The organism is Pseudomonas sp. FP1742, assembly GCF_030687145.1.
Taxonomy (GTDB): domain Bacteria; phylum Pseudomonadota; class Gammaproteobacteria; order Pseudomonadales; family Pseudomonadaceae; genus Aquipseudomonas; species Aquipseudomonas frederiksbergensis_D.
Genome location: NZ_CP117460.1, coordinates 4,357,821 through 4,584,872, shown reverse-complemented (window position 1 = coordinate 4,584,872; position 227,052 = coordinate 4,357,821). Strand labels below are relative to the sequence as shown.

The following is a 227,052-nucleotide window of genomic DNA, read 5'->3' as shown; positions in this document are numbered from 1 at the left end:
GGCCAAGTGCGCGCTGATTGCCCACACCCTGAACGACGCCAAGCGCCTGTTCCGGGAGAAGGTGAAGTACGCCTACGACAACCTGCCGGTCGAGATCCGCAAGGCCAACCCTGCACGCAACGATGCGTCGGGCGAGCTGGTGTTCAGCAAGGGCGGCTCGATCTACGTTTCCACGTCCTTCCGAGGCGGCACGCTGCGTTACCTGCATGTGTCCGAGTTCGGGAAGATCTGCGCCAAGTTCCCGCATAAGGCCCGCGAGATCGTCACTGGCGCCTTCGAGGCTGTGGCCACCGACTGCTTCGTCACCATCGAGTCGACGGCAGAGGGGCGGGCGGGCTACTTCTTCGAATACAGCCAGAGCGCCGAAAAGCAACAGATGTCCGGTGTGCCCCTAGGCCTACTGGACTGGAAATTCTTCTTCTTCAGCTGGTGGAAGAACAAAGACTACCGGCTTGACCCGACTGGCGTGGTCATCCCGCAGCGCCTGACCGACTACTTCAATGAGTTGGCAGCCAAGCACGGCATCGTCACCAACGACGGCCAGCGAGCCTGGTACGCCGCCAAGGAGAAATCTCTCGGCGACGACATGAAGAGGGAATACCCGTCGGTCCCGGCGGAAGCGTTCCAGCAGTCGGTCGAAGGCGCCTACTACGCCAAGCAGTTCGCCAAGCTCTATGCCAACAAGCGCATAGGGGTTGTGCCGGACAACAGCCATTTGCCTGTGATGACCTTCTGGGACATTGGCGTCGGCGACTCCACGGCCATCTGGTTCGTGCGTCAGGTCGGCACCGAATACCATGTCATCGACTATTACGAGAACTCCGGCGAAGGCCTGCGGCATTACATGAAGGTGCTCAAGGACAAGGGTTACACCTACTCCGAGCACTGGGGGCCGCACGACATCGAGAACCGGGAGTTCGGCAGCGATGCCAAGAGTCGCAAGGACATCGCCAAAGAGGGCTATGTGATCGATGGCGAGAAGTACTCCATTCGGTTCCAGGTCGTACCCAAGACAGCAGTTGATACTGGTATCGAGGCCGCGCGGGAGATCCTGCCGCTCTGCGTGTTCGATGAGTCCAAGTGCGAAGAAGGCATCGGCCACCTGGAGAACTACCGCAAGGAGTGGGACGAGAACCGCGGCTGCTGGAAGGACAAGCCTCTCCATGACCGCACCTCTCACGGCTCCGACGCCTTCAGATACTTCGCCGTCGCGAAGACCAAGCGTGTACGCACCGCATCCACCGCACCTCTGAGAATCTGACTATGTCTGACGACCCAAGCAAAACGCTGCCGGCAGTGGACGCCATGCGCGAAGACTGGGCCATCGTCGATCCTTTGATGGGCGGTACCCGGGCGATGCGCGAGGCTGGTGAAGCGCTGCTGCCGAAGTGGCCGAAGGAGGAGGGCAGCGACTACACGAAGCGCCTGAACCTCTCGACTCTGTTCCCGGCCTACCGCGAGACGGTGAAGAACAACACCGGGCGCGTCTTCGCTGAACCTATCGTACTGGGCGATGACGTTCCGCCAGTGCTTCAGGACCTGGCCGAGGACTTCGACCGCCAAGGCAACAACCTGCAGGTCTGGGCGAAGTCGTTCTTCACCCAGGCGCTGTCGCACGGCCTGTGCCATGCGCTGGCCGACTACCCGAACATCAAGCCGAGCGGCGACACTGAGCAGCTGGTCACCCTGGCCGACGCTCAGGCCGCCAAGGCTCGCCCCTACGCCATCATGATCCGCCCTCAGCAGGTGCTGGGGTGGCGGGTCAGCAACAATGGCGGCGAACACGTCCTGACCCAGTTCCGCTACATGGAGTCGGTCGAAGAGGAAGATGGCCTGTTCGGCATCAAGTGCATTCCGCAGATCCGCGTGCTGATCCCTGGCGCATGGATGACCTTCCGCGAGCAGGAAGTCGAGAGCAAGAAGACGTGGGTGCTGTACGACGAGGGCGCAACCTCTCTCGACCATATCCCGCTGACGACCCTCTACACCGACCGCACAGGCTTCATGACCGCCAAGCCTCCGCTGTTGGAGCTGGCCTACCTCAATGCCAAGCACTGGCAGTCTCAAAGCGACCAGGACAACATCCTGCACGTTGCCCGAGTGCCGATGCTGGCGATCTCGGGTATCGACGATGACACCTGGGAGTTGAAGGTCGGCACCGCATCCGCCACCAAGCTGCCAACCAACGGCAAAATGGAGTGGGTCGAGCACACCGGCGCCTCGATCGAAGCCGGGCGCACCTCGCTGGCCGATCTTGAAGACCAGATGCGTGTCGCCGGTGCCAAGCTGCTCCAGAAGGACAAGCAGGCCGTCAAGACTGCCACGCAGGCCGAGGATGAGGCCGCTCAGGAGTTGAGTCCGCTTCAGACCATGGCGAGCGGGCTTGAGGATGCTCTGGATCAGATCCTCCAGCACTTCGCCGAACTGAGCGGCCTGCCGGAAGGCGGTCACGTCCAGGTGCAGGGTAACTTTGATATCGACTTCGCCCCGGAAACGACTCTGCCTCTGCTGCTCAACATGGCATCGCAAGGCCGGCTATCCGATGAGACCCTGTTCTCCGAGATGCAGCGCCGCAACGTGGTGTCGAGCGACATCAAGTGGGACGAAGAGAAAGCCAAGATCGCAACGCAGGGGCCGGGCCTCGGAGTGCTCTAAATGCCAACCGTCAACCAGGTCCTCGAAGACGAGCAGATCGCGCACGCGGTCAGCCTCGAAAAGTACAAGATTGGCGTGGTCCGGCGGATCATTGCGCTGCTGAATCGGTCGGATGCTGACCTTTCGGCGGCGCTGGCTGCTGCACTGGAGCGGTTGCCGGCTGAGTCCTTCACCGTCGAGCGCCTGGAGTTGCTGCTGGATCAGGTCCGGCTGATCAACACTCAGGCCTATGCATCTGTCGCCCAAGCGCTACAGGATGACCTGAAGGAACTGGCAGGCTACGAGGTGAGTTGGCAGCAGGCGCTGTTCGAGAAGGCCATTCCCGAGCCGGTGCTGGTCCGCTTTCCGATTGCCAGTGTCAGCGCCGAGCAGGCCTATGCTGCGGCGCTCTCCAGGCCGTTCCAGGGTCGCCTTTTGCGCAACTGGGGCGAGGAGATCGCCGCCGACCGGATGATCAAGGTCCGCAACGCCATCCGCACCGGCTACCTCGAAGGCAAGACGACCGACCAGATTGTTCGCAGCATTCGTGGCTCTCGGGCTACTGGATACGCTGACGGGTTCCTTGAGCGGCCACGCAAAGACCTTGCGGCGGTCGTCAGGACGGCTGTCAGCCATACCGCGGCGACTGCACGGGATGAATTCAACAAGGCCAACGAAGAGATCCTGAAGGCCGAGCGCTGGGTGTCCACGCTCGACAACAAGACCTCGCCGATGTGCCGTATACGCGACCAGCTTCAGTACACCGTCAATACGCATAAGCCGATCGGTCACAAGGTGCCTTGGCTGCAAGGGCCGGGCAAGATCCACTGGTGCTGCCGGTCGACCTCGGCGGCAGTGACCAAGTCGTGGCGTGAACTCGGCATGAAGCTGGACGAGATGACCCCGGCCCAGCGCGCCAGCATGGACGGCCAAGTCCCGGCGAACACCACCTACAGCGAATGGCTCAACCGCCAGTCGGACGCCCGCAAGATCGAGGTGCTCGGCCCGGTGCGCGCTCAGTTGCTTAAGGATGGCAAGTTGGATCTGGAGGACTTCTACACGCCGACCGGTGAATGGATGACGCTCGACCAGATGCGTGCGCGCGACGCAGCAGCATTTGCTAAGATCGCAGCATGACCGATAAACCGCGCTTCCACGTGATCGACGGCACCACTCCACCGGATACCCCGGTCGAGCAAGTGCGTCGTCGTGTGCGGGCGATGCCAAAGCCTGAAGCGATGATTCAGTGCCATCGCTGCGGCGGCAGGGAAGTGATCGAGACCAAGATCGGCGTACTGATGAAGAACGGCAAGCCAACTGGCGGGACAAAGGTTCTGTTGTGCGTTGGCTGCCTACTCAAAGGCGAGCGTGTCACGCTGTAGCGTCACGAAACGAATTCAAACAGCCCTGGCATCCGCCGGGGCTTTTTTATGCCCACGATTTACACAGGTCTCGTCAATGACGGGGCTTTTTATTGCCGCCAGGCGGCCAACAGACCCCAGGGGTTAGCAGATGTTTATTTTCGGCAAGTGGTATCCGCTGATGGCGGAAGAAGGTGGTGGCGAAGGTGGTGATGGTGGCAATGGCGGTGGTGGAGGCGGGTCAAGCCCGGAAATCACCCCGGAAATCGAAGCGATCATCGCGTCTCGGGTTGGCGAGGCTGTAACCGGTCTGAAGACCAAGAACAGCGAACTGCTCGGGAAGATCAAGACCTACGGCGACCAACTCAAGTCCTTCGAAGGTATCGATCCGGAAGCAGTGCGCGGCATTCTCTCGAAGTTTGCGAACGACGAAGAAGCTCAGCTGATTGCCAAGGGGGATATCGACACTGTCCTGGCCAAGCGTGCTGACCGCATGAAGGCCGGCTTCGAGAAAGACCTGAAGGCGGCACAAGACGCCGCGACCAACGCATCCAGCCGCACCGAAAAGTTCGCTTCCCGCGTCCTCAAGGGCGAGGTGGTAGGCGCCGCAACTGAAGCTGGCGTACACAAGTACGCCATGGAAGACGCGATGCTGGCCGCCGCCCGCGATTTCGAGCTGGACGACGACGGTAACCCAATCGCCCGCGAGGGCAAGTACGGCAAAGACGGCAAGCCGCTGACGCTCAAGGAGTGGTTTGCGGAAATGAAGGACTCCCGTCCTCACTGGTTCCCTGCTACCGGCAACGGTGGCGGAGCGGGCCATGGCGGCGGGAATGGCTCCAAGACCATGACGCAAGAAGCATTCAACGCACTCTCCCCGAAAGAACGGGCTGCGGCGATGAACAGCGGCATGACCATCAAGGGCTGATTTACCAAACCCCAAACCAAGGCCCGCCATGTGCGGGTTTTTTATTGCCTTAAGGAAACCGCCACATGGCAAACGTTCTCACCGCATTGCAGCCGGTTCTGTACTCGGCTGCCCAAGAAGTCTCGAACGAAGCGTTCGGGGTAATCAGCTCGATCAATGCCAACTTTGACGACAAGAAAGTCGCCAAGGGTGACACCGTCAAGGTTCCGGTCGCTCCGACCCGCACTCCGACTGACTTCACCCCGGGCGTGGCCGCTCCTCAGGGTGATGATGCAACCGCGACCAGCGTCGACGTGGCAATCACTGCTTCGAAGAAAGTCAGCTGGTACATGACTGGAGATCAGCTGCAAAGCCTGCAAAACGGCGGCACCGACAAGGAATGGGTTCGCCAACTCATTGCCCAGGGCATGCGCTCGCTGCGCAATCTGGCAGAAGCTGACTGCGCCGTCGCCATCAAGCAGGGCGCCTCCCGCGCTGTCGGCACCGCCGGCACCAACCCGTTCGCCTCGGACATCAACATCATCGCCGACGCGCGTAAGGTGTTGCTGGATAACGGTGCGCCGCTCGCTGACCTGCAAATGTGCATCGACTCGAGCGCTGGCGTGGCTGCCCGCAAGCTCGGCATCATCCAGCAAGCCTATCAGGCGGGCAGCGATGAAGAACGTCGCAGCGGTCGTCTGCTGCGTCAGTTCGGCTTCGCTATCACCGAATCGGCAGGCATCACCACGCACACCAAGGGTACTGGCGCGTCCTACGTTACCAGTGGCTCGACTGCTACCGGCGTGCGCGACATTGCTCTGGTAACCGGCACCGGTACCGTGCTGGCTGGCGACGTTGTGACCTTCGCTGCTGACTCGGTCAACAAGTACGTGGTCACCAACGGTGTTGCTGCTCCTGGCACTATCAGCCTTGGCCGTCCGGGTGCTCGCACCACCATCGCGACTGCCAATGCCATGACCATCGGCAACAACTACGCACCGAACCTCGCGTTCGAACGTAGCGCCGTGGTAGGCATCATGCGTCCGCCAGCCATGCCGGAAAACGCCACCATCGACCAGATGCTGATCAGTGATCAGAACGGCATGACCTACCTGCTGCTGCAAATCCAGCAGTACGGCCAGACCACCTGGGAGCTTCACCTGGCATGGGGCTTCAAAGTGGTTCAATCCGAGCACGTCTGCCTCGTTCTGGGCTGATACGTCGAATAGCGCTCAGGGGCTTCGGCCCCTGCGTGTTCAAGAGGAATAGAGCATGGCTGGTTTGACCAAAGAGCAAAAAACCGAGCGCGCACTGCAAGCGAAAGCATTGGAGCTGAGCGGGCTGAAGGCAGAAGAATTCGCGCTGTTGTCTGCTGAAGAGCAGGCGGTGCACATGGCAAAGGCGCAAGAGGCACTTGATGCGGAGGAATTGGCCAAGGCAGCGGCTGCCAAAAAGCCCGAGCCTGAGGAAGATGAGGTGGACAACTCCCACCTGATCGAAGTGGAAAAGGACGGCGAAACCCTTCACGTGCACCCAACCGCACTGGCTGACCACAAGCGCAACGGCTGGAAAGAGGTTTAACCCATGGCTCTCGTCATCGAAACCGGTTTGATCGTTCCAGGTGCCGAGAGTTTTGCCACGGCTGCTGAACTGGTCGCCTATGCGGCGAACTTCGGCCGGGTGATTCCGGCTGATACGCCGTCGCAGGAGGCATTGCTGCGCCGGGCAGCGCTGCAGATGAGTGCGCTGCCCTGGAAGGGGCACACGGTGAGCTCGCTGCAAACTCTGGCCTGGCCTCGGTATGAAGTCAGCCTGAACAAGTGGCTGCTGCCGTCCAACACCATCCCCGCGCAGGTCAAGGCCGGGCAGATGGCTCTGGCGACCGAGATTCATGCGGATGACCTTTCCCCACCTGAACAGCGCCTTGGCGCGATCAGCCGGGAGAAGGTTGGCCCGCTTGAAACCGAGTACTCGACTGCAAGCCCCATCATCAGCAAGCCTGCAGCTGTTCGGCAGTCCTATGCGCAGTTCTCTGGGCTTTTGCAGTCATCCAGTCAGGTCTCACTGAGTAGAAGCTGATGGCAGACATCTATGATCGAGCGAAGGCGAGCGCTGCGCGGATGTTGGCGCCGCGCTCCCAAGGCGGCAAAGGCCTTGAGCTGTCGCTGATCCGCGTTACGACCGGCGATTACGACCCGGAGACGGGCACCACGCCGACCACTCCGGCTCAATACGATGGTTCAGGCTTTCGTGACACCTACAAGCAGAGCGACATCGACGGCTCGCGCATCAAGCAGGGCGACGTGAAGATCCTAGTCTCGCCGCTGCTGCTGGATGGTACTGACACGCCGAAGCCGATCAGCCAGGACAAGATCCTGTTCGACGGCGACACCTACACCGTGCAGAACGTCGACCCTTGGGATTACGCCGGCCTCGCTGTCGGCTTCGCTGTGCAGGCGCGCAAATGAGCTTCTCCCTGGACCTGAAGGCGTTCGCCGCGAAGGCCGAAGCCAATGCCGAGACGGTCATCAAGAAGGTCGCTATCGACCTGCTGGGCGCCGTGGTGGATCGATCCCCGGTTGGCAACCCTGAGCTATGGGCAGCCAACGCCACCGCGACCCAGTACAACAATGAAGTATCACGGCTGAATGCCGAGCTGCGCAACGTTCCGGCGAACCTCACCAAGGCCGGCCGGATGAAGCCTGGGCGACTGATCAAGGACAGCATGGATCTAACCGCCGGCGCCGGGTATGTCGGCGGGCGCTTCCGGGGCAACTGGCAGGTCAGCTTCGACGTAGCCAAGACCGGCACGCTCGAGCGCATCGACCCGTCTGGCAACGACTCGAAAGGCGAGGGGATAGGCGTCATCCAAGGCTTCACGACCCAGGTCGGCACCATCTGGATGATGAATAACCTGCCTTACGGCCAGCCGCTCGAATATGGGCACTCGACCCAGGCCCCCGCCGGCATGGTCCGCATCTCCGTCCTCGAAGTGCAGATGTTCATCGATAAAGCCGTCTCGGAGCTTCCCTGATGTCAGACAAGATCATCCGCTCCCTGTTTGAGGCTCGCCTGAAGACGTGGGCGACTGCCCGGGTTCCGGCGCTGCCGATTGCCTACGAAGACGTCGCCTTCACGCCGCCAGCGGACGGCTCGCCCTACCTGCGCGCCTTCCTGCTGCCGGCCAACACGACCAGCGAAGACCTTGAAGGCAAGCACACGGCTTACCGTGGCGTCTTTCAGGTCAGCGTGGTGACCAAGGCCGGCATCGGTCGTGGTGCCGCTGAAGGGATCGCCGACGAGATCGCCGCTCTGTTCCCGAACAACCTCGGCCTGACAAAGACGACCTTCACCGTATACGTCCGCGCACCGATGTCCACTGGCTCAGCCCAGCAGGGCGACACGACCACCACGCTGCCGCTGTCGATCCAGTACCGGGCCGACACCAACTAATCCGCCCATTGGGCAAACCCAGAACCCGCCATTGAGCGGGTTTTGTCATTTCTGCATAGAGGAATACCCATGGCCGTAAAATTGCCAAACGGTGCGACGTTCGAACACGCCGCCACCTACGCCGCACCACTCGCTTTCTCGGCGATCTCCAACGCCTCCGAAGCCATCTGCACCGTGACCGGCGCCACGCTGGCGGTCGGCGATATTCTGCTGGTCGCGTCTGGCTGGACCGCACTGAACAACAAGGTCGTCCGCGTCAAGGCAGCAACTGCCACCGCGATCACCCTGGAAGCGATCGACACCACCGACACTACCGTGTACCCGGCCGGTTCTGGTGTTGGCAGCCTGAAAAAGGTGCTGACCTGGGTGCAGATCCCGCAAATCACCGACTTCGCGTCGGCCGGCGGCGAGCAGAACTACGCGGATGTCGCCTTCCTCGAGGCGCAGCAAGGCTTCCAGATTCCGACCGACAAGTCTGCCGCCAGCATGACCATCACCGTTGCGGATGACCCGGCCCTGCCATACGTGCCAGTCGTTACTGCGGCAGACACTGCCCGTACCATCCAGGCTGCGCGCATGAACCTGCCAGGCACCGACAAGCTGTACTACGGCGTCTTCACCTCGTTCTCGCAACAGCCGGCCATCTCGCGCAACAACGTGATGACAAAGACTGTTTCCATGGCGCTGCAAGCCACCGCCACTCGCTACACGTCGTAAGGAAGCCCCATGGCCAGTTTCAAGATTGCCCAGAACCCGACGTTCAAGAAGGAAGTCGAGATCCCTCGCGTCGGCGCCGATCCGATCTCGGTTGAGTTCGAGTTCAAGTATCGCGACCGCAACGAGCTTTCCGCGATGTTCGACAAGTGGAATGCCGCGCGCGAAGCCACGGTTGCAGCAGCTACCAAGGAAGGATCGACGTGGGAGGAAACCACCGCCGCCGAGATCAAGCTTCAAGCCAGCCAGATGAAAGACATTGTGGTCGGCTGGGCGTTTGATGATGCGTTCACGGAAGAGGCGATCGTGGATCTGGTCACTGCCTGCGTCGGCGCTCCTACCGCAGTTATCGATGCCTACCAGAAGGCCTACGAGGTTGCCCGCCGGGGAAACTGATCGCCGCAGCGCGCGCGATGTATGAGCCGTGCGCCACAGCCGAAGACATGGCCAAGCTGGGCCTGACGCTAGCTGATATTGCAAATGACGACGTGGAGATCTGGCCAGATAACTGGCCAGTCTTCCGCCTGTTCAATGCGCTGGGCACTCAATGGCGTACTGGTGCTGGCGGGGCTACCGGACTGGATTACTCCGTAGTCCGTGAAGTAGCAGTCCTAATCGGCATAAAGAAGCGGCAAATCCCCGAGATATTTCCTGACCTCCAGATCATGGAGGCCGAGGCGCTGGCCGTCATGGCCGAGGCGTGAGAACGCAGCCCGTTAAGCCGGGCGCTTATTTGAAGGTGGTCTATGGATATTGCATCGCTCGGCATAAAGATTGATACGTCGGACGCTGCAAAAGCCTCTACTGACATGGACAAGATGGTCGACTCAGGCGTTCGAGCCGAAGAGACTGTCAAGCGCACGGGTAAGGCTTGGGAGCAAGCCCTAGGCGGTATGGCTGCGGATACTCAGCAGATCGTCCGCGAGCTGCAAGCTCTGAATGCCAAGCAGGACGCTACAGCGCGGGCGATGGTTTCAGTCGGGAAGTCCATTACGGATGCGTCCAGCTCGTTTCAGGCGGCGGCCAATTCCATAGGCACGTACCGCGAACGATCTGAAGCGCTCAATGGAACTCAAGAAAAGGTTGTCAGAAGCGCTGAAAGAGCGGCCGTTGCCATTAAGCAGCAAACAGTCTCTGCAGATAGTGCAGTTGGCTCATTTCGCGCACTGCACGGTGGCACGACAGCTCTTGAAGCTGGCATGTTCTCACTTGGCAACTCAATCAAGAATGGCACCTTTGTCGACTCGCTGAAATCGACTCAAGAGGCAAAAGCATGGCTTGCGTCGCTGAATGCAACCACCAAAGAGTCTGGCGTCGCATTCCTTGAAGCAGGACAGAAACTCACCTATCTATCGACCGGCCTGAAGGGGCTTGGCGCATGGTCTGGATCTGGCACTCCGGTTTTTGGACAGATCAGCAAGCAAGGCGCCGAAGCAACTGCTGGCTTGGTCAACTTCAACAAGGCCGCCATTCAAACCGGAGTCTCAGCCAAGCAAACAGCCGCGGCATTGCGCGGGGTGCCAGCGCAGTTCACTGACATTGTGACCAGTCTTCAGGCCGGCCAAGCACCACTGCAGGTGTTTCTACAACAAGGCGGTCAACTGAAAGACATGTTTGGCGGTGTCGGCCCGGCAGCGAAGGCTCTGGGTGGTTATGTTCTGGCACTGGTAAACCCCTTCACCGTTGCAGCTGCGGCAGCTGCTGCGCTGGGGTTCGCCTATTACAAGGGTAGTCAGGAGTCCACTGCCTACAATACCGCCCTGGTCCTCACCGGCAATGCGGCAGGAACCAGCGCTGACCAGTTGGCAACTCTGGCCGGCCAAGTCAGTGCGACAGTTGGCACCACCGGTGCTGCTGCTGAGGTACTGGCCAAGCTGGCTGGCAATAGCAAGATTGCCGGCGAAAGCTTTGGCGAGATCGCTACGGCTGCGCTGGAGATGGAGAAAACTACCGGCAAGGCGATTGATGAAACCATCGCCGAGTTCGCCAAGATCGCCAAGGATCCGGTCGCTGCGGCGAAGGAGCTGAACGATCAGTACGGCTTCCTGACGGCAGCTGTCTACTCGCAGATCGTTGCGCTGAAGGAGCAGGGCGACACTATCGGCGCCGCCAAGCTGCTGACCGACACCTATGCCTCGACCATCAACTCCAGAACAGGTGAGATCACCCAGAATCTGGGCCTGATCGAAAGCGCCTGGAAAGGAATCAAGTCTGCAGCGCTTGGCGCGCTGGATGCCACGCTCAACATCGGCCGGACTCAGACCCTGGAGCAGCAAGCGGAAGAAATTCGCCAGCGCCTGAAATCGAATCAAGGCCGTGGCGGGCGCGCCATGGCATTGGGGCTGGATACCCGCAACACCGAGCAGGATAAAAAGGATCTCGACTACCTTGAGCTTCAAATAGAAGCCGAGAAGTCGAGAACCAAGTTCATCGGTGACCGGGTTCAGGTCCAGCAGGAAGGGATCGAGGCGGCTGGCAAACTCAAGGCGCTCAGTGACGCCAACCTCAGCAATGAGGAAAAGCGTAACAAGCTGATCAAGGAGTATCAGCGCGATGTCGAGAAGCTTCGCGCGGCCAACCCTGACGACCCATTGGTTCAGGCTGCCGTTGTCGCGAAGAACATCCAGAACATCAAGGACAAGAACAAGGATCCCGCCGGCAAGGCCAATCAGCTCAACCTGACCGGCTACAACGACGCCCAGAACGCTATCAAGGAGCTGCAGGCCACCTACTCGAACTCCGAGAAAGAGCTTGAGGCGCAGCAGAAGGCCGGGCTGATCACGCAGCAAAATTACCTCGACCAGCGTACAGCGCTGATCCGGGCGGAGCGTGAAGAGGTCACTGGCGCCTACCAGGCTGAGATTGCGGCACTGGAGGCGGTCAAGGACAAGTCGGGCACGACTGGCCAGCAACGCATCGAGCTGGACCAGAAGATCGCCGACGCACGCACCAGCATGGTCAAGGCGCAGAAGGATGCCGACAGCCAGCTTGAGATCCTCGCGACCAACGAAGAGGGCAGGGTCAAGAAGCAGGCTTTGGCGATCAAGACCTACACCGATGCCTTGCAGCAGCAGGCCGTCACGTTGCGCAACCAAGGCCAGCGAGACGCAGCAGGGCTCGGCCAGGGTGATCGGCAGAAAGCGCTATCCGGGCAATTCAACAGCATCGACGACAAGGCCAACGCCCAGCGTATCGATCTGGCCAACCAGTACGGTGACGGCTCAAGGGGCATGAGCCTCGACGAGTACAACGCCAAGCTCAAGGCCGTCGCACAGAGCCAGCAGGACCTGCGCAACGTGGTTGTCGCCAACTACGACGACATGACCTCGGCACAGGGCAGCTGGAGCGCCGGCGCATCGTCGGCCTGGGAAAACTACCTGGAATCGACGCGGGACGTGGCCGGGCAGACGAAGAGCCTGTTCACCAATGCGTTCAGTTCGGCTGAGGACGCCTTTACACGATTCGTCACGACCGGCAAGGCTTCGTTCTCTGATCTGGCCAAGTCGATTCTGGCTGATATGGCGCGGATTGCTGCTCGGCAGGCCAGCTCCTCTGCACTGAGTGGTCTGTTCGGCCTGGCTGCCAATGTGGCTGGCACCTATTTCGGTGGTAGCGGAAATGGTCTTGCCTCGGGCTCTGCCGGTGCGACCTCGTCGAACGTTGGCGCATCACAAGCTGGCTACTCGTCGACCTACTTCCCGCAGGCGAAAGGCGGAGCCTGGGCCGGCGGCGTGCAGATGTTCGCCAATGGCGGGGCCTTCTCCGACAGCGTCATCAGCACACCAACAGCCTTTGGTATGGCCAACGGCAAAACCGGGGTAATGGGTGAGGCTGGTCCGGAGGCGATTGTGCCTCTGGCTCGCGACTCGCAAGGCCGTCTCGGCGTTCGCGGCGGGGCCAACTCCAGCACGGTCAACGTCAGCGTGACGGTAGACGCCTCCGAAGGTGGTGGCGCTTCACCAGATCCGGCGCGCCTGGCTGAAGCCATCAAGGTGGTTTGCCGTCAGGAAATATCACTCGCACGCCGTAACGGTGGGCAACTCACTTAAGGAGGCAGCATGCTGGCATTCACATGGGTTCCAACATACGACGCCTCCCGGGTGATCACGCCGACCGTCAAGGTGATCAAGTTCGGCGATGGGTATGAGCAGCGGCAGGGGACCGGGATCAATCGGCAGCCACGCAAGTACTCGCTGACGTTCAAGCGGGCCAAGGCGGAGATTGATCTGATCGATGCCTTTCTCGCAGCCCGAGGCGCCGTCGAGGCCTTCAACTACACGCACCACGGTCAGTCTATCGGGGTTTTTGTTTGCCGCGAATGGACCAGGACCGACATCGCCCGCGGCGTGGACGGCCTGTCTGCGACCTTTGAGGAGGTTTACGAATGACCGCACTCCAGGGTCAGCTTTCGCTGGCAACCGGTCTGACCATGTGGGAGGGGTTCGAGCTGGTGCTACCGAGCCTGACCCTTCGCTTCACTGCCGGGACAAACGAAAACCTTGGTTCGGTCATCTGGCAGGGCAACACCTATACGCCGTGGCCAATCAACGCTGAGGAGTTTGCAACGCCGAGCCAAGGCTCGCCGGCGCGGCCCAAGCTGCAGGTCGGCAACTTCGGCGGCACTATCTCTGCGCTGTGCCGGCAATATGAGGACTTGCTCGGCGCCAAACTCAAGCGTCGGCGCACCCTGGTCAAGTACCTGGATGCAGTGAACTTCTCGGCCGGCAACCCAACGGCAAACCCCTCCGAAGAGTACCCGGTCGAAACGTGGATCATCACGCGCAAGGCCAACGAAACGCCGGCAGCCATCGAATTCGAACTGGGCTCTCCGCTCGACCTGCAAGGCGTCAAGCTTCCGCGGCGCCAGGTCATTGCCGGCACTTGCCTATGGGCCTACCGGTCTGGAGAGTGTGGCTATGCCGGCGGCCCAGTGGCGGACTACCTCAACAACCCCACCAGCGACCCCAGCCGGGATCAGTGCAGTCGGACTGTCACTGGCTGCAAGTTACGCTTTGGCGCCAATGGCGAACTCCCCTTTGGCGGCTTCCCGGGCATTGCCAACGTTCCGAGGCTCTGACCATGAGTGAATTGTTCAGCAAGTGTCGGTCAGAGGCTGAGGAGCATGCCCGAGCCGAGTACCCGCGGGAGTCCGTGGGGCTGGTCGTCAGCGTGCGCGGTAAGCCGCAGTACAGGCCATGCCGCAACCAATCCGAGGAGCCCGACCACTTCATCCTGCACCCCGAGGACTATGCGGCCGCCGAAGACCTGGGCGACATCGTGGCTATCGTTCATTCGCACCCGGACGTTGGTCCAGAGCCAAGCCTGCATGACTTGGCCAGCCATGCCGCGAGTCGCACCGCCTGGTGGATCGTTGGCTTGGTCGGCGATGTAGCGACATGGCATGAGATGCCGGCCTCTGGCGAAATGGCGCTGGAAGGCCGCGTGTTCGTCCATGGCGTGATCGACTGCTATACCTTGGTCCGCGACTACTACCGGCAAGTGCTCGGCATCACCCTGCCAGACTTTCACCGCAAGGATGACTGGTGGCACAACGGCGAGAACCTGTACGTCGACAACTTCGCCAAGACCGGCTTCGTCCCAGTCGACACGCCCGAGCAGGGAGACTTGATCGTCATGGCGATCGGTAGTTCGACGCCGTGCCATGGAGCCATCTGGCTGGATGGCGACATCCTGCTGCACCACCTCTATGGGCGCCTGAGCTGCAAAGAAGTCTACGGACGCGCCTACCGTGAATGCACGACGCATATCATGCGATACACGCGATAGGCCCTGTATTTGTGCGCATCTTCCCTGTTAGAGTCGCCAAAACACTCGGAGGCTCACCATGCGCAAAACTCTCGCGGCCTTGGCCCTGATCGCGCTGGCAGGATGTGCAACTTCGCCAGTTCCGTCGGCGCAAGCTATAAAAGCACCGGCCGATCGCGTACTGGCTTATCAAGTTGCACTGGAGGGCTCGGGGACGCTTACAGTTATCCGAGATAGCGGCTTTATGGGCAGCGGCTGCTACGCTACTATTTTCCTTAACGGTGAGCGAGCGGCGAAGCTCGCCCCAGAAGAAAAGGCGACTTTTATACTTGCTCCGGGGGAGTGGGTTGTAGGTGCCGCGATAGAAGGAGCAGGACTTTGCGGGCAATTGAATGAAAAACGCACAGAGACAGAAACAATATTGAAGAAGGGGCAGGAGAAATACTTCCGCGTTTTCTCGGCGCCAGAAGCAGGGCTAGACGTCCGGCCAACCAGCCTATAGCAACTAACAGATTACTAGAGCCGCCTACGGGCGGTTTTTTATTGTCCGGAGAAAAGTATGAGCGCCGTTACCGACAATGGCATGACCAGAATTCTACTCTCTGGAAGTCTCGCCAAGGCATGCGGCCGGGAGCATTTCAGGAAACTCGAAACAGGTACATCGGTCGAGGCATTCAGCGCGCTCAAGCATACCGTACCCGGATTCGAAGACTTTATCCGCGACTCAGCCCGTAAAGGCCAGCGATATGCCATTTTCCGCAACCGCGAAAATGTCGGTGAAGACAGGTTCACCCTTAGCGGGACGACTGAGATCCGCATAGTTCCGGTCATCTCCGGCAGCAAGAACGGCGGCCTGTTTCAAACCGTGCTTGGCGTGGTGATGATCGTTGTTGGCGTGGTGGCCTCTGCCTTCGGCCAGGCCTGGATAGGCGCCCCATTGATTCAAATGGGTATCGCCATGACCATCGGCGGGGTTATTCAAATGCTCTCGCCCACTCCTAAGTCGCCAAGCCAGCAAGAACAGGCCGGCACCGAGAACAAACCCAGCTACCTCTTCAACGGCGCGTTCAACTCGACGCAACAAGGCCTTCCTGTACCTGTGGTTTATGGGCAGATGCTGGTGGGCTCCAGCGTAGTTGCAGTCGGCACGTGGGCGGAGGCTATCCCTGCATGAGCGAAGTCATTGTCGGTAGAAAGGGGGGCGGGAAGGGGGGCGGTGGCGGTGGTGGGTCGACCCGCGCCGCGGTTGAGGCCCCCGACAGCCTGCGCTCACGCCAGCATGTTCGCATCTTGCACGCGATCTGCGAGGGCGAGATTGACGAGCTGGTGGGCGGCAATCAGGGAATCTATTTCGACGATGTGCCGCTGCAAAACACCGACAACAGCTACAACTTTTCGGATGTCAGCGTGCAGTGGCGCTACGGCACCCAGTCGCAGGCCTACCTGCCCATCACCGGGCTGGAGGCCGAGCAGTCGGTTGGCGTTGAGCTGAAATCGGGCGTCTCCGTTGAGCGCGCCATTACCGATGCCGATGCCGATGCTGTTCGCGTGACGGTCAGCACACCGCAATTGAGCGAGCAGAATACGCAGAACGGCGATACCAACGGTTCGTCGGCGGTGTTCAGAATCGAAGGCAAGTTAGGTAGTGGTGCATGGTTTCTGCTGTGCTCAGATCTGACGATCAACGGCAAGACCATGAGCCGGACGCAGTTTTCGTACTATCTGCGCCTGCCGACCTCAGGTGGCTTGCCGCGCTATGTCCGGATCACCCGCATTTCTGCAGACTCGACGAGCGCGGCAATCCAGAACCGGACCTTCTTCGACAGCCTGACCTTGCTGTGGGACGAAAAGCTGCGCTATCCCAACACGGCGTTAGTCGGCATCTCGATCGATGCCCAGCAGTTCGCCAGCATCCCGCGCACGGCCTTCATGATACGTGGGCTGAAGGTGCTTGTGCCGATCAACTACAACCCTGGAACCCGTTCCTATAGTGGCTCCTGGAACGGAACCTTTACCCGTGCCTGGACCGACAATCCGGCCTGGATCTGGTACGACATGCTGACCAACACCCGCTATGGGCTGGGCGGCTTGCTTGACGTTTCGCTGATCGACAAGTACGCCCTCTACAGCATCGCGCAATATTGTGATGGCTCTGTACCGAATGGCTATGGCGGCATGGAGCCGCGCTTTACTTGCAACCTGGCATTGACCACGCAGCAGGACGCCTGGAAGCTGGTCAACGACATGGTGTCGGTGTTCCGTGCCATCAGTTTTTGGGCGGGTGGCACGCTGACGGCGGTACAGGATGCGCCGCGCGCCAGTCGTTACCTGTTCAATAACTCCAACATCGTTGGAGGCGATTTCAGCTACCAGTCGGTCGCCTCCGATCAGCGCTATAACACCGCCGCAGTGACGTGGAACGATCCGCTCCAGCAATACAAGCAGTCGGTCGAGATCGTCGAGCGCCCCGACCTTATCGCGAAGTGGGGTCGCATCCAGCAGAGTGACGTGGTGGCAATTGGTTGTACCTCGCGCGGCCAAGCTCGCCGCCTTGGTCGCTGGCTGCTGTACGCAGAAAGCGAGGCGGTGACGTTTGGCGTCGGGGCGGACGGGGCCATCCCACTGCCTGGCGACATCATCGATATCGCCGATGCTAACCGGGCCGGCGCTCGCAACGGGGGCCGGCTTCTGGCCGGCAGCACGGTCTCCACGCTCTTGTTGGATGCGCCCATTGGCCAGGCCGGCACGGGCGTGGTCGGCGTGGTGATGGCGGACGGATCATACGCGACGGCGGCTGTCACCGTGGGAGCGGGCGCGACCTCCATCACGGTCTCACCGCCGTTGACGACACCGCCTCTGGCCAGCGCACCATGGGTGTTCTCGACGGCGGAACTGGAGACGCAGAAGTTTCGTGTCATCGGCATCAGTGAAGGCGACGACGGGACGTACTCGATCAGCGCCGTGGCGTATGACGCCGGAAAATTCGACGAGGTTGATTTCGGTACGCCGGATGTCGACAACCCGACCAGCAATGTGAACCTTTCTGCTCCGGACACGGTGGGGCAACTGACGTTCCTTGAATCGCTGTATGACACCGGCACCGGTCTGGCCGCTGCTCGGCTGACGGTCAGCTGGGCTCAGCCCGAGCGTGCGATGCGCTACCAGGTTGAGGTAAAGAAGCCTGGCGGCAATTGGGAGTATGTCGCCGAAGTCTCGACGCCGAGTATTGATTTCGACTCGGCGTCATCTGGTGTGTGGTCGCTGCGCATTACGCCGAAATCGGTATTGGGCCTCTCCGGGCCTGCATCGATCCAGACGTACACGGCGCAGGCGTTGCTGGCTCCGCCAGCGGCACTGACCGGACTGCGCCTCGATGTCGTCAGCAGCGTAGCCACGCTGGCGTGGGATCCGGCGGCGGAACTCGACGTCAAGCTGGGCGGCAGTATCGCCATAAGGCATTCGCGCAACACCTCATCCAACTGGGACGCGGCCTTGCCGCTGACCGACGCGGCGGGGCGCTCCACGTCGGCGGTGGTGGCATTGCTGCCAGGCAAGTACCTCGCTCGCGCGGTCGACTCCTCTGGGGTTGGCGGGCCAGTGACTGAGGTCTGGTCGGATGCGCAGGTGCCTCTGCCGGCCAACGTCTTGCTGACTGTTGCCGAGTCGCCGGCGTTCACCGGCGTCGCGGTCAATGCGGCACCGGCTGACGGCGTGCTGAGAATGTCCGGTGCCGGGTCTTTTGACGGCATAGCAGACGTCGACGCATTGCTCGGTGAGATCGACAAGTTCGGCGGTTCCGCCCTGACGATGATCTACAGCTTTGCCGCGCCGACTGACCTTGGTTATGTCTATGACTGCACGCTCACCGCCAATGTGGTGGCAGCGCTGTACGACGACGGCACCTATATCGACACGATCGCCGACTTTGACGCGCTGACAAGCATAGATGGCGACCCGCCCAGCAGTTCTTCGCTGTCGTTGTGGGTGCGCACGTCGGATGTGTCGCCGGCGGTGTGGTCGGCTTGGAAGCCGTTTGTCGTCGGGGATTACCGTGCCCGCCAGTTCGATTTCCAGCTGCGCGGCTCGGTGGAGCAGAGCACCAACTGGATCGACGTGTCAACGCTGGAAGTCGTGATCGACATGCCCGATCGCATCGAGAGCGGCAACGATTTGGTGGTGCCGATAGGGGGCCTTACTGTCACCTACTCGCCGCCGTTCAACGCCTCTCCTGCCGTCAGCCTCACCGCACAAAACCTCTCGCCGGGTGATTGGCCTGATATCTCCGTCAAAACGGCCGCCGGTTTTACGGTGGTCATCCGCAACTCAAGTGGGGTCGCTCAATCCGGCCGCTCTATCGACTACATCTCCAAGGGATACTGACTTATGTCGCAGCATGACATGACCGTTGCAAACGGCCCCGGACTGACGGTGAGGGGGGATATCAACAATGCCCTGCAGGCGCTCGCATCGCTGAGCAGCGGATCTGTGGCTCCAAGCCCTACCTTCCCGTGCCAGTTATGGGCGGATACCGGGACCAACCGGCTGTTTCGCAGGAACAGCGCCAACAGCGCATGGGTGGACATGGGACCGATTGACTCTGGCCTGCGAGAAGCATTCAACGCGTCTGTGTCTGTTACCGGAACCGGATCGGCCAACGCCTACACGGCAACCTTTGTGCCAGCAGTTACGGCATTGGTGGATGGGTTGATCCTCAACTCCACGGCTATTGCCTTGAATACTGGGGCGAGCACGTTTTCCCCAGACGGAATGACAGCCAAGCCGATCGTTAGCCTGGGTCATGCCGCACTCATTGGCGGCGAACTGCCGGTGAACAGTCGTTTTACCGTGAAATATTCATCGACGTTGGACGCATGGATTCTTACGTCTGCAAGCGGCGGCACGGCGCTGGCCGGACGCCTGCTGAATATTCAGGTCATTACCACGACCAGTACCTATACCAAGACCGTTGGCACGAACACAATCGAAGTTGAGGGCGTGGCGGCTGGTGGCGGCGGTGGCGGCACGCAGGCAACATCAGCGAGCCAGTCGGCAGCTGGCGGCGGTGGCAGCGCAGGCAGCATCGGCAAGGGGAAGTATGATGCTACTGGCTTTACCACTCAGTCGGTGACTATTGGCGCCCCAGGTGTTGGCGCGGCCGGTGTCGCGGGGACCAACGCTGCATCCTCAAGCTTCGGGTCTTTGATGACTCTACCTGGCGGGCTTGGCGGTGGTCTAGGAGCGGCTCAATCATCATTCGCCAATGCCGGGGGCAATGGTGCATCGCCAGGCAGTGCGCCGACAGGGGCAAATATTTACGGGTCTTCTGGTGATGGAGGTACTACTGGTGCCTGCTACCAAACAAGCAGCGCTACGGCAGGTATCGGCGGCAAATCACCATATGGTGCAACCGCCTTGCTTGCAGCAGTTGGTGGTTTTGGGTGTGGAGGAAGTGGTGCTCGCGCGACAGCTTCCAGCTCTGCCAATAACGGGTTCAATGGCGGGCCTGCCATGTTTATTGTGAGGGAATACGCATGAGGACTTTCGCGCGCATAGATGCAGGGGTGGTGATGGAGTTCTTTCCGACCCCTGGATATCCCCAAGAGCAGATCCCGGAAGGCGGTGATATTCGCTCGCTGTTTCATCCAGATGTTCATTGGGTCGAGATCACTGGGGCTGATCCTGCTCCAGCAGTGGGCTGGAGCTATTCGGACGGATCTTTTTCCGAGCCGGCTCCTTACGTACCAAGCGCTGCCGAGATTCACGCAACTAATTCTGCAATTCGCGACAACATGCTTGATGCCGCGACACGGGCAATCGCACCGCTTCAGGATGCCGTGGACCTTGGCGAAGTCACCGACTCCGAGCAAGCCTCCTTGATTTCGTGGAAGCAGTTTCGGGTTGCGGCGAATCGGGTAGACTTGACACATCAAACCCCCGAGTGGCCATTGCCGCCGGAGATCCAGGGATGAAGCATATGATTCGGAAAATTTTAATTGTTTGCGCAGCCATGATGCTCATTGGTCAAGCCCTGGCGGACGACGTACTATCTGCCACGCGGCGCGCCAGCGACATGGCGGCGAGCGCAGTTTTCCCTTCAGGGATGATCAGCTCGGACTACCTGGAAACGAGTGCGGCAGGGGAGCCATACCTGATCAAGTGCACCGCTCAAGCGAATCGAATCATCCTCTACCTGCATATGTGGTCGGGTGACTACAAATCCGTCAAGACCGATTTCCCCGAGCTGGCGACCTTGGATCGGGCATGTATTGTCTCGCCAAATTTCAACGGTCCTAACACCACGCCTCAGGCAATGGGTTCTGACGATGCCCTGGCTCGCATCGACATCGTTCTGAGGGAGGTGCAATACAAGACCGGTCTGTCCCGCGTCTACATCGCTGCTGCTTCTGGCGGCACGATGGCAGCCCTGAATTACATGGGTAAGTATCCGGGCAGAATTCACTTGGCATCGCTATGGCTGATCATCCACGACCTGTCGTCGCTCTACACGACAACCCAAGATCAGCAGCTAAAAGACAACATGCTGTCGGTAATCGGCACCGCGCCGTCCGGTCCTGATGATCCTGCTTATCTGGTGAGATCACCGCGCGCCAGGCTGGCCACGACCAAAGGGCCGGTCAAGGTATTCTTGAACTACGGCACCCTAGATGTCAGCACGCCACCCGCTCAAGCGGATGCAGCCAAAGCGCAGATCAATTCTGTAGCGCCTGATGTTGACGTGACTCTTAAATCTTGGCCGATAGCGCATGCATTCGCGGCATCGACACGTCAGGAAGCCATAAAGCAGTTGGTGCTTGAATAGGAAGACCTAAGCCGTGCTGCTTGGTCGTGTCACAAGCCAAGCCGGTTGGCCACCTGAAGTGATTTGGCCAGCTCAGCCGGTCGCCGGTATGGATCTGACCGTTTCGGCAGTAGCGCCAGAAACGGCGTAGTTGCAGTCGAGCACGCGCATCCCGATCATGCATTCTTGCGAATGAAAAGCCCGCCGATAGCGGGCTTGGTGTTATCTCAAGTGCACATTAAGCAAGAGCTGTTCGTGTGCCTGTCTTTCTCTCCATGGCAATCCTGAGTTTCCCCATGGATGGCTTTTCGATTAGTGCATAGGAGATATAAGAGAAGAGTATGCAGATAGCACACAAAATTGTTCCGCTTACTAAACCATATTGAGACCATCCTGGTATGTTGCGGTTGAAGACCGGGTAGTAGTACTCTACGACATAAATAATTTGGTAATGCCAGATATACATGCTGTAAGAGATGACACCCAAAAATACAAAGGGCGATATCAACCAAGACACAGCCTGATTGCATTCCTTGCCTTTTGTCAGTGAGATGCAGGACAGGGCAAACGCAATGGCGATGATCCGGCCGGCGTAGGCGTGCAAAGCATCCCCTAGGCAGGCGTAAATCGCCAGTGCTATAGCCGCAAGGCAGATGATCAGCCTCTCTTTGTTGCTAGCCTCAGCAAAAAAAATACCAAGGGCAAAGGCGTAAAAAACCTGCGCGAACTTGAAATATCCAAGCCAGCCGCAAGCTAAGAAAATGCCGAATATGGCAAGCGATGAAAATAGAATTACGTATTTGTCTCGGATGCCTGCCATCAATATGATGGGGGCTATCACATAAAACATTGCTTCGTGGGTTAGCGTCCACAGAACAGGGTTTATGTCTCTAGCAACTGAAGGGTATAGATCTTGAGAAAATATAAGGTGTCTGAAGATAATCCATACATCATAAGTCGGAGTCCAGCGGCTACCGATAAAGCTAATTGCAGCTGTAACAACGAGCAAGCTAATAAGATAAAGCGGAACTAGTCGTGTGAGGCGATGGATTGCGTATAGTTTGATCCCGCCAGGTGTTCCGATAAGACGCGTGCCAGACTGCCATATCAAATAACCGCTCAGACAGAAGAAGACGTAAACCCCGAAATCGCCCATGAGACCCTTGTGGGCAGAAAACCAGGCATTGGTTGCAAGTCCGGACGTATCTGAGTGATCGAAGAAAACGGCGGCGGCGGCGATTCCTCGCAGCGCGTCAATCGTTTTTGTATGCAAGTTGTATCTCATGCGACAAGAAACCATGGCTTTGTAGAAAGGCCGACATGATGGCACCAACAAACCTATTAGTCGAAGCCCGCCTAGTGCGGGCTTTTTGTTGCCCGGAGAAAAGTCATGACCGAAACCGAGAAAGACCGCGACATCCTCGCACGCACGCTGTGGGGTGAGGCGCGCGGCGAATCACTGGCCGGCCAGATCGCCGTGGCCTGGACCATCCGCAACCGCGTGAACGATGGCAAGGCCAAGTCGTGGTGGGGTGAGGGCTATGCCGGCGTGTGCCTGAAGCCTTACCAGTTCAGCTGCTGGAACAAGAACGATCCGAACTTTGCCTACCTCAGCGGCGCGAAGCCGATCCCGGAAGGGCAGTTCGCCCAAGCGCAGAAGGCTGCCGATGTGGTGATTTCCGGCGCAGAGCCCGATCCCACTAGCGGCGCCACGCACTACTACGCAACCACCATGCCCGCGGCTCCGGTCTGGGCGGCAAAGGCCAAGCAGACGCTGAAGCTCGGCCACCACGTCTTCTTCAAGGATGTGCCATGAAACCGCTCTGGCTGCGCATCCTGCCTTATATAGCGGCGGTGCTGCTGGCGGCCGGCGTTCTGTTTGGCGCATATCACCACGGACTGTCGGTGAAGGAGGCCGAATGGCAATCGGCCTGGAATGACCGCAACACACGGGACGCTGAGGCCAAGGCACTGAATGAGTCCGCCGAGCGCGCCAAAGAACAAGCCCGTCAACTTTCCATCAATAAGGCGATTCAGGATGGCCAACAGATTATTGACCAAGCAATTGCTGATGCTGCTGCCGCTCGCGCTTCTGCTGACAGCCTGCGCGGGGCAGCCGACACCCTTGCCAGTCGCCTCTCAGCCAGCCAAGCCAGCGGCAATTCCTGCACTGCCGCCGCAAGCAAGGCAGCTACCCGCGCCGCAATGGTGCTTGCCGACGTGCTCAAGCGCGCTGACCAGCGAGCGGGCGATCTGGCTGAAGTTGCTGACCAGGCCAGAGCCAGGGGCGTGACTTGCGAGCAGGCGTATAACGGTATTTCAAAATAGAGATTGTGTTCGGTCGGCAGGACGCCGGAGGAGGGTGCGTGACTTTTGCGTGACTCTCTCACGCACTTGCAAGCTCTTGTGGGCATTCGGTTGCAGCGAGCGCCAATGATTACGGCCGTTTCACAAGGTCTTGCCGGGGTACTGCGTGCATGGGGTGCTAGGGGTCGAGTGTTCGAATCACTCCGTCCCGACCATATTTCCTGAGTAAAATCAGACAGTTAAGCCGATCAGATAGATCGGCTTTTTTGTGCCTGCGCAAAACTGGCGCAAAACTATCCGGTGATTTCGCTGATATTCAGGTCAGGAATTGCCTCGGACCAGATGACTTCCTCGTGGTCGCGCTGGTAGTTTTTCGTCATGCCCTCACTCGCGTGCCCTGCGATCTTCTGCCCATCCTTTCCGGCTTTCTTGTACAAGTGCAGCGATAGCGCCCGCACTTCGTGGAAGCCCGGCATTTCCTCTTCCTTCCATCCCTTGTAACAACCCGCCAGTTCCCGTGCCTCCTTGAAGGCACGCGTCAAATACCGCTCCTCGATCTGCGTCCAGTGATCCTTCGTCTGTGCCTGTTTTTGTTTCAGGCGATCCGGGCGGCGGTGCACCAGGTAGGGGGAGGCAATATCATCCCTGCAACGGCTGATCACAGCCTGGAGTTCTTCGGTCACCTTGAACCGGATCCACGCTGCGTCACTGGCCTTGGTCGTCTTCTGCTGCACCACATACAAATACACCTTGGCCAGCTCGCGTGGCGGCAGGACATCGCGTTCGTAGGTGTCAAGGAAACCGGCGAAAGACTCGGAGGCGTTACCCATTACGGCGCCGATCAGGTCTGCACCGCGCATGAACTCCAGATTCAACTGCTTTGCCGCGTCGATGGCTTTGATGCGATCGGTGCCGAACTGAAACCACTTACCGTCGGTGGGCCGCCGGTAGCGATAGCTCGAACGCCGCGAATCGAAGTACAGGTTCTGCGGAAGGTTCTTGTTCGCCTTGTTGCGCGGCCGTGGGACCATCATGTCGCTCCTTTCAGTACCATTGCGACCAGGTCGTTTCCTGCCGACTTGCTAAACGCCGTCCAGTCAACGTACCAGAGTTTGCCGATCTGCTCGCCGGGCACCTGGCCATTCCGGATGTAGTTGCGGATTGCTTGGGGGCACGGTGGCGTGCCGTTCTCGCCCCAACGGCGGCGCTGGAACTCACTGATCTTGATCAGCTCTTTCTTCATGGGATGCTCCATGCCGCGCGTGGCGGCAGAAGGTAGTGATGGGGGTTATTCGTCTTCATCTGGATCAAGGTCGTCATGACAATCATGGCTGACGCTGATCGGCAGTTTCCCGAGGCGCGCCACCGCCAGCGAAAGCCCAAGACGCAGACCCTTTGCCATGTCGTCGGTCAGCAGGAGTTCAACCGGATCGGTTGTGCCAAGCTGGATTGACACGCCTTCTTTGGCGTTGTCGGTGATGATTTGCAGCTGGTCTACTTGCCTTTTGTGCCAGGCCAGAAGGGCCTCAATCATCTCGGCAACTTCCTCCAGCACGCCAACTTCCCCAGACAGAGCTGCGACGACCATTTTTTTCAGAGTGGCTTTCTCTGCGCGTGCCAGGTCGATTTGGTTGCCTGCAGCGAAAGGGCCGTCGACTATTGACCAGCTGCTGGCGAAAACCTGGGCTTGGTCCATGATCGCGGTAACGGTTTTTTCGGACATACGAATTCCTCGCCCGCCGTTCACCGGCAGGCTGGTAGGTGGAAGAGGGGAGTTAGAATTTCTTTCGATTTGGCGGGGAGGGCGGGAAGCCGAAGTGTATGCGGCGCTTGCCGGTGTACCCACACTCGCTGCATCCGGTGGATGGGCCGCAGCTGCAGCCACCCTCGCATCCGCAGCTGCATCCGGAGCAATCCAGGGTGCACCAGCTTTCCTGCTCGACTTCGCCTTCCTGGGTGATCGAGTAGTTGATGCGGCGGTCCAGCCGGAACCCGATGATCTTCTCGGCGTCTTCGTAGGTCGCAGGAACCGAGCTGAATCCGTACTGGGCGGCAGGATCATCTACGAACCGCAGAACTCTTCTCATAACCGCAGCCCCTTGTAGCAGTACACGTAAGCGAACCAGGCGAGGGCGATCATGCTGCCACCTCGCGGCGCGCCTATTGCACGTACGGGCCGTCATCAGTATCGAAAATCCCGAGCAGGAACCAGTCGTACTCCGGCGGCGTTTCCGGCTCCCAGCCGAGGCAGTGACAGGCTTCATCATCCCAGTAAGGATGGGCTTCTAAATCGGAATCCATGTGCCACCCGATCACCTTCAGGTCCTGGGCTCCGAGCCACGCCTTCCACGCTTCGGCGTCTTCATCGAAATCCGGGATGTCGGGGTGATACCAGTACCCGCTTTCGTCACGCACGATTTCGACGGGGCCAATCAACTTTTCTTCAGGCATGACTTCGTCCTTACCGCTATAGCGGCTGACTTTGAAGGGGGGGGAGGGAGTTACTGTACGGCCGTTACTGATGATGGCTTGGTGCTACGCTAAATTAAGTTGCTGAACTCGGATCGGAATGATTTATGAGTGGTACTTCAGTAAATGTTCGGCATAGCGTTGCTTTGGAAGTCTAAGGGCTATGGAAACCTTAAGATGCGGCGTTGGGCGTGGTGCGTAATAATAAAGTCCTTATATGAGGTTGGCAGTTATGATTAGTCGTCCGAGAATATGCGCTTCTATTGTAATGCTTATAGCCTTGAGTGATATGGCTCTAGCCGACTCCACTCGAGTAGAGTTGGGGTGGGGGAACATCACTCCTTGCTCGCGGGTGACCAGCAGCGGGAGCAATATGCTGGGGAACTGGGTTCCAGACACCGTTGAAACTGCCGAACAACGTGTTTATGTATATGCCGTAGTCGAGGCGCCAACTGTTGCAGGTATTCAGAATGACATACAACAATGTGCTGTGCAGGGAGCTGCTGCTGCGACACTGAGTGCGATAATTACCTCTCCCGCTGGAGCGATGCCTGCATTTCAAGGTCAGTTCGATAGTTGTTTGAAGTCTCGCGCTCAGAACTATCTTTCGTTGCAGTTGAACGTCTCAGAAGGGCAATGCATGTGGTGATAGGTAACTACTGTTGAAAAATATAAGTCGGCAAGCGTCTGATCTTGCGGTTGTCGACTTTCTTTTAACTTAATTATTATTTGTGAAGCTTTAATACGCCTTATTGGACTGCTCCTAGCTTATAAACTTATGGTGACGTAGTCACACTGCCTATCGAGACTACGAAGCATCAACTGATTGTGGAGAGTGGGCGAAAAAATTGAGGATTGGTCAGGCTGCCACCTGCTGCTTTTCCTGGTGAATCGCTTCCAGCACTGCTTCGACGCCGCAGAGATGTGTACTTGTGCTTTTCCTCCTTGGTCACCGACTGAGTAATGCCATTCCTTACCGAACAGGTCGCGTCGAGGTTGCTCTCGCCGAGATGGACTACAGTTGAGAGGTCATTCACAAGGAGGTTGGAAAATGGCATGCCTGATCTGCAAATCAGCAGCGGAAGACATTGCAACTATCGGAGATTGGCAGGAGAAGCGTTGCCTTGACGGATGCGGGAGCTACCGTGTGGCTGGCACGTTAGTCGCTACGATGCGGAACAGAGGGCAATCCTTCGACATTGAACAGACTCGACTTTGGCTGGAGGTAAACAGGGTTACGCATCCCGCACCTTTGATTACCTCTTCTACAGTGATGTACGCCTGAAGCTGTAAAGCAAGGCGCCAATCCAGCGCACTATAGGGACCGCCTTGCTGTTCCCGATCGCTTTGTATTATGGCCCCTCATCAACACAGTCGTGGCGCAGACACTGAACGCAGTTGATCCAGATTACTGCGTCGAGAGCGTGACCAGTTGCCAAGCTCGGGATCGGCTCGACCAGTTTGTTTTCTGTGGGCATGGGGTGTCCTATGGCGGGTCATGCCCGGGCGTTATGGGTTCAAGTTGTGGACTGAAGTCAGCTCAAGCTGACATGATCAATGTCTTTGAGTGGGGCAGGCTGTCGTGGAGAGAAGGACTATTGGGATTGTTTTGGCAGTTGGTCTCGTTGGTCTTGTCGGCAAGGGAATGATCGATAGTCACAACAATCCAACCGCCAAAGTCACTCCTAGCCACCGCGTTGCTCAAGTACAGGTCGCACCAGTTCAAGCATCCCCCCCGAGAGAAGCAACCAAGGCTGAAGATTCTGAGTTCAATCATGATCTCTCACATGCTCATAGCAGTCGGAACCTAACCAAAGCGGACCTGGCATGGCATGCGCTAAATACCTACGGCTGGGACTGCTCGGAGGTTGTTGCTGAGAAGCAGCAACCCACGGAAAAGTATTCAGTGATAACTTGCTCCAGCGGCCTGAAGCTCAGAGTGTATCTTCGGAGTGACGCGCACCCGATCATCCGCAATATGAAGGGCGGCTATGACTGAGTCTGCGGCACAGTCATAGTGGATCCTCGCCGGCTGGCGTGATTCGTTGAAGTGGATTCGGTCTATGCTCATGGAAGCCCTACAGGAGGCATCACATGGCTATTTGCAAATGCGGGGAAGAGATCGCGGTAGATCCTGATGACACGAAGGATGTGATGGAAGTGGTATGCCCAAAGTGCGGAGCTCGGTACGAACTCAGATGGGTCGCATCATCACCCGCGCTACCTGGTGCTCAATTCACACTAGTGCCCATCGAGTGAGCAAAGTGGCCCGGCATGGAGCCGGAAAGGAAAAGCAATGCTTGCGCGAATTGTTGTGGGAGTTTTGATTGGGTTTGTAGCGGGCCTAGTTGAGGCAGGGAAGCTACCTGTATCGCCAAAATCGCTGCAGGTTTTGGAAGTGCTGTTGTTTCTCGTAGGAGGCGCGTTTGTCGTTTCGTCCTTCATGTTCGGCGCTATCTTTGGCGTGATGGCGATAGCCGAAATCGCTGCTGGTTACTACGCATACACCAAAGTTTTCCGTTCAGAAAAGGCCGAGTCGTAATTTTCTCCAGTCAGGCGCCGCCCTCCGTGACTGGATGAGCAGCGTGTTGTGATGAAGTTGCAAATTGGCGTTATACGAGTTGTTGGGCTATTCCGTAGCTACAAGGAGATAGCTTTAGGGAGCGTAAAATGATCTCTAAGAAAAAAGTAGGAGGTTGGGTGTTGGTAGCTGCGTCATAGCTGGGCTTCTTGCAGGTATAACCACTTCAGAGGAGTGCAGCATGAGCGAGTACGAATGCCATACAGTTGCAGTCCACTGGTATGGGATAACCATGTGGAAGAAAACCATGGGGAGTGTGCAAGCATCGCCCGTTCAGTCTTCGTAGTCGATCTAATGCGCTGCCCTCCGTGATCGGATGCGACCGTGGGGGTAGCTGTTGGTAGTGGGCGGCAAAGCGTCACAATACTGGCTTGATTCGTTGATGTGGGGTATTTGTGTTCTGCCCGGCATGGGCTGGAAGTAGTGGTCGCACAATTCGTTGAAGTAGGAACTGTTAATCATGTTTTTGTGCTTGGCTAATATTTTCGAGATTCACAACTGAGTGGAGCAAGTCTTGAAAGCAGGAATATGTGGGCTTTGCAAAAAGAGTGGCATTATTAAAAAAAGTCATCTGCTGCCAAAATCAGCTTACAAACAGGTTAGAGATCATCCATCTGAAGGTGGTGGGTCTCCAATGATAGTTGATATGGCTAGAAATAAATTCGGTAAAACCGATAAGCAGGTTGATGCGCATTTTTTATGTGGGAACTGCGAAAGTGTTTTTTCTAAGTTCGGAGAGGCCCCTGTATCCAAAATTTGGGCCACGCATTTCGATTTTCCCATGCTCGATATTTTGAATAAAATAACTCCTATTTCAATCAGCACAAAAAGAAAGTTATATAAGTCGGATCAATTGGATGGAGATCTTGCCCGGGCACTATATTACTTCGCTGTTAGCGTGGTCTGGCGTGCTATCGAGTGGCCTCGCACCAATGTAGGGGTTGTAAGTTGTAAGGGAGTTTTGAATGTGGATCAGATGCGTGAGGTCACTCAATTCCTGCTCGGAAATATTAGTGTTGTTGATGATCTTTTTATAGTGCTCGATGTTAATACATGTTCTGAGATGACCGGTATGTTGTCGATGCCAGCACGTTTCGCGGCTGACTTGGAGTCATTGCTATTTGATGTACTAGGTTTGCGGTTTATGGTGTTTGTAGGGCCAGGGTTTCCATTGGAGATTGAAACACTTCGAACTACGTATGATCGTAATCTGTTAGTTACTAGTTCTGATCATTCGGAGAGTCGGTTTGCAATGCAGATTGCCAAATATCTGAATGAAAATAATATTCAATAAGAGGGCACTCCGATTGGATGTTCATCGTGTGATGGCAATTTGGTTTGGGTTGGGGTATTACGGGTGATCAATCTTCAGGAATGGCAGGAATCTTATGTACGCGGGAGAGGTTTCAGTGAACGCGATGACCGTATTCGGCATCGGGATTTCTACTCGACACGGAAAAGCATACGAACTCGCTGAAATGATAAATTTCTGTGTTGCGCTGGAAAGTCGAGGCATGCAAAAGAAGGTCATCAGCGTGTTCTATGATTCGAACAGCTGTTGCTGCAGCTTTGAACTGTGCCCGTCTGTCGATCGGTACGACGATTCGGAACAGGAGATTCTTGATGCTGCCAAGGAAACGATTGGACAGTTTGATTGGTTCGGTACTGTGAAACATGGCGCTCCGTTAGAGCGGGGCTAGCACTTCATCTCCCGGGTCTCGAGATAGTTCAGCCAGGCTTTTGCCAAGGGGCAAACGGTCTCGAAAGCCTTGGGAGCGGAGATCCTTGAAAAGATAGATAACCCATTGATTTTCAAGGGGGACCACGCGGGAGCGGCCGCACAGTTTCAAGGCCAAATAAACGGGTATGAGGTCGGGCTTCTGATTGATATTTGCCAAGCTCGAATCATTCTCGGCGCTTCGGCAAAAGCTGGTATTCAAGGGTTGGTTTACGCCCTCGCTGGCTATGATCGGACGAAAGAAGATATTATCGAAGCCTACAAACTTTATGTGCGTGAGGAGGCCCGTGAGTATGAGAAAGAACTTTCGCCGGAGCTTTATGAGCAATGGTACCGGCTATATGGTCTCGTCAAACCCGAGCGCGGGCGCCCTTGGGAGTTTAAGTATCTGACGATCGACCACATATACAAGCCTCTTGCACGCAGCCAAGGAAAGGTTTTCGATCTCGCGAAGGCCAGCAAGCAGGTGAACGGTGATAAAAGTTCGAAGGTTCACATGTTCTTGTCCGAAATCGGGGTGAAAGCGTTGCGGACACAAATTGGCAAAATCATCGGTATTGCTACTGTTTCCGATTCAAGAGCAGAGTATGAAAAGTACATTGCCGAGAAAATTTACGGTCAGCAAAGCCTAGACCTCAGAGAATGATCTTGACCCTTAGATCATAAAGCCCGGCCCAGTGCCGGGCTTCTTGTTTGTGTCCGGTCGATGCTACATTGCCTCCATTCCCACAGGAGTGACCTGTGACACTCCACCCTTCGGTTTAGGGCAAGTCTTTGCTCTCGGCTCGAGCATCTGGGGAGTCAAACAACTCAAGAAGCATCTGGTCATGCTCCTTCTGAGTGACCGAGTAGAACATGCATCGGTCCAGAAGGATAATTTTCATGCTGCGAGCCGAGGCTAGGCGCCTGGGGTCGACTGAGATTGTCACCGTCTTTTCGTTTCTAGCGTCGGTCACTTCCAAGTTGTAGCGACCAATTAAACCGTCATCCCGAGTTGTGTGGCCTAGGCATTTGAAGGCGAGAGCGGATTCAGACATACCGGACTCCGAAGCTTGTTTATCAGGCCATAGTTGACGATGGTTCATGAGAACGTTAGTTAACGGAAAAATCTTTGGTGTCACAGCTGTTGTCGACTTGACACTTGTTAACCGGTACCCAAGGGCCTTTCGGTTCTACTGAATCTAGACGGTACATGGTAAGAATACCGGCGTAATAGCTTCCCGGAACCCCAGGGAATGCTGCCTTTTCACCGTCCTTGAAACGTCCATCGTAAACCTGCACTGTGCTACCACTTTGCGGAGCGAGGCTCACAGATACGCGACCTGACGGCCGACAGTGAATCATCATCACTGCATTAGTGCGGTGCCCGTTGGGGGATTGGTCGAAGGCGCGCACAATTTCGTGCCCGTCAGGTTCTAGACAGCTTTTGGCGGGGATCGTTGCCGACACGGCCTCAGCCCATGGCTCACTAGGTGAGGCAGAGGGCATGTATGTCTCGAGAGTGATGCCGATCAGTGCATCATCGGGAAGAGGAGAGGTCCAATCCTCTATCGCATTCCTAGCGCTGATAAGCGCGGGCTCAAAGTTCTTCTTCATTACATCGGTAGTGGCTTCGAGGAAGGCGCCACCAATGGCCGCTAGAGCCATGGCAAGAGCTTTTAAAACTTTCTTTTTTAGTGTCAACATTTTCAACATCCTTGCGTTTTCCGCGCCGAAATTGGCCCAGTCCCAGTCCCAGTCCCAGTCCCAGTCCCAGTCCCAGTCCCAGTCCTTGAGCTTGCAGGCGAAGGACTGGGAAATCCTTAAAATAGCGGACCCTCAGCTGGATTTAGAATCCCAGCCTGTTACTTCGTCGTTCTCGACAGTAATGCGTAGCCCATATCTATTTGCGCCTTGGTGGCGGTACTTCCAGACATCACGTGTTTTTGTTTTCAGCAGTTTGTGATCGGTGGCTGCCGGATAACCGAGGGAGTCGGTGAGCTGCTCTGATGTCTGACCGATCCATATTCTCTTTGCGAGAATGTTTTGGACAATGTGTTCGTCCTGATATTTATCTCTGAGATAACGCAAACGTGCCCGCTTTTTGGACCATCTATTGAGAAAAAGGAGCAGCAAAAAGCCAACAACAATCAGGGTGGGGATTTGCCAGCCGATTGTTTTGTTCATCTTGTCAAACAGATAGATTGGCACCCCCACGATGAGTGCGATCATGAACAACCAGCCAGTCATCTCCTTTTCAGCTTTTGAAACTCGCTTCGCCATGTCCTTTTCCCTGAGAACGATCGGTTGATAGCCGAAAGCTACTACTTTGGGTTGGCGAGGCGTTACTGGGGATTCATACAGGTGCAAGCCAATGAAATGAATATAGGCTTCAATGCGAGCAAAACATAAGAGTCTAGCGATGGAATAGTTTAATGGTTTAAGTTTCGGAGGATTTTATAAAGATATCGTAAATTTTATTTAAGTGATGGAATGCCTTTGCCAAACTGTGATTGATGGCTAAACTGAGTGTTTCGTGATCTGCTAATCAGGGATTTGATATGGCTATGTATGCGTATAAAGGTCAGGGCTATTGCTTGTTTTTGATATATGATAGTTCGTTGAAATTGTTTACTCCTATATTTAGTGATGCGACTGGTTTGGCAAAGTTTAAGATGGATGTAGCAGATCCTTGGAAGATAAGTGACGTTAATGTGCCGCTCGAAGTGTCGGCTCACGTTGCTTACCATGATGCGGTGGATCTTTTAATAAAAGCGATTGATCCCTCCTATTTTGGTCGCTCTCTTGATTTGGGGCATGGACATATATCAGTTGCTGGTCAGTCGTCTGAAACAATTATGAATATTGTTGCAACTTTCTCGATATTTCCGAAAAAACCGAAGCTCATATCAAAAGACACGTATAAAGCTCTTATGACTGATATACAAAGAGACAGTGCGCCATCAGACGATGGGAGCGGTTCTTCTACAGGGTCGTAGATATTTTTAGAAAGCGCGAGGTGGTAACGTTTGGCCGGTACATTGTTAGGGTTTTTCGTTCCTGGCACCCAGTGCTACATTTCTCGCCTTTCCACAGGAGTGACCTGCATGAAATTTTTCGTAGGAGCGTTGGCGGTAGTGCTGCTGGCTGGGTGTGCATCATCCGCTATACCGGTGAGCCAAGCTGAATCAGTCCCACAGGATGAGCTCTATGCATTTCAGTCCAAACCTTCTGGCGAAAGCGGGAAAGTAATTGTCGTCCGGGATGCGGGGATGGTTGGTTCTGGCTGCGACATTGTTGTGTACGTCGATGGTCGGAAAGCGGCGAAAATAGGAACCGGTCAGCGTGCAAGCTTTTATCTTCCGGTGGGCACTCCAAGCATTGGTGCGGGACTTGCGGGATCTGGTTTGTGCGCGGGAGCTGCAATTCGAACAATTTCAGCCAACGTACAGACTGGGAAGGAAAGCATCTACAGGATCAGTGGTGATATTAGCGGCTTCTACATCGGGCCATACGTCGATTACCAGTGACAGAAATTTATACAGCCGCCTTCGGGCGGTTTTTTTGCGCCAGGAGAAAGCCATGCAGGCAGCGACCGCACATTATCAGCCCATGACCACCATCAAACTGTCCGGATCCGTTGCTCATAAATTTGGTCGAGTTCATCGGCGTCTATTGGCCTCTGGTCAGGCTTGGGAAGCGTTCAAGGCCCTGAAAGTAACGCTTCAGGGGTTCAAGGAGGAGATTCGGCGCCTAGATCGTTTGGGAATGCGATTTGCGATTTTTCGTATCCCATGGCATAGCGTCAGCCCTCAATCTTTCTCCGGGCATTTGAAGTTCCAGGAATAAATCTTCATTTCTTTAATCGTTTCGCCGACAGTTCCCACACCAAGGCAGGTTTCATTCTTGATGTAATTTAAGCTGCAGTACCGGACACCCTCTGTGCAAGATTCGATCTCTTCGAAACCTTTTCTCATGATGATGTTCTCGACCCCAAACTCACCTGAATAGGTTGGGTTCGGCTTCCAGCCATTTTGAATCAATGCTTTTCTGGCATTTAAAAAGGGCATTCCCTCTTTTATAGGGACGTCTGTTGCGTTGGCAAAAAAACTGGCGCAGCAAAAAAGGCTGATGAGGAATGTTTGCAGCTTCATTTAACGGTACCCCCGAAGTTTTTATATATTTTTTCTACTTCACCGTACTCAGTATATGGTTGACCCGATGGTTTTCCTTTGATTGGCCGATTCGCCAAACCAGGGCCCATGGGTAAGGCTTCCCATTTTTTTGAGGCTTTTTCCACTGCAACTTTTAAGTCGCCATTGATTAATGGTTCGATTGCATTCACGTTGCGCAGCAGTTCAACTGCAATCAAATCCTGTGTTCCTGGTGTGAAGTCGGATAATCCCATTGCTTTAACGGAGAGCTACGCCCACGTAGCTTTCGTAACTTGATACCTTCCGGACGCTGTTGTTGAACCGCCATAACCTGCTCCGGGGTGGGTAGACTCATCACTGAATGCCCACTTTCCGGTTTTCCAGCCCTGCGCCCAGCCATATCCAAATTTTGCGTGATAATCGCCGCCTTCGACTTGTGCGAGGGTATCCAAAAAGGCTTTCACATTTTTGTTTTTTAGAAACTCAGCATTCTCGGCCCGTCTTACCTGTCTGCATTCATTGAAGAAGAGTTGAAAACTCACTCAGACCTGAAAGATCAGCCTTAAAGTCGTCAGCGTCATAATCACAGAAACCCAGCGAGGCTGGAATTTCAGCCCCGCAACACCAAGACATTGATCCTATTTTTGGCTAAGCGTCGCTATCGATACTCCCGAAGCGACGAAGGTGAGTCCTGCCCCTACGTTCAGGCCATTTACCAGCCGTGGGCTCTGACGCAAAAATCGGGACAGTACAGTGGCAAATACGCCCATAAGTGCGAATCCCACTGCCGTAAGGGCGGCGAACCATATGCCGTACACCAGCATCTGCACGCTCACTGAGCCGCGTTGTGGGTCGACGAACTGCGGGATGAACGCAAGGACGAAAAAACCAGGCTTCGGATTGAGTGCTGCCGAGAGTAATCCCGTGAGGAAAATGCTCGGCAGTGATTGCCGAGTCGCTGGCTGGAAGCTGATCAGGCTACGGGAGCGTAGGACTTTTATGCCCAGCCAAAGCAAATAACCGGCGCCGATAAGTTTGACGACCCAGAAGGCAACGGCGGACGTCTGCATAAGCAAAGTCAGTCCTAGCGAAGCGGTTGCCACATGAAAGAGAATTCCCGCCCCGGATGCCATCCCCGACACGATAGCGGCTATCCTGCCCTGACTGAGTCCTCGGCCTACGGCCAGCAGATTGTCCGGGCCTGGTGCGAGCACCAATAGCAAGCACGCGGCAGTATAGGCAAGCCAGATATTGATCGGAAACACGGCATTCTCCTTAAGCCTCACCGAGGCATCCATCCTCATGTAGCACCAGAATGTGCCTGTGCCAGGCTGCAAAGTCAAAGCCACTGCGTTTGAGAATAACTTCAACCGCCGATTGACTCGTGCGCCTTAATGGAGAGTCGAAATCCTTCGACTCTCTCCAATCCTGATCCGATCCAGAGCCCGGTTTAGCGCATCCAAGGCATCGAGGAGGGCTTTTGCTTCAGCTTCCCGGCCCTCACCCCAAAGGCGTTCTGCCATTTTGTTCAGGGCTTGGATGGAGCGCTCAATTTCCGCAGCAGTCGCTGCTTTGCTTTCCAGTTGTTTCTTCAGCATTGAGTAACCTTTCTGCAGGGCAGTACTTGCTTTCAGTAGGCCGCGTATTCTCGTTTGGCTAGATTACGCCTGCTGTGCACAGGCGACGCCAAATGTGTGCCGAGATCATGAGTCTTCACGCCAGACCATTCATGTCTGCCGCCAAAATCAGCCTCCCAGGGCCGGTGTTCATCTTGAACAGCGCCATTACTCAGCACAATTTGAGGACTTGTTCGGATGTTCCTTTTCGACCGACTAGACTAACGTTTCGTCTGCAGGGAGCGCGCCCAAGATAAAGGCACGCCCCCAACGTGAGCCCAATTGCCTCCCAGGGGGCCGCTCGATGAAAAAACTATGGATCTGCGGGCTTCTGCTGATGGCCCAAACCGCCCATGCACTGGCTCAGGACGACGCGTCTCAAAAGAACCAGGGTTTCTGGTACCTGCAAGCCAGCGTCTACACCCACCACTACTCATCGGACCCCGAGCACAATAACCATCAGGATTTGATTGGACTGGAGCGGGAAGAACCATCCGGCTGGTTGTTTGGCGGGGCGACTTTTCGCAACTCGTTCAGCCAGCGTTCCTATTACGCCTATGCCGGTAAGCGCTACGAAAGTGCGGACTACCCGGTATATATAAAACTGTCCGGTGGCGTAGTTGAGGGTTATCACGGTCAATATCAGGACAAAATCCCACTCAATCGCTTCGGAGTCGCACCGGTGATCATTCCGTCACTGGGGGTTCATTACGGGCCGGTAGCCGCCGAGCTGGTGTTGCTCGGCTTCAATGCGGCCATGGTCACCACGGGCGTGCGATTCTAGGGCAATGCCAACCTTGTTTTGGATAACTCAGCCCCGGTAACTACCGGGGTTTTTTATAGGTGCGCCCGGCAGGACGCCCGAGAACAGGACGGGTAGATCAACCGCAATCGACGACTTTTCCAGGACGAGGCATTACGCAGCCCTCTTGCCTGGGCAATGTTGAGTTGAGGCGCGGCGTTACTGGCCTTTCATGGCGCAGAGCATTTACTCAAGTCGATTTCATTCTGTTGTCGCTCGCGGTATCGCGGAACAACCGGGGCGACATGCCGAATGCCGATTTGAACTGCCTGCTGAAGTGAGCGCTGCTGCCATAGCCCCAGGCAAAGGCGATGTCGGTGAGTGAGCGATGGGCATGTTCCCGGCTGCGCAGATCTTCGGCGCAGCGCAACAAGCGTCGTTGCCAGATGTATTCGCTGATGCTGCAGCCAAGCTCCTCCTGAAATGCGCGGTGCAAACTGCGCACCGAGCATTGCTCGACGTTGGCGATGCGCTCGATGGTCAGGTCGCGGTCGGCCAGGTGGCGCTCGATATACGCCTTGAGGCGGTTTTGCTTGAAGAAGCGGAAATCGTGTTCGAGTTGCTTTTCTTCCTGTTTGTTCTTCAGGACGTTATCCAGAAGCCCCGCGATACTGTTGCCGATCAGTTCGGCTGAATGGTTGTTGAGCAGTGGGTACTGGCTGTAGGCATCACTGATCAGATGCATCAACATGCGGCCCAATCCATTGCGCCCGTTCAGGTGAACATCGCCCGCTTGCGGTGGCTGTCCGGCCAGCCCCTTGAAGAGCAGGATGAAATGTTCGCAACCTTGGGTGCTGGTGACGCTGAAGGGTTGACCACAGTCGACCAACAGCATCTCATCAGGCGCTAACGCGCTGCTGTGCCGGCCTTGTTCGAAATGGCTGACGCCGGCGATCTGCAGAATCAGCATGCGTGGTGTGTCGGGTGAATCGACTGCTTTGCTCAGATGGCGTGAATAACGATGGGCACTGGCGGTCATGCGGCAGAAGCCGAGCTGACCCAGATCGCCATATTCCAGCCGCCCCTGAAAGTTGCTGTTATGCAACGGATCGATGAACGTCGATTCCAGGCGTTTGATGTAGTCCGGCGTGCGACCCAGGTGATCGCTCATGAATTCTTTCCACTTCATCAGTCGGTCGGAGCGAACAACCTGATCGGTGGACACACAGGCTAAATTATTCATTTTTCGCCTCTTTTATTATTGTTTTTGCTGATTGGGCAAATGGGTCAACACTTGCCCAACTTTATTCCGGTCAGTATCGATCAAGGATCAGAAAGGGTAGTGGTGGCTCCCGGGTTGCCAGGTAACCCAATGGGCACGGGTGAATTCATCCAGGGCGTAGTGACCATTGAACCGCCCGAGACCGGAGTTCTTTTCACCGCCGAAGGGTGCATTGGGTTGATCGTCGACGGTGATGTCGTTGATATGGGTCATCCCGGCCACGATGCCACGGGCAAAGTTCAAGCCGCGGGCCATGTCTCGGGTGAACACTGCGCTGGACAGGCCATATTCGCTGGCGTTGGCCAACTCCAGGGCATGCGCTTCGTTTTCTGCGATCAGCAGCGGCAGCAACGGCCCGAAGGTTTCATCGCGTGCCAGTTCCTGATCGGCCCCGACTTCACCGAAGACATGCGCAGGCAACACCAGCCCGGAGGCTGGACCGCCACAAAGCCGCTTGAGGCCCGCGTTCTCGGCTGCATCGATTTTACGTAGCAGGCCATTGAGCTGGTTCTGATTGACCACTGGCCCAATCACGGTGTCTGCGTTGGCCGGGTCGCCGGTCTTGAGCTTGCGCACTCGCTCCACCACCAGCGCGGTGAAGTCCGCATACAGCGAGCGGTCGACGATCACCCGGTTGACGCTCATGCAGATCTGGCCCTGATGCAGGAAGCGCCCGACCACCGCCGCGTGCGCCGCTATATCAATATCCGCATCATCCAGGACCACCAGCGGAGCATTGCCGCCCAACTCCAGCGCAACGCGTTTGATGTGTTTGCCGCCGGTCGCGATCCGGCCGACATTGCGACCGACATCGGTTGAACCAGTGAAGGAGATCAGGCTCGGCACCGGGTGTTCGACGAAGGCGTCGCCAATCTCCGAACCCGCGCCGACCACGACATTGAGCGAACCATTCGGGAAGCCTGCTTCGTCGAACAAATGAGCAATCAGCAGGCCGCCGGTTACCGCCGTGTCGCTGGCGGGCTTGAGCACCACGGTATTACCCAGCGCGAGTGCCGGGACTACCGAACGCATGCTCAGGTACAACGGAAAATTCCACGGACTGATCACCCCGACCACACCCAGTGGTTCACGAAAGACAAAGCTCTGTTCGCCGGGCTTGTAGCTGGTCAGGATCCGTCCTTCAACCTGCATCGGTAATGTTGCGCACTCACGAACCAGGTTCAGGGTGAACTGCCACTCCATGCTCGCCTTGATGCGCGTGCTGCCCGACTCACGAATCAGCCAGTCGATGATTTCCTCACGGCGGCTCTGAATGACGTGAGCCAGTTTTTCCAGTTGCGCGCTGCGCTGGGTTGGATGCAGTTGTGCCCACGCCGTTTGCGCGCGATGAGCTGCCTGGTAGGCATCGTCGAGGTCGGCAATCGAGGCTAGCGGCATTTCCAGCAGTTGTTCGCCATCGAACGGGTTGCGGTCATCCAGGCGGCGCAAGGAACGACCTGCACGCCAGGTGCCGTTGATGTACTGGTCGCCATTGATGGTGTAGGGGGCGAGCTGTTGAGTCGTCATAGTCTTACCTTCGAAGGCCGGTGGCCATGTCGATTAAGGAAGTGGATGATGCAAAACCTGAAGAAAATTGCTCAGCTCCTGATCCAGGCGCGTCCCCAGGAGTTGAGCGTGTATTCCTCTTGTGGCCAGACACCGGGTTGGCGGGAGGCATCGGTTATTTCGAGCTCGGCCGAAAACTCCAGACGGTTGCGATCGGCATCGACCACCATAAAGAACAAATTGTTGCCGGGGCCATGTCGGCCGGGACCGAAGAAGAGGGTTATGCGCTCCTTGGCGAAGCGATCACCCCAGTCACGGATGTCGTTCCATTCGTTGGTTTCGTAACAGTGGTGATCCCATTCGTTTTTCGAACCACGGAAAAACGCCAGGGAATGATGCTCATCGTCCGAGCGCAGGAAACACGTCATGAGCTGGCCGGTCTGCTCGTCGACGACGTTGTCCGACACCGTGTACCCGACCGTATTGACGTAGAAATCGATCATGGCTTCCAGTTCAGTGGTCTGGAATACCACGTGTTGCAGGCGGCCCGGCATGCCTGGCCGGTCGGCGCTGGAATCCGTGCGGGATACGCCAAATATCGTTTGCCGACCCTGTGGGTCACGAATCAGAAAGGCGCATGGTTCGAGCAGCGGTGAGTCGATGTCTTCGACAGCACAACCGTTTTCGATCAGGCGAGCGCGCAGTTCTCCCAGTCGAGCCTGATCGCCCAGGTCATAGGCCGCCGCGAGCAGGCCGTTGTGGTCGGCGGGCGATACGAGCATGGCGCGTTGCGGGCCCCTGAGTATCCAGCTGCCATCGGGCTGTGCCAGGCTGTCCATGTCCAGCATGCGCCGGTAGAAATCGATTTGTCGTTGTGGCTCTTTGCTCGCCAGATGCAGGTAGCACAGGCGCGCAGGGGTGCAGGTCTGTAGGGTTTGCATAAACACCTCCGTAGCTTTAAGGGTTCAGGGAAAGACCGGCGCGATACTCGACTCGGCAGTCCGGTTTCGCGCCTGCGCGATGCCGAACAGCGACTGCAGCGACTCGGCAGCCTTTGTTTCGCCGGCCTTGTCGAAGATGGCGGCGATATAGCGATCCGGGCGCAGCAGCAAGAACGTGTTTGAATCGCCCAGTATTTCTTTGAGCAAACCCTGGCGGTCATGGAGCACCGTGCAGCCAGGCATCGAAGGCATGGTTTTGACAGGTTCGGGCAGGATCAGAATGCGTTTGGCTTCGAGGTGGGACCAGAAGCCATGCTGGAGTTCATCGATACGTTGGCGGCTGTGGTCGCCGTACTGAATCAGGGCGAAGCCGGGGCCGATCGAGTCGTCGAGCAGAGATTCCTGGCCCTGGGCATCGGTGAGCATCGGTTGAGGGAACATATGCCCGCAGGACAGTTTTCCGGCTTTTCCTTCGGTCAGTACCAGTCCTTTGGTGAATCGGGGTTTTGGCTTGAAGCGCATTTGCAGGAAATAGTCTCGCAGCGGTGGCAGCAGGCCGATCACGGCGAATGCACAGCTGATCAAGCGAGCGCGCAAGACGGTAGCCGGCGCCATGACCACGCCCAGGTTCAAGGCCAACCTGATCAGTGCCCAGGCATGATCGCGGCGCTCGCTTTCGTAAGACAGCAGAGCCGTTTCAGCCATTTTGCCCTTGAGCACGCCAATCAGTTTCCAGGCCAGGTTATGGGCATCGCGGACACCGCTGTTCATGCCTTGTCCGGCATAGGGCGGGGTCAGATGCGCGGCATCGCCGGCGAGAAACACGCGACCCACTTGCCACCGTTCGGCAACCCGGGCGTGGAAGGTGTAAACGGTCTTGCGCACGATGGACGCCGGAGTGTTGCCCTTGAAAGGGTGAAGCAACGCTTGCAGGCGAGTGTCGCTGAGCACTTGGTCATCCGTTTCGTCCGGCTTGAGCAGAAACTCGAAGCGGCGTGTGCGGTGGGGGCCGGGTACTTCAACCACGGGACGGCGCGCATCGCAGTACACGCGCGTTTGCCAGAACGGATCGTCATCTTGATCGGTGTCGACCACCAGCCAGCGCGAGGAGAAGCTTGAGCCAACCATCTCAACCCCGAGTTGCTTGCGCACCGGGCTACGGCCGCCGTCGCAGGCGACCAGGTAAGTGGCGTTGACTTCCATCAACTCGCCATCGGCATCGCGAATCAGCGCGCGCACACCGTGGTTGTCCTGATTGAACTCCAGCAACTCATGGCTGAAGCGCGCCTTCAGGTTGGCGAAACGCTCGAGGCCCGTTTTCAGCGTGCCTTCAAACAGTGGCTGGCGAAACGCATTGCGCTTGGGGAACCCATACAACTTGCCGGTAGGTTCGACTTTGCCGAAGCAGCGGCCACCAGGCCGGGTGAAATAGTGCACGCCGTAGCCTGGCACCACGTCACGCAATACGGCTTCATCCAGCCCGACGGCCTGCATGGTGCGCAAGGATTCGTCATCGATTGAAACGGCCCGTGGCTCTGTCACCGTGCCGGGCTTGCGATCGATGATCAAGGTGTCCACATCGGCCTGGCCAAGCAGGTTGGCCAGGGTCAGTCCGGTGGGGCCGGCACCGATGATCAAAACGTGTGTACTGATTGTTTTGAGGGGTTTCATTGTTGTTGTTCCCTTCCGGATGGCTCAGTCCAATGGCTTGGGGCGGTTGGCGAGTGCAGCCATGAGCTGCGACAGGTTTTGCGCCAGGGCAACGATCTGCCGTCCTTGTTGCTCTTCCCGAGTGCTGTCACGTTCCTGAATCGGGCGAACGCAACTGATGCTGCCAACGACTTTGCCATCGCTATCGAAGATCGGCGCGGCGAGGCCATAGACCCCCGCGTCGACTTCGCCGGCGCTGGCCACATAGCCCTGACGACGCAGGTGCTGCAGCGAGCGACGGAACTGTTCCCAGGTGTGGCCAAGGTTGCTGGCGCGCACCTCATCGGGGTTCTCCAGGTAGAGCTGGCTGTGTTGACGCGAGCTCATGTTGGCGAGGATGGCCTTGGAAGTTGCCCCCAGGAACAACGGCCTCGGGGAGCCGCGTGAGTAGCTGACCTCGCTGAACAACTCGCCGTATTGATGAATGCAGACCACCTGGTCCTTGAACAGGCGGCAGATCAGCCAGATCTGCTGCTCGCTCCAGCGTGGGAGGCTTGGCTCCAATGATTGCGCGGCGCGCACCAGGGGGTCGCTCAGTCGCAACTGACGATCCCAGGTAATGATCCTCGCGCCCAGCGCGTAATGTCCGGCCCCGACCTGGAACAACAGATTGGCCTCGGCCAGTTCGCGCACATAGCGATAAATGGTCGAACGGGTGAAGCCCAGTGCACTGCCCATGTCATCGACAGCCCAGATCGGACTCTCTTCGGTAAACAGATCGAGTACCCGCAGCATGCGCTCCAGGCTCGAACCTTTACTGTCGGTATCTTGCCCCGGCAGTTGTTCCGATTCGCGTAGTGTGTCCATGGCTTACTGCTCGTCGACGATGCTGTTGCGCAGGATGCCGATTCGCGAAATCTCGATTTCGACTTCATCGCCCGGTTTCATCCATACCGGTGGTTCACGGAACGCGCCGACGCCACCGGTGGTGCCGCTGACAATCACGTCACCGGGAGCCAGTTCGGTGAAGGTGGAGCAGTATTCGATCAACTTGCGCACATCGAAAATCATGTCGCTGGTGCTGGTGTGCTGCATCACTTCGCCATTGAGGCGGGTGGTCAGTTCCAGGTCCTGTGGATCACCAATCTCGTCCCGGGTGACCAGCCAAGGGCCAAAACCGCCGGTACCGGGGAAATTCTTGCCCGGTACGAACTGAATGGTGTGCTTCTGCCAGTCGCGAACACTGCCGTCGTTGTAGCAGGCGTAACCGGCGACATAGTCCAGCGCGTCGGCTTGCTTGACGTGACGCGCCGGCTTGCCGATCACCACCGCCAACTCGCCTTCAAAATCGAGCTTGTGCGAGGCCTTTGGACGAACGATGGGTTGCAGGTGGGCGGTCTGGCTGTCGGCGAATCGGGTGAAAATCATTGGGTAGGTCGGCATCTCGCGACCGGTTTCACGCACATGTGTGGCGTAGTTGATGCCAATGCACAGCACTTTTCCCGGGTTCGGGATAACGGGCAGAAAGGTCACTTCAGCCAGAGGCAAGCGCTGCAGACTCGCCAGGATGTCGTGGGTCAGCTCGGCCAGGCGATTGTTGGCGATGGCTTGTTTGAGGTCGGTGCCGAAGGTCTGCTTGACCGACTCCAGATCGATGATGTGCTCGCCATCGACGACGCCATAGGTGCTACGGCCTTGAACCATAAAGCTCGCGAGTTTCATTGAGTGCTCCTTGGAAGAAGTTCAGTGCATGCGCAGGGGGCAAAGAGTGCTCGTTACTGCTCATGCGACTATGGCCGCGGGTAAGCCGCGGGCGGTTGAGGTTGAATCTATTCCTACGATTTAATCCTGTAAAGAGAGATTTTTAATAAATCTCAAAATGCAGGAATTTTGCTTTTTATGTATTTTTGGCAGCACTTTGCCGACCCTCCAGAACAGGCAATACGAGACTGTGACGTTTATGGGAGATCAGAACAGGAGCCCCATCCCAGCCTGGATAATCACTGTCTTCCAGGCATTTCAGCGGGCCTTCATGGCTTCATTTTTTACTCGGCACCCAGCAACCATGCAGCGACATGCGCAGCCGGAACGGCACTTTGATTCGCGCAATGGGGCCACTCGCCATGTCACCAGAGTCCAGTACGACGAGCTCACTACGGCCTTCTGCGATGAGATTGAGCAGAGCGACGACATAACCATCCGCTTCCTGTGCATCAGGGGCGCGTGGAATGAAAATGGGTTCCTGGAAGCATCCGCTGTCACCGGGAAACCAGGCGTCGGTGGCTCCTGTCTTGAGGTTTACACGAGCCAGCAGATTGAAGAATTGAAACGGTATCGGCCCATTCGCCGGGTTATACGGGCGCTCTGGATCGAACGCGAGTACAAAGCCGTGCTCGTATTTTCGGCCGATGTAGCGGTCATCGCACCTCGGGAATTCGCAGGGGTAATCCGTCAATGGCTGCGGTTGAATATCGTCCTGGGTGCTGGTGAGATCGAAGGTCCAGCGCATCAGGCTGGCAGCCAGGGTTTCAGGTGGCGGGACATAACCGTCGGCCTGAGGAAAGAAGTAAAAGATGTTCCCGCCGGTGACCGGCATGTCCACGTAAACCTTGTCGTCCTCATCGAACGCGTTGAGCGTATGGCCCTGGAAACCGTCCTTGGGGCCCTTGAACCAACGAACGTCCTCCGCGTGCCCATTGCGGGGTACGACGGCGAAGAGCTGAGGCAGATCAGGTTGCCATTGGAAATGCTGGCCGCCGTTTTTCATACGCTCGACGTCGACCGTCAACGGAATCAGCGGGAACACCACGTAGTGTTCAGTTACCGCAAAGTCATGAACCATGGCCGCGTAAGGCGCCTGGAACCAGATTTGGTGCAGCAGTTTGCCGTCGGGCGACAGTTCGAAATAGGCCAGGTCGGGCGTGCCGTCACCTTTGGCTTCGTAGCTGAAGGCCAAGAGGTTTCCAGTTACCGGGTCGAGCTTGGGGTGGGCGGTGAACGTCGCTGATTCGATCTGCCCGTCAAAACTCCATTCGCCGAGGGTTTCCAGGGTTTCGAGATCCATTGCCCAGGGCAGGGCATCCTCTTTGAGTGCAAGCAATACACCGTTATGAGCGACAACGCTGGTATTGGCAGTCGTATTGTTTTTCGCTGCCAGAGGATCATTGGTGAAAACGTTGCGATAGACGCCATTGAGCGAGCGACCTTCACGGCGCTGAGCCATCAAACGGTCGGTTTTTACGTAGCGACGTCGCATCGATACCTTGCCATCGGCAAAGTTAAACGCGCTGACCATCCCGTCGCCGTTGAAGAAAATATCGTTGCCCAGCATCGGCGGGTATTGCGGGTCTGGCGCGACTTGATAGAAAACTCCACGGATCGAGGCCGGAAGGGTGCCTTCAATCTCCAGGTCGAACACCTCTGCTTCTACGCGGCTGGGTGCATAGAGCGCGCCGGAAAACTCAGGGGTTTGGGGAAACGGATGGGGCATCGGGATCACCTCTAAAAATGGGCAGCGGTTGTTCATGGTTGAGCCTGCTGGGTTTATCAAGCCGACTGAGGCGACAGTGCTGCTGCGCAAGTCTTCGTGTCACGACGAAAGCGCACCACCAGCAGACACGAGATCACCAAGGCGGTCAGATAGGCAGAAGCCGCCAACCACCCGACAGCGCGGAAGTGTCCCTCACCCACCACGAGTGCTGCGCCAAACGGGCCGAGGCCCTGGCCGACGAAAATCGCGGCGTTACCCAGCCCGGCCAGTCGGCCGGATGAGTCCAGTTCGGCCGCCATGGACAGCAGATAAGGCAGGCTGAAAAACCACACGGCATGGATCAGGCAGGCAGTGACTGCAAAAGCGACAGGGGTATCGCCGTAGACCATGATCAGTGTCGCAATCAGCGCCGTGCCGAAGCTCAGCAGTTGCGGAACCAGCAACCCGAGACGCCTGCCGATAAGTCCGGCCAGTGCCGCGCCAAGGGCACCGGCAAGGATGCTGCCCCCCAGTATCCCGCCGATCTGTTGAGGTTCCAGGCCAATGCTTTTGCCGATGCGCTCTTGATAAACCCACAACGCGGAGTGGCCAAAAAACAGCAGTGCAAAAAGCATCAGCAGCAAGATGGACGTGAGCCCGAAAGGCCGGACCGAGCCGCTCGCCGCACGATGTGCCCCAGGGTAGTTCCTCGGCACTCTCCAGTAACCGGCGATCGCCAGGGCGCTGGCGATGGCCAAGAGATAAAACGCCCCAGCCACACCGTAGGATTTCAGAATCAGCGGCATGGAACTCACAAGCAGCATGCCCCACAGCAGGTTGCCGATATTGATCACCGCGAATGTCGAATCCTTGGATGTGCGCAGGGCTGCCGTGGCGTAGACAACGGCCATGACGGCGCCTCCGCTTGCGCCGCATATCATTCGGCAGATCAGTAGCAACCCCTGGCTGTGCAACTGAGCACTGGCCAGATTGCCGAGTACCAGCATCAGCAAGGCAATCAGGGCAAAGCGACGCCGGTCGACGCTGGCCATCAACATGGCGCAAGCGCCGCAGGCGACTGCCATCGCAATCAGTTCTGCGGCAAAAATGGCACCGATGGCATGCAGCGGCAAGCCGAGTTGGTCGATAAAGGCACCGCCCAGAATAGGCTGGATTTGCAGCGTCCCCAAGGAAATGACCATCATCAGGCAGATAGCGGCCAATGATTTTTTGCTGTTAATGGCGTCGAGCGCGTTCATGAAACATCACCTCGGGTAAAAGGGCCCGCTCATGCACGAGTGGGCGCACATCGGTCAGAATGTGTGGGCGTATCGGATCTGGACGGCGTAATCCGTTTGCGCGCGGTTCTCGACGCCAGTCTCTTTATAGGTGTTCAGCCAGAAGCCCTGGCCATCGCTGATTTTCCAGAACAGGCCCGGGCCGATGCCCAACACCTTTTCCCGAGAGTTGCTCAGCCGGTCCCCGTTGACCTTATCGTCTGATATTTGCTTGAAGTAGTACCCGTTGATCCCGAGCGATACGTTGGGGATCACTTCATACGAGGCCGTGAAGTTGGCCCACGCCGATTGTCCTGCCTGGGTGTCGCGCACAGGCTGGCCCTCGAAAAGTTGCGTCGAGCTGCTCGCGGGATCCTTGTTCTTGAAGTTGTACAGGTAATGCAGCCTCCAGCTCACCTCCCAACGAGGCGCCGGCATCCAGGTCGCCGCCCAGTAGGGGTTCAGAGAGAAGTAATTGGAGCCTGGGTTCAGGTCCTTGTGTTTATCGTATTTGCCGGTTGGAAGGATGGTGTCGAAGGCCAGGCGCTGCACAAAAACGGGCCTGCCGTGGGCGTCGACGATCGGGTCGAACTGGACCTGCGGCCCTACCGTGACATCCCCGAGGCCCGTGCCGTTATCCTGGAGCTTGGCACCGTGGTCGCCAAAGTCACCGTCCAGGGAGATGATTGGCACCAATAGGCTCCAGCCCAGGTGTGCACCGCCGCCGATGGTGTCGGGTGAGTAATAGCTCAGCTGATTGATCAGCGAGATGACGTTGATCTTCGGGTTGTCGAAGGCGCCATTATCCTTGCCTGCATTGTCCCTGATGCTGCGTGCGGTGCTGAATTTCAGATAGGTCAGATGGGATAGACCGGGCGGCCCCGCGAAACCGTCGTAGAAACTGGTGCCGCCCAGGTTGATACCGCTGGGCTCACTCACTGACGGTGGTGGAGGGCCATCTGCTGCGAGTGCGGCAAACGATGCGAAGCTGAGTGCCAGGCAGGCTGGCAGGGATTTTTTCAGGCTCATCGAAGTGGCTCTATTCTTGGAATTGTGAGCCGGGGTAGCTTCCCCTGGCACTTCGACTTTAATTCCCGGCCGTTGGTGATGCTTGAGCACAACGGCCAGAGTTGACTGAGAGCGCCATGACGCAGGAAGCGCGAGATGCCTCATCGCTTGTCGCTGGTGTTACGTCGGTTTTTGGCCCAGCGCGGCAGGGCCCCGGCTCATTTGTCTGGAAACGGAAGCGATAGAAGCCAGGTGCTGAAGGCATTCAGGGAGGGTAGGTGCTGGTAGCGGGTCGCGTAGACCAGGTAGTAACTGCGGCCGCTGTCCATCGGCTCGAACAATGCAACGAGGTCGCCGCTCTTGAGTTCGTCCTGCACCAGAATTTCCGGAACCAAGCCAATCCCGATGCCCGCCGACACCGCTTGAATGAGGTGGGCGGTGAACTCGAAGCTCGGGCCGGATCTCATGTTGGTGTGATCGATGTTATGGCGATCAAACCAGTCAGACCAGGCACTTGGCCTGGATACGACGTTCAACAGGGCATGCTCGGCAACGTTCGCCGGTGACATCGAACGGTACTCGGGCAGTGCGGTGGGGCTGGCAACCACCACCAGTTTTTCCGTGAGCAACTTATGCGAAATGTAGCCCGGCCACTCCCCGGAGCCCGCGCAGATGATTGCGTTCATGTCTTGGGTTGAAGATTGAATGTCCTCGCGGATGATCCTCGAGTGTATGTGAACCAATATTGCGGGATGTTTTGCATAGAACTCATGCATCCGTGGCAGCAGCCATTTCGAACCCAGTGTCGGCAGTACCGCCAAGTTCAAGGGGCCACCGTCGTTCTTGTACGAAATGGTCTGCAATGTTGCGCTTCGAATGCGTCCCAACGCTGCCGTCAACTCGTGTTGATAAAGTGCTCCGGCAGCCGTCAGTTCAATCTTTCGGCCTTCGCGCCTGAAGAGCTGGATTTCAAGTTGGGCCTCCAGGGTTTGTACCTGCCGGCTGACCGCGCTCTGGGTCAATGCCAGTTCTTCTGCGGCTTTGGTGAAGCTGCAATGGCGCGCGGCCGCCTCAAAGGCAACCAACAGCGACATCGAAGGGGTCAGTCTTCTAGGGTTCATTCATAAAGCTCATGCAAAACCAGCAGGAATTACGTTTGTTCCAAGCGTGCATAGACGCAAGAATCACAAAAACCATATGCACCTGCTCGGGGCGCCTTGTACTGAGCATACGTAATGTGAATGCATAGATTAGCTTTTTAGCCCGTAGGAACTCCATCATGATTGCCCGGTTATCGCCTCCTGATTCCCAGAAAACGACCTATGACGCGTTTCTGAACGCGCTCCAGGGGGCGGGGTTTCAAGGAGAGATTGCCCGCGACTATGGCGACCGAACGGTATTGGCCACCGACAACTCCATTTACCAGCGTCTGCCGCAAGCGGCGGTGTTTCCTCTGGATGCGCGGGACGTGGAGATTTTGTCGCGGCTGGTCAGTCATCCAGAACACAGTGCGGTGGTGCTCACGCCCCGGGGTGGAGGCACCGGCACCAACGGGCAATCGCTCACCGAGGGCGTGGTGGTCGACCTGTCCCGCCATTTGAACAAGATCCTCGACATCAATGTTGAGGAGCGCTGGGTCAGAGTACAGAGCGGTGTGGTCAAGGATCAGCTGAATGCCGCACTCAAACCTTACGGCTTGTTCTTTGCCCCTGAACTCTCGACGTCGAATCGCGCGACCATCGGCGGCATGATCAACACCGATGCGAGTGGTCAGGGCAGCTGCACCTATGGCAAGACTCGCGATCATGTTCTCGAGCTTTCGACGGTGTTGCTTGGCGGTCATCGTCTCACCAGCTCAGCGGTCGACCCCGAGCATTTGCCCGCCCTGACCGGACGCAAGGATCGGGTGGGTGCGGTCTACAAGTGCGCAGTGGAGATCGCCGATACCCACGCTGATCTGATCGAAACCACCTTCCCCAAACTCAATCGCTGCCTGACCGGTTACGACCTGGCGCATCTGCGCGAATCAGATGGACGCTTTAACCTGAACAGCGTGCTTTGCGGCTCTGAAGGCTCGCTTGGGTTCATCGTTGAGGCAAAACTGAACGTCCTGCCCATCCCCAAATATTCGATCCTGGTTAACGTGCGTTACGCCGGATTCATGGATGCCTTGCGCGATGCCAAGGCGTTGATGGCCATGAAGCCTCTGTCGATCGAGACCGTGGATTCCAAAGTGCTGATGCTGGCGATGAACGATATCGTCTGGCACGGCGTCGCAGAGTATTTCCCTGAAAACCCTGACACACCGACCCTCGGGATCAACCTGATTGAATTCAGCGGTGATGAAGAAGAGGTCGTGCAGCAAAGCGTTCACGAATTTGTCCTGCACCTGCAGCGCGATACTTCGGTCGTGCGGTTGGGCCACACGCTGGCGATCGGCGCCGATGCGCTCAAGCGTGTTTATGCGATGCGCAAGCGAGCGGTCGGGTTGCTGGGCAACGTCAAAGGCGAGGCCAGGCCGCAGCCGTTTGTCGAAGACACCGCCGTTCCGCCGGAAAACCTCGCTGACTTCATCCAGGAGTTTCGCGCACTGCTGGATAGCCATGACCTGCAGTACGGCATGTTCGGCCACGTCGACGCCGGTGTGCTGCATGTGCGCCCGATCCTCGACATGAAAGACCCTGCCCAGGCGGCCCTGATCCGCCCGATCTCCGATGCAGTCGCGGCCCTGACGCAAAAGCATGGCGGTTTGTTGTGGGGCGAGCACGGCAAGGGCTTGCGGTCGCAGTATGTGCCGGATTACTTCGGTGATTTGTACCCTGCGCTGCAAGCACTCAAGGCCGCCTTCGATCCACACAATCAACTCAATCCAGGCAAGATCGCAACGCCGAAAACCGTGCCTGGCGCTCGACTGACACGCGTCGACGAAGTGACATTACGCGGTGACCTGGACCGGACAATCGATGAGCGTGTCTGGCAAAGCTATGACACCGCTGTGCACTGCAATGGCAATGGCGCGTGCTACAACTTCGATCCTGATGACGCCATGTGCCCCTCCTGGAAGGCGACGCGTAATCGTATCCACTCTCCCAAAGGCCGAGCATCACTGATACGTGAATGGCTGAGGTTGCAGGGCGAGCAAGGTGTTGATGTGCTGGAGGCAAGCGATCGCGTTCGTTTGTCCGCCGGGTCGCAGAGCGTTGCCCGCCGGGCCGTTAACAGCCTTGCACAAAAGCTGGGGCAGCCAGACTTTTCCCATGAAGTCTACGAAGCGATGAGCGGTTGCCTGGCCTGTAAATCATGCGCCGGCCAATGTCCGGTCAAAGTGAATGTGCCGGAGTTCCGATCGCGCTTCCTTGAGCTGTATCACAGTCGCTATCTGCGCCCGCTCAAGGACTACCTGATCGGCTCGTTGGAATACACGGTGCCTTACATCGCCAGGATGCCGCGCCTCTACAACGTCGTGATGAGTGCTCGACCGGTTCGCTGGCTGCTCGAACGAGCCGCCGGGATGGTCGATAGCCCGCTACTCAGCCTGGTGGATTTTGCAGCGGCTTGCCGACGTTGGAACGTGGAGGTGGCGACACCTCAGCGTCTGGCTGCCCTTTCAGATGAGCAGCGTGGCAAAAGCGTCATTCTCGTTCAGGATGCCTTTACTCGCTTTTTCGAAACTCCGTTGCTCGTTGACTGGGTGGAGCTGATCTCAAGGCTCGGTTACAAGGTCTACCTGGCGCCGTACGCGCCGAACGGCAAACCACTTCAGGTGCAGGGCTTCCTCAAGGCCTTTGAGAAGGCTGCCAGCTTCAATGGGCAGTCTTTGCTGAGTCTTCAGCAGTACCAGATTCCACTGGTGGGGCTCGATCCCGCGATGACTCTGGTTTATCGACAGGAGTACGCCAAGACATTGAAAGACGGCCAGGCTCCCCTCGTGTTGCTTGCGCAGGAGTGGCTGATCAATGCGCTGCTCGAGGGTGAAGTGGCGAAGGAGGGCGAGCCTTATCACTTCCTGCCGCACTGCACGGAAAAAACCAATGAACCAGGCAGCATTGGCCAATGGCAGAAGATCTTCGAACGTATGGGTCTGACGCTTCAGGTACCCGCAAGCGGCTGCTGCGGGATGTCGGGTACCTACGGACATGAGGCGCGAAACGCCAAAACGTCGGACACGATCTATGGGCAATCCTGGAAGCCGCTCATTCAAAAGTTCAACCAATCGGGGCGAGTCGTTGCCGATGGCTATTCTTGCCGCAGCCAGGTCAAGCGTCAGGAAGGCGCAACGGTGCTCCATCCCCTGCAAGTTTTATTGGCTCGGGTGATTTCCTCAGAAGCGGGTACTCAATGATTTTTACACAACCAGCAGGGAGACCCCGCCAAGGGGCCGGCCTCTGAAGGCTGTGCCCATTTCGTCACCCTCCGTGACCAAACCCATCAAGCCACAGCTCCGCGGATAGACCACCCTGACCGGTCTGTCCAAGGAGATGAGCATGATCCGACTGACCCTGATCGAAGCCCGTGAGCTGGCCGAATCGATTCTGTTGCACAACGGTTTTAATCTGCCTCATGCGCAAGCGGTGGCGGCGACCGTGATCGCCGGCGAGCGCGACGGCTGTGCCTCCCACGGTTTGTACCGGATTCTGGGCTGCGTGAATTCCCTGCGAGCCGGCAAGGTGTCGGCCGATGCCGAGCCGCGAGTGATCGACCAGGCGCCGTCGATTGTGCGGGTGGATGCCGGTGGAGGTTTTTCGCAGTTGGCGTTCCAGGCGGGTCTGCCGTTACTGGAGGAGAAAACCCGGGCCAACGGGATTGCGGCGTTGGCGATCAATCATTGTGTGCATTTCTCGGCGCTATGGGTGGAGATCGAGCAGTTGACCGCCGCCGGGCTGGTGGCGCTGGCGTGTAATCCTAGCCATGCCTGGGTGGCGCCGGCCGGGGGACGTGAGCCGGTGTTCGGCACCAATCCTATAGCCTTTGGCTGGCCGCGGGCGGGGCAGGATCCGTTTGTGTTCGACTTCGCCACCAGTGCGATTGCCCGTGGCGATATCGAGTTGCATCGGCGTGCCGGCAAGGCGATTCCCGAGGGCTGGGGCGTGGACGCCGAGGGGCGGCCGAGCACCGATGCCAGCGTGGTGCTCGACGGCGGCGCGATGCTGACGTTCGGAGGGCACAAGGGCTCGGCGCTGGCGGCGATGGTGGAGTTAATCGCCGGGCCTTTGATCGGTGACCTGACCAGCGCCGAGTCCCTGGCTTACGACGCGGGCAGCAAGTCGTCGCCGTACCATGGCGAGTTGATCATCGCGCTGGATCCGCGACGTTTTCTGGGGGTGGCCACTGAGGAGCACTTGGCCCGGGCCGAGGTGTTGTTTCAGGGGATTGAAGGGCAGGGGGCGCGCTTGCCGTCGCAACGGCGTTATGCGGCGCGGGCGCACAGTTTGGTGGAGGGCGTGCAGATTCCCGAGGCGCTGTACAACGACCTGAAAGCGCTGCTGACCTGATAACCCGCATGCCCACAGGCAATGCTGTTCACTTAAGCAATTTCAGCCGCGACGCATTCCTTGTAGCAGCTGCCGAAGGCTGCGTTCGGCTGCGAAGCAGTCGTAAAATCAGCCATTGCGGTGTATCAGGTACACCATGGCTACCGGACTCACGACTGCTGCGCAGCCGAACGCAGCCTCGCAGGCTCGACAGCTGCTACAGATCGCATTACGGCTTGAGTGAACAGCATTGCGCTCCTACAGGAGGTCGTGTTGTCAGACCGGTTCGCGGTGGCTGGCGCCATCAACCAGGCGGGCAATACCCAGCGGGTTAGCGTTTTTCAGGGCATCGGGCAGTAAGGCATCCGGGCAGTTCTGGTAGCACACCGGGCGCAGGAAACGCTCGATGGCCAGGCTGCCGACCGACGTGCCACGGGCGTCGGAGGTCGCCGGGTAAGGGCCGCCATGCACCATCGCATCGCACACTTCAACGCCGGTCGGGTAGCCATTGAACAGTACCCGGCCGACCTTTTGTTCCAGCAGCACCAGCAGATCGGCGTGCTCCTTCAGGTCCTGTGCTTCGCCAATCAACGTGGCGGTGAGTTGACCGTGCAAACTGTTTAGCGCTTGTCGCAACTCGGCCTTGTCGGCTACTTCGACGACGAGGGTGGTCGGGCCGAACACTTCTTCCTGCAACAGCGGATCACCCTTGAGCAGCAGGCTGACGTCGGCCTTGAACAGTTGCGGCCGCGCTTGATTACCGTGCTGGTCCTGGCCTGCCAGATGGCTTATCCCTGGATGGTCGACTAACGCCTGCACGCCTTTTTCGTAGCTGGCGAGGGTGCCGGCGTTGAGCATGGTTTGCGCCGGTTGTTCGGCCATCAAGGCGCTGAGCCGCGCGGTGAACGCGCTGAACTGTGGTGAGCCAATACCGATCACCAACCCCGGATTGGTACAGAACTGACCGCACCCCTGAACCACCGACGCCACCAGTTCACCGGCGATTTTTTCGCCCCGTGCGCGCAGGGCTTCAGGCAATACCAGCACCGGGTTGATGCTGCTCATTTCGGCGAACACCGGAATCGGTTGTGGCCGTGCGGCGGCCATGTCACAGAGGGCGCGACCGCCTTTGAGCGAGCCGGTGAAACCGACGGCCTGGATCGCCGGATGCTTGACCAGCGTTTCACCGACGCCCGCGCCGTAGATCATGTTGAACACGCCTTTGGGCATGTCGGTTTGCTCGGCGGCGCGGATGATTGCATCGGCCACGCATTCGGCGGTCGCCATGTGTCCGCTGTGGGCCTTGAATACTACCGGGCAACCGACGGCCAGAGCAGCCGCGGTATCACCGCCAGCGGTGGAAAAGGCTAGCGGGAAATTGCTGGCGCCGAACACGGCCACCGGCCCGACGCCGATCCGGTATTGGCGCAGGTCGACCCGTGGCAATGGCTGACGTTCGGGCAACGCGCGGTCGATGCGCGCCCCATAGAAATCGCCCCGGCGCAGCACCTGAGCGAACAGACGCATCTGGCCGCTGGTACGGCTGCGTTCGCCCTGGATGCGTGCGGTCGGCAGGGCGGTTTCGCGGGTGACCAGGGCGACGAATTCGTCATCCAGGGCATCCAGTTGCGCGGCGATGGCCTCGAGAAATTCTGCACGGCGTGTCGCCGGCAAGTTACGAAAGGCAGGGTAAGCGGCAGCGGCGGCTTGGGCTGCGGCATGCACTTCCTCGGCGGTGGCTTGCATGAACGAATAGGGCAGCGCTGCGCCGGTGTTGGCGTCATGGCTGTGCATCGCGATGTTGCCAGCGGTGCTGCGGGCACCGCCGATGTAGTTGTGGCCGATGATCTGGGGCATGGAAAAACTCCTGTTGGAATGCGAGGCCAAATGCCGTTGGTTGAGAAATGCCAGGCGTAGCGCGGCGACCCGTAGCAGCTGCCGAAGGCTGCGTTCGGCGGCGAAGCCGTCGTAAATCATGCACCGCGGTATTTCGGCCACACCGCGGTGCATGGTTTACGACCGCTACGCGCTCGAACGCAGCCTTCGGCAGCTGCTACAGGTTGCGTACTGGCGATTAAGCCAACCGGCGTGTGGCGGCCGGTTCGAGGTTATCCAGAGCAGCAATGCGCGCAGCGGATTCGGCATCCACCTGATGCAACGACTTGCCACGGGTTTCCCGGGTCAGGCCGACAGCCACGATGGAAATCAGTGCGGCGCCGACCAGGTACCAGGCGATCGGTGTCGAGCTGTGGTACTTGTTGAGCAGGGTGATGGCGATCAGCGGCGCGAGGGATCCGGCGAAGATCGGCGCCACCTGGTAGCACAGCGAAAGGGCGGTGTAGCGCACATGGGTCGGGAACATTTCGGCCATCAGCGCCGAGTAGGGCGCATAGGTCATCGACTCGATGGCCAGGCCCAGGGTGATGGCGCCGATGATCAGCCAATTGTTACCGGTGTCCATCATCGGGAAGCCGATGAAGCCCCAGAACGCAGTGAGCACCGCGCCGATCAGGTACACCGGTTTGCGGCCCACGATATCCGACAGATAGCCCATCAACGGGATCAGGAAAAAGTGCAGCAAGTGCGCGCCGAACATCAGCAACAGAATCTCTGAGGTGTCCTTGTGCACCACCAGTTTCAGGTAAGTGATCGAAAAGGTGACCACCGTGTAATAGAGGATGTTCTCGGCAAACCGCGCGCCGATCCCCACCAGCACCGCGCGCCAGTGATGACGCAGCACTTCTACCACGCCCAGTTGTTGCTGCTTGGTCTGCGCTTGCCGGGCCTGGGCCTCCTTGAAAATCGGTGCGTCATCGACGCTGGTGCGAATCCAGTAGCCGATCAGCACCACCACCGCCGAGAACCAGAACGCCACGCGCCAGCCCCAGGCGAGGAATTGTTGCTCTGACAGGTTCGATGACAACAGCAGCAGGGCGACGGTCGCCACCAGGTTGCCGGCTGGCACCCCGGCTTGCGGCCAACTGGCCCAGAAGCCTCGTCGATTGTCCGGGCAGTGCTCGGACACCAGCAGAATCGCGCCACCCCATTCACCGCCGAAGGCAAAGCCCTGGATCAGCCGCAGCAGCACCAATAACACCGGCGCGGCATAGCCGATGCTGTCGAAGCCGGGCAGGCAACCCATCAGGAACGTGGTGATGCCAACCACCACCAGGCTCAGTTGCAGCAGGCGCTTGCGGCCGAACTTGTCACCGTAGTGACCGAACACCAGACCGCCCAACGGACGGGCGAGGAAGCCGACGGCGTACAGGGCGAAGGCGGCGATGATGCCGTCGATCGGGCTGTCGGTCTGGCGGAAGAACAGCTGGCCGAAGACCAATGCCGAAGCAGTGCCATAGAGAAAGAATTCATACCACTCGGCGACAGTGCCGGCCATGGCGGCGGCCACCACGCGTTTGAGTCCCGAGGGTGTGGTTGCGCGGGAGGTGCTGTGAGGATTGGACATGCTGACGTTTCCTGTAGAGGCGCGAAAACAGGTAGCCGGGCCGGACCCGCAAGGATCCGCCCGGCAATCACTCAGAGACCGACGTCCGGCAGCTCCGGACGGTTGGCCATGGCCTTGGCCATGATCTGTTCGACGAACTCCCGATCAGCTTGCGGCAGTGCCAGGCGTGGCGGACGGGTCAGGGCGCTGCCGCGACCGGCGATGGCTTCGCAGAGTTTGATGCACTGCACCAGGTCGGCACGGGCATCGAGGTGCAGGATCGGCATCAGCCATTCGTAGATCGGCATGGCTTCGGCGAAGCGACCGGCCTTGGCCAGGCGGAAGATGGTTTCGCCTTCTTTCGGGAACACGTTCGACATGCCCGAGACCCAGCCCTCGGCACCCACCGCGATGCTTTCCAGCACCACGTCGTCGAGACCTGCGAACAGCACGAAACGGTCGCCGACTTCATTGCGCACGTCGATGAAACGGCGGGTATCGCCGGAGGAATCCTTGAAGCACACCACGTTGTCGCAGTCGGCCAGGGAAATCAGGATGTCCGGGGTGACGTCGTTTTTGTAGATCGGCGGGTTGTTGTAGACCATCAGCGGAACATCGGCGTTCTTCGCCACGTAGCGGTAGTGCTCGGCGGTCTCGAACGGCTTGGAGCCGTAAACCAGCGCTGGCATCAGCATCACGCCGTCGACACCGACCCTGCGCACCGCATTCGCCACTTTGGCCGCTTGCACGCTGGTGAATTCGGCCACGCCGCAAATCACCGGCACGCGGCCGCGAGAGGCGTCGACCGCGACTTCGGTCACGGCGATTTTTTCTTCGGCGGTCAATGAGGTGTTTTCCCCCACCGAACCACACACCACCAGGCCCGATACGCCGTCACGGATCACGTTGGAAATCACCTGGTGGGTTTTTTCCAGGTTGATGGAGAAGTCATCGTTGAATTGAGTGGTCACCGCGGGGAAGACGCCACTCCAGTTAATGCGCTTGCTCATTGTTGCCTCCGGTTCGTTTATTGTATTTCGTATACGATATTTTAAATGCCGATGCTCGGCCAGTGGTTTTTTCAATCAATCCGGGTTTTTTATAGCCGTTGGTCTGGGGGAGTTTCAGGCGCCGGGCCAGGTGTCTGACAGGCGATAGCCCTGTGGCCACGGGTCGCTGGGGTCGAGCAGCAATTGGTGGGTGCCGGTGATCCAGGCCCGGCCGGAAATGCACGGGTAGATCGCCGGGCGGCCGGCCACTTCGGTCATCGAATCGATGCGGCAATGGAATTCGGAACCGAGGATCGAACGGCCGATAAAGCGCTCGCCGACCTGCATCAATCCCTTGGCCTGCAACACCGCCATACGCGCCGAACAACCAGTGCCGGTGGGCGAGCGGTCGATCTTGCCGGGTTGAATCACCACCGCGTTGGCCCCGGTGGCAATGCCGTTTTCAACCACGATGGGCGCGGCAATCTGGCAGAAGGAAATATGCGACCACTCGGGGTTCAGCGGATGGACGAAGCCCAGTTGTTCATTGGCCGCGCGGGTGATTTTCAACCCGACCTCGACCAGCTCGGCCGCCTCGTCAGGGCGGCTGGCAAAGCCCAGGCGTTTGGCGTCGGCGATGACAAAACTGTCGCCACCGTACGCGGTGTCGACCTGCAAGGAGCCCAGGCCTTCGACTTCGATCCAGGCGTCGAGGCGGTCCGCGAAGGAGGGCACGTTCTTGATTTCTACCCGTTCGACCTTGCCATCACGGCAGTCGGCCACGGCTTCGATCAAACCGCCGGGGGCTTCGAGCACCAGTCGGGTTTGCGGTTCGGTCATTGGCAAGATGCCGCTGTCGAGCAGCACCGTGGCCACGCACAGCGAGTTGGAGCCGGACATCGGGGGCGTGTCCGCCGGTTCCATGATGATCCAGGCCATCTGCGCCCGAGGGTCCTTGGCCGGCACCAGCAGGTTGACGTGGCGGAACACGCCGCCGCGAGGTTCGTTGAGGACGAAATTGCGCAAGGTTTCATCCTTGGCGATCCAGCGTGACTGTTCCCACACGGTGGCGCCCGGTGGTGGTGCGACACCGCCGACGATCACGTCGCCGACTTCGCCTTCGGCATGACAGCTGACTACATGAATGACTTTCGATGAGCGCATTGCCTGCTCCTTGTTTTGTCTGTTCGGGCCCTTTCGCGGGCAAGCCCGCTCCCACATTTAACCGAGCTCTGTCAGAAAAAATGCGATCCCATGTGGGAGCGGGCTTGCCCGCGAAGGGGCCATCCGTTATTTCACCGATTTCAGAAACGCCGCCGTTTCCGCATGTATCGGATTGCCAATCACCTGATCCGGCGAGCCGATCTCGTGCACCAGGCCATTGCGAAAGAACGCCACACGGTCGGACACATCCCGGGCAAAGCGGATTTCGTGGGTCACCAGCACCATGGTCATGCCGTCTTCGGCGAGCATGCGCATGGTGTCCAGCACCTCGCCGACCAGTTGCGGGTCGAGGGCCGAGGTGGCTTCGTCGAACAGCATGTAGTCCGGCGACATGGCCAGGGCGCGGGCGATCGCCATGCGTTGCTGCTGGCCTCCGGACAACTTGCCGGGAAAGGTCTTGAGTTTGTCGCCAAGGCCCACGTGGGTCAGTTGCTGCACCGCCAGCGCCTCGGCGTCGCACTTGCTTTTGCCCAAGACCTTGCGCGGCGCCAGCATCACGTTTTCCAGCACGGTCAGGTGCGGGAAGGCATTCCATTGCTGGAACACGATGCCGATTTTCTGCCGCAGGCGGTTGAGGTCGGTGGCGCTGTGATGGACCTCGACGCCATCGACCCGGATGTTGCCTTTCTGGATCGGCTCCAGGCCGTTGATGCACATCAGCAGGGTCGATTTGCCGGAGCCCGAGCCGCCGATGATCGACACCACTTCGCCCTTGTCCACCGTCAGGCTGACACCCTTGACCACGGCCAGATCGCCGAAGGATTTATGTACGTTGTCGATCTCAATCATTTTCTTGCCACCTTCTTTCCAGACGAGCGCCCAGGCGTGCAACCACCAGGCTCATGACGTAATAGATAAGGCCCGCGACGCACAGCACCAGCAGCGGTTCCTGAATGCGGGTGACGATGGTTTGCGAGGCGCGCAGCAGTTCGACAATGCCGATCCACATCACCAGCGCGGTGTCTTTCATCACCCCGAGCACCAGGTTCAGCCAGCCGGGGAAGGCCACGCGGGTGGCCATTGGCAGGACGATCCAGCGCAGGTCCTGCATAAAACTCAGGCCCAGCGAACGACTGGCCCGCCGCAAGGTGAACGGCACCGACAGCACGCCGCTGCGCACGATCTCGGTGAAGTACGCGGCGGTGTAGACCCCCAGCACAATGCAGCCGACGCTGAAGGCGCTGAGGTTCAAGCCGACGATGCTTTTGAGTGAGTTGAACAGCACGAACTGGATCAACAGCGGCACGCTGCGAAACACGTCCAGCACCCAGGCCAGGGGCAGGCTGGCGCGTGGCAACAGCGCCCGCAGCAGGCCAAACAACAGCCCGGCGACGGAGCCGAGGATGATCGACCAGAACGTCAGTTGCAGGGTGACCCAAGCGCCATCGAGCAGGAACAGCAGGTCATTCCAGGAAAAACTGGTGGAAAACATGGTCAAGCCCTCAGTAACGGAACAACCGCCAGGCCATCAGCCGGGCTGACGCGACGATCGCCTTGGCAATCAGGTAATACAGCGCCGCGGCGATGGCGAAGTATTCGAAGGTGCGGAACGTTTTGACGTTGTAGTCCTGGGTCACCCCGGTCAGGTCATTGTTCAGCCCGACGATCACCCCCAGCGATGTCATCAGCACCGCCCAGACCATCTGATTGGTCAGCGGGTAGAAGACGATCCGCAGCAGCTGCGGGACGATGATCATGCGGTAGGCCTGGAAGGCACTCATGCCCAGCGAACGCGCGGCGCGCACTTGCGTGTCCGGTACGGCCTTGAGGCCGCCGCGAAAGTTCTCCGCCAGATACCCGGCATTGTTGAAGGTGATGCCGGCGAGCAGGGCGAACCATGAGCTGACGTGCAAGCCCAGCGAGCCGAGGCCGAAGTAGAGGACGTAGATCTGGAACAGCGACGGGGTGTTGCGCGCGATCGATACCCAGCCGTTGCCGATACCGCGCAGCAGCGGGGTTTTGCTTTCGCGCATCACCGTCAGGGCCAGGGCGATCAGCACGCCGAAGATCATCGACAACGCGGCGGTCTCGAAAGTGACCCAGGCGCCGGCGAGCATGTCCGGCAGGGCGCGCAGGGTGGCGCGCCATTGGAAGGTGTAATCAAACATGCGCGAGCGTCTCCTGAGGGGTGGCAATGTTCAGCCAGGCCGGCAGACGACCGCTGGCCGTGGCACTGCAAGCGGTATCGACGCATTCAGCCAGGCTGGCGAAATGCACCTTGCGACCCACCAGGCCGGGTGCGTAATGGGCGTATTTGCCAGAGTTGGTCATCAAGGTTGTTGCACCCGGCGGGATCACCGGTTCGCCGAGCATGCACCAGCAGGTATCGGTGACCAGGGTCGCGCCGAAGGCTTCGATCACGGCGATATGCCCGGCTTCGCGAGCCTGCTCCAGCACGGCGCGGCCGCAGGTAATGGCGAGGACCACGTCGGGGTGTTTGCGTCGACCGAGGCACAATCGCGCCAGGTGAGCGAACTCGCTGAGAGAGAAATGCGGGTTACCCAGCGAGACCACATCCACCCGGCTGTCGCGGGCACTGTTGAGTTCGCGCCAGCTGATCAATAGATCCTTCAGGCGGATTGTTTCCACGGGCAGGGCTACATCTCCCTCCAGCACCTGCGCCGGGTCGATAGCTTCCGGGGTGATCCCGGCGATATGGAACAAAGGGGCGGCGGAGGTGGTGGCAAACGCCGCGCCGAACGCCTTGAGGTCGTCCAGGCTCGGCTTGCGGTTTTCCAACCCTCGCACCAGTGGAATCCTGCTGCCCGCCAGCGCGCCGATGTGGTAACCGAGCAACGGGTAGAAGGCATCGTCCAGTTCCCCCAGGGCGGGCACCTCGACCTGCAGTCGGGCCTTGCGTTGCGCGTCCAGGTGGCAGCCGATCAACGGGGCGCGGCCGGTCAGGGCGATGCAGATGTCCAGGTAGTCCGGGTACTTCAGGGTGCGTGCCCCCAGCACGCTGTTGGCGTAGACCACCGCGTTGGATTCGGCCCAGACGATCTGCTCGCCCGCCTTCGGCGCGCTGTCGAGCAGGTAGGGTGCGCAGGTGAAACTGAGTTGCGCACCCATCGCCATATAGGCATCGCCCAAGGCACTGGCCGGTTCGCCGAGCGCCGGGTCGATGCCCAATTCGCGCCAGCGGCGCTGGTCCACGGAAATCGAATTGAGGGTGGTGGGCACCCGCACGTTGGCGCCCCATTGCACCAGTTGCTCGGCAAAGCGCAGGCTCGCAGGTCCGGTGTAGATGCAGCCGTCGATGTGCGCCTGGGTGACATCCACCAGGCAGCGGGCACCTTGCAGTTCGGCCATGCGCAGAACAATCTGCATGGCCACTTGTGCAGCCTTGCCATGCTGGCCGTCGAGCAGCGCCCGGTCGTGTTCGGTGAGTTCGATCGGGGCACTTGGGTCTTGCGTTTGCAACGGGCTGTCGAATGCCTGCCAGGCATCGTCCGGCAGGTGCTCGAACAGGCTCAGCGTTGTGTCCTCGACCCGAGCGAAGGCCTTGCCGCGCAACGCGGCAAAGGCCTCCCGGCCGATACACAGCACCGGCAGGGAACGCTCGAAAATGGTCTGTGCCACGAGCACGCCCAGGGTCAGGATCTCATCGGGCTCGGCCAGCACCAGTGCGGCCGGTGCGTGACCGTTGCTGATCAGTTCCATCAACACGCTACTGCCGGTGCACGAACCGCGACCGCTGGGAATGGCCAGCACGCGGCCGGCCAGGTATTCGCCGCTGAGCGGATGGTGACGGTCAATGATCTCACCACTAAACGGATCGACCCCGCCCCAGAAACTCAACCCGATATCGGCGAACAGCAGGGCGCCCTCGGCGGCGCCCGCGACCAGGCTGCGACCGGTCAGAGAAGTGGGCCTAGGCATGCCGGACACCTCAGTAGTAAACCTGTGGCACGGTCAGGTTGGTCGGCGAAATTTCAGTGCCGACCCATTTGACGAACAGCTCCTTGTAACGACCGGTGCGCACCTGCTGGTTGACGAACAGGTTGAGGTAATTGAGCAGGCCATACTCGTTGCGCTTGGCGCCGAGGGAGACGTAGTCGATCACGTACGGCGCGTTACCGGCGACCTTCAGGTTTTTGTATTTGCCCGACTTGAGCGTGGCGGCGGCCACGGTATTGGTGACCACGGTGGCATCGATGTGGCCCTGGGCGACGGCCAGCAGGGTGTCGTTCTGCGACTGATAGGCGCGGAAGGTGCCGGTGCCCCAGTTCTTCACGTCTTTCTCCAGGGCGATGGCTTCATAGGTGCCACTGGTGTTGCCCACGGGTTTGCCCTTGAGGTCATCGAAGCTGTTGATGCCGGTGTCGTCGCGGGTCAGCACCACCATCTGGAAGGCAAAGTAGGGCACCGTCAGGCCAACGGTCTTGGCCCGTTCGAGGGTGTCGGAGGTGGAGGCGACGATCACATCGGCCCGCCCGGAGACCAGTGCCGGAATGCGGTCCGGGAACGGCGTCTCGACCACTTCGGCCTCGACCCCGAGAATTTTCGCCAGGTCATGGCAATAGTCCACATCAAAACCGGCCGGGTTGTTACCGGCATCGCGGAAACCCATGGGCGGGAAGTCCAGGGTCACGGCGCAGCGCAGCTTGCCCGAACCGATGATGTCGTCGAGCTTGTCGGCCTGGGCGGTGGCAATGAAGGAGGTACTGAGAACAGCGCTGAGGGCTACGGCAAATGCGGGGTTTTTCATAGAGGCCTCGTTGATGTGAAGTACTGTTGGATATCGTATTGGGGATTTCGTATACGATATTAAATATAGCAATCAACGTGCCCGTTTCCAGGCCGAGGCGTGAATTTGTTGGCAGGCCTTGGTGTAGAGGTGTTGCGGTGCGTCAGGGGATGTTGTGAGGGGCGGGGGCCGCAATGGCGGGTGTTACAGATGGGAGCAATGGTTGTGTGGGGCGCCCCTTAAAGGAACATCGGCGCCCTGCGATCAACCCGTGCTCTGACACACCTCATGTGGCGAGGGGGCTTGCCCCCGTTCGGCTGCGAAGCAGTCGTAAAACCGGTGTATGCGGAGTACCTGAAAACCTGCGGTTGCAGATTTTGGGGTCGCTTCGCAACCCAACGGGGGCAAGCCCCCTCGCCACAACAAGCCCCTTTGCCACAGATTCTGGCTAGCCCTGCGGATCGAGGTTATCCAGCACTCGATTCACCGCCAATTCACCGAGCATGACCACCGATTGAATCCCCAACATCACATTGCGATGTGGCATGTCCATCAACCCGGCGAACTCACTGAGCATCATGCTCGCTGACGCCAGGGATTCGCAGGCGTTGACCAGCAGGGTTTCGTTATCGACCTTGGGGCCGACGTGGTAAATGGTGCTGGGTTTGCGCTGGGTGTCTTTGGGGATGGGTGGTTTGAGGTAGTGGTCGAGGGCGCGGTCGGCGGCTTCGTGGAGTTTTTTGGAATCGAGGGATTCGTAGGGGGAAACGTCGTCGGGTGCTGGTGGATTGGGTGTTGGTTTGAACATAGATGGAACTCCATATGTGATTAGAGGAGCCATCACTCTCGCTACCAAACGAAGAGGTGGTGGCCATACGAAGGTTGGTAGACCGGCCCACATGGAAAAACCGGCGTGCCCGAGGGCACCCTGCGCATGGCCACCATAAAAACAAATGCTGAAAGCACCTGCATAAGGTGAAGCTATGCGATGTGGACGGCGGGCTACCAAACCCGATCGCTGTTTTTTTCAGCGACAGGGAAACGATATAGCCCGGGCCACAGGCGCACTAGCCGGCGGATTCTGGCGTAGTCGTAGGCAGAGGAGCAAGGATGTGTAGCCTGGATGAGTGTCTGGAAGTGTCGTTTAAACAGTGCTTGTTTAGTGGTCTGACATTGAGCCTTGTGGTGGTTGTACTGGCCTCTTCGCGAGCAAGCCCGCTCCCACACTGGATCTCAGGCGTACACAAATAATGTGTTCACTGAAGATCCCTGTGGGAGCGGGCTTGCTCGCGAAGAGGCCCGAAAGAACGCCCTCAACCCCCCAAATCAAACCACCGGAAAATGAGTCTAGCGCTGAGTATCGCGATACTGACTCGGTGACAGACCGGTCAACGCGCGAAACTGTCGGCTGAACGCACTGTGGTCGGTATAACCGCAGCGCAGGGCGATCTCGGTGATCGGCAACTCGCTGTGCAACAACAACCGCGAACCTTCTTCCAGGCGCGCCTTGTTGATCATCTGCCGTGGGGTGAGCTGGAACACCCGTTTGCAGTGACGCTCCAGTTGCGCCACGGAATAACCGGCGATGGCAGTCAGTTCGGCGAGGCTGACGGGGCGGGCGAAGTGGCTGCGGATGTGCGCGTCCACGGCGGCGAGTTTCTGGAACGCGGGGTGATTGGACTGTGGCGATTGCAGGTCGCGGGAGATCCCGGCCAGGCCCACGATGTGACCCTGTTCATCCTTCAAGGCGAGTTTGTGGGTCAGGCACCAGATCGGCTGGTTGCCGTAATACAGGTGCAGCTCCAGTTGGTCGGCCATCTCGCGACCGCTGGACAGCACCCGCCGATCCTGTTCGGTGTACAGCGGGCCGAAGCGTTCCGGGAAGACCATCTCGGCGGTGAGCCCCAGCAGATCCTCGCGATGTTTGAAACCACAACGCCGGGCCAGGGTCTGGTTGACGAAGGCGTAGCGGGCTTCGCGGTCCTTGATGAAAAACACCACGTCCGCCAGGGTGTCGAGCAGCGGCGCAATCGGCTGCAGGCTGTTCAACAGCGTGGGCAGGTCGCAGGGTTTGAAGGTGCTGAGCGAGGGATACATGGCGCTGGGGTCTGAGGGCGACCCCGGGATCATAGAGGCTCGGCAGCGTGGCTGAAACCCCCGAGGGGGTTTCAGGCCGGCGGGGTGTCGTCCAGGCACATCAAGGTCTCGATTCGTGCCGGGCTGAAGGGTGGGCGGGGCGCTGAAGGTTGCCAGCCAAACAGGTGCTGCACCGCGCCGCCACACACCCGGCCCTGACAGGCACCCATGCCGCAGCGACTGGCCAGCTTGGCTTCGCGCCAGTCGGTGTGCCCGGTCAATGCGCCGTAGGGCACGTCTTCGCAGCGGCAGACCAGGGTGTCGGGACCGGCCAGGGATTTGAGTTGCGGGTCGAGGGCGAAGGCCTGATTCAGTGCCTTGGCGAAACCCTGCCAGCGCGCACGGCGTGGCCATAACTGACGCGCCGCTTCAAGGTCACCGACCGCCGCGTGGCCCGCAATGGCCCCTTCGACCAACGCCAGTTCACTGCCACCAAACCCGGTGCATTCTCCCGCCGCATAATGGTCGGCGCGGCTGGCCTGCCAGGCATCCACGGCCAACGCCTGACCTTCGATGGCGTAACCCAGTGCCTGGCCCAATTGAATGTTCGGGATCAAGCCAAAACCACAGGCCAGCCGATCACATTCCAGTTCGATGATTTTGCCCTGCTGTTGCAGGCGCACACCTTCCAGCCGATCAGTGCCAAGGGCGGCCAGCACATGCGTCGCGGTGCGGTAATGGCGGTCGAACAGGCTGAACGATTGCAGCCATTTGCCAGGCCAGCGGGGCAGTTGCGCGGCGAAACCGACGACGGCGGTGCGCGACGCTTGCTCGGCGATGCGCTGGATCTGCGCGCCGTGTTTTTTCGCCGTGGCGGCACTCGCCAGTAACAACGGGCCGCTGCCAGCAATTACCACGCGCTCACCCTGCACCGGCAGGCCCGCCTTGATCAGCGCCTGCAAACCACCGGCGCCGGTCACGCCGGGCAACGTCCAGCCGGGGAAGGGCAGCAGCAACTCGCGGGCGCCGGTGCACAGAATCAGCTTGTCGTAACTGATCAGCCAACCGGCATCGTCATTTTCGACCAACAGTTGTTTCGGACCGGGACTGGCGATCACCCGAGTGCCGGCGTGACGGCGGATGTTGCTGCACGCCTGCAAACGCTCACGCAGGCGACGGGCCTGATCAGGCACATTGGCTTGCGGACCGTCACGCCAGATTTGCCCGCCCGGCAGCGGATTGTCGTCGAGCATGACGATGCGTGCGCCACTGGGTGCAGCGGCAAGAGCAGCGGCCATGCCAGCGGGGCCAGCACCGATGATCAGCAGATCGGCGTATTCGTTCATGGGCATGTCTGCACCTGCATGCCGTCACGGCACAGAGTCTGGCAGGCCAGGCGTCGCCGGCCGTCGATGGTCACCCGGCATTCCTGGCAAATGCCCATGCCGCACAGCGGTGCGCGGCGTTGGCCACTGACCGAAGTGCGTGTGCATCCGTCGCTGCCCAGCGCCAAGGCTGCGGCGACGCTGGTGCCCTCGGCCACCTTCAAGGCGCGGCCGTCCAGCAGTAATTCAGGCATAGGCGGGTTCTCCGAGGAAACGCTGGGGCAGATAGGGTTGGGCGGTCAGTGGCGGGGTTTCGTTGAACAGCTGCGCCACCAGCAAGTCAGCGGTGCCGGGGGCCGTAGTGACGCCCAACCCTTCGTGCCCGACCGCCAGCCACAAGCCCTGCTGCTGTGGGTGCTGGCCAACCAGCGGCAGGCCGTCGGGGCTGGCGGCGCGAAAACCGGTCCAGGCGCGGATGCCGTTGAGCCGGGCCAGCCCTGGCATGTACTCGGCGGCACGCTTGAGCATTTTCGCCAGCATCCAGCCTTCGACCTGTGGGTCGGTGGTGCCGAATTGCCGCGAGGCACCGATGAACAATTGCCCGGTGGGGCGCGGCTGAATATTGCAGGCGGTGGATGGCCCGGTGGCGTTGTGGGCGCTGGTGACGTAACCCAGCTCCACCAAGGTGTGGGTAACGGTGTGGGGGTAGCGGTCGGTAATCAGCAGGTGGCCCTTTTTCGGCTCGATGGGTAACTCCGGGCACAGGTCGCTGGCCTGAATGCCGTTGGCCAACACCACCGCTTCGGCCCGCAACCACTGACCGTCGTCAAGGCAGACGCGATTGCCATCGACCGCGCTGACCCGCGCCCGATGCTGACGGATGTTAGGTGTGTCGAGCATCCAGCGGGCCGTCGCCGGCGCATACAGAATGCCGTCGCCATTGATCAGCAAGCCGCCTTCCAGACCCTCGCGCAGTTCCGGTTCACGCTGACGCAAGGCGCTGGCGCTGACCAGTTCACACGCCACGCCCTGGGCTTTCAGGTTCAGGTATTTGCTGTGGGCGACCGCCATTTCCTCGGCGTTGGCTGCCAGCCACAGTGTGCCGTTGTTGCGGTAAGCGCAGCCGTCGGGCAGGTCCGGCCCCAGTTCACGCCAGCGTTGCAGGGAATATTGGCTCAGGGCCAGTTCGGCCGGGTTGTCATCGAGCACCAGCAGGTGGCCCATGCCCGCCGCCGTCGCACCGTGCAGGCCGGCGTCCAGCACCAGCACCTGCAAGCCACGACGGGCCAGCGCCTGGGCGCAGGCGGCGCCGATGATGCCGGCGCCGATCACGATCACATCGGCCACCAGGCCCTCACTCATGGGCGAATGCCCCAGGCGAACGGGTCATCCTGTTCGATGATCAAACTGGCCTCGGCGCTGATAAAGGCACGGCCACGAATGGTCGGCACGATGCGCTCGCCTTGCCATTCATAAGAGCCTTCGAACTCGCTGCCGATAACACTGGCCTGACGCCAGATCTGCCCCGGTTGCAACTTGTCGTCGGCGGCCAGGCAGGCCAGTTTGGCACTGGTGCCGGTGCCGCACGGTGAGCGGTCATAGGCCTTGCCGGGGCAGAGCACGAAGTTGCGGCTGTCGGCGTGATCGTCATCGCTGAACAGTTCGATATGGTCGATCAGCCCGCCGTCTTCGCCACGAATGCCCTGGGCTTCCAGCGCTTGTTGCACGGCGTAGGTATAAGCAGTTAGCGCGTCGAGGTTGTCGCCGGCGACCCGCAGGCCATGTTCGGCGATCAGGAAAAACCAGTTGCCGCCCCAGGCGATATCGCCGACAACTTGGCCGATGCCCGGCACCTGCAACGCCAGCGCCTTGCGGTAACGGTAGGCCGGCACATTGCGCACGCTCACTGAATGGTCTTCGTGCAGGGTCGCCTGCACCGTCCCCACTGGCGTCTCGATGCGGTGTACGCCGGGGCCGATCTTGCCCAGATGCGCCAACGACGCCACCAGGCCGATGGTGCCGTGGCCGCACATGCCCAGGTAACCGCTGTTGTTGAAGAAAATCACCCCGGCACAGGCGCTCGGGTCTACCGGTGTGCAGAGCAGGGCACCCACCAGCACGTCGCTGCCTCGTGGTTCCAGCACGCAGGCCGCGCGCCATTGATCGTAATGGTCGGCCAGCAGCTTGCGCCGTTCGGCCATGCTACCGGTGCCCAGGTCAGGAAAACCGGCGGTCACCAGGCGGGTCGGTTCGCCGCCGGTGTGGGAGTCGATCACGGTGATGCGTTTCATGGGAGGGCCACGTCCGTTCAGATGAGTGAACGAAAGAGTGGCCTGTGCAGCGGGATGTCGGCTTGATGGATTTATCCTGTGCTGATGACGAAATCAGCACAGCGTCCTAGTGTGCGTGAGGCAGGTGTTCGAATAGTGTTTTGCAGACCCCTGCAATGTGTTCGTCCAGCAGCTTCACCGCCAGCTCCACATCGCCGGCACGACAGGCCGCGAGGATCTCACGGTGTTCGTGATCGGCCCGTTCCTTGCCGGCCGACAGGCTCATCTGCATGCGCAGGTAGCGCTCCAGCTTGTCGTTGACCGATCGAATCAGGCTGACCAGAAACGGTCGTTGTGCCGGTTCGTAAAGGCAGGCGTGCAGCTCCCAATTGAGCTCGGCCCAGCGGCCCACGTCGTCCTCGCCGATGAATTCCTGACAGATACGCTCGGCCCGGGCGAAGGTTTCTTCGGTCATGTTGGGGATGGCCAGGCGCAGTATTTTGTCTTCCAGCAACATGCGCACTTCGAACATCTGCGCCAGCTCGGCATCGGAAACCCGCGTGACCATCGCCCCGCGATTGCGCTGGAACATCACCAGCCCTTCGGCCTCCAGCCGCTTGAGGGCCTCGCGCACCGGAATCTTGCTGACGTTGAACTGGCGGGCAATGTCGTCCTGGCGAATCGGTTCGTCTTCGGCGAAATGCCCGGCAACGATGGCGTCGCGCAGATGACGGGTGATGATTTCCGAGGTCGACGGCGTATTGCCAAGGTCGGGAGCGTTGAGTTTGGGTAGGTTCACGGCGGCGATCGTTTGGAGTGAGATAGCGATAGGGTATACGAAATCCTTTCGCTGATCTTCCCTGTGGGAGCGGGCTTGCTCGCGAAGGGGGCGTGTCAGTCGATATAAATGTTGCCGGGCACACCGCCTTCGCGAGCAAGCCCGCTCCCACTGGGATTGCGCTGACCTGACTGACGTTAGTCGCTTTCCAGGGCCACATTGACCGCTTTACCGTACATGCGTAAAAACATATATTCGGTAAATCGTATATAAGCTGATGCTCCGTTGTGACGCAAAGCCCAAACCAGCGAGAACCTAAATGGCTGACTTTCTGACGCCGACCACTGTTTTCAAATGCCTGGCTGACGACAATCGCGTGCGCATGATGCTGCTCATCGCCCGCGAGGGAGAGCTGTGCGTCTGCGAGCTGACCTGCGCGTTGAACGAGAGCCAGCCGAAAATATCCAGGCACCTGGCGCAGTTGCGCTCCTGCGGATTGCTGGCGGACCGTCGGCAAGGCCAATGGGTTTACTACCGGTTGCACCCGAGTCTTCCTGACTGGGTGCATCAGATGCTGATCGTGGCGCTTCAAGCCAACACGCATTGGTTGAGCCCGGATGCCAAACGCCTAGAACAAATGGGTGACCGTCCTGAACGGGCAACTGCCTGCTGTCCGGCTTGATGATTGCCAAAGTACCCTCCCTGACAACCGCTACAGAGCACCTCAACATGACTATCAAAGTGGGCATCAATGGTTTTGGCCGTATCGGTCGCTTGGCCATGCGCGCCGCCTGGCGCTGGCCGGAGTTTGAGTTCGTGCAGATCAACGACCCGGCTGGCGACGCGGCGACGCACGCGCATTTGCTGAACTTCGATTCGGTACATGGTCGTTGGATTGATCAAGCGAGCGCCGAGGGTAACTGCATTGTCATCGACGGCAAACGCATCAAGGTCACCGCCAACAAGGCGATTGCCGATACCGATTGGTCGGGCTGCGACCTGGTGATTGAAGCCAGCGGCAAGATGAAAACCGTCGCGGTGCTTCAGGCGTACCTCGACCAGGGCGTCAAGCGCGTGGTGGTCAGTGCTCCGGTGAAAGAAGAGGGCGCGTTGAACATCGTCATGGGCGTCAACCATCAACTGTTCAATCCGGCGGAACACCGCATCGTTACCGCTGCATCGTGCACCACCAATTGCCTGGCACCCGTGGTCAAGGTGATCCATGAAGCGCTAGGCATCCGTCACGGCTCGATCACCACCATTCACGACCTGACCAACACACAGAGCATCCTCGACCAACCCCACAAGGATCTGCGCCGGGCACGGGCTTCGGGCATGAGCCTGATCCCGACCAGCACCGGTTCGGCCACCGCCATCGCGGAAATTTTCCCGGAGTTGCGCGGGCGTCTGAATGGCCACGCGGTGCGCGTACCGTTGGCCAATGCTTCGCTGACCGATTGTGTGTTCGAGGTCGAGCGCGTCACCACGGTCGAAGAAGTGAACCGGTTCCTCAAGGACGCGTCCGAGAACGAACTCAAAGACATCCTCGGTTTCGAGGAGCGTCCGCTGGTGTCCATCGACTACCGCACCGACCCGCGCTCATCGATCATCGATGCGCTGTCGACCCTGGTCATCAACGGCACCCAGGTCAAAATCTATGCCTGGTACGACAACGAATGGGCTTACGCGAACCGCACCGTCGAATTGGCCAGGATGGTCGGCCTGGCCGTTTAAGGAATGTTGATGAAAGCCTTGTCAGCCCTCGCTCCGTCGGTGCGGCAGTACCTGCTCGTAACGGGCAATTACTGGGCCTTCACCCTCACCGACGGTGCCTTGCGCATGTTGGTGGTGTTGCACTTTCACGGGTTGGGCTACAGCCCGCTGCAAATCGCGGCGTTGTTTCTGTTCTACGAACTCTTTGGTGTGATCACCAACCTGGTGGGGGGCTATCTTGGCGCCCGCCTGGGCCTGAACCGGACCATGAACATCGGGCTGGGGATGCAGGTTGTGGCGCTGTTGATGCTGACGGTGCCGGTAACCTGGCTGACGATTCCTTGGGTGATGGGGGCGCAGGCACTGTCGGGGATCGCCAAAGACCTGAACAAGATGAGCGCCAAAAGCTCGATCAAACTGCTGGTGCCGGACGGGCAACAGGGCAAGCTCTATCAATGGATAGCCATCCTCACCGGCTCGAAGAATGCCCTCAAGGGTGTCGGTTTCTTTCTCGGCGGGGCATTGCTCGCCCTGATCGGCTTCAAAGGGGCGTTGCTCGCCATGGCGGGCGTTCTTGCGTTGATCTGGCTCAGCAGCCTGGTCCTGTTGAAAAAGGACCTGGGCAAGGCGAAGGCCAAGCCCAGGTTTCGCGACATCCTGTCCAAGAGCCGGGCCATCAATATTCTGTCAGCGGCCCGGATGTTTTTGTTCGGTGCCCGTGATGTGTGGTTTGTCGTGGCTTTGCCGGTGTACCTGAGCAGCGTGTTTGGCTGGGACTTCTGGGCGGTCGGTGGATTCCTGGCGGCCTGGGTGATCGGCTACGGCGTCGTGCAATCGTTCGCGCCACGGATTACCGGCAAGCAACGAGGGCATGTCCCTGATGGCCGCGCCGCGTGTCTGTGGGCGCTTGCCCTGGCGGGCCTGCCGGCGGCAATCGCTCTGGGGCTGCACACCGGGCTGTCGCCACAATGGGTGCTGTTGGGCGGATTGATGGTCTTTGGTGCGCTGTTCGCGGTGAACTCCTCGCTGCACAGCTACCTGATCGTGTCCTACGCCAAGGAAGACGGCGTGTCGCTGGACGTGGGCTTTTACTACATGTCCAACGCCATGGGGCGGCTGATTGGTACCGTACTCTCCGGCTGGGTTTATCAGGTTTTCGGGCTTGGAGCCTGTTTATGGATATCCAGTGCATTTGTTATTTTCGCGGCGTTGATTTCTGTTAGCTTGCCGAGGCATGCCAAAGTGATCTAAATCGCTCTGAAGGCGCTGTTTCACGCGTTTTACTCATCAAGAGGCAACTTTTATTTTTATTTATTTTGGCGTTCCTGACATTTTTCAGGCGCCAATTATTTGCAGTTTTTTATATGGATCAAAAAGCGATTGCTCTTATCACAATTAATTCGTACGCACTATTACAACCTCAGCCATACATTACCCACCAGACCGGGCCGCGAGGATAACTACAACAACCAGATCACTAAAGAACTGACACAACAAAAACAACACTCTCCTTATAAGTCGGTGAACAACATGATTAAGGTCATGACCTGCTTTTTAATAGGAGCTGTTCTTGCAGGATGCAACGGTATGGTAAAGCCCGACTTGTCGGGGCCTGCCAACGATTCATATTTTTCCGTCTTCTCAGGCTTTCCCTTGCCCTATCTGTACACGGCCTCGGCTGTGCAATGGAATGAGGACTACGCCGTCACCACCCGCCACACCCCACTCATATCCAACGTGAAATACAGCTGCAGCACCGGTTGCGACCTGGTCTTCATCAAGCACAAGGCCAACGGTCACTATCCGTCATGGCGCGCCCCTCGCGTGGGTGAGCACATCACTGCCGTGGGCACGAGCCCGTATATGACGACTGTCAGCGGACAAGGCAAGGTCTATCCGGCGCCTTTCATCAACAGTGATGAAGGCAGCGGCGAACGCTACGCCATCCATGATGCCCCGATGATCAAGGGCATGTCCGGTGGTCCCGTCATCGCCAATGACGGCAGCATTGTCGGTATCAATGTCGGCTTTTTCTCCACCACACTTCACAATGTGAGTATTCACCCGGGGATAAAGGGCGCGGAGAGGATCAGTATCTTTATCCCTTACTCGATCATTCAGCGTGAGTGGCGGTTGATGCAGGCGCAGCTAGATGATCCGCACGGCGCGAAATATGCGCAGAAGTAGTGCAGGGGCGTCACCCCGTTGGAAGGGGTGACAGCGCTTTAGCTCGTTATTGAATCCAGGCGTATATTGATAGTGTCGATTCAGTTAGTTGAAGCGATAGCCAGTAGTCGGTGAGGGGGGACAGGCGAGAGCGCTGGGGGAGCCGTATACGCCGGAACGTTTGGAGGTGTGATATGAGCCAATATCAACGACTCTTTCTGATAGCCGGTCCAGCCATGCGCCATACCCCGGCGTTGCAGCGAGCCGTCGCCATTGCCGAAGCCACTGGCGCAGCGCTGCATATCACGGTGTTTATCGAAGACTCCCAGTTTTTGGGTTTGGTGAGCGCAGGCGCGCGGTTTCGTGAGGCCTGTCAGCAAGAGAACGAGAAGTGGCTGAAGGATGAGGCTGATCTAATCCGCGGGCGCGGGATTACGGTGAGCACTGAAGTGCTTATCACGCGTAACGCGGTGCAAGAGATCCTTCGGCATGTCGCAGAAATGCAGCCGGATCTGGTGATCAAAGACGTGCAGCACGAGTCAGCGCTCAAGCGCGTATTCGTCACGCCGCTGGACTGGCACCTGTTGCGCGAATGTCCAGTGGCTGTGCATCTGGTCAGCGAAGTCAGGTGTCCGCTGCCGCGGGTGATCGTGGCGGCAGTCGATCCATCGCGACCCGAGACTCAGATCACCGGCATCAACGACCGCATCATCCAGGCCGCGAACGGGTTGGCCATGCAGTGCAACGCGGAGCTGCATCTGCTGCATGCCTACGATCCATCACAGACACATATATCCGACGCAGGCGCTGGGGCAGTGACGATGCCAGGCTTCAGCAGCGACGTGCGTAAGTCGCTGCATAAGTCATTCATCGCATTGGCCGACCACTTTGGCGTGCCCACCGAGCGCCAACACTTCGTCGAAGGGCCGCCTGGCAAAGCGCTGGCTGACTTTGCAGCGCATCACCGGGCCGATGTCATTGTCATGGGTAATGCGCATCGCAAAGGTCTGGGCAAATGGGTGGGCAGTACCACGGAGCATGTTCTGTATCGAGTGCCCTGCAACATCTTCGTGGTCACGGGGCCAGCGGATCAGTGAACGGATCCGTTGTTGAATGACTCGGCCGGGACGCGTCGACGACTGGGGCGGGATTTTTTGAGGGCGCGTGCCGAGATGTCCTGGAAGGTATCGCAATCGGTTGCAGCCAGGAGCTTGCCACCGTCCTTCAGGGTGGCCATGAAGGTCACCTCGGTGTTCTTGCCGGCAAGCAGATAGCCGGCGATGGCTCCGACCGGACCCAGCAACATGGCCCCGGCAAGGCCCAGGCCTATGGCGCTCTTGATATTTTTATTGCAGTCGGTGTTCTGGACCGTCAGGTCTTTAAATTCCGAGACCGAGAAACTTTTCCCCAGTCGTGGCTTCAGGGCGGTTTTGAGCGTGATGGTTCCCGAGTGATATTCCCCGTTGCCCTGCGGGAAATCACCGGCGAGCACTATGATCTTTGCCATGTGGAGTGGTCTCTGGGCGATCATTTTTTGGGTAGACATTGCGCGCGCCGAAACCCGAAACGTCAATGAGCCGACGATGAGTGGCAACCCTGTGCGCGGTGATACGCAAGTATCAGTCTTCCGGGTCAATTTCTTCTTCGGGCGTCCATCGGGCAATGAGGTCTGCCATCAGCTTGGCAATGGCGTCAGTGTTGCCTTCCAGCACTTTAAGCTGGTCGGCTATCCGTTCTGACACATCAGTCGCACCGCTCTTGGCCATCCAGATACCAATTTCGTTGATTGCACCGCCCAGAGCAGCGATGTTCTGATTGACGCGGTCGAACAGGGCGGGGGTAGGATCGTCCGGCATGGTTGTTCCTCCAGTCATGAAAGAGAAGCGTAGCAGGCAAGCGGGAACCGTATCCTTCCGGGCCGGTAATCTGGCAGCTCGTTTGTCACCCACGGATCAAGGCACCGCCCCAGAGCGCGCACAGCAGCAGGATCTGGCCCGGTATGACATGCCTGGAAAATGTTGCCCCGCCACTGGTCCAGGCGACGAAACACTTCGAGCAGGCATTGGTGCTCATGGCGGCGACAATCGGTAAAACGGCGCCGGCCGCCGGCAGCTGACCGGAGGCTACCAGTGACGCGGCGGAGGCCGAAGAGGCGTGAGCATCGGCAAAACCACCCAGAACGGTGGCAATAAACACGCCGCGTGGGCCGAGCCAGGCCAGCAGCGCCGCCGATAATAACGAGATGCCCGCAATGCTCAATGCCACCAGTAGCGTCAGTTTGATGTTGAAAGCGCCACCAATATCATGGGCCGGGTTGCTCTTGGTGTTTCTGCCCAGATAAACGAATACCAGCGCATAAATCAGGGTAGTCGCGAAGCCCAGCGCGAGGGGCAGCCCCATCAATTCAAGGGTCGGCAGGCTGACCGCGCCCAGGACCATGCCCATCTGAATCATGGTGGCGAGCGAGGACAAAATGGCGGCGGTACTGGCCGGCAGCATCAGCGCGGGCTCTTCACGAGCACGGCTGCCCATCACCGCGATGGTCGCCGTGCTTGAGGCGAAACCCGAAGCGATACCGGTAATGGCCAACCCATAATGGGGGCCGAGCAGGCGCATGGCGACATGCCCGGCAGCGCCGACCGCCATGATCAAGACTGTCAGCGTCCAGATCGTGCGCAGGTTGATTGCCGCGAACGGGCCGATAAAGCGGTCTGGCACCAGTGGCATGATCACCAGCGCGGCGGTGGCCAGGACCAGGCCATCGCGGATCTCGCGCTCGGACAGCTGCGTGCGGACAAAACGATGCAGGCTTTGGCGATAGGTCAGCAACAGGGACAGGACCACTCCGAAGGCAATGGCCAGGGCAGGATCCCATGAGCACAGTCCCCCCAGCATCAGGACCAGCAGCAAGGCAATCTCGGTGGTCAGGCCAGGGTCTTTGCTTCTGGACTTGAAGTAGGTCGCAGCCACCAGCGTAGTCACGCCCAGCAGCGTGATGGCAAACAATAATTCCCCACCCAACAGCATCGCGACATAGCCCAGCAACGAGGTAATGGCGAACGTTCTCAAACCGGCAAAACTGCGGTCCTTGCCAGCGCCTTTGCTACGCTCGCGCTCTAGCCCGACCCACAGGCCGATGCCCAGAGCGGCGGCGAAATTGGCGATGCTGTCGAAGTTATCCACGGTGTGATCTTCCGTTCAACTGGACGCTGCGCAGAAACCTCAAGTGCAGCCTTGACCGAGGTGTTCGTTGTATAGCCTAGAGCGTAGGTGATTTGTTGGGGGCCGGACCTGAGGTTCGACATGGACGTTTTATAACGTTTGGCTCAGGCAGGCAGATAATGCGTTCTAATTCTCCGTTGATCCGACAGGTTTAATCACCCTCAGGATTTAAATGCTCGGAATCAACAACAGACCTTTCAGCCGAGAGGGGTTAACGGGGGATTAATGGATTTCTGGACCACCATGCAAGTATCGATTCTGGGGCTGGTTGAAGGGCTCACAGAGTTTTTGCCCATCTCCAGTACCGGTCACCAGATTATTGCCGCGGACTTGCTCGACTTTGGCGGAGAGCGAGCCATGGCGTTCAATATCATCATTCAGTTGGGGGCGATTCTGGCGGTTGTCTGGGAGTTCCGTCGCAAGATTCTGGACATCACCGTCGGCTTGCCGACCCAGCGCAATGCGCAACGTTTCACTCTGAATTTGCTGATCGGTTTCTTGCCGGCGGTGGTTCTGGGGGTGTTGTTCGCCGACAAGATCCATGAGTATCTGTTCAACCCGATTACCGTGGCCGTGGCGCTGGTGATCGGCGGGATCATCATGTTGTGGGCCGAACAACGCGAGCACGTGGTCGTGGTCGATCACGTGGACGAGATGCGCTGGACCGATGCCTTGAAAGTCGGATGCGCACAATGCCTGGCGATGATTCCCGGCACTTCCCGTTCGGGATCGACGATTATCGGCGGTTTGCTGTTTGGCCTGTCACGCAAGACGGCTACCGAGTTCTCGTTCTTCCTGGCGATGCCGACCATGGTGGGAGCTGCGGTGTACTCGGGTTATAAGTACCGCGACCTGTTCCAGGCCGCCGACTTGCCGGTGTTTGCCCTGGGATTTGTCGCCGCGTTCGTCTTTGCAATGATTGCCGTGCGCGGTTTGCTCAAGTTCATCGCCAACCACAGTTATGCAGTGTTTGCCTGGTACCGGATCGCCTTCGGATTGCTGATTCTGGCGACCTGGTTTTTGGGTTGGGTCGACTGGAATCACCTCTCGGCATAGGGTTTTCTGTGTTGATAAAAAACGCCGCTTGTTGAGCGGCGTTCTGGTGTGGGCGTTAATAGATCTAAAGCTTGTTGACCCGCGCCAGCGGCAGGCTGATTTGCTGCTCACGCTGCAGGAAACTCATCATCAACAGCACCCGTTCTTCGCCATCCATGGCCAGGAACACCGCTTCGAGATCGCAGAACGGGCCTTCCGTGATGCGCACCGCATCTCCGTGTTCCAACAAGGTTGTCACGATCGCCTGGCTGTCCCGTTCCTGAAGTTCGTCAATCAGCGTGTCGCGGATCGGCAGTGGCTGACCGCCGAACCCGACGACCCGCGAAACACCACGGGTCGAGCGCAGAGGGCCCCAACTGTCCTGAAGGCTCAGCTGAATAAACAGATAGCCTGGAAACAGCGACTCGCTGATCACCCGGCGCTGCCCGCGCAAAACGCGCTCACGCCTGTAGGTCGAGCGAAAACAGGCATAGCCCTGGCGCTGCAAATGTTCTTCGGCGCGTTCATCTTGTTTGGGCTTGCACTGGAGCAGGTACCAGGCTTTGGTGGAGTGTTCTGCCATCGCGTTCATCAAAATGCCTCCTGCGCATCGATCTGCTCCAGCAGTTCGGTGGTCTTGCGCTGCAGGAGCGAATGGTCGCCGCGACTTTCCACGGTCAGGCAAACCCCGCAGCCCTTGCCCCAGAGGCGCAAGCTGAAGCGCCAGTCGGCAAAGACCAGGTTCAGTCCGTCGCTCTCGTTGAGGTCCAGGGCATCGGCGGCGTAACGCTGCTTGATGCTTGTCAGCAGCGCCGGGCCATCCTTGACCGGGCGGCGGATCTCCCCGGAGGAGGGGAACGCGCCGATGCGTTCCACCAGCAGTACCGGTGGTTTTTGCACGCGGGGGAAAATCAGTTCCGATGCATAGGCGCGCACGATGCGGTACGCGAGGCTGTGCTTAAGGTCAGCGCCATACGGGTGGCGACTGCCATCTGCCTTGAAACCGCTCAACGTATTCATAGAGGCTTCATCCATAGGGTAATAAAGACCATATCGGGGGACAGCAACATCACAGCGTGTTTTGATGCAGGTGCTCGAAGCAGAAGTTGGTGGCTTCGATGTAACCTTCGGCGCCGCCACAATCGAAGCGTTGGCCCTTGAACTGGTAGGCCAGTACGCAACCGTTCTGGGCCTGCTTCATCAGCGCATCGGTGATCTGGATTTCACCGCCCTTGCCAGGTTCGGTGTCAGCGATCAGATCGAAGATATCCGGGGTCAGAATGTATCGACCGATGATTGCCAGGTTGGACGGAGCGTCTTCCGGGCGGGGCTTTTCGACCATGCTGTTGACCCGGTAAATCCCCTCGCGAATCAACTCGCCGGCAATCACGCCATATTTCTGAGTCTGCTCGCGGGGCACTTCCTGGATCGCCACGATCGAGCAGCGGAACTGCTCGTAGAGCTTGATCATTTGCGCCAGTACGCCATCACCCTCAAGGTTCAGGCACAGGTCATCGGCCAGCACGACGGCGAAGGGTTCATCACCGATCAACGAGCGGCCGCTGAGAATGGCGTGCCCCAGGCCCTTCATCTCTACCTGACGAGTATAGGAAAAACTGCAGGTATCAATCAGTTCGCGGGTGCCGTGCAGGAACCTTTCCTTGTCGGTGCCACGAATCTGGTGTTCCAGCTCGTAGCTGGTATCGAAATGATCCTCCAGCGCCCGTTTGCCACGGCCGGTGACGATGGCCATATGTTGCAGGCCGGCGTCGCGTGCTTCCTCGACGGCATACTGGATCAGCGGCTTATTGACGATCGGCAGCATCTCCTTCGGCATGGCCTTGGTGGCTGGCAAGAAGCGGGTTCCATAGCCGGCGGCGGGGAACAGGCATTTACGAATCATGGAAGCGTCCTTGAAAGTAGACTGATGGAGTGACTAATGGCAGTAGGAAAGATTCGACCCAGGCTGGGCGAACCGGTCACGCTGGGGAGTGCGGACTCGAAGCGGTCCGATCACTCGAGAAAAATGCTCGCAACGGCAAAGGCACTGCGAAAGGCCAGGGCGTCATGCTTGTCGCCGGGGGCTGGCAAGGGAAATATCGAGCAGCCGGTTGTTCCTCGGCAGGCTCCTGACGTAACCCGATGTTATTAAAGTTGTTGCCCAAGGCGACCCTACCCAACTACTAACCGAATGTCTGACACCCTGGCCATGCACTAGCGGAACGGCCATACATTAGCCATTCGCTATTTTCGTGTAATTTAGATTGAATGATCGCAGGAAAACGACAACTGTTAGAAATTGTCTGGATAAGTTTGCCGACTGTTATTTTCAATGTGTCGAAGAGTGGATTGTTATTTTTTGTCTGGAGAAAAAGTTGGGGGGCATTCAAACGTCATGGTAATAAATACGCACTGATGATTTTGAAAGTTTCAGCTGCAGTTACCGGGGATATAGATGCCCCGGGTTCATTCGTAGTTTAAAGCTCTTATGTTCGGCAAGTGCTATGTCACCGCCAATGTTGACAAGACGGGGAATGTTATCTTGCTTAAAAGGGTTTTGATTGTCTGTGTCGGCAATATATGCCGCAGCCCCACCGCGGAGCATTTGCTACGCGGGGCACTCGTTCATTCCGATATCCAGGTCAGCTCGGCTGGCCTTGCCGCCTTGGCGGGCAAGCCCATCGAGCCGACGGCACACGCCGTACTCAAGGAGCATGGTCATGTACCTCACGAGCACCAGGCCGTTCAACTCACGCCTCAAGCCGTCAGTGAGGCGGACCTGGTTCTGGTGATGGAGCGGCGCCATGTCAGCGGCGTGCTCGACATTGCCCCCGAGGCGCGAGGCAAAGTGTTGCTGCTGGGGAAATGGCAGGACGATCGCGAAATCAGCGACCCCTACCGTCAAGGTAAACCTGCTTTTGTGCACGCTTATGCGTTGATCGAAGAAGCCGTACACGCATGGGCACAGCGTCTCGCACGCTGATGGCCACTTCCTTTTTGAATCGTAATCAAGGCAAAGAATCCGACTTATGCAGCAAGCACCGGTAGTCAACGTGCGGGACGACAACAATGACGAGATTGATCTTCTCGGCTTGTTTGGAACACTTATCGACCATAAATGGCTGATCGCTGCGATTACCGGTGCCTTCATGGTGACCGGGGCCGCGTACGCGGTGCTGGCGACCCCGGTATTTCAGGCGAATGCGCTGCTGCAGGTCGAAGCGAAAAAGAATGATTTGCTGGGTTTCTCGGATATCGGCGGCATGTTGGGCAAGGAGTCTCCGTCGGCCACCGAGATCGAGTTGATCCAGTCCCGTTCAGTGATTGGTAAAACCGTCGACAACTTGAAACTTGATGTTGTCATACAGCCGATGTATTTCCCGGTTGTCGGCGAATTCCTGGCGCGTCGATTCAAAAAAAGTAATCCCGATGAAATAGCCGAACCATGGTTGGGACTGAATAGTTACGCCTGGGGAGGGGAGTCGCTGAAGATATTCAAACTCGATCTGCCCGACTCGCAACTGGGCAAGAAATTGACCCTGACCGCGGGTGAGAATGGTCATTTCACGTTGGTGGATGAGGATGACAATCTGTTGGCGGCCAGCCAGGCGGGGCAACTCTTCGAGCAGAATGGCGTTGCATTTCAGATAGAGGAAATGCGCGCCAATCCTGGAACCCGTTTCAGAATAATCCGTAACTCCCGCCTGAACAGCATCCTCGACTACCAGGACGCACTGGATGTCGCCGAGCGTGGAAAAGAATCAGGCATGATTGGTCTGGCGCTGGAAAGTACAGATCCGGATCAGGCCATCAACATCCTCAATGAAATTGCTGCTATTTATGTGCGGCAAAACGTAGAGCGAACTTCAGCGGAAGCCGCGCAGAGCCTGGCATTTCTCAAAGAGCAACTTCCGGTGGTCAAGAAGGACCTGGAGAAAGCCGGTAATGCCTTGAATGAGTACCAGACACGCAGCAAGTCCGTGGACATTACGCTGGAAACCAAAGCCATTCTCGATCAGATAGTCGGGCTCGATACCAGCATTTCCGAGTTGAAGTTGCAGCAAGCCGAGATGGACCGCAAGTTCACCCGCCAACATCCTGCCTATCGTGCATTGTTGACCCAGATCGGTGAGTTGAGCAGCAAGCAGAAAAGCCTGGCGACCAAGGTGGAAGGACTTCCCTCCACACAGCAGGAACTGCTCAGCCTGACCCGGGATGTGGAGGTCGGTACAGCCATTTATACCCAACTGCTGAACAAGTCTCAGGAGCTGGACGTGATGCGTGCGGGGACCGTCGGTAACGTGCGGCTGATCGATACTGCGGACGTCAACTTCTTAAAACCGGTCAAACCGAAAAAAATCTTGATTGTATTGATCGCCACGCTTCTTGGCGGTTTCTTGGCAGTGGCCCTGGTGTTGGTACGCAAGGCGCTGAACCGGGGGCTGGAAAGTCCGGAAGCCATCGAGCACCTTGGTTTGCCGGTGTACTCGTCGATTCCTTACAGCACTCTGCAGAAGGCCGAAGAAGATAAAGTCTTCGGCGGACGAGGACGTTCCAGTAAAGGTTCTTCTTTGCTGGCCGTCAGTCATCCCACCGACCTGGCTGTTGAGGCATTGCGTAGTTTGCGCACCAGTCTGCATTTCGCCATGCTCGAATCCACCAATAACCGAATCATGATCTCGGGCCCGAGTCCAAAGGTTGGAAAAACCTTCGTGTCTGTCAACCTGGCCGCGGTAATCGCCCAGACCGGACAGCGGGTATTGTTGATTGACATCGATATGCGAAGGGGCTACCTGCACAAGGTATTAGGTGTGCCTGTTAACGATGGACTTTCCGATGTCCTCGTCAATCGATGCACGCTTCAAACCGCAATTCACAAAACCGATATCGAGAACCTCGACCTCATTACTCGTGGGCAGATACCGCCAAATCCCTCTGAATTGCTGATGCACCGAAACCTCACCGAACTATTGTCACAGGTCAGCGAAATGTATGACTTGGTCATTCTGGATACGCCGCCGTTATTGGCCGTGACAGATGCGGCGATTGTGGGAAGGCAATCGGGAACAAACCTGATCGTCGCGCGGTTCGGCTTGAATCCTGCAAAGGAAATAGAACTCACCATTCGCCGATTTGCGCAAAACGGCATCGTGCTGAGAGGCGCCATTTTCAACGGGGTTGAAAAGAAAGCGTCAGCAAAATATGGCTACGGTAATTATGGGTATTACCAATACGAGTACCAGTCTGATCGAAGCTGATGTAGATCGTTACGCTGCATGGTCATGAACGGCATAAACAGGATACCAGGGAATGAAGCTGCGCCCTGGAATCCTTAGCCATGTCGATGTTTGGAATATAGATACACAGCACTGCAGACCAACAGAAGCCACGTTTTCAGGGAATGAACGAAAAATCCTGGGGCGGTAGCGTGTCAAATGACAACATCAGCATAAAGAATACCAAACCATGTTCTACCTGTTATCTCTTGTCGCCCTGTCAGCGGGTTTGCTTGCAGTAAAAAACCCAAAATACTCCATAGTATTTTTGGGCATAATGTTATCTGTGATCCCTACCGGAAACTCATACAGCGAAATAATCTCGCTCAAAGGCATCTATTTTTTTGATTTCTATATAGCTGGCGCACTCAGTGCCTTGCTGATAAGGCAGGCCGTGACACAGCGATCTCAATTAACGGTGCCTGCCGGACTTCTTTTTGGATGTGGACTGTATGTAGTGTTGCTCGCGTGCGGCCTGATAGGTTCTCCGAACAAATACTTATTAAAGGACGTTCGGCCGTTCATAATGATCCTGTCATTTATAGTGCTGACGAATGTCGCCACGCTCGCGGCGAAAACCTTGACGCTGCAAACGATACTGAAAATATTGATTGCAATGACAGCTTTCAATGTATTGGACATCGCCTGGCTGCGATTGGGTCTGTACAGTTTTCAAGACGTCTATTATGAAGAAAACGCCTACAGATACCTGGATGGCGGCACGTATGCAGCCGTTGCATATTTAATATATTACTTCATCGATCCCCGACTGTTTGAGGATAAGAAAAATCTGGCGAGGATCTGTTTGATGACTTCATTCATCTGTTTGTTCATCGCCAACTCAAGATTCATTTTTGTTTCTGTTTTTGCAGCTATCATTATTCATCAGTATACAAAACCTGCCCGAATGATAGGTGTCATACTACTAGGTTCAATCGTACTGATGGCTTTCATTGGAATCAGCAATATGATCGGTGCTGATCGAATCAATGATGCTTTATCGTCCGAAGGCCTGGCGGTTCAGTTAACCACTCGCTTCAGCCCTGCGCTGGACTTGATAAGCAACATGAATCCAATGCACTACTTTGTCGGGCTAGGGGCCGGAACCCCTTTTGAAATCCCCTGGTTTGAATACCGTGGTCTCGATGACAAAAACTCGAATATCGACAGTGCGTACTTAACATACTTCGTCAAGTATGGGGTGATCGGCTTGTACTTGCTGTTCATATTTATTACGTCCCTTGCCCATCATTTAAAAAATCAGGTCGCGGTATCAATAGCCACCTTTCTGGGGCTGATGTTTATCGTGTCGGCCACGCCTTATCAGCCGTACGCTATCGGAATCGCTTATAGCGCAATTATTTTACGTGTCTTTTCGGAGCACGCTGCCAGGCAACGTAAAAAAATACTGACCTTTCATCAACCGCTGATAGCCCCATCCTTACAGGTTAAAGCCAGATGAATAACACGCTGTTGAAAAGATTCGCGTCCAGTACTGCATGGAGTTTCATATCTGCGGTGGCCACGAAAGTCTCGGTTGTCATTACCGGCATACTGGTTGCCAGAGTATTGGGCGCACAATCATTTGGAGAATATGGCCTGATACAAAGTGCCATTGTCATGCTCGCCAATGTCGCAGCCCAGGCCACAACCACGGCGACGGCGAAGCATATTGGTCAATTTAAAGACACCTCCCCCGAAAAAACGGGCAGGGGTATCGCTTTAACGCTGATTTTTTCCTTGTCCTTTAGTTTTATGATCATCGGTATTGCGCTGTTTTTTCCGCATTTCTTTTCCACCATCATTCTCGGCTCCGACAACCTGAAATATGTATCACTGATTGTATTGAGTACCATCACGTTGATCATTTTATCTGGATGGACCCAAGGGTGTTTAACCGGCTGGGGGCAATATCGGTCTATTGCGACGATCAATGGAATTATCGCCATCGTCGCGATCCCCGCAACTTACGTCCTGACGACAAAATTCAGACTCAATGGTGCGCTGCTGGGGTTGGCTTGCTCCCAACTGCTAATCGTGTTCTTTAGCGCGCTTGCATGCTGGAAAATACTAAAGGCAAAGAACACTGCGCTGAATTTCATAGGTGCATTGACTGAAAAGCATACCGTTCTTTCGGTCGGACTCCCGGTGTTACTGACCGGGTTGATGGTCGCGCCAATGAATTGGTTTGCGAATAAATTGCTGGCGGAAACAAGTAACGGGCTCGCCGCGTTAGGTATGTACGCAGCCGCCATGCAGTGGAATGCAATATTTTCACATGTTTCTGTGGTATTAGGCTCCGTGCTTGTCCCCATGCTAGCGGCAATGCTGGGAGGTAAAAGCCGGAAATTAGATGCCTTGAATTTTTTATCAGGCTGGTTAGTCGTACTGATTATTATACAGCCAGTTATCATGTTCCCCGAACTGCTGGCCAAGCTCTATGGAAATAGCTTTCCTGGACGGGATTTTGAAATAACATTGACGTTGGTCATTCTGGGCTCGCTGCTAAGTGCATTTAAATCCGGCATTTCAAGAAAAATGATCGTGATGGATTTAGCCTGGTACAGCGTCATGAGTAATATTCTGTGGGGTGTATTGTTCATATCCGGAGCCCTGCTCCTGAGGGAGGAAGGCGCCATCGGCATTGCCAAAGCATTCATTGGCTCGCAATTAATACACTTCCTGCTAGGCTTACCCTATTTCATATACAAAAAAATATTGCCCTTGGAGTTGCTTATCTCCCCCAGGATATTGATCCTGTGGACATTGCCTTTCGTCAGTTTTATCTCAAGTTCTTACGTTGAAAGTGCCTTGTATCGATTGATGATCGTGGTCGTGATATTTATATATATTCTAGCGACAACATTTACCTTGAACACTATGTTCAATGAACCCGTAGAAATTGGAAGCCCAGCATGAATTCCAGTAAAGTTTATATCCGGGGTGCTTACGGCCCAGGTAATCTAGGTGATGATATATTGATGTTGTGTGTCATCAATATTCTGAAGAAAAGATTCAAAGAGTCGGACATTGCAGTGGGTGTGGATCATCCAGCTGTCGCCAAAAACTTTAACCCACGCATAAAATGGTTGCATATCAAGGAACCTGTCAAAGCCGATCTGGTTGTTTTAGGCGGAGGTGGTCAGTTTTTCTCGTTCATTCCTCCCGCCAGGAAGGCGTCCTCAATTCAACTTAAAGTGTCAAAGCTCTACAAGAGCATAAAAGCCCAAACCGATTTGAAGTCCACACTTTTACGATTGTATGTAGGGATGCGCGGCGGGATAGACAAAATATTCTTCCATCGTCGTCTTGCTGCATTCTGTATCGGTTTAGGCCCGTTTGATGGTGGCGGCAAGCCGCTGACTCGCGCAGTCAATGTCATTAATCGTTGTGACTATATTTCCGTCAGGGATGGTACAAGCCAAAAGCATTGCAATGCATTTGGAAAATCGGATGTAGATGTGTACACCGATCCGACCTTGCTTTCCGACCTATGGATCTCTAATACCGATCTGAAGATAAACAGCGTAAATAAGAACAAATACCTGTCATTTATCCTGCGGGATTGGCCGCATGATGCGAATGGGCAAAAATTCATCGAGGCGATGGTGCAGGCCGCTCATGAATTGTCCAAGCGTGGAGAGCAGGTTCGTCTGGTGTCACTGTATAAAGAACGTGACCAGCACCTTATCGATAAGCACCACACGTTTGAATGGTTGTGCTGGGATGCCGCCATCGACACGCCAGAGACGTTCATGGCGAAATTGATCGTTGAGTCCGATGTCATTATCAGCGCCAGGGCGCACGGTGTGCTTTTGCCGGCTTCCTTAGGTTATCCAACCATTGCAGTTGAGATCGAAAACAAGCTAAAGAAAGTACATGAGATGCTTCCTCGCGGCACCAAACTGGTCAGCGCTCCTGACCATAACCTGATGATCGCGACCATTGGCGAATTCAGGCAAGCCAAAGAGCAAATGGCAGAGCACCTCAAGCAAGAGATTTCACAGCGATCATCCATCGCCCAAAATGCCGTTGATGATTTTTTGGCGTGGGTCGATAAAAAATAAAACGAGAGGGGCCACTGACGTGAAAAAAAAAGCCTCGGCGCTACTCACCTTAGCCTTCTCTCTGCATGTGGCTATGAGCAGTGCATCCGACATAACTGACCGCTGCGAGCAAAGTATTGAAAACATCTATCCATCCCTTCCAGATGTTTCACAGGGGTTCGCCGGCCGTCATCGCAATAGCGACGAACACGACAATATAAAAGGCAGCGCCAATTTAACAAACAAGGCTTACAGTAATGAAATAAAAGACATTACGGTACATTATCCCGCCGGGTCGTACGATCCAGGTTCTATGGTCCGGTTGGGTTTGCCCTATGGGGGGATTGAATTCAAATCCAGGCTCAAGCAGCCGGGTAGAGAATGCCTGGTTCTTACTTATGAATTGAAATTCGATAAGAACTTTAACTTTGTAAAGGGCGGAAAGCTTCCAGGTCTCTACGGCGGTACAGGCAATACAGGAGGGAAAATACCTAATGGCCATGATGGCTTTTCCACTCGCTACATATGGAAAGAAAATGGCGTTGGTGCAATCTATGCTTATTTGCCCACCAGTAAAACATGGGGAACAGCAATAGGCCTGGGTTCCTGGACCTTTAGTGTCGGCGAGTGGCATACATTAGAGCAACTCGTAAAGTTGAATACACCGGGTCGCGCCGATGGCGTGATTTCTATTTGGTACGATAGGAAACTGGTGCACTCTGAAACCGGGCTGACGTTCAGAGACACTAAAAACCTGACGATCGATGGATTGTTGTTCTCTACTTTCTTCGGTGGAAATAACGCGTCCTTCGCCACGCCTGCCAGCACCAATATTCAGTTCAGAAATTTTGTAATGAGTTCACATCGCATCGCTAATACATCGGGGCATGGCGCAGGTAACTAAATGAAGAACTTGAAGCTCAACACCAAGAAGGTGGCCGTTGCCTTGTTTAATTCGGCACTTAACCTGGTTTTCTTTTTCAGCTTGAGACGGTCACTGCTGAGGGTAACGGGATGCCGTATCGGCGTTAAGACTACCGTCCATAGAAAGGTCATTTTTTTTTCATTTGGAAAGTTTTCAGTAGGAAAGAATTGCACCATAAATTACAACTGCTATATGGATAACAGGGTCGGAATCCGCATCGGCGACAACGTCAACATCTCTCATAACACAAAAATTTATACACTGGGACACGATATCGATGACCCCATGAGTCGCACTGTCGGGAAGCCGGTTGTCATTGAAGATAATGTATGGATCTTTCCCAGTGTAATGATTATGCCAGGCGTCACGATAGGGAAGGGTGCAGTCGTTTATCCCGGTAGCGTTGTCACGCGCAATATTGAAGCGTATTCGATTGCGGGAGGGAATCCGGCTAAACATATTCGCTTCAGAAATAAAAACATTCAGTACAGCGCTGATTTTCCTATTTGGTTTGCATTGTAGTACTCCATTTCCATCACTCTTCTTACGCAGGATTCAGAAGTGAAATCATTAATGATCGCATGGGTCGGCTATCAACGACGCGCCGACACAATGAAACAATATTGGGCGTATGACATTCTGCATCTTCCTAATAAATTCAAAAAAAAATCTGCACGTCCATTGGACTATTTGATTAAAGCGTTTAAAACGATTAAATCACTTTTCGTCAGTGCGCCACAGGTTCTTTGGGTCCAGTTACCACCGAGCCCTGTGTTGCACATCGCACTGGCGTATAAGTTTTTTATTAACAGACGCCTCAAGATTATTGCCGATGTGCATAATAGTTTGTTACGCAAGCAATGGATAACCTTCCCGGGCACAGTGTCCTTGCTCAATAAAATCGATGCCGTTGTGGTGCATAACTTCAAAGTCAAAGAGGAGTTGGCCCGCTCAGGCGTTAATGTGGAAAACATTTTTATCCTGGAGGATTTGCCGTGTGATTTTAATACTCCCCCTGCCAGTGATCATCAGACACCTTACGTACTTTTTCCCTGCTCTTTCGATGTCGACGAGCCGATAGAAATCGTTATTAAGGCAGCCAGAGAAATGCCGAATGTAGACTTTTTTATCACCGGGAGGTACGGAGGCAAGTTATCCGGAGCTCTCATAGCGTCAATGCCAGACAATATAAAGCTTACGGGTTTTCTGAGTAAGTTGACTTTCGAGCAATTGCTGTGTAACGCCAATGTCGTTCTCGGCCTGACAACGCGCGACAATGTCCAGTTGAGTGTGGCGAACGAAGCGGTTAGCGCCGGCCGGCCGATGGCACTTTCGAATACACCGGTGCTGCGTTCATTGTTTTCGGACGCGGCTGTATTTGTTGATACGTTAGACCCTCTGTCAATAAAGTTTGGGCTTTCTCAACTCATCGAGAATGAAGAGCTTTATAAAGAAAAATCAGCTTTGTTGAAAGCCAAGCGAATAACACGTTGGGAGGGGCAAGCGGAATTATTAAAAGCGGCTGTTACCATCTGATGATGTCTATTAATCCTGGCAGAAAGGGATCCGTCATGAATCAATCGTATGATGTTTTACTGATTTGTTCCGGAGGTGGGCACTGGGTACAAATGAGCAAACTGCTTCCAGCGTTTGACGGGCAGAAAGTCAACATTGCCACCGTCGATACAAGCGTTCACTCACAGTACCCACTTCACGACTTTGTTAAAGTTCCCGATTTCAATAGAAGTGAGCCCTTCAAGATAATGAAGGGGTTCTATCAAATCTTCAATATCGTTTACCAGAGCAAGGCGAAATACGTCATCTCTACGGGGGCTGCGCCGGGTCTGCTGGGTTTGATCACAGCAAAGATCATGGGAAAAAAAACGCTCTGGATTGATAGCATCGCGAATCCTAAAAAAATCTCCCTGTCCGGCAGAATCGCTTCTTATTTTGTAGATGAATTGCTCACGCAGTGGCCCACTCTTTCGGAAAACGGCAGGGCTCAGTATAAAGGGAGGGTTGTATAAATGATATTTTGCAGCGTTGGCACTCAAGCACCCTTTGAGAGAATGCTCAGCTATTTAAGCGAATGGAGTCATGCAAACCCTGATGTCCCTATTGTCGCCCAGGTCGGCAATGACGAAAGGGACTTGGGCCGCATTAATGCGTTCAAGACAATAGCCGAGCCTTTTTTTTCCAAAAACTTCAACGCCTCAACAGTCGTCGTCTCACATGCGGGCATGGGTAATATCATTCGCTCGCTTGAATTGGGAAAGCCAATAGTTGTCGTGCCCCGGGACAGCAGTCGCGGTGAACACATTAATAACCATCAGTACGACACCGTCGAGAATTTTTCGGGCTTTCCATCTGTTTTCATCGCCCATGATAAAGACGAGTTTTTTTCGGCTATTGATTCAGCACTCAATTACAACAATGCTGAAATCCCGTTGGATTTCACAGAAAGAGATCGCTTGATCGATTATATAAGATCATTTACGTCCTGAATCTTTGCTGCTTATCGGCACCTTTCTATAACTTTTAATTATTGAGTAATCGCTATGATTCCAGTTATTTTGTCTGGTGGCTCAGGCACGCGTCTGTGGCCACTTTCAAGAGCACTCAAGCCCAAGCAATTTATGTCGATACACGGTGATTTGAGTTTGTTTCAAGCCACTTTGGATCGAGTAAAAAGTCTGTCTGCAGAAGGGGATAGCTTGAGTCCTCCGATAATCGTTTGTAACGAAGATCATCGTTTTATCGTGGCCGAGCAAAGCAGATCGCTGGATGTAAAGCCCCAAAAAATACTATTGGAACCCTCTGCACGAAATACTGCGCCCGCTATAGCCGCTGCGACACTGACAGCTTTGGAGGGCGGGGATGATCCTATTCTGTTGGTTTTAGCTGCGGACCATGTCATCACCGACGTTGACGCTTTTAAAGCCTCGCTGGCATTGGCGAAGCTGGAAGTCAACAAAGGTAGAATTGTCACCTTCGGGGTTGCCCCTACGAAGCCAGAGACTGGTTATGGCTATATTCGTACTCAAATTGATGCTACCGACGGCGTTGCGCACATCGATGCTTTTGTAGAAAAGCCTGACCTGGAAACAGCACAAAGCTACCTTGCCCAAGGAAATTATTTCTGGAATAGCGGAATGTTTATGTTCCGGGCTTCCGTCATGAAATCCGAACTGGAACGCTTGAGTCCTGACATCGTTGTCGCGGCAGAACTTTCTCTCGCTAACGCAACGCATGACCAGGACTTCACAAGACTCAGTCAGGTAGACTTCGTGAACGCTCCCAATGTGTCAATTGATTATGCGGTCATGGAAAAAACCAACATCGCGTCAGTCGTTATCCTTAACTCCAGCTGGAGCGACCTTGGTGCATGGGATTCGGTTTGGGAAGCGGGAATGAAGGATGAAAATGAAAACTGCACACAAGGGGATGTATTGCTGCAAGGCGTTACCAACAGCTATGTTCACTCCAGCCACCGTCTGGTCACTGTTCTAGGTATCAGTGACGTCGTTGTTGTGGAGACCTCGGACGCGATATTGGTGACGACTAAGGACCGTTCTCAAGATGTCAAGAAAATAGTCTCTGAGCTCACTAAAAACAATCGAGTCGAGGGCGCTAGCCATCGTGAAGTCTATAGGCCCTGGGGGAAGTATGACTCAGTGGACCAAGGGCATAGATATCAAGTGAAGCGAATCACCGTGAAGCCGGGGCATAAACTTTCCGTTCAGCTTCACCATCATCGGGCAGAGCACTGGATTGTGGTGTCAGGCACCGCCAATGTGCAAATTGCTGACAAACAGGTGTTATTGACCGAAAACCAATCCACCTACATACCCATTGGGGTTGTGCACTCCCTTGAAAATCCAGGGCGAATCCCTCTTGAATTGATAGAAGTTCAATCAGGTTCCTACCTCGGCGAAGATGACATCGTTCGTTTTGAAGATCGTTATGGCCGTCTCGAACTCATCTAAAGGATTATTGAAATGAATGTTACGGTTTTTGGAATAGGCTATGTGGGCCTGGTGCAGGCGGCTGTACTTGCTGACGCAGGTCATGACGTATGTTGCGTAGACGTCGACGCTATTAAAGTCGAGAATCTGAAGAATGGAATTATTCCTATCTATGAGCCTGGATTAAGTGCCCTCGTAGAAAAATGCCATGAAGCAGGACGTTTACATTTCACAACCGATGCAGCACAAGGTGTGCATCATGGTGAAATCCAATTCATTGCAGTGGGTACGCCTCCAGATGACGACGGCAGCGCTGATTTAAAATATGTGCTGTCCGTTGCCACCACCATTGCACTCAACATGACGGAGGCTAAAATCATCGTGAACAAGTCTACTGTGCCTGTTGGCACGGCAGATAAAGTCAGGGCTAAAGTTTCCGAAGTATTGAAGTCCCGGGATCTTGAGGTGGAGTTTCACGTTATCTCCAACCCCGAGTTCCTGAAGGAAGGTTCTGCGGTAGCAGACTGCACTCGTCCCGATAGAATTATCATAGGCAGTGATAGCAGTTACGCGGTGGACCGAATGAGGGAGCTCTATGAACCTTTCAACAGAAACCACGAAAAAATTATCACGATGGACATCAGAAGTGCCGAACTGACGAAGTATGCGGCCAACTGTCTATTGGCAACAAAAATTTCATTCATGAATGAGATGGCTAATTTCGCCGAACGATTGGGCGCAGACATTGAGGCCGTTCGTAAAGGCATTGGCTCTGATCCAAGGATTGGCTACGACTTTATCTACCCGGGCTGCGGCTATGGCGGTTCCTGTTTCCCAAAAGATGTACAAGCCCTGGAACGCACCGCGTCGTCGATCGGTTATAAAGCAACACTTTTGTCAGCCGTAGAAGAAGTCAACAAGCGACAAAAGGAGCATCTGTTCGAGCATATCCAACATCACTTCAATGGCCATCTGGAGGGCAAAACATTTGCGATTTGGGGGTTGGCTTTCAAGCCCAATACAGATGATATGCGCGAAGCATCCAGCCGCGTCCTGATTGAGCAGTTGCGTAGTGTCGGCGCCAGAATACAAGCCTTCGACCCCGAAGCGATGGCCGAAACACAACGCATTTATGGAATGAATGAAGACTTGCTGCTAATGGGTACCAAAGAAGCCGCGCTTCAAGGTGCCGATGCTCTGGTCATTGTTACAGAATGGCGCGAATTCAAAGCCCCTGACCTGGATTTTATAAAAGAAAAACTCAGCACTCCTGTCATATTTGACGGCCGTAACATATTCGACCCTCATCGGATGAAGGCCAATGGATTCGACTATTATGGTATTGGTCGCGGTCTATCGGTAAGGCCAGTCATTTAATTCTGCCCTGGCCGCACTCAGGAAAGTCGCCATAAATCCCGTTCCAGACTTGTCCGCGTGCTGGCGCGGACAAGTCCGATAGTCAAGAAGCCTGGATAATGCTGACCATTAATAACAATGCTTCAGCGCGTCGTCAGGTTGGCTTTCAATAATGGGTAGCGAAAATCAGCTGAAATTCGGCTAATTCCGTAAAAAGCCAGCAGAAGTCGCGAGCCAGCCCTGGTTCGCGCGCAGTCCATGCAAGCCTTTTGAAGAATGTTGGCCACTGGTTTACGTTATCGACGAGTGAGATGATTCCCAGGGGGCGACGTGCGTGATCTGACAAGATCTTTGTGCAGTGATCATTGCCTCTTCATCTCCGTTCCATTCCTGCTCCCTTATTATGAAGTTATATAAGGGTTTAATATCGAGAAGGAGTCTGATATGAAGAAACTACTTACGGCCAGCTTGCTGGCTGTCATCAGTACCGCTGCGTTGGCGGCGGATGAACCACCGGCTGAAACGGCGAGCGAATCACTGAGCGAACCACTGTCCCTTAACACTCCGCTGGTTGGGGGGGTGACGGTTGCCGATACCATGTTGGTGGGTGCGGCTATTGTTGGTGCTGCAGCGGCTGCTTCAAATTCTGGTGGCAATTCCAATGGCGGTACCTCTGGAACAGGCGGCACAACCGGTACAGGTGGTACGACAGGTACCAACTAATACCCCGCGAAGTATGTTGTTCAAGATCACTCAGAACTTTCTGGGTGATCTTGTTTTAGACTTGCCCTCGACTAGCGTAGTGCCATTATGATCCGTAGGTTATCTGTTGTTTTGCTGGCAAGTATCAGCTTGCACGGCTGTATGTTTTCGCCTGGTCAACACATGGACACCAGTCAAATGATCAGTGACGGCTCTCCAGAAAGTAGCCGAGTGGAACTTATTCCCATCACGCCTAAATTGATTGCCATGGATGCCGCCACGCAAGTTCGCGAATCGGTTCCCCCGGCGTTGTTGTCCTATGTTCCAGGCGGTTATCGAGTGGGGGCCAATGACCTGTTGTTCATCACGGTCTGGGATCACCCCGAGTTGACGGCACCTTCGGGACCGCAGCAGCAACTCGATGCCAACGGTCGTCTGGTGCGTCCGGACGGTACGTTGTTTTATCCCTACATCGGTAATGTTCCGGCCGCCGGTAAAACCATCGAAGAGTTGCGGGCCTTTATTGCCGAGCGCTTGTCGCAATTTGTCGAAAGCCCACAGGTTGATGTCAGCGTATTGCGCTTCGCCAGTCAGACGGTGGTGATTTCCGGTGCGGTGCTCAAAGCCGGACAGCAACCGATCACCACCAACCCGCTGAGCGTAGTAGAAGCCATTGGCGCGGCCGGTGTGGACCCCTCGAATGCGGATCTGTCAGGCCTGACGCTGACCCGGGACGGACGCGAATACAAGCTTGACCTGGACACCCTCAATCGCCAGGACTCACAGCTGCAAGGTATCTACCTCAAGGGCGGCGACCGGTTGTACTTGCCCTATAACGACCAAAAGCGGATTTATGTCATGGGCGAGGTCAACCAGCCTCGTGCCCTGAGTTTCAAGAGCAAGTCGATCAACTTGACCGATGCTCTCGGCACGGTTGGCGGCTTGAACCAGACCACCTCCAACGGCAACGCGGTGTATGTGATTCGCGGTGCGGACCACCTGGAAACCGAACCGGCCAAGGTGTTCCAGCTCGATGCCGAATCCCCTTCGGCCCTGGTACTGGCCACCCGTTTCGACTTGCAGCCACAAGACATCGTCTATGTCGGCCCGGCCGGCGTGACGCGCTGGAACCGCCTGATCAGTCAGCTTCTGCCTACGGCCTCCATCCTGGGGACCGGTGCCCGCTCACTTAACGATCTCAGCGAAGCCAACAGCAGATAAGGCTCAATCCCGCCGTGAAAAATTTGCCTACCTGCGCCTCTCTGACGATGGCGCTCTTGCTGTGCGGGTGTAATCCGTTGATGCAGGCTTCCTTGGACACGCTTGAAGCGTCTGTCACGGGGCCTGCTTCCATCAACGTGACCCGTGCTCAGGTCGACGCCGTGCCGTACCCGCAGATCCTGGTCACCACCACCTCCAGCGAGGGGGTGATGGCCATGGCTCGCCGGCGGGGCGACCTGCAGTTCTGGGTCGCTTCCGGCAAGCAAGTGCTGATGATGCGCGACGGTCTGGTGGTACGCACCGTCGGGCTGGGCGTTTCGCTGGATGGCACTCACTTCAATGATGAGTCGCCCTTCAAGCGGGGTCTTCAGCATTTGCCGGACGGTTACACCAGCACACGCTGGATCGACATCTACGACGGCAATCGGATCGGTGTCGCGGTCAACAGCCGTTTCAGCCCTCACGGCATCGAGACCATCAGCATTCTGGACAAGGATTACGCCTTGCTGCGCATCGACGAGCAGGTGGAAGCACCCACCCTGAATTTCCGCGCCACCAACCGCTACTGGGTCGACCCCCAGGACGGTTTCATCCTGCGCAGCGAGCAGCATCTGACGCCGCGGCTGTTTCTGAAAATCGTGCAACTGCGCCCTGACAGGGGAGCTGCCCGGTGAAGCGTTCAAACCTTTTCTTGCTGGGCCTGCTACTGGCCGGCTCGGGCGTGGGCCAGGCGGCCGTCACGGTCAGTGGCGACGTGCGCAGCCCCGGCCATTTCGATATCAAACCCGGTGCCCGCTTACTGGACGTCATTCTCCGCGCCCAACCCAACGCCGAAAGTTACTGGCTGGGGGCTGCGTGGTTGCACCATTCATTACTGGATAAGCAGGCGCGTTTGAAGGCGGGCGTCCTGTTTGATCTGAAACTGCTGCAACGGGGGGCCTTGCTCGATGGCAAAAACACGCGAGCGAACCTGAGCGCGCGCCTGTATGAACAGGTCGAGCAACTGCCGGTTACCGGACGCCAGGTTGCAGTGCTGGACCCGATCGCCGTGGAAACGGGGTTCGCCCGCAACTCACTGCTGGATGATGGCGACCGGCTGATTTACCCCGGGCGGCCGTCCACCGTGGAAGTCCTCGGTGCAGTCGCGCAGCCTTGTCATGTGCCTTACCGCGCCCTGCGGGAAATCCGTGCCTATGCCCAGGACTGCACGGTCATCGACGATGCCGAACGCGATTATCTGTGGCTGATCCAGCCCGACGGCCAGGTTCGGCGCGTGGGCGTGGCAGCCTGGAATCGCGAGGACGGCGTGGTGGCGGCACCCGGCAGCAGGATTCTGGTGCCGATCCGAAGCGACGATCTTGAGACGCCGACCCCTGAGCTCAATCAACAACTGGCCGAGTTTCTCGCCACTCAACCGCTGGCTGAGGTGGCCCCTTGAAGTGCCCGTTGAAGTTACATTTTGCTGCTGTATTGCTCCTGCCCTGCGGCTTGGTTCACGGTGAACCGCGCTACACCCAGAGTGATTTTGGTGGCGTCGGTCTGTTACAGACCCCCACCGCGCGCATGGCCCCTGCGGGGGAGTTGAGCGTCACAGCCAGTCGTACCGACCCTTACTCGCGCTACAGTTTTTCCTTGCAACCGTTCGATTGGCTGGAGGGCTCGTTTCGTTACACCGCGATCACCAACCGCAAGTACGGCGCCGAGGCGTTGAGCGGCGACCAGAGCTTCAAAGACAAGGCCATCGATTTCAAGGCGCGGCTTTGGGAGGAAAGTCACTGGGCACCACAGGTCGCCATCGGTGCCCGGGACATCGGCGGTACCGGGCTGTTTTCCAGTGAGTATTTCGTTGCCAACAAGCGTTATGGCAACCTCGATTTCAGCCTTGGCGTCGCCTGGGGCTATCTGGGTAATCGAGGGGATTTCAGTAACCCGCTTTCGGTTTTCGGCAGCCAGTTCAACGACCGCCCGCAGAGCAGCGCAGTTGTCGCCAGGGCGGGGGATGTGAACGCCAACGCGTATTTCAGGGGCAAACCTTCGTTGTTTGGCGGAGTTGCCTATCAAACGCCTTGGGAACCGCTGAGCGTGAAGATCGAGTATGAGGGCAACGATTACAAGAACGAGCCATTGGCCAACCCGATCAAGCAAGACCTGCCGATCAACTTCGGCGTGGTCTACAAACTCGCTGACAGTGTCGATCTGAGCGCCGGCTGGGAGCGCGGTAACACCGCGATGTTCGGCATCACCCTGCACACCAACTTCGTCAGCCGCAAGGCGCCGGTGAAGACCTATGACCCTCCCGCCGAGCCGCTGTCGGCGCAGGCACCGTCGACCCCGACCGACCAGGTCAACTGGGCCGATGTCTCCAACCGGCTACAGCAAAATGCCGGCTATAAGGTCAAGCGCATCACCCAACGTGGTTCGGAGCTGATGGTGTATGGCGAGCAGTCTCGCTATTTTTATTCGGCCAAGGCCGTTGGGCGGGCCAGCCGGATTCTCGATAACAGCGTCAATCAGGACATCGACTGGTTCACCCTGGTGAATCAGCGTTATGACATGTCCATCGAGGAAACCAGCGTACCGCGGGAAACTTTCCGCGCGGTGGTGAACAACGATCAACCGCTGAAGGATCTGCACCGCACGACCGAAGTCAACCCGGCGACTGCGCACCGGGAAACCACGCTCTACACCCAGGCGCTGGAACCGTTCAGCTATGGTTTGGGCCTGGGCTACAAACAGAACATCGGCGGCCCCGACGGTTTGCTCTATCAGTTCACTGCCGATGCCGACGCGGAGTACCGTTTCACCCGCAACACCTGGTGGAGCGGCCTGCTCAGCGCCAACCTGCTGAACAACTACGACAAGTTCACCTACGATGCGCCGAGCGGGTTGCCGCGAGTGCGTACCGACTTGCGCAAATACCTGACCACCTCTGATGTGACGATGCCGACGTTTCAGTTCAACCACGCGGCGCGGCTGGATCAGGACCTGTATGGCATGGTCTATGGCGGTTATCTGGAGTCCATGTATGCCGGGGTCGGCAGTGAAGTGCTGTTTCGACCCGCGGGGAAACGCTGGTCGGTGGGTGCTGACCTGAACTTCGTGCGTCAGCGGGATTTTGATCAGGGTTTCGGCCTGCGCGATTACCAGACCATAACGGGCCATGTCACCGGCTATACTGAATTGCCTAACGATGTGCTTGCAGCGGTCAGTGTCGGGCGTTATCTGGCGCGGGACTGGGGCACCACCGTCGACTTGTCGCGGCAGTTCAAGAACGGCGTGAAATTTGGCGGCTGGGTCACCCTGACCACCGCATCGAAGGCGGAATATGGTGAGGGCAGCTTCGACAAAGGGATCTATATTTCCATCCCGTTCGACGAGTTGATGAGTACCTCGACCATGCGCCGTGCCAATATCGTCTGGGCGCCACTGACCCGTGACGGTGGTGCACGCCTGAACCGTTCCTACTCGTTGCAGACCATGACCGACGGGCGTAACAGCGACCTGTTCTACAACAACTTCGAGAAAATCACCGAATGATCACGTGGCTCAAAGGCTTGGTCGAGTTGCCGTTCTGGCTCCGGGGCCTGGCCTTTGCCGCGGTGACGGTGATTCTGCTGTACGCAGGTTTGCGCTCTCAGCCGATCCCGGAGCTGTTTGTCGAAGAGGACAAGCTGCATCACTGGATCGGCTTTCTGGTGTTTGCGTGCAGTTGTCGTCTGGCCTTCCCCAACGTGAAGTTTCTTTGGGTCGCCTCTGGGTGTTTGCTCACCGGCGTACTCATTGAGCTCGCGCAAGGTTTGATGCCGCTGCGCACGGCTTCACCCTACGACATGCTGGCTAATTGCATCGGCGTGTTGATGGGGTTGTTGGTCTCAAGGTACTGGGCGCGCTGAAAGGCGTCAGGCACCTGGCAGTTTGTCGGCATGTGGTAACCGTTGATCCTCGCTGTATCCCCCCTCCAGCAACACTTCTCTTGTCACTCTATCCACCCGTAGCAGCTGCCGAGCCCGCGAGGCAGCGTTCGGCTGCGCAGCAGTCGTGAATCCGGTCGACGCGGTTTGCCTGATGCACCGCAAGTTCTGGTTTGACGACTGCTGCGCAGCCGAACGCAGCCTCGCAGGCTCGGCAGCTGCTACGGGCGAACGAGGGCTCGGCAGCGGCTACAGAGCCGAATGCAGTCTTTGGCAGATGACAAAACAATGTGTGAATGGGGTTAAGCAGGGAGGAGGGGCTCCGGGCAGTCAGAGATCTGACTGCCCGGACTGCGGCCTTGTTAAGCCACAAGCTGAATCATAGGCGGGGGGGAATCGAGGCGGTTAATAGATGTCCTTGGAAAAAAGCGTGAAAGGAGTCTTGATCAGGATCTTGATGTCGAGCCACAACGACCAGTTATTGATGTAGTTGAGGTCGATCTCCACACGCTTTTGCATCTTGTCCAGGGTCTCTGTTTCGCCACGGCAGCCGCTGATCTGGGCCAACCCGGTGATGCCCGGCTTGATTCGATGGCGGGCCATGTAGGCCTGGATCTTGCCCGTGTAGTAGTCGTTATGCGCAATCGCATGTGGCCGCGGTCCGACCAGCGCCATATGGCCTTGCAGCACGTTGATGAACTGCGGCAATTCATCGATGGACGTGCGTCGTATGAAACGACCGACCGGAGTAATGCGCGGGTCTTCACGGCCGGCCTGGCGAACCTGGTGGTCGTCGTGCAGGCGCATGGAGCGGAATTTCCAGACCTTGATGATCTTGCCGTTCCAGCCATGCCGTTCCTGTTTGAAGATGATCGGGCCAGGGGAGGAGATCTTCACCGCGACGGCGATTATCAGAAGCAACGGACTGAAACCGATCAGCGCCAGGGCGGCGAGGCCTCTGTCCAGCAGGGTCTTGCTCAGCGCCGCCGTCGGGTAACTGGTCAGCGGGCTTTCATTGAGGTGGATGGCGGGCAGGCCATCCAGTTCGCTGACGGAGTGATTGAGCAACGTCATGCTGCCCAGGTCGGGAACCCAGACTACATCCACATTCGAGTCGAGGAGGTCGATGTACAGCGCTTCGACCTGTTTGGCTTCGCTCAAGGGCAGCGCGATGTACAGCCGCCGGACATCGTGCACCCGGATCAACTCACGCAGCTCTTGCAGCTGGCCCACGATCCTGTGGGCATTGACGTTGGTCGACAGCTCGTTGGGTTTTGAGCTGATCAGGCCGACCAGAGGCGGAAATTCGGTTTTGGCCAGTTTGTCCGCCAGATTCACCGCCAATTGGTCGGTGCCGATGATCAGGGTGTTGTATTGGCTGTGCAATTGCCGATGGTAGTGCCTGGAAAAACTGTGCAAAGGCAGATACAGCAACGCCTGCACGCAATAACCGGCAGCGGCCCAGACCAGAATGATTTCCCGGGAGAACAATTCGCTGGTCTTGCTGAGAAAGCCGATGCTGGTCAAGCCGGCCAGCGTCAGCAGCCACCCCAGCAGCAGTCGACCCAGGCCGCTGAGGTAACCATGTTGCTTGTGATAGACCAGCAGCAGGGAGTAAGAAGGGACCGAGCCCAGGAAAGTCAGCACCGCAAGTACACGATAATGAGCTTCGATTTCTCCTGTCTGATACAGCGCCAGAGCAAATAACAACGCATTGACCGAAGTGATGGCAATTATCCATTGCCCCCAGAAGGTCAGTCCTTTGGTAATGCTGTTTCGATTAATACGATTATGTACCATCGCGGTATTCCTCGGGCATGCGCCACGTTGTGTATCAGTCGACGGTTAATAAATGGCAGCCACGCGCAAAGGCTGAGCGAACGCAGTTCAGTCAGAAGTCATTTTTATTATTGGAAGGGAGTAACGCGGTCTTTTGGCGGGCCATCCGGTTGTTGTTTTCAAGTCAGCTGATACGGTTGTCTCAGTGTCCGGTTTTTATACTAGTACCTTAATCTGTGTGGGTGTCTGACGAATTATAACGACTGCTCTCTCTCTGAGGCCTTGTTATAAAAGGTCGTGCTCTTTTGTTAGGTGGGCACCGCTAAACCGTCTATATAATTACGGAGCCTGGTTAAGCGCTTGTCAAAACATGGGGAGGAAACCGGACAGGAACTAAGTCGAGAAGGAGGTGCAAGAGAACAGACCACGGGAATGCAGGACGAGGCGGTTAGGCAGTCAAGCGGTATCGGGTTGGGGCGGGAAGTCGCATTTCTTATTGTTGTTTTTGCGATCTCGCTCAGTAAGCGACTCTTATCCGTTGTGCCAGGCAATAACCACGGTTTCTGACCGAGCGAATAAGTCGGTCGCCGTTGGCGGCAGTCTTGAATTTTTTCTGCAACCGGCTCAAGCACATTTCAAGACCGCTATAATGCTCCGGATCTTTATCGATGCGTAGTATAAGATCGTTCTTGCTGAGTACCCGTCGATCACTGATGACCAGTTGCGTGAGCATTAACGATTCGGTCCCGGTCAACGGGATGGTTATATCTTCCTTGACTAATGTTCTGTCATCAGCATTAAACCACCAGATGTCGGGGTTGCCTTGCGATTCTTTCACTCGGCTGACTGCCGAGATGAACTCTTCGTCGGCCACCGGCTTCTTCAGGAAACCATCAATTCCGAAGTGCGAGAAGTGATGAAGTTCTGAATGTTCCGAGCTGGGGGTTATCAGTATGATTTCCGCATCCTTTTGATTCTTGCGGATAAAGCTGACATCGCTCAGCGATATGTCGGCCTGATCGAGCAGGATGTGCGTGAATCGACTCTTTCGGATGCGTTCGCTGCTGAGTTTGCCGGATTCGATTTCAAAAGATAAATACAGGCGTTGTGCGAGAAGCGATTCTATTGCTTGTCGTGCCAGTTGATCTCGGGTGAAAATTAGAAAGCTGTTGTTTGACGTATTCACTATAAGGCTCCTTCCTAGTTTGGTGAAATTTTTAAAGCTTAAATAACCTCGGTAGGGGAGTAGTAGCGCCCCTGGAAAAAATCGAAAGGCATGCTGCGAGCCAGCGTGTGCAGTGCTTTGTGCTCCACCCGGTCCGCGATGAATTTGATCTTGCTGTCATGGATCATGCTGCTCAGGCAGTCGTAAGACCTGTTGAAAAAGTCCTGGCTGTTTTCGACCATGATGTCGAAGTTGGAGCGGGTCAAGTCCACTTTTATGTAATCGAACAGCGTCGGACTGATTAGTTTTTCAACGCTGTCATCGCTTAGGTCATAGCCATCGAAAGCGATTTCGATTCCGTTGTCCTTCAATAAATGAATGTGATTGATAATGGTTCTTTTTTCTTTTAGGTTGAATGAAAGGAACGAGCTGCCGTTAATGCTGGGAATCAGCTGTTGCTCATGCCTCTTGAGTATCGTTTGAGCGTCACTCAGTTCCTTGATCAGCGTTTTATCCAGCAACGCGGATTGACTCATGGTGACGAACAGTTTGTTGGGTGCCTGTGTGGATGGAGAAGGTGCAGCCTCGGTTTGTGAGAGGGCATTTAATTGGACGCGCATCAAAACTTCGCGATAGATCGCCAGTGGGTGATCTAGGTGCGGTTGCTGATACCCCTTGTTTATCGGCATCTGCTGTTTGGTCGCTTTGGCATAGATTTCAGTGCCGAACAGTTCATCGTTTCGTTTGAGAATCGATTGCCTGAAGAATACCAAAGAGAAGTTCTCTTGCACCGTATATTGCCTGCTGGACTCCATCATCTGGTCCCTTTAAGAGTGAAAGTTTGTTTGCTTTATTGATACGACCCCTCGAAGTAATCGATAGCCATAACCGCGAACACTGTGAATAATATTAATGCCAAAGTGTTTTTTGATCTTGTTTCGAAGCCGGCTTATGGATTTTTCCAGAACCCGCGAATCGTACAGCTTTATATTTAAGCCCATGGACTCAGCCATACTATCGTGGTGCAGGATATTGCCTTCTGCGTTGATAAGCGCATCCAGGGCTTTCATTTCCTGATAGGCCAGATCAAGTTTGTATTCGTCGTTGTATAAGTGCAGGCATGTCTGGTCCAGGATCAACTTTACAGCCGGCTGCCATTCAGGTGTTTCGAGCAGTTCTGAAATTAATCTGGCTTTTTCGTCCTGATCATTGGGTACATTGATACAGTGATCGGCGCCGGCCAGGTAACATTCAACTTTGGTTTGCGGCGCACGAAAATTTATAGCAACGATAATGGCCGGCTCTGACGAAGTTGTACGTAACTTCCTGATGAGCGCCAGGCAGTCATTGAGAATAGAGGGGCTTTCAATATCGATCAGTACGGTATCGTGCGGTTGAGCTTCGTTATCAAGGTTCAGCGGGTTTTGGTGATCTAATGTATAAACATGCGTGAAGTTTGGTACAAATAATTGCCGAAGTTTCTCTGTCGAGCGCCAAGTGCGCCCAATAGCGAGAATACCCCTCTGGCTATTTTCGATTTTGCTCTCAGTGCTCATCATGCAAATTACTCATATGTGCTGGCGTTGCAATCTTAATACACAAAATACTGAAGTTATCTGACTTTTTATAACATTTCGGCCTCGTCAACAGACCTCATTCCATCGTCAGTAGTTTCAGCTGGCACAATGACATAGCCAACTGTGGAGGCTTTAGCCAATTTATTTTTTTGATAACCGACTTAGTTGGTAAGCCATTTCGTCGGAATAGGCTCTCTGGGTTGACTTTTCCATGATCGATACAGAAGCGTGGCTGATCTGCGGATCAGGCAACAGAACGAGGCATAACTGAGAAGTCTTGCGTATGAATTGTGCGAAGGTCCGCATTTTTGAAATCTGGAGTTGATTTATAAGGCTATTCCAAGGTGTTCTATGGCAGTGTAGGCGCGCTCTCGGAAGGCGCCAGCTCAACTGTCGCCTCTTTTTAGGGCAAACGAACGGGGGGCTATATTAATTGACTCCTTTTGCCTTGTATTCGTAATATTTTGTGTCAAGGCTGAATCTGTGAACAGTGTAGTTATTCCGTTTGGTTATTGAATAAAAAAAGCTAAAATTGATATTAAAGCGCCAGTAGATTTATGTACTAACCGGGGGGCAGACCCGTTCATTGATCCTTTTCGCAATTAATCATCCATGACACGCCAAACCTGTCGACCAGCATCCCGAAGCGGGCCGCCCAGAATGTCGTCTCTAATGGCATTTGAATATTGCCGCCCTCAGCCAGCGTTGCGAACACCCGCTCAGCCTCAACCACACTGTCGACATTCAACGATATCGAACACCCGCTCATGCCTGCGCTGGGACGATCAGGTGTGGTATCCGAGGCCATGATCGCCTGATCCCCCACCAGCAGACGCGTGTGAATGATCAGGTTGTGACATTCCACCGGAACATGATCGCGGGCCGGGGTTTCGCCGAAGGTCATCATGACTTCGATCTGGCCTGGCAGGCTTTTGGCGTAGAAGGTGAAAGCGGCCTGGCAGTCACCGTTGAAGATCAGGTAGGGATTGATTTTCATGTTCTGCTCCTGCTTATGGAGAGCGCCCTCGAATCCCGATGGGCATTGACTCTTCATAGCAAAGCGCTAAAACGGGGCGAGCGGTGCTGTTTTTTTAGATGTTTTTTCTATGGGCGAACCGAGGTTTATCGCCTCGTGTGGCTCATTCCACGTACCGTAGAACCTGCCGCGTTTCTCTGACGTCCGCCACCGAGTTCACCGTCCTATGCCTGTCCTGACCCGTTTTGCCTCACTGCTCGACCAGGCCAGACGTGCCTTGCTGCTGGTCTGGGGAACGTCCCGTGGACTGTTCCTGGGGTTGGTGCTGGCGACGCTGATCGCCGGGGTCCTGCCCGCGCTGGCGGCGTGGTTGGGGCAGCGGATTGTCGATGCAGTCGTCACCGCCATGCAGTTGCACGCGCAACAGGGTAGTGCGCCACTATGGCCGGTCGTGCGTTATGTGCTGTTTGAAGCGGGCGTGCTTGCATTGTTGTCCGGGACGCAGCGCGCATTGTCGGTGCAGCAGTCACTCTTGCGGGTGCAGTTGGGGCAGAAGGTCAACACGATGATTCTGGAGAAAGCCCAGACGTTATCGTTGGTCCAGTTCGAGAACTCAGAGTTCTACGACAAGCTGGTTCGGGTGCGACGCGAGGCATCGACCCGGCCGCTGGCGCTGGTGATGAAATCGCTGGGGCTGATCCAGAACCTGATCGTGTTGATCAGTTTCGGCGTGTTGCTGGTGCATTTTTCGCCCTGGGCGCTGGTGCTGCTGGTGGTCGGGGCGTTGCCGGTGTTCTTTGCCGAAGCGCATTTTTCCGGGGATGCCTTTCGGCTATTCACCCGCCGGGCGCCGGAGAGCCGGCAGCAGAACTACATCGAGACACTGCTCTCCCATGAGGGCTATATAAAAGAGGTGAAACTGTTCGGCTTCGCGCCGCTGCTGTTGCAGCGTTATCGGGACACGTTTGCGCGTCTCTACGCTGAAGACCGGCGCCTGACGTTGCGTCGCGATGGCTGGGGATTTGTGCTGGGGCTGCTGGGCACCGCGGCGTTTTACCTGGCCTATGCGTGGGTCGTGGTCGATACCGTTCACGGCAGCATCAGTCTTGGGCAAATGACCATGTATCTGGTGTTGTTCAAGCAGGGGCAGGCCGCCGTAAGCAGCAGCTTGAGCGCCATCAGCGGTCTCTACGAGGATGGTCTTTATCTGTCGAGCCTCTACGAGTATCTGGCCGAGCCCGTGGTGGCCGATACCGGAAGCCTTGCCGTGGGCGCGGTGCCCGGCGATGGTTTGCGTTTCGAGAATGTCGGCTTCCGCTATCCGGGGGCGAGCCGCGCCGCTTTGCAGGGCATCGATCTGCACCTGTTGCCCGGACACAGCCTCGCGCTGGTGGGGGAAAACGGTTCGGGCAAAACCACGCTGATCAAGTTGCTGACGCGGTTGTATCGCCCCGATCAGGGCCGAATCCTGCTGGACGGCAGCGATTTGCAGGCCTGGGATGAAGAGGCGCTGAGACGGCGCATCGGCGTGATTTTCCAGGACTACATTCGCTACCAGTTCTCCGTGGGCGAGAACATCGGCGTGGGCGATACCCTGGCGTTCAACGATGAAACCCGTTGGCAGCAAGCGGCCGCCGAAGGCATGGCCGCGCCTTTCATCGAGCGTCTGGATCGTGGTTACGCCACGCAATTGGGACGGTGGTTTGCCGGTGGGCAGGAACTGTCCGGTGGGCAATGGCAGAAGATCGCCTTGTCTCGCGCCTACATGCGCCGCGACGCCGATATCCTGATCCTGGATGAACCGACCTCGGCCCTGGACCCGGCGGCGGAAGCGGCGGTGTTCGAGCATTTCAGCCAACACACCGAAGGGCGCATGACGTTGCTGATTTCTCACCGCTTCTCCAGCGTGCGCAATGCCGACCACATTATCGTGCTGGACCAGGGTTCGATCCTTGAGCGAGGCGATCACGACAGCCTTGTCGCGGCGGGTGGGCGTTATGCGCAGTTGTTCAACGTGCAGGCGCGCGGTTATCGATAGCCGCAAACTTGGTGTTGCGCGATCATGAACAACTCACCGGCATCATCCGGTCGCGGCGGTCCAGCAAACGCATGGCCTGTTCCAGCAAGAACGCGACGACGATGGCCCCGGCCGCGATGACGAACAGCAACCCGTGATGACCGCCGCTGGCGTTGAACAGCGCCGAGTAGGCAAACCCGGCGATGGCCTGAAAGGTCGCGAACGAAACCGTGGCGCGGCTCCAGGCCACTTGTTGCTGATGGTGTTGCGGCACCAGCTCATGCACTCGGGCCAGCGCCAGCGGCACGATGCCCGGCGGGAACGAACCGAGGATTACCGCCAGCAAGGCCAGGGCGGTGAACGAACTCGATATCGACAGCAGCCCGACGGCAATCGCCTGCACCACCAGCACCAGGCGGATGCTCGGCTTTGCCCCCAGTTGATCGGCCAGAAAACCATAACTCACCGGCCCGACAATCGCGCCGAGGCCATACATTACCCAGATCAGCGCGCCCACATGGGGCCCGGCGCCGAGGCCGCGCGTTACGTAATCCACCAGAAACACCATCGCCGGCACCAGCCCGGCGGCCATGAGCGCGTACTGCGCAAACAGCAGGTAAAGGTTGGCGTTAAACGGTAATTTCGTGTGCTGAGCATGCGGAGCAGCCGTTTCATGGGCAAGGGCTGAAGGCCAGCCAAACCAACTGGCGGCGGTCAGAATCAAGGCCAAGGCGCCGAGCCCCAGCCAAGTGTTCTGTAAGCCAAGGCTCAGCAGCGGCGGAACGAGGGTGCCTGAGCCGGCAATGCCCAAGCCGATGCCGAGAAAGATCGCGCCGCTGGCCAAGCCTCTGCGTGAGGCGGGCACATGGGGCAACACGGTCGCCGCCACCAGCACCATGATTGCGCCCCCGGCAATCCCCGACAGCAAACGCCAGCCGAAGAACCAGCTCACCGATAACGGAAAGGCACAGGCAAAAAACGCCAGTGTCACCGCCAGCAGCATCAGCCGCAAAGCGGTTTTATTGGACGTGTGCCGGGCCAGCGGATGGCCGATCAATGCGCCGATCAGGTAGCCCACCAGATTGGCGGCGCCGAGGTACACCACGTCGCCGGCGGAAAACCACTGGGCTTGAATCAACGACGGAATCAACGGCGTGTAGGCAAAACGTGCCAGACCAATGCTGACCAGGCTGGCGCAGAGACCGGCGAAGATCGGCAGCCAGATCGCGCTGCGCCCAGTGTCGAGGGATGTGCTGTGCATGGGAACGGTCCTGTGGATTTACGCTTGGCCTCCAGCATATCGGGGAACGCTGCTGCAATAATGCTGCGATTTCGCGCTATCCTGATGCGTAAATGCATCGCTACAGGAAACGCTATGAATTGGGATGATGCGCGAGTGTTTTTGGCGGTTTGCCGCGAATCGACGCTACGCGGCGCGGCACGGGTGCTGAAGGTCGATCAGGCCACCGTCGGCCGGCGCATCGCCGCGCTGGAAAAATCGTTGAGCGCGACCCTGTTCCTGCGCACCTCCGAGGGCTATGCGCTGACAGCGGTCGGCGAAGCGGCGTTGCAATCCGTGGAAAAGATGGAGCACTCGGCATTTGAGCTGGAGCGACAGATTCAGGGCCTCGACGAACGATTGATCGGCACTGTGCGCGTCAGCACCACCGATTCTCTGGCCATCGATTTTCTGATCCCGGCCATCGCTCGTTTGCATGCGGTGCACCCCGACGTGCGGGTGCAGCTGGACGCCTCCACGCAAATCCTCAGCCTGGCCAAGCGCGAGGCGGACATTGCCGTGCGCAACACCCGGCCGGACAATCCCGACCTGATCGCCCGGCGTATTGCGCGCTGGCCGGTGGGGCTGTTCGCTTCGCGAAGTTATGTCGAGGCCAACGGCGTACCGCAACCGGGCTCGGCTTTTGAAGGGCATGATCTGGTGGTGTATCAACCGTACTTGCAGGGCAACAAGAACATGACGCTGGTCTCGGAACCACTGAGCCGTGGGCGGATTGTCGCCAGCCTGAGTTCCAGCCTGCTGGTGCGTCGTTCGATTGCCGCAGGTCTCGGGGTGGGGGAGATCCCGGTGTACATGGGCGAGCGCGATGGGCTGGTCAGGCTGTGGCCGGAACGCACGCGCCCGTTGCCGTATGAAGTGTGGCTGGTGACCCATGCGGACCTGCGCCATACCGCGCGGGTGCGGGCGGTGATTGAGCAGATTGTCGAGGCGTTTGCACTGGAGAATGAATAAGTCAGGTTGCTCGTGTCGGTCGGGCCGCGCGGATTATTGTGGCGAGGGGGCTTGCCCCCGTTCGGCTGCGCAGCAGTCGCCAAGCCTGTGAATGCGGTATGCCTGATTTACCGTGGTGATCGGGTTTAGGGCCGCTTCGCAGCCCAACGGGGGCAAGCCCCCTCGCCACAAGAGAGCCCATTCAGTCAAAACAAATCACCCATCCTGCCGGCCCCCGACCATTCACAGCCCTCCAGCGTCAGCAACCGCTCTTTGGCCTCAAGCCCCCCGGCAAACCCCGTCAATTTCCCCGACGCACCAATCACCCGATGACATGGCGCGACAATCGATATCGGATTTTTGCCGTTGGCCGCGCCCACCGCCCGAACCGCGCTGGGATTGCCGATCTGCCGGGCAATCTCGCTGTAGCTGCGCGTCTCGCCATACGGAATCGTCAGCAGCGCCTGCCACACCTGCTTCTGAAAATCCGTGCCGGCAAAGTCCAGGTCCAACTCAAAACGATTGCGCGTGCCGGCAAAGTATTCCTGCAACTGCCGTGCGGCGCGTATCAGGATCGGGTTGTCCGCCGCTTCACTCATCGGCCCCAGCCTTACCCGACCGGGTTTGTCGTTTTCCCAGAGGATGGCCGCCAGACGCGCGCCTTTCGCGACCAGCTTCAACTCGCCGACCGGCGACGCCAGGGTGGTGAAGGTGTAGGTCATGCCGGCGGACTCCGCACACGTGCTGAACAGGCGCCTAGCATACTGCCTCGCCGGGGAGGCGCAATACGCAATCGCAGCCATACTTGCCTACTGCTTTTGAACCGTTCCCTCTGTTTCTGCACAGAGCCTAAAAACAAAAAAGAGACCGACTCATGAAGTTCGAACCTTTTGCCAAATCGCTCATGGCGACCACCTTGGCGCTGAGCTGCCTGATGGCCCATGGAGCCTCCGTCGCCCCGGTCGCGGCCGAAAACGGTATGGTCGTCACCGCCCAGCATCTGGCCAGCCACGTCGGCGTCGATGTTCTCAAAAATGGCGGCAATGCGGTCGATGCCGCAGTCGCGGTGGGTTATGCGCTGGCAGTGGTGTACCCCGCGGCGGGTAACCTGGGCGGCGGCGGTTTCATGACGATTCAATTGGCGGACGGGCGCAAGACTTTCCTCGACTTCCGTGAAAAAGCCCCGCTGGCGGCCACCGCCGACATGTACCTCGACAAGCAGGGCAACGTCATCCCCGAACTCAGCACCCGTGGTCACCTGGCCGTCGGCGTACCGGGCACCGTGTCCGGCATGGAACTGGCGCTGAAGAAGTACGGCACCAAACCCCGCAAGGAAGTGATCGCCCCGGCGATCAAGCTTGCCGAAGACGGTTTCGTGCTGGAACAAGGTGACGTCGATCTGTTGGAAACGGCCACCGACGTGTTCAAGAAAGACCTGCGCGACTCGGGCTCGATCTTCCTGAGCAACGGTGAGCCGATGCAGGTCGGGCAGAAACTGGTGCAAAAAGACTTGGGCAAAACCCTGCGGGAAATTTCCGAGAAGGGCGCCGACGGTTTCTATAAAGGCTGGGTGGCCGACGCCATTGTCACCTCCAGCCAGGCCAACAAGGGCATCATCACCCAGGCCGACCTCGACAAATACCAGACCCGCGAACTGGCACCCATCGAGTGCGACTACCGTGGCTATCACGTGGTCTCGGCACCGCCGCCAAGCTCCGGCGGAGTGGTGATCTGCGAGATCATGAACATCCTCGACGGCTATCCGATGAAAGACCTCGGCTACCGCTCGGCGCAGGCCATGCACTACCAGATCGAAGCGATGCGCCACGCGTACGTGGACCGCAACAGCTATCTCGGCGACCCGGACTTCGTGAAAAACCCGATCGCCCATTTGCTGGATAAAAACTACGCGACCAAAATCCGCGAAGCCATCGATCCGCAAAAAGCCGGCGTATCCCGCGAGATCAAACCCGGCGTAGCCCCCCATGAAGGCAGCAACACCACCCACTACTCGATCGTCGACAAATGGGGCAACGCGGTATCGGTGACCTATACCCTCAACGACTGGTTCGGCGCCGGCGTGATGGCGAGCAAAACCGGGGTCATCCTCAATGATGAAATGGACGATTTCACCTCGAAAATCGGCGTGCCGAACATGTACGGCCTGGTACAAGGGGAGGCCAACGCCATCGCCCCCGGCAAGGCACCGCTGTCGTCCATGAGCCCGACCATCGTCACCAAGGATGGCAAGGTCGTCATGGTCGTCGGCACTCCCGGTGGCAGCCGCATCATCACCGCGACCCTGCTGACCATGCTCAACGTGATCGACTACGGCATGAACATCCAGGAAGCGGTGGATGCGCCGCGTTTCCACCAGCAGTGGTTGCCGGAAGAAACCAACCTGGAGAACTTCGCCATCAGCCCGGACACCAGGAAGATGCTTGAAAGTTGGGGGCACAAATTTGCCAAGCCGCAGGACCCCAACCATATAGCAGCTATTCTGGTAGGTGCGCCTTCGCTGGAAGGCAAACCCGTGGGCAAGAACCGCTTTTATGGGGCGAACGACCCACGGCGTAATACCGGGTTGTCACTCGGTTACTGAAACAGGCGATCAACGGCCACCCCGACTCCCTGGGTGGCCTCGATCCCGACCCTCGAACGCAGCCTCGCAAATTGCTACAGGCTGGAAGGGAGTTGAAATCCACCGTTCCAGCGACCTCTCTAAGGAAGGAAGCCATGAGCACCGCACTCCTGATCATCGATGTCCAACGCGCGCTGTGCACCGGCGAATATGAATGCTTCGACATCCAGCGTGTCATCGACACCATCAACGGCCTCAGCACCAAAGCCCGAACCGTCAATATTCCGGTGATCCTGATCCAGCACGAAGAAGAGGGCGATCTGCTGCAATACGGTAGCAAAGGCTGGCAACTGGCCGAGGGCCTGAAAACTTCACCCCAAGACCTGCGGCTGCGCAAAACCGCCCCGGACTCGTTCTACCAGACGCCCCTGCATGAACATCTGCAAGAGCTGGACGTCGACCGCCTGATCATCTGCGGCCTGCAAACCGACTACTGCGTCAACGCCACCGTCCGCGAGGCATTATCGCGAGGCTACGACGTGGTGCTGGCGGCCGACGCCCATTCCACTATCGACAATGGCACGATGAGCGCCGAAGACATCATCAGCGAACACAACAAGGATCTGGCGCATCTGACCGGTTCCGTGGCGCGGATCGACGTCGTGCCGGCCAGCGAAATCAAAATCCAGAACGACCTGTAGCGAGGGGCTTGCCCTGATGTCAGTCAAGCGCAATCCATGTGGGAGCGGGCTTGCTCGCGAAGGCGGTGTACCAGGCGACATTGATGCCGACTGACACTCCCTCTTCGCGAGCAAGCCCGCTCCCACAGATTCTGCGTTTTGATTGACTGGCATTGGGGGCCTTTATCAATCCGTCTGCAACCGCTGCACCACCGTCTGAAAGCGCCCCGACGTGATCCAGTCCGGATCCGCGTCTTCCACCAGCAGCATGATCCCCAGATAGTGTTCCAGATGCAGCGTAATCGTCTGCCCCGCCCGAAGTTTTAGTCTACCCCGGACCAATGGTCGCGCCGCTAGGTGGGCAGAGCAGTGCGCGGCTAACTACCGGGGCCCCAAGCGTCTCCTATACTGATCCGCGTTGACAGGTTCAACACAGACACCGAATGCCGCTGGAACAGCAGCCAGCGCTCCGGCGGCTTCCCTACGACTTAACTGTAAGGAGAACGAACATGGCAATCCGTATTGGCGACGAAGCACCGGACTTTACTGCCGAAAGTACCGAAGGCCCGCTGCATTTCCATGAGTGGATCGGTGACAAGTGGGCGATTCTGTTCTCGCATCCCAAGGATTTCACCCCGGTGTGCACCACTGAACTGGGCTACATGGCAGGGCTCAAGCCGGAGTTCGATAAGCGCAACACCAAAATTGTCGGCCTCAGCGTCGACCCTGTCAGTAACCACAAGACCTGGGCCAAAGACATCGAAGAGACCCAGGGGCACGCGGTCAACTACCCAATGATCGGCGACGAAAACCTGGTAGTGGCGAAGCTCTACGACATGATTCATCCCAATGCCAGTGGCGGCGCACGGACAGCCGTGGACAACGCCACGGTGCGCTCGGTGTTCATTATCGGCCCGGACAAAAAGGTCAAGGCGATGCTGATCTACCCGATGAGCGCCGGGCGCAACTTCGATGAAGTGCTGCGTCTGCTCGACTCTCTGCAACTGAACGCCAAGCACACCGTCGCCACGCCGGTGAACTGGCGTCCGGGTGAGGACGTCATCATTCCCACGTCGGTCTCCGATGAAGACGCCAGGAAGAAATACCCGGATGGCTTCAAGACGCTGAAACCTTATTTGCGCACGGTGGCGCAACCGAAGTAACCCATCCGTTCGGAGATCCAAACATGGCCGTCCAGGTCTTGCGCGTTGATGCAACCCACATCGATAAAGTTGCCAGCCTCTTCGACGCCTATCGAGGCTTTTACGGCCAACCCTCGAACCTGATGCAGTCCCGCGATTTCATCGCCGAGCGCATCGCCAGGGACGAATCGGCGATCTTCTTCGCCGGGGACTCCACAGGCGAAGCGCTCGGCTTTGTCCAGTTGTACCCGACGTTCTCCTCCATCGACGCCCATCGCACCTGGCTGCTCAGCGATCTCTTCACCACCCCTGCCGCCCGAGGCAGAGGGGTAGGGACGTTGCTGATGAACACCGCTCGAGCCTTCGCGCTGTTGACCGGCGCCAAGGGCATGGTGCTGGAAACGGCTACGGACAATCACCTCGCGCAACGGTTGTATGAGTCATTGGGCTATGTGCGCGATACGGGTTATTACACCTACTGTCTCGACTTGAAGCAGGTACAAACTTGTGGGAGCGAGCCCCCTAACTGACTAACCCAAGTGCCCGCCACGTTTTACGCAAGGTTAGAAACCCCTCACTCAAGGCGCGCCAAACAGCATCGTCCAGTAAACCCCTTCGTTGCTGCGCGAGTCGGCGGCATAGGCCGCGCCGACCTGGGTAAACATCGGGTTCATCAGGTTGGCGCAATGCCCGGGGCTGGCCAGCCAGCCGGCCATCGCCTGGCTGGGTGAACCTTGCCCGGCGGCGATATTTTCGCCGATCTGCCGGCCGCGGTAACCGGCGGCTCTGGCGCGATCCGCCGGCATATCACCGTCGGGGTCCTGGTGGGCGAAGTAGTTGCCGTAGGCCATCGCCTTGCTGTGGCCTTGCGCGGCGGCGCCCAGGGCGGCATTCCAGGTTAATGGCCGCGCGGCGGCAAAGCGCTGGCGCCCGCACATACGTGGCCTGGCCCGTGCCGCGTTGACCTGCGCCAGCAACGTCTTGCCCGCGGCGCGCGAATCGCCGATACGCCCGTCGAGCACCGGTTGCGCCAGCACCACCCGCCATTCGCTGCGGGCACGAGTGACGCCGATGTCGGCGTATTGGGTATCGAGCAGCGCCCCGCAGTAGTCGCTTTGAAGCATGTCAAACGCCTCATCGGCATCCTGCGCGCCGACCAGGCGGATGGTCCGTACCGTCACGGCCTGATAGCCGTTAGCCTTCAAACTATCCCGCAAACCACCGCCATAGCCAATCGGCAAGGACAGGTCCGATTTCAGCGACAACGGCCGCAACGGCTTGACCGCACGTCCCGCGCAGCGGTCAGGATCGGCGCGGTAATCGTTGATGACTTCCACCAGTTGCCGCTCCCCGCTGGCATGGGCGGGGCTGGCGAACAGCGCAAATAAAGGCATCAGGCACAGCGGGATAAAGCGGCGGCAGCGGACGGTTGGGCGCATGAACAGACAGCTCTGATGAGTTGACGACGATAAGAGTGGGATAAGGACGAGCAATGGCCGCAGGAGCGCTTCGTTGGGTGAGCATCTTTTACGGCACGGCTAAGACTGCGGGTCTTAAAACTGGTTCACGAGGGGACCTGACAAATTTGGCGACGCCGCCGGGCGGGTTGATCCGGGCTTGTCACGAGCGGGGACATCAGACGCTCGCACTGGTAACGTACTGAGATCATTCGGGCGGTACCGGGACATGACTAAAACCAAGGGCGACAAGGACTGGGTCAGGCGTTCGGCCCAGCCGTTGAAGATGGAGCGCATCGAAGCCTTTTTTGGCGGCCATGGGTTTACGCCGCATCGCCACGATACTTACGCCATCGGACGAACGCTGTCGGGCGTACAAAGTTTCCAGTACCGCAATGCCCGGCGCCACAGCCTGCCCGGCAAAACCATCGTCCTGCATCCAGACGAGGTACACGACGGCGAAGCCGGTACCGAGGCGGGTTTTCATTATCGGATGATCTACATCGAACCGGCCTTGATTCAGCAGGTGTTGGGCGGCAAGCCCTTGCCCTTCATCGAGGGCGGCTTATCGAGCGACCCAAGGCTTTGTGCCGCCACCCAGGTGCTGCTGCAAAACCTCGACTTTTCCATCGAGCCCCTGGAAGAAGACGATGCCATTTACGATCTCGCGCAGGCACTGGATGTGGTCTCTGGTCAGCGTGGGCGGCGCAAATCGTTTGACTTCGCCGCGGCCGAGCGCGCGCGTACGCTGATTCATGATTCGCTGGACCGAGTCATCACCCTGGATGAATTATCGCAAGCGAGTGGCCGGGATCGCTGGAGCCTGAGCCGTGATTTTCGTGCGCTGTATGGCACCAGCCCCTATCGGTATGTGATGCAACGCCGGCTCGATCTGGCAAGAGCATTGATGATCGGGGGCCAATCGATGGCAGAGGCGGCGGTATCGGCAGGCTTTTTCGATCAAAGCCACATGACGCGTCAGTTCGTCCAGGCCTACGGCGTTTCTCCCGGCCGCTGGCTGAAGAGGTTGGGCCTTGATTGAGGCCTGTGCCCGGCCGACCTGCACAATCGTGCAATACGCAGCGTTGAAACGTCCCTAATGTCAGGGCTCGATATCTTGGATAGAGAGGGCGACGCAAATGAATTCCCAACCCGGCGCGACTGTCTGCACCGCGATCAACTTTTCCGAAAAACTGGCTTTGTTCAGCGAGCATTGGGCGCCCAAGGTCATTGCGCAAATGAACGACTACCAGTTCAAGGTGGTGAAAATCGAAGGCGATTTTGTCTGGCATTCCCATGCCGATACCGATGAAGCCTTCATCGTCCTCGAAGGTGAGCTTCGCATTGACCTGCGGGAGGGGGCTGTCGTGGTTGGGCAGGGAGAAATGTACGTCGTCCCCAAAGGCGTCGAACACAAGCCTTTCGCTGAGCGAGAGGTGAAACTGTTGTTGATCGAGCCGCGAGGTGTGCTCAATACCGGCGATCAGCGCGGAGAAAGAACCGCAATCAATGACGTCTGGGTTTAGATATTTCGGTTGTTGCCGTCGGCCTTTTCATTGAAACGATTCAATGGAGGGTGGCGAAATGCCTCTCGTCGGGAGACGAGGCAGCTATTCCGCGCTTTTCAGCTATTCTTCCGGCATCTGGATAGTGCCATTACGTACTGGCACACGATGCGCAGGGAAGGGAAGGATAAAATGGAAGATGTGCATTGCGTGCAAGTTATTGCTGTGACCGGCGGCAAGGGAGGCGTGGGCAAGACGACGGTGGCGGTTAACCTTTCGTTGGCATTGGCGAAAATGGGGCGTCGCGTCGTACTGCTGGATGCTGATCTTGGCCTGGCAAATATCGATATTCTGTTGGGGCTGACCCCACGCTACACGCTGGCCGATGTCATCGAAGGGCGTTGCGAGCTGTCCGAGGCGCTGGTGCCGGGGCCTGGAGGCATTCGTGTGGCTCCGGCCGCTTCCGGTTTGCAGAGCATGATTCATCTGGAGCCTGCGCAATACCGTGCGCTGATCCACTCCTTTAGTGATATCGGCGACAAACTGGATGTGCTGATCATCGATACAGCCGCCGGTATCGGTGGCTCGGTGATCAATTTCATCCGCGCAGCGCAGGAAGTGATGGTGGTGGTGTGCGATGAACCCACCTCGATCAGCGGCGCCTACGGCCTGATCAAATTGCTCAACCTGAACTACGGTCTGCACCGTTTTCGCGTGCTCGCCAACATGACGGGCAGCCCGGCGGAAGGTCGTAATCTGTTTGCCAAGTTGGAAAAGATTACCGATATGTTTCTGGATGTCTCGCTGCAATACGTTGGCGCGGTGCCGAACGACGAAAGTGCGCACAAGGCTGTGCAGAAGGGGCGTGCAGTGTTGGAAGCCTTCCCTCGTTCCAAGTGCGCTCAAGCCTTTCAGGCCCTTGCGCACAACGTCGACACCTGGCCGTTGCCGACTCATCCGCGAGGGCATGTGGAATTCTTCGTTGAGCAACTTGTGCAGAATTCCGGCAGATGAATTAGTTGGAGCGCAGGAGCGCAGAAACCCCGGACGTTGGTCGCCGGGGTTTCGATCACACCTTATAGCCGATCTGCCGCAACAAATTCTTGCGCCACAGAATGTCTTCGTCGCCTTCGATGCCATTGGCACAGAAGCCATCCACGACGCCCAGAATCGCGCGTCCCTGTTCCGTCTCTGCAAGAATCACTTCGGTTGGATTGGCTGTTGCACAGAAAATACGGCACACCTCGGGCACCATTTTGACGGCGTTCAATACGTTCAGCGGATAGAAACCGTCGCCGAGGAAAATGATGAAACTATGGCCCGCGGCAAGGGTTTGCGCATTTTTTTGCGCCAGTTCGATCATGGCGGCATCGGTGCCAGACCATCGCACCAGGCATTTGCCCGAGGCTTCACAAAAAGCCACGCCAAACCGGATACCGGGCACAGTGTTGACCAACGCTTCGTGGAGGTCTTCAACGGACTTGATGAAGTGCGTCTGACCCAAAATGAAGTTCGTCGCTTCGGGCTTGTCGATGTTCAACGTGATGAGTTGCATTTCAAACGCCTCCTTTCACGGTGCTATGGGCCAGCGTCTGGCCTCTGTTCAAGCCGGAACGGTGTCTTGCTCCTCTGGCGGGGGCTCCGGGTGGACGCGAACATCCCCCAGCTTCCTTATCGTTGACTTGGGCAAGGTCGGGGCATCCAGAAGAATCGCATCGATGCGTTTGCGGATGTCCAAAATGATGGGACCCAGGGTCACCTCGTCCTTGCCGCTGGCAATCTCGTCCTGGATCTCACGGGATATCGCCCCGAGTTTCTCGCAGGTGTCTTTGTGCCCGGCAGCCCGGATGTCAAAGTTCAGGAAGGTCTGAACCGAGCTCAACACCAGGGTCAGGAGTGAAAGGATGCCGGCGGCATATTGGAGCCATGGCGGCGAGGAGTCACTGATTGAGCCAAAGACGCTGGCGCTGACTATCGCTGACAGCACCACGCAGGGAATGCCCAGTTTCCAGCTGAATTTCTCGAAATTCCGGGCACTGATTTCGTGTTCGATCTGCAACCGTACGATCATGCGATTCCATTTGGTCAGTAGCTCGAGCCGGCTCATGGTTGCAGTCCTTTGCAGGGGGATACAGGTGAATATTAGCTCTTATTTGCCCTCCGGCGAGGATTCAGGGGCTAGAGCGGCGAGCTGCGCCAGCCGGCATTCCGCGCAGGAATGCGCCCATAAAAATCATGAATTTTATTTATGGTTCCGGATTTCGTAGGGTGTCTGTTCAAGCATATGGAGATCGCCCCGTGAACAATGCCCGCCTGCGTCTGTACGTCGACTCTCAATTGACCAGCCCCTATGCCATGTCGGCCTTCGTGGTTCTTCGCGAAAAGGGCATCGAATTCGACATGACCCCGCTCAACCTCGAAACGGCTGAAAACCAGGCGGCAGACTATACCAGCCTCTCCCTGACCCAGCGCGTACCGACCCTCGTGCAGGGCGACTTCGCCTTGTCCGAATCCTCGGCGATCACGGAATACCTGGAAGACGTTTTCCCGCGGACGCCGGTTTACCCGCAAGACCTGAAGCAGCGTGCGAAGGCACGGCAAGTCCAGGCATGGCTGCGCAGTGACCTGCTACCCATTCGGCAGGAGCGATCTACACTGGTGGTGTTTTATGGCCTCAAATCGGAGCCCTTGTCGCCGGCAGCCGAGGTGGCAAAGAACAAGTTGTTCGACGCTGCGCAAGCGCTGCTGGCTGGCGGCCCCAAGTACTTGTTCGGGCAATGGTCGATTGCCGATGTGGATCTGGCCCTGATGCTCAACCGGCTGATACTCAATGGTGATTCCGTGCCACCCGCGCTGGTGGAATACGCGCAGCGCCAGTGGCAGCGACCCGCAGTACAGGAGTGGGTCAAGCTGCAACGCCCTGGGTTGTAGTCCAGTCAGCGATACTCCAGTGGCGGGCGAGCTTCGATCATCATGAAGAGGGAGAGAACCATCATGAAGAAGGCGACAACCAAGGAGGCGTCGGGCTCAACGGACGCCGAGGGCGAAGGCTCTGCCTCTGCGCTGATCGACGCGAAAATCAAGGCGCTGGATGATTGGCGGGGCGAGACACTCGCCCGGGTTCGGACGCTCATCAAACAGGCCGACCCCGAGGTGGTCGAGGAGTTGAAGTGGCGGGGCGTTCCGGTCTGGTCCCATGCCGGCATCCTCTGTACCGGCGAGACGTACAAGAATGCCGTGAAGATGACATTCGCCAAGGGCGCCTCGCTGGAAGACCCTTCAGGGTTGTTCAACGCCAGCCTCGACGGCAACACCCGGCGTGCCATCGATCTCCACGAGGGCGACCGGATTGATGAAACAGCCTTGAAAGCGCTGATTCGCGCCGCCGTGGCGCTCAATCTGTCGTAGTGCTGTTCAGTCGAGCACCGATTGCGGTTCATCCAGGTGATCGATGTGCTTGAAGCGCCCGACCAGAAAATCGATCAGGCTGCGATCCTGGCGGCGACGTTGTCTTCCCCGGGCACCATTGCGGTGGCGGGCATGTTGAATGTGATGGCCTTTTCGCGGGCAAGCCTACAAGGGATTGCGCTTGATCAGAGGGGCGCTCGGGCAACCAGACCTTCTTCCCCTCGCAGCTGACGGCTCATGTCGTCGCAGCTTTGCGACCAGGTCGTCAGCCACATCGGCATTTCGGGTGACTGTTCGGCCAATCCCAGCTCGCGGGCGAACTCGACCGGTGCAACCGTGCCTTTGGCCGCGCGGAACAGCCCCCGCATGATGACGATGCCAATCACCCGTCCTTTGCTCACGAAGCGGTGCTCCATAAAGCTCCACTTGCCGTCCCAGCCGAGTGTGCGGGTATGAATCTCGAACGATTCGAACAGCTTCAACTCACGACGAAACTTGCCCCAGGTATCGCCAACGATCGGCACGGCCTTGTTGCGCAAGGCTACTCGAAAGGCGCCGCTGCGCAGCACGAAATCCATGCGGCCGATATCGGCCAGGGTGAAATAGCGGCCATTGGTGACGTGCCGGTTGAGGTCAAGGTCGAGCGGCCAGACGCGCATACGGATGACGGTGGTGGCCAGGCCGTCCACCGGTTTGCGCCATGGGCGACGGAACAGCATGAGGATAAGTCGGAACCAGAGATTCATAAGTACGCCGAGGATTGAATGACCGGTGAACTTTAGGGGGCGGAAATCGGATAAGGTAGGTGCACAAATGACTTTTTTCATGCGAAAAGCGCAATCTGGATGATTCATGCACGTCACCCTGCTACTGGCTGATCAATGTTCCGCCGCCAGCGCCACCCTGGCGCTGGAAGTGCTCAGTGCCGCCAACCTGTTCGCCGATGCCGCCAGTGCGCCGTTTGAGGTGGTTGCCGCCTCGCTGGATGGCGCCGATGTCGCCGCATGGGGAGGGCAAACGCTGCGCGTGGACCGATCCATCGCCGACATTTCCCGAACCGATCTGGTGGTGATTCCGGGATTCCTCTTCACACTGAAGGACGCCTTGCCGGCATTTCCCGGTTATGGGCCGTGGCTGCGTCAACAGCACGCGCAAGGTGCTGTCGTGGCTTCGATGTGTACGGCGGCGTTCATGCTTGCCGAAGCGGGAATGCTGGACGGCATTCGTGCCACCACGCACTGGGCCTTCGCCGATTTTTTTCGTCGCCGGTATTCAGAGGCCTGTCTGGAAGAGGCGCAGATCCTCTGTGAAGACAATCGCGTGATCACCTGCGGTGGCGCGACGGCCGCCATGGATCTGTTGCTGCATCTGATCCGCCGCTTCGCTTCACTGGAGCTGGCGCAGAAGTGCGGCAAATACTTGCTGGTCGACAACGTACGCAGCGAGCAATCGGTCTATGTCATGTGGTCGATGCCGAAGCACCATGGGGATGGCGAAATCCTGCGGGTTCAAGCGTGGCTGGAAGATCATTTCCATCAGCCGCTGCTGATCAATGACATGGCCGAGCGATTCGGATTCGGCGTCAGGAACTTCAAAAGGCGATTCAAGGAAGCCACCGGTTACACGCCGCTGACCTACCTGCAAACGCTGCGTCTGGAAAAGGCAAAGCAGCTGCTCGAATCCACACGAATGACCCTGGACAGCATCACGTACAAAGTCGGCTACGAGGACAGCAACTCATTTCGCCGGCTTTTCCAGCAACGAGTGGGCCTGCTACCGGCGGCTTACCGGAAGAAGTTTCAAGCGAGTGGGAGTTGAGTGACATCGGCTCCTGATCGAGGCGGTTTAAAAACCTGGGTCAAGGCGCAGCGCTCGGACGAACATAGTAATTGTCGAACTCGCCGCTTTCGACGAATTGGAAGCCATGGCGGATGTAAAACCGATTCGAAGCGCTCTCTTTGAGCGCGCCCACCCTGACAGGGAGCGCGGCGGCATCCGCTTCTTTGAAAATCTGTTTGAGGACCGCAGAGCCTACACCTGTTCCCTGAGCATTCGGTCGCACATACAGGTGGTCAAGCAGCAGTTCATTCAGGAGAGGCTTGACCACAATAAAACCGACCCGCTCGCCGGCCAGCTCAATGTGGCGCGTGTTGCGGCAATCAAAACCGTTGAGAAAACGCTCACGGGCACGTACCGGATCAAATCGCCCAATCCGTTCAAGACTTTCGCGCATGGCCTCAATTCGTATGGCCACAAGATTGTCCAGGTCGGTGGGTCGAGCCGCGACCAAAATGACTGGAGGACTTTCAACAGGTCTGACGGACATCGTCTGCGCTCTAATTATCATCACGGGGAGCCAGTATAGAGCGTGAGCTCAAATCAACTGCGCTCAATAAATTGCACGATGACCTGATTAACGACCTCAGGATGGGTAATCGGCCCCATATGACCAAGCCCCTCAAGTTCCACCACTTCAACGTTCGGCAATGTGGCGGTCAGTAGTCGCGCCACGGCCCGTGACGAGGCCGGCGAGTCCTTGCCGACCATGAACAGCACCGGCAGGTCGAGTGAGCGGAACGCCTGCAATGGTGTCGGCTCGTTCAACAACGCGTGAGCCCAACCCCGCACATTGGCCACCGCGGCGGCGATGGAGGGTTTGCGTTGTTCCGGGGTTTGCGCCCAGGCCCCGTCACCCATCCAGTAGTCAATGAAGTGTTGGGCCGCAGCGTCCAGGTTACCCGCCTCTAGCGCTCGCCCGGCGTTTGCGACGACTTCCTGGATGGCGTCCGCTTCGTTGGGTGGAGGCGTTTGGGCGTTGAGCAGGGAAAACAGCGTGGGCTCATATAACACCATGGCGCGCACCCGATCGGGGTTCTGCAATGCCGCGATCAATGCCACCGCCGCGCCATAAGAATGACCGACCAGAATCAGCGGCTCACCCGCGCGGGCGAGCACCGGCTCGGCGAAGAGCGCTTCGTCGCTGAGGGTGACGGTTCGATCGGTGGGCCACGCCGGGCTCTTGCCGGCACCCAACGAATCGAGTGCCAGGACCCGAAACTTCGCCGCCAGAAGATCTTGCAGCCCACGCCACTGCACTGAGTGACTGGCATTGGCATGAAAACAGACAACACCTGGGCCTATGCCTGCGTCCCGGAAAAAGGGTTCGATGGGTTTCATTCTGGCCCTCCTGCAGCGACGTTAAAGGAGCAAAAAGAGTTATAGATTAGCTTCAATGCTTCGGCGTAGCAGCCAGTCATGATGAAATAGCCGCCCGCTTTCGCTGTCAGCAACACCTGATTTGGAGCAGAACATGAAAAACGCCGCCGTACTCACCTTCGCCTTGATGCTCAATACCGGGTTATTCAGCCTGCAAGCAGCAGCGGCGGGGGATGCTGAGGCAGGTGAGAAACTGTTCACGCGAATCTGCGGCGGCTGCCATCAAGTGGGGAGTTCGGCGCGGGGTTCTTTCGGTCCGCAGCTCAATGCGATTTTCGGGCGTACTGCGGGAAGCACGACGGACTACCAGTACTCGTCCGCCATGAAATCATCAGGCGTCGTCTGGACCCGCGAAACCCTCACCGCCTACATCCAGGCACCGAAGGAAGTGGTCCCCGGCACCCGCATGATTTTCTGGGGCCTCAGCGACCCGGAAAAGATCGAAAACCTGTTGGCCTATCTGCAGACGTTTCAGCCGCAATGATCGGTGCCTCATCGATCCGCTTTTTTCAGTGTTGAGTGATATCAATGGGCCACTTCATCCGTTAGAGTATGCGCCGCCCGAGAGATGGATCCCGGGCATTTCTAATGGAGTGACACAGTGAATTACCTCAGCAAAGTGGTTGCCGTAGCCCTGTTCGGCCTGGTTCTGGCGGGTTGCACCGGCACCCCGATGAAGACTCAGCAATACGACAGCAGCCAGTACACCGTTGTCGGCCACAGTGAAGCGACCGCCACTGGCCTGCTGCTGTTCGGCGTCATCCCGATCCAGCAGAACAACCGCTTCATCCGCGCTCAGGACGCTGCGATCAAGGCCAAGGGCGGCGACGCCATGATCAACACCCAAGTGCAGGAAAACTGGTTCTGGGCCTGGGTCCTGACCGGTTACACCACCAAAATCTCCGGTGACGTGGTCAAGCTGAAAACCGTTCAGTAAGTGGAGTGCGCCTTCAGCCATTTCAGCTGCGGCGCATTCCTTGTAGCAGCTGCCGAGCTTGCGAGGCTGCTGCTACAGATCGCATTACGGCTTAGGATATCGACCGGGGTGAGGCACATCCAGATGCCATCACCCGGCTCGTTGATCGAACCTCACGCCCACGCTTTTCCGAGCACTTCCAGACCGGCGTTTTGCAGGTCTTGCGGGCTCATGACCACACGGAATTTGCAGCTGGCCTGGAAGTTGAGGAAGAAGGGTTCCGCATATCCGGGGATTTCGGAAGGATCCGCTATATCGATCAGAAAAATTCCACATCGCATGCCATTTTGCTCAGTGAAATAAGTTGTCTCGGGCTTAATGGTTTCCAGGATGCGGTTCATGATTTCGCCGATCTTCCCCGACCGGACAAACGCATTGAAAGGTTCATGGGGAAACTCGACCATCAGTAGCATTTTCATCATTCGATACTCTGTTTGAAGTGGCGCGCTCCTTACCCGGATCCTTACTCCTGATTTTGATGCCGCAAGCCGTGCCGCAGCGTGTGTGGTTAAGAATAGCGAAGGGTGAGGGAGCGTCGGGGCGGGGTTACGGACGGTCGCTGTTGATGATTCAGCGCCGGCGCCAATTTCGCTAAAACCCGCATCTATGCGGCTTCGGGCGAACATCGATGCAGTCGGGCGCTAAAAAAGGCATGAAAAAACCCGGCTGATGAGGCCGGGTTCTTTGGTCGAGTGTTGCGATAAAGCCACTCATTCATGCAACGCGATTTTCGATCAGACGATCCGAACCACCTTCAGCAACGCGATTCTCGATCAGACGATCCGAGCCACCTTCAGCGACGCGGTTTTCGATCAGACGATCCGAACCACCTTCAGCAACGCGATTCTCGATCAGACGATCCGAGCCACCTTCAGCGACGCGATTCTCGATCAGCCGATCCGAACCACCTTCAGCGACGCGGTTTTCGATCAGACGATCCGAGCCACCTTCAGCGACGCGGTTTTCGATCAGCCGATCCGAGCCACCTTCAGCGACGCGATTCTCGATCAGCCGATCCGAACCACCTTCAGCGACGCGATTCTCGATCAGACGATCCGAGCCACCTTCAGCGACGCGATTCTCGATCAGACGATCCGAGCCACCTTCAGCGACGCGATTCTCGATCAGACGATCCGAGCCACCTTCAGCGACGCGGTTTTCGATCAGACGATCCGAGCCACCTTCAGCGACGCGATTCTCGATCAGCCGATCCGAACCACCTTCAGCGACGCGGTTTTCGATCAGACGATCCGAACCACCTTCAGCCACACGGCTTTCAATCAGGCGATCCGAGCCGCCTTCAGCGACGACCGGGTGAGTAGAAGAAGCGGCAAAAGCGTTAACTGCAAAAACCGAGAAAGCGATACTGAGAAGGGTTTGGCGTTTCATGATGGTGTGCTCCGGGGTGTTATTGGTTGGGTATGGAGCGGATGTTACGCCGGGGATTTTTTATGAGAACTTCATTGACGTGATGGTGACTATCGACGCCAACAATGGTTGAAACGCGGTGGCAAATGCCGTGTCCACGCGTCATGAGCCCACACCTGTCGAACATTGGATGCGGGCTGTTTTCCTCAGGTTTACGTGAACAGGTCATAAGACAGTTTGCCGATCAGGATCAGCAGCAATACCAGGAACAACGCCCGAACAAAGGGCACGCCTTTATGAACCGCCAGCCAGGTGCCGGTCAGCGCGCCGAGGATGTTGAATGCGGCCATGGGAATAGCGATCAGGTAAAGCACGTTCCCCGTTGGAATGAAGAACATCAGCGCTGCTATGTTGGTCGCGATATTCACCAACTTGGCCGACGCCGAGGCATGCAGGAAGTCGAAGGCGAAGCAGCGGATGAACAGGAAGATCAGGAAGCTGCCGGTGCCGGGCCCGAACAGTCCGTCGTAGAAGCCGATGGCGCCGCCGATGATGATCGCCAGCAGTTTTTCCCTGGTGCCGATGTGCATGGGCTTGTGCAGGGCACCGAAGTCCTTTTTCCAGAAGGTGTAGATCGCCATCAGCACGATCAACACCAGCACCGCCGGCCGGATCACCGACTGGGGGACGAACGACACCGTGGCCGCACCGAAGAAGGACATGACAAACGCCGCACAGGCGGCGGGGACCACCAGACTCCAGTTGATCACCACTTTGCGCACGAAAGACCGGGCCGCGAATGCAGTACCACAGGCTGCCGCAACCTTGTTGGTACCCAGCAGTGCCGCCGGTTGTGCCGTGGGCAGCACGTTGAACAGAGCGGGTATCTGGATCAGTCCACCGCCGCCCACCGCTGCATCGATCAGGCCGGCAGAGAAGGCGAATACGCAAAGGATGACAATATCGATCATGGAATCAGGCTCTGACGGTGAACGGTGGGTGAGAGTCCAGGGTTGAACGGAAGGTTAACCAAAGCGCTTTTTTTGTGTTGCAATGCCACGTTGTGAAAAGTGCAACGAGGTGGCGCATGGCATTGGATATGTTGGGGGAACTTGAAGCCTTCGCGACGGTGGCTCGCAAGCGCAGTTTCGTCGCGGCGGCACGGACCCTGGGGCGCTCTCCCAGCGCGCTGACCCGCGCCGTTCAAGCCCTGGAGGAAAGTGTCGGGGTCAAGTTGCTCAATCGCTCCTCCAATGCGGTGAGCTTGACCGAGGCGGGTGAGCGCTTGTTGTCCCACGCCTACAAAATGCTGGATCTGCAACGTGAGGCCGATGAAGACCTGGCCGGCATCAGCGGCCTGGCCTGCGGTTGGGTCCGCTTTTCCGCCCCCGAGTTTCTCGGCCACGGGGTATTGCCCCGGTTGATCGCGCAGTACGGCGAGCGTTATCCAGACGTGAACGTCGACGTGATTTTCACTGATGAAACCATCGACCCGGCCAAGAGCAAGCTGGACTTCTCGATTCGCGGCGGCTATCCGCAATCCAGTGACCTGATCGGCTTTCCACTCTGGAGTTATTCACGTTATCTGTACGCCAGCCCCGAGTATCTGGAGCGGCACGGAATGCCCGACTCCATCGAGGCGCTGGAGGCGCACTCGCTGATCCTGCACACGGCGCCGCGGATACTCAAGGAATGGAATTTTCGCAGTGAGGCGCAGGCCATCAGCGTTCGGGCTCATCCCAAATTTCGCTTCAACTCCGGCTCGGCGGTGTTCCAGGCGGCCCTGGCGGGCCTCGGCATCGCCCGCCTGGCGGACTGGCTGGCGGAGCCCGAAGTGCAAGCGGGGCGCCTGCTGCGGGTGTGTCCGGGGTACAAACTTACCTCCAGCAGCGGTGAGAGCCCGCAGATGCACGCGGTGTACCCGGCCGGGAATCTGCCGCTGCGGGTGAAGTCGTTGCTGGAGCTGATCCGTGGTTTTGGCGAAAGTCTTGATCGAAAACATGCGGTAACGCTGCAGGCTGGCTGATGCATCACCAATCGCGAACACAAAAACGGGCACCCTTCAGGTGCCCGTTTTCATTCGCTCCATCGCTTGCCCCAAACGACCGGTTCTAGCGCTTGATCAGGGAAATCTTGGTGCCTTCTATGCTGACCCCAGCCATCAACCCTTGCTGGTCGAAAATGAACGCATAGGCCTCGTCCTTCAGCGTTGTACTGGACAGATTCTTCGCCACCCCAGCATCAACCAATACAACAGTGGGGCCTACGCCGATTTCCCAGCCCTTGGTTTTACGTACATAGTCCACGGCTTTGTCGGTCATCAGGAAAACCGCATAGCCATACGACTGTGCGCCTGCCTGCAGCCCCCAGGACCCGGTTACGGAGTTGTAATAATTCTCCACTTTCTTGTTCTTGAACAATACGCCTTCGCCGTAGCTGCCCCCGAACACAAGCCCTGCCTTGATGATTTTCGGGAAGACAAGAATCGCTTTGGCATTGTGCGAAATTGATTCGGCCAATGGTGTGGACTTGTAAAGAGTTTGCAACGCTTGCTGAGAGTCGACTTTCAAATCCTCAGCGGTTGCCGCACCAGCAGTGTTCAGGAAGCTCGCCGATGCCAGTGAGGCTGTCGCAAGAACGATCGATAGGAAGAACCGCATTGACTGAGTCATGTTAGTACTCCGATACGGGAGCATTGGATGTGAGCAGCAGTCAGCACCTGCCCTCGGCAGAATCCGAGCCTGCTGAAATTATCCGGCGCACCCTAAAGTGGTGTGAACTACTGGCTTCGCCCTTGAATGAAGCAGGCCGGAGGCCTGTGATCAGTGGCGATGTCATCACTTGTTTCGACATCTGTGTGTTGGCCGGGTTCGAAAAAAACAAATCGGGCGCCTGACAAGGCGCCCGTTTTCATTTATTCCGCGGAATATACTCGCAGCACCAAGTCGAAGCGGGTGACGAATTCTTTTTTGCATTCAGTCTTGAGCACGTTTAATTGCATTGGCGAGCGTTGCGGCTTCACCTCTTAGTGAATCGAACTTTTCGTTCAGCTGTCCTCTCGCTTTGCACATCCACTGACTCCAGTGAGTGGTGCCGTCGCTTTCAAACACGACAGCGAGCTGATCGAGCGCCTTAAGGGCAGGTAGCCAGAGGCCAACCGACGCGCGCTGCACGGAGGAGGCTGGCCTTAACAACCAAGCGGTGAAATGGGGCAATAACGAAGATGTAGGTCCGGCCTAGACGGTTGTGGCACTGGACCACGGTTGAAAAAACGAGTTGGCGACTGTCTTCCGGCTCTGCCTCTTCAGAACATAGGATCGATATCCGGAAGTCGAGGTGCTTGTCGTCCTCTCCCAACACGATTTCAGTCTGGTTCGTGCTGTAGACCTTGAAGATTCCAATCCGATTAGCAAGTGATGCCAAATGTTTGGCCGTCTTGAGACCAAAACAGGCAACGATAGTGTCTCGGATTTTCATGAGCCATCCGATCCAGGATGGCTGGTGGGAAAGGATGAATCGAGCTAGCAAATCTGGATTGCTCGATGTGCCCGCAGGGAGCCGAATCGCAAAAGCGTCCGCCAGGTGCATCGCCTTGTAAAGGTGGGTGATGCCGGACCTCGAGGGGACTGGCACGGACATAATGAGCTCAAACTCTCGGGGCATCGGGGATCTCTCCTGAGTTCTAACGACTAATTAGACGACATGCCATGTCGCGTTTCTTGTTGCGATGGTTTGTCGATGTCCACGCCTTGATGAAGTCCAGAGCCTCGCTGAGCGAGCATGGATTAACTGGATGTTGTTGAGGCGCCAACTTCTCCTTGTCGGATACTGAGCCCGATCAAGGCATCATAGAGCTCTTGCTGCCCAGCTGGCAGAACAGGGAGCAACGTCGCACGGCGCTTGTCGACATCGAACCAGGATTCAACCAACCATCCCACCAGATAGAGCGCCGAAAGGCATCCGCCAGCGGATGCAACGTTCCCCTGGCATACAAGAGGCTGGTCCATGGGCTCAAGTCCCAGAGCTTGCAAGCTCGATCGTGCCTCCGGGTGTGTAGTTGCTTGGCCGCTGAGCAGCCCAAGCCGTTCGAGAATGAAAGCTCCGGCGCATATGGAGCCGATTCGCTGGCGTCTGGAGTCAAGTTCAAACGACGGCAGGAAATCTGGGGCGGCAAGTGCAGCGGGTATCCCTTCCTTGCCGCTGACGAACAATACCGCGTCGGCACTATTGGCCTCGGAAAGCGGACCGTGCACCGAAACAGGCAGGCCGTGCGCCGATCGCACGATAGAGCTGGAACCCAATATTCGGACGTGCCAGTCCTCGGTGTTGCGGCCTAAGATGTCCCACATCAGGAATAGGTCGATATCAGTGAATTGGTCGAAAGCAACCAGAACGATTTTCTTCAAGGCGAGCTCCATGAAAAGTGCTGGCGTGCAAAACGCAACGGCCATCTTTGCTGGTGTTCGCAGCGTATCAATCGGTTGCGCACCATACACAGTCTGTATGGCGCTAAATATGGAGCGAAGTAACTGGTGAGAAAACTAACTCGTAGCCATTGGATCGCGGCAGGTTTTGAGGCCCTCGACCAAATAGGGCATATTGGCGTTTCGGCCGAGAGTCTATCGCGCCGTTTGAATGTGACCCGCGGATCGTTCTATCACCATTTCCGCAATCGCGAAGACTTTGTCCGCACCTTGCTGGCCGCTTGGGAAGAAGACTACACGGAGCGCATGCTCGCTTATGCGGCGCAGGGTCGTAGCGCGGGCGAAACCTTGAAACGCTACTTGAGTATTGCCGCTGAGAAACAGCCTGGGCGGGAAATTTCCATCCGAGCCTGGTCGCTGCACGATCCGTTGGTAGGCGAGTTTCAGCAGCGTGTTGACACAAGACGACTGGACTTCGCGATACGGACGTGCCGCCGTTTGGTCCATATGCCAGGCCAAGCAGAAGTGATTGGTCAGGTGGCCCATCTGTGTCTGATTGGTGGTCAACAGGCAGGGCTGCGGCGTGATGCCGTTCGCTTCAACAGTTTCCTGCATCGAGCTTTTTCACTTTTCGAAGGGGCTCTTCCACCGTGGCGGGCCTAGGTCATGAGCTGAATTGGGTAACCGAATAAATAGAGGTCGCGTGCCACTGCAAATGTGTTTGGGGCAGGGCCGTCGCTACCAATCTGCAACGCTTCAAGCCTTCGCGCGCTATAGCAATGGCGATTAATGGGGACTTCGCAGGCTCTGGAGAGCGGGAAGAGGGAAGAGGGAAGAGGGAAGAGGGACAGTACCCAGGATGGACCAGCGTAAGGAGGGTAGCGGTTACCTGTCCACTGTCCGTTTCTGGTTGAATCCACAGCTGAAAGCAGCCATTACTCATGCTATCCAAATCCGGGAAAAACAGGACCGCGTTATTCCCAGAGCCCTAGCGTAGAATTTCCAAAACGCCAGCCCCCACCCGAGACGGACCCTCAATGCAAACCCCAGCCAAACCCCAACACCCCCTCTGGCAAACCTACCTCCTGTTCCTCGCCCCCATGGTCCTCTCCAACTTCCTCCAGTCCATGTCTGGCACCATCAACAGCATCTACATCGGCCAATTGCTCGGCACCCAGGCGTTAGCGGCGGTATCGGGCATGTTCCCCGTGGTGTTCTTCTTCATCGCCCTGGTCATTGGCCTCGGCGCGGGCGCTGGGGTGTTGATCGGTCAGGCCTGGGGCGCCCGTGAGCCGCATCTGGTGAAGGCTATCGCCGGTTCGACGTTGCTGTTGGGGGCGATGATCGGGTTGGTGGCTGCGGTGTTGGGCAGTGTGTTTGCCCGGCCGGCGTTGCAGGGGTTGGGCACGCCGGGGGATGTGCTGGATGATGCGGTGGCGTATGCGCATGTGATGATGTGGATCTTGCCGTCACTGTTGGTGTTTGTGTTGTTCACGCAGTTGCTGCGTGGGGTGAGCGATACGCTGTCGCCGTTGTTGGCGCTGGTGGTGTCGACGTGTGTCGGGCTGGCGCTGACGCCGGCGTTGATTCTCGGGTGGTTGGGGTTGCCGCCGATGGGGATTCAGAGTGCGGCGTGGGCGGGGTTGGCGGGTAACTTGTCGGCGATGGGGTGGCTGGCGTGGCGGTTGATTCGCAAAGGGCATCCGTTGGCGCCGGATCGGGAGATGTTTACGGCGATGCGGCTGGATCTGGTCATCCTTGGCAAGGTGTTGCGCATCGGGCTGCCGACCGGGTTGCAGATGGTGGTGCTGTCATTGTCGGAGCTGGTGATTCTGGCGTTGGTGAACCAGCACGGTTCCCAGGCGACGGCGGCGTATGGGGCGGTGACGCAGATCGTCAATTACGTGCAGTTTCCGGCGCTGTCGATTGCGATCACGGCGTCGATCCTTGGCGCGCAGGCGATCGGGGCCGGGCGCATAGAGCGCATGGGGGCGATTTTACGCACCGGGTTGTTGATCAATGTGTGCCTGACCGGTGGTTTGGTGGTGTTGGGTTATCTGCTGTCGCACTGGTTGCTGGGGTTGTTTCTTACGGATGATTCCACCCGGGCGATGGCCGAGCACCTGTTGCACATCATGCTCTGGAGCCTGCTGGTGTTTGGCTTTCAGGCGATTGTCGGCGGCATCATGCGCGCCAGCGGCACGGTGTTGGTGCCGGTGGCGGTGTCGATCGTTTGCGTGGTCGGGGTGCAGTTGCCGGTGGCGTATCTGCTGGATGCGCGCTTCGGGCTGCCAGGGGTGTGGATGGCGTTTCCGGTGGCGTATCTGGGCATGCTGATGCTGCAGACCCTGTATTACAAAATGGTCTGGCAGCATCAGAAGATCGAGCGGTTGGTATAAGCCCTCGATTGAAGGTTAAACGCTGCTCTTGAGCCAGGTCTCGAAGCGCGTCGGCCCGACGATGGGGTGCTCTCCCGGTGTCAGCGAGTGGTCATCGATCGGCGCGCCGAAGTAGGGGACCGTGTCATCCGGTTGGGCCTGGCGCGGGTCGTTGGTGTGTTGCAGAAACAAGCGCACGAACTCCACCAGCGGCCAGCGCTCAGGCCCGGCCACTTCCAGGGTGTTATTGCTCGGCGCTTGCACGGCGACTTTCGCCAGCGCCATCGCGACATCGGTTGCGGCAATCGGCTGCAACTCGGCGGAGGTCAGGCGCACGGTGTCGCCGTCCTGCACGCCCGAATGGGAAATGGCCCCGATGAACTCGAAGAACTGCGTAGCCCGCAGGATCGTGTAGGGGATGCCGGAGTCCTTGATGAGTTGTTCCTGGGCCATTTTTGCCCGGAAATAGCCGCTGTCGAGCATGCGCTCGGTGCCCACCACCGACAGCGCGACATGGTGTTTGATGCCGGCGGCCTTCTCGGCGGCGAGCAGGTTGCGCCCGCTGGTTTCGAAGAACTCGAGCACGGCGGCGTCTTCGAAGGAGGGTGAGTTGGCCACGTCGACCACCACGTCGGCGCCTTGCAAGGCGTCTTGCAGGCCCTCGCCGGTGAGGGCGTTGACGCCGGTGCTCGGTGACGCGGCCAGGGCTTCATGCCCCAGGTCTTGCAGGTTTTTGCAGAGCTGCCTGCCGATCAGCCCGGTACCGCCAATGACGACGATTTTCATGACGAGACTCCCGATGCTTGCGCAGTGGGTTGCGAGGTGTCAGTCCCGCGTGCGCGTCGTGTGGCTGGACGGGTTGAGGGGCTGGCTTTGAATCCTGCAACCATTAAAGACCCGGAGTCGGTTTAGTGGTGCAAGGAGCGGGAGGTTGTCCGATAGGTGGTCGCAACCGCCGTTGGCACTGCGGCTAAAGCTACTCCAAACGGGTGGGAGATTATTTATCCGGTGGTGTGGCTGGAAGTTGGAGGGTGTTTTTGCGGGCCTCTTCGCGAGCAAGCCCGCTCCCACAGTTGATCTGTGTTGGTCACATTTCGTGATCACAGCAGATCCAGTGTGGGAGCGGGCTTGCTCGCGAAGAGGCCGGCCCATCCAGCACAAAACCCATTAATGCTTCTGCTGATTCTCCGCCACAGCGGCCTTCGATTTGCTGAACCGGTAGAACAGATTGGGCTCGCTCACAATGTACAGCTCGCCGGAGGTGTCCATGGTCATGCCTTCGGCTTGCGGTATGGTTTTTTTCAGGTCATTCAGGCCGAGCAGGGAGCGGAAGCTGACAAAGTTGCCGTCCTGGTCCAGTTCGGTCACGTTGCTGGATTGCTCGCTCAATAACAGCAAGTGACCGGTCCGCGGATCGTAGTAACCCTCGGAAAGATCCAGGCCGAAGACGCTGCGGTCGATCCAGTGGGTCAAGTCCTTGATGTGGATCTGCAACGGGCCGCCGATGGACGTCAGCATGCCCGTGACCGTAAACAGCTGCCGCGGATCGCGTTCCTTGATCGCGAAGATACGATCATTGGCCGCATCATAGGTCACGCCTTCAAAGCCCTTGTTGTGTTCGCTCAGGTTGATCTCGATGGCGACAAAGGGGGCGTTTTCCACATGGATGGGGCCAGGGCTGTCCGGCAAGGTGACGACGTACAGTCGTTGCAACTGTTCATCGGCGATCACTACGCGTCCGTTGCCCATGTAAGCAAGGCCTTCGGTGTCCTGGAAGCCGATCAACGGGTAACGTTCGAGCAGATCACCATTGCGGCTCATGGCCACAATCTGCATGGGCACACCATTGGTGATACCCAGCAGACGATCGTGCTCCGGGTCATAGGCAATACCGGACAGATTGGTGATGTCCGCGACAGGTTTTGCCTGGATCACCGCTTTATAGTCCGGCAGCCAGATATTTTTATCCGGCGCCTGATTGCCATGCCAAAGGTTTTTCCAGTACGCGTACAGCTGCTGGTGGACCATGAAACGAGCGGAAACCGCATAAGCGCCAAGCAGTACAACAATGAAAAATATCCCCAGCGTCCCTCTCTTGCTCATGACTTGTCCTTGTCCCAGCTGAAGCGATAGACCTTTGCGGGTTGTCCGGGCTGGCATTTGCCGTTATCGGCATCGGCGCCGACGATCGACCACTGCGCACGAGACGTTTCGCCCAGCTCATGGGCGGCCTGGGGATTGAAACACTGGCTCAGCACTTCGTCCGGGACCAACGCGTAGGCGTCACGGTGTTCGCGCAGCCACAACGCCGCTTGTTCGACCGAGGAGTTGCTCATCCCGAAATGCACGATCGGCTGGCGGGCGAATAACCAGTGGCCCTCGCGCCAGTCCACCAACACCAGCTCGGCGCCGTGGGTCATGGTTGCCGCCTGCGCCATGATCGCTTCATGAGGGTTGGGGCCTTCCTTGATCGGCTCGATGAAGCCGCGGGCGAACCATAGAGCAAACCAGGTCACCACCAGCGCCTGGAATACCCGCATACCCCGCGGGCGCTTGGCGAACCAGCGCTTGAGCAGCCAGGGAATCAGCGGCGCCGCCACCAGTGCCAGCCCCGGCAATGCCGGATAGATGTACAACTTGCGCTTGCCGGTGCTCAGGCAGAAGAACAGCACCACCAGCACGACCCAGCTTAACAACACCAGCACTCGACCGTCATGCTTGCGCAGTTGCTTGCGCCAGGCTGGCACCAGCCACGGCAGGGCCAGCACCAACGGCAGCCAGTATTGCGGGATCACGTTGACGAAGAAATACCAGAACGGTTCGCGGTGGTCCCACGCGGCGGCATAGCGTGCCGCCGTCTGGCGCAGCAGGATTTCTCGCGCATAGGCGATTTCTTCCGCGGAGCCATTGAGCACAATGGACAGTGCCAGTGGCAGCAGCCAGATCGCGATGGCGCCGAGCGCCACCAGAAAGCCCAGGAACCACTTGCGTTTCTGGCCGGGCATGGCCACTACACCGGACCAGTTCTTGCGCACCGCATAGGCATACGGAATCAGCATCAAGGCCGGGACGAAGCCGACCCCTTTGGTGATTATGCCAATGCCCATGGCGGCGCAGCCCACGTAAAACCAGCGCCAGGCCGGCCCGAGCAGCAGGTGCCGCGCCAGTCCGTACAGGCCCAGGGACGTGAACAGAATCAACAGGCTGTCGATCTGGCCGGTACGCAGGATGCTGTAAGTCTGGTACGTGGCCAGGTACAACAGCGCGGCTATTCGACCGATGTGCTGATTCCACAGCCGGCGGCCCAGGTCGTAGACCACGGCCGTGACCGTCGCCGCCGACAACATCCCCGGAATATACAGGGCGAGGGCGGGCAGGCCGGTGAGCCACGCGAAGAACGCCACCATCCACATGAAGACCGGCGGTTTATCGCCATAGATTTCCGCAGCGCGGTGTGGGATGAACCACGAGCCGTTGTGCAGCATTTCCAGCGCTACGCCGAGGAAGCGTTCCTCGTCCACGTTTTGCGGTTGACGCAGCCCCAGGCCAGCGCCGATCAACAGCAAGGCAAGCAGCACCAGGCCCAGGCATTCAATGCCAGGCGACAGGGTTTTACGCATGGCTCAGTCCTTCAGGTGTTTGCTGCGGGCAATCAATTGCAAATTGCGCAGATAGACAATGGAGCCAAAGGCCTGGCCGGCGATGAACACCGGGTCTGCCCGGTAAATGGCATAAGCGAGCAGCAGGGCGCTGCCGACAATGCTCAGGTACCAGAAACTCACCGGGATCACGCTGCGTTTTTTGTATTCGCTGTACAGCCACTGCAGGATGAAGCGACCGGTAAAGGCGATCTGGCCGGCGAAACCGACCACCAGCCACAGGGTTTCGCGGGAGAGGTTCATCCTTCGATCTCCTGCGCGTTGGTGTTCAATCGCGTGCGCTTGATCAGCCACCACACACCGAACAGGTCGAGAATGCCCACGAGGGCGCGGTCGATGTTGCCGTATTTGGACACCCCGGCGGTGCGGGGCCGGTGGTTGACCGGGTGGACGATCATTCGGCCGTTGTGACGCTGGATCAGCGCGGGAATGTACCGATGCATGTGGTCGAAGTACGGCAGGCGCAGAAACGCCGCGCGCTCGATCAGCTTCAGCCCGCAGCCGGTGTCCGGGGTATCGTCATTGAGCAGGCGGCGGCGCAGCCCGTTGGCGAAACGCGAGGCCCAGCGTTTGCTCGCGGTATCGCGGCGGTTGACCCGGTGCCCGGCTACCAGCTGAACGTCGACCAGACCTTTTTCGCCGCGTACCAGTGCCAACATCCCCGGGATGTCCGCGGGATCGTTTTGACCGTCGCCATCAAGCGTGGCCAGCCATTGCCCCCGGGCGGCGATTGCCGCGTGGTAGAGCGAGGTGCTTTGCCCCAGCGAGCGCTCATGGCGCAGGATGCGCAATGTATCCAGGCCGTTGTTTTTCAGCTGCCGCAGTTCATGCAAGGTGGAGTCGGTGCTGCCATCGTCCACCACAATGATTTCGTAGGCCTCACCGTTCAATGCGGCGTGGACTTCCTCAAGTAACGGCTTGAGGTTGTTTGCTTCGTTCTTTGCTGGAATCAATACAGATACAAAAATGTCTTGGCTCATAGAGTCCTCTCCCTTGCTCCCTGGTCTATTTTTATCAAGGGCTAACGTTTTATATCTGATAGAAGTGGCGATACCACTTCACAAATTCCGCTACACCTGTCGCAACCGTCACTTGAGGACGGAAGTCGACCCATTCGGCCAGTGCCGAAATATCGGCCCAGGTCTTGACTACATCGCCTGCCTGTAGCGGCATGAAGTTGCGTTGGGCCTTGATGCCCAGCGCCGATTCCAGGCAATCGACGAACTCCAGCAGCGGCACCGGTTGGCCGCGGCCGATGTTGAAAATCCGGTTTACGCCAGCGCCCGGCTCGTTCGGCACCGGCGGCTTGGAGCGCAGGCGGGCGACGCTTTCAACGATGTCGTCGACATAAGTGAAGTCGCGCGACATCTGGCCATGGTTATAGATGTCGATTGGCAAGCCTTTCAGGATCGCCTCGGTAAACTTGAACAGCGCCATGTCGGGGCGCCCCCAGGGGCCGTAGACGGTGAAAAAGCGCAGGCCGCTGGCTTTCAGGCCATAGAGATGGCAATAGCTGTGTGCCAGCAGTTCATTGGCGCGTTTAGTGGCGGCGTACAGCGAAATGGGATGATCGACGGCGTCTTCGACACAGAACGGCATTTTGCTGTTGGTGCCGTACACCGAACTGCTCGAGGCATAGATCAGATGTGCGGGGCGATGGTGCCGACAGGCTTCCAGCACATTCAGAAAACCCACCAGATTGGACTGCGCATAGACGTCCGGGTTGTCCAGTGAATAGCGAACACCCGCCTGGGCGGCCAGGTGCACGACCTCGGTGAAGGCATGGGCCTGGAACAACGCCATCAACGCCGGTTTGTCGACGATGTCCATGGTCTGGAAATGAAAGCCCGGCAAGGATTCCAGCTCCTTGAGCCGTGCCTGTTTGAGTTCCACGCTGTAGTAGTCGTTGAGGTTGTCGATACCGACGACTTCAAGGCCTTCTTGACACAAACGCTTGACGGTGTGATACCCGATGAAACCGGCGGCGCCAGTAACCAGAACAGTCATGAGGCCTGCGCCTGTGCGTGACTGATTCCCATCCTGCGCAAAGGATGCTTTTGCATCACAATCCCCTGTAAGTACTCGCTGATCAGTAGATTTTTTGGGCTTGTTACGACCATTGGCTCCATGCCTTGCTCCATTGTATGGGTAAAGTTCTGTGCAATGCACATCATGAGCCGCAGAACTGGCAGCCGTATACCCTGCCAGTTGAATTGTAAAAAAAACGTTAAGTATTTACTTCGTTTTTCTGACCACCTGCTTAAAGGCTTGCTGGTGTGATGGTGTTTACAACGCGGCACCGAGCATTTGCAGGTAGTGGGGGCTCTCGGAAATCGAGTTGTGGCCCACGTCCGGTATGACTTTTAGCGAGGCCACACCCTTGGCGAAATGTGTGTAGAGCCGCTCGGTGCTTGAGCGCGGTATGACTTCGTCGTGCCCGGCTGCGACCAGCAGCGTCGGGACCGTGATGTGAGCGGCGTATTTCCAGGATTCGAACTTGTCCCGAAGCAGCCACTTCACGGGGAACCAGGGGAACTGGCGCGCGGCGAGGTCTTCCAGGCTGTTGTAGGGCGTGATCAGGATCAGCCGCGAAGCCGGGCGCTGGCTCGCCAGGCGTACGGCAACGCCCGAGCCCAGGCTGCGCCCGACCACTGCAATAGTGGGATGGGTGTTGTAGACCAGGTCGAACAAGGTCATGGCATCCCGCTGAATCGCCTCCTCGGAGGGCGACCCGGTACTGCCTCCGTAACCTCGGTAGTGAAGCAAGTAGATCGAATAGTCCGCAAAAGCCTGGGAAAACGCCGGCAGGCTGCGGGAAACGTCCTCGGCATTGCCGCCAAAGTAGATCAACGCCTTCGGGCCGTCATGCAGCCTCACGGTCACCAGCACCCGGGCATCGGCAACTGACAATTCAAGAAGCGATTGGGGCGCGTCGATGGCGCGAGGTTGCGGGTAATAGATGAGGTTGCGTTGAAACACGAACAGCGCGGCGCAGAGCAGCAGGTATGCAATGGCGATGAAAGCGAAGAGAGACACCAGGGTTCGCGACATTCGGCTAAGTTTAGTGGACGGCATGGACTGCTTTGGGCCTTGAGACAGCGATTGCTTGAGCGTCGCCAGAGTGTAGTTCAGGAATGTCAGCCGCACAGGAGAGCCTCGGTGCGGACCTGTGGGAGCGGGCTTGCTCGCGAATGCGGTGTGTCAGGCGATGTCAATGTTGAATGTGATGCCGTCTTCGCGAGCAAGCCCGCTCCCACAGGGATTGCACTTCATTGACTGGCATTGGCCCATACCATGGTGGTTTTTACGCGTAGGAAAATTCTCGAACTGGCTGCCGGTGTTTCGGCAGTCTTCACCTTCGATCCGGCCTTTGCTGCATCGACGCCATCGACGCAAACAGGAGGCAAGAACATGCTGACCCGAGCCATTCCTTCCAGCAACGAGCCGTTGCCCATGGTCGGGCTGGGCACCTATCGCGGCTTTGATGTGGCGCCTTCCGATGCCGCTTACAAACAACTGCCCGCCGTGCTCAGTGCGTTGTTCGAGAAAGGTGCAAAGGTGATCGACAGCTCATCCATGTACGGTCGCGCCGAACAGACCACCGGTGAGTTGTTGTCGATCCATCGCCCTCGCTCGCCTGCGTTCCTGGCCACCAAGGTCTGGACCCGTGGCCGCGAGGAAGGCATTGCGCAGATGGAGCAGTCATTCAAGCTACTGCAAACCGACCGTATCGACCTGATGCAGATTCACAACCTGCTGGACTGGAAAACCCATTTGCCGACCTTGCGCCAATGGAAAGCCGAAGGGCGCATCCGCTACATCGGCATCACCCATTACACGGCCTCGGCCTACGACGAGGTGGAGGCGGTGTTAAAAGCCGAGCCAATGGATTTTCTGCAAATCAACTATGCCCTGGACGACCGTGCCGTCGAGAAGCGAATCCTGCCGCTGTGCCGTGAGCGCGGTGTGGCGGTGATCTGCAACCGGCCCTTGGGCGGCGGTGGTTTGCTCGCCCGATTGAAAGGCAAACCGTTACCGGGATGGGCCGCGCAAGTGGGGGTCAATAGCTGGGCGCAACTGGCGCTCAAGTTCCTGCTGGCTCATCCGGCTGTGACCTGTGTCATCCCCGGCACCGGCAACCCGCGCTACATGGCGGAAAACGCCGGTGCCGGTTTCGGCCCGATGCTCACGGATGCACAGCGCCAGCAGTTGATTGCGCTGGTGGGATAGGTGGGGTGGTGGGGCGACTAATACTAGTCACCCTGTGGGAGCGGGCTTGCCCGCGAAAGCGGTGTGTCAGGCAACATCAATGTCGACTGTGACGCCGTCTTAGCGGGCAAGCCCGCTCCCACAGGTGCTGCAACTTAACCAACGGGCATCACGGCGGCTGGCAACACCTGTACCGTCTCCAACGGAATCTCCAGGGTAAAAAGGGCTCCCCGGCCGGGCCCGTCGCTATGGACGCGAAGGTGGCCGTTCATTTCTACCGCCGCGAGCGCGCAGCTGTGCAGGCCGAACCCATGACCTTCCTTGCGTGTGGTGAAGCCGTGATTGAAGATGCGGGTCATGTTTTCGGCAGCGATGCCTTCGCCCTCGTCCTTGACGCTGAAGCACAGCGTTTTGTTGTCGATGATCCGCACGCCCAGCGTCATGCGGCGCTCGTGATCGCTGACCTTGGACAGCGCATATTTGGCGTTGCTGATCAGGTTGATCAGGATCAGCAGCAGTCGGTGTTTGTCGCCGATGATGGTCGGCGTGGCCTGGTAGTCTTTGGTGACCGTGACATGGTGCCGATTCAAGGCGCCGGAATTCATGCGTAATGCATCTTCGAACAGATCGACGACATTCAACGGCTCGACCAGCCGGGCGGCGCCGGCATAGGCCTGTTGGGTGGCGACGATGTCCTTGATGTGATCGATGCTTTTGGTGAGTTGCGCCAGTTCGTCAACGATGCTCGATTGCTCGATTGCAATGGAATCGACCAGTTGATTGAAGTAAAGAGGCAGCAGTTTGCCTTTTTCATCGTGCGTCATGAACTGCCCCAGGTCTTGGGCATGCTCGTTCATCATTTTTACCGCTTTACCCAGGCCGAGGGTTTTGCTGGTCGACAATTTACGGGTGATCAAATCCGCGGACACGTTAACGCTGTTCAGCACATTGCCGACGTTGTGCAGCACATTGGTCGCGATCTCCGCCATGCCGGCCATCCGCGCGGCATCGACCAGTTCGCGTTCGGCTTCCAGCAGTTCGCGGGTGCGTTCCTCGACACGTTGTTCCAGCCGCTCGTTGGCTGTCTGCAACGCGTTGTTCATCTTGTTGATCAGCGCATAACTGCGAATCAGGCGGACGGCCAGGTACAACAACAGCAGCGCCATGATGCCGGCGCATATCCCCAGGTAAAGGTGATACTGGCGGTCTGTCGCGCCTGTGCGCCGTTGTGTTTCGTTTAATAGCTCGTTGATGCTGTCCAGTTGCTGGGCGACAGGTATGACACTAATGCGATCAACCAGGTCATTGACCAGGGGCTGCTCTCGAACAATGGTATTTACAGCGTCTATAAAGGCAGTGAAAGGCGGGTGCCGTTCAGGCGGCAGTTGATTGATGTATTCACTCAGGCCTTGCACATGTCCGGAGATTTCCTCGGCCCTTTCATTGGATACATAGAGGGCGTATTCAAGGGTGTCCAACGTCAGATCGAACACCAGTGATGCCGCTGAAGCATGCTCCAATGGTTGTTTGTCGTTGAAATCTTCCCGCAGCGACTGAATGCGATCTTCCAGCTCAGGCAGGGCATCCAGCGAAGTTCGCAAAGCCGTGTTGTGCTGTTTGAATTGCTCGACCAATCGGGTTTTGTTTTCTACCGCATCCAGATAACCCTGGCGTCGGGTTTGCCAAAGGGGGGCGAGGGGACCGACCGCATTGAGGCTATCGAGCTGTGCCCAGCGTTCTTCCGCTTCTGGAGGCGCCAGGAGCAGCAGGTTGTTGTTCATGCCGATTTTGGCCCGCAGAATCTTCACGTTCCAGTTGGCATCGTATTGCTTGAGTTGACGCACGAAGTCCCGCGACTCGAAGTAGGTCGATGTCTCGTATGAGTAGGATTTGATCAGCAAAAATATCAATACGCTGAAGAGGGTCAGCGCAATGGCGGCCAAGGCAGACCATTTGTAATGATTAGACATTTTCATGACGGCATTCCTCCCTCATACAGGCCGTTCTGAGGGAGAGAGGCTGCCAACGGTTCATTAATTCCATTTTTGCGCTCCCTGCAAAATGGCGAATGATTGGCCACATTATCCGTAAGCCTAGCGGTATTGGCGGATAGCGCCGGAAAAAACACCGAATGGCTGGATCGGGCGTCAGGGGACGAGCACGATCGCCCCTTTGACCTGACCGGCTCTGAGGCTCGCCAGCGCCTGATTGGCATCCTCCAGGGCAAAACAGGTGACATCGCTGTGCACGGGCGTATGGCGCAGCTCGGCAAAAAACGCGGTGCCGTCTTCGCGGGTCAGGTTCGCCACCGAGCGGACGCTGCGTTCGCCCCATAACAGTCGATAGGGGAAGCTGGGGATGTCGCTCATGTGGATGCCGGCGCAAATCACGCAGCCGCCCTTGACGCTGGCTTCCAGCGCCAATGGCACCAGTGCTCCGACGGGGGCGAAGATCAGGCTGGCGTCGAGCGGGTGCGGCGGCGGCTGATCCGAGGGACCTGCCCACACGGCGCCCAGCGTCCTGGCATAAGCCTGGCCCTCGTGGTCATCCGGGCGGGTGAAGGCATACACCTGCTGTCCCCGGCCCCGCGCCACCTGAATCGCCAGATGCGCCGCCGCGCCGAAGCCATAGAGGCCCAGATGGCGTGCGCCTTTGGCCATTTGCAAGGCACGAAAGCCGATCAGCCCGGCACACAGCAGCGGAGCGGCTTCGGTGGCCGAAAGCGTGTCCGGGAGGGGGAAACAGAAGTGGGCATCGGCAACCGTGTAGTCGGCATAACCGCCATCCCGATGACAGCCGGTGAACTGTGCCCGGTCGCAGAGGTTTTCCCGGCCCGTGCGACAGAATGTGCACTCACCGCAGGTCCAGCCGAGCCAGGGAACGCCGACACGCTTGCCGACCCAGTCGGGCGCGACATCGGCGCCCACCGCGGTCACTTCACCGACAATTTCATGGCCCGGCACCCGCGGCAACACAGCTTGCGGCAATTCACCGTCCACCAAGTGCAGGTCAGTGCGGCACACGCCACAGGCCAACACCTTGATCAACAGTTGCTGCGCGCCGGGCTGCGGCACGGGACGTTCTTCCCGTTGCAGCGGCTGGCCGGGGGCATGCAGAACCATGGCGCGCATGACGATTCTCCAAAAGCCGATGCACCGCAGGCGTCAGAGGGGGGACTCCCGGTGGCAGCCGGCGACCAGTTGCTTGAGCCCGTCCAGATCCAGCACCTTGACGTTACGCCCGGAAATCTCGACCAGTTCCGAGTCCCGCAGATGAGCGATGCCCCGACAGATGGTTTCCAGACGCAGGCCCAGATACGAGCCGATCTCTTCGCGACGCATCTTCAGCACAAAGTCTCGGGACGAGTAACCCCGAATACTCAGCCGTTGCGACAGGTTCAGCAGGAAGGCGGCCAGGCGTTCATCGGAGTTCATGTTGCCCATCATCATCAGCAGGTTGTGCTCACGGACGATTTCCCGGCTCAGGATCTTGTTCATGTTGTGCTGCAGCGAGGGCAGCTCCAGAGCGAGCTTCTCCAGTTGGGTGAAGTTGAAGGGGCAGACTTCGCTGTCCTCCAGAGCAAAGGCACTGCAGGTGTGATGATCGTCGCTGATGGCGTCCAGACCCAGCATCTCGCCGGGAATCTGAAAACCGGTGACCTGCTCGCGACCGTCGACAGACAGCATGCTGGTCTTGAATGAACCGATCCGCACCGCGTAGAGCGAGCGCAACGGATCGCCGGCCCGGTACAGGGCTGCGCCTTTTTTAACCTTTACGCGCTGAATGATCAGGGTGTCCAGCCGTTCGACTTCGTTGCTGGTCAAGCCAATCGGCAGACACAACTCCAGAACGCTGCAATTGGCACACGCGGCTTTCAAATAATGATGTTGATACGGCCGAGTTTCAGGCATCGCAAAAAGTCCCCCTCACAGGAGCTTAGAGCATAGTTCGGATCCCCGTTTCAATCGGGCGTTTACAGATAGAGTCGATGAACGGGGAAAAGCTTGTTCCTGTTGAGCCGGGATAGACGGCCTAAGACTTGATGTAAATCAAGTCTTAGGCCGTGCAGACACCCAGAATCGACGCATGTCTTGCGGTTTACCCCAGGCCCTGGCGGAGGACGTCATGAGCGATTTTCTGAGTGCCGAGCAACTGGAAGGGCTGGATGCCTACTGGCGGGCGTCCAATTACCTGGCGGTCGGGCAGATTTACCTCAAGGACAATCCGCTGATGAAGGTGCCGCTGACGCTGGCGGATGTAAAGCCACGGTTACTGGGGCACTGGGGCACGACGCCGGGGTTGAACCTGATCTATACGCACCTCAATCGCCTGATCACGGCCTATGACCTGAACATGATCTTTATCGCCGGCCCCGGGCATGGCGGGCCGGCCATCGTCGCGCAGACCTACCTGGAAGGCACGTACACCGAATTCAACCCGTCGGTGGGGCGCAATACCAACGGTCTGGCCCGACTGTTTCGGCAGTTTTCCTGGCCTTATGGCATTTCCAGCCATGTGTCGGCGCAGATTCCGGGGTCGATCCATGAAGGAGGCGAGCTGGGTTACAGCCTGGCCCATGCCTATGGCGCCGCGTTCGACAATCCGGACCTGATCGTGGCGTGTGTGATTGGCGACGGCGAGGCGGAAACCGGGGCGCTGGCGGCCAGTTGGCACTCCAACAAGTTCCTCAACCCGGCGCGTGACGGGGCGGTCCTGCCGATTCTGCATTTGAACGGGTACAAAATCGCCAACCCGACGGTGCTCTCCAGCATCAGCGAGGAGGAGTTGTCGGCGTTGATGTACGGCTATGGCTACGATCCGTATTTCGTCGAAGGCGATGACCCGGCCGAGGTTCATCAAACCCTGGCCAGAACGCTGGACACCATCGTGCAGGAGATTCGCGACATTCAGCGGGGCGCGCGTCAACGATCGTCGTCCCGGACGCTGGAGCGGCCCCTGTGGCCGATGCTGATCTTGCGCACGCCCAAGGGCTGGACGGGGCCGACATTCGTCGATGGCCAGCGGGTCGAAGGCACTTGGCGGGCGCATCAAGTGCCCTTGGCCGACTTCCAGCAGCCGCAGCATCTGCGGCAACTGGAGGAATGGCTCCGCAGCTACCGCCCTGATGAATTGTTTGACGCCAATGGCACCCTTTTGCCCGAGATCGCGGCGTTGGCGCCGACCGGCCATCGGCGAATGAGCGCCAACCCCCATGCCAACGGTGGGCTGCTGTTGCGCGCGCTGGATCTGCCACGGTTCACCCAGTATGCGGTGAACGTCGAAGCGCCCGGTGCCCTGCGGGCAGAGGCCACGCGGGTGCTGGGCCGGTTTTTGCGCGACGTGATGAAATGCAATCTGACGTCGAGCAATTTTCGCCTCTTCGGCCCGGACGAAACCGCCTCGAACCGGCTGGATGCAATGTACGAAGTCAGTGCCAAGGCGTGGATGGAGCCGCTGGGGCCTGATGACGTCAATCTGTCGACCGATGGCCGGGTGATGGAGATTCTGAGCGAACAGGTATGCGAAGGCTGGCTCGAAGGTTACTTGCTGACCGGCCGACATGGGGTGTTTTCCTGTTACGAGGCGTTCATCCACATCGTCGACTCGATGTTCAACCAGCATGCCAAATGGCTGAAAACCGCCGCCGAAGTGCCGTGGCGCAAACCCGTGGCCTCGCTCAACTATGTGCTCACCTCCCATGTCTGGCGCCAGGATCACAACGGCTTCTCCCATCAGGACCCGGGCTTCATCGATCTGGTGGCGAACAAAACGGCGGACGTGGTGCGGATCTACCTGCCGCCCGACGCCAATTGCCTGCTGTCGGTGGCCGATCACTGCCTCAGGAGCCGCAACTACATCAACGTGATCGTGGCCGGCAAGCAGCCGGAATGGCAGTGGCTGGACATCGATGCCGCCATTCGTCATTGCCAGGTCGGCATCGGACGCTGGGACTGGGCCTGCCGCGATGACAGCGATCCGGACGTGGTGATGGCCTGTGCCGGCGACGTTCCGACCCTGGAAACCTTGGCGGCGGTCACTTTGCTGCGCGAATACGTGCCGGATTTGCGGGTGCGGGTGATCAATGTCGTCGACCTGATGGTCCTGCAGCCGTCGTACCACCATCCCCACGGTTTGCCCGACAGTGCCTTCGATGAACTGTTTACCGTCGACCGGCCGGTGATCTTTGCGTTCCACGGCTACCCCGCGCTGATCCACCGGCTGCTGTACAAACGCACCAATCATGAAAACTTCCATGTTCGTGGGTTCAAGGACGAGGGGGCGACCACCACGCCGTTCGACATGGCGGTGCTCAATAACCTGGATCGGTATCAGTTGGCCCTGGATGTCATCGAGCGCGTGCCCCGGCTGCACGATCAACTCCAGACCGCCCGGTCGCGTTACTGGGCGACGATGGAGAAACACAAGCTCTACCTCATCGAACACGGGCAGGACATGCCCGAAGTGATGCAGTGGCAATGGACGCCGGCGCCGGGCAATCAGGGCTGATGGACGGCGCCGGGGGCTATTTGCTCTTCCAGTACTTCTGCATCTCCAGAAACAGGAACGAGGCGGTCCAGGAAATCAGCACCAGCCCTGTCAGTGCCTCCAGTCCGGTCAGGTACTTGAGGTTCCCCATGGGTGAAATATCGCCGAAACCGATGGTGGTGAACGTGGTGAAGGAAAAGTACACGCAGTCCATGAACGAACCATCGAAATTGCCGCTCAGGCTGCCCCATTCACCGGAGCGGATCAGCAGGTAATAGACCAGCGCGAAACACCACACTTCTACCGCGTGAGCCACCATCGCGCCGAATACTCCGACGACGATCCGAAAGCGGCTCCAGAGTTTGAGCCGGGGCAGCCAATCGTTCAGGCGCAGCAGGCATTCGTAATGGATCACCACCGTGACGATCACCACCAACGTGTTGATCAGCGTGACTGTGAACATGATGAGCCTTCAGCGATGGGGGCAGGGGGCAGTCTGCGGACTATTGATCGGTGCATCACGGTGCTGGCAATGCCGGGGTGGGCTTGAACGGCATCAGTGGCGGGAACTCCTCGGGCGTGAGGGTTTCCTTTTCCAGCAACAGGCGGGCCCCCTCGTCCAGGTCGGCCCGACGACTCTGGAGCAGCGCCTTGGCCCGTTGGTAGGCTTCATCGAGCAGGGCGCGAATACCCAGGTCGATTTCCCGGGCGGTCTGTTCCGAATAATCCTTTTCGCCCATCGTGGCCATGCGATCTCCCAGGTACGTTGGGGTTTGCTTCTCCAGCACCGACTGGCCGAGTTCGGGGCTCATGCCGAAGCGGGTGATCAGTTGCCGGGCGATATCGGTCGCGCGACCCAGATCGTCGGCGGCCCCGGTGGAGATCTGGCCGTAGACAAGGTCCTCGGCGGCGCGCCCGGCCATCAGCACCACAATCCGGTCCTTGAGCGTCTGGCAACTGATCAGGAAGTGATCCTCGGTCGGTCGCTGCAAGGTATAGCCCAGCGAGCCGATGGCCCGGGGCACGATCGAGACTTTATGCACCGGGTCCATGGCCGGCAGGCTGCTGGCGGCCAGGGCATGCCCCATCTCGTGATAGGCCACCACCCGGCGCTCGTCGGGATCGAGCAGGTTGCTCTTGCGTTCAAGCCCCGCGATAAGGCGTTCTACCGCGGCCGTGAAGTCATTCAGGTTGACGGCATCGGCGCCGCGGCGGGTGGCGACGATGGCCGCTTCGTTCACCAAGTTGGCCAGGTCGGCGCCGGTGAAACCGGTGGTGATTTCGGCGATACGTGCGCCATCGAGCCCTGGCTCCACGGTGATTTTCTTGAGGTGAACCTTGAGAATCGCTTCCCGGCCTCTGCGATCGGGACGGTCGATCAGAATCTGCCGGTCGAAGCGCCCGGCCCGCAACAGCGCCGGATCGAGGACCTCCGGCCGGTTGGTCGCGGCCAGCAATACCACGCCTTCGCGGGGGTCGAAGCCGTCCAGTTCAGCCAGTAACTGGTTGAGGGTCTGTTCTTTTTCGTCATTGCCGCCTAACACGCCGACGCCGCGCATCTTGCCCAGCGCGTCGAGTTCATCGATGAAGATAATGCAGGGCGACGCCTGGCGTGCCTGTTCGAACAGGTCACGGACCCGGGCCGCACCGACCCCGACGAACATTTCGACAAATTCGGACCCCGAAATCGAGAAAAACGGCACACCGGCTTCACCGGCGATGGCTTTGGCCACCAGGGTCTTGCCGGTGCCTGGCGGGCCCACCAGCAAGGTGCCCTTGGGAATGTGCGCGCCCAGACGTGCGTATCGGGCCTTGTCCTTGAGAAACGAGACGATTTCCACCAGTTCGGCCTTGGCTTCGTCGATGCCCGCGACATCGGCGAAGGTCACCCCGGTATCGCGTTCGACAAAGATCCTGGCCCGCGACTTGCCGACATTCATCAACCCGCCAAGGCCTTGTTTGTCCGCCATCCCGCGAAACAGGAAATGCCAGAACACCATGATCATTATGAACGGCAACAACCAGCCCAACAGGCTGTTCATAAAGGTGTTTTCGTTGACTCCGGTAAAACCGACGCCCGATTGCGACAGTTCGGTCGCCAGCGACGGATCGACGCGCACGGTAGAGAACCGGTCGCGTCCGTCGATGGGCTCCACCAATTTGCCGCTGATCCGGTCCTTGTCGATCTGCAAGTCACTGACTTTTTGCTCGTTCAACAATTGCATGAACTGGCTGTAGGGCAGGGGCTGCACGGCCTGGCGCTCGACAAAGAAGACCTGCATGAGGCCCATGACGATAAAAGCGATCGCCAAGTAGGACAGGTTCCACTGGTCGTTCTTTTTCATGGCCTTGGCTCAGAGTGGGAACGCATATCGGTAAGCCCGCGGCCAACCCATTTAATAAAGATAGCCTGCTTCAGCTTCTCCCTCGCGCAGGGCGCCGGATGATGTGCACAGATCACCTCGCCTTGTGCCGGTCATTCAGGAAACGGTGGCTGGGCAGGCGATTCTTTTTCTGGAATATCCGTCATGGTCGCCTCGGTGAGCAGCAGGACACTGGCGACCGACACGGCATTTTCCAGGGCAATGCGTACCACTTTGGTCGGGTCGATGATGCCGGCTTCGTACATGTCCACATAACAATTGGCCGCCGCATCGAAGCCCACGTTGCCCGGTTCGGCGAGCATGCGGGCAATGACCACGCCGGCATCCACTGCCGAGTTTTCAGCAATGAACCGGGCCGGTGCTTCCAGAGCCCGGCGCAGAATCTGCAGGCCGGTTTTGACATCGCCCTCATGGTTGGCTTCTTCGGCTGCAATCATCGGCACGGCTTTGAGCAGGGCCAGACCGCCCCCCGGAACAATGCCTTCGGCGATCGCCGCCCGGGTCGCGGAAATCGCATCGTCGAGTGCATCCTTGCGCGCTTTCATTTCAGCTTCGGACGGCGCGCCGACGCGGATCACCGCCACGCCGCCAGACAGTCTGGCCAGGCGTTCCTGAAGTTTTTCCCGGTCGTAATCGCTGGTGGTGTTGTCCATTTGCACGCGGATCTGTTGCAGGCGCGCCTCGATAGCTTCGCGTTTACCCGCGCCGCCAATCAGCGCCGTGCTGTCTTTTTGCACCACGACTCGATGAGCCCGGCCCAACTGGCTCAATTCCACCTGTTCGAGGTTGATCCCCAGCTCATTGGAGATCACGGTTGCGCCGGTCAGAACGGCAATGTCCTGAAGCATTTCCTTGCGTCGATCACCGAAGCCCGGCGCCTTGATCGCCACCGCGCGCAATACTCCCCGAATCTGGTTGACCACCAAAGTGGTCAACGCTTCACCCTCTATGTCGTCGGCGATCAGGACCAGTGGTTGGCCACTTTTGGCAATCAGTTCCAGCAATGGCAGCAGGTCTTTGAGCACGCCGATCTTATGGTCACAGAGCAGCAGGTAGGCATCGTCGAGTTCGGCCTGCATCTTCTCGGTATCGGTCACGAAGTAGGGCGAGACATAACCACGGTCCAGGCGCATCCCTTCCATGACCTCGACCACTGTTTCGGTGGTCTTGGACTCTTCGACACTGACCACACCTTCAATGCCGACCTTTTCCAGAGCGTCGGCCACCAGCTGACCGATGACCGCGTCGTTGTGGGCCGAAAGCGTGGCAACCTGGGCTTTTTCCTTGGGCGTGCTGACCGGGCGCGATTGCGCCAGCAGTGATTGCATGACCAGAGAAAGCCCCCGGTCCATGCCGCGCTTGAGGTCGATCGCACTGGCACCGGCGACGACGTTGCGGATGCCGTCGGCCAGGATTGCATGGGCCAGCACCGTTGATGTGCTGGTCCCGTCCCCGACGGCCTCGCCGGTGCGTTCCGCCGCCTGACGCAGCATTTGCGCACCCAGATTCTCCTCGGGGTCCAGCAGGTCGATCCGTTTGGCAATCGTCACGCCGTCATTGCAGACCGTCGGATTGCCCCATTTACTCTGAATCAACACCGATTTCGATTTCGGTCCCAGGGTCACCCGGACAGCGTCCGCCAGTTGTGTGGCTCCACTCAGGATTTTCTCGCGAGCGGCAGCACGAAACAGGATTTTTGTGTGGGCCATCAGGTTGTTCTCCTGAAGAGTTCTGCGTCTTTTCAGCTTCCATGAAATGGCATGTGCAGCGTTGATTTTTATCAACAAAGCCACAGTACGTACCGTTCGGATGATCGACCGTCGGTTGTTGGCCCGAATTGACAAATATCAACCTGCGCCACAGCAAACCGAGCCCAAATGAACTCTTCGAATCCACGGTGATTTCAGTGGCGCCGACTGGGAGGGGGGCGATTTGAAAACACGGTTTCGCGTGGGATTTTTAGCCAACTCATTTGCGAGGAAAGACCATGGACAAGTTTCAGCAGAGTCAGAAAAACCAACTGTTCAAAACACCGGCCCGTGATCCTTATTGCTTGCCGAAAATCGAAGGCTCTGCCGTCTGCCCGCAGTGTGGGGCCGCCTACCAGGCAGGTAACTGGACCTGGAAAGTTCCTGAAAACACGGTGGTTCATGATGCGCAATCAGTGACCTGTCCAGCCTGTCAGCGTACCAATGACAATCATCCGGCGGGTACGCTCACGCTGTCGGGCAGCTTCTTGTCCGCGCATCGAAACGAAATCATCAACCTGATCGAAAACACCGAGAAAAAGGAAAAAGCCGAGCATGCCCTGGAGCGCATCATCAGCCTGACCGATTCCGAGGGCGCGCTGGTTGTGACCACCACAGGCATCCATCTCGCGAACCGCCTGGGCCATGCACTGAAAGCGGCCTTCAAAGGCCACGCCGATTATCAGTACAGCGATGACGAGTTCGGGGTAAGCATCGACTGGACGCGTGACGAGTAGAACCGGGCGAGGGGTGTGTACTCGACGCTGCAAACTTGAAGAAATGACAGGAGGTCCGGATCGAGGAGTACGACCATGATCGTCAATGATTCAACGACACAATCTGCCGCCTGTTCTGAATCAATCAATCGTTGTGCGGCGCTCTTTTCCGAAGCCGACCGACTGAGCAAACAAGCCTATGCGTTGTTGAGCGAGCCTGTTTCGACTCAGACGATAGAACGATTTTCTGCGGCGAAAAAACTGGCGGATGACAAATACCGTCAAGCCCAGCGGGAATGGTTGAAGACCATGAACAAGAGCGAGCCATGATGCAAGGCTGCGGCAAGTAGCCCGGCGAAGGTAGTTGATTTATATCAACGCCAATGTCATTGCAACGGAGGAGTCTGGGTTGACGCTGGTGCCTGATCCAGCGAGGGCGCAACGACCGCGCCCTCGCAACAGGCCATGGCGTGTTGAAGCCCACCTGCCTGGAGTCAGATCATGAGCCAGTATCAACGGTTGTTATTGATCATCAACCCGGCCCTGCGCCACTCTCCCGCAATACAACATGCGGCGGCCCTGGCCAAGGCCAGCGGGGCGCGTTTGCATATTGCTGGCTTGATAAAGTCGTTGGACATTCTGTCGCTGCTTGAAGAGGGCGTGCGGGAAACGGCGCGGGAGAGTTACCTGCAGGACCATCGCGATTGGTTGGCGTACCAGGCAAAAAATATCCGTGGTCGGGGAATTGAGGTGACGACGGAGGTGGCCTGGGCCGATGACCTGCAGCAGGACATTCTGGATCACGTCACGGAAATGCAGCCCGACCTGTTGATCAAGGAAGTTCAGCATGAGTCGGCGCTCAAGCGCGCGTTCTTCACCCCGCTGGATTGGCACTTGCTGCGCCACTGCCCGGTGCCGGTCTATCTGGTGGGCGGCGGTGGCCATACCTTGCCGCACAAGATCGTGGCCGCGGTCGATGCTTCGGGTACCGATGCCGATAAAGAGCTCAATGACCGGATCATCCAGCAGGCCAATGGCCTCGCGCTGCAGTGCAATGCCGAGTTGCATCTGCTGTACGCCTGCGACACCACAGACTATCTGGGCGATATGGGCGGCGGCGGCCTGACGCTGTCGGAGCTGACCAAACAGTTGCGCAAAGAACTGGAAAAATCGTTCCTTTCCCTGGCCGGTCGGTACGGCGTGGCCTCTGACCGTCGGCATTTCATTATCGGGCACCCGGTGTCGGCGCTGAGTGAGTTTGCCAACGAACATCAGGTGGACGTGATCGTGATGGGCAGAGTCCAGTCCCATGGCTTGAACAAACTGGTGGGCAGCACGACCGAACATATTCTGTATCAGGTGCCGTGCAGCGTCCTGGCGGTCTAGGGACGGCCCCGTTCACGGTTGATCACAACCCTGGGTGACGGGTTGTGATGAACAGCCGTTGAGGTAAAGCCCATGCATTTGCCGATGATCAAAAAGAAACTCACCGGTTTGCCGATAAAGCCCAATTGGCTGGACAGCGAGCAAGCCCGCGCAGCCTTTTCATGGCAGGTGGAAGCGCTCGAATTGGCAGGGTCGCCAGGGGGCGGCATGAACCTCGCCTATGAGGCGGTGGATCGGCATGCGATGGGAGGGGGACGTGAACAGACGGCGTTGCGCATTCTCGATCGCCAGGGTGGGCACCGCGACATCAGCTTCGGGCAACTGAGCACACTGACCAACCGTTTTGCCAATGTGCTGAAAACATTGGGCGTGGCCCCCGGCGAACGCTTGTTTGTGCTCTGTGGCCAAGGGCTGGAGCTGTATCTGGGCGTGCTCGGTGGCTTGAAGCTCGGTTGCGTGGTTTCGCCGTTATTCTGCGCGTTCGGCCCCGAGCCCATCGAAACCCGGATGCGTCTTGGCGAAGGCAGTGTGCTGCTGACCAGCGAATCCCTTTATCGACGCAAGATCGCGGCTATTCGTCAGCATTTGCCGGCACTCAAGCATGTGCTGCTGTATGACGCCGAGGGTGGGGATACGAACGCCGTGGAGGGCACCCTCAGCGTGCATCGATTGCTGGCCGAAGCCGCTGACGATTTCGACATCGCCCGGACCACGGTCGACAGTCCCGCGCTTTTACACTTCACCAGTGGCACGACCGGCACCCCCAAAGGTGTATTGCATGTGCATGGCGCCGCACTGACGCACCGGGTCACCGCCAAATACGCCCTGGATTTACACCCTGAAGATATTTACTGGTGCAGCGCCGATCCGGGCTGGGTCACGGGGACTTCATACGGGATCTTCGCGCCGCTGCTGCTGGGCGTCACCAGCGTGGTCGAGGGCAACGAATTCGATGCCGAACGCTGGTACCGGATTCTCGAAAAACAACAGGTAACGGTCTGGTACACAGCACCGACGGCCATTCGCCTGCTGATGAAAGCCGGAGATACGTTGGCGCGCAGCCACCGCTTTCCCTGTCTACGGTTTATCGCCAGTGTCGGAGAACCGCTCAACCCCGAGGCTGTCTGGTGGGGTAAAGAGGTGTTGGGGCTGCCGATCCACGACAACTGGTGGCAGACCGAAACCGGCGGAATCATGATTGCCAATACGGTCTCGATGGCGATTAAACCGGGCTCCATGGGCAAACCCTTGCCCGGTGTCGAGGCGGCCATCGTCGAGCGCAAGGCGGACGGTTCGCTGGTGTTTCTTGGGGAGAATGAAGTCGGTGAACTGGCTCTGAAACGGCCATGGCCCGCCATGTTCCGTACTTATCTGGGGCAAGAGGAGCGCTATCGACAGAGCTTCGTCGGCGAGTGGTACCTCAGTGGCGATCTGGTGCGTCGCGATGCCGACGGCTATTTCTGGTTCGTAAGTCGCGGCGACGATGTCATCAAGTCGGCCGGACACCTGATCGGCCCGTTCGAGGTGGAAAGCTCGCTGATGGAACATCCGGCAGTGGCCGAGGCCGCTGTGATTGGCAAGCCCGATCCTCTGCTGGGAGAGACCGTGAAGGCGTTTGTTTCGCTCAAGAGCGGATTCACCGCCAGCCCGGCCCTGCACGATGAATTGCTGGGCCATGGACGCAAGCGTCTCGGTGCCGTGGTCGCGCCAAAGGAACTGGCGTTCATGCAGGCACTGCCGCACACCCGCAGCGGAAAGCTCATGCGACGTCTGCTCAAGGCCCGGGAGCTGGGTTTGCCGGAGGGCGATACTTCCAGCCTGGAGAATCCGTCATGAGCCTGCAATCGTTGCCCAAGGACTTTGCTCTCGACTTGCTGCGGGACATGGTGCGCATCCGTCGCCTTGAGGAGCGCGCCGGCGAGCTGTACGGGGAGAGCAAGATCCGTGGCTTCCTGCACCTGTACATTGGTGAAGAAGCGGTCGCCGTCGGTGTTCTGCATGCACTGGCAGCCGACGATGCAGTGGTCGCAACGTATCGCGAACATGGCCATGCCCTGATCAAGGGAGTGCCCATGAACACCATCATGGCCGAGATGTACGGGCGCCAGGAAGGCTGCTCGCGAGGGCGTGGCGGTTCGATGCACCTGTTCGATGCCGGTACACGTTTCTTCGGCGGCAATGCCATCGTCGCCGGCGGCTTGCCACTCACCGTCGGCCTGGCGCTGGCCGAGCGTATGCAGGGTGGATCGCGGCTCTCCGCGTGCTTTTTTGGTGAAGGTGCCATGGCCGAGGGAGCGTTTCACGAGTCGATCAACCTGGCCGCCTTGTGGCAGTTGCCGATGCTGTTTTGCTGCGAGAACAACCTCTATGCCATGGGCACGGCCCTGGAGCGTTCGCAGTCGCAAACCGACCTGTGTGCCAAAGCCTCGGCGTACAAGGTCCAGACCCGGTCTGTCGATGGCATGGATGTGGTCGCGGTGTACGAAGCCACTCGTGAGGCGGTTGAACATATCCGGCAAGGGCGCGGGCCTTTTTTCCTGGAGTTTCGTACCTATCGGTTTCGCGCCCACTCGATGTTCGACCCGCAGCTGTATCGCGACAAGGCCGAGGTGGAGCAGTGGAAGACCCGCGGACCGATTCACACCTACAGTGCCCGGCTCAAGGCCCAAGGCCTTTTGGACGAACCCGGTTTTCTGGCGGTCCAGGCCCAGGTGGACGCCGAAGTGGAGGCCGCCGTCGCCTATGCCGAAAGCGCCAGCCTGGAACCGCTGGAGGATCTGTCTCGCGACGTCTACACCCCGAGGGCCGCGCCATGAGCACTCGCATGACCTACCGCGATGCGTTGCGCGAGGCACTGCGTGAAGCGTTGCAACGGGACCCTCGGGTATTTTTGATGGGCGAAGACGTCGGTCGTTACGGTGGCAGCTACGCCGTCTCTCTGGGGCTGCTTGAAGCATTCGGCCCGGAGCGCATTCGAGACGCGCCATTGTCCGAATTGGGCTTCGTGGGGGCTGGTATCGGCGCGGCGCTGGGGGGCATGCGGCCGATCGTAGAAATCATGACCGTGAATTTCAGCCTGCTCGCCCTCGATCCTCTGATGAACACGGCTGCTGCCCTGCGGCATATGTCCGGCGGCCAATTCTCGGTTCCCCTGGTGGTGCGCATGGCGACGGGCGCGGGACGTCAGCTCGCGGCGCAACACTCCCATAGCCTCGAAGGCTGGTATGCGCATATCCCCGGGCTGAAAATTCTCGCCCCGGCGACCGTCGAGGATGCACGCGGCATGCTCTGGCCTGCGCTGCTGGATCCGGACCCGGTGCTGATTTTCGAACACGCCCAGCTCTACAACATGGAAGGTGATACCGGCGACTGGAAGACTCTGGACATCACTGCCGCCAAGGTTCGCCGAGTCGGCAACGACCTGACCCTGATTGCGTATGGCGGCACACTCGGCAAGGCCCTGACAGCGGCTGAGCAACTGGCCGGGGAGGGCATTGATTGTGAAGTCATCGACCTGCGGGTTCTGCGCCCTCTGGATGACGCCACAATCATGACGTCGGTCTGCAAAACCCGTCGTGCCCTCGTCGTCGATGAAGGCTGGCGCAGCGGCAGCCTGGCGGCGGAAATCATCACGCGGATCGTCGAGCAGGGCTTTTTCGAACTGGACGCACCGCCAGCGCGGGTGTGCAGCGCCGAAGTGCCGATACCTTATCCCCGGCATCTTGAAGAGGCCGCGCTGCCTCAAGTGTCGACCATCGTCGCCGCCGCGCACGAGCTGTGCGAGGGGACTGCAACGTGATGGCAGGCAGATACCGCGTCCGGGTAGCGGGCCAGGAGGGGCAAGCGTGATCGAATTTAAACTGCCATCGCTGGGAGCCGATATGGATGAAGGCACGTTGCTGGAATGGAAAGTCCATCCCGGCGATGCGGTCAAGCCTGGTCAGGTGATTGCCGTCGTCGATACGGCCAAGGCCGCTATCGACGTAGAGTGCTGGCACGATGGCACGGTCTTGCAACTGTTGATCGATGTCGGCGCCAAGGTGCCTGTCGGTACCGCCATCGCGCAGTTGCTGGAACCGGGTGAAAGTCCGCAGAGCGTGCGACGGATGGTGAAGCCCGCACCGGTGCCGCTTGCGGCGGAAAACCTTTCTGCAAGGCGGCCGAAGATTTCCCCTGCGGCACGCAAACGCGCTGCCGAATTGGGGCTCGATGCCAGTCAGTTGCAGGGCCATGGTCCACACGGCGTGGTGACCCTGGAAGATGTCGAAGCCGCCGCCCGCGTGGCGCCGGAACCTGACCGCAACCAGGCCATGCGTCACACGATCGCGGCGGCGATGAGTCGTTCGAAACGCGAGATTCCCCATTACTACCTGAGCGAAACCATTGCCCTGGATAAGGCCATGGCCTGGCTGCAGGCACACAACGCGCAAAGCCCATTGCCGGAGCGCCTGTTACCCGGTGTGTTGCTGCTCAAAGCGGTGGCGTTGGCCTTGCGCGACTATCCACAGCTCAACGGTGCCTGGCAGGACAACGGCTTTAAACCGGCAGCCGATACAGACCTTGGCGTGGCAATCGCCTTGCGCCAGGGCGGGTTGGTCGCTCCGGTTCTGCGGCATGTGGCCGACACGTCCTTGACCGATTTGATGAGTGAACTGTCCAGCCTGGTGGAGCGCGCCCGCAGCGGTTCTCTGCGCAGCTCCGAACTGGGTGGCGCCGGCATCACGGTCACCCAGCTCGGCGACCAGGGCGTAGACAGCGTACTGGGGGTGATCTACCCGCCCCAGGTTGCCCTGGTCGGTTTCGGTCGTATCGGCGAGCGGCCCTGGGTCAAGGATGGCCAGTTGTGTGTCATGCCCACCGTCGTCAGCAGCTTGTCAGCCGATCATCGGGTCAGCGATGGTCACTACGGCGCACGCTTCCTGGGGGAAGTCCGTCGCTTGTTACAAACCCCAGAGAACCTGTGAGGGTGAGCCCATGGACCCGCTATCGGTACGCAATCAGGTGTTGAACGCGTTGAAGCGCATCGCTCCTGAAGTCGACCCTGAGCAATTGCCCGGTGACCGCCCCCTACGCGAGGAGGTTGATCTGGACTCCATGGATTGGCTTCGCCTCATCGAGGCCCTGAATCGGAGCCTGGGGGTGGCCATTCCGGAAATCGATTACCAACAGGTGGACACCCTGGACAAGCTCGTCGCCTATCTGATGCAAAAGGAAAAAACCGGTGGACCGGCGCCATCGATCGGCAATCGATGACGCTGCCGGTCAATACAGCAAGTTCTCCTGCCGTAGCCGCGCGAAGCGCGCAAGCGGCACTGCGTCGAGCGCCTGCGCCGCGTCAGGTGTCGCGCCGTCGCGAATCGCCTGCCACACGCTTTGCGAGCCGATCGAATCACGGGTCGCCGCCAGGTCGAACACATTGGGATAGAGCGTGTGCAGGGTGACGAGCAGCGTCAACCCCAGGCTGGCTACGGGACGTTGCGCAGGCGTTGAGAGGCGGGTGATGCTCACACCATGACAGAGCCGACCGTGCCAGTTTGATTCGGTGGGGACGAAGTCGATCGGCTCGAAATGCGCGCCGACGTCAAATGCATTCAGCGCATTGGCGAGCCGGGTTGCGTCGATCCATGGCGCGCCGACCCACTCGAACGGGTGCGGTGTGCCGCGCCCCACACTCAGATTCGCGCCTTCGAGCAAACCGATGTCCGGGTACAGGTCCAGCTGAGAGAGCGTGCGCAGGTTCGGCGAGAGCGGCACCCATCCCAACCCGGTGTCGGCAAAGGTCATCGTGCGTCGGTATCCCAGCATCGGCACCACGCGCAGGTCCGCGCCAATGTGCTTGTTGCGGTTGAATAGACGCGCCAGCTCGCCGACGGTCATGCCGGGCTGCAGCGGCGCAGGGAAATAGCCGGTAAACGATTCGCGGCGACTGTCCATCACCGGGCCGCCGAAACGTTGTGCGCCGAGGGGGGCGGGCCGGTCCAGCACGAACAGCGCAATGCCTTGCGCCGCGGCGGCTTCGAGTGCGTAGCCGAGTGTTGTCTCGTAGGTGAAGAAGCGCACGCCGGCGTCCTGAATATCGAAGATCAGCGCATCCAGTCCTTTGAGCGAACCGGCCGGGAAGCGCTGGGTTGCGCCGTAGAGACTGTGCACGGTGAGGCCCGTCGCCGGGTCGCGGGTGTCGCCGACTCGTTCGTCCACGTCGATGTTCAGCCCATGCTCGGGCGAAAACAGCGCCACCAGTCTGACGCCTGGCGCATGGGCGAGGACGTCGACGGTGCGTCGGCCTTTGGCGTCGAATCCGCTGCGATTGGTGATCAAGCCCACGCGCAGGCCGGCGAGCGGGGCAAATTGCTGTGCCTCAAGCACGTCAATGCCTGTCTGCACCGGGCCTGTCGCGGTGGGTAGACGATCGGCGGCCCGCAGTGCCGGCAACGCAGAGGGCAGCAACCGGCCGATTTGCGCGCCGCTTGCAGGCGCCCCGCGACTGGCCATCAGTGCAAGCAATTGCGCACGAAGCGGGCGCGCGTCACCGCGGTCATCGGGATACACGCGGTTGCTCAGGATGACCATGAATTGGCGGGTCACCAGATCAATCCACAGCCCCGTGCCGGTGTATCCGGTATGGCCGATGACGCCAATCGGCGGCAGACGATCATGGTTCGGCACGAACGGTGCGGCCAGTTCCCAGCCGAGGCCGCGCCACGGCACGCTGTCGAGCGGTGAAACGGCGCTCGCCAGGGCGGCGATGCTCGCCGGCCGCAGGATCTGTCGATTGCCGGCGCGCCCCTGGTTCAGCACCATCTGCGCGAAACGCGCAAGGTCGTCCGCCGTGGAAAACAGCCCGGCGTTACCGGATACACCGTCCATCCATTGCGCCGTCGGATCGTGTACGCGCCCCCGGAGCGTGCCAGCCTTGGTGGCGAGTGTCGGTGCGCTGCGTATCGCTCGCGGGGTATCCGGCAGAAAAACCGTGTCGCGCATGCCCAGCGGCCCGAAGATGTGAGCCTGGCAATAGGCGTCGAGCGAGCTGTGGGTGATGCGTTCGACCAGCTCGCCGAGCACCACGAAATTCAGGTCACTGTAAATGACCTGGGTACCCGGCGCGTTGCGCAGCCGCTGCGCCGCGATGGCGTTCAACACACCTTGGCGGCCCGCACGGGCTGGCCGCCCAGGCAAATCTGGGCGCAGCCCGGACGTGTGCGCCAGCAGGTCACGCACCTTCACCGCCTCTTTGCCGTGGGACCCAAAGGCAGGCCAATACCGGGCAACGGGTGCGTCCAGGTTGAGGCGGCCGGTTTCGGCCAGTTGCAGGATGGCCGTGGTGGTCGCGATGACCTTGGTCAGCGATGCCAGATCGAACTCGGTGTCCGGCGTCATCGGCTCGCGGGGGGGCGTCGTCGTGCGTTGTCCAAAGGCCTGGCGATAAAACACCTGCGTGGCGTCACCGATCAGGACAACGGCTCCTGGAACGCGTCCGGCGGCGATCTGGCCCTCGACGATCTGTGCGGCTTGCAGGCGCGTCGTCGCGTCGAGATCGGCGGCGCATGCAATGTGCGCCGCCATCGCCAGGCCAAGCAGCATTGCCCAGCATTTTAGCGCTGTGGCAGATCGGCGGCTTCGTAGTGATTGCGTGGGTTCCATAACATCCATCCATCGGTGCCGGCGGCGTCGGCGGCGTTCACCTGTGCGCTGATCGCTTCGGCGTCAAACGGGCGACGATCGAAGGCGTAGTCGCGAAAGGCCTGGAGCCAGGGACGAAAGCGCACGCCTGGCAGGTGGGTGCGCTTCATTGCCTCCGCCAGGGTACGCCTGACAATCTGGCCGGGGTCGGCTGTCGGGTTGCTAAAGCCCGGCAGCCCCCATGTGAAACTGGACGGGTACAGCATCGGCGAAATGTAGTCGAGCTCCGCGCCCAGCAGTTCGATTTGTTGGCCGATCGCCGTATCGTCGAGGTTCCAGCAGACATAGCCGAAGATGTCCGCGGAGACGAACACGTTGTAGGGCGCGAGCCGCGCGCGTGCGGCCTGCAGAAAACCGATGATCGCCGCGGTCCGGTTGGCGCGGTTGTTGGGGAGGGCAAAGCGCAGCCCGCTCTTGTCGGGAAAACGCACATAGTCGAACTGGATCTCGTCGAAACCCATCCGCGCGGCCTCCTCGGCGACATCGAGATTGTGCTGCCAGACCTCGTGCGAATACGGATCCATCCATTGCAGCTGCTCGAGATCCCGCCACGGCTGGCCGTCGGCGGTGTGCACGCTCCACTCGGGATGCGCGCTGGCGAATGGATCGTCCTTGAACACCACGATGCGCGCGATCAGGTACGGGTATTGCGCATGCAGCTTGGCAAGTAACGCCGGCAAGTCGCGCATCTGCGGTGCCCGTGTGGTCACATGGGCCGCCGCGCCGATCGCCTCGCGCGCCGCACTGCGATAGGGCGTCAGGCCACGGTCACCCTTGACGTCGATCACCAGTGCATTGATCTCGGTTTTTTCACTCAGGCTGACAGCGTTGTTGCGCAGGATCGAACTGGTCACGCCGAACACCGACAGGTAGACCGCTTTGGGGCGAAACGGGGTCAGGGCGAGCGTCATGGGCGTTTCGTCGCCCACTTTGGCCTCGGTGCGTAAATACCCTGGGGCGCGGGCGGCGATACGCTCGACTGCCTCGGCCGTCTCGAACCGTCCGTTTTCGTCGGTACGCATCACGCCGGCCGAGGTCGTGATGATGGCGTCGGCGATCGGGTTCTGCGTGTTCGAGTCGAGTACGACACCGGTGACGGCCTGTGCGCCTTGCCCGGTCAGCAGCGCAGCAACGGCGAGTAGCGCCGGGATTGCGTAGCGCCTCAAGGCGCGGATGACGGTCATCGCGGGTTCCCCGCGGTCGGCTGGGTGTCCGGTTCGCCGAGCAACTGCGCGAACGCGCGTGCACCGTAGGCATCACTCATCAGATAGCGCGGCAGGGCGAGCAGTCGCGCGTGCCGGTCGGCCTTGCGCGCGTCTAGAGTGAAGGCCACTGCGTAACCCTCGTCGGAGGCGAGTGCGATCAACTCGTCGTCATAGATACCGAACGGCCACGCGAGCATGTCGACCTGCTGCGCACCGGTTTGCGACTCGATGCGTTGACGTGATTTTTGCAGTTGGGTTCGGACGAATTGCTGGAAATCCGCCGGCGTGCGGTGCCTGCGCTCGACGTTGAAATTGGGATGCCAGTACGTATGCGACTGGATGTCGATGAGGCCGGTCTGCTTCAGGGTGCGCAACTGCTCCCAGGTCAGCGCATAGGACGCGTTGGAGATGGCCGATGGATAGATAAACAGGGTCACCGGAAAGCGTTCGCGCTGGATGACGGGCAGCAGTTTGTCGAAGACTGAACGATGCCCGTCGTCGACAGTGATCACCACCGGCTTCGACGCTAACGTCGCATCGGGATTACGCAGCCAGTCGACCACCTCGCGCAGCGACACAATGTGATAACCGTGCTCGCGCAGGACGCGCAACTGGGTTTCGAAGGTGCTCATGCGCACGGTCATCGAGTCGTCGGCCGTGTCCGAGAACCGGTGGTAAACGAGGATCGTGACGCCTGGCTCGACGCTCTGTGCGGCGCCGTCCGCGCTCCAGGCCAGTGCGCAGACGCCTGTCAGCATGACGCGGATCAGCAGCCGCAACGCGGCGCTGCCACCGATACACGCCATGATCTTCCCGCCCATGTCAGCGCTCCTGCGCGAGCCAGACGCTTGCAGTGTGCATTGAGCGGTTATCGTCCATCTGATGCAGATCAATTTCGCGCAATGTGGTCCGCTCCGAGGGGGGGCGAGTCATCAGACAAAACGGAAGGCCGGTTCTGTCTTGATTTGATTTAAATCAACAGCAAGCCCTCGTGGGCGGATGACTTTATAAAGGATATGACACTCTTTTGAGGTATGCCCCCCATGAACATCGATAAGGCGATCTCGGGCCGTCGCTCGACGCGGGAGTACACGACAGAAGCGGTTGATGAAGACGTCATTCGTCGTTTGATCAGTGCCGCTGCGCAGGCGCCCAGCGCGATGAACCAACAACCGTGGACATTTACCGTCATACGCGACCAGAGCCTGCTGGATCGGGTCTCGCGCGAAGCGAAGGCTCACCTGCTGGCGACAATACCCGCAGCGGCCCAGCCCGAGCACTTCCATACGTTGCTCGATGATGAAAACTATCAAATCTTCTACCACGCGCCGGTACTCATCCTGATTTCGGGAACCGCGCCGGGTCAGTGGGTCGTCGAAGACTGCGCGCTGGCTGCCGAGAACCTGATGCTCGCGGCGTACGCTGAAGGGCTTGGCACTTGCTGGATCGGTTTTGCCCAGGGTTTTCTTGGTACGCCGGATGGAAAGCATGACCTTGGCCTTCCCGCGGAGTGGACGCCAGTGGCACCGATCATCGTCGGTCACCCGAAATCCGCGCCCGCGCCCGTGCCCAGGAAGGAGCCAGTGATCCGCTGGATTGGGTGACAGCACTGTGGATAGCGATGGTTGGCCGCTCCTCTTACGGGGCAACTCGACCGCTTATCCACTTGCCCGGCGGTCTGCCTGTTTTCTGATGTGGATCAGATATACCCCCAGGCCGACTCCTATTCTCGAATCAACCCACGGTGTCGAGATGAACTGAAATGAACAGATCAAGCCTGATCGGCCAATGCATGTTAATGGCGGCAAGCGTGTTGCTGGTGCCCTCTACCAGCGTCTTCGCCAACCCGCCGACGTCTGCTGCGCAAGGTGGCATGTATCATCGTTTTCAGGATTTCGATTGGGTCAAATACACGCAACAGACCCTGGACGATCTCAAGGGCAAGCTCAATCTCAAGCCGGAGCAAATGGCTGCCTGGGATACATGGGCCACGGGGGTCATGGCGGACGCCAATCAGCATCAGGAAAAGGCCAAGGCCGAACGTGATGAAAGGGCGAGTACGAAGAAGGCGCCGATGGATGAAACGACCCCCGAAAGAATGGCCAGAGAGATAGAGCGTTTGCGCGTACAAACCAAGTGGATGGAGGCACATCTGGAGCACCTGGATGCTGCGCTGGTGCGTACCAAAACCTTCTACGAGGTTTTGGATGCCGAGCAGAAAACCATTTTCGATCTGTTCTGGACGGTGGTGCATCACCGGCTCTACGGCAATGACCGTTGGCAGATGCCGATGCACATGTTCAGACCACGAATGATGGAAGGCGACCAGGACGAAAAAAGTAAACAGTAAGCGGTACTCACTGTTCGATTACACATGTGGCGCCGTCATCGCGCGGCGCCATGCCGCCAGACCTCAATACAGAACTCCCTTTCGTAAGGGGGCACGTTGCATTCGACGATGTCAGTGGCGGCCACTTGCAGATGCACCCCGACGATATCGGCATGGACCGGTTGCTGGCAGACGTGCCGGTCGACCAATACGGCCGTGTAGACCCGACGAGCACCGAGTTGCGCCAGATACGCGCAGGTACGCAGGAGCGAATGGCCTTCAAACAGCACATCGTCGACAACGAGCAAGGTGGTGCTGGCAAGGTCCAGCTCGCCCAGCAGCGGGTTTTCGGTCAGTTCGGTGTGGGCATGCAGCACTTTGAGGTCATCGGCATAGCGCTTGACCTTCAAGGGGTAGAGCGGCAGTTCCGGCTGGCCGGTCTGACGTGACAGATGCTGTTGTAGACGCTGCGCCAGAGGTTCGCCGCGGCGCTGGATGCCAATCAGCGCCGCTTGAGCGGGCGGCAACAGCGCCGCTGCCTGGCGCGCCATTGCCTGCAGCACCGAATCGAGTTCATCGCTGTCGTACAAGCGCAACCGCGGGCTCGCAAGTAAGGTCGGCATGGCAATCTCCCGTCGAGAGCCGCTGTCCAATGTCGGCAACGTAACCCATCGGTCCCCAACCCGATTGATATTGATCAACTATGGCGAAATGAACGGCCAAACCCATTGCGCATCCACGGCGGGCCTTGCGCGCGAACTTGATAAAAATCAACAACAAGGAGACTTCAGCGGAGGACTCTAGTGAAAACCGATGCTTGATCCCGCAAGGACGTGGAGAGGTCAAGGCTGTGTGATACGAACCGACAGGCGTGATCGCCTGGGGAGGTGTTCAAGTGATTCATAGTCCCTCGACGCAAACCCTCTTGCGTGACCGGGTGGATGCCGGTCGAAGGCTGGTGGAGCCGCTGCTCAAATACGCTCATCGACCCGATGTCATCGTTCTCGCCTTGCCCCGTGGCGGCGTGCCGGTGGCCTATGAAATTGCCACGGCCCTGGAGGTTCGCCTGGACCTGATGCTGGTCCGCAAGCTCGGGGTGCCATTCCATCAGGAGTTCGCCATGGGCGCGATTGCCAGTGGCGGCATCCAGATCGTCAATGACGATACGCTGCGGGCGAACCGTATCGATCAGCGCACGCTCGATAACGTGGTGGCGCGGGAAACCCAGGAACTGTTGCGTCGCGAGCGCCTGTACCGGGGTTCGCGTGCCCCCGTGGTGCTCAAGGATCAGGTGGTGATTCTGGTCGACGATGGCCTGGCGACCGGGGCCTCGATGATGGCGGCGGTCCAGGCGGCGCGCCTGCAAGCACCGTCGCGGATTGTCGTCGCCGTGCCGGTGGCGCCACCGGAGACGGTAGAGGCGCTGTTTAGCGAAGTCGATGAGGTGATCTGCCCGCTCACTCCCGAGTGGCTGATGTCGATCGGCAATTGGTACTTGAATTTTTCCCAGACCTCGGACGAAGAAGTCATCGATCTTTTGCAACGGGCCTGGGGCAGAGAAGCCGCTACGCGTGTTGGCGGTCAGGAGGATTCCGATGTTTGAGCCTCGCTATCGAAAGCTCGACCTGGGGAACGTGGAGCTGTCTGCCGACCTGCGTCTGCCGGCGCACGCGGGCGGCTTGGTGGTGTTTGTTCATGGCAGCGGCAGTGGTCGTTCAAGCCCGCGTAATCAACAGGTTGCGCTGTCGCTGGCTCAGCGGGGGTTGGGCACGTTGCTGTTCGATCTGCTCACGGAGCCGGAGCAATACCTGGACAACCAGACCCGGGAATTGCGTTTCAATATTGCGCTGCTGTCCAACCGACTGGTTAAGGTGATCGACTGGATTGGCCGGGACGCCGAACTGCAACCGCTACCGATCGGACTGTTCGGCGCAAGCACCGGTGCTGCTGCGGCGCTATTGGCCGCGGCCGAGCGGGCGGACGTGGTGCATGCGGTGGTGAGCCGGGGAGGGCGCACCGACCTGGCGGGTGAGGCGCTGTCCCGCGTGAAGGCGCCGACCTTGCAGATTGTCGGTGAGTTGGATCCGGTGGTGCTCAACCTCAATGTGCAAAGCAGTCGCGCCCTGCAGTGCGAGCAGCGTCTGGAAGTGGTGGCGGGCGCGACACATCTTTTCGAAGAAGCAGGAACCCTCGAAGAAGTCGCCAGACTGGCCGGCGACTGGTTCGAGCAGTATTTGCGACGGTAGTCATCCAAAGCAGACAACCACCGTCCGATGCCTGTCATATGCCGAATGGAAAGGTTTCGTCTTCCGGTTCCAGCGCCTGGCTTTTCGGCAGGGGCAACGCTGTTACCGGTTGCGTCTGTTCAATCCAGACCATGGCGTCGAATTGTTCGGTCAGCACTGACTCGAAGTAGTGGCTGCTGCGCTCGCTGGCGGGTCGATAAATCACACCGATGGCCCGCTCCAGCAGAGGCTTGGACAGGGCTCGGCGCAGCTCTTTTCGCTGCGGATCCCGCCAGTCGGTCAATGAAGCCGGGACGCCGGCGTTGAGGAACTGGCGTTCCCAACTGTCTGGCCGGGACGGCCGGATATCCTTGATGAGCATCTCGCCATCCCAGTCGTCGGCCGCGGCCACCTGGCCATGGTCGGTGCTCATGCCGATCAGAACCACATCGCGCCCATAGGCATGGCGGCACAGCTGACCGATATTGAACTGACCCTTCCAGCCCATTTCCGTGGCGGCCGCATTGCCGATATGGGAGTTGTGCGCCCACACCACGGCCTTGGCTTGCGGGCCACGGTGTTCGAGCAGCGCACGTAACGTGTCGAACATGTGCCTGTCGCGCAGGTTCCAGGAGGCCGTCGAACCTCGATAAATCGCTCGGTAATATTGTTCCGCCGCCTGGATGACCCGGGCGTTCCGGGTCGCATCGAAGAACGCTTCATCATCCTTGATGATCCCGGCCAATTGCTCGGCCAGCATGGCATTGAGCTGTTCGACCACCGCATGCTCGCAGGGCATTATGCCGTCGCGTTCGACAAAATGGCCGTACAGCGCAGGATCATCCTGCCACGGGGTCAAACAGCCATAGCGACGCCGTGCTTCGTGTGCCAGTTGCGGGTCGACACGGTCCAGATAGCTCAGCACCTCATGGATGGAATTGCGCAAACTGTAAACGTCCAGACCGCGAAACTCGACGCGCTGTTCAGGCGCGTGTTGGTGGTTGTACTGATGCAGCCAATGGGTGAACGCTTTCACATCGGTGTTGCGCCACATCCAGGTCGGGAACCGGCTGAAAATGTGGCGTGCCCAGGCTGAGCGCGCCAGCCCCCGGACATAGCGGTCTACATGACCCGCGTCAGGCCAGTCTGCTTCAACGGCCACGATATTGAACCCGTGCTGCTCGATCAGCCGCTGGGTAATCGCCGCCCGGGTCCGATAGAAATCACTGGTGCCATGGCTGGCTTCACCGATCATCACCACGCGCGCATCGGCGAAGCGGTCGAACATTTCACCAAAGGCCGGTGAACTCAGTTCCGGCAGGGGTTCGGCGTATTGACGCAAGAGCGGGACGATGGAGGCCTCGTCAATGTGGGTATGTGAGCCATACAGCTGGTTCAGCATGTTTTGGGAAGGTGTGTTCATGAACGTCATCCCCATAAGGGTGGATTGCCCGACGTGCGATGCGGCGCGGCATCACGTCGACTGTCAGGGCAGGGCTCGCACGGGGTTGTTTTCGATCCATTCGACGTCGCGGGCCTGTACCGCCTCTTCAATCATTCCTACGCCTGAATGCAGTCGACCATTTGAGTTTTATCAATAGTCGGTGCACGAAGTGGCCGATGAATGTCCGGTTGCACCAACAGCCACATCGGCAGTGCCAATACGCCAAGGAGGAGGGGGTGCTGATCAGCGTCAATTCGGATGCACACCGCACTGCTGATTTCGCCAACTTGTTGCGTTATGGCGTCGCCCGGGCACGCCGAGGCTGGCTGGAAAAACATAACGTAATCAATACCCGCTCGCTGACCGGGCTCAAGGCATTGGTTGGTCATTAAGAGCCCCACAACGTTCAGGAGATGAAGGGCGAGGTTGTCTGGTACCCCATAAAAAACCCCTTGTCGGTTTCCCGACAAGGGGCAGGCCCAGGACTCAGTTGCCTTTGATCTGCACGACCTTGTCAGCCTTCAGGGCTTCAGGCTTTTTCGGCAACGAGATGCTCAGTACGCCTTTGCTGTAACTGGCTTCGATCTTATCGGCATCCACCTCTTTGGGCAGGTTGAACATCCGTTCGAAGGAGCCATAGCTACGTTCGCTGAGATAGTAGCCTTTCTTTTTCTCTTCCTTCTCTTCTTGCTTTTCCCCTTTGATGATCAGGCTGCCATTGGACAGCTTGATCTCAATGTTCTTCTGATCCATGCCGGGTAGTTCGGCAGTGATTTCGAAGCTTTTATCTTTCTCGACGATGTCTACCGCAGGCATGCTCTGACCGATCAATTCCCGACCCCACAAGGGTTCGACATCGAACAGCCCGCGATTGAACAGTGACAACCCTGAGCCAAGACTGAAGTCTTCGAACAGATGGTCGACCTGTTGCCGAAGCTTTTCGAAGGGGCGCGTCAGATCAGTTGTCTTTGGGCGCATAGCGGTTTTCGCTTCGGTATGAACGGGTACTTTCTTCACGGAGTTGCTCATTTCTTTTCTCCTCTTGGCGAATAAGGTGAGCTGCGAGCATTGGTTTCGGCCCACCATGACAAAACAACCCGACACTGGCCCTTACAAGGCCAGTGTTCCGGACCACAACATCCAGCCGGCGATGGCGGCCGCCACCCAGATAATGATCAACAGTCCCGTCTCGGGGCCGTTGAGTGCTTGTCCCTGGCGAGCCTTCAGGGTGCCCAGGTAAATCAATGAGCCAGGGGCGTAGAGCAAGGCGCTGAGCAACATGTATTTAGGCCCGGCGGCATACAGCAACCACAGGCAATACAGCGTGGCGACCGAGGCAATGGCCATGTCGCGCAGTTGCAGGCCTCGGTGGCCGGCGTAGGTCTGGCCCTGCCAGGTCAGTTTCAATGCGTACAAACCGCTGAACAGGTACGGCAGCAGAATCATCGAGGTGGCCAGGGAAATCAGGGTCAGGTAAGTGGCGCTCGAATACAGCGTCAGCAACAGGAACAGTTGGATGCAGCCGTTGGTGATCCACAGCGCATTGGCCGGTACGCCACGGGTGCTTTCCACGGCGAGCGTGCCCGGCATGACCTTTTCCTTGGCCGGGGTGAATATCGATTCGGCTGCCAGCAGCGTCCAGGCGAGCAGGGCGCCACCCACTGAAATGATCAGGCCGATGCTGATCAGCATCGCACCCCACGGCCCGACAACCGCCTCAAGTACGCCTGCCATCGAAGGGTTTTTCAGGGTCGCCAGCTCCGGTTGTCCAAGAATGCCCAGCGACAACAGAGACACTGCAATCAGCAGCAATAAGGTAATGACAAAACCGATAACGGTGGCACGGCCGACATTGACGCGTTCTGCCGCTCGGGCGGAAAACACGTTGGCACCCTCGATCCCGATGAACACCCAGACGGTCACCAGCATGGTGCTTTTGACCTGATCCAGCGTGCTGCCCAGTGCGGGAGAACCCCAGAAGTCGACCATGAAGGTTTTACGCTGGAAGGCCGCGATCACCAGCCCGATAAACAGCAGCAAGGGCACGATTTTGGCCAGAGTGGTCAGGGCGTTGGCTTTGGCCGCGGTGCGCATGCCCCGCAGGATCATCCAGTGCAACGACCAGAGCACCACGGACGCCCCGGCAATCGCCGCCTTGTTGTTGCCTTCGCCAAACAGCGGGAAGAAAAAACTCAGCGCGGAAAACAGAATCACCATGTAGCTGACGTTGCCGACCCAGGCGCTGATCCAATAGCCCCAGGCGGAGTTGAAGCCGAGGAACTCACCGCCCAACGCCCGGGCATAGGCAAACACGCCGTTGTCCAGGGTCGGTTGCCGGCTGGACAAGGTTTGATAGACCAGCGCCAACGACAGCATGCCGACGCCAGTGATCAGCCAGCCAATCAGGATGGCGCCGGCACCCGCACTGGCGGCCATGTTTTGCGGCAGGCTGAAAATGCCGCTGCCGATCATCGAGCCGACCACCAGGGCAATCAGCAGGCTCAAGGACAGGCGTTTGGGCTCCAATTGTCGCAAGCTGCCGGCGAGAGGTTGGGGGGCGGTCGGCGGGAGGATCGGTTGCGTGCCGTGCAGATGAGTCGCCATGTTAAGTAAGCCTCCACGAAACGAAAGAATGGGCGCAGACCGCAGATGCGGCGGAGTGAACGTTGACTCTAAATGTCTACGTGAACGTCCCCCGGCTGTTTGATTTAGATCAGAAAGAAAGCACACAGCGATTTTGTCCCGCAGTGACCATTGCGCTAACGCCAGGCGAAGCTTCAATGGATAACGCGCAGCGAACATGCCGGGCATTCGAGACCTAAGCTCTACCCAGGACTGTGATGAGTCGCGGGCGTTTCTATCGCGAGGGATGCGCAGTGTTTTTTGAGGAATTCACATCGATGCTCAGTAAGTGGCTGGACCCGGTTCTACTGCTGCTCACCACCCTGACCCTGCTGGCCGGGGGCATTGCGCAGCTTGCTCACAAGTCTGACTGGGCCTCGATTTGCTGGGCCGCGGGCAGCCTGGTGATGGCCCTGGTGCTGCTCGTCGAGATTGTCAGGCGCCTGGCCCGGCGCGAGGCGGGTGTGGACCTGATCGCTCTGCTGTCGATAGCCGCCGCGTTGTTTTTTCAGCAGACACTGGTGGCGGCGGTGATTGCCCTGATGCTGGCGTCGGGGCGCATCCTGGAGTTTTTCACCAAACAACGTGCCGAACGTGAGCTACGTGCGCTGGTCGACCGGGCGCCACGCGTTGCCTGGTTACAGGAAAACGGCAATTTACGGCAGATTCCGGTCGAGCAGATCCAGGCACATCAGACGCTGCTTGTACGCCTGGGGGAGGTGGTGCCGGTCGATGGCCGTCTACTCAGCTCCACGGCGATTCTCGACGAGTCGGCGCTCACCGGCGAGTCATTGCCGGTCACCCGCCGGGAAGGAGAGCTACTGCCCAGCGGTGTGACCAATGTCGGTGCGCCGATGCTGCTGACAGCCACTCGAACCGCAGCGCAGAGCACCTATGCCGGGGTGGTGCGCCTGGCCGAAGCGGCACGACGCTCGCGCGCGCCTTTCGTGCGTTTGGCCGACCGTTACGCGTTGTTCTTCATTCCGCTGACATTGTTGATTGCCGGCATCGCCTGGTACATGAGTGGCGACTCGTTGCGCGCGCTGGCGGTTTTGGTGGTGGCCACGCCTTGCCCGTTGATCCTGGCAGTGCCGATTTCGATCATGTCAGGTATCTCGAGGGCGGCGCGGCGCGGGATTCTGATCAAGGACGGCGTCACCCTGGAAGCGCTGGCCGGGGTCAAGCAAGTGTTTCTCGACAAGACCGGCACGTTGACCAGCGGCCATGCCCGTCTGCAGTCGATCGAGACCAACGGAGCGCTCGATCCGCAGCGTCTGTTGAGCCTGGCCGCTTCGCTGGCACAGGCCTCGACACACCCTATCTCCCAGGCCATTGTCGAGGCGGCCTGTCAGCGTGGATTGCCGCTCAGCGTGCCGCAGGCGGTCGAGGAAAGCCCGGGCTCGGGGCTCTGCGGGTTGATTGATGGCCTGCGGGTGCGCTTCGGCACGTTGTCGTTTGTTCAAAATGAATCGCCGGTTGGCGACTGGGCCACCAGCATGCTGCGTCGCATGGATTACCTGGCGTGCAGCGGCAGCTTCATTGAAGTGGACGGGGCGCTCGCCGGCCTGCTGATCTTCTCCGACAAACTGCGTCGGGAAACCCCGCAGACCCTGCGCCGACTGCGCAACAGAGGCATCGAGCGGATCGTCATGCTCACCGGCGATCGCGTGGAAACCGCCGAGATGATTGCACTGTCGGCCGGGATCGACGAGTTGCGTGCCGGGTTGAGTCCTGGGGACAAGGTGCGTGCGGTACAGGATGCCTGCCAGCACGCCAGCACGCTGATGGTCGGTGATGGCATCAACGATGCCCCCGCCCTGGCGGCGGCCAATGTCGGGGTGGCCATGGGGGCGAGCGGTGCCACGGCGTCCGCGCAAGCGGCGGGTGTGGTGCTGCTGGTGGATCGTCTGGATCGTCTGGTCGAGGCGCTGGACATCGCCCGTCAGACCCGCCACATCGCCCGTCAAGGCGTATTGGCCGGCATGGGCATGTCGGTGCTGGCCATGGGAGTGGCCGCCTTCGGTTACCTGCCGCCGCTGGTCGGTGCCGTGGTGCAGGAGGGCATCGACGTGGTGATCATTTTCAATGCCTTGCGTGCATTGGGGCCGTTACCGGGTTTGCGCCAACGCAAGCTGGCCGCCGAGCATATCGATCACCTGCAAGACGAGCACGACGAGCTCGCTTCGGTACTCAGCGATCTGCACCAACTGGCAAGCGACTTTGCCCAGCGCCCACTCGAGCAAGCACAGAGCGACTTGCTGGCGCTGGTAAAAAACCTGCAGGAATCACTGGCCCGCCACGAACGGGACGATGAAAACACCCTGTACCCGCTGTTGACGCAAAGCCTGCCCGGCGAGGACCCCATGTCGGCGATGAGCCACGTCCACCGCGAGATCTTTCGCCTGATCCATTTACTGGCGCGCATGAGCACGGATTTCAGTGCCGACCCGGCAACGGCTTCTGTCAATGAGATACAGCATCAGTTAATCCGCCTGGATACCCTCGTGCGGCTGCACTTCGATCAGGAGGAAGAGTTGTTTCGTTACCTTGATAAGCGCTGAAAAGCCGTGCAGCGTCAGTGGAGGATCGCTGAATGACAACCGGCGACCAGCTGCTTGAGCCCGTGCAGGTTCAGGATCTTGACCTCACGACCGGCTATTTCCACCAGTTCCTGTTCCCGCAGATGGGCAATGCCCCGGCAGATGGTTTCCAGGCGCAACCCCAGGTAGGAGCCTATTTCGTCGCGCCGCATCTTGAGTATGAATTCGCTGGATGAGTAGCCTCGCATGCTCAAGCGTAGCGAGAGGTTCAGCAGAAAGGCGGCCAGACGCTCATCCGAGTTCATGTTGCCCAACATCATCAGCAGATCGTGATCGCGGACGATTTCACGGCTCAGAAACCTGTTCAGGTTGTGTTGCAGCGCCGGCAGCTCCCGGGCGAGTTTTTCCAGCTGAGAAAAGTGGATGGGGCAGACTTCACTGTCCTCCAGGGCAAACGCATTACAGGTGTGCTCGTCGGTGCTGATGGCGTCCAGGCCAAGCATCTCGCCGGGCAACTGGAACCCGGTGACCTGCTCGCGGCCATCGAGCGACAGCACGCTGGTCTTGAATGAACCGATACGAATCGCATACAGCAAGCGCAAGGGATCGCCTGCACGGTAGAGGGGGGCGCCTTTCCTGACTTTGAACCGTTGCAAAATCAGCTTGTCCAGGCGCTCGAGTTCCAGTTTGTCGAGACCAAAAGGCAGGCAAAACTCTAATACACTGCAATTGGAACAGGCAGCCTTGAGGTGTTGACCCTGAAGCAGGCGGACTTCAGTCATGTCAATGGCGCCTTGGGTGGTTATATATAAAGCATAGGTGCTGTGAACCCGGGCACGGATTCCGTTCGGAAGATTGCGGGAGCAATCGACGAACGGAAAGCCGTTGGCCCGTCGCAAGTGCCTGGTATCCCGGGGAATTACGGGCTCCCCGGGCCCATTGACTCAGGCAATGCGCAGATGATCATCAACTTGCCTCACCCCCGGCACTGACCAGGCGGCACGTTCGGCGATCTTGCGTTCGCGCCACAAATGTACCTTGCCTTCCAGCTTCACCACATCGCCTTCGACCTTGACGTGAATTTCCTGGGCATCGACTTCGGCGTTGCGCTTGAGGGCTTCTTCGATACGACGCTGGATATCCTCCACGTTCACCTGCGGGCGAAGGGTGAGCCGATTGTCCACGCCTACCACTCCCGACAGCTTGCGCACGGCCATCTCGGCGGTTTCTTTCTGGTACTGCCAGTCCACTTCGCCTTCAAGGGTGATCCACCCTTTCTGCACGATGACTTTGATGTCCTGCTCAGGAATATCGGAGCTCCAGGTGAGGATGTTCAAGGCGCGGGAGGCAATGGCGTCGTCCGCCGTGCCGGCGCTTTTCATCGGCCTGACCTGAATTTCTTCGGCCACGGCGCGTACCCCTTTTATGCTTTTTACCGCGCGTTCCGCGCTGACTTTTTGCGCGTAGCTTTTAACGTGCCCGGTGAGCGTGACGACGCCGTTGTCCACGGTTACCCCGATGTTGGCGGCATCGATCTCAGGCTGGAATTCAAGCTCATCCATAATGCTCTGACGCAGACTCAAGTCGTTCATGGTGATGTCCTCTGTCTGATGCGTTGATGGCAATGGACCGCAAGCCCGGTCCGCTCAGTTTTTTCTACACTTGAACAGCGCAAGGACATTGAGCTAAATCAACAAGGCATCCGAGAGATGAGCAGGACAGTTGAGTCTGGTAGCCCCCGTATAACATCCCCATACCTTAAAGATGTGGAGACGATTGCCCGTGAGCTGGACACAGACATCGGCACGGGCTTATCCAGTGCGCAAGCCCAGGCCCGGTTGAACCGTGACGGACCCAATGAGTTACGGACCCAACCGGTCAAACCCGCCTGGCGTTATCTTCTGGCGCAGTTTCAGGATCCGCTGGTGTATCTGCTGTTCGCCGCGGTGGCCATCACCCTGGTCACCTGGTTCCTGATGGATGGCCGCGATTGGCCGGTCGATGCATTGGTCATCCTTCTGATTGTGCTGGTTAATGCGCTCCTGGGGTTTTTCCAGGAAACCCGCTCACAACGAGCTGTTGCGGCGTTGGCCAAACTGACTCAAACCTCTTCTTCAGTCATGCGCGATGGCACCGTGGCGCGTATCCCCAGTCATCACCTGGTGATTGGGGACCTGCTGGTGTTATCCGAAGGCGACTCGGTGGGCGCCGATGCTCGACTCGTTCAGGCCAATGCCTTGCGGGTAATGGAAGCTTCGCTGACCGGGGAGAGTGAAGCGGTTTGCAAAGACACCCTCCGTCTGGACAGCGAAGTGCCCTTGGCAGAGCGCGCCAACATGGTTTTCAAAGGCACGGCCATCGTTCAGGGGGTGGGGCTCGGCATTGTCACGGCGGTCGGCATGGCGACGGAGGTAGGGGCGATAGCGCACCTGATGGATGTCACGCCCGAAGAGGTGACACCTCTGCAAAAGGAGGTGCGCGAGATAGGCAAGATGATTGGCCTCGCGGTGCTGGTCATCGCCTCGGTTGTCGTCGCGACCGTGCTGATGCTCACTGATGTTCGGGGTGTCGACGATTTACTGCAGGTTGTCCTGCTGGGTGTGTCCCTGGCGGTGGCTGCGGTGCCAGAGGGGCTGCCCGCTGTTCTGTCGCTGGTGCTGGCGTTCGGCATGCTGCGGATGGCGCGCAGCAAAGCCATCATCAAGCGCCTGTCTTCAGTGGAGACCTTGGGCTCTGCATCGGTCATCTGCACCGACAAGACCGGTACGCTGACCCGTTCCGAAATGACCATCCAGCAAACCATGACTGCCTCGGGCAAAGGGATGGTCAGCGGTGTCGGTTACGCCCCGCAGGGGCAGATTCATCACCAGGACGTGCCCCTGAGCAGTGGCCCGGTGCACAGCGAGAACGTGCTGTTATTGCGCGGCGGAAGCCTGGCTGGCAATGCCGCGCTTACACAGCAGGAAGATGGCACCTGGGTGATACGAGGCGATCCGACCGAAGGCGCCTTTCTGGTGGCGGAGCGCAAGCTTGATGCGCCCGCACGCAGCCAGGAGCGCTTCGAGCGCGTGGCTGAAATACCGTTTACTTCCGCTCGAAAAATGATGTCGGCTGTGGTTATCGATCATGAGCACAACGATGAGCGATTGTTGATCAGCAAGGGCGCGCCCGATGTGCTGCTGCAACATTGCACCCATGTTCAAGTCGGCATGGACGTGGTGCCACTGACCGACGATTTGCGTGCAAAAGCCGTGGCTGATGTGAATGAGTTGTCGAGTGCCGCGTTGCGTACGCTTTCCGTGGCTTACCGTCCTTTGGCGCCTGGCGAGGAGGTCGCGGCCGGTGAAGCCCTTGAGACAGCGCTTGTTTTCATCGGTACGGTCGGCATCAGTGATCCACCGCGTGAAGAAGTCGCGCCGGCCATCGCCCAGGCCCATCGCGCAGGCATCCGGATCATTATGATCACTGGCGACCATCCGCGAACGGCCGCCCGCATCGCCGAGGATCTGGGCATCATCCAGGCCGGGGCCGGGGCGTTGACCGGTGCCGATCTGGATAAGCTGGACGATGCGGCACTGGCCGAGGCCGTCAAATCGACATCGGTTTATGCACGCGTGGCGCCCTCGCATAAGCTGCGGATCGTCGATGCGCTTCAGGCCCAGGGGCATGTGGTGGCGATGACCGGGGATGGCGTGAATGATGCCCCGGCACTGAAGTCGGCCGATATCGGCATTGCCATGGGCATCACCGGCACGGAAGTGACCAAACAGGCTGGAAAAATGATTCTGGCTGACGATAACTTCGCCACCATCGTGTCGGCTGTTCGCGAAGGGCGCGGGATTCTGGACAATATCCGCAAGTTTCTCCGTTACTTGCTGTCTTCCAACATGGGGGAAGTCCTGACGGTCTTTCTTGCCGTCATCGGTGCCGGCGTCATCGGCCTGGTTGATGAACGGGGCGGGATCGTTCTGCCGCTGCTGGCCACCCAGATTCTGTGGATCAATCTGATCACTGATGCGGCACCTGCCATCGCCATGGGGCTTGATCCGCATGATGAGGGGGTGATGAGGCGTAGCCCGCGCAAGCCCACGGATCGAATCATCGATGCAAGAATGTGGAGCGGCGTGCTCCAGGTCGGTCTGGTGATGGCGTTGGCGAGCTTGCTGACGGTCGACTGGATGCTGCCCGATGGTTTGATACCCGGGCATGAATCGCTGGTTCAAGCACGCACTGCCGGTTTTACCGTCCTTGTATTGGCGCAGCTGTTCAATGCGCTGAGCGCTCGCTCAGAGTCGGCCAGTGCATTTATCGGGTTGTTCGCCAACCGGTGGCTCTGGGGGGCCATTGCGTTGGCGCTGACTTTGCAGATTGCCGTGGTGCACTGGTCGCCACTCAATAAGGCGTTCGGCACGAGTGCCCTGACACTGAGCCAGTGGGGGTTCTGTTTTGCCATGGCCAGCACGGTTTTCTGGTTCAGTGAGCTGCGCAAGCTGGTTTTGCGTTTGAAGAACCCTGAGCATCAGGTTGCTGTTCAGCGCCCGGCAGTACACCAATAGTGACCGGGCGCTGAGGCAAGTTGTGGGGTGGCGGCTGTGCGAAACAGCGCTCTACAGTTCCTCAGGTGAAACCACCCATACACTGCATGGCATTTTGTACAGCAGATGCTCCACCGTGCTGCCCACCAAGCGGCCCACGCCTCGATGGCCGACCCGGCCCATGACAATCACGTCGATGTCGTAGGCGTCGGCGTATTGGGTAATGACCTTGCTCGGGTTACCCATGATCATGTGCTGTTGCTCTGGCGCAATACCATTGCGCTCGGCCAGATCGCGGAAGGCATCGGCCTGTGCGTCGAACAGCGTCTTGGCTTTGCCAGAAGAAAACAGCGCCGAGCTACTGTCGAAATCGAACTCGTCCGCGCTGAGGGATGAAAGGTCGTGGGCGTAGATCACGTCGAGCTGGGCATTACAGGTGCTGGCCAGTTTTGAGGCCTCGCGCAGGATCCTGTCGTTGAAATCCTTGTACTGAGTTTTGCTGTGGAAGGGGTCGACCGCGGCGAGGATCCTGCGCGGCAGCGCGTGCTTCGCGTGGCTGACAAAATGCAGCGGCACCGGGCATTCGCGCAGCAAATGGATATCCAGGGGGGTGAACATTATCCGTGACAGCAGCGACTCGTATTCCAGTGCCTTGATCAGTACCGCCATGGGTTGTTCTTTGAGATGAATGAGGATTTCCTGCAAAGGGCGTTCAACCCAAATCACCTCCGTGGTGACGGGCACCCCGATTTTACGCAAGGGGCGGGCCTGTTCTTCGAGCCATTGGCGATGGCGCTCGACATACCCCAGCCGCATCTCCTCCAGCGCTTGTTCGTTGACCATGCTCGCCGTTGCCAGGCCTTCCAGGTAGTCGAAGGCGACGATGTGCAGGGCCGCGTCCGAGGCCTTGGCCAATGCAGCGGCGCGGTCGAACGCGGGGCTGTTTTCCATGAGGGGCGAGACGACCAGCATGAAGCGTGATTGCTCAGACATGACCAAACTCCCGTCGATAATCGTAGAAATTCCAGTGCTCACTGGCACCCCTGCGTCTGGGCAGTGGAAGCCTGGTTTTTATCCTGCCGCCGACCGGGGGAGAGGGCTTGATCTTTATCAACCTGGCGAGTGATGCAGCAGACGGCCCGACGTGTGGTGAGTCGCGCGTCCATCTACAAAACATTGACCAATATCAACCTCTCTTGCGTCATGCCGGCGCAGTCTGTGGCTTGTGGTTTACCCGGACGCAATCGCATGAACGACACCTTGAGCCTGGCAGGCGCGGCAGCTGCGCTGGGGATCGGCATGCTCATCGGCCTTGAACGTGAACGGCACAAGGGGCGGGGAGACAGTCGCGCCTGTGCCGGATTGCGCACGTTCGCGATCACCGCGTTGCTGGGTTATGTGGCGATGCAGGTCGGTGGCGGTTTGCTGGTGGGCATCATGGCGGTTTCGGTGGCCTTGCTGGTCACCGTGGCTTACTGGCGGAGCCTGGGCACTGATCCTGGTGTCACCAGTGAAGTGGCGTTATTCACGGTATTGGCGTTGGGGGCATTGTGTGGCTCCGCGCCCGAGCTGGCCATCGCCATTGGCGTGATGGTGGCGGGGCTGCTGACGTATCGCCAGAAACTGCACCATTTCGCGCGCAGCCAATTGACCGAAGGGGAAATGCGCGACGGTCTGGTGCTGTTGGTCGCTGCCCTGGTGGTGTTGCCATTGGCGCCGGATCGCTTTATCGGCCCCTATGCCGCCATCAATCTGCGCACCATTTGCACCCTGACGGTGTTGCTGATGGCCGTCGGGGCCGTAGGGCATATTGCCGTTCGTACCTTGGGTGCCCGTTACGGCTATGTGGTCAGCGCCATCGCCTCCGGGTTCGCTTCCAGCATCGCGACCATCGCCGCGATGGGGCACCTTGCCGCCAAGGAGCCGGACAACCTCAAAATCCTCAGTGCGGCAGCGATGCTGTCCAATCTGGCCACGGTGATTCAGGTCGGCTTGATCCTGGGGGCGGTCGATATCGGTCTATTGCGGTACATGTGGGGGGCGCTGTTGTTGGGTGTCGCCGCCACGGCGCTGTATGGCCTGAGCCTGATGTTGCTCAAACCGGCGAGCGGCGCGAACCAGCCGATCAAGGTCGGCGGCGCGTTCAACCTCAAGCTGGCCTTGGCCCTGACGCTGGCCATGACCGGCATGACCTTCCTGTCGTCGATGGTGCTCAGCCGCTTTGGCGAGATAGGCGTGATGGTCACGGCGATGCTTACCGGTTTCGCCGATATCCATACTTCGACGGCGTCCGTTGGCGCCCTGGCCAAGGCCGGGCTGTTGCCGTTCGACGCCATTGCCGCGCCCACGCTGGTTGCCGTGAGCAGTAACTCCCTGAGCAAATGCCTGGTGGCCTGGGTCAGCGGCGGGCGCCGGTTCGCCGCGTATGTCATTCCCGGCCAGGTCTTGCTGACGTTGGCGATGTGGGCGGGCATCTTGCTGCATTGACGGGCATCCGAGCGCTGTAGCTGACAAAGATCAAGTCGCCCGAATCTGCCGCGATCACTCTAGGGTTCTACTCACCGTATCGAGATGGCCGCGTGCCGAGGTGTCCCATGTCGCAGACTCAGCGTTTACTGTTGATCGCCCCCCAATCCATGACCCGTACTCCGGCGTTCGACCGGGCCGCCGCGTTGGCCCGCGCGATGCAGTCGCCGCTGCACATCGTGGCATTCGATTACTTGCAGGCCTTGGCCGTCGCCGGCTTGTTTGCCCCCGAGCAGATTGCCCAGGCCCGGGACGGTTATTTGCAAACCCATCGGCAATGGCTTGCCGAACAAGCCCAATTGATCAGCAAACACGGGGTGGAGGTCACCAGCGAGGTGGTGTGGGTGCAGCACCCTTACGAGGAAATCCTGCACTTCGTCAACGAGATGGCGCTGAGCCTGATCATCAAGGATGCCCAGGAAGAATCAGCGTTGAAGCGGGTGTTTTTCACCCCGCTGGACTGGCAGTTGTTGCGCGATTGTCCGGTGCCGGTGCATCTGGTGACCAACGCCCTGAATCCGCGGCCACACAACGTGTTGGCCATCGTCGACGTGCTGCGTAGCGAAGAGCAGGACCTGGTATTCAATGACCAGATCATCGACGCCGCCACCAAGCTGGCTGAACAGTGTGAGGCGAAGATCGAGTTGGTGCATGTGTATGACTGGACGGCCGTGTACGCCATGGACATGGGCGCTGGCGCACTCCCTTTGGCTTCCGGTCTTTACGAAGCCATGGGCACGGCGCAACACGAAGCGTTTGCGGCGCTGGCCGAGCGTCATGGCGTGCCGCCGGAGTGTCGCCACTTCATCGAAGGTGCGCCGTTGCCGAGTATTTGCAAGTTCGCCGAAGACCATCGCACCGATGTCATTGTGATGGGGACGGTGCAGCACTCGGGGTTGAACAAGCTGTTGGGGACCACTGCCGAACAGCTCTTGCACCGCGCCCCTTGCAGTGTGCTGGCGATCAAACCCGACAGGTCGTTGCAACCCTGAACGTTGATTTGCCCCACGGCGGACCGTTGACCGGTACGTCGTGGGGCAATCGGCTTTTACGACATATACAGACGATGGATGACCTGACGGCTGTCGTCGGGATCATTGTGCCGCTCGAAACCCAAGGCTTTGGTCAGATCGCGCATGGAGGTATTGCTGGCGGCGTCGATCGAATACATCTGATGAAAACCGTTTCTGCGGGCAGCCTTGATCAGATGTTCCATCAAAATGGTGCCCAGGCCCAAGTGCTGCCATTCATCAGCGACCGTCACCGCGCATTCGCACTCATGTTCCGCCGTGGCGGCGTAGCGGCTGATGCCGATTTCGATCAATTTGCCGTTTTCATGAACCAGCGCGATGTAGGCCATGCGCTGTTTGTTGTCGGTGTCCATCAACTGGTCGAGCATGGCGGCGCCCGGTTCGTTGACCTGTGCGAGAAAACGCATGTGCCGAGACTCGGGCGACAGGCGTTTGATGAAGGCATATTCAAGATCGCGGTCCTTTTCCAGCAGTGGCCTGATCAGCACGTGACGACCGTCCCTGAGCGCTTCGATCCAGTATTTTCCAGTGACTGCGGCATAGGCGGCCGCGGCCCGATCATTGTGGTCTTTGACGGTGAGCATGGAAGGTCCTCCATCCTGTTTGAAAAGTGGGGTGCGTGGAAATCAGTCACGCGGTCGATTCCTTTCTACGCCACTGGCAGCCCGTGAATCTGATCTGGATCAGACACCCGTCACGAGGGCGTTCATTGGCGGGTATTTGATGTAAATCAACCTGGGGGAGGGGGTAACGAGCGCAGTCTTGGCCCATGCCGGTGCTTGAGGACCGGTTTCGAGCGGAGGTGTGAGATGGGTCAATATCAACGTTTGCTGCTGATTGCCGACCGGACCCTGCATCAGTCCCCTGCCTTGCTCCGTGCCGTCGCGCTGGCCAAGGCGAGCGGGGCCGCGCTGGATGTGTGGGCCTTTGTCGATCCGGCACCGATTGTTCATTTGTGGGAAGAAAAAATCGATGAGGCGGGGTATCAGCGCTATCTGCGCCACTGTCATCGATGGGTGGCCGACGAGGTCGAACGGCTCAGCGGGCAGGGCGTGGCAGTGACGGTTGAAGCGGTCTTCACCACCCATCCGCTGCTGGATATTTTGAAGACAATCGAAGACCTCAAGCCCGACCTGCTGATCAAGGACGTCACCCTGGAACCGGCACTCAAACGGGTGTTCATCACTCCGCTCGATTGCCATCTGCTGCGCGAATGCACGATCCCCGTGCACTTGGTCAACCAGATCCGTTACGGGTTGCCGCACCGGGTGGTGGCCGCCGTGGACCCGTTCGATCCGCAGACGCAAATCAGTGGCCTGAACGACACCATCATCCAGACAGCCAACGCGCTGGCGCTGCAATGCGACGCACCACTGCACCTGCTGTACGCCTACGACTTGTCGCCGGCGTTCAATGGTGATGCGCCGCTGATCGCCGGTGGCTGGGGCATGGACTTCGTCGAGGAACTGCGCGAGTCCCTGCACCGGGCGTTTATCACCCTGGCGGATCGCTACGGTGTTCCTCCCGAGCGTCGGCACTTTGTCATGGGCTTGCCGGTGCCGGTGATCAGCGAGTTTGTCGAGCAATACCTGGCGGATGTGGTGGTGATGGGCACGGTGCATCGCGTGGGGCTCGACCGCTTGATCGGCAGCAACACCGAGCGCGCATTGTACTCGGTGCCGGGCAGCATTCTGGCGGTCAGGCAGCCGGGTTCGAGCGTCGGGCGCCAAGCCGATGCCTGAGCGGCCATTAGTTGATAAAAATCAGAGCCTCACGGCCAGGGCCCACGGATACTTGAGCCAAAACCTGAAGCTATCCAGATGAGGTGGGTGAGGGTGAAAATTCAACGTTTGTTATTGATTGCCCCGACTGAAATGATCCGCACCCCGGCGTTCGAACGGGCGCGGTCCCTGGCCTGTGCAACCGGTGCGGTGCTGCACATTGTCGCTTTCGATTATGTTCAGGCGCTGGCGGCGGCCGGCCTGTTCGACCACGACGCGATGGCCCAGGCGCGGGAAGGTTACTTGCAGGTACACCGTCAGTGGCTGGAGCAGCAAGCCCGGTTTCAGCGCTGCGAAGGCGTGCAGGTGACCACTGAAGTGGTGTGGGCCAGGCCGACCCTGGCGCATCTGCTGGAGTACGTGAATGACTTCCATGCGGACCTGGTGATCAAGGACACCCACCGCGTGTCGGCGCTCGACCGCGCCTTTCACCGGCCCCTGGACTGGCAGTTGCTGCGCGACTGTCCGGCCCCCTTGCATCTGGTGATCGATGCCACACATCCCAAACCGTCGAGTATCCTCGCGACCATCGATTTGTCCCATCTGGAGGAGCTGACCCAGGGGCTCAATGACCGGATTCTCGACCTGGCCTCGAGCCTGGCCGAATCCTGTGGCGCCGCCTTGCACCTGCTCAATGTCAGCGGCTGGTCGGAGCTGGGGGAGGCTGAAGTGAACGTACCGACGGCGACACTGGGTGGCAGTTTGAGGGACGCGGTCAGCGATGCTCAACTGGAGGCTTTCGAGGCGCTTGCCGAACGCTACGGAATCGAGAAACAACAGCGCCATTTGCTGCCGGGCACTCCCTCCGAAGTGATTGCCCGTTTCGCCGAACAACATGCCTTCGACATGGTGGTACTGGGCACGACCTACCATCGCGGGATCGATATGTTCATCGGCAGCACGGCCGAAAGTGTGTTGAACCGGTCACCTTGCAGCCTGACGATCGTCAAGCCATTGCCCCGGCTCGATTGAGAAGATGCACCCGTGTGGTCTTGGTTGATAAAAATCAACTGCCCATGGGCGTAAAGGAGCGATCAATAGCGCTCCATGAATGCGCAAGGAAACGGCCATGCGAATGACATTTCTCGGTGCCGCGGGCACGGTCACAGGCAGCAAGTACCTGCTGGAACATCGCGACCAGCATGTGTTGATCGATTGCGGCCTGTTCCAGGGCTATAAACAACTGCGCTTGCACAACTGGGACCCGTTCCAGTTGCCGGTTCGCGACCTCGAAGCCATTGTGCTGACCCACGCTCATCTGGACCACAGCGGCTACCTGCCGGTGTTGGTGCGCAACGGTTATCGCGGCCCGGTGTATGCCACGCCAGCCACCTGTGAACTGGTGAAAATCCTGCTGCGCGACAGCGGCCGCTTGCAGGAAGAAGAGGCCGAATTCGCCAATCGCCATGGCTTCTCCAAACACTCTCCGGCCTTGCCGCTGTACACCGAGCAAGACGCCGAGCGGGCATTGAAATTGCTGCGGCCGGTGCAGTTGCACCACCGGGTCGATATTGTCCCGGGGATGAGCATTCTGTTGCGCGGTGCCGGGCATATTCTGGGCGCTGCCACCGTGGAAATCGTCGCCGACGGCGTCACGCTCGTGTGCTCCGGGGATCTGGGGCGGCCGAACGATCCATTGATGTTCGCCCCGGAGACAGTCGAGCAGGCCGATTACCTGCTGGTGGAGTCGACTTACGGTGACCGTCGGCATCCCGACGAGCCCCCGGAGGAACAATTGGCCGAAGTCATCACCCGTACCGCGCTGCGCCATGGCATCACGCTGGTGCCCTCGTTCGCGGTCGGTCGTGCGCAATTGCTGATGTACCACCTGTATCGCTTGCAACAAAAACACGCGATTCCCGACCTGCCGATCTATCTCAACAGCCCCATGGCCACCGACGTCACGCGGTTGTACCAGCGCTTTCGCAGCGAACACCGCTTGTCCCTGGAAGAGTGCGAAGGCATGTGCCATGTCACGCGTTTTGTGCGTTCCACCAGAGACTCCATCGACCTGGACCAGCAGCGCACACCCGCGGTGATCATCGCCGCCAGCGGCATGGCCACTGGCGGGCGGGTGCTGCACCACCTCAAGGCGCTGGCGCCCAACCCGCTCAATACGCTGTTGGTGCCGGGCTTTCAGGCGGGCGGCACCCGCGGCGCGCAGATCATCGCAGGCGCTCCGTCGGTACGTATTCACGGCAAGGACGTGCCGATCCGCGCTGAAGTGGTGCCGATGCAAACCCTGTCCGCGCACGCCGACGCCGATGAAATCATGGCGTGGTTGCGCGGCTTCAAGCGGCCACCGAAACACACTTATGTGGTACATGGCGAACCCAACGCCTCGGATGTATTGCGCCGGCGCATCAGCCAGGAACTGGGCTGGTCGGTCTCGGTGCCGGAGTACCGCGACAACGTGGAACTGAAGCCTCTTTAGTGCTCCGGCCACTGCAAAAAAGGGCCACTGCAAGAAAGCCCCTGGCCGGTTTCCCGACCAGGGGCTTTCTGTTGCGCGACAGGTGATTTCAGCTTGATTTGATTTGCACCTTTTTATCCGCGGTCAGGGCTTGAGGCTTCTTCGGCAGCGTAATGCTCAGCACACCTTTGCTGAAGCTTGCTTCGATCTTGTCGGCGTCGACGCCTTTAGGCAGGTTGAATACCCGTTCAAAGGAGCCATAGTGACGCTCTGACAGGTGATAGCCTTTCCTTTTTTCCTCCTTGTCCTCTTTCTTTTCACCCTTGATGATCAGATTGCCGTTGGACAGTTTGAGGTCGATATTCTCCTGATCCATGCCCGGCAATTCGGCGGTGATTTCGAAGCTTTCATCCTTCTCGGTGATATCCACCGCAGGCAGGCTGTGGCCGATAAAATCCCGGCTCCAGAATGGTTCGACATCAAACAGCCCACGCCGCAAAGGTCTCAGCGCCAGGCCAGGATTGAAGTCTTCAAACAGGTGGTCGACTTGTTGGCGCAGCCTTTCCAGAGGCCGCCAAGGGTCTGGCACCAGCGATTGTTGAGTGGTTTTTTCGTCGTCGGTGTGCACCGGCAGTTTTTTCGCGAAATTGGCCATTTTCATTCCTCCTCCAGTACTGCAGTGGACCGATAACATCTCGGAGGCCGGTCCACCACGGCAGAACATAAATCATGCCCTCGCATTAAAATATTAGTCCTCCTGCCGCCCGGAGGCCGACCAGCAGTCGGTTTGTTTCGCCACGTCTATTTCGAGAACTTTCGTGCCCCGGCCACGCAAAGAATCACTGCCACGGTCACCCCCAGCATGCCAAGGCTGACCTGCTCGTGCAGCAGCGTGGCCGCCAGTGCCAGGCCGAAAAACGGCTGCAGCAACTGAAGCTGGCCGACGGCGGCAATCCCGCCCTGAGCCAGCCCGCGATACCAGAACACGAAGCCGATCAGCATGCTGAACAGCGACACGTAAGCCAGGCTGAACCACGCGGGCAGGGTGATTGCCGAGAACGAGGGCGGGGCCAGGAACCAGGTTAGCGCAATCATCATGGGCAGCGACAGTACCAAGGCCCAGGAAATCACCTGCCAGCCTCCCAGGGTTTTGGAAAGCTTCGCGCCTTCGGCATAGCCCAACCCGCAGGCCAGGATCGCCAGCAACATCAGAATGTCCCCCGCAGGAGACGCGGTCAGGCCCCGGGAGAGGGCAAACCCCACCACCAGCAGGCTTCCCAGCACCGAAAAGAACCAGAACACTGGCCGGGGGCGCTCGCCACCGCGCCAGACGCCGAACGCAGCCGTGGCCAGGGGCAACAGGCCAACGAAGACGATGGAGTGCGCAGACGTTACATATTGCAATGCCAGCGCAGTCAGCAGCGGAAACCCCAATACAACGCCCAGGGCCACGATTGCCAGGGACAGAAGCTGATTCCTGGCCGGCCGTTTTTCCTTGAACAGGAGCAGCATGCACAGCGCCACAATGGCGGCGATACTGGCCCGGGCGACGGTCAGGAAAACCGGGTCGAATTCCAGAACGGCCACCCGAGTGGCCGGCAGTGAGCCGCTGAAGATGAGCACGCCGATGAACCCGTTGAGCCATCCGCTCGCGGTCGTTTCCGTGGTGTGGTGTTGCAGGTTCGATGTGCGTTCCATTGAGGATCCCCTTCATGCCAGGTTGCATGAAAGGCATCGTATGGACGAAACTCAATACAATCAAAATATTGTCATGGATACACTTGCGCATGCCTCGTTCCCGCTACAAATCTCTGGTGGATGCATTGGCGGCGAATATCCGCTCAGGACGCCTGTTGCCGGGCACGCGCTTGCCGACGCACCGTCAGTTGGCGACCACGGAAGGCCTGGCCCTGGTGACGGCCAGCCGGGTCTATGCGGAGCTGGAAGCCATGGGCCTGGTCAGCGGGGAGACGGGGCGGGGGACGTTCGTCAGGGAAACCTCGTGGTCGCCCAACCAGGCTATCGATCAACACAGCGTTGCCGCCGGCATGACCGACCTGAACTTCAACTACCCGGCGCTTCCCGGGCAGACAGAACTGTTGCGCAATGCCTTGCGCCAGCTCGCCTCGGCCGGCGACCTGGAGGCGCTGCTGCGCTATCAGCCACACGCCGGGCGCCCCCATGAACGCGCCTCTGTGGCGCGCCATCTGAGTGTTCGCGGGCTGACGGTCGAGGCTGAGCAAGTGCTGATCGTCACCGGCGCTCAGCAAGGGCTGGCGGTGACGATGATGGCGCTGTTGCAACCCGGTGACGTGATTGCGGCGGACGCGTTGACCTATCCGGGGTTCAAGGCCCTGGCCGACACATTGCACCTTGAAATCGTGCCCATACCGGTGCTCGATCACGGGCCGGATCTGCAAGCGCTGGAAAGCCTGTGCCGGCATCGACGGGTGCGGGCCGTGTACACGATGCCGACCCTGCACAATCCGTTGGGTTGGGTGATGAGTGCCGGGCAACGGGAATCCCTGGTGACGATTGCACGTGCCCATGGGCTATTGATCATCGAGGACGCCGCTTACGCCTTTCTGGCGCAAAATCCCCCCGCACCGCTGGCGGTACTCGCCCCCGAGCGGACGGTTTACGTGTCCGGGCTGTCCAAAAGCGTGGCCACCGGGCTGCGCGTAGGCTTCGTCGTCGCCCCCCTGCAGCACGTGCCCGCGCTGGAGCGCACGATCAAGGCAACCACCTGGAATACCCCGGGGGTGATGACAGCGATTGCCACCGCATGGCTCGACGACGGCACTGTCATGCAACTGGAAGCCGAAAAACGCCGGGACGCGCAGGCACGGCAAGCCGTGGCCCGCGAGGTGCTGGCGGGGCTGCGCTGTATTGGCCATCCATCGTCGTATTTTCTTTGGCTGCCGTTGTCGGAAGACGCACGGGCCGACCAGATCGCCATGGCGCTGCAGCGGGAAAATGTCTCGGTTTCAACCGCCGAACCCTTTGCCACTTCGGCCAACGTCCCCCATGCGTTCCGTCTGGCACTGGGCTCCGTGGAGATGGGCGCCCTGCGGGAGGCGCTGGAAAAAGTGAAGTGGATGGTGGGGGCTTATACATAGTTTCGTTATTACCGAAGAGTATGTGCCTGCGCCGTAGTGGTCAGTAGAGAGCCTTTATTCCAACAACTAGCGCATTACAATCTCACTGAATTTGACGGTAAGCGTCTCATCATTCCCATCTCGAAACACCAACTTGATCGCTGGTGTTTTGCTGAGTTTGCTGTTGCTCTGCTGGAAGATCAGCGTAACGCGTGTAGGTACGTTGCGAATCAGCTGAAAGCGCAGCCAGGCGTTGTCCTCGACCTGGCCCACCCGGATCGACTCGAACTTCAGTGGACCGCCAGACTCGTCGAATAGCCGGGTGCCGTCGTCGAAGCGAAAGCTGCGGTCTACGTTCAGATTGGTCAGTTCAAAAGTGCAGGTGGGCAGACGGCCGATGTTCTCGCAACCCTCCAGTTCGATGCGAATGTTATCCAGCACTTCCATGCGTTTGCCGAGCAGGTTGTTGCCTTCGTTTTCGACTATTTTGGCTTGCAGTTTGGCGAACTCGAAAGAGGGCTTGGCGTATTCGGTGCCTAGGATGAAGAAGCCGAAAGACAAGCCGGCGATCATGAAAAACTGCAACGCGCCGCGGAGCATCGGCGTGAAATTACGAATCTGCCAGCCGATTGAAACGGCTCCCAGAAACATAAATGCACTCACCAGCAGGACCACGTTTTTCCAGCTGATGAAGCTGAAACCGAACACGCTCGGGTCCGGCACGGCATAGGTGATTAACGCCCACATGGCGCCCAGCACGACGCTGAGGCCTGCCATGCCGCGGGTGATCAACGAGGTGAATTTCTGAGTGCGGGTAAGCGGTATTGCTGAGTCTTGCTGGGATATCACGGTGCTGATTCCTTGTTCCGTAGCCGATCGTCCGTCCTTGAAGGTGACTGTCAGGCTGTAGCAATATAAGACCTTGAGAAATCAAGGTCAGAGCCTGGTTGTGGCAGGGTGCCATTATCCAGTAATGGCAGGCTGGGTAAAGACGTGGGAGCACCAATCACGAGTAGGTGAATGGCTCAAGAAAAATTTGCGGATCAATCCAGAGTCTTAAACCATAAGGAATGACTGAATAGCCGTCGTAGCGACCCGAGAAGGTATTAGACGCAGCGAACTCTAAAAAACGACCACGTTTATCGTTAACGACGCGTATACCCGGGCAATCGAGCATTGAGTACCGCACTATTGGGTTTGGTAGCGGAGCCGCCCACAGCTGGACTTCAACATCGCAATCAAATTGCCAAATTGGTCAATTGCAGTCTGACAGCGCCCTGTTCGACGATGTACTGGTGCGAGATCCCGGACTCTCCTTCAGAAGGAGCAACCCCAAGTACGTTGAAAAGGTCAAACGGGTCCCATATCAGTGGTGGCATTGCACTTTCCTTTATCGAAGAGCAGTTCGGGTTGTTTCACGCCCCATCGAGCCCAAATTTTTTGGAGTCCAGGCGTCGTTGTCAGCGTTATCTACAATGGGGTTCCTGGACTCCGAATACCTCATCCATCACTGGCCGATCATGGGTTAGTAAAAAACGCTGATGTTTCTGATACAGCTGCGCCAGGGCAGTCCTGTTCGGTCCGACGACATCCATGCCGCGATCATCGTAGGGAAATGCCATAACCTGCAGGTTCAGGTTGAAAAAGTAGATGTCACAAAACGGGCGGGGCCGAATGTCTCCAAAGTCCTTCGCCAATGCACACCATAGAAAGTTCTGAAGTAGCGACAATGGGGCATGAAAGGCGACATTTGCCCAATGCTCTTCTTCATGTTCATTAAACCAATCGTCCGGATGAATGGGGTTACGCCATCGGGAATGATTCGAGGGGATCTTGATACCGGCCGCCCGAAGCTCCGCTAGAACAGGTCGGTGTGCAAATGGATTTGCTCCGGAACGAACACGAAGACAGACAACGAGCGATCCTTCCTCGGGGAATATGTCCTCGCAAATGCACCGTGCTTTTTGAAGCGCCAGGAGAAACTGTTCAATGGCAGTTCCCTTTTCGGAAAGGCTGAATCGCAAACCTCCCAGGTAGGAATAGAACAGTGGCCGTTCGAAGGCTTTTCTTTCGAAAACCTCGTCAATTTCACGCTGTAGGTTCACTACTTTACGGTCCTTCGTAAGAGGAGTTAGTAAAAGGGAGTCGGCGGCCAAGAGCACAACTTTAGGCGCATCGGGCTTTCCGGCGAGTCCAAAGACCCGTGGGGCCGGGCTTTTGAGGAGCAGGGGCTCTGCTGGGCTGGAATAACCCTCGAATATTTGCTTAAGTCCAGCTATTGCAGCCACACGGGTGCAGCACTTCAATCCCTGAAGGGCGTTCCACCCGGAGAATCCCATGCACCTTCGATTCCCGCGAGTCGCCGCAGTGCTCGCCATCCTCACGATCGGCGCCTTGCCCTGCGCCCACGCCGTTGAATACACCCGGGTGAACACCACCGCCAGCAAGATCTCCTTCACCTACAACCAGTTCGGTTCCAGGGCGTACGGCACCTTCGGCAAGTTTGACGCCACGCTCGATTTCGACACGAAAAAGCCCGAAGCAGCCCACGCCATGCTGACCATCGACCTCGCCAGCATCGACGCCGGCAGCAGCGACGCCAATACCGAGTTGCAAAAGCCCGCCTGGTTCAACACGGCGGATTATCCGGTGGCGACCTTTGAATCAACCGGGGTGAAAGCCTTGGGTAACCGCCGCTACTTGATCACCGGCAAACTCACGCTCAGGGGCCTGACACGCGTGTTGCAGGTACCGGTGCAGTTGAAGCCGGAGCGGGCCATCGGGATTTTCGATGGCGACATCATCCTTAAACGCAGTGACTTCAAGATCGGGGAGGGGGAGTGGGGCGACACGGTAGTTTCCAACGACATCCACATCCGCTTTCGCATCGTTGCCCCCGAGCGGTGATTTTCCTGCGAGGGGCTCGATCTGTGACAATGGCGGAGGAATTAACCCGGAGTCAGAAACGCAATGCCCCAGCTCACCCACTTTGCCACTCCCTGCCCGGAGCCCATCAACAGCCAGATTCTGCAGATGGTCGTCGACAACCTCACCGACATCAGCATGGTGGGCATCGCGCCGAGCAACCCGTTGTACAACGTCTATCAATACACGGTGGGCTATGAGGTTCATCTGTACCTGGAAGCGCTCGGCGGCGCCAAAGGCATTGCGGTCGAGTTGATCGTCGCCACGGACGACGAAGACCCCGGGAAAGTCATCGGCTTTGTGCTGTACCTGCCGGTCAAGGACGATCCCCAGGCGTGCGGCGTAGCGTATATGGCCGTGCAGGCCAGTCATCGGCGGCGGGGCGTCGCACGGGCGATGCTGCAAGACATGCTCGGCCGCTACCCCCATGCCGAGTTGACCTGCACCGTCGCCAAGGTGCCGTGGTTCGAGTCGATGGGCTTCCAGGTGCTGGGCGTGCGCGGCACCCAGGTGCTGATGAACACCCGTGATCACAGCACTGAAGGCCTGATGGGCCTGTTGGATGTCACATCGATCTACAGTTCCTTGGAGGTGCGGCAGATACATACCTATCTGCTGCAAAAACACGGCAAGCGGGCAATGATCGATGCAGAGAAGCAACGCGACCGGCATCTGGACCAGATGACGCGCAACGCCAAGGCGTTTGTGCTGGATCGTTTGAGCAAAGACGCCGAGCGCGGGCCTCGTCCCGTCTAGACTGTCGAGTCCTTTCGGGCGCGCAGGCTGGCCGAGGCGTGATATTCTGTCGCATTAACTTGGTTTGACTTATTCGGTTCGTACGTCCACAGACGTGCGACAGAATCAATGTCGCTCAAGTAGCTGAGCCAATAATGATAAGAAGTCAGTGCACGAGGGACATATAACTGAGGTCGATGGAGACACGTCGGCCTTGTGTGCCCTCCTTCAAATCTTTCTGAATGCAGAAACCCGCGGCACGCTGCCTGCGTACCCGTGAACCTGGGTTGCTCATGATTGAGGATTGGAGGCGGATGGCGTTTATCATAGGTGCTACAAATGTTTAAGAAACTGAACACAGCCCTGCTGGGGCTGGCTTTGTCGATGGGGATCACGTCCGCTTACGCGGAGGCAAAGAAAGTCGATGTGCTGCTCATTGGCGGCGGCATCATGAGTGCAACGCTGGGTGTATGGCTCAATGAGCTGGAACCCGACTTGTCGATGGAAATGGTCGAGCGCCTCGACGGCGTCGCCCAGGAAAGCTCCAACGGCTGGAACAACGCCGGTACCGGTCACTCCGCCCTGGCCGAGCTGAACTACACCCCGGAAGACGACAAGGGCAACGTCCAGATCACGAAAGCCGTTGAAATCAACGAAGCCTTCCAGATCTCCCGTCAGTTCTGGGCCTGGCAGGTTCAGCAAGGCGTACTGAAGAACCCGCGTTCGTTCATCAACTCCACTCCGCACATGAGCTTTGTGTGGGGCGATGACAACATCAAGTTCCTGAAAAAGCGCTACGAAGCCCTGCAAGCGAGCCCGCTGTTCGCCGGCATGCAGTACTCCGAAGACCCGGCTGTGATCAAGAAGTGGGTTCCGCTGATGATGGAAGGGCGTGACCCGAACCAGAAAGTCGCGGCCACCTGGAGCCCGATCGGTACCGACATGAACTTTGGCGAGATCACCCGCCAGTTCGTCGCGCACCTGCAAACCACGCCGAAGTTCGACTTGAAGCTGTCTAGCGAAGTGCAAGACATCACCAAGAACGCAGACGGCAGCTGGCGCGTCAGCTACAAAAACCTGAAAGACGGCACCAAAACCGAAACCGACGCCAAGTTCGTGTTCATCGGCGCGGGCGGCGGTGCACTGCACCTGCTGCAGAAGTCCGGCATTCCTGAAGCCCAGGAATACGCAGGCTTCCCGGTTGGCGGCTCGTTCCTGGTCACCGAAAACCCGACCATCGCCGAACAACACCTGGCCAAGGCCTACGGCAAAGCCTCCGTTGGCGCACCGCCAATGTCGGTTCCGCACCTGGACACTCGTGTTCTGGACGGCAAGCGCGTCATCCTGTTTGGCCCATTCGCGACCTTCAGCACCAAGTTCCTCAAAGAAGGCTCGTACCTGGACCTGCTGACCACTACCACCACGCACAACGTGTGGCCAATGACCCGCGTCGGCATCAAGGAATACCCACTGGTCGAGTACCTGGCAGGCCAACTGATGCTGTCTGACGAAGACCGCATGAATGCCCTGAAAGAATACTTCCCGAATGCCAAAGCCGAAGACTGGCGCCTGTGGCAAGCCGGCCAGCGCGTGCAAATCATCAAGCGTGATGAAGCTGCCGGTGGCGTGCTGAAGCTGGGTACCGAGATCGTTGCTTCGCAAGACGGCACCATCGCCGGCCTGCTGGGCGCATCGCCAGGCGCATCGACTGCCGCACCGATCATGCTGACCGTGCTGCAGAAAGTGTTCAAGGACAAGGTTGCGACTCCTGCCTGGCAGGAAAAACTGCACCAGATCGTGCCTAGCTATGGCACTCAGCTGAACAGCAGCCCTGAGAAGGTTGCGCAGGAGTGGGCCTACACCGCCAAGGTGCTGGAGCTGACTCCGCCGCCGGTGATTGGTCAGGCAGCGGCTCCTGCTGCTCCGGCTGAGAAGCCTAAGGCTGTGAAAGAGAATGCTGCGACGGATATGGCTCTGTAACTAGAGGCCTAATCGAAAGCCCACTGGACCGGTGACGGTCAGTGGGCTTTTTTGTGGGCGAAAGATCAAAAGATCGCAGCCTTCGGCAGCTCCTACGAGTTCGTGGTGTTTGCGTGTCGTGCCCTGCGCAGATATCGCCGATACAAAACGACACCCATGACAATCGAAAGCAACCCAACCCCCGCATTACCCAAAAGCCAAATTGCAAAGTTCCGACTTTGGTCTGCCTCGCTCTCGTAAAACGGCCCAAAGTAGCCAGACACTGCCACGAATATCAAGTTAAACGCCCCGATGGCCAGGGCAACAATAAGAATGATTAACAACGCCCCTTTAATAGTTTTCATATGACCTTCCAAAGAGAGCTTGATCCAAATACAAGCAGTAGTTTTCTGTCGATTAGCTCTAAAGAAGCATCAATGGCTCACCAGCGGCAGCATCACCACGAACTCACTTCCCTTACCATTACCCTCGCTCGTGACGGTGACCTTGCCCCCGTGTGCTTCGACCAGCTCCCGAACGACGGTCAACCCGATGCCCAAACCGGAGCCGTTGAAACCTATGGCGTGTTCGTCTTGAACATAAGGGTCAAAAATAAAAGGGAGTGCTTTAGCCGAAACGCCGATTCCATTGTCGGAAATACTTATCTTCAGAACGTCAGTCTCTACCGTGGCTGACAGCTTGATTCTGCCTTCGGCCGGAGTGTACTTGGCTGCATTCGCCAGTAGATTGTGGAGAATCTGAGCGAGGCGTCCTGAATCACCATTCACCATCAAGGTGCCATCTGGAAGATGGACGTCGAACTGCTGCTGTTGCGCGATCATCACAGGACCACACGCATCAACAGCCTCAATCAGAATTTGCATCATGTCGACATCGCGGCGATTGATTCGCAGCTTGCCCGTGCTGGCGCGGGAGACGTCGAGCAGATCGTCGACCAGCTGTGAAATATGCTGTACTTGACTCTCAATCAACTCACGCATTCGCGGCAGTTGGTCGCTGGGCAGTCGAACCATACGCTCTGCAATCATGCTGATAGGTGTTAACGGATTTCGCAGCTCATGGGCCACCATCGCCAGTACGTTTTTCTGCTGGTTCAATGCGCGCTCGGCTGTTGCCTGAAGGTCTTGAGCGCTGAGCGCAGCCATTACCAGCTGCGCATTAGCCTCGCGCAATTGCTGGTACAAACGCTGCTCCTCCAGACGAGGGGGGGGTACAGCGTCTGATTGCGCCAAGAGTATCGCCAGTACCAGCTGCTGATTGGCCTCGATCACTTGCTCGACCTGCTGGGTATCCACCAACCGGCTGCTGGCGTCGCTCAACTGTTTTTGCAGTGCTGCCAGTACGGCGCGCGCTTCAACAGTCTTTTGTCCAAGCAGGAAGAGTTCGTGAGCAGCATTGGCCATCTCACGTTCCTTCTTGCCACCGGCTTTACTCATGAGTCGGGCTCAAACATTTTTATCTCCCGTACGTACCGCTCCTGAACTCTGTCTTGTCGGTCGACCACCGAGCAGCCCTTCCTGGTCCGGCAGCATTTCGCCGATCTGCAGGCCGTTATCGTCGATGTGGTACTGGCGCAACTGATCTGAGTGGGCACTGGCGCGGACCTTGACCACGGCCATGATCCGCAACAAGCGGCTCTCAACTTCAATATAGCGTTGAACGATGATCGCATCGGTGAGAAACGCCGTGCCGTAAGGACTGAAACGCAGATCGGTGTAGCGGTCTTCCAACTCGGAGGTCATCAACACACTGACCCCGGCGCCGGTCAGCGCGGTGACCATGCGTGACAGCGACTCGCGGAAGTCCTCGCGGAAGGTCGGCGCCAGCGCCAGTTCGAAGCCCGACAGCGAATCGATCACCACGCGGGTGGCTTTCAGCCGGGTGATCTCGCTCAACAGCAACTGCACGATTTCGTCGATGGAGAGGTCCGGGGCCCGGCTGTCCACCAGACCGACCTGGCCCCTCTGGATCAGGCCAGCGAGGGTGGCATTCTGGGAGTGATTGGGCCGCTGTTCGAACACCGCGATCACGCCGGTTTCGCCATTGCGCGCGCCTTCAGCGAGAAATGTCGCGGCCAGAATGCTTTTGCCCGAACCCGACGGCCCGGCTACCAGCAAGGAATAACCACGGGGCAGACCGCCGCCGAGCATCTCGTCGAGCTGCGGCACGCCCATCTTCAGGCGCTTGATAGGGAACTCCAGCGGCGCTTCAACCGGGTTGGGGGCCGCTGGCGCAAAGACCTTGATCCCCGACGTCGCGATGCGGAAGGTATGCAGCCCCGGCAGTGTCGGTTGGCCGCGCATCTTCATGATTTCCATCTTGCGCACCATGGAATTGCGCTGAACGCTTTGACGCAGCCAGATCAGGCCATCGGCCACGGTGAAAATCGGGTTGGTGTCGGTTTCGGTGAAATATTCGCCGATCAGGAAGGTCGTCGCCTGCCAGGTGGTCATCAACATGCCCAGTTGCTGAATGAACTGCGGCAGGTTGTTGTTGGGGTTGTCCTGGGTTTGGCTGGCCAGCACCACCGAACGGAACGAGTCGACGAACACCAGCGACGGAGAGTGCGCCTCCACCTCGCTGACGATGCGCCGCAGCACTTCGTCCAGATTTCCGGCGAGGGTGTCGTTGGCCAGGTTGATATAGCGAATCGAATGGTTGATCGCTTCACTGTCGAAAAAATCGAATTGCTGTTGATAGCGCAGCATCTTCAGTGGCGGCTCGCCAAGCACCGTAAAGAACAGCGCCGGACGTTCGGGCGTCGCCAGGGCAAACATCATCTGGTGAGCGAGGGTAGTCTTGCCGCAGCCGGGAGGGCCGGCGATCAAGTTGAACGAAAACTCCGGCAAACCTCCGCCCAGCACCTCGTCCAATCCTGGCACGCCGGTGGCCAAGCGGTTGATAGTCACTTTGGTGCTCATGGCGAATTTTCCTGCGATGGGGTGTCGCTCAAAGAAGGTTCCCACACGTCACGAAGCAACCGTGCGGTGAGCGAGGGCCCGATCAGCGTGGTCAGCAGTTCGTAGAAGGTGATCAGCATCACTTCACCGAAAAACAACGCATCGGCTTCGCTTTGTTCAACGAGTACGGATTTGAGGGCAGCCAGATCCAGCGCGGCCTGCACGCGGTCATAGGTACCGGCCAGGCGCGGATGAGCGCAAGTGCAAAGCTGGAGGCTGCGGCGGTAAAGCGCGGCAACCCCTTGCGGCCCAATGATGGGCGTGAGGGCAGCGTCCATATCCTGCAAGGTTGAAACGATCGCCTGGGCGACCCTTGCAATGTCCGCGTCGGGGCCAACACGGTGCGCCAGAGAAGCTACGATCTGGCGGCTCTCTTCGCTTAGCGTGGACATGACGGACTAATATCTGATGGACAGAGCCTGATGGTACACCCTATCTCGAGTTTATCGAGACTCAGTCTGAGGCCGCATTGAAAAAGCAGTCGGATTGTCCGCTTTGGGCTGTGTCCCTTCTAGGCGGGGCGGGGCTTTTTGGTTTTTCAGATCAAAAGAATCGCAGCCTTCGGCAGCTCCAAGGGGCACCGATTGCCGTAGGGAATTCCCGCGTTGGTCTTGACCAGCAATTCAAGTCACCAGACCGCAGTCACTCCGGCAACCCAGCCAGCCGCAACCCATCCGCAAACCGCGCAAAATCCTCGGGTCGCTGGATGGGCAGCCAGTCTTTCAGGTTAGAGACGCGCAAGGACGGATCCAGTTCGTGCAGGCGCTGCATCGCTTGCTTCGCTTTGTCCATCCGTCCGCTGAGCGCGTGACTGGCCGCCATCAGGGCAACCGATGCCAGGAGGCAGGGCAGGTTCCCCAGTGCCTTTTCCGCCCAGTCAGAAGCTGGATCGAAGCGCCCGGCGAAGAAGTGCGCGAGCGCCATCCCGACCTGCATCCTGAACATTTCCGGATCCAGCGGACTCAAGCGAACGGCATGGGTCAAATCCTTGATGGCGGCATCTGCTTCGCCGCGCAGTGCGCGCAGGATACCGCCCAGGAACCAGGCGGGGGCGAGGTTGGGGTTGAGCAGGCGTGCCCTGTCGAGCAGGGCAATGCCGCCATCGACATCGCCGGCGAGATGGGCAAGTGCATGTCCGCCTCGCGTCAGCGCCACCGCATCATCCCGGCCGAGTTCTACCGCCAAACGCGCAAGTCGTGCGCCCTCGGCGATTTCTTGAGGCCGATCGGTCATCCAGCCATTCAACTTGCGCCAGAAGTGGCACCAGGCTGCCATGCCGTAGGCCGATGCAAACTCCGGATCGAGCTCGATGGCCTTGTAGAACAACGGCAGCGCTTGCTCGATGGCTTCGCGGGTGCCGTTGTGCAGTTTCGCCATGCCGCGCAGGTAATAGTCGTAAGCGTCCAGGCTTTCGGTCGGTTTGCGCTTGGCGCGCTCGATTTCCGCCCGTTCCAGTTGCGGTGCTATGGCGCCGACGACGCTTTCGGCGATTTGATCCTGCAGCTCGAAGATGTCGTGGAGCGTTCCTTCGAAGCGCTCCGCCCAGATATGCGTCCCGGTCGTCGCGTCGATGAGCTGCCCGGTGATGCGTATCTTGTTCCCGGACTTGCGCACGCTACCTTCCAGCACGTAGCGCACGCCGAGCGTCTGGCCGACGCCCTGGACGTCCACGTCCCGACCCTTGTAGGTGAAGCTTGAATTGCGCGCGATGACGAACAGCCAGCGGATTCGCGACAGGGCGGCGATGATGTCCTCCACCATGCCGTCGGCGAAATACTCCTGTTCCGGATCGCCGCTCAGGTTGTGGAAGGGCAGGACAGTAATGGAGGGTTTGTCCGGGAGGACGAGCGTGGGCGGAGGCGTTGGCTTCAAGTCCACGGGCGTGGGTTCTTCGATGTCAGGCTGTCGCGTTTCGCCGACCTCATCCACCGTTATCTCGCCGACGAAGCGGTATCCCTTACGGGGGACCGTGCGCACCAGGCGCTGCTCCTCGCCGGTATCGCCGATGGCCTTGCGCACCGCATTGATGTGGCTGGTGATCGTCGATTCCGAGACGATCCGACCGCTCCACACTGACTTGAGCAGGTCGTCCTTGCTCATGACGCGATCGCGGTTGCTGACGAGCAGCAGCAATAGATCGAAAACCTGCGGCCCGACAGCCACCACTTGTCCGCGCAAGGTCAGTTCCCGGCGCTCCTGGTCGAGCACGTAGTTTTCAAACACGAATGGCAAGGTGAGGATCCCCTGGTCGAGCGCGCCCTCGACTCCGTGTCTGAGCTGGCTATTGGTCAGTGGTCTCGATAATACGGCAGCGCTTGATCCGCTGCACCGTTCGCGGCAAGGGAGACCCGTCGAATAACTGTTTTTCTGGACGAAAAACCAAGCTTCCTTGAAGGCAAACCCAAGGCCGGTACAAGGACTTCCCTGACACGCGCTGGCACTCTCGATCTACATCGACAGCAATGGTTGCAGTCGAGAATCGGAGAGAAACCATGAAGATCGTCGTCATTGGAGGCACCGGCCTCATCGGATCGAAACTTGTGAATATCCTCCGCGAGCGCGGCCATGACGTGCTCGCAGCCTCCCCCAGCACGGGCGTGAACAGCATCACCCGCGAGGGCCTGGCCCAAGCGATGGATGGCACTGATATTGTCGTCGACGTGGCGAACGCGCCTTCCTGGGAAGACCAGGCCGTTCTCGAGTTCTTCGAAACGTCGAGCCGTAACCTGCTGGCTGCCGAGGCGGCTGCCGGGGTTCGCCATCACGTTGCCCTGTCGATCGTCGGCAGTGAACGGCTTCCCGAGAATGGCTATTTCCGGGCCAAGGTCGCGCAGGAAAACCTGATCAAGGCGTCCGGCATTCCTTACACCATCCTGCGTGCCACGCAGTTCTTCGAGTTTGTCGGCGGCATTGCGCAGGCGGCCACCGTCGGCGAGGAGATTTGCCTGTCGCCAGCGCTGATCCAGCCGATGGCGTCCGACGACGTGGTGGCGGCGCTCGCCGAGGTCACGCTGGCAGCGCCGGTCAATGGCACGGTCGAAGTCGCCGGTCCCGAGGCCATGCCACTCGACGAACTGGTCCGGCGCTTCCTGCGGGCCACTCACGACACGCGCAAGGTCGTGCCGGATGTGCATGCGCGCTACTTCGGTTCGGTGCTCGACGATCAATCGCTGACCCCCGGCAAGAGCCCGCGCCTGGGCACGATCCGCTTCGAGGACTGGCTCGCTCAGTCGACAGCTCGGTAACGGGCCGCGCGCTCACACCCCCTACACACCAAGGAGCATTGCCATGTTTACCCGATACCTCTTGGCCGCTGCCTTCGCCGCGCTGTCGATCGGCGCAGCGTCGGCCGCCGAGCCGCCCGCAGGCAAGGTGACGGTCGTATTCGACCGGCCCATTCCCAACATCCCTGGCAAGAGCATGAAGGGCGTACTCGTCGAGTATGGGCCGGGCGCCGCGTCGCCGTCGCACACCCATCCGAAAACGGCCTTCATTTATGCAACGGTCCTGGAGGGCTCGTTTCGCATCAAAGTCAAAGGCGAACCGGAAAAGATCTACAACGTCGGCGAAAACTTCGTAGAGGAGCCGGGCTCCGTGCACGAAGTCAGCGCCAACGCCAGCGACACCAAACCTGCACGCCTGCTGGCCGTGTTCGTCCTCGACAGCAACGAAAAACAACTGGTTACACCTACTAAAAAGTGAGCCGGTTAACGCGCTCATCGACGCTCGACAGCCGGACGGCAGGCAACTGCCGCCCTGTGGCTGCTGTAGGTCCTTGGCATTGAACAGGAAATGAGAACATGAACTCGCTTCAGGACAAGGCCGCCATTGCCACCGGCGCAAGCGTCGAGATCCCTGTCGTGGTGGCGCGGCACAGCAAGAGAAAGATGATCGGCATCCTGCTGTGCGTCGGCGCCGTGGTGATCTTGGCTGGCGGCTGGGCCATGGCGGTTTCAAGCGGTTCGACCTCCACCGATAATGCTTATGTGCGCGGTGACCTCACCTCGCTCGCCGCCAAGGTTGCCGGCTATGTCACGGCGGTAGAGGTCGAGGACAACCAGACCGTCCGGGCAGGTGACGTCCTGTTCCGGATTGACGATCGGGACTATCGCGCACGGCTTGCGCAGGCAGTGGCCAATGTCAGCGCTGCCGAGGCTCGCCTGACCCATGTCGATGCCGAAACCCGGCTTCAGCATTCCCTGATTCGACAGGCCGAAGCCCAGCGACGCTCGGCCGCCGCCGAGATGAATCTGGCCACCAAGACCCATGATCGCAGCCGCAAACTTATCGTCAGCAACGCCGTCAGCCAGGCCCTCGTCGATGAAACCGGCACGGCACAATCCAGAGCCGAGGCGACGGTATCGGCAGCGTCGGCAACGGTCGAGGCTCAACAGCAACGCATCGCCGTCCTTGTGGCCCAGCGAGAAGCTGCCGTTGCTGCCCTGGCGCAGGCGCAGGCCGCGCGCGATCTGGCCCAGATCGATCTCGACAGCACCGTGGTACATGCGCCTGTCGATGGCGTTATCGGTAACCGTCAAGTCCGCGTCGGCCGGTTCGTTACACCGGGTGTTTCGTTGCTCGATATCGTGCCGGTCAATGATGTATGGGTCGTGGCGAACTTCAAGGAAACCCAGCTCGAACATATCCGCCCCGGTCAGCGCGTGCGCATCACGGTCGACGGCTATCCCGACGGGGCACTTGAAGGCGTGGTCGACAGCTTTGCACCGGGTAGCGGGTCGGCTTTCAGCTTGCTCCCCACAGACAATGCAACAGGGAACTTTGTGCGTGTCGTGCAGCGGGTTCCGGTAAAGATCCGGCTTGCCCACAACCCGTTGCCGGGCCGCATCGTCCCGGGCCTGTCCGCGCGTGTCGAGGTTGCGCAAGGGGGCGGCTCATGAATACGGTTGCCAGCGCCACGCGAAGCAATGCCCGCGCTACGACAGGTGTCCTGCTCATGGCGGGCATCATGCTTGCCACGCTGACGGAAGCGATAGCCAGCACCGTTCTGTCGCTCGGACGCAGCGACATCATTGGCGACACCTATGCAACGCCGGATGAGTTTGCCTGGTTGGATATCGGCTACGTCGCGCTCAAACTGATCGGGTTCATGGCTGCCCCTTGGCTGATGAACCGTTTCGCTGCGCGTCATGTGATTATCAGTTCAACTCTGGTCATGGGCCTGGCGTGCGGCATTGCCGCCATCACTGCTCGGCTGGATCTGCTGGTTGCACTTAGAGTTATCCAGGGCTTTGCCGGTGGCATCCTGCTGGTCGGGGGGCAGGCGATCATATTTCGCGCTTATCCGCGGTCCCGTCAGCCAATCCTCCAGGCCCTGTTTGCCATGGGCTCCGTTGTCGCGCCGGCGACGCTTGCCCCGGCGCTTCAAGGGTGGTTGATCGATAGCCAATCCTGGACATGGATCTTCTTCAGCGTGGTCCCGATCGCCTTGGTGGCTACCGGGCTTGTGTTGATCGCAGACGGCCCAATGCCCGCCAAGGTCCGGTACCGTCCGTTTGACTGGATCGGTTTCTCGCTGATCTGTACCACCTTGTTCTGTTTCACCTATGTTCTCAGCCAGGGCAGCCGATGGGACTGGTTCGAGGAGCCTCGCATCCTGTGGCTAACGGTGATCGGCGCAGCGGCTCTGCTGGCATTTCTCGGCCATCAAGTGTTGGCCGAAGGGCAGGGGCTGCTCGATTTCACCCCGTTCAAATCCAGCGATTTTTCCTTCGCCTTTATCGTCAGTTTTGTCGCCGGCGCCGCCTTGTTCGGCAGCGCGTTCCTGATTCCGGCGTTCGCCCTGTCGGTCCTCGGGTTCACACCGACCGATGCCGGTCAGCTCCTGTTGCCCAGTGGCGCGTTTTTTGTCGGCGCGCTGCTCATATCTGCTTGGCTCATGCAGGCCCGCCGCGTTGCGCCGTTCGCCACCGTGCCCTTTGGAATCCTGATGATCATGGTGGCGATGTGGATGCTGTCCGGTTCGACCAGCGAAAGCGGGGCGGACGATATGATGGCAGCCATCCTGTTGCGCGGCCTGGGGCTTGGCTTCCTGTTTCTATCGATCACGCTGATCGCTTTCAGCCACCTCAACAGCCGAAACCTCGCTAGTGGAATAGGCCTTTTCAATACGGGTCGCCAGCTAGGTGGTCTTATCGGCGTCGCAGGGCTCCAGACCCTGATCGACCATAACATCGTCACCAATGCCGTGGTCCTCGGCGCCAACGTCACCCCAGGCGGCGCCGCGGTCATTGAGCGGATGACGACCACGACAGCCATGCTGGCCGTGAAAGGAATGGATGCAGCGTCCGCTGGCCGGGCAGCGACGAGCCTGCTGGGCCGGTTAGTGACAAGTCAGTCCACGGTGATTGCCTTCGACACAGCGTTCATCGCCGTGGCCCTGCTTTTTGTAATCGCTGCCCCCATTCTGGTCGGCATCAAGATCGGGTTCTCGCGATACGAGAAAGTGCGCGCTTCGCGAGCAGCGTGAGACAGCCCACCTGCCGGCGACCAACTACACTTTCTCCTGCCAGTCCGGGCAATCGCCCGGGGGCGCACTCCAGGAGGAATCATGACAAGGAAAAATGTCTCCAGCCCTGAACCCACGGCGACTAATGCCAACGTGCTGTTGAGCCCGCCCGACATCGCGGCTCTCGCCGAGATATCCATCACCGATCCTGACAAAATCCACCCTGCGTGGATCAGGGAGCAGTTTCCCGAATACGTGGACGCGCATGCAGGCCATGAGGCCAGGACGGTTCGCGAGATTAACCACAAAGGGCACGTTGTCCGGATCGTGACCACCTACCAGGTGGAGGTTGATGGGGCACCGGTGCAGGCGCATCTGTTTGTAGACGATGCAGGCCAGGTCCATACGCACGCCACCCCATTCGTTTCTTACGGATCGGCGCTCGACTTGATGACCGCGGTGATCGATGCCTATCCCGAGTCCTTCGCCAAGGGCGAGGGCGACGGGGGAGAGCACGCCGACCATCCCGCCCATCATGACCATGGAGCACATCATGATCAGGTCTAATGCTGTCAAAGATCTCGCGGCGCTTCAGAAATACGTCGAAGGGGTGAAGCGGCTCAAGGATCCCGCGCAGAATCCTTGGCCCGGGCAGGCCAATCTCTCGATTTATGACTCCTTGGTGGCCTGGCACCACCGGGCCATGATGATTTCAACGCCTGCCGGGCAGATGGCCAGGAACGCTGCGCATGGAGGCCCATCATTTTTGCCGTGGCACCGCTACTTTCTCGTGCGGCTGGAAGCGTTGCTGCGTAAAGCGGTAAGCGACCCGCACTTCCGAATCCCGTACTGGGACTGGAACGCTGACGCGGAACTTCAGGACCCCAGGACTTCACTCATCTGGTCGAATCAGTACCTTGGACAGTTCGTGGACGGGAAGTGGCGGGTGCGACTGATGGGCAATGGCCGCACCCTGGAACTGGACCGGGTAAACCGCCCCCTGGCGCGTTATTTGGGTGGCGGTGGGGCGCTGCCCAGCCGAGCCAATGTGCGCAAGGTCATCCGGGAAAATGCCGTGTATGACAAATCGCCCTATGACGCGGCGCAATCCACCGGTGGCGCGCGCAACTGCATCGAAGGATGGACCGGCAAAGAACGCATTCACAACAACGTCCATGTGTGGGTCGGTGGTGATATGGGATTGTCATCCTCGCCGAACGATCCAGTCTTCTTTCTGCATCATTGCAATGTCGACCGACTGTGGGCGGCATGGCAAGCGAAGCATCCCACGGCAACTTACGTACCCGACGGAGCGGCCCCCGCTACTTTCAAGTTCCACCGGATCGATGACCCGATGTACAGCCCTTTCCCGGAAAAGGTGACGCCGCGAGATGTCCTGAATTACAGCCAGTATTACCAATATGACACTTTGGAGGATCTGCTTTAGGTCGCTATTAATACCGCACCAGGGTGGCGGACGGGATCACTGGTTTTCAGGGTTTATTCTTGGGCCTGTATTCCGTAAATGTGGGCCATCTGTGTCTATCGGCAGCGTGGCCCGATTGATAGGGTCCATACTCACTCCAAGTTGATGAGGCAATAATGGACCTTACCGCCATCCCCTTCGGGACTACCGATTGGTCGAAGATCGAACCGGTCGAGCATGCAGGCCAGACGGGCATGGCCTATTGGCGGACCTGCCAGTTTGGTTCGATACGTGTGCGGATGGTTGAATACAGTCCCGGATATCTGGCCGATCACTGGTGCTGGAGAGGTCATATCCTGTTGTGCCTGGAAGGTGAGTTACACACAGAACTGGAAGATGGCCGCCAGTTCACGCTGACTGCTGGAATGAGCTATCAAGTGGGCAACGATGCCGAAGGGCATCGGTCGTTCACCAGCGGCGGCGCCAAGTTATTTATAGTGGATTGATGGATCGGGTGGATCAAAAGATCGCAGCCTTCGGCAGCACCTACATGTTCACGTGAAGTCTGATACGGTTATTTCTGGGCTATCTGCATCTGTTATGGAACCAGCCTCCGGCTCAGAATGACGGCACGGTCAGCAGTGGCGGTAACCGCTGCACCGCAAACTCATAACGTAGGAGGCCTCATGGGCAAGATGGCAATTTTCCTGGGTGGATTTCTGGTGTTGACCATTTTGATTGGTGCGCTGGCCACGATCTCTCCCGCTTAATCTCTTCCTGCGATCAGCAAAAAGCACAACGCCTCCACACAGGGAGGCGTTGCGGGTTTCAGCATTACCGTTCGCGTTACATAAGCTCGAAGCGATCCAGGTTCATCACCTTGACCCACGCCGCCACGAAGTCTTTCACAAACTTCTCCTTCGCATCGTTGCAGGCATAGACCTCCGCCAGCGCCCTCAGCTGCGCATTGGAGCCAAACACCAGGTCGACGCGCGTTCCGGTCCATTTGAGGTCGCCGGTTTTGCGGTCGCGTCCTTCAAACTCTTCATTGGCCTCCGACACCGGTTTCCATTCCACGCCCATGTCGAGCAGGTTTTTGAAGAAGTCGTTGGTCAGCGCTTCCGGCTGCTTGGTGAACACGCCATGTTGGGTTTGGCCGACGTTGGTGTTCAGCACGCGCAGGCCACCGATGAGCACGGTCATTTCTGGCGCGGTGAGTGTCAGCAGTTGCGCCTTGTCGATCAGTAAGGCTTCGGCCGGTACGCTGTAGCGGGTTTTGAGGTAGTTACGGAAACCATCGGCGGCGGGTTCGAGGTAGCCGAAGGACTCCACGTCCGTTTGCTCTTGCGAGGCGTCCATCCGCCCTGGGGTGAAAGGCACCGTGAGAGTGAGGCCGGCATTTTTCGCCGCCTGTTCGACGCCGGCACAACCGGCCAGCACGATCAGGTCGGCCAGGGAGATTTTCTTGCCGCCGGTTTGTGCGCTGTTGAACTCGTTCTGGATGCTCTCGAGTTTCGCCAGCACGCTTGCCATTTGATCAGGCTGGTTGACCTGCCAGGATTTCTGCGGGGCCAGGCGCAGGCGTCCGCCGTTGGCGCCGCCGCGTTTGTCGGAGCCGCGGAAGGTGGAGGCCGCTGCCCAGGCGGTTGACACCAGTTGCGAGACGGTCAGGCCGCTGGCCAGGAGCTTGCCTTTGAGTGCGGCGATGTCGCTGTCGTTGACCAAGGGGTGGTCGACCGGCGGGATCGGGTCTTGCCACAGGAGTACTTCGTTGGGCATTTCCGGGCCGAGGTAGCGGGAGAGGGGGCCCATGTCGCGGTGGATCAGTTTGAACCAGGCGCGGGCGAAGGCGTCGGCCAACTGATCCGGATTGGCGAGGAAGCGCCGCGAAATCGGTTCATAGATCGGGTCGAATCGCAGCGACAGGTCCGTGGTCAGCATGGTCGGATTACGCCGCTTGGACGGATCGTGAGCATCCGGAATGATGCCCGCGCCGGCACCACCTTTCGCCGTCCACTGGTTGGCACCCGCCGGGCTCTTGGTCAGTTCCCACTCGAAGCCGAACAGGTTTTCCAGGTAGTTGTTGCTCCATTTGGTGGGCGTGGTGGTCCAGGTCACTTCCAGGCCGCTGGTGATGGTGTCGCCGCCTTTACCGCTGCCGAAGGTGCTCTTCCAGCCCAGGCCCTGTTGTTCAAGGCCAGCGGCTTCGGGCTCGGGACCGACGTTGTCGGCAGGGCCGGCACCGTGGGTTTTGCCGAAGGCGTGGCCGCCGGCGATCAGTGCCACGGTTTCTTCGTCGTTCATGGCCATGCGCCCGAAGGTCTCGCGGATGTCCACCGCCGCAGCGAGCGGGTCCGGTTTGCCTTCCGGGCCTTCCGGGTTGACGTAGATCAGGCCCATTTGCACGGCGGCGAGCGGATTCTCCAGGTTGCGTCCGCCCTCGGTGCGGCTGTCCTCATTTTTCCCCGGCTCAGCGACGAGAGGGCCTTCGCCGGGTTCTTGCATGGGCTCTTTTTTGTCTTTTTCGTAGCGGGTGTCACCTGCCAGCCACTTGTTTTCGGAGCCCCAGTAGACGGCCTCATCCGGTTCCCAGACGTCTGGCCGGCCGCCGGAAAAGCCAAAGGTCTTGAAGCCCATGGACTCCAGTGCGACGTTGCCGGTGAGGACGATCAGGTCAGCCCAGGAGATGTTGCGACCGTACTTTTGCTTGATCGGCCAAAGCAGCCGGCGCGCCTTGTCGAGGCTGACGTTGTCCGGCCAACTGTTGAGCGGTGCAAAGCGCTGCTGACCGGAGCCGGCACCGCCACGACCGTCACCGACGCGGTAGGTGCCAGCGGCGTGCCAGGCCATGCGAATAAACAGCGGCCCATAGTGGCCGAAGTCTGCCGGCCACCAGTCTTGCGAGTCGGTCATCAGTGCATGCAGGTCTTGCTTGAGTGCCTGAAAGTCCAGATTTTTGAACGCTTCGGCGTAGTTGTAACCCTCGTCCGTGGGGTCCGACAGCCGCGAGTTCTGGTGCAGGATCTTCAGATTCAGTTGGTTGGGCCACCAATCGCGGTTCGTCGTGCCACCGCCAGCGGCGGCGTGATTGAACGGGCATTTCGATTCATTTGCCATGTATGCGCTACCTTTGGTCGTGTTCATCCGGCTATCCGGCCCGGGGTTGGGCACGCAATAGCGACGAGCGGAATCAATGACATAGGCTGCAGCCGTGCGATCAATTGATCGTCGTGGTCACACGGGAAATCCGGATAGCGGCAATCGAGTTGCCAGCACGGTGGCCCACGGCAAGCCTAGTACGCTTTCTGACTCATTCGTATCTTTTCTCAGGTCTCAACCGGCCAGCTTGCGCCAGCGCTCCAGTAAGGTTAGACCCCGATAAAGCAGTCGGCTAATAGGGGGAGTATTGGGGGGTGATAGGGATAGTCTTTTACTTGAGCCGTCGAGATGGGGCCGATCAAAAGATCACAGCCAGTTCAACACAAAACCTGTGGGAGCGTGGCTTGCCCGCGAAGACGACAGCACAGACGCTGAAGCTTTCAGATCAACCCAAATTCAGGACTGCTCCGCCGTTTTTCGCTGAACGGTATCGTATGATGAGCCCTTTCTGCCGACGACCACCCAAGGACCCACCCGATGTCTTTAAGCAAACGCGATCAGGCGCACCTCGAACGTCGCCTGGCCGCCACCCTGACCGAGGCGTGCGAAACCGCCAAAGCGGAAATAGTCGGGTTCTGCTGGCTGACCCACGAAGTCGATTACGACGCCTTTCCATCCAGCCTGCGGGTGATTTGGGTCTTCGATACGCAGGCCAACAAGGACCAGGCGCTGGCGAGCGGGCAGGGCGAGCGCATGGTTGAACTGACGGCGTTGGCGTTAGAAGACGCGGACGTGCTCGTCAACCCGGTCGCGGCCCATGTGCAGTTTGATTCTGAAGAACAATGTCAGCGCGCCAATGGCGGCAACTGGCAGCAACGCCTGGCGCCCAAGCGCTCGACGCGGGGTTGAACGTGGCCAAGGACATCGAAAATCCGTGTATTGCCGTTTGCCAGCTCAGTGGTGAACTGTGTGTCAGTTGTGGTCGCACCAAGGACGACATCAGAAAATGGAAACGCATGAAGCGCCCGGAAAAAATGGCGGCGGCGCAGCGGGCGAGTGTGCGGTTGAAAGGGCTTCAGAAAAGGAAGGGTTGAAGATTCCTTAGGGCAACGCACAAACCTCTCGAACACATTCACGCAACCACCGATGCGCTGAATCGGCATCCATCCGTGGATGCCAGAGCATCGAAATGGTGATTGGCGGCAGCTCGAACGGCAGCTCGAAACTGTGCAGGCCGGCACGCAAGTTTCGGGTGTGGCGGGCGGGCACGGTGGCGATCAGGTCCGAGGCGCGAGCCAGCGCCAGGGCGGCCGAGAAACCGCTGACGACGGTGACGATTTCCCGCTGCAGTCCCAGCGCTTCCAAAGCCTCATCCATCGGACCTTTGTCGAGCCCGCGTCGTGAAACCAGGATGTGCCGGCCAGCGGCGTAACGGGAGGCAGTGATCTCGCCCTCGCTCAGCGGATGCCCCGTGCGCACGACGCCGATGAAATGATCCTCGAACAATGCACGAGTGCGCACTTCCGGGCTGGTCGTGCCACCGACCACGCCGGTGTCCAGGTCAACGGAACCGTCGCGAAGGGCGGCGCTGTCCTTGCTCAGCTTCTGCACGAAGTGCAAACGCACGCCGGGGGCTTCCTCACCGACGCGGGCGATCAGTGCCGGGCCGAAGTTTTCCACGAAGCCGTCGCTGGTGCGCAGGGTGAACGTGCGCGCCAGATGCTTGAGGTCGAGTTGTTCGGCGGGGCGTAACACGGCTTCGACATCTTGCACCAGTCGACTGACGTGCTCGCGCAATTCCAGCGCCCGGGGCGTTGGCACCAGGCCGCGTCCGGCCCGGACCAGCAGCGGGTCACCCGTCGTTTCGCGCAACCGCGCCAACGCCCGGCTCATGGCCGAGGGGCTCAGGCGCAGTCGTTGGGCGGCGCGGGCGACACTGCCTTCGGCGAGCAGCACGTCCAGGGTAATCAGCAGATTGAGATCGGGAGTGGTCATGCCGCAACGTTAGCACGGGGCGGGGCTGACATGGCGTCAAATGCATCTATCAAGTGCAAATGCTGCGTCTTCCGCCTTGTCACGCACGGGCATACGCTGCTGATCTACCTTCCAGACGTGGCCAGATAATGAAATCCATCACTCAATCAGGTTCGGTGCGCTGGGCGCTTGCCAGCCTTTCGCTGTCGATGTTGATGCCTTCACTCGACACCAGCATCGCCAATGCGGGATTGCCGACATTGGCCGAGGCGTTCGATGCTTCCTTCCAACACGTGCAGTGGATTGTGCTGGCGTATCTGTTGGCGATCACCACGCTGATCGTCAGCGTCGGACGGCTCGGCGACATGCTCGGCCGTCGGCGTTTGCTGCTGGCGGGCATCGCCATTTTTACCTTGTCATCGCTGGCCTGCGGTGTCGCGCCGTCGCTTGGATGGCTGGTCGGCGCCCGGGCGGTGCAGGGGCTTGGGGCGGCGATCATGCTGGCGCTGACCGTGGCGTTTGTCGGTGAAACGGTGCCGAAAGAGAAGGCCGGCAGCGCCATGGGCTTGCTCGGAACGATGTCGGCGATCGGCACCACGCTGGGGCCGTCGCTCGGTGGGATGTTGATTGCCGGCGTTGGCTGGCAGGCGATTTTTCTGATCAACGTGCCGCTGGGTGTTCTGAATATCTGGCTCGCGTATCGCTATTTACCGGCGGATGCTCAGCGGGCGAAAGCGGGGCGGGTGGGGTTCGACAAGGTAGGCACGTTGTTGCTGGCGCTGACGCTTGCGGCGTATGCGCTGGCCATGACGCTCGGGCACGGCGATTTTGGTCCGCTCAATATCGCGCTGCTGCTCACGGCTGTTTTCGGTATTGGCATTTTCATCTTCGTTGAGGCCAGGGTGGCATCGCCATTGATCCGGTTGCCCCTGTTCCGCGAGCCGGGCTTGAGCGCCAGCCTGGCCATGAGCGCGCTCGTTTCGACGGTGATGATGGCGACGCTGGTGGTCGGGCCGTTTTATCTCTCGGGTGCGCTTGGCCTCGGCACGGCACTTGTCGGTTTCGCCTTGTCGGTCGGCCCGTTGGTGGCTGCATTGACCGGCGTGCCGGCCGGTCGCCTGGTGGACCGTTTTGGCACTCGGCGCATGACCCGTCTCGGACTCGCGACAATGGCGCTCGGCGCGAGTGCTTTATCAATGATGCCAGCGGGGTTCGGCCTCCTCGGTTACCTCGCGCCCATCGCGGTGATCACGGCCAGCTACGCGTTGTTTCAGGCGGCCAACAACACCGCGATCATGACCGACATCCGCCCGGACCAGCGCGGCGTGATTTCCGGCATGCTCAGCCTGTCACGCAATCTCGGCCTGATCACCGGAGCTTCGGTGATGGGCGCGGTGTTTGCGCTTGCCTCGGCGACGACAGACATCACCAGCGCGTCTGCCGCAGCCGTCGCCAGCGGCATGCGGATAACGTTTGCCGTCGCCGTGGCACTGATCATCCTGGCCCTTGCCGTGGCCCTGTTTCCACGGGCTTCAGACTGCTGCACTGTGTGCAGCAATGAACTGCAGTAAGGCTATATTGTTCATCTGAAATCGAATACCGACGCTCATGGCGTTCAAGACATGGCTGGAGGCCAGATTTGCAGAGGGGCCGCCTTGGCTGCATGCGGACCGAAGCGAACTAAAACCCATGGGGCACGCCGATTAAATGTGGGAGCGGGCTTGCTCGCGAAGGCGGTGTGTCAGGCAACATCAGTGTTTACTGACACTCCCTCTTCGCGAGCAAGCCCGCTCCCACAGGTTCTGCACCTGACTGCGTTCCTTTTAGTGAGCGCCTCTGATGACAGCCGCTTGCGCCGCGCGCAACGCATGCCGATTGCCACGGAACAACACCAGCGTCGCGATCAACCCCAGTACCGCCGCGCCACTGAGCCAGATCCCCGGTGCCGCCTTGTTGTCCAGCACATGGATCAGGTACGTACAGGCCGCCGGGGTGAAACCACCGAATGTTGCGGTCGCCAGGCTGTAGGCCAGGGAGAAACCGGTGGTGCGAACTTCCACCGGCATGATCTCGGTCAGGGCTACCACCATGGCGCCGTTGTACGAGCCATACAGGAATGACAGCCACAACTCGACAATCAGCAAATGGCTGAAGCTGGGGTTCGCCACCAGCCATGACAGCGCCGGGTAAGCCGTGAGGATTGCCAGAATCGTCGCGGCCAGCAGCAGGGGTTTGCGGCCGATCTTGTCGGAAAGCGCGCCCATCACCGGCAGCCAGAAGAAGTTCGACAGGCCGATACACACCGTCACCAGCAACGCATCCAGATTCGACAGGTGCAGCTCGGCTTTGCCGAAGGTCGGGGTGTAGGCGGTGATCAGGTAGAACGACACCGTGGTCATCACCACCAGCGCCATGCCGGCGAGGACGATGCCGAAGTTCTGACCGATCGAGCGGACGATGTCCCGCAGGGTAGGGCGGTGTTTGCGCGCCTGGAATTCCGGGGTTTCTTCCAGCGAGCGGCGGATCACGAAGATCGCCGGCACGATCATGCAGCCGATCAGGAACGGCACGCGCCAGCCCCACTCACCCATTTGGTCGGGGCTCAGCCAGTGGTTCAAACCCACGCCGAGCAGGCCGGCGAATACCACCGCGGCTTGCTGGCTGGCGGACTGCCAACTGACGAAGAAGCCTTTGCGGCCCGGGGTGGAGATTTCGGCGAGGTACACCGACACACCGCCCAGTTCCACGCCCGCCGAGAAGCCTTGCAGCAGTCGGCCGAACAATACGATCAGCGGCGCCGCGATGCCCAGCGTCGCGTAACCCGGCACACCGGCAATCAGCACCGTGCCGGCGGCCATCATCGCCAGCGTGATGATCAGGCCTTTGCGGCGGCCATGACGGTCGATGTAGGCCCCGAGGAAAATCGCCCCCAGCGGACGCATCAGGAAACCGGCCCCGAAAGTGGCCAGCGACAGCATCAGGGAAGCAAACGCGCTATCGGCGGGAAAGAAGGTTTTGGCGATGGCCGTGGCGTAAAAACCGTAGACCATGAAGTCGAACATCTCGAGAAAGTTTCCGCTGACGACGCGAAAAATCGCTTTGCCTTTGCTCGTATTGGAAGACATGTGTAGGTACTCACTCTGGTAGATCTTGTTTGAAAGCGTGGCATCTGACTGGCCGCCGGGGCAGACCTCGCTCCCGTGCGTTCCGAGGCCCATAATGGCGGGCGCGGTTTTGAGGGGAGATGAAGATTTGTTAACTGGACGCTGGAGTGGAGTTGTGGTGCTGGCCGGCGTTTTGTCCGGTTGTGGCAACGGCGACAGCCTGGAACGCTTCGACGGCCCGACCATGGGCAGCAGCTATTCGATCCAATACGTGCGCCATGCCGGTCTTCCCGCGCCGGCGGAAGTCCGCGTCCAGGTCGAAAAAATCCTCTCTGATGTCGATCGGCAAATGTCGACCTATCGCAGTGACTCCGACATCGAGCGCTTCAATAACTTGCCCGCCAACCACTGCCAGATAATGCCTGCGCCGATCCTCGAATTGGTCCGCGTCGGCGAGCGCTTGTCTTTACAAAGTGACGGCTCCTACGATCTGACGGTGGAACCGCTGCTCAACCTCTGGGGATTTGGCCCGCAGGCGCGTGAGGAAAAAGTCCCGAGCGCCGAGGCGCTGGCCGAAGTGCGGCAGCGCGTCGGCCACAGTCATTTGCGTATCGACGGTGACCGCTTGTGCAAGGACGCCGCAGTGGAGGTCGACTTCAACAGCATCGCTGCCGGTTACGCGGTCGACACGATTGCCGCAAAACTCGAGGCGCTGGGCATCCACGACTACCTCGCTGAAGCCACCGGCGAACTCAAGGCCGTCGGCAAAAAACTCGACGGCTCACCGTGGCGCATCGCCCTGGAAGAACCCCGCGATGACCGGCAAGTGGCCAAACGCATCATCGCCGTCGACGGCTATGGCGTGTCCACGTCCGGTGACTACCGTAATTATTTCGAGCAGGACGGTCGGCGCTATTCCCACACCTTCGACGCCCGTGCCGGAGCACCGGTCCTGCACACCCTGGCGTCAGTCACGGTGATTCATCCTTCAGCGTTGATGGCCGATGGCTTATCGACGCTGTTGCTGATTCTTGGGCCTGAACGGGGATGGGACTATGCCCAGGCGCATGACATTGCTGCATTCTTTGTGATTCGTGCCGATACAGGTTTCGTCACACGCACCAATCAGGCGTTTGAGCGCCTGGCGGGTGATAAAACCGAGTGATTGCGGGATCAAAAGCATATTTCGATGGCTTTGTAGTGCAGGCAAAACTAGCCTACGACGCGACCAAGGGTTAATGTGCGCGGCGTTGACGCTTCTATAGACTGTGTCCGGGTTCTGCACTGGCCCCAAATTGTTCCTTCACGCCGCAGACCGGCGTGATTTAGCCGCAGGTGCCGAGGGCGCCGCGGCCTGTTCTGAGGAGTACGCATGGCTGTCTACAACTACGATGTGGTGGTGTTGGGTTCCGGCCCGGCGGGAGAAGGCGCGGCAATGAACGCCGCCAAGGCAGGGCGCAAGGTGGCGATGGTCGATAGCCGTCGCCAGGTCGGCGGCAACTGCACCCACCTGGGCACCATCCCGTCCAAGGCCTTGCGTCACTCGGTCCGGCAGATCATGCAGTTCAACACCAACCCGATGTTCCGGGCCATCGGTGAGCCGCGCTGGTTTTCGTTCCCGGACGTGTTGAAAAGCGCTGAAAAAGTCATCTCCAAACAAGTCGCCTCGCGCACCGGCTACTACGCCCGTAACCGCGTCGATGTGTTCTTCGGCACCGGCAGCTTCGCCGACGAGCAAACCATCGAAGTGGTCTGCGCCAACGGCGTGGTTGAAAAATTGGTGGCCAAGCACATCATCATCGCCACCGGTTCGCGCCCGTATCGCCCGGCGGACATCGATTTCCATCACCCGCGTATCTACGATAGCGACACCATCCTCAGCCTCGGCCACACCCCGCGCAAACTCATCGTTTACGGCGCCGGCGTGATCGGTTGCGAATACGCCTCGATCTTCAGCGGTCTGGGGGTACTGGTCGAGCTGGTGGATAACCGCGGTCAGTTGCTGAGCTTCCTCGACTCGGAAATTTCTCAGGCCCTGAGCTACCACTTCAGCAACAACAACATCACGGTTCGCCACAACGAAGACTACGACCGCGTCGAAGGCGTGGACAACGGCGTGATCCTGCACCTCAAATCCGGCAAGAAGATCAAGGCCGATGCCTTGCTCTGGTGCAACGGCCGTACTGGCAACACCGACGCGCTCGGTCTGGAAAACATCGGCGTGAAGGTCAACAGCCGTGGCCAGATCGAAGTCGACGAGAACTACCGCACCTGCGTGCCGAATATCTATGGTGCCGGTGATGTGATCGGCTGGCCGAGCCTGGCCAGTGCCGCCCACGACCAGGGCCGTTCGGCCGCTGGCAGCATCGTCGACAACGGCAGCTGGCGCTTCGTCAACGACGTGCCGACCGGCATCTACACCATTCCGGAGATCAGCTCGATCGGCAAGAACGAGCAGGAGCTGACTCAGGCCAAGGTGCCGTACGAAGTGGGCAAGGCGTTCTTCAAGGGCATGGCGCGCGCGCAGATCGCCGGCGAACCGCAAGGCATGCTGAAGATCCTGTTCCACCGCGATACGCTGGAAGTGCTGGGCGTTCACTGCTTCGGTTATCAGGCCTCGGAGATCGTGCACATCGGTCAGGCGATCATGAACCAGCCGGGCGAACAGAACACCCTGAAGTATTTCGTCAACACGACGTTCAACTACCCGACCATGGCCGAAGCCTATCGGGTAGCGGCGTACGATGGCCTCAACCGGCTTTTTTGAGCGGCTCCGGCCGGTGGCCTGAGCCGGCCGGGGAAACCGATTTCAGCAATTCTCGAGCGTGGCGCTGGCCAAACCGGGAAAGTCTGTAATCAGGCTGTCAACGCCGAAGTCGGCGAGCCTGCGCATCAGCGCGGGCTCGTTGACTGTCCACACCGACACATGCAGCCCCTGACGCTGCGCCTTCTGCAGGCGTTCCGGCGTACACAGGGTCCAGTTCAGCGCCAGCATCTCACAGCCATAGTTTTGCGCGACCTTCAGCGGGTCGAGCCAGGCGTACTCGGCCACCAGTCCGCGAGACACGTCCGGCACCAGATCCAGCGCGGCTTTCAACACTTCGCGTGAACTCGATGTGATCGTGATCTTGTCCCGCATGCCGAAACGCTGGGCCATTTCGCGTATCGCCAGCACGGTGGTCGCGGCACGGGTGCGTGAAGCGCTTTTGACTTCCAGCTGCCAGTGCTCGAAATCGCATTTCTCGAACAATTCTTCCAGCGTTGGAATCGGGCAGGGTTTGATCCAGCCCGGGCCGCCCTTGCGCGCGTCGTAAGTCACCAGTTCCGCAGCCGTGTGTTCGGCCACTTTGCCGCGGCGGTCGGTGGTGCGTTTGAGGGTCGGGTCGTGGATGACCATCAACTCGCCGTCCTTGGACAGGTGCAGGTCCAGTTCGCAGCGGCGCACGCCGTGCTTGAGGCATTGCTGAAAGCTGGTCAGGGTGTTTTCCGGTGCTTCGCCCTTGGCGCCGCGATGGCCGTAGATGAGAGTCACGGTTCTTCCTTAATTAATGGCCGGATTCGTTTTGTTCGCGCGCCAGGCGTCGTTCTTGTGCCTGTCGCTGCAAGATGTAGCGGGCCAGCAGTTGTCGCTGGGCATCGGACAGGTATTCGAACTCGGTGCCGACGTCGTAGCCGCCGCCCTTGCGGTCGCAATGGGTGACGCGGGCCCGCAGCAACAGGCCGAGGGCCTGTGGCATCAGCACCAGCTTGACCGACAGGTGCGCGCCGACGGCAATGGGCGTCGGATGCTGAAAGTCGATGCCGCCTTCGGAGATGATCACCGGCTGCGGTTCGCCGATCTGTCCGAGCACGGTCAGGGCGACCACCTGGCTCAGCAGATCGATGCGTTTGTTCTGTGATTTCAGGAACGCGGCGATGGTCCTGTCGCGTTCGTTGATCTGGCGCAACAGGTGTTGCGACTCGAATTCGCTCAGGTGCAGTTCGCTGAGCAGGTTGAAAAGCGGGGAAGCATCCTGCAACACTTCCTGGCCTGCGGCTTCGGGAGCAGACAGGGGCCGAATTTCCAGTGCGATCGTGTCCTCGATACGGTAGTATTCGCGGCGATCTTCTTCATCTAATGTCGACATGGCGAACCCATGGTAGCGGCGGTGGTCTGAGTGTAAAGCTGGTTATCGACCCCCGCCACAAGGACGTTCCTTTTCCCTCCGAACAAGCCCCGACATGTTCAGACCTCTCTTCGTATTTATCGGCACGCGTTATACCCGTGCAAAGCGTCGCAATCATTTTGTGTCATTCATTTCCCTGACCTCGATGATCGGACTCGCCCTCGGCGTGGTCGTGATGATTGTCGTGTTATCGGTCATGAACGGCTTCGATCATGAGATGCGCACCCGCGTGCTGGGCATGGTGCCCCACGCGACCATCGAGTCCGGTGAACCGATCAGCGACTGGCAAAGCCTGGCCGCCAAGGTTAAACAGAACCCGCAGGTGACGGCGGTTGCGCCCTTCGTCCAGATGCAGGGCCTGCTGACCAACAACGGCAAGGTTTCCAAAGTGCTGCTCAATGCCATCGACCCTGTGCAGGAACGGCAGGTGTCGATCATTGATAACTTCATGCAGCAGGGCAAACTCGACGACCTGGCGCCAGGCAGTTTCGGCATCGTCATCGGCGACAAGGCGGCGGCCAAGCTCGGCGCGGCGGTTGGCGACAAGCTGACGTTTGTCGCGCCGGAAGTCACCGTGACCCCGGCCGGGATGTTCCCGCGCATGAAACGCTTTACCGTGGTCGGCATCTTCCATGTCGGCGCCGGTGAGCTGGACGGCTACCTGGGCCTGACCAACCTGCAGGATCTGGCGAAGCTGCACCGCTGGCAACCGGATCAGGTCCAGGGCCTGCGGTTGAAGTTCGACGACCTGTTCCAGGCGCCGCGCACCGCGTGGACCATTGCCCAGCAGCTTGGCGAAGACAAGTACTACGCCCGCGACTGGACCCGCACCCACGGCAATCTGTATCAGGCGATCCGCATGGAAAAAGCCATGATCGGCCTGCTGTTGCTGCTGATCGTCGCCGTTGCTGCGTTCAACATCATTTCCACGCTGGTGATGGTGGTGAACGACAAGAAGGGCGACATCGCGATCCTGCGTACCCTCGGCGCCACGCCGGGCTCGATCATGGCGACGTTCATGGTCCAGGGCACGGTCATTGGTGTGGTCGGTACGCTGATCGGCGCCGTGGTCGGGATCTTCGCCGCGCTGAACGTCAGCGCCGCGATCTCGGCCCTCGAAGGGCTGATCGGCCACAAGTTCTTGAACGCCGACGTGTATTTCATCGATTACCTGCCGTCGCAAGTGCAGAGCCAGGACGTGTTGATGGTCTGCGCCGCCGCGTTGGTCCTGAGTTTCCTCGCCACCCTGTATCCAGCCTGGCGTGCCGCGCGCACCCAGCCTGCGGAGGCGCTACGTTATGAGTGAGTCGGGCATGAGTGATAAAGCAATCTTGAGCTGCCGCAACCTGGGCAAATCCTACGTGGAAGGCCCGGAGTCGGTAGAGGTTCTGGCCGGTCTGCAACTGGAGCTGCATCCGGGTGAGCGCGTGGCGATCGTCGGTACGTCGGGTTCGGGCAAAAGTACCTTGCTCAACCTGTTGGGCGGCCTCGATACGCCGACCAAGGGCAGCGTCTGGCTGGCGGGTGAAGAACTCTCGGCACTGAACGAAAAGGCCCGTGGCCTGTTGCGCAACCGGTCGCTGGGTTTCGTTTACCAGTTCCACCACTTGTTGCCTGAGTTCACCGCGCTGGAAAACGTCTGCATGCCGCTGCTGATCGGCAAAACCGCGATCCCGGAAGCGCGTCAGCGTGCGACGGCGTTGCTGGAGCGGGTAGGGCTGGGCCATCGCCTGGAGCACAAACCGGCGGAGTTGTCCGGTGGCGAACGCCAGCGTGTGGCCATTGCCCGCGCCCTGGTGAACAAGCCGGGCCTGGTGATGCTCGACGAGCCGACCGGCAACCTCGACTCCCACACCGCCCAGGGCATTCAGGATTTGATGCTGGAACTCAGCACCTCGATGCGCACGGCGTTCCTGGTGGTGACCCACGACATGAACCTGGCTCGCCAGATGGATCGCGTCCTGCATTTGCAGGAAGGTTGCCTGACCCCCATCTGATTGGCTGAAACCCGGCGTACTGAACAGTGTGTCGGGTCTTTTATTTTTATACGGTGCCCCAGCGAATGTTCAGACCGTTATCGATCTTTATCGGCACGCGCTATACCCGCGCCAAGCGCCGCAATCGCTTTGTTTCCTTCATCTCGATGACCTCGATGATCGGCCTCGCCCTGGGCGTGCTGGCGATGATCGTGGTGTTGTCGGTGATGAACGGCTTCCAGCGCGAAATGAGCTCGCGCATCCTCGGCATGGTGCCCCACGCGACCATCGTCGGCGTGAACCCTATCGACGATTGGCAGCCGGTGGCCGCCGCGGCGATGAAGAATCCTGAAGTCACCGCCGCCGTGCCGTTCACCGAGATGGAAGGCATGCTGTCCTACAAGGGCGCGATGCAGCCGATCCAGATCAGCGGGGTCGATCCGGCGCTGGAAAGCAAGGTCTCGATCGTTGCCAAGCACATTGTTCAGGGGCGTCTGGACGCCTTGAAACCGGGCGAGTTCGGCGTGGTGGTCGGCGAGATCACCGCGCGGCGCTTTCGCTTGAACGTCGGCGACAAGATCACCCTGATCGTGCCGGAAGTCAGCAGCGCACCGGGCGGCATCACCCCGCGCATGCAGCGGCTGAACGTGGTGGGCGTGTTCAAGGTCGGTGCCGAACTGGACGGTTCGATGGCGCTGATCCACATGGCCGATGCCGCGCAAATGCAGCACTGGCAACCGAATCAGGTGCAGAGCGTGCGCCTGGCGGTGAAGGATCTGTACGCCGCGCCGCAAGTGTCCAGCGACATCGCGACCGGCCTGGGCGCCGCTTACAAGGCTGACGACTGGACCCACACCCAGGGCAGTCTGTTCAGCGCGATGAAAATGGAAAAAACCATGATCGGCCTGCTGTTGCTGATGATCGTCGCGGTGGCGGCGTTCAACATCATCGCCACCCTGATCATGGTGGTGAACGACAAGGGCGCGGACATCGCGATCCTGCGCACCATTGGCGCCACACCGCGGCAGATCATGGCGATCTTCATGGTGCAGGGTACGGTGATCGGGATTGTCGGCACCTTGATCGGTGGTGTGCTCGGCGTAATCGCCGCGTTGAACGTCAGTGAGCTGGTGGGCTGGATGGAGCGGGTCAGCGGGCAGCACATCTTCAGTTCCGATGTGTACTTCGTCAGCAACTTGCCGTCGGAATTGCAGGGCGCGGATGTGCTGTTGATCTGTTCCGCCGGTTTCATCATGAGCTTTCTGGCGACGGTGTATCCGGCGTGGCGGGCGGCGAAAGTCGAGCCGGCTACCGCATTGCGGTATTCGTAGTCCGGTAGATCGCTTTCGCGAGCAAGCCCGCTCCCACATTGGATCTGAGTCGGCCACAGGTTTGCGGCACAACTCGATCAAATGTGGGAGCGGGCTTGCTCGCGAAGAGGCCGGCCCTGCTAGCCTCAATCCCCCTTCGGCAACTCAATCACAAACCGCGTCCATCCCAGAGCCGATTCGCAATGAATCTGCCCGCCATGGGCGCGGATGATCGACTGGGTGATCGCCAATCCCAATCCCGCATGCTCACTGCTGCCCTCGCGGCGCGCAGGGTCGGCCCGATAGAAACGGTCAAACAGACGCGGCAGCAAATCTTCGGAAATCCCGTCCCCACTGTTTTCAACGGTCAGGCTCAAGCCTGTCGGTTGCTCGACAATCTTTACCCGCACCTCACCACCGGCCGGGGTAAACCGTAATGCATTGTCCAGCAAATTGGACAGTGCCCGGCGCAACATGCTGCGATCGCCCTGCATACGTGCGTGGCCATCGCGACTCAACTTCACCCGGGCGTCCTCGGCCAGCGGCGCAAAAAACTCCAGCAGCGCATCCGCTTCTTCCGCCAGGTCCAGCGGTTCACGCTTGGGCATCAGCAAGCCGTGGTCAGCCTTGGCCAGGTACAGCATGTCGTTGACCAGTTGCGCCATCCATTGCAGTTCTTCGAGGTTGCTGTGCAGCGCTTCGCGGTAATCCTCAAGCGGACGAGGGCGGGTGAGGGTGACCTGGGTGTGGGTCAGCAGGTTCGACAGCGGTGTGCGCAGTTCATGGGCGATGTCGGCAGAGAAGGCCGATAGGCGCTGAAAAGAATCGTCCAGGCGTCCGAGCATGGCGTTGAAGCTGTGGGCCATTTCCGCGAGTTCCGGCGGCATGTCGGCTTCTGGCAGGCGAGCGTTGAGCGATTGCGCCGAAACGCCGCTGGCGACCGCACTCATGCGCCGCAGCGGGCGTAAACCACTGCGCGCCGCCCAGGCGCCGAGCAGGGCGGTGGCCAGGGCCGAGAGGCTGACGGTCAGCCAGATCAGGTGTTGCATGCGTTGCAGAAAGTGTTGGTGATGGGTGATGTCCAGCAGCAAAGTCAGTTGCGGTGAGTCGGGTTTGTCGAGAAACAGCGGCGCATTCAGGACCCGGTAGTCGGTGCCGTCGTCGCTCACTGTCGACAGGCCACGCTTGCGCGGTAAATCTTTGGGCACGCTGGGCGAGCTGTCGTACATGCGTTGGCCGTCACTGCTAATGATGCGCAGCGAAAGATCGGCCTGTCGGCTTAATTCATCGGCCAGCCTGGCCTCGGCGTCGCCGGCCTGAATGTCATCCAGCGCCCGGCGTAAACCAATCAGTTTGTCATCCAGCAACTGCTGGTCCAACTCGACAAAGTGCGCCTCGCTGGCGCGGCTGAACAACACCCCGGCGAACAACGACACTACCGCAGTGCAGGCGGCAAACAGCAGCGCCAGGCGGTTGCTCAATGAAAGCCGGCGCATCAGGCGGGGCGCTCTTCAAGGACGTAACCCATGCCGCGCACGGTGTGGATCAACTTGTTCGGGAAATCGTCGTCGATCTTCAGGCGCAAACGGCGAATGGCTACTTCGATGACGTTAGTGTCGCTGTCGAAGTTCATGTCCCACACCTGAGACGCGATCAGTGACTTGGGCAGAACTTCGCCCTGTCGTCGCAGGAGCATTTCCAGCAGGGCGAATTCCTTGGCGGTCAGGTCGATGCGCTGACCCTTGCGTTCGACCCGGCGACGGATCAGGTCCAGGCGCAAGTCGGCCAGTTGCAGGCTGGTTTCCTGAGGCGTGGCGCTGCCGCGACGCAACAGGCTGCGAACCCGGGCCAGCAGTTCGGAGAAGGCGAACGGTTTGACCAGGTAGTCGTCGGCGCCCAGTTCCAGGCCGTGGACTCTGTCCTCCACGGCGTCTCGCGCTGTAAGAAACAATACCGGGGTGTCCAGGCCTGCACCGCGCACTGCTTGCAGAATCTGCCAGCCATCGCGTCCGGGCAGCATCACATCGAGAATCAACAAGGCGTAATCGCCACTCAAGGCCAGCTGCTGGCCGGTGGTGCCATCTGCCACCAGTTCGGTATTGAAGCCGGCCTCGGTCAGGCCCTGGCGCAGGTATTGGCCGGTTTTCGGTTGGTCTTCGACGATCAGCAGTTTCATGGGCGACTCGGGTAGTTGGAACAGGTGCGTTATACCGTGGGCGACGAGGATGCAGGCCAACCTGACAAAGTTGTAATCCGGCTGTCAGGAATCTGGCAGAGCCGCCGGGTTAGAGTTTCCCACAAGCTGAACCTCATCTTGTTGGAGTGCGACTATGTTTTTGCGAAAGCGCCTGGTATTGGCCGTTTGCTTGCTGACTCTGAGTTTAGGGCTGGAGGCCTCGCCGGCGCAGTCCTACGACTTCGGTAAACCGGCTTCGGCCGCCCAGGCTACCCGCAGCATTGAAATCGTAATGGGCGATATGTCGTTCAACCCCAAGACGATCGAGATCAAGGCCGGTGAAACCGTGCGTTTCGTACTGGTGAATAAAGGCCAGTTGTTGCATGAATTCAACCTTGGCGACGCGGCGATGCACGCCGGGCATCAGCAGGAAATGCTCCAGATGCAGCAAAGCGGGATGCTGATGCCTACAGGCATGAAGGCAATGGACCACGGCTCAATGGCTGGCATGGACCATTCCGCTGAAGGTCATGGGATGAAGCACGATGACCCGAACAGTGTGCTGGTGAAACCGGGCAAGACCGCCGAGCTGACCTGGGCCTTCACCCAGGGCACCAATCTGGAATTTGCCTGTAATATCCCCGGCCACTATCAGGCCGGTATGGTCGGCAAACTGACAGTCAGTCAGTAAGCACTCAAAGGCGGGAGCAAAGGCTGGTAGAATCCGCTGATTCTTCAGTCAGGTTTCCGCCATGCATCCCGCAGCCGAACATTCGCCGCTGGGCAAATCCAGTGAATACATCGCCACTTACACGCCGTCCTTGCTGTTTCCGATCCCGCGCACCGCGAAATGGGCGGAGCTGGGCCTGACAGCTGAAACCCTGCCGTATAAGGGCGTGGATTTCTGGAACTGCTTCGAGCTGTCGTGGCTGTTGCCGTCGGGCAAGCCCGTGGTGGCGATTGGCGAGTTCAGCATTCCGGCGGATTCGCCGAACATCATCGAATCGAAGTCGTTCAAGCTGTACCTCAACTCGCTGAACCAAACAGCATTTGCCGACACCGCGAGCCTTGAAACAACGCTGGTAAAAGACCTCTCGGCCGCCGCCGGCAAGCCGGTGGGCGTGCGCGTTCGCAGCCTGAAGGATGTCGAGGCAGAAGGTGTCGTGGCGTTGCCGGGTGTGTGCATTGATGAGCTGGATATCAGCGTCAGCAACTACGAGCATCCACGCCCGGAACTGTTGCGGTGCGATGAGTCGCGCATTGTTGATGAGTGCGTGCACAGCCATTTGCTCAAATCCAACTGCCCGGTCACCAGTCAGCCGGATTGGGGTAGCGTGGTGGTGGAGTATCGTGGCGCGGCGCTGGATCACGCCAGTTTGCTGGAATACATCGTGAGTTTCCGTCAGCACTCGGACTTCCATGAGCAGTGTGTGGAGCGGATATTCCTCGATCTGCAGCGGTTGCTGAAACCGGAGAAATTGACGGTGTACGCGCGGTATGTGCGTCGCGGCGGGTTGGACATCAACCCGTATCGCAGCACCGAAGAGGTGCAGCTGCCGAACCATCGCCTGGTCCGTCAATAAAGATCTGGTGCGGGGGGGCGGGCTTGCTCGCGAAGACGTCGGCACATTCAACTTCAACGTGTCTGCTAGACCGCCTTCGCGAGCAAGCCCGCTCCCACAGGGGATTGCATTTGCAAATCCCGGATATGAAAAAGCCCCGCTATCGATAGCGGGGCTTTTTTGCATCTGGCGGGTTCAGATCCCCATGCTGACCAAGGCTTGCATGATGTTACGCAAGGTGCCGGCAAGGGCGGGATGTTCGACTTCGAAACGTTCGACGGCCAGATTCACGCCGTCAGACAGGCTGGAGTCCTTGGTTTTGGTTTCCAGTTCAAGCTCCAGTTCGATCTGTTGCATCAGCGCGTGCAGGTCAGCGCGCTCGGCTTCGGTCAGCGGTGGATTCTGTTCCAGTTGCTCGCGCAGTGTGTTGAGCTGTTCTTGCAGTTCGCGGGCAGGCATGGCGTTCTTCCTTTTATCGATAGGCACTGGCATAGACCGCAGCAGCACGCCAAAGGTCTATGGCTGACCTTTAGATTAATCCACTCGCGCGCAACCTGCATGATCTCAGTCAGGGCTTTTCGCCTTTGAGCCGGCGCAGGCTGATATCGGCCAGGCAGGTATCGAGCTCGCCCAGATGATCGATCACCGAATGCACGCCCAGACCGAACAACTGCATCGTCGCCTTGCCGCGCAAGTGTTCCCGTTCCTTCTGGCTCAAGGCTTGCCATTCGTTCGGCGCGAGCCCGCATAGCGAGCCGCACGACGCCAGGCCGATGGTCCACAGCCCGGCGTTCAGGCCCGATTGCAGCAATCGCGGTTCGCCGCTGACCAGCACGCAACCGTCCAGGCGCTCGACATTCAACGCCATCAGGGCGTGCCAGCAGGCGTTAGGGGCCGGCCATGGATTGATTGTTGCTGGATGTTGCGAAGGTTTGATCCAGGCCGGCAGTGCCGTGGCCAGAGAATGGCTGAGCGCGGGGGGCAGTTCATCGAGCCAGGCACAGGGAATCTGTTGGCGTTGCAAGCTGGACAGGCTTTCCAGGGCACCGGGGGTGGCTTCGGCGTGCTCGGCAGCAACCGCGTCGTGCTGGCGCGCGCGGGCGCCGAAATCCACCAGGCAGCCACTGAGGCCGAACAGCACGGCAGTCAGACTGGGCGCAGAGAGGGGCAAGACTTCGGCATGCGGCATGGAAACGTCCCTGAAATAGCGACAAGGCTATTCATGGGCGGTGACAATTGAGTGACACTGATGTGAATCGATCCTCGTCAGGGGACGTCGTTCGCAGACCATCGTGCACGATGCTGCCTAAACCGGGTTTTCCGTCATATACTAGCGGCCTTTACGACAGGGCCAAGCGCCCGCGTCAGTACAATCCCAAGGAGTTTCTTTATGCGCTGGAGCAATCGACTCGCTCAGCTTTGTATGTGTGCCAGTGTGTTGCTGGTTCCGTTTGCGGTTCAGGCTGCCACGGAAGAAGACCCTTGGGAAAGCATCAACCGCCCGATCTACAAATTCAACGACTTTGTCGACACCTACGCACTGAAGCCGTTGGCTCAGGGCTACCAGTTCGTCACACCGCAGTTCCTGGAAGACGGCATCCACAACATGTTCCGCAACGTGGGCGACGTGACCAACCTCGCCAACGACGTGTTGCAGGCCAAGCCCGCCGCGGCTGGCGTCGACACCGCGCGTTTGATCTTCAACACCACCTTCGGCCTGCTGGGCTTCTTCGACGTGGGCACCCAAATGGGTTTGCATCGCAACGACGAAGACTTCGGCCAGACCCTGGGTTATTGGGGCGTGGGCAGCGGCCCTTACGTGATGCTGCCGCTGCTGGGTCCAAGCACCTTGCGTGATACGCCTTCCAAGTATGTCGATGGCTATACCGGTCCGTACCCTTACATCAACGATATACCGGTACGTAACTCGATTTACGGCCTGAACATCGTCGACACTCGCGCCAGCCTGTTGTCGGCCGAGAAACTGGTCACTGGCGACAAATACACCTTTATTCGCAATGCATACCTGCAAAACCGCGAATTCAAAGTCAAGGACGGTAAGGTCGAAGACGATTTTTAATCTCGACCGGTAAACCGAAGAAGGCGGCCATTTGGCCGCCTTCTTTCGTTTGGCTTGCGGGTTA

Annotated in this window: 223 protein-coding genes and 2 pseudogenes (1 of these 225 cut by a window edge); 121 read left to right on the top strand and 104 right to left on the bottom strand. The window is 58.5% G+C overall.

All coding sequences use genetic code 11. The annotated features are described in order from the left end of the window. The 24 genes from PSH64_RS20600 to PSH64_RS20485 form a co-directional block, all read left to right on the top strand. Positions 1-1,261: the 3' portion of a terminase gene (locus tag PSH64_RS20600; RefSeq protein WP_305478460.1), read on the top strand. The gene continues 224 nt to the left of window position 1, outside the view; only the last 1,261 of its 1,485 coding nucleotides appear in the window; its start codon lies beyond the left edge, outside the window; its stop codon occupies positions 1,259-1,261. Positions 1,262-1,263: 2 nt separating this feature from the next. Next, entirely contained in the window at positions 1,264-2,655 is a 1,392-nt protein-coding gene (locus PSH64_RS20595; RefSeq protein WP_305478459.1) for a DUF4055 domain-containing protein, read from the top strand. Continuing rightward, positions 2,656-3,771, top strand: a complete 1,116-nt coding sequence (locus PSH64_RS20590) for a hypothetical protein (RefSeq protein WP_305478458.1) — start codon at positions 2,656-2,658, stop codon at positions 3,769-3,771. Beyond that, positions 3,768-4,016 carry a hypothetical protein gene (locus PSH64_RS20585; RefSeq protein WP_305478457.1) on the top strand — a complete coding sequence of 83 codons (249 nt, stop codon included), beginning with the start codon at positions 3,768-3,770 and terminating at the stop codon, positions 4,014-4,016. Before PSH64_RS20590 ends, PSH64_RS20585 begins: the two co-directional genes overlap by 4 nt. Positions 4,017-4,146: 130 nt before the next feature. Continuing rightward, a complete protein-coding gene (locus PSH64_RS20580; RefSeq protein ID WP_305478456.1) occupies positions 4,147-4,923 on the top strand; it encodes a hypothetical protein in 777 nt (258 codons plus the stop codon). A 65-nt stretch (positions 4,924-4,988) separates the two neighbouring features. Beyond that, positions 4,989-6,119 carry a P22 coat - protein 5 family protein gene (locus PSH64_RS20575; RefSeq protein WP_305478455.1) on the top strand — a complete coding sequence of 377 codons (1,131 nt, stop codon included), beginning with the start codon at positions 4,989-4,991 and terminating at the stop codon, positions 6,117-6,119. Between the two features lie 55 nt (positions 6,120-6,174). Beyond that, complete coding sequence (locus PSH64_RS20570; protein ID WP_305478454.1) at positions 6,175-6,483, top strand: hypothetical protein; 309 nt, start codon at positions 6,175-6,177, stop codon at positions 6,481-6,483. 3 nt (positions 6,484-6,486) lie between these two features. Then, the gene (locus PSH64_RS20565; protein ID WP_305478453.1) at positions 6,487-6,981 is read left to right on the top strand and encodes a DnaT-like ssDNA-binding protein; all 495 of its coding nucleotides are present in this window, start codon (positions 6,487-6,489) and stop codon (positions 6,979-6,981) included. Next, entirely contained in the window at positions 6,981-7,370 is a 390-nt protein-coding gene (locus tag PSH64_RS20560; RefSeq protein WP_305478451.1) for a hypothetical protein, read from the top strand. The genes PSH64_RS20565 and PSH64_RS20560 overlap by 1 nt, the downstream gene beginning before the upstream one ends. Further along, the gene (locus PSH64_RS20555) at positions 7,367-7,936 is read left to right on the top strand and encodes a hypothetical protein (protein WP_305478449.1); all 570 of its coding nucleotides are present in this window, start codon (positions 7,367-7,369) and stop codon (positions 7,934-7,936) included. Before PSH64_RS20560 ends, PSH64_RS20555 begins: the two co-directional genes overlap by 4 nt. Further along, positions 7,936-8,355, top strand: coding sequence for a phage tail terminator-like protein (locus PSH64_RS20550; protein ID WP_305478448.1), 420 nt, complete (start codon positions 7,936-7,938; stop codon positions 8,353-8,355). Before PSH64_RS20555 ends, PSH64_RS20550 begins: the two co-directional genes overlap by 1 nt. A gap of 69 nt (positions 8,356-8,424) precedes the next feature. Next, the gene (locus tag PSH64_RS20545) at positions 8,425-9,072 is read left to right on the top strand and encodes a phage tail protein (protein WP_305478447.1); all 648 of its coding nucleotides are present in this window, start codon (positions 8,425-8,427) and stop codon (positions 9,070-9,072) included. Between the two features lie 9 nt (positions 9,073-9,081). Further along, complete coding sequence (locus PSH64_RS20540; RefSeq protein WP_305478446.1) at positions 9,082-9,465, top strand: phage tail assembly chaperone; 384 nt, start codon at positions 9,082-9,084, stop codon at positions 9,463-9,465. Positions 9,466-9,512: 47 nt separating this feature from the next. Then, a complete protein-coding gene (locus PSH64_RS20535; RefSeq protein WP_305478445.1) occupies positions 9,513-9,773 on the top strand; it encodes a DUF1799 domain-containing protein in 261 nt (86 codons plus the stop codon). A gap of 42 nt (positions 9,774-9,815) precedes the next feature. Next, on the top strand, positions 9,816-13,118 hold the full coding sequence (locus PSH64_RS20530; protein ID WP_305478444.1) for a phage tail tape measure protein: 3,303 nt from the start codon (positions 9,816-9,818) through the stop codon (positions 13,116-13,118). Between the two features lie 9 nt (positions 13,119-13,127). After that, entirely contained in the window at positions 13,128-13,457 is a 330-nt protein-coding gene (locus tag PSH64_RS20525; protein ID WP_305478442.1) for a phage tail protein, read from the top strand. Then, a complete protein-coding gene (locus PSH64_RS20520) occupies positions 13,454-14,146 on the top strand; it encodes a phage minor tail protein L (RefSeq protein ID WP_305409627.1) in 693 nt (230 codons plus the stop codon). The genes PSH64_RS20525 and PSH64_RS20520 overlap by 4 nt, the downstream gene beginning before the upstream one ends. A gap of 2 nt (positions 14,147-14,148) precedes the next feature. Beyond that, positions 14,149-14,856 (top strand): C40 family peptidase, encoded by a 708-nt coding sequence (locus PSH64_RS20515; RefSeq protein ID WP_305478441.1) that lies wholly within the window; start codon positions 14,149-14,151, stop codon positions 14,854-14,856. Between the two features lie 58 nt (positions 14,857-14,914). Next, on the top strand, positions 14,915-15,337 hold the full coding sequence (locus tag PSH64_RS20510) for a hypothetical protein (RefSeq protein ID WP_305478440.1): 423 nt from the start codon (positions 14,915-14,917) through the stop codon (positions 15,335-15,337). 57 nt (positions 15,338-15,394) lie between these two features. Next, positions 15,395-16,009, top strand: a complete 615-nt coding sequence (locus PSH64_RS20505; protein WP_305478439.1) for a tail assembly protein — start codon at positions 15,395-15,397, stop codon at positions 16,007-16,009. Next, a complete protein-coding gene (locus PSH64_RS20500; RefSeq protein WP_305478437.1) occupies positions 16,006-19,215 on the top strand; it encodes a host specificity protein J in 3,210 nt (1,069 codons plus the stop codon). Before PSH64_RS20505 ends, PSH64_RS20500 begins: the two co-directional genes overlap by 4 nt. A gap of 3 nt (positions 19,216-19,218) precedes the next feature. Then, positions 19,219-20,370, top strand: a complete 1,152-nt coding sequence (locus PSH64_RS20495; protein ID WP_305478436.1) for a hypothetical protein — start codon at positions 19,219-19,221, stop codon at positions 20,368-20,370. After that, positions 20,367-20,804 carry a tail fiber assembly protein gene (locus PSH64_RS20490; RefSeq protein WP_305478434.1) on the top strand — a complete coding sequence of 146 codons (438 nt, stop codon included), beginning with the start codon at positions 20,367-20,369 and terminating at the stop codon, positions 20,802-20,804. The genes PSH64_RS20495 and PSH64_RS20490 overlap by 4 nt, the downstream gene beginning before the upstream one ends. After that, entirely contained in the window at positions 20,801-21,655 is an 855-nt protein-coding gene (locus PSH64_RS20485) for a S9 family peptidase (RefSeq protein ID WP_305478433.1), read from the top strand. Before PSH64_RS20490 ends, PSH64_RS20485 begins: the two co-directional genes overlap by 4 nt. A 217-nt stretch (positions 21,656-21,872) precedes the next feature. Here the strand turns inward: PSH64_RS20485 and PSH64_RS20480 are convergent, their stop codons facing one another. Next, positions 21,873-22,907: an acyltransferase gene (locus PSH64_RS20480; RefSeq protein WP_305478432.1), complete on the bottom strand. Its 1,035-nt coding sequence runs from the start codon at positions 22,905-22,907 to the stop codon at positions 21,873-21,875. Positions 22,908-23,024: 117 nt separating this feature from the next. On the opposite strand from PSH64_RS20480, the gene PSH64_RS20475 reads away from it, so the two are divergent. Then, entirely contained in the window at positions 23,025-23,450 is a 426-nt protein-coding gene (locus tag PSH64_RS20475; protein ID WP_305478431.1) for a cell wall hydrolase, read from the top strand. Beyond that, positions 23,447-23,962 (top strand): DUF2514 family protein, encoded by a 516-nt coding sequence (locus PSH64_RS20470; RefSeq protein WP_305478430.1) that lies wholly within the window; start codon positions 23,447-23,449, stop codon positions 23,960-23,962. Before PSH64_RS20475 ends, PSH64_RS20470 begins: the two co-directional genes overlap by 4 nt. A 272-nt stretch (positions 23,963-24,234) precedes the next feature. Here the strand turns inward: PSH64_RS20470 and PSH64_RS20465 are convergent, their stop codons facing one another. The 4 genes from PSH64_RS20465 to PSH64_RS20450 form a co-directional block, all read right to left on the bottom strand. Next, the gene (locus PSH64_RS20465; RefSeq protein ID WP_305481193.1) at positions 24,235-24,972 is read right to left on the bottom strand and encodes a phage integrase Arm DNA-binding domain-containing protein; all 738 of its coding nucleotides are present in this window, start codon (positions 24,970-24,972) and stop codon (positions 24,235-24,237) included. Next, positions 24,972-25,184 carry a hypothetical protein gene (locus PSH64_RS20460; RefSeq protein ID WP_305478429.1) on the bottom strand — a complete coding sequence of 71 codons (213 nt, stop codon included), beginning with the start codon at positions 25,182-25,184 and terminating at the stop codon, positions 24,972-24,974. Before PSH64_RS20460 ends, PSH64_RS20465 begins: the two co-directional genes overlap by 1 nt. A 45-nt stretch (positions 25,185-25,229) precedes the next feature. Beyond that, complete coding sequence (locus tag PSH64_RS20455; RefSeq protein ID WP_305478428.1) at positions 25,230-25,664, bottom strand: hypothetical protein; 435 nt, start codon at positions 25,662-25,664, stop codon at positions 25,230-25,232. A gap of 437 nt (positions 25,665-26,101) precedes the next feature. Then, on the bottom strand, positions 26,102-26,392 hold the full coding sequence (locus PSH64_RS20450) for a hypothetical protein (RefSeq protein ID WP_305478427.1): 291 nt from the start codon (positions 26,390-26,392) through the stop codon (positions 26,102-26,104). A gap of 2,314 nt (positions 26,393-28,706) precedes the next feature. Here PSH64_RS20450 and PSH64_RS20445 point away from each other — a divergent pair. From PSH64_RS20445 to PSH64_RS20430, 4 genes are all read left to right on the top strand, one after another. After that, positions 28,707-28,952, top strand: a complete 246-nt coding sequence (locus PSH64_RS20445; RefSeq protein WP_305478426.1) for a hypothetical protein — start codon at positions 28,707-28,709, stop codon at positions 28,950-28,952. Positions 28,953-29,505: 553 nt separating this feature from the next. Further along, positions 29,506-30,285, top strand: coding sequence for a hypothetical protein (locus tag PSH64_RS20440; RefSeq protein ID WP_305478425.1), 780 nt, complete (start codon positions 29,506-29,508; stop codon positions 30,283-30,285). Positions 30,286-30,400: 115 nt separating this feature from the next. Beyond that, positions 30,401-30,691, top strand: a complete 291-nt coding sequence (locus PSH64_RS20435; protein WP_305478424.1) for a hypothetical protein — start codon at positions 30,401-30,403, stop codon at positions 30,689-30,691. A gap of 69 nt (positions 30,692-30,760) precedes the next feature. After that, on the top strand, positions 30,761-31,375 hold the full coding sequence (locus tag PSH64_RS20430; RefSeq protein WP_305478423.1) for a P63C domain-containing protein: 615 nt from the start codon (positions 30,761-30,763) through the stop codon (positions 31,373-31,375). 446 nt (positions 31,376-31,821) lie between these two features. Here PSH64_RS20430 and PSH64_RS20425 read toward each other — a convergent pair whose 3' ends face one another. Next, positions 31,822-32,415 (bottom strand): hypothetical protein, encoded by a 594-nt coding sequence (locus PSH64_RS20425; protein WP_305478422.1) that lies wholly within the window; start codon positions 32,413-32,415, stop codon positions 31,822-31,824. A 132-nt stretch (positions 32,416-32,547) separates the two neighbouring features. Beyond that, a complete protein-coding gene (locus PSH64_RS20420; protein WP_305478420.1) occupies positions 32,548-32,991 on the bottom strand; it encodes a hypothetical protein in 444 nt (147 codons plus the stop codon). A gap of 278 nt (positions 32,992-33,269) precedes the next feature. On the opposite strand from PSH64_RS20420, the gene PSH64_RS20415 reads away from it, so the two are divergent. The 3 genes and pseudogenes from PSH64_RS20415 to PSH64_RS20405 form a co-directional block, all read left to right on the top strand. Next, positions 33,270-33,707 carry a hypothetical protein gene (locus tag PSH64_RS20415; RefSeq protein ID WP_305478419.1) on the top strand — a complete coding sequence of 146 codons (438 nt, stop codon included), beginning with the start codon at positions 33,270-33,272 and terminating at the stop codon, positions 33,705-33,707. 108 nt (positions 33,708-33,815) lie between these two features. Further along, entirely contained in the window at positions 33,816-34,238 is a 423-nt protein-coding gene (locus PSH64_RS20410) for a hypothetical protein (RefSeq protein WP_305478418.1), read from the top strand. A 52-nt stretch (positions 34,239-34,290) separates the two neighbouring features. Then, positions 34,291-34,497 (top strand): annotated as a pseudogene (locus tag PSH64_RS20405) (tail assembly protein); the annotation flags it as partial. Positions 34,498-34,520: 23 nt separating this feature from the next. Here the strand turns inward: PSH64_RS20405 and PSH64_RS20400 are convergent. The 4 genes from PSH64_RS20400 to PSH64_RS20385 form a co-directional block, all read right to left on the bottom strand. Further along, positions 34,521-34,862 carry a hypothetical protein gene (locus tag PSH64_RS20400; protein WP_305478417.1) on the bottom strand — a complete coding sequence of 114 codons (342 nt, stop codon included), beginning with the start codon at positions 34,860-34,862 and terminating at the stop codon, positions 34,521-34,523. Continuing rightward, positions 34,859-35,080, bottom strand: coding sequence for a hypothetical protein (locus tag PSH64_RS20395; RefSeq protein ID WP_305478415.1), 222 nt, complete (start codon positions 35,078-35,080; stop codon positions 34,859-34,861). The genes PSH64_RS20400 and PSH64_RS20395 overlap by 4 nt, the downstream gene beginning before the upstream one ends. A 420-nt stretch (positions 35,081-35,500) precedes the next feature. Continuing rightward, entirely contained in the window at positions 35,501-36,160 is a 660-nt protein-coding gene (locus tag PSH64_RS20390; RefSeq protein WP_105347724.1) for a LysE family translocator, read from the bottom strand. Positions 36,161-36,253: 93 nt separating this feature from the next. Further along, positions 36,254-36,460: a hypothetical protein gene (locus tag PSH64_RS20385; RefSeq protein ID WP_105347727.1), complete on the bottom strand. Its 207-nt coding sequence runs from the start codon at positions 36,458-36,460 to the stop codon at positions 36,254-36,256. A 322-nt stretch (positions 36,461-36,782) separates the two neighbouring features. On the opposite strand from PSH64_RS20385, the gene PSH64_RS20380 reads away from it, so the two are divergent. Next, on the top strand, positions 36,783-37,262 hold the full coding sequence (locus PSH64_RS20380; protein ID WP_305478414.1) for a sn-glycerol-3-phosphate transporter: 480 nt from the start codon (positions 36,783-36,785) through the stop codon (positions 37,260-37,262). Between the two features lie 208 nt (positions 37,263-37,470). On the opposite strand, the gene PSH64_RS20375 is transcribed toward PSH64_RS20380, so the two are convergent. The 10 genes from PSH64_RS20375 to PSH64_RS20330 form a co-directional block, all read right to left on the bottom strand. Continuing rightward, on the bottom strand, positions 37,471-38,463 hold the full coding sequence (locus PSH64_RS20375; RefSeq protein ID WP_305478413.1) for a helix-turn-helix domain-containing protein: 993 nt from the start codon (positions 38,461-38,463) through the stop codon (positions 37,471-37,473). An 87-nt stretch (positions 38,464-38,550) separates the two neighbouring features. Beyond that, positions 38,551-40,029, bottom strand: a complete 1,479-nt coding sequence (locus tag PSH64_RS20370; RefSeq protein WP_305478412.1) for an aldehyde dehydrogenase family protein — start codon at positions 40,027-40,029, stop codon at positions 38,551-38,553. A 71-nt stretch (positions 40,030-40,100) separates the two neighbouring features. After that, positions 40,101-40,949: a VOC family protein gene (locus PSH64_RS20365; protein WP_105347734.1), complete on the bottom strand. Its 849-nt coding sequence runs from the start codon at positions 40,947-40,949 to the stop codon at positions 40,101-40,103. Between the two features lie 24 nt (positions 40,950-40,973). Then, the gene (locus PSH64_RS20360; RefSeq protein ID WP_305478411.1) at positions 40,974-42,620 is read right to left on the bottom strand and encodes a bifunctional 3-(3-hydroxy-phenyl)propionate/3-hydroxycinnamic acid hydroxylase; all 1,647 of its coding nucleotides are present in this window, start codon (positions 42,618-42,620) and stop codon (positions 40,974-40,976) included. Between the two features lie 24 nt (positions 42,621-42,644). Then, positions 42,645-43,466 carry an IclR family transcriptional regulator gene (locus PSH64_RS20355; RefSeq protein WP_105347740.1) on the bottom strand — a complete coding sequence of 274 codons (822 nt, stop codon included), beginning with the start codon at positions 43,464-43,466 and terminating at the stop codon, positions 42,645-42,647. 3 nt (positions 43,467-43,469) lie between these two features. After that, entirely contained in the window at positions 43,470-44,321 is an 852-nt protein-coding gene (locus tag PSH64_RS20350; protein WP_305478409.1) for a fumarylacetoacetate hydrolase family protein, read from the bottom strand. A gap of 316 nt (positions 44,322-44,637) precedes the next feature. Further along, positions 44,638-46,089: a carotenoid oxygenase family protein gene (locus PSH64_RS20345; protein WP_305481192.1), complete on the bottom strand. Its 1,452-nt coding sequence runs from the start codon at positions 46,087-46,089 to the stop codon at positions 44,638-44,640. 56 nt (positions 46,090-46,145) lie between these two features. Continuing rightward, positions 46,146-47,327: an MFS transporter gene (locus tag PSH64_RS20340; protein WP_305478408.1), complete on the bottom strand. Its 1,182-nt coding sequence runs from the start codon at positions 47,325-47,327 to the stop codon at positions 46,146-46,148. Between the two features lie 54 nt (positions 47,328-47,381). Next, entirely contained in the window at positions 47,382-48,374 is a 993-nt protein-coding gene (locus PSH64_RS20335; RefSeq protein ID WP_305478407.1) for a transporter, read from the bottom strand. 197 nt (positions 48,375-48,571) lie between these two features. Then, the gene (locus PSH64_RS20330) at positions 48,572-49,474 is read right to left on the bottom strand and encodes a LysR substrate-binding domain-containing protein (RefSeq protein ID WP_305478406.1); all 903 of its coding nucleotides are present in this window, start codon (positions 49,472-49,474) and stop codon (positions 48,572-48,574) included. A gap of 158 nt (positions 49,475-49,632) precedes the next feature. Here PSH64_RS20330 and PSH64_RS20325 point away from each other — a divergent pair, with 158 nt between their 5' ends. Next, positions 49,633-52,695, top strand: a complete 3,063-nt coding sequence (locus PSH64_RS20325) for an FAD-binding and (Fe-S)-binding domain-containing protein (protein ID WP_305478405.1) — start codon at positions 49,633-49,635, stop codon at positions 52,693-52,695. Between the two features lie 142 nt (positions 52,696-52,837). Beyond that, complete coding sequence (locus PSH64_RS20320; RefSeq protein WP_305478404.1) at positions 52,838-53,845, top strand: Ldh family oxidoreductase; 1,008 nt, start codon at positions 52,838-52,840, stop codon at positions 53,843-53,845. A 255-nt stretch (positions 53,846-54,100) separates the two neighbouring features. Here PSH64_RS20320 and PSH64_RS20315 read toward each other — a convergent pair whose 3' ends face one another. From PSH64_RS20315 to PSH64_RS20240, 16 genes are all read right to left on the bottom strand, one after another. Further along, a complete protein-coding gene (locus PSH64_RS20315) occupies positions 54,101-55,681 on the bottom strand; it encodes an aldehyde dehydrogenase (NADP(+)) (RefSeq protein ID WP_305478403.1) in 1,581 nt (526 codons plus the stop codon). Positions 55,682-55,898: 217 nt separating this feature from the next. Continuing rightward, the gene (gene abaF, locus PSH64_RS20310) at positions 55,899-57,287 is read right to left on the bottom strand and encodes a fosfomycin efflux MFS transporter AbaF (RefSeq protein WP_305478401.1); all 1,389 of its coding nucleotides are present in this window, start codon (positions 57,285-57,287) and stop codon (positions 55,899-55,901) included. A gap of 71 nt (positions 57,288-57,358) precedes the next feature. Next, positions 57,359-58,276, bottom strand: coding sequence for a dihydrodipicolinate synthase family protein (locus PSH64_RS20305; protein ID WP_018928306.1), 918 nt, complete (start codon positions 58,274-58,276; stop codon positions 57,359-57,361). A 114-nt stretch (positions 58,277-58,390) separates the two neighbouring features. Further along, on the bottom strand, positions 58,391-59,419 hold the full coding sequence (locus tag PSH64_RS20300; RefSeq protein WP_305478400.1) for a proline racemase family protein: 1,029 nt from the start codon (positions 59,417-59,419) through the stop codon (positions 58,391-58,393). Positions 59,420-59,545: 126 nt separating this feature from the next. Next, positions 59,546-60,268 carry an amino acid ABC transporter ATP-binding protein gene (locus tag PSH64_RS20295; RefSeq protein ID WP_064616854.1) on the bottom strand — a complete coding sequence of 241 codons (723 nt, stop codon included), beginning with the start codon at positions 60,266-60,268 and terminating at the stop codon, positions 59,546-59,548. Further along, positions 60,261-60,911: an amino acid ABC transporter permease gene (locus PSH64_RS20290; protein WP_305478396.1), complete on the bottom strand. Its 651-nt coding sequence runs from the start codon at positions 60,909-60,911 to the stop codon at positions 60,261-60,263. Before PSH64_RS20290 ends, PSH64_RS20295 begins: the two co-directional genes overlap by 8 nt. A 10-nt stretch (positions 60,912-60,921) precedes the next feature. Further along, complete coding sequence (locus tag PSH64_RS20285) at positions 60,922-61,587, bottom strand: amino acid ABC transporter permease (protein WP_018928302.1); 666 nt, start codon at positions 61,585-61,587, stop codon at positions 60,922-60,924. After that, positions 61,580-63,358: an aconitase family protein gene (locus tag PSH64_RS20280; protein ID WP_305478394.1), complete on the bottom strand. Its 1,779-nt coding sequence runs from the start codon at positions 63,356-63,358 to the stop codon at positions 61,580-61,582. The genes PSH64_RS20285 and PSH64_RS20280 overlap by 8 nt, the downstream gene beginning before the upstream one ends. A gap of 10 nt (positions 63,359-63,368) precedes the next feature. Beyond that, positions 63,369-64,187: a transporter substrate-binding domain-containing protein gene (locus PSH64_RS20275; RefSeq protein ID WP_305478392.1), complete on the bottom strand. Its 819-nt coding sequence runs from the start codon at positions 64,185-64,187 to the stop codon at positions 63,369-63,371. Positions 64,188-64,614: 427 nt separating this feature from the next. Then, positions 64,615-64,974: a DUF6124 family protein gene (locus PSH64_RS20270; RefSeq protein WP_305411822.1), complete on the bottom strand. Its 360-nt coding sequence runs from the start codon at positions 64,972-64,974 to the stop codon at positions 64,615-64,617. A 539-nt stretch (positions 64,975-65,513) separates the two neighbouring features. Beyond that, positions 65,514-66,263: an AraC family transcriptional regulator gene (locus tag PSH64_RS20265; protein WP_305478390.1), complete on the bottom strand. Its 750-nt coding sequence runs from the start codon at positions 66,261-66,263 to the stop codon at positions 65,514-65,516. A 71-nt stretch (positions 66,264-66,334) separates the two neighbouring features. Further along, positions 66,335-67,588, bottom strand: a complete 1,254-nt coding sequence (locus PSH64_RS20260; RefSeq protein ID WP_305481191.1) for an FAD/NAD(P)-binding oxidoreductase — start codon at positions 67,586-67,588, stop codon at positions 66,335-66,337. Next, entirely contained in the window at positions 67,585-67,821 is a 237-nt protein-coding gene (locus tag PSH64_RS20255; RefSeq protein WP_008074690.1) for a (2Fe-2S)-binding protein, read from the bottom strand. The genes PSH64_RS20260 and PSH64_RS20255 overlap by 4 nt, the downstream gene beginning before the upstream one ends. Next, a complete protein-coding gene (locus PSH64_RS20250) occupies positions 67,814-68,929 on the bottom strand; it encodes an FAD-binding oxidoreductase (RefSeq protein WP_305478388.1) in 1,116 nt (371 codons plus the stop codon). The genes PSH64_RS20255 and PSH64_RS20250 overlap by 8 nt, the downstream gene beginning before the upstream one ends. Further along, on the bottom strand, positions 68,926-69,858 hold the full coding sequence (locus PSH64_RS20245) for a 4-hydroxyproline epimerase (RefSeq protein ID WP_305478387.1): 933 nt from the start codon (positions 69,856-69,858) through the stop codon (positions 68,926-68,928). The genes PSH64_RS20250 and PSH64_RS20245 overlap by 4 nt, the downstream gene beginning before the upstream one ends. A gap of 106 nt (positions 69,859-69,964) precedes the next feature. Continuing rightward, the gene (locus PSH64_RS20240) at positions 69,965-70,636 is read right to left on the bottom strand and encodes a GntR family transcriptional regulator (RefSeq protein WP_007935506.1); all 672 of its coding nucleotides are present in this window, start codon (positions 70,634-70,636) and stop codon (positions 69,965-69,967) included. A 298-nt stretch (positions 70,637-70,934) separates the two neighbouring features. Between PSH64_RS20240 and PSH64_RS20235 the strand changes: the two genes are divergently transcribed. The 5 genes from PSH64_RS20235 to PSH64_RS20215 all read left to right on the top strand — a co-directional run bounded on the left by PSH64_RS20235 (position 70,935) and on the right by PSH64_RS20215 (position 75,591). Beyond that, positions 70,935-71,297: a metalloregulator ArsR/SmtB family transcription factor gene (locus PSH64_RS20235; protein WP_105347236.1), complete on the top strand. Its 363-nt coding sequence runs from the start codon at positions 70,935-70,937 to the stop codon at positions 71,295-71,297. 47 nt (positions 71,298-71,344) lie between these two features. Then, complete coding sequence (locus PSH64_RS20230) at positions 71,345-72,349, top strand: ArsJ-associated glyceraldehyde-3-phosphate dehydrogenase (RefSeq protein WP_105347234.1); 1,005 nt, start codon at positions 71,345-71,347, stop codon at positions 72,347-72,349. Positions 72,350-72,358: 9 nt separating this feature from the next. Continuing rightward, positions 72,359-73,579 (top strand): organoarsenical effux MFS transporter ArsJ, encoded by a 1,221-nt coding sequence (arsJ, locus tag PSH64_RS20225; RefSeq protein WP_305478384.1) that lies wholly within the window; start codon positions 72,359-72,361, stop codon positions 73,577-73,579. A gap of 336 nt (positions 73,580-73,915) precedes the next feature. Next, positions 73,916-74,515 carry a trypsin-like peptidase domain-containing protein gene (locus tag PSH64_RS20220; RefSeq protein ID WP_305481190.1) on the top strand — a complete coding sequence of 200 codons (600 nt, stop codon included), beginning with the start codon at positions 73,916-73,918 and terminating at the stop codon, positions 74,513-74,515. A gap of 173 nt (positions 74,516-74,688) precedes the next feature. After that, a complete protein-coding gene (locus PSH64_RS20215) occupies positions 74,689-75,591 on the top strand; it encodes a universal stress protein (protein WP_105347227.1) in 903 nt (300 codons plus the stop codon). Here the strand turns inward: PSH64_RS20215 and PSH64_RS20210 are convergent. The 3 genes from PSH64_RS20210 to PSH64_RS20200 form a co-directional block, all read right to left on the bottom strand. After that, complete coding sequence (locus PSH64_RS20210) at positions 75,585-76,001, bottom strand: hypothetical protein (protein WP_105347224.1); 417 nt, start codon at positions 75,999-76,001, stop codon at positions 75,585-75,587. The two genes, PSH64_RS20215 and PSH64_RS20210, sit on opposite strands and share 7 nt — an antisense overlap. Positions 76,002-76,113: 112 nt before the next feature. After that, positions 76,114-76,350 (bottom strand): hypothetical protein, encoded by a 237-nt coding sequence (locus PSH64_RS20205; protein ID WP_105347222.1) that lies wholly within the window; start codon positions 76,348-76,350, stop codon positions 76,114-76,116. 85 nt (positions 76,351-76,435) lie between these two features. Then, on the bottom strand, positions 76,436-77,677 hold the full coding sequence (locus PSH64_RS20200) for a DUF4010 domain-containing protein (protein ID WP_305478381.1): 1,242 nt from the start codon (positions 77,675-77,677) through the stop codon (positions 76,436-76,438). A gap of 264 nt (positions 77,678-77,941) precedes the next feature. Here PSH64_RS20200 and PSH64_RS20195 point away from each other — a divergent pair, with 264 nt between their 5' ends. Further along, positions 77,942-78,772 (top strand): undecaprenyl-diphosphate phosphatase, encoded by an 831-nt coding sequence (locus PSH64_RS20195; protein WP_305478380.1) that lies wholly within the window; start codon positions 77,942-77,944, stop codon positions 78,770-78,772. A 64-nt stretch (positions 78,773-78,836) separates the two neighbouring features. Here PSH64_RS20195 and rfaH read toward each other — a convergent pair whose 3' ends face one another. The 3 genes from rfaH to galU are packed head-to-tail and all read right to left on the bottom strand — an operon-like array spanning position 78,837 to position 80,654. Then, complete coding sequence (rfaH, locus tag PSH64_RS20190) at positions 78,837-79,343, bottom strand: transcription/translation regulatory transformer protein RfaH (RefSeq protein ID WP_305478378.1); 507 nt, start codon at positions 79,341-79,343, stop codon at positions 78,837-78,839. Next, positions 79,343-79,771: a phosphomannomutase gene (locus tag PSH64_RS20185; protein WP_105347215.1), complete on the bottom strand. Its 429-nt coding sequence runs from the start codon at positions 79,769-79,771 to the stop codon at positions 79,343-79,345. The genes rfaH and PSH64_RS20185 overlap by 1 nt, the downstream gene beginning before the upstream one ends. Before the next feature lie 49 nt (positions 79,772-79,820). Further along, positions 79,821-80,654 (bottom strand): UTP--glucose-1-phosphate uridylyltransferase GalU, encoded by an 834-nt coding sequence (gene galU / locus PSH64_RS20180; protein ID WP_305478375.1) that lies wholly within the window; start codon positions 80,652-80,654, stop codon positions 79,821-79,823. Between the two features lie 585 nt (positions 80,655-81,239). Here galU and PSH64_RS20175 point away from each other — a divergent pair. From PSH64_RS20175 to PSH64_RS20090, 18 genes are all read left to right on the top strand, one after another. After that, entirely contained in the window at positions 81,240-81,734 is a 495-nt protein-coding gene (locus PSH64_RS20175; RefSeq protein ID WP_105347210.1) for a low molecular weight protein-tyrosine-phosphatase, read from the top strand. Positions 81,735-81,780: 46 nt separating this feature from the next. Further along, the gene (locus tag PSH64_RS20170) at positions 81,781-84,009 is read left to right on the top strand and encodes a polysaccharide biosynthesis tyrosine autokinase (protein ID WP_305478373.1); all 2,229 of its coding nucleotides are present in this window, start codon (positions 81,781-81,783) and stop codon (positions 84,007-84,009) included. Between the two features lie 208 nt (positions 84,010-84,217). Continuing rightward, positions 84,218-85,489: a DUF6369 family protein gene (locus tag PSH64_RS20165; RefSeq protein WP_305478371.1), complete on the top strand. Its 1,272-nt coding sequence runs from the start codon at positions 84,218-84,220 to the stop codon at positions 85,487-85,489. Then, a complete protein-coding gene (locus tag PSH64_RS20160; RefSeq protein ID WP_305478369.1) occupies positions 85,486-86,946 on the top strand; it encodes an oligosaccharide flippase family protein in 1,461 nt (486 codons plus the stop codon). The genes PSH64_RS20165 and PSH64_RS20160 overlap by 4 nt, the downstream gene beginning before the upstream one ends. After that, a complete protein-coding gene (locus PSH64_RS20155; protein ID WP_105347200.1) occupies positions 86,943-88,094 on the top strand; it encodes a polysaccharide pyruvyl transferase family protein in 1,152 nt (383 codons plus the stop codon). Before PSH64_RS20160 ends, PSH64_RS20155 begins: the two co-directional genes overlap by 4 nt. A 19-nt stretch (positions 88,095-88,113) precedes the next feature. After that, the gene (locus PSH64_RS20150; protein WP_305478366.1) at positions 88,114-88,977 is read left to right on the top strand and encodes a polysaccharide lyase; all 864 of its coding nucleotides are present in this window, start codon (positions 88,114-88,116) and stop codon (positions 88,975-88,977) included. After that, positions 88,978-89,520 (top strand): DapH/DapD/GlmU-related protein, encoded by a 543-nt coding sequence (locus PSH64_RS20145; protein WP_105347198.1) that lies wholly within the window; start codon positions 88,978-88,980, stop codon positions 89,518-89,520. It begins immediately after the preceding gene. Positions 89,521-89,559: 39 nt separating this feature from the next. After that, positions 89,560-90,534 (top strand): glycosyltransferase family 1 protein, encoded by a 975-nt coding sequence (locus PSH64_RS20140; RefSeq protein ID WP_305478364.1) that lies wholly within the window; start codon positions 89,560-89,562, stop codon positions 90,532-90,534. Positions 90,535-90,569: 35 nt separating this feature from the next. Continuing rightward, positions 90,570-91,025, top strand: a complete 456-nt coding sequence (locus PSH64_RS20135) for a UDP-N-acetylglucosamine transferase subunit ALG14 (protein ID WP_244914256.1) — start codon at positions 90,570-90,572, stop codon at positions 91,023-91,025. Further along, positions 91,026-91,502 (top strand): glycosyltransferase, encoded by a 477-nt coding sequence (locus PSH64_RS20130; RefSeq protein WP_105347190.1) that lies wholly within the window; start codon positions 91,026-91,028, stop codon positions 91,500-91,502. Between the two features lie 54 nt (positions 91,503-91,556). Beyond that, positions 91,557-92,984: a mannose-1-phosphate guanylyltransferase/mannose-6-phosphate isomerase gene (locus PSH64_RS20125; protein ID WP_105347188.1), complete on the top strand. Its 1,428-nt coding sequence runs from the start codon at positions 91,557-91,559 to the stop codon at positions 92,982-92,984. A gap of 12 nt (positions 92,985-92,996) precedes the next feature. Continuing rightward, positions 92,997-94,340, top strand: a complete 1,344-nt coding sequence (locus PSH64_RS20120) for a UDP-glucose/GDP-mannose dehydrogenase family protein (RefSeq protein WP_105347186.1) — start codon at positions 92,997-92,999, stop codon at positions 94,338-94,340. 423 nt (positions 94,341-94,763) lie between these two features. Beyond that, entirely contained in the window at positions 94,764-95,042 is a 279-nt protein-coding gene (locus PSH64_RS20115; RefSeq protein ID WP_105347183.1) for a hypothetical protein, read from the top strand. Positions 95,043-95,129: 87 nt separating this feature from the next. After that, the gene (locus PSH64_RS20110; RefSeq protein WP_181150717.1) at positions 95,130-96,242 is read left to right on the top strand and encodes a polysaccharide biosynthesis/export family protein; all 1,113 of its coding nucleotides are present in this window, start codon (positions 95,130-95,132) and stop codon (positions 96,240-96,242) included. A gap of 14 nt (positions 96,243-96,256) precedes the next feature. After that, positions 96,257-96,916 carry a YjbF family lipoprotein gene (locus PSH64_RS20105; protein ID WP_305478360.1) on the top strand — a complete coding sequence of 220 codons (660 nt, stop codon included), beginning with the start codon at positions 96,257-96,259 and terminating at the stop codon, positions 96,914-96,916. Further along, positions 96,913-97,680 (top strand): capsule biosynthesis GfcC family protein, encoded by a 768-nt coding sequence (locus PSH64_RS20100; RefSeq protein WP_305478358.1) that lies wholly within the window; start codon positions 96,913-96,915, stop codon positions 97,678-97,680. The genes PSH64_RS20105 and PSH64_RS20100 overlap by 4 nt, the downstream gene beginning before the upstream one ends. Before the next feature lie 8 nt (positions 97,681-97,688). Then, entirely contained in the window at positions 97,689-99,779 is a 2,091-nt protein-coding gene (locus PSH64_RS20095; RefSeq protein WP_305478357.1) for a YjbH domain-containing protein, read from the top strand. After that, on the top strand, positions 99,776-100,135 hold the full coding sequence (locus tag PSH64_RS20090; RefSeq protein ID WP_105347170.1) for a VanZ family protein: 360 nt from the start codon (positions 99,776-99,778) through the stop codon (positions 100,133-100,135). The genes PSH64_RS20095 and PSH64_RS20090 overlap by 4 nt, the downstream gene beginning before the upstream one ends. A 423-nt stretch (positions 100,136-100,558) precedes the next feature. Here the strand turns inward: PSH64_RS20090 and PSH64_RS20085 are convergent, their stop codons facing one another. The 5 genes from PSH64_RS20085 to PSH64_RS20065 all read right to left on the bottom strand — a co-directional run bounded on the left by PSH64_RS20085 (position 100,559) and on the right by PSH64_RS20065 (position 105,671). Then, positions 100,559-101,953: an undecaprenyl-phosphate glucose phosphotransferase gene (locus PSH64_RS20085; RefSeq protein WP_105347165.1), complete on the bottom strand. Its 1,395-nt coding sequence runs from the start codon at positions 101,951-101,953 to the stop codon at positions 100,559-100,561. A 496-nt stretch (positions 101,954-102,449) separates the two neighbouring features. After that, complete coding sequence (locus tag PSH64_RS20080; protein WP_105347162.1) at positions 102,450-103,118, bottom strand: winged helix-turn-helix domain-containing protein; 669 nt, start codon at positions 103,116-103,118, stop codon at positions 102,450-102,452. Between the two features lie 38 nt (positions 103,119-103,156). Next, positions 103,157-103,912, bottom strand: coding sequence for an EAL domain-containing protein (locus tag PSH64_RS20075; RefSeq protein ID WP_105347160.1), 756 nt, complete (start codon positions 103,910-103,912; stop codon positions 103,157-103,159). A gap of 12 nt (positions 103,913-103,924) precedes the next feature. After that, positions 103,925-104,656, bottom strand: coding sequence for a winged helix-turn-helix domain-containing protein (locus PSH64_RS20070; protein WP_105347158.1), 732 nt, complete (start codon positions 104,654-104,656; stop codon positions 103,925-103,927). Positions 104,657-105,257: 601 nt separating this feature from the next. Then, positions 105,258-105,671, bottom strand: a complete 414-nt coding sequence (locus PSH64_RS20065; RefSeq protein WP_305478356.1) for a VOC family protein — start codon at positions 105,669-105,671, stop codon at positions 105,258-105,260. 205 nt (positions 105,672-105,876) lie between these two features. Between PSH64_RS20065 and PSH64_RS20060 the strand changes: the two genes are divergently transcribed. Next, positions 105,877-107,688 (top strand): ABC transporter ATP-binding protein, encoded by a 1,812-nt coding sequence (locus PSH64_RS20060; protein ID WP_305478355.1) that lies wholly within the window; start codon positions 105,877-105,879, stop codon positions 107,686-107,688. A gap of 22 nt (positions 107,689-107,710) precedes the next feature. Here PSH64_RS20060 and PSH64_RS20055 read toward each other — a convergent pair whose 3' ends face one another. Next, entirely contained in the window at positions 107,711-108,928 is a 1,218-nt protein-coding gene (locus PSH64_RS20055) for a YbfB/YjiJ family MFS transporter (protein ID WP_305478354.1), read from the bottom strand. A 114-nt stretch (positions 108,929-109,042) separates the two neighbouring features. Here PSH64_RS20055 and PSH64_RS20050 point away from each other — a divergent pair, with 114 nt between their 5' ends. After that, complete coding sequence (locus PSH64_RS20050; protein WP_105347148.1) at positions 109,043-109,918, top strand: LysR family transcriptional regulator; 876 nt, start codon at positions 109,043-109,045, stop codon at positions 109,916-109,918. Positions 109,919-110,103: 185 nt separating this feature from the next. On the opposite strand, the gene PSH64_RS20045 is transcribed toward PSH64_RS20050, so the two are convergent. Beyond that, positions 110,104-110,619: a methylated-DNA--[protein]-cysteine S-methyltransferase gene (locus tag PSH64_RS20045; RefSeq protein ID WP_105347146.1), complete on the bottom strand. Its 516-nt coding sequence runs from the start codon at positions 110,617-110,619 to the stop codon at positions 110,104-110,106. 152 nt (positions 110,620-110,771) lie between these two features. Here PSH64_RS20045 and ggt point away from each other — a divergent pair, with 152 nt between their 5' ends. The 4 genes from ggt (at position 110,772) to PSH64_RS20025 (ending at position 114,830) form a co-directional block, all read left to right on the top strand. Further along, positions 110,772-112,499 (top strand): gamma-glutamyltransferase, encoded by a 1,728-nt coding sequence (ggt, locus tag PSH64_RS20040; RefSeq protein WP_305478353.1) that lies wholly within the window; start codon positions 110,772-110,774, stop codon positions 112,497-112,499. A 134-nt stretch (positions 112,500-112,633) separates the two neighbouring features. After that, positions 112,634-113,179 (top strand): cysteine hydrolase family protein, encoded by a 546-nt coding sequence (locus PSH64_RS20035; protein WP_305478352.1) that lies wholly within the window; start codon positions 112,634-112,636, stop codon positions 113,177-113,179. 488 nt (positions 113,180-113,667) lie between these two features. After that, a complete protein-coding gene (locus tag PSH64_RS20030; RefSeq protein WP_018928249.1) occupies positions 113,668-114,321 on the top strand; it encodes a peroxiredoxin in 654 nt (217 codons plus the stop codon). Positions 114,322-114,344: 23 nt separating this feature from the next. Continuing rightward, complete coding sequence (locus PSH64_RS20025; RefSeq protein ID WP_305478351.1) at positions 114,345-114,830, top strand: N-acetyltransferase; 486 nt, start codon at positions 114,345-114,347, stop codon at positions 114,828-114,830. Positions 114,831-114,878: 48 nt separating this feature from the next. Here PSH64_RS20025 and PSH64_RS20020 read toward each other — a convergent pair whose 3' ends face one another. Beyond that, complete coding sequence (locus tag PSH64_RS20020) at positions 114,879-115,739, bottom strand: CAP domain-containing protein (protein WP_105347137.1); 861 nt, start codon at positions 115,737-115,739, stop codon at positions 114,879-114,881. Between the two features lie 247 nt (positions 115,740-115,986). Here PSH64_RS20020 and PSH64_RS20015 point away from each other — a divergent pair, with 247 nt between their 5' ends. From PSH64_RS20015 to PSH64_RS20005, 3 genes are all read left to right on the top strand, one after another. Beyond that, on the top strand, positions 115,987-116,799 hold the full coding sequence (locus PSH64_RS20015; RefSeq protein WP_305478350.1) for an AraC family transcriptional regulator: 813 nt from the start codon (positions 115,987-115,989) through the stop codon (positions 116,797-116,799). A gap of 97 nt (positions 116,800-116,896) precedes the next feature. Then, positions 116,897-117,283 (top strand): cupin domain-containing protein, encoded by a 387-nt coding sequence (locus PSH64_RS20010; RefSeq protein ID WP_105347133.1) that lies wholly within the window; start codon positions 116,897-116,899, stop codon positions 117,281-117,283. A 171-nt stretch (positions 117,284-117,454) separates the two neighbouring features. Further along, entirely contained in the window at positions 117,455-118,276 is an 822-nt protein-coding gene (locus PSH64_RS20005; RefSeq protein ID WP_105347131.1) for a MinD/ParA family protein, read from the top strand. Positions 118,277-118,331: 55 nt separating this feature from the next. Here the strand turns inward: PSH64_RS20005 and PSH64_RS20000 are convergent, their stop codons facing one another. Together PSH64_RS20000 and PSH64_RS19995 are read right to left on the bottom strand one after the other, a co-directional pair. Beyond that, entirely contained in the window at positions 118,332-118,817 is a 486-nt protein-coding gene (locus PSH64_RS20000) for an adenosine-specific kinase (RefSeq protein ID WP_105347129.1), read from the bottom strand. Positions 118,818-118,865: 48 nt separating this feature from the next. Further along, positions 118,866-119,369, bottom strand: a complete 504-nt coding sequence (locus tag PSH64_RS19995) for an SLATT domain-containing protein (RefSeq protein WP_105347127.1) — start codon at positions 119,367-119,369, stop codon at positions 118,866-118,868. A gap of 191 nt (positions 119,370-119,560) precedes the next feature. Here PSH64_RS19995 and yfcF point away from each other — a divergent pair, with 191 nt between their 5' ends. Both yfcF and PSH64_RS19985 read left to right on the top strand, forming a co-directional pair. Continuing rightward, positions 119,561-120,193, top strand: a complete 633-nt coding sequence (yfcF, locus tag PSH64_RS19990) for a glutathione transferase (RefSeq protein ID WP_305478349.1) — start codon at positions 119,561-119,563, stop codon at positions 120,191-120,193. 63 nt (positions 120,194-120,256) lie between these two features. Beyond that, a complete protein-coding gene (locus tag PSH64_RS19985; RefSeq protein WP_105347123.1) occupies positions 120,257-120,670 on the top strand; it encodes a DUF1801 domain-containing protein in 414 nt (137 codons plus the stop codon). A 185-nt stretch (positions 120,671-120,855) separates the two neighbouring features. Here the strand turns inward: PSH64_RS19985 and PSH64_RS19980 are convergent, their stop codons facing one another. Next, positions 120,856-121,416 (bottom strand): acyl-CoA thioesterase, encoded by a 561-nt coding sequence (locus tag PSH64_RS19980; protein WP_305478348.1) that lies wholly within the window; start codon positions 121,414-121,416, stop codon positions 120,856-120,858. Positions 121,417-121,522: 106 nt separating this feature from the next. Here PSH64_RS19980 and PSH64_RS19975 point away from each other — a divergent pair, with 106 nt between their 5' ends. Continuing rightward, positions 121,523-122,488: a GlxA family transcriptional regulator gene (locus PSH64_RS19975; protein ID WP_105347118.1), complete on the top strand. Its 966-nt coding sequence runs from the start codon at positions 121,523-121,525 to the stop codon at positions 122,486-122,488. A 40-nt stretch (positions 122,489-122,528) separates the two neighbouring features. On the opposite strand, the gene PSH64_RS19970 is transcribed toward PSH64_RS19975, so the two are convergent. After that, the gene (locus PSH64_RS19970) at positions 122,529-122,996 is read right to left on the bottom strand and encodes a GNAT family N-acetyltransferase (RefSeq protein ID WP_305478347.1); all 468 of its coding nucleotides are present in this window, start codon (positions 122,994-122,996) and stop codon (positions 122,529-122,531) included. Positions 122,997-123,049: 53 nt separating this feature from the next. Continuing rightward, positions 123,050-123,847, bottom strand: coding sequence for an alpha/beta fold hydrolase (locus PSH64_RS19965; RefSeq protein ID WP_105347113.1), 798 nt, complete (start codon positions 123,845-123,847; stop codon positions 123,050-123,052). A 133-nt stretch (positions 123,848-123,980) separates the two neighbouring features. Here PSH64_RS19965 and PSH64_RS19960 point away from each other — a divergent pair, with 133 nt between their 5' ends. Then, entirely contained in the window at positions 123,981-124,370 is a 390-nt protein-coding gene (locus tag PSH64_RS19960) for a cytochrome c family protein (RefSeq protein WP_305478346.1), read from the top strand. A 117-nt stretch (positions 124,371-124,487) separates the two neighbouring features. Beyond that, on the top strand, positions 124,488-124,823 hold the full coding sequence (locus PSH64_RS19955; protein ID WP_105347109.1) for a hypothetical protein: 336 nt from the start codon (positions 124,488-124,490) through the stop codon (positions 124,821-124,823). 152 nt (positions 124,824-124,975) lie between these two features. Here the strand turns inward: PSH64_RS19955 and PSH64_RS19950 are convergent, their stop codons facing one another. The 3 genes and pseudogenes from PSH64_RS19950 to PSH64_RS19940 all read right to left on the bottom strand — a co-directional run bounded on the left by PSH64_RS19950 (position 124,976) and on the right by PSH64_RS19940 (position 127,201). Then, entirely contained in the window at positions 124,976-125,281 is a 306-nt protein-coding gene (locus tag PSH64_RS19950; protein WP_105347252.1) for a panthothenate synthetase, read from the bottom strand. Positions 125,282-125,780: 499 nt separating this feature from the next. Next, positions 125,781-126,251, bottom strand: a pseudogene (locus tag PSH64_RS19945) (phage infection protein); the annotation flags it as partial. A gap of 191 nt (positions 126,252-126,442) precedes the next feature. Further along, positions 126,443-127,201, bottom strand: a complete 759-nt coding sequence (locus PSH64_RS19940; protein WP_305478343.1) for a TSUP family transporter — start codon at positions 127,199-127,201, stop codon at positions 126,443-126,445. A gap of 116 nt (positions 127,202-127,317) precedes the next feature. Between PSH64_RS19940 and PSH64_RS19935 the strand changes: the two genes are divergently transcribed. After that, positions 127,318-128,256, top strand: coding sequence for a LysR family transcriptional regulator (locus tag PSH64_RS19935; protein ID WP_305478342.1), 939 nt, complete (start codon positions 127,318-127,320; stop codon positions 128,254-128,256). A gap of 85 nt (positions 128,257-128,341) precedes the next feature. Here PSH64_RS19935 and PSH64_RS19930 read toward each other — a convergent pair whose 3' ends face one another. The 3 genes from PSH64_RS19930 to PSH64_RS19920 all read right to left on the bottom strand — a co-directional run bounded on the left by PSH64_RS19930 (position 128,342) and on the right by PSH64_RS19920 (position 130,636). Continuing rightward, positions 128,342-128,902, bottom strand: coding sequence for a YSC84-related protein (locus tag PSH64_RS19930; protein WP_105347100.1), 561 nt, complete (start codon positions 128,900-128,902; stop codon positions 128,342-128,344). A 460-nt stretch (positions 128,903-129,362) separates the two neighbouring features. Further along, entirely contained in the window at positions 129,363-129,893 is a 531-nt protein-coding gene (locus tag PSH64_RS19925; RefSeq protein WP_370694453.1) for a DUF2867 domain-containing protein, read from the bottom strand. Between the two features lie 122 nt (positions 129,894-130,015). Next, on the bottom strand, positions 130,016-130,636 hold the full coding sequence (locus PSH64_RS19920; RefSeq protein ID WP_305478340.1) for a DJ-1/PfpI family protein: 621 nt from the start codon (positions 130,634-130,636) through the stop codon (positions 130,016-130,018). 126 nt (positions 130,637-130,762) lie between these two features. On the opposite strand from PSH64_RS19920, the gene PSH64_RS19915 reads away from it, so the two are divergent. Both PSH64_RS19915 and PSH64_RS19910 read left to right on the top strand, forming a co-directional pair. After that, positions 130,763-131,317 (top strand): TetR/AcrR family transcriptional regulator, encoded by a 555-nt coding sequence (locus tag PSH64_RS19915; RefSeq protein WP_305478339.1) that lies wholly within the window; start codon positions 130,763-130,765, stop codon positions 131,315-131,317. A gap of 374 nt (positions 131,318-131,691) precedes the next feature. Continuing rightward, on the top strand, positions 131,692-133,053 hold the full coding sequence (locus tag PSH64_RS19910; protein WP_305478338.1) for an MATE family efflux transporter: 1,362 nt from the start codon (positions 131,692-131,694) through the stop codon (positions 133,051-133,053). Between the two features lie 15 nt (positions 133,054-133,068). On the opposite strand, the gene PSH64_RS19905 is transcribed toward PSH64_RS19910, so the two are convergent. The 7 genes from PSH64_RS19905 to PSH64_RS19875 form a co-directional block, all read right to left on the bottom strand. Then, positions 133,069-133,818 carry an SDR family oxidoreductase gene (locus tag PSH64_RS19905; protein WP_305478337.1) on the bottom strand — a complete coding sequence of 250 codons (750 nt, stop codon included), beginning with the start codon at positions 133,816-133,818 and terminating at the stop codon, positions 133,069-133,071. 381 nt (positions 133,819-134,199) lie between these two features. Next, a complete protein-coding gene (locus tag PSH64_RS19900) occupies positions 134,200-135,135 on the bottom strand; it encodes an SdiA-regulated domain-containing protein (protein WP_105347082.1) in 936 nt (311 codons plus the stop codon). Continuing rightward, the gene (locus PSH64_RS19895) at positions 135,132-136,652 is read right to left on the bottom strand and encodes a glycosyltransferase family 39 protein (RefSeq protein ID WP_305478335.1); all 1,521 of its coding nucleotides are present in this window, start codon (positions 136,650-136,652) and stop codon (positions 135,132-135,134) included. Before PSH64_RS19895 ends, PSH64_RS19900 begins: the two co-directional genes overlap by 4 nt. A gap of 3 nt (positions 136,653-136,655) precedes the next feature. Further along, entirely contained in the window at positions 136,656-136,934 is a 279-nt protein-coding gene (locus PSH64_RS19890) for a lipid-A-disaccharide synthase N-terminal domain-containing protein (protein WP_105347077.1), read from the bottom strand. Next, a complete protein-coding gene (locus PSH64_RS19885; RefSeq protein ID WP_105347074.1) occupies positions 136,931-137,671 on the bottom strand; it encodes a glycosyltransferase family 2 protein in 741 nt (246 codons plus the stop codon). The genes PSH64_RS19890 and PSH64_RS19885 overlap by 4 nt, the downstream gene beginning before the upstream one ends. Before the next feature lie 49 nt (positions 137,672-137,720). After that, on the bottom strand, positions 137,721-138,698 hold the full coding sequence (locus PSH64_RS19880; RefSeq protein ID WP_105347072.1) for an NAD-dependent epimerase: 978 nt from the start codon (positions 138,696-138,698) through the stop codon (positions 137,721-137,723). Between the two features lie 279 nt (positions 138,699-138,977). Continuing rightward, the gene (locus tag PSH64_RS19875; RefSeq protein WP_105347249.1) at positions 138,978-139,766 is read right to left on the bottom strand and encodes an alpha/beta hydrolase; all 789 of its coding nucleotides are present in this window, start codon (positions 139,764-139,766) and stop codon (positions 138,978-138,980) included. Positions 139,767-140,102: 336 nt separating this feature from the next. Between PSH64_RS19875 and PSH64_RS19870 the strand changes: the two genes are divergently transcribed. Further along, positions 140,103-140,921 (top strand): aldo/keto reductase, encoded by an 819-nt coding sequence (locus PSH64_RS19870; protein WP_305478333.1) that lies wholly within the window; start codon positions 140,103-140,105, stop codon positions 140,919-140,921. 134 nt (positions 140,922-141,055) lie between these two features. On the opposite strand, the gene PSH64_RS19865 is transcribed toward PSH64_RS19870, so the two are convergent. From PSH64_RS19865 to PSH64_RS19855, 3 genes are all read right to left on the bottom strand, one after another. After that, positions 141,056-142,876, bottom strand: coding sequence for a DAHL domain-containing protein (locus tag PSH64_RS19865; protein WP_305478332.1), 1,821 nt, complete (start codon positions 142,874-142,876; stop codon positions 141,056-141,058). A 171-nt stretch (positions 142,877-143,047) separates the two neighbouring features. Further along, positions 143,048-144,031: a zinc-dependent alcohol dehydrogenase family protein gene (locus tag PSH64_RS19860; RefSeq protein ID WP_105347064.1), complete on the bottom strand. Its 984-nt coding sequence runs from the start codon at positions 144,029-144,031 to the stop codon at positions 143,048-143,050. A 33-nt stretch (positions 144,032-144,064) separates the two neighbouring features. Next, positions 144,065-144,811 carry a cyclic nucleotide-binding domain-containing protein gene (locus PSH64_RS19855; protein WP_105347062.1) on the bottom strand — a complete coding sequence of 249 codons (747 nt, stop codon included), beginning with the start codon at positions 144,809-144,811 and terminating at the stop codon, positions 144,065-144,067. A 214-nt stretch (positions 144,812-145,025) separates the two neighbouring features. On the opposite strand from PSH64_RS19855, the gene PSH64_RS19850 reads away from it, so the two are divergent. After that, positions 145,026-147,407 (top strand): phosphoketolase, encoded by a 2,382-nt coding sequence (locus PSH64_RS19850; protein ID WP_305478331.1) that lies wholly within the window; start codon positions 145,026-145,028, stop codon positions 147,405-147,407. A gap of 16 nt (positions 147,408-147,423) precedes the next feature. Here the strand turns inward: PSH64_RS19850 and PSH64_RS19845 are convergent, their stop codons facing one another. From PSH64_RS19845 to groL, 3 genes are all read right to left on the bottom strand, one after another. Then, the gene (locus PSH64_RS19845; RefSeq protein WP_105347058.1) at positions 147,424-147,849 is read right to left on the bottom strand and encodes a potassium channel family protein; all 426 of its coding nucleotides are present in this window, start codon (positions 147,847-147,849) and stop codon (positions 147,424-147,426) included. A 55-nt stretch (positions 147,850-147,904) separates the two neighbouring features. Then, positions 147,905-149,731, bottom strand: a complete 1,827-nt coding sequence (gene ftsH / locus PSH64_RS19840) for an ATP-dependent zinc metalloprotease FtsH (protein WP_105347056.1) — start codon at positions 149,729-149,731, stop codon at positions 147,905-147,907. 131 nt (positions 149,732-149,862) lie between these two features. After that, positions 149,863-151,479, bottom strand: coding sequence for a chaperonin GroEL (gene groL, locus PSH64_RS19835; protein ID WP_105347054.1), 1,617 nt, complete (start codon positions 151,477-151,479; stop codon positions 149,863-149,865). Between the two features lie 278 nt (positions 151,480-151,757). Between groL and PSH64_RS19830 the strand changes: the two genes are divergently transcribed. From PSH64_RS19830 to PSH64_RS19795, 8 genes are all read left to right on the top strand, one after another. Then, positions 151,758-152,255, top strand: a complete 498-nt coding sequence (locus PSH64_RS19830; RefSeq protein WP_305478330.1) for a BCAM0308 family protein — start codon at positions 151,758-151,760, stop codon at positions 152,253-152,255. 75 nt (positions 152,256-152,330) lie between these two features. Further along, the gene (locus tag PSH64_RS19825) at positions 152,331-152,564 is read left to right on the top strand and encodes a hypothetical protein (RefSeq protein WP_305478329.1); all 234 of its coding nucleotides are present in this window, start codon (positions 152,331-152,333) and stop codon (positions 152,562-152,564) included. Between the two features lie 171 nt (positions 152,565-152,735). After that, complete coding sequence (locus tag PSH64_RS19820) at positions 152,736-153,620, top strand: universal stress protein (RefSeq protein ID WP_105347047.1); 885 nt, start codon at positions 152,736-152,738, stop codon at positions 153,618-153,620. A gap of 72 nt (positions 153,621-153,692) precedes the next feature. Further along, positions 153,693-155,456, top strand: a complete 1,764-nt coding sequence (gene acsA / locus PSH64_RS19815) for an acetate--CoA ligase (RefSeq protein ID WP_305478328.1) — start codon at positions 153,693-153,695, stop codon at positions 155,454-155,456. Beyond that, the gene (gene pdhA, locus PSH64_RS19810; RefSeq protein ID WP_305478327.1) at positions 155,453-156,436 is read left to right on the top strand and encodes a pyruvate dehydrogenase (acetyl-transferring) E1 component subunit alpha; all 984 of its coding nucleotides are present in this window, start codon (positions 155,453-155,455) and stop codon (positions 156,434-156,436) included. The genes acsA and pdhA overlap by 4 nt, the downstream gene beginning before the upstream one ends. Continuing rightward, positions 156,433-157,419: an alpha-ketoacid dehydrogenase subunit beta gene (locus tag PSH64_RS19805; RefSeq protein WP_305478326.1), complete on the top strand. Its 987-nt coding sequence runs from the start codon at positions 156,433-156,435 to the stop codon at positions 157,417-157,419. Before pdhA ends, PSH64_RS19805 begins: the two co-directional genes overlap by 4 nt. Before the next feature lie 46 nt (positions 157,420-157,465). Next, positions 157,466-158,584, top strand: coding sequence for a dihydrolipoamide acetyltransferase family protein (locus tag PSH64_RS19800; protein ID WP_305478325.1), 1,119 nt, complete (start codon positions 157,466-157,468; stop codon positions 158,582-158,584). A 10-nt stretch (positions 158,585-158,594) separates the two neighbouring features. After that, entirely contained in the window at positions 158,595-158,873 is a 279-nt protein-coding gene (locus PSH64_RS19795) for an acyl carrier protein (RefSeq protein WP_305478324.1), read from the top strand. A gap of 9 nt (positions 158,874-158,882) precedes the next feature. Here PSH64_RS19795 and PSH64_RS19790 read toward each other — a convergent pair whose 3' ends face one another. The 3 genes from PSH64_RS19790 to PSH64_RS19780 are packed head-to-tail and all read right to left on the bottom strand — an operon-like array spanning position 158,883 to position 163,326. Then, a complete protein-coding gene (locus PSH64_RS19790; RefSeq protein WP_305478323.1) occupies positions 158,883-161,201 on the bottom strand; it encodes a serine hydrolase in 2,319 nt (772 codons plus the stop codon). An 11-nt stretch (positions 161,202-161,212) separates the two neighbouring features. After that, positions 161,213-162,484 carry a putative glycoside hydrolase gene (locus PSH64_RS19785; RefSeq protein WP_305478322.1) on the bottom strand — a complete coding sequence of 424 codons (1,272 nt, stop codon included), beginning with the start codon at positions 162,482-162,484 and terminating at the stop codon, positions 161,213-161,215. Beyond that, positions 162,481-163,326, bottom strand: coding sequence for a polysaccharide deacetylase family protein (locus PSH64_RS19780; protein WP_305478321.1), 846 nt, complete (start codon positions 163,324-163,326; stop codon positions 162,481-162,483). Before PSH64_RS19780 ends, PSH64_RS19785 begins: the two co-directional genes overlap by 4 nt. Before the next feature lie 222 nt (positions 163,327-163,548). On the opposite strand from PSH64_RS19780, the gene PSH64_RS19775 reads away from it, so the two are divergent. Continuing rightward, positions 163,549-164,109 carry a nitroreductase gene (locus PSH64_RS19775; RefSeq protein ID WP_305478320.1) on the top strand — a complete coding sequence of 187 codons (561 nt, stop codon included), beginning with the start codon at positions 163,549-163,551 and terminating at the stop codon, positions 164,107-164,109. Positions 164,110-164,267: 158 nt separating this feature from the next. After that, positions 164,268-164,855, top strand: coding sequence for a Spy/CpxP family protein refolding chaperone (locus tag PSH64_RS19770; RefSeq protein WP_305478318.1), 588 nt, complete (start codon positions 164,268-164,270; stop codon positions 164,853-164,855). A 35-nt stretch (positions 164,856-164,890) separates the two neighbouring features. Here PSH64_RS19770 and PSH64_RS19765 read toward each other — a convergent pair whose 3' ends face one another. Further along, positions 164,891-165,457, bottom strand: a complete 567-nt coding sequence (locus PSH64_RS19765; protein WP_305478317.1) for a phosphoribosyltransferase family protein — start codon at positions 165,455-165,457, stop codon at positions 164,891-164,893. Between the two features lie 272 nt (positions 165,458-165,729). Between PSH64_RS19765 and PSH64_RS19760 the strand changes: the two genes are divergently transcribed. Both PSH64_RS19760 and PSH64_RS19755 read left to right on the top strand, forming a co-directional pair. Next, on the top strand, positions 165,730-166,437 hold the full coding sequence (locus PSH64_RS19760; protein ID WP_181150714.1) for a phosphoribosyltransferase: 708 nt from the start codon (positions 165,730-165,732) through the stop codon (positions 166,435-166,437). Beyond that, positions 166,430-167,080, top strand: coding sequence for a dienelactone hydrolase family protein (locus tag PSH64_RS19755; RefSeq protein ID WP_305478316.1), 651 nt, complete (start codon positions 166,430-166,432; stop codon positions 167,078-167,080). Before PSH64_RS19760 ends, PSH64_RS19755 begins: the two co-directional genes overlap by 8 nt. Positions 167,081-167,114: 34 nt before the next feature. Here PSH64_RS19755 and PSH64_RS19750 read toward each other — a convergent pair whose 3' ends face one another. Then, complete coding sequence (locus tag PSH64_RS19750; RefSeq protein ID WP_305478315.1) at positions 167,115-168,482, bottom strand: erythromycin esterase family protein; 1,368 nt, start codon at positions 168,480-168,482, stop codon at positions 167,115-167,117. Positions 168,483-168,739: 257 nt separating this feature from the next. Here PSH64_RS19750 and PSH64_RS19745 point away from each other — a divergent pair, with 257 nt between their 5' ends. Next, entirely contained in the window at positions 168,740-168,895 is a 156-nt protein-coding gene (locus PSH64_RS19745) for a hypothetical protein (RefSeq protein WP_305478313.1), read from the top strand. A gap of 94 nt (positions 168,896-168,989) precedes the next feature. On the opposite strand, the gene PSH64_RS19740 is transcribed toward PSH64_RS19745, so the two are convergent. Beyond that, the gene (locus tag PSH64_RS19740; protein ID WP_105346859.1) at positions 168,990-169,532 is read right to left on the bottom strand and encodes an Hsp20/alpha crystallin family protein; all 543 of its coding nucleotides are present in this window, start codon (positions 169,530-169,532) and stop codon (positions 168,990-168,992) included. A gap of 81 nt (positions 169,533-169,613) precedes the next feature. Continuing rightward, positions 169,614-171,107: an arginine-ornithine antiporter gene (gene arcD, locus PSH64_RS19735; RefSeq protein ID WP_105346856.1), complete on the bottom strand. Its 1,494-nt coding sequence runs from the start codon at positions 171,105-171,107 to the stop codon at positions 169,614-169,616. Positions 171,108-171,403: 296 nt separating this feature from the next. On the opposite strand from arcD, the gene PSH64_RS19730 reads away from it, so the two are divergent. Further along, positions 171,404-173,686 (top strand): heavy metal translocating P-type ATPase, encoded by a 2,283-nt coding sequence (locus PSH64_RS19730; RefSeq protein WP_305478312.1) that lies wholly within the window; start codon positions 171,404-171,406, stop codon positions 173,684-173,686. Between the two features lie 14 nt (positions 173,687-173,700). Here PSH64_RS19730 and fnr read toward each other — a convergent pair whose 3' ends face one another. Next, positions 173,701-174,447: a fumarate/nitrate reduction transcriptional regulator Fnr gene (fnr, locus tag PSH64_RS19725; RefSeq protein WP_305478311.1), complete on the bottom strand. Its 747-nt coding sequence runs from the start codon at positions 174,445-174,447 to the stop codon at positions 173,701-173,703. A gap of 162 nt (positions 174,448-174,609) precedes the next feature. Further along, a complete protein-coding gene (locus PSH64_RS19720) occupies positions 174,610-175,257 on the bottom strand; it encodes a BON domain-containing protein (RefSeq protein ID WP_105346849.1) in 648 nt (215 codons plus the stop codon). 117 nt (positions 175,258-175,374) lie between these two features. Between PSH64_RS19720 and PSH64_RS19715 the strand changes: the two genes are divergently transcribed. Further along, complete coding sequence (locus tag PSH64_RS19715; protein ID WP_305478310.1) at positions 175,375-178,221, top strand: cation-translocating P-type ATPase; 2,847 nt, start codon at positions 175,375-175,377, stop codon at positions 178,219-178,221. Positions 178,222-178,272: 51 nt separating this feature from the next. Here PSH64_RS19715 and PSH64_RS19710 read toward each other — a convergent pair whose 3' ends face one another. Next, complete coding sequence (locus tag PSH64_RS19710) at positions 178,273-179,193, bottom strand: universal stress protein (RefSeq protein ID WP_105346845.1); 921 nt, start codon at positions 179,191-179,193, stop codon at positions 178,273-178,275. Positions 179,194-179,448: 255 nt separating this feature from the next. On the opposite strand from PSH64_RS19710, the gene PSH64_RS19705 reads away from it, so the two are divergent. Both PSH64_RS19705 and PSH64_RS19700 read left to right on the top strand, forming a co-directional pair. Next, positions 179,449-180,687: a DUF4010 domain-containing protein gene (locus PSH64_RS19705; protein ID WP_105346843.1), complete on the top strand. Its 1,239-nt coding sequence runs from the start codon at positions 179,449-179,451 to the stop codon at positions 180,685-180,687. Between the two features lie 107 nt (positions 180,688-180,794). Next, positions 180,795-181,718, top strand: coding sequence for a universal stress protein (locus PSH64_RS19700; RefSeq protein ID WP_105346841.1), 924 nt, complete (start codon positions 180,795-180,797; stop codon positions 181,716-181,718). A 56-nt stretch (positions 181,719-181,774) separates the two neighbouring features. On the opposite strand, the gene PSH64_RS19695 is transcribed toward PSH64_RS19700, so the two are convergent. Further along, positions 181,775-182,341: a GNAT family N-acetyltransferase gene (locus PSH64_RS19695; RefSeq protein ID WP_105346839.1), complete on the bottom strand. Its 567-nt coding sequence runs from the start codon at positions 182,339-182,341 to the stop codon at positions 181,775-181,777. Between the two features lie 225 nt (positions 182,342-182,566). On the opposite strand from PSH64_RS19695, the gene PSH64_RS19690 reads away from it, so the two are divergent. From PSH64_RS19690 to PSH64_RS19680, 3 genes are all read left to right on the top strand, one after another. After that, positions 182,567-183,499 (top strand): universal stress protein, encoded by a 933-nt coding sequence (locus PSH64_RS19690; RefSeq protein ID WP_305478309.1) that lies wholly within the window; start codon positions 182,567-182,569, stop codon positions 183,497-183,499. A 93-nt stretch (positions 183,500-183,592) separates the two neighbouring features. Next, positions 183,593-184,510, top strand: coding sequence for a universal stress protein (locus tag PSH64_RS19685; protein ID WP_105346835.1), 918 nt, complete (start codon positions 183,593-183,595; stop codon positions 184,508-184,510). A gap of 97 nt (positions 184,511-184,607) precedes the next feature. After that, positions 184,608-185,972 (top strand): MBL fold metallo-hydrolase RNA specificity domain-containing protein, encoded by a 1,365-nt coding sequence (locus PSH64_RS19680; RefSeq protein WP_244914253.1) that lies wholly within the window; start codon positions 184,608-184,610, stop codon positions 185,970-185,972. 88 nt (positions 185,973-186,060) lie between these two features. Here the strand turns inward: PSH64_RS19680 and PSH64_RS19675 are convergent, their stop codons facing one another. Both PSH64_RS19675 and PSH64_RS19670 read right to left on the bottom strand, forming a co-directional pair. Continuing rightward, positions 186,061-186,606 carry an Hsp20/alpha crystallin family protein gene (locus PSH64_RS19675; RefSeq protein WP_305478308.1) on the bottom strand — a complete coding sequence of 182 codons (546 nt, stop codon included), beginning with the start codon at positions 186,604-186,606 and terminating at the stop codon, positions 186,061-186,063. A 146-nt stretch (positions 186,607-186,752) separates the two neighbouring features. Then, positions 186,753-187,649 carry a DMT family transporter gene (locus PSH64_RS19670; RefSeq protein ID WP_105346830.1) on the bottom strand — a complete coding sequence of 299 codons (897 nt, stop codon included), beginning with the start codon at positions 187,647-187,649 and terminating at the stop codon, positions 186,753-186,755. 89 nt (positions 187,650-187,738) lie between these two features. On the opposite strand from PSH64_RS19670, the gene PSH64_RS19665 reads away from it, so the two are divergent. Next, entirely contained in the window at positions 187,739-189,070 is a 1,332-nt protein-coding gene (locus PSH64_RS19665) for a PLP-dependent aminotransferase family protein (protein ID WP_305478307.1), read from the top strand. Positions 189,071-189,136: 66 nt separating this feature from the next. Here PSH64_RS19665 and PSH64_RS19660 read toward each other — a convergent pair whose 3' ends face one another. Next, positions 189,137-189,841: a hypothetical protein gene (locus tag PSH64_RS19660; RefSeq protein WP_305478306.1), complete on the bottom strand. Its 705-nt coding sequence runs from the start codon at positions 189,839-189,841 to the stop codon at positions 189,137-189,139. Positions 189,842-190,515: 674 nt separating this feature from the next. Continuing rightward, complete coding sequence (locus tag PSH64_RS19655) at positions 190,516-191,154, bottom strand: DUF3885 domain-containing protein (RefSeq protein ID WP_305478305.1); 639 nt, start codon at positions 191,152-191,154, stop codon at positions 190,516-190,518. 232 nt (positions 191,155-191,386) lie between these two features. Here PSH64_RS19655 and PSH64_RS19650 point away from each other — a divergent pair, with 232 nt between their 5' ends. The 3 genes from PSH64_RS19650 to mqo all read left to right on the top strand — a co-directional run bounded on the left by PSH64_RS19650 (position 191,387) and on the right by mqo (position 194,689). After that, a complete protein-coding gene (locus tag PSH64_RS19650) occupies positions 191,387-191,956 on the top strand; it encodes a YceI family protein (RefSeq protein ID WP_105346825.1) in 570 nt (189 codons plus the stop codon). Between the two features lie 63 nt (positions 191,957-192,019). After that, the gene (locus PSH64_RS19645; protein WP_305478304.1) at positions 192,020-192,730 is read left to right on the top strand and encodes a GNAT family N-acetyltransferase; all 711 of its coding nucleotides are present in this window, start codon (positions 192,020-192,022) and stop codon (positions 192,728-192,730) included. A 318-nt stretch (positions 192,731-193,048) separates the two neighbouring features. Continuing rightward, complete coding sequence (gene mqo, locus PSH64_RS19640) at positions 193,049-194,689, top strand: malate dehydrogenase (quinone) (RefSeq protein ID WP_105346821.1); 1,641 nt, start codon at positions 193,049-193,051, stop codon at positions 194,687-194,689. Positions 194,690-194,781: 92 nt separating this feature from the next. Here the strand turns inward: mqo and PSH64_RS19635 are convergent, their stop codons facing one another. The 5 genes from PSH64_RS19635 to PSH64_RS19615 all read right to left on the bottom strand — a co-directional run bounded on the left by PSH64_RS19635 (position 194,782) and on the right by PSH64_RS19615 (position 199,881). Further along, positions 194,782-195,033 (bottom strand): hypothetical protein, encoded by a 252-nt coding sequence (locus PSH64_RS19635; protein WP_305478303.1) that lies wholly within the window; start codon positions 195,031-195,033, stop codon positions 194,782-194,784. Between the two features lie 69 nt (positions 195,034-195,102). Beyond that, complete coding sequence (locus PSH64_RS19630) at positions 195,103-196,125, bottom strand: sensor histidine kinase KdpD (protein ID WP_305478302.1); 1,023 nt, start codon at positions 196,123-196,125, stop codon at positions 195,103-195,105. Between the two features lie 9 nt (positions 196,126-196,134). Further along, positions 196,135-197,610, bottom strand: coding sequence for an ATPase domain-containing protein (locus tag PSH64_RS19625; RefSeq protein ID WP_305478301.1), 1,476 nt, complete (start codon positions 197,608-197,610; stop codon positions 196,135-196,137). Beyond that, positions 197,607-198,041, bottom strand: coding sequence for a hypothetical protein (locus PSH64_RS19620; RefSeq protein WP_225602876.1), 435 nt, complete (start codon positions 198,039-198,041; stop codon positions 197,607-197,609). Before PSH64_RS19620 ends, PSH64_RS19625 begins: the two co-directional genes overlap by 4 nt. A gap of 250 nt (positions 198,042-198,291) precedes the next feature. Further along, positions 198,292-199,881 carry a winged helix-turn-helix domain-containing protein gene (locus PSH64_RS19615; protein WP_305478300.1) on the bottom strand — a complete coding sequence of 530 codons (1,590 nt, stop codon included), beginning with the start codon at positions 199,879-199,881 and terminating at the stop codon, positions 198,292-198,294. Positions 199,882-200,141: 260 nt separating this feature from the next. On the opposite strand from PSH64_RS19615, the gene PSH64_RS19610 reads away from it, so the two are divergent. From PSH64_RS19610 to PSH64_RS19580, 7 genes are all read left to right on the top strand, one after another. Continuing rightward, positions 200,142-200,894 (top strand): SDR family oxidoreductase, encoded by a 753-nt coding sequence (locus tag PSH64_RS19610; RefSeq protein ID WP_305478299.1) that lies wholly within the window; start codon positions 200,142-200,144, stop codon positions 200,892-200,894. A 43-nt stretch (positions 200,895-200,937) separates the two neighbouring features. After that, on the top strand, positions 200,938-201,351 hold the full coding sequence (locus PSH64_RS19605; RefSeq protein ID WP_305478298.1) for a cupin domain-containing protein: 414 nt from the start codon (positions 200,938-200,940) through the stop codon (positions 201,349-201,351). 98 nt (positions 201,352-201,449) lie between these two features. Further along, a complete protein-coding gene (locus tag PSH64_RS19600) occupies positions 201,450-202,547 on the top strand; it encodes an HlyD family secretion protein (protein WP_105346800.1) in 1,098 nt (365 codons plus the stop codon). Beyond that, on the top strand, positions 202,544-204,136 hold the full coding sequence (locus PSH64_RS19595; protein WP_305478297.1) for a DHA2 family efflux MFS transporter permease subunit: 1,593 nt from the start codon (positions 202,544-202,546) through the stop codon (positions 204,134-204,136). The genes PSH64_RS19600 and PSH64_RS19595 overlap by 4 nt, the downstream gene beginning before the upstream one ends. Before the next feature lie 81 nt (positions 204,137-204,217). Beyond that, positions 204,218-204,682 (top strand): hypothetical protein, encoded by a 465-nt coding sequence (locus PSH64_RS19590; protein ID WP_105346795.1) that lies wholly within the window; start codon positions 204,218-204,220, stop codon positions 204,680-204,682. Next, positions 204,669-205,562 (top strand): tyrosinase family protein, encoded by an 894-nt coding sequence (locus PSH64_RS19585; protein ID WP_105346792.1) that lies wholly within the window; start codon positions 204,669-204,671, stop codon positions 205,560-205,562. The genes PSH64_RS19590 and PSH64_RS19585 overlap by 14 nt, the downstream gene beginning before the upstream one ends. 155 nt (positions 205,563-205,717) lie before the next feature. Further along, positions 205,718-206,047: a DHCW motif cupin fold protein gene (locus tag PSH64_RS19580; RefSeq protein WP_305478296.1), complete on the top strand. Its 330-nt coding sequence runs from the start codon at positions 205,718-205,720 to the stop codon at positions 206,045-206,047. 340 nt (positions 206,048-206,387) lie between these two features. On the opposite strand, the gene katG is transcribed toward PSH64_RS19580, so the two are convergent. Continuing rightward, positions 206,388-208,685, bottom strand: a complete 2,298-nt coding sequence (gene katG, locus PSH64_RS19575) for a catalase/peroxidase HPI (RefSeq protein WP_305478295.1) — start codon at positions 208,683-208,685, stop codon at positions 206,388-206,390. A 492-nt stretch (positions 208,686-209,177) separates the two neighbouring features. On the opposite strand from katG, the gene PSH64_RS19570 reads away from it, so the two are divergent. Then, entirely contained in the window at positions 209,178-209,549 is a 372-nt protein-coding gene (locus tag PSH64_RS19570) for a hypothetical protein (RefSeq protein ID WP_305478294.1), read from the top strand. A 2-nt stretch (positions 209,550-209,551) separates the two neighbouring features. Further along, complete coding sequence (locus PSH64_RS19565) at positions 209,552-209,734, top strand: DUF1289 domain-containing protein (protein ID WP_105346777.1); 183 nt, start codon at positions 209,552-209,554, stop codon at positions 209,732-209,734. A 7-nt stretch (positions 209,735-209,741) separates the two neighbouring features. On the opposite strand, the gene PSH64_RS19560 is transcribed toward PSH64_RS19565, so the two are convergent. Continuing rightward, on the bottom strand, positions 209,742-210,635 hold the full coding sequence (locus tag PSH64_RS19560; protein WP_305478292.1) for a LysR family transcriptional regulator: 894 nt from the start codon (positions 210,633-210,635) through the stop codon (positions 209,742-209,744). Between the two features lie 128 nt (positions 210,636-210,763). On the opposite strand from PSH64_RS19560, the gene PSH64_RS19555 reads away from it, so the two are divergent. Then, a complete protein-coding gene (locus PSH64_RS19555) occupies positions 210,764-212,185 on the top strand; it encodes an MFS transporter (protein WP_305478290.1) in 1,422 nt (473 codons plus the stop codon). Positions 212,186-212,437: 252 nt separating this feature from the next. Here PSH64_RS19555 and PSH64_RS19550 read toward each other — a convergent pair whose 3' ends face one another. Beyond that, positions 212,438-213,739: an MFS transporter gene (locus PSH64_RS19550; protein WP_305478288.1), complete on the bottom strand. Its 1,302-nt coding sequence runs from the start codon at positions 213,737-213,739 to the stop codon at positions 212,438-212,440. 94 nt (positions 213,740-213,833) lie between these two features. On the opposite strand from PSH64_RS19550, the gene PSH64_RS19545 reads away from it, so the two are divergent. Then, the gene (locus PSH64_RS19545; protein ID WP_305478286.1) at positions 213,834-214,883 is read left to right on the top strand and encodes an FAD:protein FMN transferase; all 1,050 of its coding nucleotides are present in this window, start codon (positions 213,834-213,836) and stop codon (positions 214,881-214,883) included. 207 nt (positions 214,884-215,090) lie between these two features. Further along, entirely contained in the window at positions 215,091-216,485 is a 1,395-nt protein-coding gene (gene sthA, locus PSH64_RS19540) for a Si-specific NAD(P)(+) transhydrogenase (protein WP_105346766.1), read from the top strand. A gap of 42 nt (positions 216,486-216,527) precedes the next feature. Here the strand turns inward: sthA and PSH64_RS19535 are convergent, their stop codons facing one another. Both PSH64_RS19535 and PSH64_RS19530 read right to left on the bottom strand, forming a co-directional pair. Then, positions 216,528-217,250, bottom strand: a complete 723-nt coding sequence (locus PSH64_RS19535) for a glycerophosphodiester phosphodiesterase family protein (RefSeq protein ID WP_305478284.1) — start codon at positions 217,248-217,250, stop codon at positions 216,528-216,530. 13 nt (positions 217,251-217,263) lie between these two features. Beyond that, complete coding sequence (locus PSH64_RS19530; RefSeq protein WP_305411961.1) at positions 217,264-217,845, bottom strand: PilZ domain-containing protein; 582 nt, start codon at positions 217,843-217,845, stop codon at positions 217,264-217,266. A gap of 94 nt (positions 217,846-217,939) precedes the next feature. Between PSH64_RS19530 and PSH64_RS19525 the strand changes: the two genes are divergently transcribed. The 3 genes from PSH64_RS19525 (at position 217,940) to PSH64_RS19515 (ending at position 221,191) form a co-directional block, all read left to right on the top strand. Continuing rightward, positions 217,940-219,190 carry a lipoprotein-releasing ABC transporter permease subunit gene (locus PSH64_RS19525; protein ID WP_105346760.1) on the top strand — a complete coding sequence of 417 codons (1,251 nt, stop codon included), beginning with the start codon at positions 217,940-217,942 and terminating at the stop codon, positions 219,188-219,190. 7 nt (positions 219,191-219,197) lie between these two features. Continuing rightward, positions 219,198-219,881 (top strand): lipoprotein-releasing ABC transporter ATP-binding protein LolD, encoded by a 684-nt coding sequence (gene lolD / locus PSH64_RS19520; protein WP_018928149.1) that lies wholly within the window; start codon positions 219,198-219,200, stop codon positions 219,879-219,881. Between the two features lie 65 nt (positions 219,882-219,946). Then, entirely contained in the window at positions 219,947-221,191 is a 1,245-nt protein-coding gene (locus PSH64_RS19515; protein WP_105346758.1) for a lipoprotein-releasing ABC transporter permease subunit, read from the top strand. A gap of 125 nt (positions 221,192-221,316) precedes the next feature. Here PSH64_RS19515 and PSH64_RS19510 read toward each other — a convergent pair whose 3' ends face one another. Together PSH64_RS19510 and PSH64_RS19505 are read right to left on the bottom strand one after the other, a co-directional pair. Next, on the bottom strand, positions 221,317-222,666 hold the full coding sequence (locus PSH64_RS19510; protein WP_105346756.1) for a heavy metal sensor histidine kinase: 1,350 nt from the start codon (positions 222,664-222,666) through the stop codon (positions 221,317-221,319). Next, positions 222,666-223,346, bottom strand: coding sequence for a heavy metal response regulator transcription factor (locus PSH64_RS19505; RefSeq protein ID WP_105346754.1), 681 nt, complete (start codon positions 223,344-223,346; stop codon positions 222,666-222,668). Before PSH64_RS19505 ends, PSH64_RS19510 begins: the two co-directional genes overlap by 1 nt. Positions 223,347-223,500: 154 nt before the next feature. On the opposite strand from PSH64_RS19505, the gene PSH64_RS19500 reads away from it, so the two are divergent. After that, complete coding sequence (locus tag PSH64_RS19500) at positions 223,501-224,037, top strand: plastocyanin/azurin family copper-binding protein (RefSeq protein WP_105346752.1); 537 nt, start codon at positions 223,501-223,503, stop codon at positions 224,035-224,037. A gap of 61 nt (positions 224,038-224,098) precedes the next feature. Next, positions 224,099-224,929 carry an NADPH-dependent 7-cyano-7-deazaguanine reductase QueF gene (gene queF / locus PSH64_RS19495; protein ID WP_305478280.1) on the top strand — a complete coding sequence of 277 codons (831 nt, stop codon included), beginning with the start codon at positions 224,099-224,101 and terminating at the stop codon, positions 224,927-224,929. 174 nt (positions 224,930-225,103) lie between these two features. Here the strand turns inward: queF and PSH64_RS19490 are convergent, their stop codons facing one another. Together PSH64_RS19490 and PSH64_RS19485 are read right to left on the bottom strand one after the other, a co-directional pair. Continuing rightward, a complete protein-coding gene (locus PSH64_RS19490) occupies positions 225,104-225,367 on the bottom strand; it encodes a DUF4404 family protein (RefSeq protein ID WP_305478278.1) in 264 nt (87 codons plus the stop codon). Between the two features lie 109 nt (positions 225,368-225,476). Further along, a complete protein-coding gene (locus tag PSH64_RS19485) occupies positions 225,477-226,097 on the bottom strand; it encodes an HAD family phosphatase (RefSeq protein ID WP_305478276.1) in 621 nt (206 codons plus the stop codon). 201 nt (positions 226,098-226,298) lie between these two features. Here PSH64_RS19485 and PSH64_RS19480 point away from each other — a divergent pair, with 201 nt between their 5' ends. After that, positions 226,299-226,988: a VacJ family lipoprotein gene (locus PSH64_RS19480; RefSeq protein WP_105346742.1), complete on the top strand. Its 690-nt coding sequence runs from the start codon at positions 226,299-226,301 to the stop codon at positions 226,986-226,988. Positions 226,989-227,052: the final 64 nt, after the last annotated feature.

Bases quoted from the DNA above. Each gene is read 5' to 3' on its own strand.
- ggt (WP_305478353.1), top strand. From the start codon at position 110,772: ATGAAGTTCGAACCTTTTGCCAAATCGCTCATGGCGACCACCTTGGCG.
- mqo (WP_105346821.1), top strand. From the start codon at position 193,049: ATGTTTAAGAAACTGAACACAGCCCTGCTGGGGCTGGCTTTGTCGATG.
- PSH64_RS20215 (WP_105347227.1), top strand. From the start codon at position 74,689: ATGAGCCAATATCAACGACTCTTTCTGATAGCCGGTCCAGCCATGCGC.
- arsJ (WP_305478384.1), top strand. From the start codon at position 72,359: ATGAAAGCCTTGTCAGCCCTCGCTCCGTCGGTGCGGCAGTACCTGCTC.
- PSH64_RS19765 (WP_305478317.1), bottom strand. From the start codon at position 165,457: ATGCCGACCTTACTTGCGAGCCCGCGGTTGCGCTTGTACGACAGCGAT.
- PSH64_RS20210 (WP_105347224.1), bottom strand. From the start codon at position 76,001: ATGGCAAAGATCATAGTGCTCGCCGGTGATTTCCCGCAGGGCAACGGG.
- PSH64_RS19850 (WP_305478331.1), top strand. From the start codon at position 145,026: ATGAGCGATTTTCTGAGTGCCGAGCAACTGGAAGGGCTGGATGCCTAC.
- PSH64_RS20460 (WP_305478429.1), bottom strand. From the start codon at position 25,184: ATGAAGAAAGAGCTGATCAAGATCAGTGAGTTCCAGCGCCGCCGTTGG.
- PSH64_RS19905 (WP_305478337.1), bottom strand. From the start codon at position 133,818: ATGAAAATCGTCGTCATTGGCGGTACCGGGCTGATCGGCAGGCAGCTC.
- PSH64_RS19590 (WP_105346795.1), top strand. From the start codon at position 204,218: ATGACAAGGAAAAATGTCTCCAGCCCTGAACCCACGGCGACTAATGCC.
- PSH64_RS20110 (WP_181150717.1), top strand. From the start codon at position 95,130: ATGATCCGTAGGTTATCTGTTGTTTTGCTGGCAAGTATCAGCTTGCAC.
- PSH64_RS19630 (WP_305478302.1), bottom strand. From the start codon at position 196,125: ATGAGTAAAGCCGGTGGCAAGAAGGAACGTGAGATGGCCAATGCTGCT.
- PSH64_RS19780 (WP_305478321.1), bottom strand. From the start codon at position 163,326: ATGGGCGGGAAGATCATGGCGTGTATCGGTGGCAGCGCCGCGTTGCGG.
- PSH64_RS19885 (WP_105347074.1), bottom strand. From the start codon at position 137,671: ATGAGCCAAGACATTTTTGTATCTGTATTGATTCCAGCAAAGAACGAA.
- queF (WP_305478280.1), top strand. From the start codon at position 224,099: ATGCATCCCGCAGCCGAACATTCGCCGCTGGGCAAATCCAGTGAATAC.
- PSH64_RS19530 (WP_305411961.1), bottom strand. From the start codon at position 217,845: ATGTCGACATTAGATGAAGAAGATCGCCGCGAATACTACCGTATCGAG.
- lolD (WP_018928149.1), top strand. From the start codon at position 219,198: ATGAGTGATAAAGCAATCTTGAGCTGCCGCAACCTGGGCAAATCCTAC.
- PSH64_RS19940 (WP_305478343.1), bottom strand. From the start codon at position 127,201: ATGATCGATATTGTCATCCTTTGCGTATTCGCCTTCTCTGCCGGCCTG.
- PSH64_RS20125 (WP_105347188.1), top strand. From the start codon at position 91,557: ATGATTCCAGTTATTTTGTCTGGTGGCTCAGGCACGCGTCTGTGGCCA.
- PSH64_RS20155 (WP_105347200.1), top strand. From the start codon at position 86,943: ATGAATTCCAGTAAAGTTTATATCCGGGGTGCTTACGGCCCAGGTAAT.
- PSH64_RS20060 (WP_305478355.1), top strand. From the start codon at position 105,877: ATGCCTGTCCTGACCCGTTTTGCCTCACTGCTCGACCAGGCCAGACGT.
- PSH64_RS19790 (WP_305478323.1), bottom strand. From the start codon at position 161,201: ATGCTGCTTGGCCTGGCGATGGCGGCGCACATTGCATGCGCCGCCGAT.
- PSH64_RS19560 (WP_305478292.1), bottom strand. From the start codon at position 210,635: ATGACCACTCCCGATCTCAATCTGCTGATTACCCTGGACGTGCTGCTC.
- PSH64_RS20415 (WP_305478419.1), top strand. From the start codon at position 33,270: ATGGCTATGTATGCGTATAAAGGTCAGGGCTATTGCTTGTTTTTGATA.
- PSH64_RS19880 (WP_105347072.1), bottom strand. From the start codon at position 138,698: ATGACTGTTCTGGTTACTGGCGCCGCCGGTTTCATCGGGTATCACACC.
- PSH64_RS20250 (WP_305478388.1), bottom strand. From the start codon at position 68,929: ATGAGTGAGGGCCTGGTGGCCGATGTGATCGTGATCGGCGCCGGCATC.
- PSH64_RS20390 (WP_105347724.1), bottom strand. From the start codon at position 36,160: ATGGATGCCTCGGTGAGGCTTAAGGAGAATGCCGTGTTTCCGATCAAT.
- PSH64_RS20350 (WP_305478409.1), bottom strand. From the start codon at position 44,321: ATGAAACTCGCGAGCTTTATGGTTCAAGGCCGTAGCACCTATGGCGTC.
- PSH64_RS20580 (WP_305478456.1), top strand. From the start codon at position 4,147: ATGTTTATTTTCGGCAAGTGGTATCCGCTGATGGCGGAAGAAGGTGGT.
- PSH64_RS19585 (WP_105346792.1), top strand. From the start codon at position 204,669: ATGATCAGGTCTAATGCTGTCAAAGATCTCGCGGCGCTTCAGAAATAC.
- PSH64_RS20550 (WP_305478448.1), top strand. From the start codon at position 7,936: ATGTCAGACAAGATCATCCGCTCCCTGTTTGAGGCTCGCCTGAAGACG.
- PSH64_RS19910 (WP_305478338.1), top strand. From the start codon at position 131,692: ATGCAAACCCCAGCCAAACCCCAACACCCCCTCTGGCAAACCTACCTC.
- PSH64_RS20195 (WP_305478380.1), top strand. From the start codon at position 77,942: ATGGATTTCTGGACCACCATGCAAGTATCGATTCTGGGGCTGGTTGAA.
- PSH64_RS19950 (WP_105347252.1), bottom strand. From the start codon at position 125,281: ATGAAAATGCTACTGATGGTCGAGTTTCCCCATGAACCTTTCAATGCG.
- PSH64_RS19855 (WP_105347062.1), bottom strand. From the start codon at position 144,811: ATGCCTGAAACTCGGCCGTATCAACATCATTATTTGAAAGCCGCGTGT.
- PSH64_RS20160 (WP_305478369.1), top strand. From the start codon at position 85,486: ATGAATAACACGCTGTTGAAAAGATTCGCGTCCAGTACTGCATGGAGT.
- PSH64_RS20025 (WP_305478351.1), top strand. From the start codon at position 114,345: ATGGCCGTCCAGGTCTTGCGCGTTGATGCAACCCACATCGATAAAGTT.
- PSH64_RS19805 (WP_305478326.1), top strand. From the start codon at position 156,433: ATGAGCACTCGCATGACCTACCGCGATGCGTTGCGCGAGGCACTGCGT.
- PSH64_RS20400 (WP_305478417.1), bottom strand. From the start codon at position 34,862: ATGAAGCTGCAAACATTCCTCATCAGCCTTTTTTGCTGCGCCAGTTTT.
- PSH64_RS19740 (WP_105346859.1), bottom strand. From the start codon at position 169,532: ATGAGCAACTCCGTGAAGAAAGTACCCGTTCATACCGAAGCGAAAACC.
- PSH64_RS20570 (WP_305478454.1), top strand. From the start codon at position 6,175: ATGGCTGGTTTGACCAAAGAGCAAAAAACCGAGCGCGCACTGCAAGCG.
- PSH64_RS20030 (WP_018928249.1), top strand. From the start codon at position 113,668: ATGGCAATCCGTATTGGCGACGAAGCACCGGACTTTACTGCCGAAAGT.
- PSH64_RS20000 (WP_105347129.1), bottom strand. From the start codon at position 118,817: ATGCAACTCATCACGTTGAACATCGACAAGCCCGAAGCGACGAACTTC.
- PSH64_RS20235 (WP_105347236.1), top strand. From the start codon at position 70,935: ATGGCTGACTTTCTGACGCCGACCACTGTTTTCAAATGCCTGGCTGAC.
- PSH64_RS19595 (WP_305478297.1), top strand. From the start codon at position 202,544: ATGAATACGGTTGCCAGCGCCACGCGAAGCAATGCCCGCGCTACGACA.
- PSH64_RS20515 (WP_305478441.1), top strand. From the start codon at position 14,149: ATGAGTGAATTGTTCAGCAAGTGTCGGTCAGAGGCTGAGGAGCATGCC.
- PSH64_RS19570 (WP_305478294.1), top strand. From the start codon at position 209,178: ATGTCTTTAAGCAAACGCGATCAGGCGCACCTCGAACGTCGCCTGGCC.
- PSH64_RS20270 (WP_305411822.1), bottom strand. From the start codon at position 64,974: ATGTTCAAACCAACACCCAATCCACCAGCACCCGACGACGTTTCCCCC.
- PSH64_RS20565 (WP_305478453.1), top strand. From the start codon at position 6,487: ATGGCTCTCGTCATCGAAACCGGTTTGATCGTTCCAGGTGCCGAGAGT.
- PSH64_RS19555 (WP_305478290.1), top strand. From the start codon at position 210,764: ATGAAATCCATCACTCAATCAGGTTCGGTGCGCTGGGCGCTTGCCAGC.
- PSH64_RS20545 (WP_305478447.1), top strand. From the start codon at position 8,425: ATGGCCGTAAAATTGCCAAACGGTGCGACGTTCGAACACGCCGCCACC.
- PSH64_RS20595 (WP_305478459.1), top strand. From the start codon at position 1,264: ATGTCTGACGACCCAAGCAAAACGCTGCCGGCAGTGGACGCCATGCGC.
- PSH64_RS20075 (WP_105347160.1), bottom strand. From the start codon at position 103,912: ATGGAGTCCAGCAGGCAATATACGGTGCAAGAGAACTTCTCTTTGGTA.
- PSH64_RS19670 (WP_105346830.1), bottom strand. From the start codon at position 187,649: ATGGAACGCACATCGAACCTGCAACACCACACCACGGAAACGACCGCG.
- PSH64_RS19695 (WP_105346839.1), bottom strand. From the start codon at position 182,341: ATGCTCACCGTCAAAGACCACAATGATCGGGCCGCGGCCGCCTATGCC.
- PSH64_RS19775 (WP_305478320.1), top strand. From the start codon at position 163,549: ATGAACATCGATAAGGCGATCTCGGGCCGTCGCTCGACGCGGGAGTAC.
- PSH64_RS20305 (WP_018928306.1), bottom strand. From the start codon at position 58,276: ATGAGCAAGCGCATTAACTGGAGTGGCGTCTTCCCCGCGGTGACCACT.
- PSH64_RS19750 (WP_305478315.1), bottom strand. From the start codon at position 168,482: ATGAACACACCTTCCCAAAACATGCTGAACCAGCTGTATGGCTCACAT.
- PSH64_RS20345 (WP_305481192.1), bottom strand. From the start codon at position 46,089: ATGCCCCATCCGTTTCCCCAAACCCCTGAGTTTTCCGGCGCGCTCTAT.
- PSH64_RS19795 (WP_305478324.1), top strand. From the start codon at position 158,595: ATGGACCCGCTATCGGTACGCAATCAGGTGTTGAACGCGTTGAAGCGC.
- PSH64_RS19625 (WP_305478301.1), bottom strand. From the start codon at position 197,610: ATGAGCACCAAAGTGACTATCAACCGCTTGGCCACCGGCGTGCCAGGA.
- PSH64_RS20335 (WP_305478407.1), bottom strand. From the start codon at position 48,374: ATGAGCCTGAAAAAATCCCTGCCAGCCTGCCTGGCACTCAGCTTCGCA.
- PSH64_RS19845 (WP_105347058.1), bottom strand. From the start codon at position 147,849: ATGTTCACAGTCACGCTGATCAACACGTTGGTGGTGATCGTCACGGTG.
- PSH64_RS20590 (WP_305478458.1), top strand. From the start codon at position 2,656: ATGCCAACCGTCAACCAGGTCCTCGAAGACGAGCAGATCGCGCACGCG.
- PSH64_RS20575 (WP_305478455.1), top strand. From the start codon at position 4,989: ATGGCAAACGTTCTCACCGCATTGCAGCCGGTTCTGTACTCGGCTGCC.
- PSH64_RS19505 (WP_105346754.1), bottom strand. From the start codon at position 223,346: ATGAAACTGCTGATCGTCGAAGACCAACCGAAAACCGGCCAATACCTG.
- PSH64_RS20115 (WP_105347183.1), top strand. From the start codon at position 94,764: ATGAAGAAACTACTTACGGCCAGCTTGCTGGCTGTCATCAGTACCGCT.
- PSH64_RS20320 (WP_305478404.1), top strand. From the start codon at position 52,838: ATGATCCGACTGACCCTGATCGAAGCCCGTGAGCTGGCCGAATCGATT.
- PSH64_RS20500 (WP_305478437.1), top strand. From the start codon at position 16,006: ATGAGCGAAGTCATTGTCGGTAGAAAGGGGGGCGGGAAGGGGGGCGGT.
- PSH64_RS19700 (WP_105346841.1), top strand. From the start codon at position 180,795: ATGTCGCAGACTCAGCGTTTACTGTTGATCGCCCCCCAATCCATGACC.
- PSH64_RS20465 (WP_305481193.1), bottom strand. From the start codon at position 24,972: ATGGTCCCACGGCCGCGCAACAAGGCGAACAAGAACCTTCCGCAGAAC.
- PSH64_RS19985 (WP_105347123.1), top strand. From the start codon at position 120,257: ATGAAGAAGGCGACAACCAAGGAGGCGTCGGGCTCAACGGACGCCGAG.
- PSH64_RS19650 (WP_105346825.1), top strand. From the start codon at position 191,387: ATGCACCTTCGATTCCCGCGAGTCGCCGCAGTGCTCGCCATCCTCACG.
- PSH64_RS20230 (WP_105347234.1), top strand. From the start codon at position 71,345: ATGACTATCAAAGTGGGCATCAATGGTTTTGGCCGTATCGGTCGCTTG.
- PSH64_RS20420 (WP_305478420.1), bottom strand. From the start codon at position 32,991: ATGGCGAAGCGAGTTTCAAAAGCTGAAAAGGAGATGACTGGCTGGTTG.
- PSH64_RS20295 (WP_064616854.1), bottom strand. From the start codon at position 60,268: ATGATTGAGATCGACAACGTACATAAATCCTTCGGCGATCTGGCCGTG.
- PSH64_RS20325 (WP_305478405.1), top strand. From the start codon at position 49,633: ATGATTGCCCGGTTATCGCCTCCTGATTCCCAGAAAACGACCTATGAC.
- PSH64_RS19970 (WP_305478347.1), bottom strand. From the start codon at position 122,996: ATGTCCGTCAGACCTGTTGAAAGTCCTCCAGTCATTTTGGTCGCGGCT.
- PSH64_RS20370 (WP_305478412.1), bottom strand. From the start codon at position 40,029: ATGACGACTCAACAGCTCGCCCCCTACACCATCAATGGCGACCAGTAC.
- PSH64_RS20450 (WP_305478427.1), bottom strand. From the start codon at position 26,392: ATGCCTGAAGAAAAGTTGATTGGCCCCGTCGAAATCGTGCGTGACGAA.
- PSH64_RS19865 (WP_305478332.1), bottom strand. From the start codon at position 142,876: ATGAAAATGTCTAATCATTACAAATGGTCTGCCTTGGCCGCCATTGCG.
- sthA (WP_105346766.1), top strand. From the start codon at position 215,091: ATGGCTGTCTACAACTACGATGTGGTGGTGTTGGGTTCCGGCCCGGCG.
- PSH64_RS19620 (WP_225602876.1), bottom strand. From the start codon at position 198,041: ATGTCCACGCTAAGCGAAGAGAGCCGCCAGATCGTAGCTTCTCTGGCG.
- PSH64_RS20470 (WP_305478430.1), top strand. From the start codon at position 23,447: ATGAAACCGCTCTGGCTGCGCATCCTGCCTTATATAGCGGCGGTGCTG.
- PSH64_RS19785 (WP_305478322.1), bottom strand. From the start codon at position 162,484: ATGACCGTCATCCGCGCCTTGAGGCGCTACGCAATCCCGGCGCTACTC.
- PSH64_RS20120 (WP_105347186.1), top strand. From the start codon at position 92,997: ATGAATGTTACGGTTTTTGGAATAGGCTATGTGGGCCTGGTGCAGGCG.
- PSH64_RS20280 (WP_305478394.1), bottom strand. From the start codon at position 63,358: ATGCCTAGGCCCACTTCTCTGACCGGTCGCAGCCTGGTCGCGGGCGCC.
- PSH64_RS20410 (WP_305478418.1), top strand. From the start codon at position 33,816: ATGAAATTTTTCGTAGGAGCGTTGGCGGTAGTGCTGCTGGCTGGGTGT.
- PSH64_RS20330 (WP_305478406.1), bottom strand. From the start codon at position 49,474: ATGAACCCTAGAAGACTGACCCCTTCGATGTCGCTGTTGGTTGCCTTT.
- rfaH (WP_305478378.1), bottom strand. From the start codon at position 79,343: ATGAACGCGATGGCAGAACACTCCACCAAAGCCTGGTACCTGCTCCAG.
- PSH64_RS20560 (WP_305478451.1), top strand. From the start codon at position 6,981: ATGGCAGACATCTATGATCGAGCGAAGGCGAGCGCTGCGCGGATGTTG.
- PSH64_RS20035 (WP_305478352.1), top strand. From the start codon at position 112,634: ATGAGCACCGCACTCCTGATCATCGATGTCCAACGCGCGCTGTGCACC.
- PSH64_RS19490 (WP_305478278.1), bottom strand. From the start codon at position 225,367: ATGCCTGCCCGCGAACTGCAAGAACAGCTCAACACACTGCGCGAGCAA.
- PSH64_RS19580 (WP_305478296.1), top strand. From the start codon at position 205,718: ATGGACCTTACCGCCATCCCCTTCGGGACTACCGATTGGTCGAAGATC.
- PSH64_RS20130 (WP_105347190.1), top strand. From the start codon at position 91,026: ATGATATTTTGCAGCGTTGGCACTCAAGCACCCTTTGAGAGAATGCTC.
- PSH64_RS19975 (WP_105347118.1), top strand. From the start codon at position 121,523: ATGCACGTCACCCTGCTACTGGCTGATCAATGTTCCGCCGCCAGCGCC.
- PSH64_RS20375 (WP_305478413.1), bottom strand. From the start codon at position 38,463: ATGAATAATTTAGCCTGTGTGTCCACCGATCAGGTTGTTCGCTCCGAC.
- PSH64_RS19680 (WP_244914253.1), top strand. From the start codon at position 184,608: ATGCGAATGACATTTCTCGGTGCCGCGGGCACGGTCACAGGCAGCAAG.
- PSH64_RS20085 (WP_105347165.1), bottom strand. From the start codon at position 101,953: ATGGTACATAATCGTATTAATCGAAACAGCATTACCAAAGGACTGACC.
- PSH64_RS20485 (WP_305478433.1), top strand. From the start codon at position 20,801: ATGAAGCATATGATTCGGAAAATTTTAATTGTTTGCGCAGCCATGATG.
- acsA (WP_305478328.1), top strand. From the start codon at position 153,693: ATGCATTTGCCGATGATCAAAAAGAAACTCACCGGTTTGCCGATAAAG.
- PSH64_RS19690 (WP_305478309.1), top strand. From the start codon at position 182,567: ATGGGTCAATATCAACGTTTGCTGCTGATTGCCGACCGGACCCTGCAT.
- PSH64_RS20050 (WP_105347148.1), top strand. From the start codon at position 109,043: ATGAATTGGGATGATGCGCGAGTGTTTTTGGCGGTTTGCCGCGAATCG.
- PSH64_RS20525 (WP_305478442.1), top strand. From the start codon at position 13,128: ATGCTGGCATTCACATGGGTTCCAACATACGACGCCTCCCGGGTGATC.
- PSH64_RS19485 (WP_305478276.1), bottom strand. From the start codon at position 226,097: ATGCCGCATGCCGAAGTCTTGCCCCTCTCTGCGCCCAGTCTGACTGCC.
- PSH64_RS19665 (WP_305478307.1), top strand. From the start codon at position 187,739: ATGCCTCGTTCCCGCTACAAATCTCTGGTGGATGCATTGGCGGCGAAT.
- PSH64_RS20385 (WP_105347727.1), bottom strand. From the start codon at position 36,460: ATGCTGAAGAAACAACTGGAAAGCAAAGCAGCGACTGCTGCGGAAATT.
- PSH64_RS19995 (WP_105347127.1), bottom strand. From the start codon at position 119,369: ATGAGCCGGCTCGAGCTACTGACCAAATGGAATCGCATGATCGTACGG.
- PSH64_RS20315 (WP_305478403.1), bottom strand. From the start codon at position 55,681: ATGCCCCAGATCATCGGCCACAACTACATCGGCGGTGCCCGCAGCACC.
- arcD (WP_105346856.1), bottom strand. From the start codon at position 171,107: ATGGCGACTCATCTGCACGGCACGCAACCGATCCTCCCGCCGACCGCC.
- PSH64_RS19730 (WP_305478312.1), top strand. From the start codon at position 171,404: ATGCTCAGTAAGTGGCTGGACCCGGTTCTACTGCTGCTCACCACCCTG.
- PSH64_RS20020 (WP_105347137.1), bottom strand. From the start codon at position 115,739: ATGCGCCCAACCGTCCGCTGCCGCCGCTTTATCCCGCTGTGCCTGATG.
- PSH64_RS20455 (WP_305478428.1), bottom strand. From the start codon at position 25,664: ATGTCCGAAAAAACCGTTACCGCGATCATGGACCAAGCCCAGGTTTTC.
- PSH64_RS19860 (WP_105347064.1), bottom strand. From the start codon at position 144,031: ATGCGCGCCATGGTTCTGCATGCCCCCGGCCAGCCGCTGCAACGGGAA.
- PSH64_RS20265 (WP_305478390.1), bottom strand. From the start codon at position 66,263: ATGTATCCCTCGCTCAGCACCTTCAAACCCTGCGACCTGCCCACGCTG.
- PSH64_RS20300 (WP_305478400.1), bottom strand. From the start codon at position 59,419: ATGCGCTCATCGAAAGTCATTCATGTAGTCAGCTGTCATGCCGAAGGC.
- PSH64_RS19890 (WP_105347077.1), bottom strand. From the start codon at position 136,934: ATGAACCTCTCCCGCGAAACCCTGTGGCTGGTGGTCGGTTTCGCCGGC.
- PSH64_RS19610 (WP_305478299.1), top strand. From the start codon at position 200,142: ATGAAGATCGTCGTCATTGGAGGCACCGGCCTCATCGGATCGAAACTT.
- PSH64_RS20010 (WP_105347133.1), top strand. From the start codon at position 116,897: ATGAATTCCCAACCCGGCGCGACTGTCTGCACCGCGATCAACTTTTCC.
- PSH64_RS19515 (WP_105346758.1), top strand. From the start codon at position 219,947: ATGTTCAGACCGTTATCGATCTTTATCGGCACGCGCTATACCCGCGCC.
- PSH64_RS19715 (WP_305478310.1), top strand. From the start codon at position 175,375: ATGAGCAGGACAGTTGAGTCTGGTAGCCCCCGTATAACATCCCCATAC.
- PSH64_RS19825 (WP_305478329.1), top strand. From the start codon at position 152,331: ATGATCGTCAATGATTCAACGACACAATCTGCCGCCTGTTCTGAATCA.
- PSH64_RS20360 (WP_305478411.1), bottom strand. From the start codon at position 42,620: ATGAAACCCCTCAAAACAATCAGTACACACGTTTTGATCATCGGTGCC.
- PSH64_RS19965 (WP_105347113.1), bottom strand. From the start codon at position 123,847: ATGAAACCCATCGAACCCTTTTTCCGGGACGCAGGCATAGGCCCAGGT.
- PSH64_RS20365 (WP_105347734.1), bottom strand. From the start codon at position 40,949: ATGCAAACCCTACAGACCTGCACCCCTGCGCGCCTGTGCTACCTGCAT.
- PSH64_RS19895 (WP_305478335.1), bottom strand. From the start codon at position 136,652: ATGCGTAAAACCCTGTCGCCTGGCATTGAATGCCTGGGCCTGGTGCTG.
- PSH64_RS19875 (WP_105347249.1), bottom strand. From the start codon at position 139,766: ATGCCGTCCACTAAACTTAGCCGAATGTCGCGAACCCTGGTGTCTCTC.
- PSH64_RS19545 (WP_305478286.1), top strand. From the start codon at position 213,834: ATGGCGGGCGCGGTTTTGAGGGGAGATGAAGATTTGTTAACTGGACGC.
- PSH64_RS19755 (WP_305478316.1), top strand. From the start codon at position 166,430: ATGTTTGAGCCTCGCTATCGAAAGCTCGACCTGGGGAACGTGGAGCTG.
- PSH64_RS19935 (WP_305478342.1), top strand. From the start codon at position 127,318: ATGGCATTGGATATGTTGGGGGAACTTGAAGCCTTCGCGACGGTGGCT.
- PSH64_RS19500 (WP_105346752.1), top strand. From the start codon at position 223,501: ATGTTTTTGCGAAAGCGCCTGGTATTGGCCGTTTGCTTGCTGACTCTG.
- PSH64_RS20535 (WP_305478445.1), top strand. From the start codon at position 9,513: ATGGCCAAGCTGGGCCTGACGCTAGCTGATATTGCAAATGACGACGTG.
- PSH64_RS20445 (WP_305478426.1), top strand. From the start codon at position 28,707: ATGCTTGCGCGAATTGTTGTGGGAGTTTTGATTGGGTTTGTAGCGGGC.
- PSH64_RS19720 (WP_105346849.1), bottom strand. From the start codon at position 175,257: ATGAACGACTTGAGTCTGCGTCAGAGCATTATGGATGAGCTTGAATTC.
- PSH64_RS20475 (WP_305478431.1), top strand. From the start codon at position 23,025: ATGACCGAAACCGAGAAAGACCGCGACATCCTCGCACGCACGCTGTGG.
- PSH64_RS20520 (WP_305409627.1), top strand. From the start codon at position 13,454: ATGACCGCACTCCAGGGTCAGCTTTCGCTGGCAACCGGTCTGACCATG.
- PSH64_RS20290 (WP_305478396.1), bottom strand. From the start codon at position 60,911: ATGTTTTCCACCAGTTTTTCCTGGAATGACCTGCTGTTCCTGCTCGAT.
- PSH64_RS20185 (WP_105347215.1), bottom strand. From the start codon at position 79,771: ATGAATACGTTGAGCGGTTTCAAGGCAGATGGCAGTCGCCACCCGTAT.
- groL (WP_105347054.1), bottom strand. From the start codon at position 151,479: ATGGCCCACACAAAAATCCTGTTTCGTGCTGCCGCTCGCGAGAAAATC.
- fnr (WP_305478311.1), bottom strand. From the start codon at position 174,447: ATGACTGAAGTCCGCCTGCTTCAGGGTCAACACCTCAAGGCTGCCTGT.
- PSH64_RS19635 (WP_305478303.1), bottom strand. From the start codon at position 195,033: ATGAAAACTATTAAAGGGGCGTTGTTAATCATTCTTATTGTTGCCCTG.
- PSH64_RS20380 (WP_305478414.1), top strand. From the start codon at position 36,783: ATGAAAAAACTATGGATCTGCGGGCTTCTGCTGATGGCCCAAACCGCC.
- PSH64_RS20495 (WP_305478436.1), top strand. From the start codon at position 19,219: ATGTCGCAGCATGACATGACCGTTGCAAACGGCCCCGGACTGACGGTG.
- PSH64_RS19710 (WP_105346845.1), bottom strand. From the start codon at position 179,193: ATGTCTGAGCAATCACGCTTCATGCTGGTCGTCTCGCCCCTCATGGAA.
- PSH64_RS20015 (WP_305478350.1), top strand. From the start codon at position 115,987: ATGACTAAAACCAAGGGCGACAAGGACTGGGTCAGGCGTTCGGCCCAG.
- PSH64_RS20165 (WP_305478371.1), top strand. From the start codon at position 84,218: ATGTTCTACCTGTTATCTCTTGTCGCCCTGTCAGCGGGTTTGCTTGCA.
- katG (WP_305478295.1), bottom strand. From the start codon at position 208,685: ATGAACACGACCAAAGGTAGCGCATACATGGCAAATGAATCGAAATGC.
- PSH64_RS20175 (WP_105347210.1), top strand. From the start codon at position 81,240: ATGTTCGGCAAGTGCTATGTCACCGCCAATGTTGACAAGACGGGGAAT.
- PSH64_RS20275 (WP_305478392.1), bottom strand. From the start codon at position 64,187: ATGAAAAACCCCGCATTTGCCGTAGCCCTCAGCGCTGTTCTCAGTACC.
- PSH64_RS19550 (WP_305478288.1), bottom strand. From the start codon at position 213,739: ATGTCTTCCAATACGAGCAAAGGCAAAGCGATTTTTCGCGTCGTCAGC.
- PSH64_RS20220 (WP_305481190.1), top strand. From the start codon at position 73,916: ATGGTAAAGCCCGACTTGTCGGGGCCTGCCAACGATTCATATTTTTCC.
- PSH64_RS19605 (WP_305478298.1), top strand. From the start codon at position 200,938: ATGTTTACCCGATACCTCTTGGCCGCTGCCTTCGCCGCGCTGTCGATC.
- PSH64_RS20170 (WP_305478373.1), top strand. From the start codon at position 81,781: ATGCAGCAAGCACCGGTAGTCAACGTGCGGGACGACAACAATGACGAG.
- PSH64_RS20070 (WP_105347158.1), bottom strand. From the start codon at position 104,656: ATGATGAGCACTGAGAGCAAAATCGAAAATAGCCAGAGGGGTATTCTC.
- PSH64_RS20055 (WP_305478354.1), bottom strand. From the start codon at position 108,928: ATGCACAGCACATCCCTCGACACTGGGCGCAGCGCGATCTGGCTGCCG.
- PSH64_RS19525 (WP_105346760.1), top strand. From the start codon at position 217,940: ATGTTCAGACCTCTCTTCGTATTTATCGGCACGCGTTATACCCGTGCA.
- PSH64_RS20205 (WP_105347222.1), bottom strand. From the start codon at position 76,350: ATGCCGGACGATCCTACCCCCGCCCTGTTCGACCGCGTCAATCAGAAC.
- PSH64_RS19705 (WP_105346843.1), top strand. From the start codon at position 179,449: ATGAACGACACCTTGAGCCTGGCAGGCGCGGCAGCTGCGCTGGGGATC.
- PSH64_RS20260 (WP_305481191.1), bottom strand. From the start codon at position 67,588: ATGAACGAATACGCCGATCTGCTGATCATCGGTGCTGGCCCCGCTGGC.
- PSH64_RS20505 (WP_305478439.1), top strand. From the start codon at position 15,395: ATGAGCGCCGTTACCGACAATGGCATGACCAGAATTCTACTCTCTGGA.
- PSH64_RS20045 (WP_105347146.1), bottom strand. From the start codon at position 110,619: ATGACCTACACCTTCACCACCCTGGCGTCGCCGGTCGGCGAGTTGAAG.
- PSH64_RS19820 (WP_105347047.1), top strand. From the start codon at position 152,736: ATGAGCCAGTATCAACGGTTGTTATTGATCATCAACCCGGCCCTGCGC.
- PSH64_RS19510 (WP_105346756.1), bottom strand. From the start codon at position 222,666: ATGCGCCGGCTTTCATTGAGCAACCGCCTGGCGCTGCTGTTTGCCGCC.
- pdhA (WP_305478327.1), top strand. From the start codon at position 155,453: ATGAGCCTGCAATCGTTGCCCAAGGACTTTGCTCTCGACTTGCTGCGG.
- PSH64_RS19925 (WP_370694453.1), bottom strand. From the start codon at position 129,893: ATGCCCCGAGAGTTTGAGCTCATTATGTCCGTGCCAGTCCCCTCGAGG.
- PSH64_RS20065 (WP_305478356.1), bottom strand. From the start codon at position 105,671: ATGAAAATCAATCCCTACCTGATCTTCAACGGTGACTGCCAGGCCGCT.
- PSH64_RS20355 (WP_105347740.1), bottom strand. From the start codon at position 43,466: ATGGACACACTACGCGAATCGGAACAACTGCCGGGGCAAGATACCGAC.
- PSH64_RS19480 (WP_105346742.1), top strand. From the start codon at position 226,299: ATGCGCTGGAGCAATCGACTCGCTCAGCTTTGTATGTGTGCCAGTGTG.
- PSH64_RS20090 (WP_105347170.1), top strand. From the start codon at position 99,776: ATGATCACGTGGCTCAAAGGCTTGGTCGAGTTGCCGTTCTGGCTCCGG.
- PSH64_RS20490 (WP_305478434.1), top strand. From the start codon at position 20,367: ATGAGGACTTTCGCGCGCATAGATGCAGGGGTGGTGATGGAGTTCTTT.
- abaF (WP_305478401.1), bottom strand. From the start codon at position 57,287: ATGTCCAATCCTCACAGCACCTCCCGCGCAACCACACCCTCGGGACTC.
- ftsH (WP_105347056.1), bottom strand. From the start codon at position 149,731: ATGAAAAAGAACGACCAGTGGAACCTGTCCTACTTGGCGATCGCTTTT.
- PSH64_RS19900 (WP_105347082.1), bottom strand. From the start codon at position 135,135: ATGAGCAAGAGAGGGACGCTGGGGATATTTTTCATTGTTGTACTGCTT.
- PSH64_RS20255 (WP_008074690.1), bottom strand. From the start codon at position 67,821: ATGCCTGAATTACTGCTGGACGGCCGCGCCTTGAAGGTGGCCGAGGGC.
- PSH64_RS19830 (WP_305478330.1), top strand. From the start codon at position 151,758: ATGGACAAGTTTCAGCAGAGTCAGAAAAACCAACTGTTCAAAACACCG.
- PSH64_RS20425 (WP_305478422.1), bottom strand. From the start codon at position 32,415: ATGTTGACACTAAAAAAGAAAGTTTTAAAAGCTCTTGCCATGGCTCTA.
- PSH64_RS20005 (WP_105347131.1), top strand. From the start codon at position 117,455: ATGGAAGATGTGCATTGCGTGCAAGTTATTGCTGTGACCGGCGGCAAG.
- PSH64_RS19645 (WP_305478304.1), top strand. From the start codon at position 192,020: ATGCCCCAGCTCACCCACTTTGCCACTCCCTGCCCGGAGCCCATCAAC.
- PSH64_RS19870 (WP_305478333.1), top strand. From the start codon at position 140,103: ATGCTGACCCGAGCCATTCCTTCCAGCAACGAGCCGTTGCCCATGGTC.
- PSH64_RS20510 (WP_305478440.1), top strand. From the start codon at position 14,915: ATGCGCAAAACTCTCGCGGCCTTGGCCCTGATCGCGCTGGCAGGATGT.
- PSH64_RS19980 (WP_305478348.1), bottom strand. From the start codon at position 121,416: ATGAATCTCTGGTTCCGACTTATCCTCATGCTGTTCCGTCGCCCATGG.
- galU (WP_305478375.1), bottom strand. From the start codon at position 80,654: ATGATTCGTAAATGCCTGTTCCCCGCCGCCGGCTATGGAACCCGCTTC.
- PSH64_RS20145 (WP_105347198.1), top strand. From the start codon at position 88,978: ATGAAGAACTTGAAGCTCAACACCAAGAAGGTGGCCGTTGCCTTGTTT.
- PSH64_RS20540 (WP_305478446.1), top strand. From the start codon at position 9,082: ATGGCCAGTTTCAAGATTGCCCAGAACCCGACGTTCAAGAAGGAAGTC.
- PSH64_RS20585 (WP_305478457.1), top strand. From the start codon at position 3,768: ATGACCGATAAACCGCGCTTCCACGTGATCGACGGCACCACTCCACCG.
- PSH64_RS20555 (WP_305478449.1), top strand. From the start codon at position 7,367: ATGAGCTTCTCCCTGGACCTGAAGGCGTTCGCCGCGAAGGCCGAAGCC.
- PSH64_RS19930 (WP_105347100.1), bottom strand. From the start codon at position 128,902: ATGACTCAGTCAATGCGGTTCTTCCTATCGATCGTTCTTGCGACAGCC.
- PSH64_RS19960 (WP_305478346.1), top strand. From the start codon at position 123,981: ATGAAAAACGCCGCCGTACTCACCTTCGCCTTGATGCTCAATACCGGG.
- PSH64_RS19675 (WP_305478308.1), bottom strand. From the start codon at position 186,606: ATGGCCAATTTCGCGAAAAAACTGCCGGTGCACACCGACGACGAAAAA.
- PSH64_RS19600 (WP_105346800.1), top strand. From the start codon at position 201,450: ATGAACTCGCTTCAGGACAAGGCCGCCATTGCCACCGGCGCAAGCGTC.
- PSH64_RS20530 (WP_305478444.1), top strand. From the start codon at position 9,816: ATGGATATTGCATCGCTCGGCATAAAGATTGATACGTCGGACGCTGCA.
- PSH64_RS20245 (WP_305478387.1), bottom strand. From the start codon at position 69,858: ATGAAACGCATCACCGTGATCGACTCCCACACCGGCGGCGAACCGACC.
- PSH64_RS20340 (WP_305478408.1), bottom strand. From the start codon at position 47,327: ATGAACGCGCTCGACGCCATTAACAGCAAAAAATCATTGGCCGCTATC.
- PSH64_RS20285 (WP_018928302.1), bottom strand. From the start codon at position 61,587: ATGTTTGATTACACCTTCCAATGGCGCGCCACCCTGCGCGCCCTGCCG.
- PSH64_RS19770 (WP_305478318.1), top strand. From the start codon at position 164,268: ATGAACAGATCAAGCCTGATCGGCCAATGCATGTTAATGGCGGCAAGC.
- PSH64_RS20135 (WP_244914256.1), top strand. From the start codon at position 90,570: ATGAATCAATCGTATGATGTTTTACTGATTTGTTCCGGAGGTGGGCAC.